The 230,686-nt window shown below is 37.1% G+C and carries 222 protein-coding genes, 1 tRNA gene and 2 pseudogenes (1 of these 225 cut by a window edge); 102 read left to right on the forward strand and 123 right to left on the reverse strand.

Annotated features, from left to right (window positions below; all coding sequences use genetic code 11):
* Positions 1 to 54 precede the first annotated feature (54 nt).
* From MKL51_RS08105 to MKL51_RS08135, 7 genes are all read left to right on the forward strand, one after another.
* Positions 55 to 1,080, forward strand: coding sequence for an IS30-like element ISAba125 family transposase (locus tag MKL51_RS08105; RefSeq protein ID WP_079265503.1), 1,026 nt, complete (start codon positions 55 to 57; stop codon positions 1,078 to 1,080).
* Between the two features lie 164 nt (positions 1,081 to 1,244).
* Entirely contained in the window at positions 1,245 to 1,634 is a 390-nt protein-coding gene (locus MKL51_RS08110; RefSeq protein ID WP_025468408.1) for a hypothetical protein, read from the forward strand.
* 114 nt (positions 1,635 to 1,748) lie between these two features.
* Positions 1,749 to 2,630, forward strand: a complete 882-nt coding sequence (locus tag MKL51_RS08115; RefSeq protein ID WP_002113536.1) for a LysR family transcriptional regulator — start codon at positions 1,749 to 1,751, stop codon at positions 2,628 to 2,630.
* 245 nt (positions 2,631 to 2,875) lie between these two features.
* Complete coding sequence (locus MKL51_RS08120; RefSeq protein WP_002113873.1) at positions 2,876 to 3,580, forward strand: CoA transferase subunit A; 705 nt, start codon at positions 2,876 to 2,878, stop codon at positions 3,578 to 3,580.
* Position 3,581: 1 nt separating this feature from the next.
* The gene (locus MKL51_RS08125) at positions 3,582 to 4,223 is read left to right on the forward strand and encodes a 3-oxoacid CoA-transferase subunit B (protein WP_014206696.1); all 642 of its coding nucleotides are present in this window, start codon (positions 3,582 to 3,584) and stop codon (positions 4,221 to 4,223) included.
* 116 nt (positions 4,224 to 4,339) lie between these two features.
* Positions 4,340 to 5,749: a short-chain fatty acid transporter gene (locus MKL51_RS08130; protein ID WP_017481176.1), complete on the forward strand. Its 1,410-nt coding sequence runs from the start codon at positions 4,340 to 4,342 to the stop codon at positions 5,747 to 5,749.
* 65 nt (positions 5,750 to 5,814) lie between these two features.
* Positions 5,815 to 6,987, forward strand: coding sequence for a thiolase family protein (locus tag MKL51_RS08135; protein ID WP_017481177.1), 1,173 nt, complete (start codon positions 5,815 to 5,817; stop codon positions 6,985 to 6,987).
* A gap of 46 nt (positions 6,988 to 7,033) precedes the next feature.
* On the opposite strand, the gene MKL51_RS08140 is transcribed toward MKL51_RS08135, so the two are convergent.
* The 4 genes from MKL51_RS08140 to MKL51_RS08155 all read right to left on the reverse strand — a co-directional run bounded on the left by MKL51_RS08140 (position 7,034) and on the right by MKL51_RS08155 (position 10,116).
* A complete protein-coding gene (locus MKL51_RS08140; protein WP_003651675.1) occupies positions 7,034 to 7,927 on the reverse strand; it encodes a LysR family transcriptional regulator in 894 nt (297 codons plus the stop codon).
* Positions 7,928 to 8,160: 233 nt separating this feature from the next.
* Positions 8,161 to 9,054, reverse strand: a complete 894-nt coding sequence (locus tag MKL51_RS08145; RefSeq protein ID WP_002113716.1) for a LysR substrate-binding domain-containing protein — start codon at positions 9,052 to 9,054, stop codon at positions 8,161 to 8,163.
* A gap of 547 nt (positions 9,055 to 9,601) precedes the next feature.
* The gene (locus MKL51_RS08150; protein ID WP_014206692.1) at positions 9,602 to 9,823 is read right to left on the reverse strand and encodes a hypothetical protein; all 222 of its coding nucleotides are present in this window, start codon (positions 9,821 to 9,823) and stop codon (positions 9,602 to 9,604) included.
* Positions 9,824 to 9,933: 110 nt separating this feature from the next.
* On the reverse strand, positions 9,934 to 10,116 hold the full coding sequence (locus tag MKL51_RS08155) for a hypothetical protein (protein ID WP_017481179.1): 183 nt from the start codon (positions 10,114 to 10,116) through the stop codon (positions 9,934 to 9,936).
* Between the two features lie 404 nt (positions 10,117 to 10,520).
* Between MKL51_RS08155 and MKL51_RS08160 the strand changes: the two genes are divergently transcribed.
* Positions 10,521 to 11,939, forward strand: a complete 1,419-nt coding sequence (locus MKL51_RS08160; protein ID WP_017481180.1) for an aspartate ammonia-lyase — start codon at positions 10,521 to 10,523, stop codon at positions 11,937 to 11,939.
* Positions 11,940 to 11,994: 55 nt separating this feature from the next.
* On the opposite strand, the gene MKL51_RS08165 is transcribed toward MKL51_RS08160, so the two are convergent.
* Positions 11,995 to 14,199, reverse strand: coding sequence for a TonB-dependent siderophore receptor (locus MKL51_RS08165; RefSeq protein WP_017481181.1), 2,205 nt, complete (start codon positions 14,197 to 14,199; stop codon positions 11,995 to 11,997).
* Positions 14,200 to 14,714: 515 nt separating this feature from the next.
* Here MKL51_RS08165 and MKL51_RS08170 point away from each other — a divergent pair.
* Together MKL51_RS08170 and chrA are read left to right on the forward strand one after the other, a co-directional pair.
* Entirely contained in the window at positions 14,715 to 16,001 is a 1,287-nt protein-coding gene (locus MKL51_RS08170) for an MFS transporter (protein WP_017481182.1), read from the forward strand.
* A gap of 183 nt (positions 16,002 to 16,184) precedes the next feature.
* Positions 16,185 to 17,531, forward strand: a complete 1,347-nt coding sequence (gene chrA / locus MKL51_RS08175) for a chromate efflux transporter (protein ID WP_017481183.1) — start codon at positions 16,185 to 16,187, stop codon at positions 17,529 to 17,531.
* 76 nt (positions 17,532 to 17,607) lie between these two features.
* Here chrA and MKL51_RS08180 read toward each other — a convergent pair whose 3' ends face one another.
* Complete coding sequence (locus MKL51_RS08180) at positions 17,608 to 18,216, reverse strand: FMN-dependent NADH-azoreductase (protein WP_017481184.1); 609 nt, start codon at positions 18,214 to 18,216, stop codon at positions 17,608 to 17,610.
* Between the two features lie 95 nt (positions 18,217 to 18,311).
* Here MKL51_RS08180 and MKL51_RS08185 point away from each other — a divergent pair, with 95 nt between their 5' ends.
* Positions 18,312 to 18,707 carry a winged helix-turn-helix transcriptional regulator gene (locus tag MKL51_RS08185; protein ID WP_080612851.1) on the forward strand — a complete coding sequence of 132 codons (396 nt, stop codon included), beginning with the start codon at positions 18,312 to 18,314 and terminating at the stop codon, positions 18,705 to 18,707.
* Here the strand turns inward: MKL51_RS08185 and MKL51_RS08190 are convergent.
* Positions 18,704 to 19,558: a helix-turn-helix domain-containing protein gene (locus MKL51_RS08190; protein WP_017481186.1), complete on the reverse strand. Its 855-nt coding sequence runs from the start codon at positions 19,556 to 19,558 to the stop codon at positions 18,704 to 18,706. The two genes, MKL51_RS08185 and MKL51_RS08190, sit on opposite strands and share 4 nt — an antisense overlap.
* 166 nt (positions 19,559 to 19,724) lie before the next feature.
* Between MKL51_RS08190 and MKL51_RS08195 the strand changes: the two genes are divergently transcribed.
* A complete protein-coding gene (locus tag MKL51_RS08195; protein WP_017481187.1) occupies positions 19,725 to 20,642 on the forward strand; it encodes a DMT family transporter in 918 nt (305 codons plus the stop codon).
* Between the two features lie 33 nt (positions 20,643 to 20,675).
* On the opposite strand, the gene MKL51_RS08200 is transcribed toward MKL51_RS08195, so the two are convergent.
* The 4 genes from MKL51_RS08200 to MKL51_RS08220 all read right to left on the reverse strand — a co-directional run bounded on the left by MKL51_RS08200 (position 20,676) and on the right by MKL51_RS08220 (position 25,173).
* Positions 20,676 to 21,680, reverse strand: a complete 1,005-nt coding sequence (locus tag MKL51_RS08200; RefSeq protein WP_017481188.1) for a homoserine dehydrogenase — start codon at positions 21,678 to 21,680, stop codon at positions 20,676 to 20,678.
* A 109-nt stretch (positions 21,681 to 21,789) separates the two neighbouring features.
* Entirely contained in the window at positions 21,790 to 22,581 is a 792-nt protein-coding gene (locus MKL51_RS08205) for a sulfite exporter TauE/SafE family protein (protein WP_004747277.1), read from the reverse strand.
* Positions 22,582 to 22,812: 231 nt separating this feature from the next.
* Positions 22,813 to 24,468 carry a bifunctional protein tyrosine phosphatase family protein/NAD(P)/FAD-dependent oxidoreductase gene (locus MKL51_RS08210; RefSeq protein WP_017481189.1) on the reverse strand — a complete coding sequence of 552 codons (1,656 nt, stop codon included), beginning with the start codon at positions 24,466 to 24,468 and terminating at the stop codon, positions 22,813 to 22,815.
* A 9-nt stretch (positions 24,469 to 24,477) separates the two neighbouring features.
* Positions 24,478 to 25,173: an MBL fold metallo-hydrolase gene (locus MKL51_RS08220; RefSeq protein WP_017481190.1), complete on the reverse strand. Its 696-nt coding sequence runs from the start codon at positions 25,171 to 25,173 to the stop codon at positions 24,478 to 24,480.
* Positions 25,174 to 25,364: 191 nt separating this feature from the next.
* Between MKL51_RS08220 and MKL51_RS08225 the strand changes: the two genes are divergently transcribed.
* Positions 25,365 to 26,636, forward strand: coding sequence for a sigma-54 interaction domain-containing protein (locus tag MKL51_RS08225; RefSeq protein WP_068551084.1), 1,272 nt, complete (start codon positions 25,365 to 25,367; stop codon positions 26,634 to 26,636).
* A gap of 69 nt (positions 26,637 to 26,705) precedes the next feature.
* Positions 26,706 to 27,617: a bestrophin family protein gene (locus MKL51_RS08230; RefSeq protein ID WP_000637010.1), complete on the forward strand. Its 912-nt coding sequence runs from the start codon at positions 26,706 to 26,708 to the stop codon at positions 27,615 to 27,617.
* Positions 27,618 to 27,664: 47 nt separating this feature from the next.
* Here MKL51_RS08230 and MKL51_RS08235 read toward each other — a convergent pair whose 3' ends face one another.
* Genes MKL51_RS08235 through MKL51_RS08260 form a run of 6 tightly spaced genes read right to left on the reverse strand, consistent with a single transcriptional unit; the run spans position 27,665 to position 34,511 of the window.
* Complete coding sequence (locus tag MKL51_RS08235; RefSeq protein WP_005110937.1) at positions 27,665 to 28,723, reverse strand: 2,3-butanediol dehydrogenase; 1,059 nt, start codon at positions 28,721 to 28,723, stop codon at positions 27,665 to 27,667.
* 29 nt (positions 28,724 to 28,752) lie between these two features.
* Entirely contained in the window at positions 28,753 to 29,538 is a 786-nt protein-coding gene (locus MKL51_RS08240) for an acetoin reductase (RefSeq protein ID WP_017481192.1), read from the reverse strand.
* A gap of 26 nt (positions 29,539 to 29,564) precedes the next feature.
* Positions 29,565 to 30,968 (reverse strand): dihydrolipoyl dehydrogenase, encoded by a 1,404-nt coding sequence (gene lpdA, locus MKL51_RS08245; RefSeq protein ID WP_005069338.1) that lies wholly within the window; start codon positions 30,966 to 30,968, stop codon positions 29,565 to 29,567.
* Between the two features lie 10 nt (positions 30,969 to 30,978).
* Complete coding sequence (locus MKL51_RS08250; protein WP_270904283.1) at positions 30,979 to 32,514, reverse strand: 2-oxo acid dehydrogenase subunit E2; 1,536 nt, start codon at positions 32,512 to 32,514, stop codon at positions 30,979 to 30,981.
* A gap of 1 nt (position 32,515) precedes the next feature.
* Positions 32,516 to 33,535, reverse strand: coding sequence for an alpha-ketoacid dehydrogenase subunit beta (locus MKL51_RS08255; RefSeq protein ID WP_001133054.1), 1,020 nt, complete (start codon positions 33,533 to 33,535; stop codon positions 32,516 to 32,518).
* 13 nt (positions 33,536 to 33,548) lie between these two features.
* Entirely contained in the window at positions 33,549 to 34,511 is a 963-nt protein-coding gene (locus tag MKL51_RS08260; protein ID WP_017481194.1) for a thiamine pyrophosphate-dependent dehydrogenase E1 component subunit alpha, read from the reverse strand.
* 362 nt (positions 34,512 to 34,873) lie between these two features.
* Here MKL51_RS08260 and lipA point away from each other — a divergent pair, with 362 nt between their 5' ends.
* The gene (gene lipA, locus MKL51_RS08265; RefSeq protein ID WP_017481195.1) at positions 34,874 to 35,860 is read left to right on the forward strand and encodes a lipoyl synthase; all 987 of its coding nucleotides are present in this window, start codon (positions 34,874 to 34,876) and stop codon (positions 35,858 to 35,860) included.
* Positions 35,861 to 36,016: 156 nt separating this feature from the next.
* A complete protein-coding gene (locus MKL51_RS08270; RefSeq protein ID WP_017481196.1) occupies positions 36,017 to 37,156 on the forward strand; it encodes a hypothetical protein in 1,140 nt (379 codons plus the stop codon).
* Between the two features lie 48 nt (positions 37,157 to 37,204).
* On the opposite strand, the gene MKL51_RS08275 is transcribed toward MKL51_RS08270, so the two are convergent.
* A complete protein-coding gene (locus MKL51_RS08275) occupies positions 37,205 to 37,957 on the reverse strand; it encodes a TenA family transcriptional regulator (RefSeq protein WP_002113940.1) in 753 nt (250 codons plus the stop codon).
* A 320-nt stretch (positions 37,958 to 38,277) separates the two neighbouring features.
* On the opposite strand from MKL51_RS08275, the gene MKL51_RS08280 reads away from it, so the two are divergent.
* Positions 38,278 to 39,507 carry a GGDEF domain-containing protein gene (locus MKL51_RS08280; RefSeq protein WP_270904284.1) on the forward strand — a complete coding sequence of 410 codons (1,230 nt, stop codon included), beginning with the start codon at positions 38,278 to 38,280 and terminating at the stop codon, positions 39,505 to 39,507.
* 243 nt (positions 39,508 to 39,750) lie between these two features.
* Here MKL51_RS08280 and MKL51_RS08285 read toward each other — a convergent pair whose 3' ends face one another.
* The 8 genes from MKL51_RS08285 to MKL51_RS08320 form a co-directional block, all read right to left on the reverse strand.
* Positions 39,751 to 40,467 (reverse strand): hypothetical protein, encoded by a 717-nt coding sequence (locus MKL51_RS08285; RefSeq protein WP_025468409.1) that lies wholly within the window; start codon positions 40,465 to 40,467, stop codon positions 39,751 to 39,753.
* A gap of 329 nt (positions 40,468 to 40,796) precedes the next feature.
* Positions 40,797 to 41,888, reverse strand: a complete 1,092-nt coding sequence (aroC, locus tag MKL51_RS08290) for a chorismate synthase (protein WP_017481198.1) — start codon at positions 41,886 to 41,888, stop codon at positions 40,797 to 40,799.
* 12 nt (positions 41,889 to 41,900) lie between these two features.
* A complete protein-coding gene (gene prmB, locus MKL51_RS08295) occupies positions 41,901 to 42,908 on the reverse strand; it encodes a 50S ribosomal protein L3 N(5)-glutamine methyltransferase (protein ID WP_002113580.1) in 1,008 nt (335 codons plus the stop codon).
* Positions 42,909 to 43,144: 236 nt separating this feature from the next.
* Entirely contained in the window at positions 43,145 to 44,350 is a 1,206-nt protein-coding gene (gene trpB, locus MKL51_RS08300; protein WP_017481199.1) for a tryptophan synthase subunit beta, read from the reverse strand.
* A 36-nt stretch (positions 44,351 to 44,386) separates the two neighbouring features.
* On the reverse strand, positions 44,387 to 45,574 hold the full coding sequence (locus MKL51_RS08305) for a vWA domain-containing protein (RefSeq protein WP_002113937.1): 1,188 nt from the start codon (positions 45,572 to 45,574) through the stop codon (positions 44,387 to 44,389).
* A 15-nt stretch (positions 45,575 to 45,589) separates the two neighbouring features.
* Entirely contained in the window at positions 45,590 to 46,441 is an 852-nt protein-coding gene (locus MKL51_RS08310) for an AAA family ATPase (RefSeq protein ID WP_002113662.1), read from the reverse strand.
* Between the two features lie 29 nt (positions 46,442 to 46,470).
* Complete coding sequence (locus MKL51_RS08315) at positions 46,471 to 46,857, reverse strand: hypothetical protein (protein WP_057089810.1); 387 nt, start codon at positions 46,855 to 46,857, stop codon at positions 46,471 to 46,473.
* Positions 46,850 to 47,155, reverse strand: a complete 306-nt coding sequence (locus MKL51_RS08320) for a YcgL domain-containing protein (protein ID WP_005069366.1) — start codon at positions 47,153 to 47,155, stop codon at positions 46,850 to 46,852. The genes MKL51_RS08315 and MKL51_RS08320 overlap by 8 nt, the downstream gene beginning before the upstream one ends.
* Positions 47,156 to 47,618: 463 nt before the next feature.
* Between MKL51_RS08320 and MKL51_RS08325 the strand changes: the two genes are divergently transcribed.
* Positions 47,619 to 47,783: a hypothetical protein gene (locus tag MKL51_RS08325; protein ID WP_002113596.1), complete on the forward strand. Its 165-nt coding sequence runs from the start codon at positions 47,619 to 47,621 to the stop codon at positions 47,781 to 47,783.
* 72 nt (positions 47,784 to 47,855) lie between these two features.
* Here the strand turns inward: MKL51_RS08325 and MKL51_RS08330 are convergent, their stop codons facing one another.
* From MKL51_RS08330 to MKL51_RS08340, 3 genes are all read right to left on the reverse strand, one after another.
* Positions 47,856 to 48,191, reverse strand: coding sequence for a hypothetical protein (locus MKL51_RS08330; RefSeq protein ID WP_017482219.1), 336 nt, complete (start codon positions 48,189 to 48,191; stop codon positions 47,856 to 47,858).
* 178 nt (positions 48,192 to 48,369) lie between these two features.
* On the reverse strand, positions 48,370 to 48,636 hold the full coding sequence (locus MKL51_RS08335) for a hypothetical protein (RefSeq protein WP_014206661.1): 267 nt from the start codon (positions 48,634 to 48,636) through the stop codon (positions 48,370 to 48,372).
* Between the two features lie 97 nt (positions 48,637 to 48,733).
* Positions 48,734 to 49,585, reverse strand: coding sequence for a LysR family transcriptional regulator (locus MKL51_RS08340; protein WP_017482220.1), 852 nt, complete (start codon positions 49,583 to 49,585; stop codon positions 48,734 to 48,736).
* 118 nt (positions 49,586 to 49,703) lie between these two features.
* Between MKL51_RS08340 and MKL51_RS08345 the strand changes: the two genes are divergently transcribed.
* A complete protein-coding gene (locus tag MKL51_RS08345; protein ID WP_080612996.1) occupies positions 49,704 to 50,378 on the forward strand; it encodes an FMN-dependent NADH-azoreductase in 675 nt (224 codons plus the stop codon).
* 454 nt (positions 50,379 to 50,832) lie between these two features.
* Here the strand turns inward: MKL51_RS08345 and MKL51_RS08350 are convergent, their stop codons facing one another.
* The 5 genes from MKL51_RS08350 to MKL51_RS08370 form a co-directional block, all read right to left on the reverse strand.
* Positions 50,833 to 51,957: a ribonuclease D gene (locus MKL51_RS08350; RefSeq protein ID WP_002113905.1), complete on the reverse strand. Its 1,125-nt coding sequence runs from the start codon at positions 51,955 to 51,957 to the stop codon at positions 50,833 to 50,835.
* A 332-nt stretch (positions 51,958 to 52,289) separates the two neighbouring features.
* Complete coding sequence (recR, locus tag MKL51_RS08355; protein ID WP_002113756.1) at positions 52,290 to 52,886, reverse strand: recombination mediator RecR; 597 nt, start codon at positions 52,884 to 52,886, stop codon at positions 52,290 to 52,292.
* A 9-nt stretch (positions 52,887 to 52,895) separates the two neighbouring features.
* On the reverse strand, positions 52,896 to 53,225 hold the full coding sequence (locus tag MKL51_RS08360) for a YbaB/EbfC family nucleoid-associated protein (protein ID WP_002113538.1): 330 nt from the start codon (positions 53,223 to 53,225) through the stop codon (positions 52,896 to 52,898).
* A 266-nt stretch (positions 53,226 to 53,491) separates the two neighbouring features.
* Positions 53,492 to 53,728 carry a hypothetical protein gene (locus MKL51_RS08365; protein WP_017482222.1) on the reverse strand — a complete coding sequence of 79 codons (237 nt, stop codon included), beginning with the start codon at positions 53,726 to 53,728 and terminating at the stop codon, positions 53,492 to 53,494.
* Between the two features lie 169 nt (positions 53,729 to 53,897).
* The gene (locus tag MKL51_RS08370) at positions 53,898 to 55,085 is read right to left on the reverse strand and encodes an O-succinylhomoserine sulfhydrylase (RefSeq protein ID WP_025468526.1); all 1,188 of its coding nucleotides are present in this window, start codon (positions 55,083 to 55,085) and stop codon (positions 53,898 to 53,900) included.
* 136 nt (positions 55,086 to 55,221) lie between these two features.
* Between MKL51_RS08370 and MKL51_RS08375 the strand changes: the two genes are divergently transcribed.
* Positions 55,222 to 56,307: an alpha/beta fold hydrolase gene (locus MKL51_RS08375; protein WP_017482224.1), complete on the forward strand. Its 1,086-nt coding sequence runs from the start codon at positions 55,222 to 55,224 to the stop codon at positions 56,305 to 56,307.
* Between the two features lie 113 nt (positions 56,308 to 56,420).
* Here the strand turns inward: MKL51_RS08375 and MKL51_RS08380 are convergent, their stop codons facing one another.
* Positions 56,421 to 56,885 carry a hypothetical protein gene (locus MKL51_RS08380; RefSeq protein WP_017482225.1) on the reverse strand — a complete coding sequence of 155 codons (465 nt, stop codon included), beginning with the start codon at positions 56,883 to 56,885 and terminating at the stop codon, positions 56,421 to 56,423.
* Positions 56,886 to 57,740: 855 nt separating this feature from the next.
* Here MKL51_RS08380 and MKL51_RS08385 point away from each other — a divergent pair.
* From MKL51_RS08385 to MKL51_RS08395, 3 genes are all read left to right on the forward strand, one after another.
* Positions 57,741 to 58,010, forward strand: a complete 270-nt coding sequence (locus MKL51_RS08385) for a YARHG domain-containing protein (RefSeq protein WP_002122146.1) — start codon at positions 57,741 to 57,743, stop codon at positions 58,008 to 58,010.
* A gap of 17 nt (positions 58,011 to 58,027) precedes the next feature.
* Positions 58,028 to 58,441 carry an HIT family protein gene (locus tag MKL51_RS08390; RefSeq protein WP_005069390.1) on the forward strand — a complete coding sequence of 138 codons (414 nt, stop codon included), beginning with the start codon at positions 58,028 to 58,030 and terminating at the stop codon, positions 58,439 to 58,441.
* A gap of 256 nt (positions 58,442 to 58,697) precedes the next feature.
* Positions 58,698 to 59,816: a porin gene (locus MKL51_RS08395; protein ID WP_002122289.1), complete on the forward strand. Its 1,119-nt coding sequence runs from the start codon at positions 58,698 to 58,700 to the stop codon at positions 59,814 to 59,816.
* Between the two features lie 110 nt (positions 59,817 to 59,926).
* On the opposite strand, the gene MKL51_RS08400 is transcribed toward MKL51_RS08395, so the two are convergent.
* Together MKL51_RS08400 and MKL51_RS08405 are read right to left on the reverse strand one after the other, a co-directional pair.
* Entirely contained in the window at positions 59,927 to 60,517 is a 591-nt protein-coding gene (locus MKL51_RS08400) for a YidB family protein (RefSeq protein ID WP_017482226.1), read from the reverse strand.
* A gap of 99 nt (positions 60,518 to 60,616) precedes the next feature.
* Positions 60,617 to 61,078: a DUF6231 family protein gene (locus MKL51_RS08405; RefSeq protein ID WP_005069394.1), complete on the reverse strand. Its 462-nt coding sequence runs from the start codon at positions 61,076 to 61,078 to the stop codon at positions 60,617 to 60,619.
* A gap of 39 nt (positions 61,079 to 61,117) precedes the next feature.
* Between MKL51_RS08405 and MKL51_RS08410 the strand changes: the two genes are divergently transcribed.
* The gene (locus MKL51_RS08410; RefSeq protein WP_017482227.1) at positions 61,118 to 61,987 is read left to right on the forward strand and encodes a DUF2797 domain-containing protein; all 870 of its coding nucleotides are present in this window, start codon (positions 61,118 to 61,120) and stop codon (positions 61,985 to 61,987) included.
* Positions 61,988 to 62,021: 34 nt separating this feature from the next.
* Here the strand turns inward: MKL51_RS08410 and lpxB are convergent, their stop codons facing one another.
* Positions 62,022 to 63,197 carry a lipid-A-disaccharide synthase gene (gene lpxB / locus MKL51_RS08415; protein WP_017482228.1) on the reverse strand — a complete coding sequence of 392 codons (1,176 nt, stop codon included), beginning with the start codon at positions 63,195 to 63,197 and terminating at the stop codon, positions 62,022 to 62,024.
* 220 nt (positions 63,198 to 63,417) lie between these two features.
* On the opposite strand from lpxB, the gene MKL51_RS08420 reads away from it, so the two are divergent.
* From MKL51_RS08420 to MKL51_RS08435, 4 genes are all read left to right on the forward strand, one after another.
* The gene (locus MKL51_RS08420) at positions 63,418 to 65,517 is read left to right on the forward strand and encodes a TonB-dependent siderophore receptor (protein ID WP_025468527.1); all 2,100 of its coding nucleotides are present in this window, start codon (positions 63,418 to 63,420) and stop codon (positions 65,515 to 65,517) included.
* A gap of 66 nt (positions 65,518 to 65,583) precedes the next feature.
* The gene (locus MKL51_RS08425) at positions 65,584 to 65,883 is read left to right on the forward strand and encodes a hypothetical protein (protein WP_025468528.1); all 300 of its coding nucleotides are present in this window, start codon (positions 65,584 to 65,586) and stop codon (positions 65,881 to 65,883) included.
* Positions 65,876 to 67,432 carry a PepSY-associated TM helix domain-containing protein gene (locus MKL51_RS08430; RefSeq protein WP_017482231.1) on the forward strand — a complete coding sequence of 519 codons (1,557 nt, stop codon included), beginning with the start codon at positions 65,876 to 65,878 and terminating at the stop codon, positions 67,430 to 67,432. The genes MKL51_RS08425 and MKL51_RS08430 overlap by 8 nt, the downstream gene beginning before the upstream one ends.
* Positions 67,429 to 67,710, forward strand: a complete 282-nt coding sequence (locus MKL51_RS08435) for a hypothetical protein (protein ID WP_017482232.1) — start codon at positions 67,429 to 67,431, stop codon at positions 67,708 to 67,710. Before MKL51_RS08430 ends, MKL51_RS08435 begins: the two co-directional genes overlap by 4 nt.
* On the opposite strand, the gene MKL51_RS08440 is transcribed toward MKL51_RS08435, so the two are convergent.
* Entirely contained in the window at positions 67,685 to 67,801 is a 117-nt protein-coding gene (locus tag MKL51_RS08440) for a hypothetical protein (RefSeq protein ID WP_002122212.1), read from the reverse strand. The two genes, MKL51_RS08435 and MKL51_RS08440, sit on opposite strands and share 26 nt — an antisense overlap.
* A gap of 61 nt (positions 67,802 to 67,862) precedes the next feature.
* On the opposite strand from MKL51_RS08440, the gene MKL51_RS08445 reads away from it, so the two are divergent.
* Complete coding sequence (locus MKL51_RS08445; RefSeq protein ID WP_017482233.1) at positions 67,863 to 68,750, forward strand: sulfite exporter TauE/SafE family protein; 888 nt, start codon at positions 67,863 to 67,865, stop codon at positions 68,748 to 68,750.
* A gap of 96 nt (positions 68,751 to 68,846) precedes the next feature.
* Positions 68,847 to 69,956 carry a 3-deoxy-7-phosphoheptulonate synthase gene (locus MKL51_RS08450; protein WP_017482234.1) on the forward strand — a complete coding sequence of 370 codons (1,110 nt, stop codon included), beginning with the start codon at positions 68,847 to 68,849 and terminating at the stop codon, positions 69,954 to 69,956.
* A 72-nt stretch (positions 69,957 to 70,028) separates the two neighbouring features.
* Here the strand turns inward: MKL51_RS08450 and MKL51_RS08455 are convergent, their stop codons facing one another.
* The 9 genes from MKL51_RS08455 to ybaK all read right to left on the reverse strand — a co-directional run bounded on the left by MKL51_RS08455 (position 70,029) and on the right by ybaK (position 81,024).
* Positions 70,029 to 70,772: an adenosylcobinamide-GDP ribazoletransferase gene (locus tag MKL51_RS08455; protein WP_017482235.1), complete on the reverse strand. Its 744-nt coding sequence runs from the start codon at positions 70,770 to 70,772 to the stop codon at positions 70,029 to 70,031.
* A 106-nt stretch (positions 70,773 to 70,878) separates the two neighbouring features.
* A complete protein-coding gene (locus tag MKL51_RS08460) occupies positions 70,879 to 72,447 on the reverse strand; it encodes a histidine-type phosphatase (protein WP_025468529.1) in 1,569 nt (522 codons plus the stop codon).
* Positions 72,448 to 72,572: 125 nt separating this feature from the next.
* Positions 72,573 to 73,172 carry a histidine phosphatase family protein gene (locus MKL51_RS08465; RefSeq protein WP_017482237.1) on the reverse strand — a complete coding sequence of 200 codons (600 nt, stop codon included), beginning with the start codon at positions 73,170 to 73,172 and terminating at the stop codon, positions 72,573 to 72,575.
* Positions 73,165 to 74,220 (reverse strand): nicotinate-nucleotide--dimethylbenzimidazole phosphoribosyltransferase, encoded by a 1,056-nt coding sequence (gene cobT / locus MKL51_RS08470; RefSeq protein ID WP_017482238.1) that lies wholly within the window; start codon positions 74,218 to 74,220, stop codon positions 73,165 to 73,167. Before cobT ends, MKL51_RS08465 begins: the two co-directional genes overlap by 8 nt.
* 1 nt (position 74,221) lies before the next feature.
* The gene (gene cobU, locus MKL51_RS08475; RefSeq protein WP_017482239.1) at positions 74,222 to 74,740 is read right to left on the reverse strand and encodes a bifunctional adenosylcobinamide kinase/adenosylcobinamide-phosphate guanylyltransferase; all 519 of its coding nucleotides are present in this window, start codon (positions 74,738 to 74,740) and stop codon (positions 74,222 to 74,224) included.
* Entirely contained in the window at positions 74,728 to 75,354 is a 627-nt protein-coding gene (locus MKL51_RS08480) for a 2'-5' RNA ligase family protein (RefSeq protein WP_017482240.1), read from the reverse strand. Before MKL51_RS08480 ends, cobU begins: the two co-directional genes overlap by 13 nt.
* 100 nt (positions 75,355 to 75,454) lie before the next feature.
* The gene (mtlD, locus tag MKL51_RS08485) at positions 75,455 to 77,602 is read right to left on the reverse strand and encodes a bifunctional mannitol-1-phosphate dehydrogenase/phosphatase (RefSeq protein ID WP_031945089.1); all 2,148 of its coding nucleotides are present in this window, start codon (positions 77,600 to 77,602) and stop codon (positions 75,455 to 75,457) included.
* A gap of 564 nt (positions 77,603 to 78,166) precedes the next feature.
* A complete protein-coding gene (locus MKL51_RS08490; RefSeq protein WP_017482242.1) occupies positions 78,167 to 80,398 on the reverse strand; it encodes a TonB-dependent receptor in 2,232 nt (743 codons plus the stop codon).
* A gap of 158 nt (positions 80,399 to 80,556) precedes the next feature.
* Positions 80,557 to 81,024 carry a Cys-tRNA(Pro) deacylase gene (gene ybaK, locus MKL51_RS08495; protein ID WP_017386867.1) on the reverse strand — a complete coding sequence of 156 codons (468 nt, stop codon included), beginning with the start codon at positions 81,022 to 81,024 and terminating at the stop codon, positions 80,557 to 80,559.
* A 189-nt stretch (positions 81,025 to 81,213) separates the two neighbouring features.
* Here ybaK and MKL51_RS08500 point away from each other — a divergent pair, with 189 nt between their 5' ends.
* The 4 genes from MKL51_RS08500 to MKL51_RS08515 all read left to right on the forward strand — a co-directional run bounded on the left by MKL51_RS08500 (position 81,214) and on the right by MKL51_RS08515 (position 85,865).
* Positions 81,214 to 81,516, forward strand: coding sequence for a hypothetical protein (locus MKL51_RS08500; RefSeq protein ID WP_005076193.1), 303 nt, complete (start codon positions 81,214 to 81,216; stop codon positions 81,514 to 81,516).
* Positions 81,517 to 81,750: 234 nt separating this feature from the next.
* Complete coding sequence (locus MKL51_RS08505; protein ID WP_017482243.1) at positions 81,751 to 83,124, forward strand: ABC1 kinase family protein; 1,374 nt, start codon at positions 81,751 to 81,753, stop codon at positions 83,122 to 83,124.
* A gap of 228 nt (positions 83,125 to 83,352) precedes the next feature.
* Positions 83,353 to 84,636 carry an acyl-CoA dehydrogenase family protein gene (locus MKL51_RS08510; protein WP_171063705.1) on the forward strand — a complete coding sequence of 428 codons (1,284 nt, stop codon included), beginning with the start codon at positions 83,353 to 83,355 and terminating at the stop codon, positions 84,634 to 84,636.
* A gap of 23 nt (positions 84,637 to 84,659) precedes the next feature.
* Positions 84,660 to 85,865, forward strand: a complete 1,206-nt coding sequence (locus tag MKL51_RS08515) for an acyl-CoA dehydrogenase family protein (RefSeq protein WP_017482245.1) — start codon at positions 84,660 to 84,662, stop codon at positions 85,863 to 85,865.
* A 125-nt stretch (positions 85,866 to 85,990) separates the two neighbouring features.
* Here MKL51_RS08515 and MKL51_RS08520 read toward each other — a convergent pair whose 3' ends face one another.
* Positions 85,991 to 87,202: an alkane 1-monooxygenase gene (locus tag MKL51_RS08520; RefSeq protein WP_017386863.1), complete on the reverse strand. Its 1,212-nt coding sequence runs from the start codon at positions 87,200 to 87,202 to the stop codon at positions 85,991 to 85,993.
* 189 nt (positions 87,203 to 87,391) lie between these two features.
* On the opposite strand from MKL51_RS08520, the gene MKL51_RS08525 reads away from it, so the two are divergent.
* The gene (locus MKL51_RS08525; protein ID WP_025468533.1) at positions 87,392 to 88,339 is read left to right on the forward strand and encodes an AraC family transcriptional regulator; all 948 of its coding nucleotides are present in this window, start codon (positions 87,392 to 87,394) and stop codon (positions 88,337 to 88,339) included.
* Positions 88,340 to 88,384: 45 nt separating this feature from the next.
* Here the strand turns inward: MKL51_RS08525 and MKL51_RS08530 are convergent, their stop codons facing one another.
* The 3 genes from MKL51_RS08530 to MKL51_RS08540 form a co-directional block, all read right to left on the reverse strand.
* Complete coding sequence (locus MKL51_RS08530; RefSeq protein WP_017482247.1) at positions 88,385 to 90,250, reverse strand: SurA N-terminal domain-containing protein; 1,866 nt, start codon at positions 90,248 to 90,250, stop codon at positions 88,385 to 88,387.
* Positions 90,251 to 90,381: 131 nt separating this feature from the next.
* Positions 90,382 to 90,654, reverse strand: a complete 273-nt coding sequence (locus MKL51_RS08535) for an HU family DNA-binding protein (protein ID WP_001043034.1) — start codon at positions 90,652 to 90,654, stop codon at positions 90,382 to 90,384.
* A 169-nt stretch (positions 90,655 to 90,823) separates the two neighbouring features.
* Positions 90,824 to 91,279, reverse strand: coding sequence for a phasin family protein (locus MKL51_RS08540; RefSeq protein ID WP_270904285.1), 456 nt, complete (start codon positions 91,277 to 91,279; stop codon positions 90,824 to 90,826).
* A 208-nt stretch (positions 91,280 to 91,487) separates the two neighbouring features.
* On the opposite strand from MKL51_RS08540, the gene MKL51_RS08545 reads away from it, so the two are divergent.
* The 8 genes from MKL51_RS08545 (at position 91,488) to fdx (ending at position 97,603) form a co-directional block, all read left to right on the forward strand.
* Complete coding sequence (locus tag MKL51_RS08545) at positions 91,488 to 92,135, forward strand: hypothetical protein (protein WP_017482248.1); 648 nt, start codon at positions 91,488 to 91,490, stop codon at positions 92,133 to 92,135.
* Positions 92,136 to 92,244: 109 nt separating this feature from the next.
* A complete protein-coding gene (locus MKL51_RS08550) occupies positions 92,245 to 92,718 on the forward strand; it encodes an Rrf2 family transcriptional regulator (protein WP_002117915.1) in 474 nt (157 codons plus the stop codon).
* A 1-nt stretch (position 92,719) separates the two neighbouring features.
* Positions 92,720 to 93,937, forward strand: a complete 1,218-nt coding sequence (locus MKL51_RS08555) for an IscS subfamily cysteine desulfurase (RefSeq protein ID WP_017482249.1) — start codon at positions 92,720 to 92,722, stop codon at positions 93,935 to 93,937.
* A gap of 66 nt (positions 93,938 to 94,003) precedes the next feature.
* Positions 94,004 to 94,390 carry a Fe-S cluster assembly scaffold IscU gene (iscU, locus tag MKL51_RS08560; RefSeq protein ID WP_002117907.1) on the forward strand — a complete coding sequence of 129 codons (387 nt, stop codon included), beginning with the start codon at positions 94,004 to 94,006 and terminating at the stop codon, positions 94,388 to 94,390.
* Positions 94,391 to 94,420: 30 nt separating this feature from the next.
* Positions 94,421 to 94,741, forward strand: a complete 321-nt coding sequence (iscA, locus tag MKL51_RS08565; protein ID WP_002117986.1) for an iron-sulfur cluster assembly protein IscA — start codon at positions 94,421 to 94,423, stop codon at positions 94,739 to 94,741.
* 90 nt (positions 94,742 to 94,831) lie between these two features.
* Positions 94,832 to 95,350, forward strand: coding sequence for a Fe-S protein assembly co-chaperone HscB (hscB, locus tag MKL51_RS08570; RefSeq protein WP_005076214.1), 519 nt, complete (start codon positions 94,832 to 94,834; stop codon positions 95,348 to 95,350).
* A gap of 37 nt (positions 95,351 to 95,387) precedes the next feature.
* On the forward strand, positions 95,388 to 97,247 hold the full coding sequence (gene hscA, locus MKL51_RS08575) for a Fe-S protein assembly chaperone HscA (protein WP_017399526.1): 1,860 nt from the start codon (positions 95,388 to 95,390) through the stop codon (positions 97,245 to 97,247).
* Positions 97,248 to 97,264: 17 nt separating this feature from the next.
* The gene (fdx, locus tag MKL51_RS08580) at positions 97,265 to 97,603 is read left to right on the forward strand and encodes an ISC system 2Fe-2S type ferredoxin (protein WP_009387062.1); all 339 of its coding nucleotides are present in this window, start codon (positions 97,265 to 97,267) and stop codon (positions 97,601 to 97,603) included.
* Between the two features lie 54 nt (positions 97,604 to 97,657).
* Here fdx and MKL51_RS08585 read toward each other — a convergent pair whose 3' ends face one another.
* The 8 genes from MKL51_RS08585 to MKL51_RS08620 all read right to left on the reverse strand — a co-directional run bounded on the left by MKL51_RS08585 (position 97,658) and on the right by MKL51_RS08620 (position 106,915).
* The gene (locus tag MKL51_RS08585; RefSeq protein ID WP_017403203.1) at positions 97,658 to 99,124 is read right to left on the reverse strand and encodes an adenylate/guanylate cyclase domain-containing protein; all 1,467 of its coding nucleotides are present in this window, start codon (positions 99,122 to 99,124) and stop codon (positions 97,658 to 97,660) included.
* A 56-nt stretch (positions 99,125 to 99,180) separates the two neighbouring features.
* Positions 99,181 to 99,615: an HIT domain-containing protein gene (locus MKL51_RS08590; protein WP_002117900.1), complete on the reverse strand. Its 435-nt coding sequence runs from the start codon at positions 99,613 to 99,615 to the stop codon at positions 99,181 to 99,183.
* Between the two features lie 201 nt (positions 99,616 to 99,816).
* The gene (gene mfd, locus MKL51_RS08595) at positions 99,817 to 103,278 is read right to left on the reverse strand and encodes a transcription-repair coupling factor (protein ID WP_017482251.1); all 3,462 of its coding nucleotides are present in this window, start codon (positions 103,276 to 103,278) and stop codon (positions 99,817 to 99,819) included.
* 134 nt (positions 103,279 to 103,412) lie between these two features.
* Positions 103,413 to 103,769, reverse strand: coding sequence for a hypothetical protein (locus tag MKL51_RS08600; protein ID WP_017482252.1), 357 nt, complete (start codon positions 103,767 to 103,769; stop codon positions 103,413 to 103,415).
* Between the two features lie 81 nt (positions 103,770 to 103,850).
* Positions 103,851 to 104,783, reverse strand: a complete 933-nt coding sequence (locus MKL51_RS08605) for a Dyp-type peroxidase (RefSeq protein WP_025468534.1) — start codon at positions 104,781 to 104,783, stop codon at positions 103,851 to 103,853.
* A gap of 143 nt (positions 104,784 to 104,926) precedes the next feature.
* A complete protein-coding gene (locus tag MKL51_RS08610) occupies positions 104,927 to 105,709 on the reverse strand; it encodes a glutathione S-transferase N-terminal domain-containing protein (protein WP_080612997.1) in 783 nt (260 codons plus the stop codon).
* A gap of 21 nt (positions 105,710 to 105,730) precedes the next feature.
* Entirely contained in the window at positions 105,731 to 106,237 is a 507-nt protein-coding gene (gene rraA / locus MKL51_RS08615) for a ribonuclease E activity regulator RraA (RefSeq protein WP_002117938.1), read from the reverse strand.
* A gap of 12 nt (positions 106,238 to 106,249) precedes the next feature.
* Entirely contained in the window at positions 106,250 to 106,915 is a 666-nt protein-coding gene (locus MKL51_RS08620; protein WP_017482255.1) for an NAD(P)H-binding protein, read from the reverse strand.
* Positions 106,916 to 107,127: 212 nt separating this feature from the next.
* On the opposite strand from MKL51_RS08620, the gene rpsT reads away from it, so the two are divergent.
* Positions 107,128 to 107,394 carry a 30S ribosomal protein S20 gene (rpsT, locus tag MKL51_RS08625; protein WP_002117906.1) on the forward strand — a complete coding sequence of 89 codons (267 nt, stop codon included), beginning with the start codon at positions 107,128 to 107,130 and terminating at the stop codon, positions 107,392 to 107,394.
* A 57-nt stretch (positions 107,395 to 107,451) separates the two neighbouring features.
* Here rpsT and MKL51_RS08630 read toward each other — a convergent pair whose 3' ends face one another.
* Both MKL51_RS08630 and MKL51_RS08635 read right to left on the reverse strand, forming a co-directional pair.
* Entirely contained in the window at positions 107,452 to 108,186 is a 735-nt protein-coding gene (locus MKL51_RS08630) for a histidine phosphatase family protein (RefSeq protein ID WP_002117975.1), read from the reverse strand.
* Positions 108,187 to 108,243: 57 nt separating this feature from the next.
* A complete protein-coding gene (locus MKL51_RS08635) occupies positions 108,244 to 109,101 on the reverse strand; it encodes a 3'(2'),5'-bisphosphate nucleotidase CysQ family protein (RefSeq protein WP_017482256.1) in 858 nt (285 codons plus the stop codon).
* Between the two features lie 294 nt (positions 109,102 to 109,395).
* Here MKL51_RS08635 and MKL51_RS08640 point away from each other — a divergent pair, with 294 nt between their 5' ends.
* The gene (locus MKL51_RS08640; RefSeq protein ID WP_005069482.1) at positions 109,396 to 109,764 is read left to right on the forward strand and encodes a hypothetical protein; all 369 of its coding nucleotides are present in this window, start codon (positions 109,396 to 109,398) and stop codon (positions 109,762 to 109,764) included.
* A gap of 59 nt (positions 109,765 to 109,823) precedes the next feature.
* Here MKL51_RS08640 and MKL51_RS08645 read toward each other — a convergent pair whose 3' ends face one another.
* From MKL51_RS08645 to MKL51_RS08675, 7 genes are all read right to left on the reverse strand, one after another.
* Entirely contained in the window at positions 109,824 to 110,483 is a 660-nt protein-coding gene (locus MKL51_RS08645) for an SOS response-associated peptidase family protein (RefSeq protein ID WP_057090059.1), read from the reverse strand.
* Between the two features lie 107 nt (positions 110,484 to 110,590).
* Positions 110,591 to 112,324 carry an ABC transporter ATP-binding protein gene (locus tag MKL51_RS08650; protein WP_017482258.1) on the reverse strand — a complete coding sequence of 578 codons (1,734 nt, stop codon included), beginning with the start codon at positions 112,322 to 112,324 and terminating at the stop codon, positions 110,591 to 110,593.
* Between the two features lie 12 nt (positions 112,325 to 112,336).
* The gene (locus tag MKL51_RS08655; RefSeq protein ID WP_014206615.1) at positions 112,337 to 113,479 is read right to left on the reverse strand and encodes an ABC transporter permease; all 1,143 of its coding nucleotides are present in this window, start codon (positions 113,477 to 113,479) and stop codon (positions 112,337 to 112,339) included.
* Between the two features lie 7 nt (positions 113,480 to 113,486).
* A complete protein-coding gene (locus MKL51_RS08660; RefSeq protein ID WP_000881922.1) occupies positions 113,487 to 114,425 on the reverse strand; it encodes an ABC transporter permease in 939 nt (312 codons plus the stop codon).
* A 12-nt stretch (positions 114,426 to 114,437) separates the two neighbouring features.
* On the reverse strand, positions 114,438 to 116,471 hold the full coding sequence (locus tag MKL51_RS08665) for a M3 family metallopeptidase (protein WP_017482260.1): 2,034 nt from the start codon (positions 116,469 to 116,471) through the stop codon (positions 114,438 to 114,440).
* Positions 116,472 to 118,295: an ABC transporter substrate-binding protein gene (locus tag MKL51_RS08670; RefSeq protein ID WP_017482261.1), complete on the reverse strand. Its 1,824-nt coding sequence runs from the start codon at positions 118,293 to 118,295 to the stop codon at positions 116,472 to 116,474.
* Between the two features lie 15 nt (positions 118,296 to 118,310).
* Positions 118,311 to 120,101 carry an ABC transporter substrate-binding protein gene (locus MKL51_RS08675; protein ID WP_107908729.1) on the reverse strand — a complete coding sequence of 597 codons (1,791 nt, stop codon included), beginning with the start codon at positions 120,099 to 120,101 and terminating at the stop codon, positions 118,311 to 118,313.
* A gap of 131 nt (positions 120,102 to 120,232) precedes the next feature.
* On the opposite strand from MKL51_RS08675, the pseudogene MKL51_RS08680 reads away from it, so the two are divergent.
* The 6 genes and pseudogenes from MKL51_RS08680 to MKL51_RS08705 all read left to right on the forward strand — a co-directional run bounded on the left by MKL51_RS08680 (position 120,233) and on the right by MKL51_RS08705 (position 126,190).
* Positions 120,233 to 120,354 (forward strand): annotated as a pseudogene (locus MKL51_RS08680) (hypothetical protein).
* A 521-nt stretch (positions 120,355 to 120,875) separates the two neighbouring features.
* Positions 120,876 to 123,575 (forward strand): TonB-dependent receptor, encoded by a 2,700-nt coding sequence (locus MKL51_RS08685; protein WP_017482263.1) that lies wholly within the window; start codon positions 120,876 to 120,878, stop codon positions 123,573 to 123,575.
* A 108-nt stretch (positions 123,576 to 123,683) separates the two neighbouring features.
* Positions 123,684 to 124,397 (forward strand): energy transducer TonB, encoded by a 714-nt coding sequence (locus MKL51_RS08690; protein WP_017482264.1) that lies wholly within the window; start codon positions 123,684 to 123,686, stop codon positions 124,395 to 124,397.
* Between the two features lie 40 nt (positions 124,398 to 124,437).
* Positions 124,438 to 125,319, forward strand: coding sequence for a MotA/TolQ/ExbB proton channel family protein (locus tag MKL51_RS08695; protein WP_075382891.1), 882 nt, complete (start codon positions 124,438 to 124,440; stop codon positions 125,317 to 125,319).
* Positions 125,320 to 125,334: 15 nt separating this feature from the next.
* Positions 125,335 to 125,757: an ExbD/TolR family protein gene (locus MKL51_RS08700; RefSeq protein ID WP_002118000.1), complete on the forward strand. Its 423-nt coding sequence runs from the start codon at positions 125,335 to 125,337 to the stop codon at positions 125,755 to 125,757.
* A 19-nt stretch (positions 125,758 to 125,776) separates the two neighbouring features.
* On the forward strand, positions 125,777 to 126,190 hold the full coding sequence (locus tag MKL51_RS08705) for an ExbD/TolR family protein (protein WP_002117898.1): 414 nt from the start codon (positions 125,777 to 125,779) through the stop codon (positions 126,188 to 126,190).
* Between the two features lie 218 nt (positions 126,191 to 126,408).
* On the opposite strand, the gene MKL51_RS08710 is transcribed toward MKL51_RS08705, so the two are convergent.
* The 3 genes from MKL51_RS08710 to MKL51_RS08720 all read right to left on the reverse strand — a co-directional run bounded on the left by MKL51_RS08710 (position 126,409) and on the right by MKL51_RS08720 (position 131,185).
* Positions 126,409 to 128,574, reverse strand: coding sequence for a malate synthase G (locus MKL51_RS08710; protein WP_017482265.1), 2,166 nt, complete (start codon positions 128,572 to 128,574; stop codon positions 126,409 to 126,411).
* Between the two features lie 368 nt (positions 128,575 to 128,942).
* Complete coding sequence (gene zapE, locus MKL51_RS08715; protein WP_002117902.1) at positions 128,943 to 130,085, reverse strand: cell division protein ZapE; 1,143 nt, start codon at positions 130,083 to 130,085, stop codon at positions 128,943 to 128,945.
* Between the two features lie 77 nt (positions 130,086 to 130,162).
* Positions 130,163 to 131,185 (reverse strand): AraC family transcriptional regulator, encoded by a 1,023-nt coding sequence (locus tag MKL51_RS08720; protein ID WP_002117929.1) that lies wholly within the window; start codon positions 131,183 to 131,185, stop codon positions 130,163 to 130,165.
* A 121-nt stretch (positions 131,186 to 131,306) separates the two neighbouring features.
* Between MKL51_RS08720 and MKL51_RS08725 the strand changes: the two genes are divergently transcribed.
* Both MKL51_RS08725 and MKL51_RS08730 read left to right on the forward strand, forming a co-directional pair.
* Complete coding sequence (locus tag MKL51_RS08725; protein WP_014206603.1) at positions 131,307 to 132,854, forward strand: flavin-containing monooxygenase; 1,548 nt, start codon at positions 131,307 to 131,309, stop codon at positions 132,852 to 132,854.
* Between the two features lie 46 nt (positions 132,855 to 132,900).
* Positions 132,901 to 133,812 (forward strand): lysine exporter LysO family protein, encoded by a 912-nt coding sequence (locus MKL51_RS08730; RefSeq protein ID WP_017482268.1) that lies wholly within the window; start codon positions 132,901 to 132,903, stop codon positions 133,810 to 133,812.
* Here the strand turns inward: MKL51_RS08730 and pyrF are convergent.
* From pyrF to MKL51_RS08870, 28 genes are all read right to left on the reverse strand, one after another.
* Positions 133,809 to 134,507 (reverse strand): orotidine-5'-phosphate decarboxylase, encoded by a 699-nt coding sequence (gene pyrF, locus MKL51_RS08735; RefSeq protein ID WP_025466022.1) that lies wholly within the window; start codon positions 134,505 to 134,507, stop codon positions 133,809 to 133,811. The two genes, MKL51_RS08730 and pyrF, sit on opposite strands and share 4 nt — an antisense overlap.
* A gap of 177 nt (positions 134,508 to 134,684) precedes the next feature.
* Complete coding sequence (locus tag MKL51_RS08740) at positions 134,685 to 135,050, reverse strand: lipopolysaccharide assembly protein LapA domain-containing protein (RefSeq protein ID WP_002121360.1); 366 nt, start codon at positions 135,048 to 135,050, stop codon at positions 134,685 to 134,687.
* A gap of 25 nt (positions 135,051 to 135,075) precedes the next feature.
* Positions 135,076 to 135,378 (reverse strand): integration host factor subunit beta, encoded by a 303-nt coding sequence (locus MKL51_RS08745; protein ID WP_002121337.1) that lies wholly within the window; start codon positions 135,376 to 135,378, stop codon positions 135,076 to 135,078.
* Between the two features lie 156 nt (positions 135,379 to 135,534).
* Complete coding sequence (rpsA, locus tag MKL51_RS08750; RefSeq protein WP_002121348.1) at positions 135,535 to 137,208, reverse strand: 30S ribosomal protein S1; 1,674 nt, start codon at positions 137,206 to 137,208, stop codon at positions 135,535 to 135,537.
* 111 nt (positions 137,209 to 137,319) lie between these two features.
* Entirely contained in the window at positions 137,320 to 138,000 is a 681-nt protein-coding gene (gene cmk / locus MKL51_RS08755) for a (d)CMP kinase (protein ID WP_005069521.1), read from the reverse strand.
* A 10-nt stretch (positions 138,001 to 138,010) separates the two neighbouring features.
* Positions 138,011 to 138,451, reverse strand: a complete 441-nt coding sequence (locus MKL51_RS08760; protein ID WP_017482269.1) for an SRPBCC family protein — start codon at positions 138,449 to 138,451, stop codon at positions 138,011 to 138,013.
* Between the two features lie 70 nt (positions 138,452 to 138,521).
* Positions 138,522 to 139,025 carry a tRNA adenosine(34) deaminase TadA gene (tadA, locus tag MKL51_RS08765; RefSeq protein WP_002121378.1) on the reverse strand — a complete coding sequence of 168 codons (504 nt, stop codon included), beginning with the start codon at positions 139,023 to 139,025 and terminating at the stop codon, positions 138,522 to 138,524.
* 5 nt (positions 139,026 to 139,030) lie between these two features.
* Entirely contained in the window at positions 139,031 to 140,155 is a 1,125-nt protein-coding gene (locus MKL51_RS08770) for an enoyl-CoA hydratase/isomerase family protein (protein ID WP_014206599.1), read from the reverse strand.
* Complete coding sequence (gene ung / locus MKL51_RS08775; RefSeq protein ID WP_005069527.1) at positions 140,152 to 140,865, reverse strand: uracil-DNA glycosylase; 714 nt, start codon at positions 140,863 to 140,865, stop codon at positions 140,152 to 140,154. The genes MKL51_RS08770 and ung overlap by 4 nt, the downstream gene beginning before the upstream one ends.
* Before the next feature lie 53 nt (positions 140,866 to 140,918).
* Entirely contained in the window at positions 140,919 to 141,515 is a 597-nt protein-coding gene (locus MKL51_RS08780) for a 6-pyruvoyl trahydropterin synthase family protein (protein ID WP_002121363.1), read from the reverse strand.
* A gap of 227 nt (positions 141,516 to 141,742) precedes the next feature.
* Entirely contained in the window at positions 141,743 to 142,702 is a 960-nt protein-coding gene (gene gspK / locus MKL51_RS08785) for a type II secretion system minor pseudopilin GspK (RefSeq protein WP_017482270.1), read from the reverse strand.
* A complete protein-coding gene (gspJ, locus tag MKL51_RS08790; RefSeq protein ID WP_017482271.1) occupies positions 142,703 to 143,458 on the reverse strand; it encodes a type II secretion system minor pseudopilin GspJ in 756 nt (251 codons plus the stop codon). It abuts the gene before it with no gap.
* Positions 143,458 to 143,838 (reverse strand): type II secretion system minor pseudopilin GspI, encoded by a 381-nt coding sequence (gene gspI / locus MKL51_RS08795; RefSeq protein ID WP_017482272.1) that lies wholly within the window; start codon positions 143,836 to 143,838, stop codon positions 143,458 to 143,460. The genes gspJ and gspI overlap by 1 nt, the downstream gene beginning before the upstream one ends.
* Positions 143,828 to 144,382 (reverse strand): type II secretion system protein, encoded by a 555-nt coding sequence (locus MKL51_RS08800; protein ID WP_017482273.1) that lies wholly within the window; start codon positions 144,380 to 144,382, stop codon positions 143,828 to 143,830. The genes gspI and MKL51_RS08800 overlap by 11 nt, the downstream gene beginning before the upstream one ends.
* Before the next feature lie 6 nt (positions 144,383 to 144,388).
* Positions 144,389 to 144,997, reverse strand: a complete 609-nt coding sequence (locus MKL51_RS08805) for a TetR/AcrR family transcriptional regulator (RefSeq protein ID WP_005069536.1) — start codon at positions 144,995 to 144,997, stop codon at positions 144,389 to 144,391.
* Between the two features lie 36 nt (positions 144,998 to 145,033).
* The gene (locus MKL51_RS08810) at positions 145,034 to 145,807 is read right to left on the reverse strand and encodes a TatD family hydrolase (protein WP_270904286.1); all 774 of its coding nucleotides are present in this window, start codon (positions 145,805 to 145,807) and stop codon (positions 145,034 to 145,036) included.
* Between the two features lie 17 nt (positions 145,808 to 145,824).
* Positions 145,825 to 146,166 carry a PilZ domain-containing protein gene (locus MKL51_RS08815; RefSeq protein ID WP_002121335.1) on the reverse strand — a complete coding sequence of 114 codons (342 nt, stop codon included), beginning with the start codon at positions 146,164 to 146,166 and terminating at the stop codon, positions 145,825 to 145,827.
* Positions 146,167 to 146,176: 10 nt separating this feature from the next.
* Entirely contained in the window at positions 146,177 to 147,157 is a 981-nt protein-coding gene (locus tag MKL51_RS08820; protein WP_017482275.1) for a DNA polymerase III subunit delta', read from the reverse strand.
* Positions 147,158 to 147,170: 13 nt separating this feature from the next.
* Entirely contained in the window at positions 147,171 to 147,932 is a 762-nt protein-coding gene (gene kdsB / locus MKL51_RS08825) for a 3-deoxy-manno-octulosonate cytidylyltransferase (RefSeq protein WP_002121419.1), read from the reverse strand.
* Positions 147,933 to 147,941: 9 nt separating this feature from the next.
* Complete coding sequence (gene lpxK, locus MKL51_RS08830) at positions 147,942 to 148,952, reverse strand: tetraacyldisaccharide 4'-kinase (RefSeq protein WP_017482276.1); 1,011 nt, start codon at positions 148,950 to 148,952, stop codon at positions 147,942 to 147,944.
* Positions 148,953 to 148,954: 2 nt separating this feature from the next.
* The gene (gene msbA, locus MKL51_RS08835; protein WP_002121388.1) at positions 148,955 to 150,682 is read right to left on the reverse strand and encodes a lipid A export permease/ATP-binding protein MsbA; all 1,728 of its coding nucleotides are present in this window, start codon (positions 150,680 to 150,682) and stop codon (positions 148,955 to 148,957) included.
* Positions 150,679 to 151,107 carry an ExbD/TolR family protein gene (locus MKL51_RS08840; RefSeq protein ID WP_005069548.1) on the reverse strand — a complete coding sequence of 143 codons (429 nt, stop codon included), beginning with the start codon at positions 151,105 to 151,107 and terminating at the stop codon, positions 150,679 to 150,681. The genes msbA and MKL51_RS08840 overlap by 4 nt, the downstream gene beginning before the upstream one ends.
* 15 nt (positions 151,108 to 151,122) lie before the next feature.
* A complete protein-coding gene (locus MKL51_RS08845) occupies positions 151,123 to 151,758 on the reverse strand; it encodes a MotA/TolQ/ExbB proton channel family protein (protein WP_107908731.1) in 636 nt (211 codons plus the stop codon).
* A gap of 50 nt (positions 151,759 to 151,808) precedes the next feature.
* Positions 151,809 to 152,696, reverse strand: coding sequence for a ParB/RepB/Spo0J family partition protein (locus MKL51_RS08850; protein WP_017399496.1), 888 nt, complete (start codon positions 152,694 to 152,696; stop codon positions 151,809 to 151,811).
* Positions 152,693 to 153,475, reverse strand: coding sequence for a ParA family protein (locus tag MKL51_RS08855; protein ID WP_002121458.1), 783 nt, complete (start codon positions 153,473 to 153,475; stop codon positions 152,693 to 152,695). Before MKL51_RS08855 ends, MKL51_RS08850 begins: the two co-directional genes overlap by 4 nt.
* A gap of 21 nt (positions 153,476 to 153,496) precedes the next feature.
* Entirely contained in the window at positions 153,497 to 154,129 is a 633-nt protein-coding gene (gene rsmG, locus MKL51_RS08860; protein ID WP_017482277.1) for a 16S rRNA (guanine(527)-N(7))-methyltransferase RsmG, read from the reverse strand.
* Between the two features lie 87 nt (positions 154,130 to 154,216).
* Positions 154,217 to 154,906: an N-acetylmuramate alpha-1-phosphate uridylyltransferase MurU gene (murU, locus tag MKL51_RS08865; RefSeq protein WP_002121402.1), complete on the reverse strand. Its 690-nt coding sequence runs from the start codon at positions 154,904 to 154,906 to the stop codon at positions 154,217 to 154,219.
* Entirely contained in the window at positions 154,906 to 155,919 is a 1,014-nt protein-coding gene (locus tag MKL51_RS08870; RefSeq protein ID WP_017482278.1) for an aminoglycoside phosphotransferase family protein, read from the reverse strand. The genes murU and MKL51_RS08870 overlap by 1 nt, the downstream gene beginning before the upstream one ends.
* Positions 155,920 to 156,039: 120 nt before the next feature.
* On the opposite strand from MKL51_RS08870, the gene MKL51_RS08875 reads away from it, so the two are divergent.
* Together MKL51_RS08875 and MKL51_RS08880 are read left to right on the forward strand one after the other, a co-directional pair.
* Positions 156,040 to 158,481, forward strand: a complete 2,442-nt coding sequence (locus MKL51_RS08875; protein WP_002121446.1) for an LPS-assembly protein LptD — start codon at positions 156,040 to 156,042, stop codon at positions 158,479 to 158,481.
* Positions 158,481 to 159,791, forward strand: coding sequence for a peptidylprolyl isomerase (locus MKL51_RS08880; RefSeq protein ID WP_017482279.1), 1,311 nt, complete (start codon positions 158,481 to 158,483; stop codon positions 159,789 to 159,791). The genes MKL51_RS08875 and MKL51_RS08880 overlap by 1 nt, the downstream gene beginning before the upstream one ends.
* Positions 159,792 to 159,910: 119 nt before the next feature.
* On the opposite strand, the gene fba is transcribed toward MKL51_RS08880, so the two are convergent.
* The 3 genes from fba to MKL51_RS08895 all read right to left on the reverse strand — a co-directional run bounded on the left by fba (position 159,911) and on the right by MKL51_RS08895 (position 162,626).
* Entirely contained in the window at positions 159,911 to 160,948 is a 1,038-nt protein-coding gene (fba, locus tag MKL51_RS08885; protein WP_002121428.1) for a class II fructose-bisphosphate aldolase, read from the reverse strand.
* A gap of 121 nt (positions 160,949 to 161,069) precedes the next feature.
* Complete coding sequence (locus tag MKL51_RS08890; protein ID WP_002121463.1) at positions 161,070 to 161,315, reverse strand: hypothetical protein; 246 nt, start codon at positions 161,313 to 161,315, stop codon at positions 161,070 to 161,072.
* A gap of 123 nt (positions 161,316 to 161,438) precedes the next feature.
* Entirely contained in the window at positions 161,439 to 162,626 is a 1,188-nt protein-coding gene (locus MKL51_RS08895; protein WP_017482281.1) for a phosphoglycerate kinase, read from the reverse strand.
* A 138-nt stretch (positions 162,627 to 162,764) separates the two neighbouring features.
* On the opposite strand from MKL51_RS08895, the gene MKL51_RS08900 reads away from it, so the two are divergent.
* The 14 genes from MKL51_RS08900 to putP all read left to right on the forward strand — a co-directional run bounded on the left by MKL51_RS08900 (position 162,765) and on the right by putP (position 176,384).
* The gene (locus MKL51_RS08900; protein ID WP_002121396.1) at positions 162,765 to 163,148 is read left to right on the forward strand and encodes a DUF2237 family protein; all 384 of its coding nucleotides are present in this window, start codon (positions 162,765 to 162,767) and stop codon (positions 163,146 to 163,148) included.
* Positions 163,148 to 163,741, forward strand: a complete 594-nt coding sequence (locus tag MKL51_RS08905; protein WP_017482282.1) for a Maf family protein — start codon at positions 163,148 to 163,150, stop codon at positions 163,739 to 163,741. The genes MKL51_RS08900 and MKL51_RS08905 overlap by 1 nt, the downstream gene beginning before the upstream one ends.
* A gap of 30 nt (positions 163,742 to 163,771) precedes the next feature.
* Positions 163,772 to 164,935: a ribosomal protein uL16 3-hydroxylase gene (locus MKL51_RS08910; protein WP_017482283.1), complete on the forward strand. Its 1,164-nt coding sequence runs from the start codon at positions 163,772 to 163,774 to the stop codon at positions 164,933 to 164,935.
* Between the two features lie 353 nt (positions 164,936 to 165,288).
* Positions 165,289 to 165,852 (forward strand): TetR/AcrR family transcriptional regulator, encoded by a 564-nt coding sequence (locus MKL51_RS08915; RefSeq protein WP_017482284.1) that lies wholly within the window; start codon positions 165,289 to 165,291, stop codon positions 165,850 to 165,852.
* Positions 165,853 to 166,320: 468 nt separating this feature from the next.
* Positions 166,321 to 166,632, forward strand: coding sequence for an ArsR/SmtB family transcription factor (locus MKL51_RS08920; RefSeq protein WP_002121379.1), 312 nt, complete (start codon positions 166,321 to 166,323; stop codon positions 166,630 to 166,632).
* 408 nt (positions 166,633 to 167,040) lie between these two features.
* Positions 167,041 to 168,243, forward strand: a complete 1,203-nt coding sequence (gene sstT, locus MKL51_RS08925; protein WP_014206582.1) for a serine/threonine transporter SstT — start codon at positions 167,041 to 167,043, stop codon at positions 168,241 to 168,243.
* Positions 168,244 to 168,248: 5 nt separating this feature from the next.
* Positions 168,249 to 168,929 (forward strand): YoaK family protein, encoded by a 681-nt coding sequence (locus MKL51_RS08930; RefSeq protein WP_002121399.1) that lies wholly within the window; start codon positions 168,249 to 168,251, stop codon positions 168,927 to 168,929.
* A gap of 3 nt (positions 168,930 to 168,932) precedes the next feature.
* Positions 168,933 to 169,469 carry a DUF2058 domain-containing protein gene (locus MKL51_RS08935; RefSeq protein WP_002121466.1) on the forward strand — a complete coding sequence of 179 codons (537 nt, stop codon included), beginning with the start codon at positions 168,933 to 168,935 and terminating at the stop codon, positions 169,467 to 169,469.
* Positions 169,470 to 169,830: 361 nt separating this feature from the next.
* Positions 169,831 to 171,678: an ABC transporter ATP-binding protein gene (locus MKL51_RS08940; protein ID WP_014206581.1), complete on the forward strand. Its 1,848-nt coding sequence runs from the start codon at positions 169,831 to 169,833 to the stop codon at positions 171,676 to 171,678.
* Positions 171,678 to 172,118 carry a MaoC family dehydratase gene (locus MKL51_RS08945; protein WP_017482285.1) on the forward strand — a complete coding sequence of 147 codons (441 nt, stop codon included), beginning with the start codon at positions 171,678 to 171,680 and terminating at the stop codon, positions 172,116 to 172,118. The genes MKL51_RS08940 and MKL51_RS08945 overlap by 1 nt, the downstream gene beginning before the upstream one ends.
* A gap of 108 nt (positions 172,119 to 172,226) precedes the next feature.
* Positions 172,227 to 173,252: an AraC family transcriptional regulator gene (locus MKL51_RS08950; protein ID WP_002121430.1), complete on the forward strand. Its 1,026-nt coding sequence runs from the start codon at positions 172,227 to 172,229 to the stop codon at positions 173,250 to 173,252.
* 37 nt (positions 173,253 to 173,289) lie between these two features.
* A complete protein-coding gene (gcvH, locus tag MKL51_RS08955) occupies positions 173,290 to 173,664 on the forward strand; it encodes a glycine cleavage system protein GcvH (protein WP_017482286.1) in 375 nt (124 codons plus the stop codon).
* A gap of 109 nt (positions 173,665 to 173,773) precedes the next feature.
* Positions 173,774 to 174,481, forward strand: a complete 708-nt coding sequence (locus tag MKL51_RS08960; RefSeq protein WP_080612998.1) for an SIR2 family NAD-dependent protein deacylase — start codon at positions 173,774 to 173,776, stop codon at positions 174,479 to 174,481.
* Positions 174,482 to 174,893: 412 nt separating this feature from the next.
* Positions 174,894 to 176,384 (forward strand): sodium/proline symporter PutP, encoded by a 1,491-nt coding sequence (putP, locus tag MKL51_RS08965; protein WP_017482288.1) that lies wholly within the window; start codon positions 174,894 to 174,896, stop codon positions 176,382 to 176,384.
* A gap of 34 nt (positions 176,385 to 176,418) precedes the next feature.
* Here the strand turns inward: putP and MKL51_RS08970 are convergent, their stop codons facing one another.
* Positions 176,419 to 176,907, reverse strand: a complete 489-nt coding sequence (locus tag MKL51_RS08970; protein WP_005304655.1) for an Lrp/AsnC ligand binding domain-containing protein — start codon at positions 176,905 to 176,907, stop codon at positions 176,419 to 176,421.
* Between the two features lie 124 nt (positions 176,908 to 177,031).
* On the opposite strand from MKL51_RS08970, the gene putA reads away from it, so the two are divergent.
* From putA to MKL51_RS08990, 4 genes and pseudogenes are all read left to right on the forward strand, one after another.
* The gene (gene putA / locus MKL51_RS08975) at positions 177,032 to 180,784 is read left to right on the forward strand and encodes a trifunctional transcriptional regulator/proline dehydrogenase/L-glutamate gamma-semialdehyde dehydrogenase (protein ID WP_017482289.1); all 3,753 of its coding nucleotides are present in this window, start codon (positions 177,032 to 177,034) and stop codon (positions 180,782 to 180,784) included.
* A 106-nt stretch (positions 180,785 to 180,890) separates the two neighbouring features.
* Positions 180,891 to 181,361 (forward strand): annotated as a pseudogene (locus MKL51_RS08980) (GrpB family protein).
* A 113-nt stretch (positions 181,362 to 181,474) separates the two neighbouring features.
* On the forward strand, positions 181,475 to 182,560 hold the full coding sequence (trmA, locus tag MKL51_RS08985; protein WP_017482290.1) for a tRNA (uridine(54)-C5)-methyltransferase TrmA: 1,086 nt from the start codon (positions 181,475 to 181,477) through the stop codon (positions 182,558 to 182,560).
* 248 nt (positions 182,561 to 182,808) lie between these two features.
* Positions 182,809 to 183,039, forward strand: a complete 231-nt coding sequence (locus tag MKL51_RS08990) for a hypothetical protein (protein ID WP_000011679.1) — start codon at positions 182,809 to 182,811, stop codon at positions 183,037 to 183,039.
* Between the two features lie 35 nt (positions 183,040 to 183,074).
* On the opposite strand, the gene MKL51_RS08995 is transcribed toward MKL51_RS08990, so the two are convergent.
* Positions 183,075 to 183,821, reverse strand: a complete 747-nt coding sequence (locus MKL51_RS08995) for a phosphodiester glycosidase family protein (protein ID WP_002121469.1) — start codon at positions 183,819 to 183,821, stop codon at positions 183,075 to 183,077.
* Between the two features lie 193 nt (positions 183,822 to 184,014).
* Here MKL51_RS08995 and MKL51_RS09000 point away from each other — a divergent pair, with 193 nt between their 5' ends.
* Positions 184,015 to 184,605 (forward strand): lecithin retinol acyltransferase family protein, encoded by a 591-nt coding sequence (locus MKL51_RS09000; RefSeq protein ID WP_002121452.1) that lies wholly within the window; start codon positions 184,015 to 184,017, stop codon positions 184,603 to 184,605.
* Positions 184,606 to 184,650: 45 nt separating this feature from the next.
* On the opposite strand, the gene MKL51_RS09005 is transcribed toward MKL51_RS09000, so the two are convergent.
* Entirely contained in the window at positions 184,651 to 185,241 is a 591-nt protein-coding gene (locus tag MKL51_RS09005; RefSeq protein ID WP_002121395.1) for a YceI family protein, read from the reverse strand.
* A gap of 213 nt (positions 185,242 to 185,454) precedes the next feature.
* On the opposite strand from MKL51_RS09005, the gene MKL51_RS09010 reads away from it, so the two are divergent.
* Positions 185,455 to 185,862, forward strand: coding sequence for an OsmC family protein (locus MKL51_RS09010; RefSeq protein ID WP_002121367.1), 408 nt, complete (start codon positions 185,455 to 185,457; stop codon positions 185,860 to 185,862).
* A 55-nt stretch (positions 185,863 to 185,917) separates the two neighbouring features.
* Here the strand turns inward: MKL51_RS09010 and tkt are convergent, their stop codons facing one another.
* Positions 185,918 to 187,906, reverse strand: a complete 1,989-nt coding sequence (gene tkt / locus MKL51_RS09015; protein ID WP_005069597.1) for a transketolase — start codon at positions 187,904 to 187,906, stop codon at positions 185,918 to 185,920.
* A 536-nt stretch (positions 187,907 to 188,442) separates the two neighbouring features.
* On the opposite strand from tkt, the gene metK reads away from it, so the two are divergent.
* Positions 188,443 to 189,609: a methionine adenosyltransferase gene (gene metK, locus MKL51_RS09020; RefSeq protein ID WP_005069601.1), complete on the forward strand. Its 1,167-nt coding sequence runs from the start codon at positions 188,443 to 188,445 to the stop codon at positions 189,607 to 189,609.
* Positions 189,610 to 189,737: 128 nt separating this feature from the next.
* Here metK and MKL51_RS09025 read toward each other — a convergent pair whose 3' ends face one another.
* Complete coding sequence (locus MKL51_RS09025; protein ID WP_002121448.1) at positions 189,738 to 189,986, reverse strand: hypothetical protein; 249 nt, start codon at positions 189,984 to 189,986, stop codon at positions 189,738 to 189,740.
* A 259-nt stretch (positions 189,987 to 190,245) separates the two neighbouring features.
* On the opposite strand from MKL51_RS09025, the gene MKL51_RS09030 reads away from it, so the two are divergent.
* Positions 190,246 to 190,437: a hypothetical protein gene (locus MKL51_RS09030; protein ID WP_017482292.1), complete on the forward strand. Its 192-nt coding sequence runs from the start codon at positions 190,246 to 190,248 to the stop codon at positions 190,435 to 190,437.
* Positions 190,438 to 190,503: 66 nt separating this feature from the next.
* Here MKL51_RS09030 and MKL51_RS09035 read toward each other — a convergent pair whose 3' ends face one another.
* Complete coding sequence (locus MKL51_RS09035) at positions 190,504 to 191,070, reverse strand: FxsA family protein (RefSeq protein WP_017482293.1); 567 nt, start codon at positions 191,068 to 191,070, stop codon at positions 190,504 to 190,506.
* 416 nt (positions 191,071 to 191,486) lie between these two features.
* Between MKL51_RS09035 and MKL51_RS09040 the strand changes: the two genes are divergently transcribed.
* Positions 191,487 to 192,308 carry an OXA-213 family carbapenem-hydrolyzing class D beta-lactamase OXA-417 gene (locus MKL51_RS09040; RefSeq protein WP_057089822.1) on the forward strand — a complete coding sequence of 274 codons (822 nt, stop codon included), beginning with the start codon at positions 191,487 to 191,489 and terminating at the stop codon, positions 192,306 to 192,308.
* A 79-nt stretch (positions 192,309 to 192,387) separates the two neighbouring features.
* Here the strand turns inward: MKL51_RS09040 and MKL51_RS09045 are convergent, their stop codons facing one another.
* Positions 192,388 to 192,933, reverse strand: a complete 546-nt coding sequence (locus MKL51_RS09045) for a GNAT family N-acetyltransferase (protein ID WP_017482297.1) — start codon at positions 192,931 to 192,933, stop codon at positions 192,388 to 192,390.
* Positions 192,930 to 193,523 (reverse strand): helix-turn-helix domain-containing protein, encoded by a 594-nt coding sequence (locus tag MKL51_RS09050; RefSeq protein ID WP_017482298.1) that lies wholly within the window; start codon positions 193,521 to 193,523, stop codon positions 192,930 to 192,932. Before MKL51_RS09050 ends, MKL51_RS09045 begins: the two co-directional genes overlap by 4 nt.
* Before the next feature lie 198 nt (positions 193,524 to 193,721).
* Between MKL51_RS09050 and ruvC the strand changes: the two genes are divergently transcribed.
* A complete protein-coding gene (gene ruvC / locus MKL51_RS09055) occupies positions 193,722 to 194,267 on the forward strand; it encodes a crossover junction endodeoxyribonuclease RuvC (protein WP_002121356.1) in 546 nt (181 codons plus the stop codon).
* A gap of 4 nt (positions 194,268 to 194,271) precedes the next feature.
* On the opposite strand, the gene MKL51_RS09060 is transcribed toward ruvC, so the two are convergent.
* Positions 194,272 to 195,732, reverse strand: a complete 1,461-nt coding sequence (locus MKL51_RS09060) for a bifunctional ADP-dependent NAD(P)H-hydrate dehydratase/NAD(P)H-hydrate epimerase (RefSeq protein ID WP_017482299.1) — start codon at positions 195,730 to 195,732, stop codon at positions 194,272 to 194,274.
* Between the two features lie 26 nt (positions 195,733 to 195,758).
* Between MKL51_RS09060 and queG the strand changes: the two genes are divergently transcribed.
* Both queG and bioB read left to right on the forward strand, forming a co-directional pair.
* Positions 195,759 to 196,859 (forward strand): tRNA epoxyqueuosine(34) reductase QueG, encoded by a 1,101-nt coding sequence (gene queG / locus MKL51_RS09065; RefSeq protein WP_017482300.1) that lies wholly within the window; start codon positions 195,759 to 195,761, stop codon positions 196,857 to 196,859.
* Positions 196,860 to 196,946: 87 nt separating this feature from the next.
* A complete protein-coding gene (gene bioB / locus MKL51_RS09070) occupies positions 196,947 to 197,936 on the forward strand; it encodes a biotin synthase BioB (protein ID WP_017386794.1) in 990 nt (329 codons plus the stop codon).
* Between the two features lie 48 nt (positions 197,937 to 197,984).
* On the opposite strand, the gene MKL51_RS09075 is transcribed toward bioB, so the two are convergent.
* Both MKL51_RS09075 and MKL51_RS09080 read right to left on the reverse strand, forming a co-directional pair.
* Positions 197,985 to 198,197 (reverse strand): hypothetical protein, encoded by a 213-nt coding sequence (locus tag MKL51_RS09075; protein ID WP_002121471.1) that lies wholly within the window; start codon positions 198,195 to 198,197, stop codon positions 197,985 to 197,987.
* Positions 198,198 to 198,260: 63 nt separating this feature from the next.
* Positions 198,261 to 198,611 carry a hypothetical protein gene (locus MKL51_RS09080; RefSeq protein ID WP_017482301.1) on the reverse strand — a complete coding sequence of 117 codons (351 nt, stop codon included), beginning with the start codon at positions 198,609 to 198,611 and terminating at the stop codon, positions 198,261 to 198,263.
* Positions 198,612 to 199,056: 445 nt separating this feature from the next.
* Between MKL51_RS09080 and MKL51_RS09085 the strand changes: the two genes are divergently transcribed.
* The 6 genes from MKL51_RS09085 (at position 199,057) to MKL51_RS09110 (ending at position 206,557) form a co-directional block, all read left to right on the forward strand.
* Positions 199,057 to 199,593 carry a fimbrial protein gene (locus MKL51_RS09085; RefSeq protein ID WP_025468538.1) on the forward strand — a complete coding sequence of 179 codons (537 nt, stop codon included), beginning with the start codon at positions 199,057 to 199,059 and terminating at the stop codon, positions 199,591 to 199,593.
* Positions 199,594 to 199,666: 73 nt separating this feature from the next.
* A complete protein-coding gene (locus MKL51_RS09090; protein ID WP_017482302.1) occupies positions 199,667 to 200,410 on the forward strand; it encodes a fimbrial biogenesis chaperone in 744 nt (247 codons plus the stop codon).
* A 139-nt stretch (positions 200,411 to 200,549) separates the two neighbouring features.
* Entirely contained in the window at positions 200,550 to 202,994 is a 2,445-nt protein-coding gene (locus tag MKL51_RS09095; protein WP_081032048.1) for a fimbria/pilus outer membrane usher protein, read from the forward strand.
* Positions 202,991 to 204,010 carry a fimbrial protein gene (locus MKL51_RS09100; protein ID WP_017482304.1) on the forward strand — a complete coding sequence of 340 codons (1,020 nt, stop codon included), beginning with the start codon at positions 202,991 to 202,993 and terminating at the stop codon, positions 204,008 to 204,010. The genes MKL51_RS09095 and MKL51_RS09100 overlap by 4 nt, the downstream gene beginning before the upstream one ends.
* 818 nt (positions 204,011 to 204,828) lie before the next feature.
* A complete protein-coding gene (locus MKL51_RS09105) occupies positions 204,829 to 205,827 on the forward strand; it encodes an AraC family transcriptional regulator (protein WP_017482305.1) in 999 nt (332 codons plus the stop codon).
* 103 nt (positions 205,828 to 205,930) lie between these two features.
* On the forward strand, positions 205,931 to 206,557 hold the full coding sequence (locus MKL51_RS09110) for a sterol desaturase family protein (protein ID WP_005069636.1): 627 nt from the start codon (positions 205,931 to 205,933) through the stop codon (positions 206,555 to 206,557).
* Between the two features lie 66 nt (positions 206,558 to 206,623).
* Here the strand turns inward: MKL51_RS09110 and MKL51_RS09115 are convergent, their stop codons facing one another.
* Positions 206,624 to 207,475: a LysR family transcriptional regulator gene (locus MKL51_RS09115; protein ID WP_017482306.1), complete on the reverse strand. Its 852-nt coding sequence runs from the start codon at positions 207,473 to 207,475 to the stop codon at positions 206,624 to 206,626.
* Positions 207,476 to 207,569: 94 nt separating this feature from the next.
* Here MKL51_RS09115 and MKL51_RS09120 point away from each other — a divergent pair, with 94 nt between their 5' ends.
* The 3 genes from MKL51_RS09120 (at position 207,570) to MKL51_RS09130 (ending at position 210,857) form a co-directional block, all read left to right on the forward strand.
* Complete coding sequence (locus MKL51_RS09120; RefSeq protein ID WP_017482307.1) at positions 207,570 to 208,499, forward strand: DMT family transporter; 930 nt, start codon at positions 207,570 to 207,572, stop codon at positions 208,497 to 208,499.
* Between the two features lie 236 nt (positions 208,500 to 208,735).
* A complete protein-coding gene (locus MKL51_RS09125; RefSeq protein WP_017482308.1) occupies positions 208,736 to 209,200 on the forward strand; it encodes a hypothetical protein in 465 nt (154 codons plus the stop codon).
* Positions 209,201 to 209,441: 241 nt separating this feature from the next.
* Positions 209,442 to 210,857, forward strand: coding sequence for a purine-cytosine permease family protein (locus MKL51_RS09130; protein WP_005069645.1), 1,416 nt, complete (start codon positions 209,442 to 209,444; stop codon positions 210,855 to 210,857).
* A gap of 59 nt (positions 210,858 to 210,916) precedes the next feature.
* On the opposite strand, the gene MKL51_RS09135 is transcribed toward MKL51_RS09130, so the two are convergent.
* Positions 210,917 to 211,354, reverse strand: a complete 438-nt coding sequence (locus MKL51_RS09135) for a PACE efflux transporter (RefSeq protein ID WP_005069647.1) — start codon at positions 211,352 to 211,354, stop codon at positions 210,917 to 210,919.
* Positions 211,355 to 211,443: 89 nt separating this feature from the next.
* Between MKL51_RS09135 and MKL51_RS09140 the strand changes: the two genes are divergently transcribed.
* Positions 211,444 to 212,328, forward strand: coding sequence for a LysR family transcriptional regulator (locus MKL51_RS09140; protein WP_017481650.1), 885 nt, complete (start codon positions 211,444 to 211,446; stop codon positions 212,326 to 212,328).
* Positions 212,329 to 213,433: 1,105 nt separating this feature from the next.
* A tRNA-Ile gene (locus MKL51_RS09145) sits at positions 213,434 to 213,510 on the forward strand.
* Between the two features lie 169 nt (positions 213,511 to 213,679).
* Here the strand turns inward: MKL51_RS09145 and MKL51_RS09150 are convergent.
* Positions 213,680 to 214,543: an iron-containing redox enzyme family protein gene (locus MKL51_RS09150; protein ID WP_017481649.1), complete on the reverse strand. Its 864-nt coding sequence runs from the start codon at positions 214,541 to 214,543 to the stop codon at positions 213,680 to 213,682.
* Positions 214,544 to 214,821: 278 nt separating this feature from the next.
* Here MKL51_RS09150 and MKL51_RS09155 point away from each other — a divergent pair, with 278 nt between their 5' ends.
* From MKL51_RS09155 to MKL51_RS09165, 3 genes are all read left to right on the forward strand, one after another.
* A complete protein-coding gene (locus MKL51_RS09155; RefSeq protein ID WP_017481648.1) occupies positions 214,822 to 215,394 on the forward strand; it encodes a TetR/AcrR family transcriptional regulator in 573 nt (190 codons plus the stop codon).
* A gap of 186 nt (positions 215,395 to 215,580) precedes the next feature.
* On the forward strand, positions 215,581 to 216,126 hold the full coding sequence (locus MKL51_RS09160; protein ID WP_017481647.1) for a 1-acyl-sn-glycerol-3-phosphate acyltransferase: 546 nt from the start codon (positions 215,581 to 215,583) through the stop codon (positions 216,124 to 216,126).
* A 161-nt stretch (positions 216,127 to 216,287) separates the two neighbouring features.
* Positions 216,288 to 217,037: a YebC/PmpR family DNA-binding transcriptional regulator gene (locus tag MKL51_RS09165; RefSeq protein WP_002114471.1), complete on the forward strand. Its 750-nt coding sequence runs from the start codon at positions 216,288 to 216,290 to the stop codon at positions 217,035 to 217,037.
* A gap of 45 nt (positions 217,038 to 217,082) precedes the next feature.
* Here the strand turns inward: MKL51_RS09165 and MKL51_RS09170 are convergent, their stop codons facing one another.
* A complete protein-coding gene (locus MKL51_RS09170; RefSeq protein WP_002050132.1) occupies positions 217,083 to 217,553 on the reverse strand; it encodes an Lrp/AsnC family transcriptional regulator in 471 nt (156 codons plus the stop codon).
* A 345-nt stretch (positions 217,554 to 217,898) separates the two neighbouring features.
* On the opposite strand from MKL51_RS09170, the gene MKL51_RS09175 reads away from it, so the two are divergent.
* Positions 217,899 to 219,212, forward strand: coding sequence for a DcaP family trimeric outer membrane transporter (locus MKL51_RS09175; protein WP_025468460.1), 1,314 nt, complete (start codon positions 217,899 to 217,901; stop codon positions 219,210 to 219,212).
* Positions 219,213 to 219,263: 51 nt separating this feature from the next.
* Here MKL51_RS09175 and MKL51_RS09180 read toward each other — a convergent pair whose 3' ends face one another.
* From MKL51_RS09180 to MKL51_RS09200, 5 genes are all read right to left on the reverse strand, one after another.
* Positions 219,264 to 220,007 (reverse strand): amino acid ABC transporter ATP-binding protein, encoded by a 744-nt coding sequence (locus MKL51_RS09180; RefSeq protein ID WP_002114298.1) that lies wholly within the window; start codon positions 220,005 to 220,007, stop codon positions 219,264 to 219,266.
* A 13-nt stretch (positions 220,008 to 220,020) separates the two neighbouring features.
* Positions 220,021 to 220,698, reverse strand: a complete 678-nt coding sequence (locus MKL51_RS09185; RefSeq protein ID WP_016145033.1) for an amino acid ABC transporter permease — start codon at positions 220,696 to 220,698, stop codon at positions 220,021 to 220,023.
* 2 nt (positions 220,699 to 220,700) lie between these two features.
* Entirely contained in the window at positions 220,701 to 221,543 is an 843-nt protein-coding gene (locus tag MKL51_RS09190; RefSeq protein ID WP_002114400.1) for an amino acid ABC transporter permease, read from the reverse strand.
* Between the two features lie 94 nt (positions 221,544 to 221,637).
* Positions 221,638 to 222,531 (reverse strand): amino acid ABC transporter substrate-binding protein, encoded by an 894-nt coding sequence (locus MKL51_RS09195; protein ID WP_005076378.1) that lies wholly within the window; start codon positions 222,529 to 222,531, stop codon positions 221,638 to 221,640.
* Positions 222,532 to 223,064: 533 nt separating this feature from the next.
* Complete coding sequence (locus MKL51_RS09200) at positions 223,065 to 223,829, reverse strand: glutathione S-transferase family protein (RefSeq protein WP_017386781.1); 765 nt, start codon at positions 223,827 to 223,829, stop codon at positions 223,065 to 223,067.
* A 345-nt stretch (positions 223,830 to 224,174) separates the two neighbouring features.
* Here MKL51_RS09200 and MKL51_RS09205 point away from each other — a divergent pair, with 345 nt between their 5' ends.
* The 6 genes in view from MKL51_RS09205 to MKL51_RS09230 are tightly spaced (at most 14 nt apart) and all read left to right on the forward strand, a layout consistent with a single transcriptional unit that may run on beyond the window.
* Positions 224,175 to 225,410, forward strand: coding sequence for an SfnB family sulfur acquisition oxidoreductase (locus MKL51_RS09205; protein ID WP_017481645.1), 1,236 nt, complete (start codon positions 224,175 to 224,177; stop codon positions 225,408 to 225,410).
* A gap of 12 nt (positions 225,411 to 225,422) precedes the next feature.
* Positions 225,423 to 226,646, forward strand: a complete 1,224-nt coding sequence (locus MKL51_RS09210; protein ID WP_017481644.1) for an SfnB family sulfur acquisition oxidoreductase — start codon at positions 225,423 to 225,425, stop codon at positions 226,644 to 226,646.
* Positions 226,646 to 228,058, forward strand: coding sequence for an LLM class flavin-dependent oxidoreductase (locus MKL51_RS09215; protein WP_017481643.1), 1,413 nt, complete (start codon positions 226,646 to 226,648; stop codon positions 228,056 to 228,058). Before MKL51_RS09210 ends, MKL51_RS09215 begins: the two co-directional genes overlap by 1 nt.
* Positions 228,059 to 228,072: 14 nt before the next feature.
* Complete coding sequence (locus tag MKL51_RS09220; RefSeq protein WP_017481642.1) at positions 228,073 to 228,903, forward strand: MetQ/NlpA family ABC transporter substrate-binding protein; 831 nt, start codon at positions 228,073 to 228,075, stop codon at positions 228,901 to 228,903.
* A 13-nt stretch (positions 228,904 to 228,916) separates the two neighbouring features.
* Positions 228,917 to 229,750, forward strand: a complete 834-nt coding sequence (locus tag MKL51_RS09225; RefSeq protein ID WP_017481641.1) for a MetQ/NlpA family ABC transporter substrate-binding protein — start codon at positions 228,917 to 228,919, stop codon at positions 229,748 to 229,750.
* A gap of 5 nt (positions 229,751 to 229,755) precedes the next feature.
* On the forward strand, positions 229,756 to 230,686 hold the 5' portion of the coding sequence (locus tag MKL51_RS09230; RefSeq protein ID WP_080612912.1) for a methionine ABC transporter ATP-binding protein. It continues 146 nt past the right edge of the window; the window shows 931 of its 1,077 coding nt (coding positions 1-931); its start codon is at positions 229,756 to 229,758; its stop codon lies beyond the right edge, outside the window.

Consider the following 230,686-nt stretch of genomic DNA (forward strand, 5'->3'; position numbering starts at 1 on the left):
GGCAGAGTAAAACTTGAAGTGCGACATAAACCACCTAATTAATTTAAAGGGTTTATGGAGTATATAAAATTGTCATACCATCATCTTAACTTTGAAGATCGTACTGCATTAATGCTTGAGTCAAGAAAAGAAGGCTTTTCAGCCAGAAAATTTGCTGAACTCATTAAAAGACATCCTAGTACGATCTATCGTGAGCTTAAAAGAAATAGCATCAATGACGTTTATCAAGCTCGATATGCTTCTGATAACACCTTCGCTAGACGTAGACGTGGTCACAGAAAACTCAAAATCGATTCAATCCTCTGGAAATTTATTGTTGAAGCGATCCGTTGTTTATGGTCTCCTCAGCAAATAGCAAAGCGTTTAAAGACATTTCCTGATTTGGATCAAACAATGAATGTAAGCCATACAACGATTTATTCAACGATACGAGCATTACCCAAGGGTGAGTTGAAAAAAGACTTATTATCCTGTCTGCGTCATGAAAATAAAAAGCGAAAAGCTAACGGTGAACCTAAAAAAGATTCTATATTACAGGATATTAAAACTATTCATGAGCGCCCAGCCGAAGTTCAAGAAAGAAAAATACCGGGTCATTGGGAAGCTGATTTAATTAAAGGTAAAGACAATAAAAGTTCGATAGCAACACTTATTGAACGAAATACACGGCTCTGTATCTTGGCAACATTACCTGATGCAAAGGCAGAATCAGTGCGCAAGGCTTTAACTGAAGCTCTGAAATATTTACCTGCAGAACTGCGTAAAACGTTGACCTATGACCGTGGACGCGAGATGTCAGAACATAAAATACTCGAAGAAGATTTAGGCATAGATGTATATTTCTGTGACCCACATTCACCTTGGCAAAAAGGCACATGCGAAAATATGAATGGTTTAATTAGGCAATATTTACCTAAAGGGATTGATTTAAATCAGGCAGATCAGCATTATTTAAATCAAGTTGCCATGTCACTGAATACTCGTCCTAGAAAAGCGTTAGATTGGCTTACACCATTAGAGAAATTTGCTCAGCTTGTTGATTATCATAAGACTTTTCAAACTGTCGCACCTCATGTTTGAATTCGCCCACATTTAATTTTTTGACGTCTAATTTTTAGCTTTATTCATCTTTTTATCTTTATGGGGGGGGACAAATTTATACTCTTTATTTTTAAAAATAGCATTTATTTAATTTAGATTATTCAATAGAATAACAATATAAAATCTTGATAAGAAAACAAAATATGATATGGATTAAATTTATAATATACCCTTTGGGGATGTTTGTACTGTGGCAAATTATTTTCATAATTACGCAACTCTCTTTAACATACCTAAATACGCCACAAGTCATTGTAGCTATACTTTCATTGATCATAAATTGCGGTATGCAAATTTTGATTGGTTATAAAATCCCTCAATTAGCACCAAAATATAAATTTGTAGCGAGTGCTACATACATTATTCTCTTCACCTTTTTGTTAGCAATCTATTCAACAACTATTTTATTAGAAGGCTTAAAAGTTGCTCCTCAAGCAATTTGGCTAGGTTATTTGTTTTTCCATGTAGTTGGAATGGCTCTATTCTTTGCTAATAACACAGATGAGTTTTGTTGGGAAAATTTACTGAAGTAGCTCAGCCTATTGTCCCCTGCTTTATTTTTATTTTTTTGTCAAAAAAACATCATATTAGACAAATTTTCGTATAAATTACCCTTCTAGATGAGTTGGGCAATCTAAAGGATAGAAATGACGCTTAAACAATTAAAAGCTTTTTTAGCCCTTGCGCGTACACTCAACTATGCTAATGCATCATTAGAGCTACATCTCAGCCAGTCTGCTTTAAGTCTTACTATCAAAAGCTTAGAAGAAGAATTAGGCGGAAAACTATTTAACCGTAATACTCGCCGTGTTGAGCTTACCCAAGAAGGTAAATCCCTTATTCCCTACGCTAAAAAATTACTCGCCAATTGGGATGAAATGGAAAACGATGTTAAACAACGTTTTAAGCTCAATCGTGGAACCTTAAGTATCGCTTCAATGCCCTTCGTGACTCATGCGATTCTGCCTGAAGTAATTCATCAATTTTTAGAACTTCATCCCAACTTGAACTTTTCAATTCAAGATATTCCAAATGAGACCATTATAGAAAAAGTACAAGACGGTATTTTTGAGCTTGGTATCTGCTTTGAACCTGATCTCACCGAAGGCCTAGAGTTCAAACCACTATTTGAAGAAGATTTCTTAGCTCTATTACCAAAGACTCACCCACTTGCTCAATCATCTTCTATTACATGGCAAGAGCTTTGTTCAAATCCATTCGTGACATTGCAAAAACCTTCAATTGTTCGATATTTGGTTGAGCAGAATTGTTTGCGAAATAATATAACGCTCGATTTGAAAGTTGAATGTCATCAAATTTCATCACTCTCAAGCTTTGTGGCTTATGGAATTGGGGTGAGTGCAATTCCAAGGCATTTTGCTAAACACATTGATAAAGAACATAACGTACTCATTGAGTTAAAGGATGAATCTATTCATAAGACTGTAGGAATTGTTTATAAAAAGAACTTTGAAATTTCAAATATTTCGACTCAATTTATTGAAGCTTTGATTCAATATAAATTTTAAAAAATTAAAGACTGCTTTTTAGGATGAGCTAAGCACACGCTTAAGCTAAAATTATTAATTATTATAATTTTCAATGATATGAGGTGATTTTTTAAAGTATTTTTCTTTATGTTCGTCTGATCTTTTGTAGACGATTTGAAACTATTCATTGATTATACTTATTAATCATTTAAAAAAATTAACTTCTATAACGCAAAATGTGATGCTAAAACTAAGATTACTAAGGGATATAGGATAACAATAGAATGAATAAAGTTTATGCCAATGCTGAGGCAGCATTAAAAGACGTTATTGCAGATAATCAAACACTTGCCGTAGGTGGTTTTGGTCTATGTGGAATTCCAGAAAAACTGATTGTTGCAGTTAAGCAAAGTGGTGTGACTGGTCTCACATGTATTTCAAATAACGCTGGTGTAGATGATTTTGGTTTAGGTATTTTGCTTCAAACAAAACAGATCAAAAAAATGATCTCTTCTTATGTTGGTGAAAACAAAGAATTTGAGCGCCAATATTTAAATGGTGAACTTGATGTAGAACTTACTCCACAAGGTACATTAGCTGAAAAGTTACGTGCTGGCGGTGCTGGTATTCCGGCGTTCTATACTCAGACTGGCGTCGGTACACTCATTGCCGAAGGTAAAGAAGAACGTACCTTTAATGGCAAAAACTACATTTTAGAAGAATCTTTAACAGCAGACGTGGCTCTTGTTAAAGCCTATAAGGCAGACAAGGCTGGTAACTTAGTGTTCCGTAAAACTGCTCAGAATTTTAACCCTGAATGTGCAATGGCTGGAAAAATTACAATCGCCGAAGTTGAACAGGTTGTTGAAATTGGTGAATTAGATCCAGATGAGATCCATTTAGCGGGTATCTATGTAAACCGCATTGTACTTAATGCGTCACCTGAAAAACGTATTGAGCATAAAACTTTAAGCACGGAGGCAGTATAAAATGGCTTGGTCACGCAATGAAATGGCACAACGTGCTGCAAAAGAACTTGAAGACGGTTTTTATGTCAATTTAGGTATTGGCTTACCTACTCTAGTTGCTAACTATATTCCTGAAAATATTAATGTTTGGCTTCAATCTGAGAATGGCCTATTAGGTATTGGTGAATTCCCGACTGAAGAAACTGTCGATGCCGATTTAATTAACGCCGGTAAACAAACGGTTACTGCTCGTCCTGGCGCAGCATTTTTCTCAAGCTCAGAATCTTTTGCCATGATCCGCGGTGGCCATGTCAACATTGCAATTTTAGGCGCAATGGAAGTTTCCGAAAATGGTGACTTAGCGAACTGGATGATTCCTGGCAAGAAAGTCAAAGGTATGGGCGGTGCCATGGATTTGGTTGTTGGTGTCCAAAAAGTTGTAGTGCTTATGGAACACTGTGCAAAAGATGGTACGCCAAAGATCGTTAAAAACTGTAGCCTACCTTTAACAGGTAAAGGTGTGGTTCATCGCGTCATTACTGACTTAGGTGTAATGGACATTACACCACAAGGCGTAGAGCTGATTGAACTTGCTAAAGATGTCACGCTTGAACAGATTCAAGCTGCTACTGGCGTTGAGTTTTATAAAACCTTAGTCGCGTAAATTTTAATTTTTAGTAAGCCAGATAAGACTTAAGTTAGAAAGTGAGCTTGAGTCTTAGCCCTTTAAAGCACCGGATGTGCTGTCTATAAATAAGAATGAGAAGGATTTTTTCAGCTATGGAAAAACAGCAAGGAATTTTTGAAAGATTTGCTCTTCGGATTAGTGACTGGTCTGAAAAATGGTTTCCTGATTCATATATTTTTGCATTACTTGGCGTCATTATCGTGTCAGTTGCCGCTTTAGGTATTGGCGCACCTATTCACGATGTTGCGACTTCCTTCGGTAACGGTTTCTGGAGTCTTATTCCCTTTACCCTGCAAATGACGATGCTCATTATTGTTGGTTATGTCGTTTCTGTATCTAAGCCCGTAAAGTTCCTAATTCAAAAAATGGCACGTATTCCAAATTCAGGACATGGTGCTATTGTTCTAGTTGCAACTGTCAGCTTATTAATTTCTCTGGTCAACTGGGCAGTAAGCACGATTCTTACAGCACTTTTAGTGATTGCATTAGCGAAACGTAAAGAGCTAAATATGGATTACCGTGCTGCGGCTGCGGCTGCGATTATTGGTATGGGAGCAACATGGGCACTGGGGATTAGCTCTTCGGCAGCACAGCTTCAGGCAAATAAAACCAGTTTACCTGAGTCAATTTATAACTTAACTGGCGTTATTCCATTTACTGAAACGATTTTCCTTTGGCAATCAATTGCGATGACCATTATTTTGGTGATTGTTTCAATCGCAATCGCTTACTGGTCAGCTCCAAAAGGTAATAATGTTAAAACGATTGATAGTTTTGATGTTCAGTTTGAAGAAGATAAACCACATGATGAGAAATCTAATCGTCCAGGTGACTGGTTAGAAAACTCGCCTATCTTAACGATTATTGTGGTCGCATTAGGCTTAATCTGGATGTTTTTTGAGTTTTCAAAAAGTAATCCAATCATTGCTATTTCAAGTTTAAACACCTACAACTTTGTGTTTTTAATGCTTGGTTTAGCGTTACATGGCACACCACGAAACTTCTTAAATGCTGTTTCAAAGGCAGTTCCGGCTGTCTCAGGAATCTTAATTCAGTTTCCACTTTACGGAAGCATCGCCTTTATTATGACGCAAGCTTTAAACAGTCAAGATTTATCGCTGTCGCATTATATAGCTGAGTTTTTCGTTTCAATCGCCTCAAAAGAAACCTTCGCAATTGTGATGGGAATTTACTCTGCCATCCTTGGGTTCTTTGTGCCATCTGGCGGTGGAAAATGGATTATTGAAGCCCCATATGTAATGCAAGCAGCAAATGATTTAAAGGTTCATTTGGGTTGGTCTGTACAAATTTATAATGCAGCCGAAGCTTTACCAAACTTAATCAATCCATTCTTTATGCTTCCAATGTTAGGCATTCTAAAACTAAAAGCAAAAGATGTGATTGGTTTTACAGTCACTCAGCTCGTTGTGCATTTTCCATTAGTTTTATTTTTATTATGGTTCTTTGGAAGAACACTTAGCTACACCCCACCTACTTTTTAATTTACTGGCGCCTTTAGTTTCGGCTAAAGGCAAATTTAGCAAATACATCAATAAGAGATATTAAGATGAGTTCAATTGTTATAGTTTCAGGTAGCCGTACTGCAATGGGCGGTTTTCAAGGCAGTCTATCGGCTTTAACTGCACCAGAACTTGGTGCTGCTGTTATCCGTGAATCGATCCAACGTGCAGGTGTTGCACCTGAACAAGTAGATGAAGTTATTTTTGGTTGCGTATTGAGTGCAGGCATAGGTCAAGGTCCTGCTCGTCAGGCGATGCGTAAAGCTGGCGTGCCTGACCATGTGGGAGCTGTGACCATTAATAAACTATGTGGTTCTGCGATGAAAGCGGTGTTAATGGCTTCAGACACCTTAAAAGCTGGTAGTGCCAATATTATTGTGGCAGGTGGCATGGAATCTATGACCAATGCACCTTATATTTTACCGAAAGCTCGCGGTGGTTACCGTATGGGTCATGGTGAAATTAAGGACCATATGTTTTTAGATGGTCTTGAAGATGCAGAAACAGGCCGCTTAATGGGTTCTTTTGCTCAAGACATGGCAAATACCAAAGGCTTTACCCGTGAGCAAATGGATAACTTTGCGATTTCTTCACTTAAAAAAGCACAAACTGCGATTACGGAAGGTTACTTTAAAGACGAGATCGTTCCAGTAGAGGTAAAAACACGTAAAGGTGTCGAAGTTATCGATCAAGATGAGCAACCATTAAAAGCCAATCTTGAGAAAATTCCAACATTACGCCCCGCTTTTAGTAAAGATGGTACAATTACAGCTGCGAACTCAAGCTCAATTTCTGATGGTGCTGCTGCATTAGTACTAACCACTGAAGAATATGCTCAAAGCCATGGTTTAAATACTTTGGCAAAAATTGTTGCAACTTCTACTCACTCACAACATCCAAGCGAATTTACCATTGCTCCGATTAGTGCAATTCAAAAAGTACTTGAGCGCGCCGGCTGGTCTGTTGATGAAGTAGATGCTTGGGAAATTAATGAGGCTTTTGCAATGGTCGCAATGGCGCCAATTCATGAACTCGGCATTGATGAGGCAAAAGTAAATGTCCATGGCGGTGCTTGTGCTTTAGGCCATCCAATTGGCGCAACTGGTTCAAGAATTATTCTTTCTCTTATCTATGCTTTAAAACGCCTAGATAAAAAGAAAGGTGTTGCTGCGTTATGTATCGGTGGTGGTGAAGCTACAGCTGTCGCAATTGAAATATAAAAATCAAACCACACAGAAGGTGTAAGAGTTTTTCTTACACCTTTTTTTACACTTTAAAAAGTTCATAACAGGTTTGGCGGAACCATTTATGGCTACTTTTATGATGACAAGACATATGCCAATGTTGTTTAACATCATAGGTTGGGAAGTCTAGAGGTGCTGGTAAAATCTGTAAATTTTCTCTAACCAATAAGACTTGGCTTAAATAATAAGGCACGGTTGCGATCGCATCGGTTTCTTGAACGACTAACCCCACTCCAAGATAGCTTGGTAATCGAATTAAAATATTTCGATCCAACCCTTTGTTCTGCAATTCATTTTTAATATGGTAGTGCCCGATTCCCGCATCAATATCGATATGATACTCGCGCATATAATCATCTAAAGTAAAATTATTTGGGTCTAAACGAGGATGGCTCTTAGAGCTAATCACCACATAATGTTGTTTAAAAAACTTTTGTTGATAAAAGCCTTCTTCTAATTGGGGTAAAAAGCCAATTGCAAGATCAATCTCACCATTTGCCATTTGATAGCTGGTTTCTGGTGTAATCGGCCTAATATTCAAGCGAATTAAAGGCGCTTTCTCTTTTAAATAGTTTGTTAATTGCGGTAATAAAACCAGATGAGATACATCTGTCATTGCAATTGTAAAAAGCTGATCTGAAGTTAGCGGATCAAAGTTCACACTAAAGTTATTAATGCTTTCCACTTTATCAATAACTTCACTAATGAGCGGAAAAATCTCCTTTGCTAATTCGGTTGGGATCATCTCATTCCCAACACGAATAAAAAGTGGATCATTAAAATGCTGACGGATTTTGTTCAGTCCATTACTAACGCTCGGTTGTGTAAGGCCAATAGCATCAGCAGCCATTGAAACACTTTTAAACCGATAAATATGATAAAAAATATTTAGTAATCTACTATCTAGATCAAACAAAATTGTCTCCGTCTGGATCAAATAATCCATTCAAAAGGAATGAAGTCAGGCACAGCAAATATAAAAATGCTCACTAGATTTCTGAATTATTGATATATGGTCTAAATTAACAAAGAATCTAGACCATGAGCAATGCTTTATAAAGCCTTTCATCACAAAGACAAAGGTGTGAGCTCTTTAATTGATTACTTTGTATGTAAATATCTTGAAGACATCACATATCATTATAAATTTTAATCATGCTGAGTTTGGAAGCCCTTCCAGATTTGCTGAACTGATTTGTTATCGCTCAAGTTATTTTTAAAAATGTAAATATCTTGCGGCAGGCAGTATTCATTATGGTCCAACATGACCAATTTTCCGGTAGCGAGATCTTCCTCTACATTAATTTTTGGAATCCATGCTACACCTAAACCTTGTAATACAAGCTCTTTCAAGTTGGTAGCATTGTCAGTTTCATATAAGGTTTTATAGATCAGTTTACCTTCAATCAATTGATCGACCAATTTGCGCAAATAAGCATGTTTACTATAAGCAAGTAATGAAAAATTACTCTGAATTGTATGCTTAGGCGTATGATCTGCTTCAGTAGCTGACACTGGAACAATCTCTGTTTCAGCGATCTTGATGCCACTTAAAATATCATCCCCAACTCGATTAATATTAGATCGATCTGCATAACAAATCATAAAATCGCAAGCACCTTCTTTTAAAAGAGATAAGCCTTCACCACTATTTGTCGCGACAATTTCGATTTTTAAATCACGCATAAATGTTGGGAATTTTTTTAAAAAAGTGGTTAAAAAACCTGATGCTAATGAGTGGACAACACAGAAACGAATCGTAGATTCGGTTTCATTTTTGATGTTTTTAATCAGCTTTGCTGTTTCTTCTACCTGCTTCTCAATATTTTTAGACATCACCAGCATAATCCGTCCAATGTCTGTAAATTCAATATTATTTTTATTATTTCGAATAATAACTTCAGCTCCGATCATCTCTTCTATTTGCTGAATTCTACGCGTAAACGCAGATTGACTAATAAATCGTTTTTCGGCTGCTTTTGAAATAGAACGCTCACGCTCAAGTGTCAAAAGGTCTTCTACCCAACGTACTTCTAAGTTCATTTTATGCATTCCCTTTTTATAGTTATGTCCTTAATCTGTCTGGTTGGGAAGCTGAATAAATAGCTGAATAGATGAATAAAAACTATAAAACATGGGAGTACCTGCAAAAATGCGATGGAGGATTGGCAAAGCCAAACAATAAAAGTAAGTATTTAAATAATTCTGACATAGAAAAGAGCGTAAGAGAATAAAAGACTTTGATTTAACTCAAGAACTCATACAAATATAAAATTATTAATCTAAAAATTATTTTAAATCAAAAAGTAAGGAGTATATAACGCAAGTAAATAACAAGTTTTAAGTTAATAAAAAATAGAAATAATCCTATGCTTTACTCATGTTTTATTTTTTATAAAAAAAGTCCGCACCTTGGGGAAGAATACGGACTGTAAAACTGAAAATGACTATCTTGCTTATTTCAGGAATTAAACTCTCTGACTCAATAAATTCATTTAAATCAGAAGATATGCTTGTAGTATAGCTCAGTCCATAAAACCTGACTATTCTACTAAAGTATTTAACTTAAGATTGAATAAAAACTGAATTTCTAATATTCACCAATGAGGTAATATAACTTTCTTGAAATTTCAACCATCATATTAGAAGTATATTGAGTAATTTCAAAAACTTGCTTTTTCTGGGGATTGAACACCATATTGTCATTTTCATCACTAAAAAAGATATAAGTGGTGTATTTATCCATATGGTGGATATGCTCTTTTAAGCTTAATTTTTCCCCAGAATTGGGATCATAGGCGATAAACTTCATTCTCATGAATTTTGTCTCTATACATACAGTCTTTTACCCAGATTTTAAGAAAATCTAGATAAAACAATATTTTGATGGATAATATGGAATGGTTAACCTAAGAACTAAGGCTACTTGTAAGATATGGGCACAATACTATTAGCATTGTTTACCGAGGTTTCAGCAGAAGCGATTGATTGCTCTGCTTCTTTAAGCAGACGAGAAGTTTTAGACTCACTTTTCTCTTCACCGTGGAAAAGCACATAGTATGTAAAACTTCCCAAAATAATTAATGCGGCTGTGACTTTTAACATAAACTTAAAACTAAGATTTTTTCGTATTATAGTGTTTTTTATGTGAAATGCATCACATTTTTATATGAATTTGTTAGATATGCTTCACTTTAAAAGCTAATAATAAAGATAATTAAGTTGATATTTCACTTAAATTAACTAGTCTTAATTTTTGCAATGGGTTGCTTTTAAAAATTAAATGACCATTCATTATATCAAGCAAATTTTGAAATTAACTTCATCTAATTGTTAAGTTGTTAATTTATATATTGAAATTAATAGTTAAAAATGAACTTTCCTAGTTAGTTGACTATAAAATTAAAAAATTGATATGCAAAAAATGCATAATCAACTTGATAAATGCATTAGAAGTGAAGCATTTCGAAATCTAATATGAATTATCTTCTTTACTAATTCGAAGTTTAATGATGAACGCTGAAATTACCACCCGTATTGAGAAGGATCTTATTGGTTATAGAGAGATCAATAATAACGACTACTACGGAGTTCAAACATTACGTGCTCTAGAAAACTTTAATTTAACTCAAAGCAAGGTCGGAAATTTCCCTCACCTTATTAAAGCCTTAGCAATGGTAAAGCTTGCTTGTGCTGAAGCGAACTATAATCTAAAAAGCTTAGATCAGACTAAATTTGAAGCGATTGAATACAGCTGTAATCAACTTATTCGTGGTAATTTTCACGATCAGTTCCCGATTGATATGATGCAAGGCGGTGCTGGTACTTCAACCAATATGAATGCAAATGAAGTATTAGCAAACGTCGCTTTAGAATATATGGGACACGCAAAAGGCCAATATCAGTATTTGCATCCTAATAACGACATTAACATGTCACAGTCAACAAATGACGTGTACCCTACTGCGATTCGCTTAGGTTTGTTATTAAGCTTAGATGAACTAAATCTTCCTTTTAACAATTTAATCTTAAGTTTCCGCAATAAATCTCAAGAATTTGCTCACATCCTAAAAATGGGCCGTACACAGTTACAAGACGCTGTGCCAATGACATTAGGTCAAGAGTTTGGTGCTTTTGCAGTAACTTTACAAAAAGACCTTGAGCAAATTAATACACTTATTCCAAATGTTTTAGCCTATATGAACCTTGGTGGTACGGCGATTGGTACGGGAATTACTACTGAATATAGTTACCGTGAACTCGCTATTCAAGCACTTGCAAAAATTTCTGGTAAGAAAATTAAGTCTGCTCCTGATCTAATCGAAGCAACTTCAGATATGGGTGACTTTGTTCTTTTATCTGGTTTATTAAAGCGTACCGCAACTAAACTTTCAAAAATTGCTAATGACTTACGTTTACTTTCAAGTGGTCCACGTACTGGCATTAATGAAATTAATTTAGAAGCTCGCCAACCGGGTAGCTCGATCATGCCGGGTAAAGTAAACCCAGTTATACCTGAAGCAATGAACCTTGCTTGTTTCCAGATCATTGCAAATGACTTGGCTGTAACTTTAGCTGCTGAAGCGGGCCAATTACAGTTAAATGCAATGGAACCACTTATTGCATTCAAACTGTTTGAATCTATGGATTTGCTTGGTAAGGCAATGGCAATGTTCCAAAGTAAGTGTATTGATACAATTACGGCGAACCCTGAGCATTGTAAGGCTTTGGTTGAAAACTCGATTGGTATCGTGACTGCACTTAACCCATATCTAGGTTATGAAACTACAACTCGTATTGCTAAAACTGCAAACGAAACTGGACAAAGCGTATTGGCTTTAGTTCAAAATGAAAGTTTATTATCGGCACAAGTGCTTGATGATATCTTGTCGATTAATAATATGGTTAAACCAAAAATGTCGGCTTAATTCCTGAAAATAAAAAAGGAGCTTTTATAGGCTCCTTTTTTATTTGTTCTATATTTTAAAAACTGAAAGTTGTAGAGAACTGGGCTGTACGTGGATTACCTAAGAATAAATAGTCATCACCCATAAATACACCTACATCACGCCAATATTTCTTATTAAACAAGTTATCAATATTGAATCTAAAAGTTGTGTCATGCCCAGCAAAATTTGTTTTATAGGCCGCACCAATATTAAAAACGCTGTAACCGCCTACTTTTGCAGTTCCCTCTTTGTTTGCATATTTACTGCTACTGTATTGCATGCCACTCAATAATCTTAACCCTTCAACTGAAGGTACTTTATAAGATAACTGTGCAGTTGCGCGTACTTTCGGTACATTTTGAGTTTGATGACCTTTGTAGCTGTCACTATCAATATCAACTAGACGAGATTTGGTATAGGTAATACCTGAACTAACATCGAGTGTATCGGTTAAAGCGCCCGTTAAACCTAATTCAATACCTTGATTGTGTTGTTCACCTTGTGAAACAAAATCGAAAGTTCCATCTGCATTCACTTTGCTATATTGATTATCTTGTTTTAAATCAAAAATAGCTGCTGTTACCAAGAAGTTCCGAATTTGTTGCTTAACACCAACTTCATATTGTTCAGAGTTTTTAGGAGATAGAACTTCTAGAGCATTATTAGCGAACCACGGAGCTTCACCACCATCTGATAATCCTTTGGCATATGAGGCATAAAGATTAGTTTTAGCAGTTGGGCTATACATGAGCGCTAATTGCGGTAAAAACTTATTTAAATCGGTATCACGGCTTAGCTGCGCATCTGAATTATAAGTTTGCTCATCAAGATGAATAAGTTTTCCACCGAGTAAAGTTGACCATTGATCATTAAATTGAACTCGGTCAGATATAGTAAATGCAGTCTGATCACTTTCTAAGGCTTTATAACGATCACCTAAGCTTTCCGATGACGGACTATAGTCAATCGTATCTTCATAGATATTGCCTGTTCCTACCGCTACATTCAGTGGTGTATGGTGCTTTAAGGTTTTATATGTACGTTGTAATTCGAAAGCGATTTGATGCTGGATATTGGCAGTGTTGAATTGACCATTTAACCCAGCAGCGAACTGGTTAGTAATACGTGTATCATCTGGGCTGCGGAAGTCATAAATGTCATAATTTCCGTGTTTATCAAAAGTATTGCCCAAACCAGAATATTCACAAATATCGTTATAACATCCCCATGGGAAAGCACTATTATCATCAATCACAACACGGCTTTGCGATGCACTTAAGCTAGCATTCCATTGATCATTAAATGCATATTGATATTTTAAACTTGCATTTACACTGTTATTTACAACAGGTTTACTCCAAGACTGGTAACCCAATAAACGGTCTTGATCTACATTTGTTGGTACTTCTTGCCCATCAAGCAGTTGATAACCCGGTACGGAGCGTTGGCTTTGATGCTGAGCTTCAATATCAAACAATAATTTAGAACGCTCATTAATTTTCCAGTCTAAAGCAACTGAACCAAACTCACGCTTACCATTTGCGTGATCAACATTTGGATGGATGCTTTCATGGGCTAAATTGATTCGATAACCAAAACTATTATTAACAAAGCCGCCAACATCTGTTGCCAGTGTATAGCCACCTTCTGAATTTGCATCTATAGTAATGTTTTTAACATCGGCTGGTCTTTTGGTTACATAGTTAACCACACCACCTGGCGTCGACATTCCAGATTGAATTGCAGAAATACCTTTTAAGATTTCAACTTGTTCTTTATTTTCTAAAGCCACATTTTGTTCGCCACGTATAGTATGGCCATTAATAAGATAACTTGAGCCTAAATCAAGCGCAAAACCACGTGCTACAAAATTTGGATAGTAGCCAATCGCAGCGTAGCCATCGCCTAAGGATGAATCATTTTTAATAACATCAGTCAGTGTTTTTGCGTGTTGGTCTGCTATACGCTCAGAGGTAATGGTGGTAATAGATGCAGGAACTTTCTTTACATCACCAGTTTGAAAACCAGATAAATTGACTTTCTTTGATGTGTATAGTGCATCATTATTTTGTGTAGCGTTCACAGTAATGGTTGGGAGCTGAGAAACCTCCGCTTCATTTGCGTAGACGACAGATGTTATGAGTGCAATAGATGAAGCCAATGCTGTTTTAGAGCATGTCATGAAGTGAAGATTTAACGAACGTCTTTCCATTGAATAACTACCTGCCATACCGTGCATAATTTGAAGCGCTAGAAGTAACTACTGAGCCTATTTTTAGCCACGCAAGAATACAGCTACATATATTGAGAAACAATACATTCTGTACTTTTTCGATTAAGTGTATTTGATACAAATTTTATGAACTTATCATTATATAAATTTCATTTATTTTATTAGGAATTGACACTATAACTTTTTAAGTATTACCAAATATTCAAAATAAACTTAAGCTCGAAATGAAACTTAAAAGGAGAAATAAAATAGAAAAGTACCGTTGTAAATTAGCTCACTGATTTTAAATAGAATTAATTATTAAGTTAAATGAAAGGAAGTGTTCGATCATTGGTAAAAATCTCTTTAAATCGAACAAAAGGACATAATCTTACTAGAAACGAATTTTAAAATTAGAAAAAATGAATGGTTAGGAATTTAAGGAAGTGCTCAGGATTGAGTGATATTTAAAGTTTCATTCTATTTTCTATCCAGCATATCTAAAAATTCCTCATTTTTGTCTGCAAAATGATGGAAGAAATATGACATACACTCAGGAAGAAAAACGTAGCAGAATACGTGGGATTGTAGGCGCAGCCTCTGGTAATTTAGTTGAATGGTTCGACTTTTATATCTATGCAGTATTTGCTGCCTACTTTACTCAAGCATTAACAGCACCTGATATGGATAGTACGACTAAATCTATCTATGTTTGGGGCGTATTCGCTGCAAGCTTTTTTATGCGTCCTATTGGTAGTTGGGTATTTGGACGAATTGCAGACCGACATGGTCGAAAAAAGTCGATGGTCATCTCAATTTGTCTGATGGCTTTGAGTTCTTTTCTATTTGCAGCCCTACCTACTTATGACCAAGTTGGCTTATTTGCCCCTTTTCTTTTACTGGTAGTGCGCTTACTTCAAGGCTTATCGGTTGGTGGTGAATATGGTGCAGTAGCAACATATATGAGTGAATTAGGATTAAAAGGCCAACGTGGTTTTTACTCGTCTTTCCAATATGTCACCCTCTCTGGTGGTCAATTACTTGCCAGCTTACTTGGTGTAATTTTATTAACGTTCTTAAGTGAACAACAATTACATGATGGTGGATGGCGTATTCCGTTTGTTATTGGTGGTATTGCAGCAATCTTATCTTTGCTTGCACGTAGTCGTTTAGAAGAAACGCTTTCTCATCAAGACAGCGAACGAAAAGAGTCTGGTAGCTTAAGAGAACTCTTTAAAAAGCACTGGAAAACCTTTTTATTGGTGGTTGGATACACTTCTGCTGGTTCATTAACGTTTTATGTAGAGACTGTTTATTCAAAAACCTATTTAACCAATTTAGGGATGGATGGAAAAACCGTTGGTTATATCATGACCTTCGCCCTATTTGTCTATATGTGTGCTCAACCTGTATTTGGTGCAATTTCCGACCGTATTGGGCGACGCTCTTCAATGCTGGCCTTTAGCTTATTGTCTGCGATTTTTATATACCCAGTCATGGTGATCGGGATGCGTGCCTATATAGATTCTCCAATCATCATTACATTGCTACTTATTTTTATGATGATGTTACTCAGTTTCTATACATCTATCAGTGGCTTGGTAAAAGCTGAAATGTTCCCACCTCATGTGCGAGCTTTAGGTGTAGGTTTTTCGTATGCAGTAGGTAATGCGCTGTTTGGTGGTTCTGCGCCTTCAGTTGCCTTACAGTTTAAAGCTGCCGGAATTGAAAATACCTTCTTTATATATGTCATTGTCATGCTGATTATCTGTTTCTTGTGTAGCCTTGCGCTTCCGAAAAAACCAGATTATTTAGAACATGATCATTAAAAAGTAAAAGATAGATATTCTTCTAGGGATTTTTTAGAAGAATATCTTTTTAAAATAATAAGAAAGTCATTTTTGTTCTGTATGCTATAGCTGCCTAGCACATCTAACTTATTCAATTAACTAAAAGTTACTAGTTTTTGATGTTCTTGAACCGTATGAATCAATTTTTTGATGGGATAAAAAATGGAAAACGAAAAATCCCCTTTACCTGAAAGTATTATTCAAGTCACCTTCTGGCAAGCCTTTTTATTTTGGCTCAAGCTCGGCTTTATTAGCTTTGGGGGACCAGCTGGACAAATTGCTGTGATGCATCAGGAACTCGTTGAGCAAAAACGCTGGATATCCGAAAAAAGATTTTTGCATGCCCTGAACTACTGCATGTTATTACCTGGTCCTGAAGCACAGCAATTAGCAACCTACATTGGTTGGCTTATGCATAGAACTGCTGGAGGATTGGTTGCAGGTATTCTATTTGTATTACCATCCTTATTTATTTTAATTGGACTGTCTTGGGTTTACATAAAATTTGGAGATGTTCCCGTTATTGCAGGTATTTTCTATGGAATTAAGCCTGCCGTTACCGCAATTGTTTTCCATGCAACTTACCGTATAGGTAGTCGTTCGCTTAAAAATAAGTTTTTATGGATCGTCGCGATTGCGGCGTTTCTTGCCATTTTTGTCTTAAAGCTTCCTTTCCCGCTTATCGTTTTATCAGCTGGTATTGCTGGCTATTTAGCGAGTAAAAAGTACCCAGAACTATTTTCCTCCGCGGCTGGACATAAAGCCAGTCAAAAAGATTATGGTCCAGCATTTATTGATGATGAGACTCCAACACCAGAGCACGCTAAATTCCATTGGTTGCGTTTAGCTAAACTTATTTTCGTGGCAATCGCTTTATGGCTATTGCCAATTTTAGCTTTAAGTTCATATTTTGGCTGGCATCATTCTTATACTCAAATGGCGTGGTTCTTTACCAAAGCTGCTTTACTTACGTTTGGGGGGGCCTATGCAGTTTTACCTTATGTCTATCAAGGAGCTGTAAATCATTTTGGATGGCTTTCACCTACACAAATGATTGATGGTTTAGCTTTAGGTGAAACTACACCGGGCCCACTGATTATGGTAGTGGCTTTTGTTGGCTTTTTAGGAGGCGTCAATCATTCATTACTTGGCTCTGAGCATCTATTTTTTGCTGGAGCACTTGGTGCAGTCATTGTGACTTGGTTTACCTTTCTCTTTTCATTTGTATTTATTTTTGCGGGTGCGCCTATTATTGAATCTACACATAATGAAATTAAATTTACTGCGCCACTGACTGCAATTACCGCGGCTGTGGTCGGTGTAATTTTAAATCTCGCACTATTTTTTAGTTATCATGTGTTATGGCCACAAGGCTTTTCAGGGCATTTTGACATTGTTGCAGCCCTCATTACTGTGGCTGCATTTATTGCTTTATTCCGCTTTAACGTGAACGTGCTATATGTGATTTTTGCATCAGCGCTGGTTGGACTCGCTGTCACTTTCTTTTAGTTATTTATTGATTTAACTTTTTTAATTACTCATAAACACAGCCGAACAGTTTCTTTTCTGTTCGGCTGTTTATATTTTAACCCGCTAATTGTGCGATTTGTGCTGCTGCATTATCTAAGGCAGCTTGACGTGCTTCTGGGCCGAAAGCGATCCCTTCCGCGCGCACAAAAGTAATATCAGTCACCCCAATAAAATTGAAAAACGCTTTGATATAAGTTTCTTGATAGTCTAAAGCTTCGGCTGGTGAACCTTCTGAGTACACACCACCTCGCGAAGAAGCAATAATGACACGTTTCCCCTCTACTAAACCTTGAGGACCGTTTTCCGTATAACGGAATGTTTTGCCAGCAACAGATAGACGGTCAAGCCACGCTTTTAACTGTGATGGAAAGCTAAAGTTATACATAGGTGTGCCAATTACAACGATATCTGACGATAAGAACTCTTCCAAATATTGGGTGTTTCGTGCAACACGTTGCTGCGCTGTTTCATTATTAGGTTCAACACCTTGCCATGCCAAAAACTCAGCATCAGACAAATGAGGAATTGGTTCTAAAGCAAAATCGTGATGAATAATTTCTGCATCAGGATAAGCTGCGCTGAGCTTTCCAATAACAGATGAGGTGAGTTGGCGGCTAACAGACTGCTCACCTAAAATACTTGTGTCAATTTGAAGTAGTTTCATCGTTTATACCTACAGTATAAAATTGTTACTTGAACTAATTATGTTACTACTATTATTCTGATGCACAAGAAGGCACATTTAGGGAACCAAGTAATATGACTGTAACCATACCTCACGATATCCAAAGTTCAGATTGCCAAAGAGTCAGTCAAGTATTGGCTAGAGTTGGCGAGAAATGGAGTATACTCATTGTAATGACACTTGCATCACGTTCTCATCGCTTTTCTGAAATTAAAAGAAGTATCAATGGAATATCGCAGCGTATGCTTACCTTATGCTTGCGTGGTTTAGAAAGAGATGGATTAGTTAAACGTACAGTTTATCCTGTAGTTCCACCTCATGTTGAATATGAATTAACTCCACTAGGCCATTCACTTACAGAACCTGTAATTGCTTTAGGCCAATGGGCGCAGCAGCATATTGCTGATATTGATGCAGCAAGAGCTGCCTTTGATGCAGCTCAAGAGAAACCAATTACATTAGACACTTAACGTAACTGCGAAGGACTCATGCCATAAAACTGTTTAAAGCGATGACTTAAATGGCTTGCTGAGCTAAACCCACATACTAGCGCAATATCATGCAAAGAAAGCTGAGATGACTGAATTAGCCCCTTTGCCTTAGTTAAGCGTCTTTGCATGACATATTGGTGAGGCGCCATATTCATGGACTGTTTAAACATATGGGCAAAATGATATTCGCTTAAATTCACAACATTTGCTAAGTCAGACAAAGTCAGTGCTTGGTCTAAATGCCCTTCAATCCAGTCTTGAATATATTTGAGTTTATGAGGCGCCAGCCCACCTTTAATGACGGGTTGCTGCCACTTCACGTTGCTATATCTTCGAATCAAGTGATTCAACAATAAACTTGCTGTTGTACTCATTTGCAAATGATTTGAAGAATCTTTCCAATCACAATCTAGCAAGAAGAATTGATATAACGCTCGAATCCGTTCATCGTCATTAAACACAACTTCGTTTAGTTCAATTTGATTGGGTTCTTTGTCCCATATTTTTTCGGCAACATCACGCAAATGTTGGTCAGTATAATACAAGTGAACGAATTTAAGCCCACCTCGGATATCCCAAGTCGACTCCTGATGTTCAGGCAATAAGCAAAAACGACCCGGCCCGCCACCATTTTTCCAGCCCGCAGGTGTTTTTTGATAGCTTTCATAGCCATCTTGAATATAAAGACTTAGAGTGTGATGATCGCTACAAACACTTACACGATCTTGCTGATTAGACCAAAATGCAAGTTGCATATTTTCATCAAGCACCACAGTTTCGTGGAGCTTGGCTTTAGATTGCTGTAGCTGTTCTAAAGTTTGATAGGCCATGCAAAATTAAAACGAATATCATTGAGCTTAAGTTAACCATATTCAGCAAAATTCAGCTAGTTCAGTCATATAAAAAACGCAAGATCTTGCATGTACAACACAAGAATATATACGTGAAAAATGAAGCATTCCTAGATACTTAAGCTTGGTAATCGAGGATGAAGTTATGAATATTTTACTCTATGTTGCGGTGGTGTTGATTTGGGGAACAACATGGATTGGAATTGCCGTTCAGAGCCATTATGCAACACCCGTTGTCGCAATTTTATGGCGTTTTGCCATTTCAGCTTTATTACTTTGGGTTGTTTTACTATTTTCAGGAAAATTACAGCGAATTGCTTTAAAAGATCATTTGTTTTGTATGCTACAAGGTCTTTGTGTTTTCGGCCTAAACTTTATTTGTTTTTATACCGCAGTTAAATATGTAAACAGCGGTTTAGAGTCCGTTATTTTTTCGATGGCCGTTTTCTTTAATGCTATTAATGCGCTTATCTTTTTTAAGCAAAAACCATCACCAAATTTTGCCCCAGCTGCAATTTTAGGACTCATAGGTATTGTTTTACTGTTCTGGCATGACCTGGTTAATAGTCAGTTTAATGCACAGTTACTAATGGGTATCGGTCTATGTGCAATAGGCACTTACGGTTTTTCTTTAGGTAATATGATTAGTGTTAGACATCAAAAACGTGGCCTAAATATCTTTTCAACAAACTGTTATGCCATGACTTATGGTGCATTGGTGATGTTAAGTCTAGCGTTATTTACTGGCCAAGATTTAATGCCTCCAATGAATTTCCCATTTTTAAGCTCGGTACTTTACTTGGCTATATTTGGTACTGTTATTGGGTTCTCTGCTTATTTTTCTCTGGTTGGACGTATTGGTGCAGCCAAAGCAGCATATAGCACGTTGCTCTTCCCTTTAGTTGCTTTAACAGTTTCTACTTTCTTTGAAGGATATGTATGGACTTTGAACGCTGTATTTGGAATTTTATTAATCTTACTCGGTAACTACCTAATGTTCAGTAAGTTAGAAATTGGAAAAAAGTTATTTAATAGTCAAAAAAATTGTGAGAAGCAGGCCTAAAAGCCTGCTTTTTTTATAAGTAATAATTCATCTCTAGTAGCCCATTTTAAGCATCAACTCAAAATCTTTTAAAGCCGCGGCTGCTGTGGCTAAAGGCGCAGATGCCCCTCCACTTACAACGAGCTCACCCATTTCTTGAGTTAACACTCGAATGCATTTATTAGAACCTTGCAGATGAGCAAAAGGATGATTTGCTGGGACTAATCTTAATTCAACACCTGTTCGAATTTGCTGATTTTTAATATCAATAAAACCGACCAATCGAGGAATTAGATTCTCTTTTTTCCAATCACGAATATGTTCAGCCGTAACATGACTGATTCCTTGTCTTGGAATATCTTGAATTTTTATATCAGCTCCCAAAACAGTATTTGCTAATATCGTAATTTTGGCAGCAGTATCCCACCCATCTACATCAAAAGAGCTGTCAGGTTCTGCAATCCCTTTTGCTTGAGCTTTTCCAAGAGATTCTGCAAATTCGCATCCGTGTTGCAACATATCATTCAAAATAAAATTTGTGGTTCCTGTAAAGACACCTTCTATTTCTAAAATTTGGCAGCCAGCTAAGTTATATTCAAACAAATCAACAGTCGGTAAGGCAGCAGCTGTCGCACCGCTAAAAAAAAGTTTTTTATTGTGCTGATGCGCCAAGTTAATTAATTTTCTACCTTCTACAACTAAAGCACCTTTAGATACCGCAATCGCATTCATGCTATGTGTTAAAGCATAATCTAAATAAAATAGGCCTTTTCCACCTGTCACATAGTCACTTGGCCCTGTCTCAATAATGACATCTGCTTGAACCTGTTCTAAAAACTTTTGCTCAGTTAGACCTACTTGATATTTTGTTTTATCTAGCCACTTTGAAGCTTGTAAACCTTCTTGATCAATTAAACCTGATGATGAGTTGCAGACACCCACTAAACGGGCATCAATTTGATATTTTTGTTTATAGTAGTTCGATCTATTTAAAAGAAGCTCTGCAATTTGTTGCCCAATCCGTCCAAAACCACAAATTGCTACGTTAACTCGCTTCATATCGCTTTCTCAAAAATTTAAATGGTTTAAATCAAATTTCCCAAGAGAATTTTAACATCTCGTCTTTGGAAAATTGCTAACTACAGAGATAGTTAAAATACTATATTACTTAGATATTTGTTAGATTAACTATCTTAATGACCATATAAATTGCGACAGCAAAAACCATTAAAGCAAAGACTTTTTGCACAATTGCAGACGGAATAAAACGAATAGCTCTGCGCCCTAATAACATACCAACTGCACATGCGAGCGCAAACGCACTAGTAATGCCTACTGGATAGTGAAAACCCTCTGCAATATGCATCACAATACTCATTCCACTAATGAGAAAAATAATCATAAGTGACGTTGCAACAATGCTATGCATATCCAAATTTGTGACTTTTCTAAGCGCTGGTACAATTACAAAGCCGCCACCAACCCCTAGCATGCCTGTTAAAAGCCCAGCAATAATTCCGATGCTGGCAAGAACGCTTCCCGTTTTAAAATTCCAGATAAAGCGTCCCGTACTTGGGTTAACCTGACACGGCGGGTTATGAAAGTCTGATACTCGGTTACTAATAAGTCGATAGCCCACTGTAAACATGACCAAGCTAAACATTAACATGAGCCAAATAGGTGAAATCGTGTTAGCTATTAAAATGCCGATATGTGCCATAGGAGCACCAATTAGGGCAATCCAGATTGCAGCGCGATAACGCACAATCTTTTTAAATAAGCCTTCGATGGTTCCTATGAGAGTAGATAGCGCAACTGCCAATAACCCAATCGGCGCAGCTTGCGCCACACTCCAGCCTTGACTGGTCATAAGCGCGGGTACAGCAAGAATACCCCCACCTGCACCAGTAAGACCAAGTAAAAAGCCAATCACGATGCCTTCAACGACAAGTAATAACATATCAAAAGCCTAAAATTGCATATACATCATTTGCAGTAGACTGCTGGTTAATGAGTGAGTAGATCTCGCCTTCTTACGAAGCTTCAACCGCTTCTCAGGACAAAGTTTGCTTTGTTTATCCTCTTAACTCGAACATAGTTCTCGTCTTGCGCTCGTACAAAGCGTTGCTTTGCTTAACCTCTTAACTCGAACATAGTTCTCGTCTTGCGCTCGTACAAAGCGTTGCTTTGCTTAACCTCGCTCAGGTTTGACCATCCACTCGCGGCCTTTAAGCATGCCTTGCCAGTAAATCGGCGGTAAAATCTGCTCTTTAAGCAGCCAAGCCAAACGGGAAGGCTTTTGCCCATCAATCACCCATTTTGGAAAACTTGGGAGTAATTTGCCGCCGTAACCGAACTCAGCCAGAACGATTTTTCCACGTTCTACAGTAAGTGGACATGAGCCATAGCCGTTGTACTCGCAGAAGTTTTGTTCACCTTTGAGCTGGGCTATAACATTAACCGCAACGATCGGAGCTTGTGCTCGTGCCGCAGCAGCAGTTTTGGCATTAGGTGCATTCATTACATCGCCTAAAGCAAAAATATTGGCATGTTGTGTATGTTGTAGGGTTTGAGGATTCACGCTCACCCAGCCTGCTTCATCAGTGAGTGTGCTGGCACGAATAAAGTCTGGGGCTTGTTGCGGTGGAACAACATGCAACATATCGAAATCAGTCTCGACCAATGCTGTATTTTCATTGTTCACTACCTTAAACCATGCTTTTTTTGCAGGCCCATCTACTTTGACAAGTTGATGGTTAAAATGCAGTTCAGAGCCATATTTTTCGACATATTGCATTAGTGCAGGTACATATTCCTTCACACCAAATAAAACAGCGCCAGTGTTATAAAAATGAATAGAGATATCTTTAAGTTTGCTTTGCTTTAACCAGTAATCGGCTGAAAGGTACATCGCTTTTTGAGGAGCACCGGCACACTTAATCGGCATAGGTGGTTGGGTAAAGATTGCCTTTCCACCGTTTAGCTGTTGCACCAGTTCCCATGTATACGGCGCCAAGTCATATCGATAGTTAGACGTCACCCCATTTTTACCTAAAGTTTCGACTAAGCCTTCAATGCCATGCCAATTTAGTTTTAAACCAGGACAGACGACTAAGGCTTTATATTGAATGGGTTGGCATCCTTCCAAAATAACCTGATTATGCTCAGGGTCGAATCCAGCAACAGCTGCTTTCATCCATTTCACTTTTGAAGGAATCACACTTACCATTGACCGTGCGGTTACTTGTGGTTTGAAAATACCCCCACCAACCATGGTCCAGCCCGGTTGATAATAATGTGTATCTGCCGGATCAATAATGACAATATCTAAATGAGGTTCACGACATAAAAGACTAGACGCTACAGAAATTCCTGCTGCTCCAGCGCCCACAATCACAACGCTATAACAAGGAATAGTGGCTGGTTCATGGTCACGTTTTAAAATACGTGGCACCAAGCCTTTCAAATTGAACCCAAGCTTATTACCCGATTCAACTAACAATGTTGCATCTTTTGGGGCAATTTCAGCCAAAGCCCATAAACTGATTGCACGCATACCAGTACGGCAATACGCTAAAACAGGTTTTTGGGCATTCTGATAAAGCTGTTTAAACTCAGCAACTTGTTGATCGGTAATTTTGCCACTGGTAACCGGTTGATAGATTACGTTTAGGCCATATTGTTGAGCTGCTTCTTCAATTTCAATTACATTCGGTTGGTCTGCACCTTCTCCATCTGGACGGTTACATATCAGTGTTTTTATTCCTTGGCCTGCAATTTTTGCGACATCATCGGCAGTAATCTGGCCCGCAACATAAAATTCTTGATTAACTCGTTTAAGTTCCATATTGCCACCTTATAATTGTGAAATTGAGCCGCAAGCCTGATTGGCAGGAAGTGCTTTATCGATTTGTTTTGGATATGGCAGATTTAAGTTATTCATTAATTCAATAAAATCTTCACGCGAGCGATTCCGACCTAGACGTGAATTATTTAAACGTTCATAACCAATTGTTGAAGACAGACGACCTTTATAATCGTGTCCCGGATACACAATAGTCTCGTCAGGCAGGCTGAAAAGTTGTTTATGAATACTGTCATAAAGTGTGCCTGCATTACCTTGTTGGAAGTCAGTTCGACCGCATCCATCAATTAATAATGCATCGCCCGTGAAAACCATGTTTTCAACTAAATAACTCGTACAAGCATTGGTATGACCTGGTGTATAACGTGCTTCAATACTGAGATTGCCAACCTTAAGTATGCAACCATCTGTAATTAAAATATCTCCGCAACTTACATCTGAATTACGGTGCAAAACCGATTTGCAATGGAAACGTTCACGAAGTAAATTCGCAGCAGTAATATGGTCTGCATGAACATGTGTATCTAAGGTATAGATGAGCGTAAATTGATGCCGCTCTAACTCTTTTGTATAAATCTCTATATCTGATGCGACTGGGTCAATTAAAACAGCCTCTCGTGTTTCTTCACACCCAAGCATATATGTATAAGTCGAACTTTCCTGCTCAAAAAACTGCTTAAAGAACATGATTTATACCCCAATAATTTATTTCTTTCCTATATTTTGCAAATAAGGTGCCAATTATTTAAAATTAAATAATAAATATAAAAATCAAATATTTAAAACAATAAGTGAAATTAAAGTTAGAAAATAAACTCAGCTTGATGTTCCTTTGAAACTCAAGTATGTTTCAATGAAACGATTGTGAAACATATGAAATGGCAAAGTTAAATTTTGAGTCAGAACAAGATTTTTTTATTTTATTTGAGCAATTAAAAGCTTTATTTCCAAATGCGAGTCTGTTTTTAGCAGACACAACGACTCAAGCAATTCACTATAAATTTAATACAGATGATATTTCTGTTGAGAGCATGGCAGCGCTTACTCAAGACCATCATAATCAGTATCTTGAAATCAATACTCCTAAAATGAGAAAGCGATTCATCTATCAGGAAAATGATATTTACATCGCAGAGCATCGCATTATCGGGAAATTGCATATTCTACAGCCTGTTAGAATAGAGAATGATATTGCTGATCAAGTAGAGCTCACAGAACAATTGCAAGACTTAAGCAAGATCTTTAATAGCTGTTCGCCTGAAATGACTCGTATGTTTTCAATCATTCAAAGAGTTGCTATTACTGAGTTTCCTGTGCTTGTTCGCGGTGAATCTGGTAGCGGTAAAGAACTGGTGGCACAAGCAATTCATGATTATAGCCAACGTAAAAATAAGATTTTTGTAGCGATTAACTGTGCAGCTTTAAATTCTAATATTCTAGAGAGTGAACTTTTTGGACATGTGAAAGGTGCTTTTACGGGAGCAATTCGTGACCATAAAGGCGTTTTTGAACGTGCCGCAGGTGGAACACTGTTTCTAGATGAAATTGCCGAGATTCCTTTAGAGCTTCAGGCTAAATTATTACGGGTCTTAGAAACAGGTGAATTTACTCCTGTAGGTGGTGAAAAACCGATTCAAGCCAATGTCCGAATTATTACCGCAACACATAAAGCTTTACGTGAAGAAGCTAAGGCTGGACGTTTCCGTCACGATTTACTCTACCGTTTGCGTGTGATTCCAATTTTTATACCACCCCTCAGAGAGCGAAAAGTCGATATTCCTCTTATTGTCGATCAGATTTTAAAAGAGAGCTCCACTCAACTCGACACCATGCCTCGCCATGTTAATCAAAAAGCCATGCAAGTTTTATTGAACTATGACTGGCCGGGAAATGTTCGTGAACTAAAAAATACTCTGCTTTATGCGTTAACAATGGCAAATGGTAAGGATGAAATCGAAGTCGAAGACTTACCAAATGAACTCTTAAATGCTGAAGATTACGTTAAATTGCCTGAGACAAATACAGAACTTACCCCTGAAAATGTACAAGCTGCTTTAGAAAAATATAACCATAACCTAAATATGGTTGCTAATATTTTTGGTATTAGCCGTACAACGCTTTGGCGCTATAGACAAAAGCATAAGCTTTAGTTAGGTATTTAGCTCGTCTAAGGCGTATCATATTGCACTTGGTTAGGTTCATTAGTTCAAAGGCTTTATATGATTGTTCGTGATAAAAGCAATGTATTTAAACTCTTATTTGCTTGGAAAGGAACAATTTTACCGAAGGTCTTGCCAGCACTGAGTTTTGTTGTACTTATTTCAGCATGTGTGGTCTGGCTCTCTTATTATCATTGGATTCAAATCCCTACCGTACCCGCGATCGGATTTACCATCTTTGGCGTGATTCTTTCGATTTGTACGGGTTTTAGAAATAACGCTTGTTATGACCGATGGTGGGAAGGTCGCAAGCTCTGGGGTGCTTTAATTGCCAATGCCAGACATATTGTTAGAGATAGCCATGTTTTATCTAATGAACAACGTGAACATTTAATTCATCAGGTCTTAATTTTTAGTAACTTGTTGCGTGATCGACTGCGTCAACAAACAGTCGAACCCACAAAATTTCTCGAACATGCCTATTTAAATAATTCTTCACTTAATTATTTAAATGAGCATATTAATGCACCGCAATTTGTACTCGAAAATATTCAAAAAGATTTAGTTAAAATACTAAAAGATGGCGAAATTAGTGACATTATATATAGCACGCTAAATCGACATATTGTTGAGCTAGGTAATATCCAAGCAGGTTGTGACCGAATTGCTGGCACGCCTTTGCCCTACTCATATTCAGTACTTTTGCATCGTGCTGTTTATTGTTTCTGTTTCATCTTACCATTTAGCCTTGAAGCAGCTTTAGGTATTTGGACACCGCTTATTGTCGGCTTAATTGCTTATATGTTTTTAGGTTTAGATGCCCTAAGTGCTCAAATTGAAGAACCTTTTGGTTTGCAAGAAAATGATTTACCGCTCGATTCTATTGTGCGTTTGATTGAACGTGAGTCTCTTAGTTCTTTAGGGCAGCCATTACCCCCTATTATTGAAGCTCAAAACAACAATTTACTTTAATAAAAAAGAGCGAATCATCGCTCTTTTTTATAGGCTTGAGTGTTTATTTATGGATGTACGATAATCTTAACGGCTGACTCATTATTATGAATTAAAGTTTCAAAGCCTTGTGAAATCAAATCATCAAGTTGAATACGCTGCGTAATAAAAGGTTCCAGATTTATTTTTCCTTCTTCTACCAGTTTAATGGTTTCTTGATGGTCATTTACATAGGCAATTGTGCCTCGTACATCAAGCTCTTTCATTACCACACTGTGCACATTAATTGATGCTGGGTGACTCCAAATCGAAACTATAACAATCACACCTGTTGGTTTCACTGCCGCGACTAAAGTATCTAACACCTTGTTAACGCTACTACATTCAAACGCGACATCGACACCATCGCCATTGGTAATTTTCATAACCTCAGAAACAACATCAACTTCTGACGGGTCTAAAATATAATCTGCAACACCCGACTCTTTGGCTTTTTCTTTACGTTTGGCACTTAGTTCGGTAATGATGACTTTAAGCCCTTTCGCTTTTAAAATTGCCGAAAGCAATAAACCAATTGGCCCCGCACCGCCAACCAGTGCAATATCACCAGCCTTTGCACCACTACGTACGAAAGCATGGTGACCTACCGATAACGGTTCAATTAAGGCTGCTTGATCTAGTGGAATTTTATTGGAAATTGGATGCACCCAACGGCGTTTAACCGCAATTTTTTCCGATAAACCACCGCCACGACCACCTAAACCAATAAAGTTCATATTTTTGGAAAGATGATAATTATCGCCCGGTCCAGTCGGCACATCATCGGCCACAATATAAGGCTCTACGACGACATGCTGACCAATTTCAATATCATCAACACCTTTACCTACAGCATAGACGACACCTGAAAACTCATGGCCCATAGTAATCGGTGCAGATTCGCCTGAAATAGGATGCGGATGTCCACACGGGGGAATAAAAATTGGCCCTTCCATAAACTCATGTAAATCTGTACCACAGATTCCACACCAAGCCACCTTAATGCCTACAGTGCCGGGAGTGACTTCTGGTTCAGGGATATCTTCAATGCGAATATCGCCTCTGTCATAAAAACGCGCTGCTTTCATTATTATCTCCCTCAAATCAGGATTTTGTTTTAGCGATAGACAATGCCGCCGTCCGTTAAAATGGATTGACCCGTAATATAGTCCGAATCATTACTTGCCAGAAAAGCAACTAATGCGGCTACATCGTCTGGTGTTTGGGCTCTACCTAAAGCAATACCTTCCACATACTTTTTATAAGTTTCACCAATTGCGGCACCGGTAATTTCAGCAAAACGTTTATCGATTTCAACCCACATATCAGTTCCGACAATTCCGGGGCAATATCCATTTACCGTAATACCGTGACTGGCATATTCTTTTGCCGCAGCTTGGGTAAGTGCTCGTACCGCAAATTTGGTTGCCGAGTAAATACCGAGTAAAGCAAACCCATCGTGGCCTGCAATTGAGCAAGCATTAATGATTTTTCCTTTATGTTGACGTTGCTTAAATTTTGCAGCAGCAGCCTGTATTGCCCACAGCACGCCGCCAATATTAATATCAACAATTTTTTGGAATTCATCAGGTGTGATATCCGCAATCGCTTGTACTTGTGCAATTCCAGCGTTATTAATCATGACATCAAACCCACCAAGTGTCTGCTCAGCATGATTTATAGCGGCATACACTTGCTCGCGGTCACTTACATTAGCAATAAATATGCTCGCATTTACACCTAAAGCTTGAATTTCCTGCTGCACATCGTTCAGTTGATCTTGTTTCATATCAACTAATGCAATATGTGCTCCTTCTTGCGCCAAGCGCAGGGCAATCCCACGGCCAATGCCTTGAGCTGCCCCAGTCACTAAAACGACTTTATTTTTTAATCCCTTAACCATGTTCAACTCCTGTAAATTTAGAATTTCTACATATGAATCGCTCGTTGCATTGAAGCCAAAATGGATTCATGCATGGCTTCTGATAATGTTGGATGTGGGAAAATCACTTGAGCTAAACTTTCATCAGTTGCTTCTAGATATTTCGCAATCGCAAAGCCTTGAATATGTTCGGTCACTTCATGACCCACCATATGTGCACCAAGTAATTCACCCGTTTCTGCATGTATCACCGTTTTAACGAAACCTGACGCATCTCCAATTGCCAAAGCTTTACCATTTGCAGTTAAAGAAAACTTACCGATTCGTATAGGTAGATTCTGAGCTTTTGCTGCATTTTCCGTTAAACCAATACTCGCCACTTGTGGATGTGTAAAAATACAACCCGGTATCTGGCTACGATCGAGTGAATGGACGTTTGCTACACCAGCGATTTTCTCGACACATATCATGGCTTCATGGCTTGCTTTATGGGCAAGACACGGTGCACCAGCCACATCACCGATGGCATAAAGCCCTGCTACGTTGGTTTTACAATAGTCATCAATTGCCACAAAACCTTGTCGATTGAGTTCTACACCTAAACGTTCTAGTCCTAGCCCTGTGGTATTCGGCTGTACACCAATTGCCGAAAGCACGCGGTCAAAAACAAGCGTTTGAACATCATTTGCCGTTTCAACTACACAGTGGACTTGCTCATTTTCAATCTGAATACTTTGAACGACAGCATCGGTTAAGACTTTCATACCTTTTTGTTCAAATTGTTTTCTAACAAATTGAGCAACCTCTGCATCTTCGGTCGGTAAAATTTGCTTAGCTAAATCAATAAGCGTGACCTGACATCCCAAGTCTTGATAAAGGCTAGCAAATTCACTACCAATTGCACCCGAGCCCACAACCATTAAACTTTTTGGTAACTGTTCTGGAACAAGTGCTTCTTTATAGCTCCAGACATATGTTCCATCGACAGGAAGCTGAGAAACATGTCGAGCTTTAGCTCCAGTTGCCAAAATAATATGGGGCGCACTCAAAGCCTGACTGTTACCTTGAGCATCGGTCACTTCAATTTTTTCTTTAGCCGTAAGCTGAGCACGACCATTAAAAACCGTCACCTGATTGTTTTTAAGTAAGTAATCGATGCCTTGTACCAGCTGTGCTGAAACTTGTCGGCTATGTTGTACAAGCTTTTGAATATCAAAATCGAGTTGAGATACCTGAAAACCAAACTGTCCAGCATGTTTAAACTGAGTTGCAAGCTCTGCGCCTGCAAGCAAAGCTTTAGTTGGAATACAGCCCCAATTTAGACAAATTCCGCCTAAATGTTGCTCTTCTACAATTGCGGTTTTTAACCCGAGCTGGGCTGCACGAATTGCAGCCACATACCCACCCGGTCCCGCGCCAATCACAATTAAATCAAATTGAGCTTCTGACATGCGGGTTCTCCTACACCAAAATTAAAGCAGGGTTTTCAACAAACTGCTTAAAGCTGGCCAAGAATTTCGCCCCAACTGCGCCATCAATGATTCGGTGATCGCATGACAACGTCGCTGTGACAATCTCACGAACCACTACATTGCCATTTTCGACAACAGCGCGAGATTCCGAAGCACCTAATGCCATAATTGCACCTTGCGGTGGGTTAATAATGGCGTCGAACTGTTTAATGCCTAACATTCCTAAATTTGAAATGCTAAAGCTGCCTCCCTGAAACTCGTCAGGTTGTAACTTGCCAGTCTTGGCACGCGTTGCCAAATCACGCATGTCATCGGAAATTTGTGCTAAAGACTTCTGATTTGCTGCTTTTACAATGGGTGTAATTAAACCGTTTGGAATCGCTACGGCCACCGAAATATCCGCTTGAGAGAACTGTAAAATTGATTGAGTCGCCTCATCAAATTGAACATTCACCTCAGGTACTTTAATCAGCGCGGCGGCAGCTGCCTTAATTAGCATGTCATTAATAGAAAGTTTGACTTGTGGAACAGTCTCATTAATCTGCTTACGTAGTTTTTGCAAAGCTTCTACGTTGAGATCGACCACTAAGCGGAAATGCGGTGCGTTACGTTTTGCAGCCTGTAACCGTGAAGCAATCGCTTTACGCATCCCATTCATCGCAACAGTCGTAACGGTTGATTGTGGTTGAGCTGCACATTGTACAGGTTGTTCACTTACCGACACTGGGTTATTACGATAGTAAACTGCCTCAACATCTTCTTTACAGACACGGCCACGAGTACCTGAAACACGGCAGTCATTTAGATTAATGCCCCATTGTTTTGCCAAACGACGTGCCACAGGTGTCGCTAAAACTTGGCTATCATCGGCTGTAGATTTAACCACTTTAGCTTGAGTTTGCTGCTTAATATCAGGCCATTGACCACCAGCAGCTTGTACAGCTTTCTGGATGTCGTGAACACTAATGCGGCCTTCACGACCAGAACCTGAGACTTTTGCCAAGTTTACATTGTGCTTTTCTGCAAGCTTTAACGCATGCGGTGTTGCAAACAAATCATCAGATGTTTGATAGCCTTGTAATGACTCTGGTACAGCGTAGTCACCTTTAGCGACCTTTGCAGGAGCTGAAGCACTTGCAGCTACAGACTGTGGTTGTTCTGCTTTTTCAGCAACAGGTGCAGATGTTTCTGCTTTACTTTGCTCCGAAGGTGCTTCAGGGGCTTTAGCTGCTGAACCACCTAGTGATGCAATAAACTGCTCAATTTCTGCATCAGAAACTTGGCTTTCAGCACATACGGCAATAAGACCACCAACAGGTAAAGTATCACCATCTTTCGCTAAAATTTTACGGAGAGTTCCCGCAAAAGGCGCTTCTAATACATTGACGATTTTTGTGGTTTCAATTTCACAAATTTCATCGCCCTTATTAAAGCTATCACCCTCTTTAATCAACCATTGGGCGATCGTGCCTTCTTCCATGGATAATCCCCATTTTGGGATCTCCAGCGTTTTAATTTCGCTCATCCTAAGCCTCCAATGTTTTTCGCACAGCTTGCTCAATACGCTCTACACTTGGAATCCATTCTTTTTCTAAAACTGGAGAGAATGGAACAGGCGTATGTGGTGGCGTTACAAGTTCAACAGGTGCTTTCAAATAGTGGAAACCTTTCTGTGCAACTAGTGCAGCAACATCATGTCCAAAACCACAACGTGCAGCTGATTCATCCACAATAACCACACGTCCAGTCGACGCAACAGACTCTAAAATTCCTTCTTCATCCAGAGGTGAAATTGTACGAGGGTCTACCACTTCAACCGAAATACCATCTTTTGCCAATTTGTCTGCCACTTCATTAGCACGATGTACCATCAAGCCTAAAGCAATAATGGTCACGTCTGTCCCTTCACGGGTGTAATTTGCTACACCAAAAGGAATGGTATAGGCATCATCTGGAACTTCGCCTTTAATGTCATAGAGCATTTTATGCTCACAGAACACCACAGGGTCGTCATCACGAATGGCCTGAATTAATAGCCCTTTCACATCATATGGGCTAGATGGAACCACAACTTTTAAGCCCGGAACCGCGGCAAATACGTTATATGGTGACTGAGAATGCTGAGCTGCCGCAGAAAAACCTGCGCCAATCATGCCACGTACAACCATTGGCGCTTTTGCTTTTCCGCCAAACATATAACGGAATTTAGCGGCTTGGTTATAAAGCATGTCATGACACACGCCATAGAAATCCATAAACATTAAATCAGCAACAGGTCGTAAACCTGTTGCAGCCGCACCGGCGGCCATACCGATAATTGCAGACTCGGTAATTGGTGTATCAATCACACGTTCTGAACCAAACTCCGTCCATAAACCTTTGGTTACGCCCAATACACCACCGAAACCTTCTAACTGATTTTCTTCAGTGTTCTTACCGCCGTGTCCACCGCGAACATCTTCACCAACAACAAATACGGTTGGATCACGACGCATTTCTGATTCAATGGCTTCTTTAATTGCATTACGAAAACTTTTATTTGGCATCTTTACTATTCCTTTAGTAAGAGACATAGACGTCAGTAAGGAGTTGTTCTGGTTTTGGGTATGCCGCAGCACGAGCTTTAGCAACGGCATCATCAACATTTGCCTTTGAAGCTGCATCAATCTCGTCTAGTTTGGCTTCATCAATTTTGCCTTTAACTTTTTCGCGGAAAATTTTCAAAGGATCTTTATTTTCTTTGATGAACTCGACTTCTTCTTTAGAACGAATCAAGCCAGGGTCACCTTCGAAGTGGCCATAAAAACGGTTTGTAATGGTTTCAATAACACTCGGACCTTCACCACGACGTGCACGTTCAATGGCAGTTTGAGCGGCTTCATAGACGGCAAAGAAATTGGTACCATCAACTTTAACTGCAGGTAAACCAAAACCTGCGGCACGACCAGCAATGTCTTTGCTTCCTACTGCGTAATCATGCCCTGTTCCTTCACCAAAGCCGTTATTTTCGAAAACGAAAATTACTGGAAGTTTAAGTACAACAGCCATATTCATCGCTTCAAAAGTAAGGCCTTGGTTTGAGCCACCGTCACCTGTAAAAGACAGTCCGACCCCACCAGTCTTTAAGGTTTTCGCTGTCAACGCCGCACCAATTGCTAAAGGAGGTCCACCACCCACAATCCCGTTGGCACCGAGCATACCTTTATCTAAATCGGCAATATGCATAGAACCGCCTTTTCCACGGCATAGCCCGTCATCTTTACCGAAAATTTCCAGCATCATGGCGTGAATGTCACAACCTTTTGCAATACAGTGTCCATGTCCACGGTGTGTTGAAGTGATATAGTCTTTGTCGGTTAAATTTTCGCAAATCCCGACTGCTACAGCTTCTTCACCACTGTATAAGTGAATAAAGCCAGGAATATCACCATTGGTATTTTCTTCGTGAAGTCGATCCTCAAATTCACGAATATCGCGCATGCGTTTATATGCTGCGAGTAATTGCTCTTCCGTTAATTGCATATCCTTTTCCTTTATTATCTTGATTATTAAAAATCAACCAAGTTTCAGCGAGAGTTATATATTTCGCTATAAATAATAAAGCTCAATTTAATTTAATATGCTATTAGACTAAAAAGTTTTAAATGGTTTTTATAGATATTATTTTTTATTTTTCAAAAACTTGAACAGCAAAAATAAAATTAAAAAATTTTAATACATTTCATTGACTTGTGAAACAAACCTTTAACCAACCTTTATTAATTTATAATATTAGCTGTGTACTACGCTCATTAATAAACTCTATATCCTTTATTTAAATTATAAGGATTTTTATTATATAGAGTCTAGTTAAATATTATTTGATATAAAATGGAATTTTATATATGGACTTAAAAAGGCAAATAGAAACTGGTATTAAATTAAGAGGAGCGGATAAAGTTGCTCGCATTCCGATTAAAATTCTACCTACAGAAGAGTTACCGACTAAACCTGACTGGATTAGAGCCAAAATAACCGATTTTGAAGAAATTAAACGCATAAAAAATTTGCTACGCCAACAAAAGTTACACAGTGTTTGCGAAGAAGCAGCGTGTCCAAATTTACCGGAATGTTTTGGTGGAGGTACGGCAACATTTATGATTATGGGCGATATTTGTACTCGTCGCTGCCCATTTTGTGATGTCGCTCATGGTCGTCCAAAACCGCTAGATGAAGATGAACCTAAGCATTTGGCAGAAACAGTCGCAAATCTAAACTTAAAGTATGTCGTGATTACCTCTGTAGACCGCGACGATCTACATGATGGCGGCGCTGCACATTTTGTAAAGTGTATTGAAGAAATTAGGAAAAGTTGTCCAGAAACATTGATTGAGATTTTAGTACCAGATTTTCGCGGTCGTTTAGAAACAGCTCTTTCGACTTTGAGCTTATCGCCTCCAGATGTGTTTAATCATAATATTGAGACGGTTCCTCGTTTATATAAAGCGATGCGCCCCGGTTCAGATTATCAACATTCACTAGAGTTACTTAAACGCTTTAAAGCATATTGTCCCGATATCAAAACTAAGTCTGGCCTGATGGTTGGATTAGGAGAAATAGAGGCTGAAGTGCTTGCCCTACTCAACGATTTAAAAGACTATCAAGTAGATCTTGTCACGATTGGTCAATATCTTCAGCCTTCAAAATCACATGCGCCTATTCATCGGTTTGTAAATTTACAAGAATTTGAACGATATACCCGACACGGTAAGCGATTAGGTTTTAAAAATATTTGGAGCGCACCTATGGTTCGTTCTAGCTATTTTGCTGATCGACAATATTTCGGAGAAGAAGTGCCAAAGCCTTTCAGCCGACAAGATGTCTTATCTTAATGATTAGGCAATTAACAAAACTTATCCAATAGGATAATGGTCAAGACTTATAAAATTATTTAAGGTAAGGAGATAACTAGGAAATAGTCACAATAAGAAAGTTATAACTGTTGAGCGGCTACGGATACGCCATTTCAATGATAAAGGAATTTCGATATGGATATGTCAGAACAATTATCATCGCCTTTAATAGACACTAGTCCGTCCTTATTTCGGCCGGAATCCTCATCTCATTCTAAACAATTAGGAAAAAAACCATCACTTGACCTTGAAGCAGCACCTTTGTTTGATCTGGGTGAGGAATGGGAACACTCATTATTTGGTCGTTCGATTCACGAGTGCCATCGCAACTTAATGCATATTGCCGAAGATGCCGATATGGCCATTGGTGTGACTGATCCTCATGGTACTCTACTTTGGACATGGAGTAGTCACCCTATGCGCTCATCGGCTGAGCAAGTACACTTTGTTGAAGGTGGACAATGGTCTACTCAGGCTGTAGGTCAAAATGCCATTGGTCTAGCATTAAATACACATTCTGCAAGCTGTGTTTACTCACACGAAAACCAGATGAATAGTGTCAGAGACTGGGTCTGTTATGCTGCCCCAATAACTGATGCAAATACAGGTCAGTTTTATGGAATTATGAATTTATCGACTAAATATCAAAAACATAATTCACTTGGAGTTTTAGCAGTAGAGCGTTGTGCTGACATTGTTAAACAAGCAATTCAGCTTCATCAGAAAAATATCTTATATATTAAAGCCTTCGGTACTCCTAAAGTTCAATATAACCAACACAGCCTTACATTGACTCAACGTCAAATTGAGATTCTGTGCATTCTAACCCTTTGTCCCGAAGGGATTAATCTTGAAGAACTTCACTATGCTTTATATGGTGATCGGCCTGTAAGTACCACCACTTTAAAAGCAGAACTTTCTCAACTCAGAAACTTAATACCCGACGTTATCGAGTCACGACCATATAGACTTAACTGCGAAATTCAATGTGATTTTTTAATGGCCGAACAAGCCTTAAACCTTGGTTTTACATCAACTACGCTTACACTCTATAGAGGAAGTTTCTTAGCCAAATCAGAAAGTCCTTTTTTATGCGCATGGAGAGATTGTTTTGACGCTCGTTTGAGTCATGTGATTTATCAAATTGAAGATATTGATCAATTATTGCGAGTAGTCAGTCGTGTACCAGACCGTGTAGATGCTGTTGAACGTTTACTTGAATTATTACCCGAAGAAACACCTTATCGAACTAAACTCTTAAAGTTGCTCGAATAAAATAAAAGGGAGAATATCCATACAATATTCTCCCTTTTTAAGGCTAGATCAAGCAGAGGCTTGAAGCTGTACCCTATAACAGTCGTCCAAAGCTAATTCATAATATCGCAGCCCTTCTTCAGCAGCATGAAATGCTTTTTGCTGCCAGTCAGGACGGTCATTACATAAGCGCTTAATCAATTCCATAGCTTCATATGGATGAAGATCATCGTAATGTGCATGAGCGCGCAACCAAGCTAAAGAACGTTTATCAATCGTGACTTCAGGATGATTAGTATAGGTATGAATACCTTTATACACCTGAATAGACCAATCTCCAGTTGCCCATTCAATCGCCAAATTTGTTGCAGCCAGACATTCTGCCAAATTGCCTCGATGACTCATATTCCACAGAAAATGGTTTACAGCATTCATAGCAGCGGGTGGTCGTACATGATCAAGTTCTTCAACTGTTAAGCCAAAACCTCCAGCCCAATCGCGATACCATTTTAAGTGTCGCTCTTCTACCTTAATATTTTGAATTAACCAATCTCGCGCTTCAGTAACTCCCGGTTCAGAAAATCCAGTCGCTTTCCCCAATGCTCCAGCCATATATGACGGGAAATGGGCGACTAATGGATAGAAATTAAGTAGAGCATAACGGAAACTATCTAGGCTCAATCCCCCATTGGCCATTTCCGTAAAAAACGGATGTTTACTCACCCGTTCTTTAGCTGGTAACAGGTCGTCCCAGAACCGTTGTGACCATCCATTATGCGGCGTAATTTCTAAATTCATTCCATATTGATTTAGAGCAGTCATTGCTAATTTTCCTATTTATATGACAGTAATCATCTGTATTTCACGCTATAAGTCTATCCGAAAATGATAAAGATACAATCGTTAATCGACCATTTGTAACTTTTTTCGATGGATTGGAGAACTTTAGATAATTATTAGGCTAATCATTGAAATGTCGTGATTTTTATCACATTTAACATAGATAAAAATCATTACTTTTTTAAAAAATCTGTATTATTATTTTGAATAAACCACACATTATATAATCAATATTTTTAGATGGAACTTTACTTAAAATAAGTCTCATTTTATGACAACTTCCAATATAGAGAGCATTAATTATGAAGTTGCAGGGTTCCAATATATTGGGACAGGAACAAATAGATTTATTAACCACACGAGGATTAAACTTTGTATGGTTTCCAAAGCAGCTTGAAACGATTTATCGTTTTCAATACCAAAACGGTGCTGCCTATGAGTTCCGCTATAGAGCGCCTATTATTTTAATATTATATATATTTTTAAGCTTTGGTATATATCAAGTTTTACCAAGTGAACAAGTTTTATCCTGGTTTAGCTATTATTCTTGGGTTGGTGTAATTGTTCTTATCGCTTGGATTTTATCATTTATTAAAAAATTAAATCAGTATTTTGATTATTATGTAGGAGTTGGCTCGGCTTTAGCGGTAGCAATTACTTTTATTTTAATTAACGTTATTGAGAATGGACAAGATAATGTTCTTTTTCATGCTGCGATGATGTATGCAATCGTTATTATTTATGGTGCTGTTGGTATGCGCTTCTATACAGCCATATTTGCTGGATGGATGGGAGGACTAGTTGGAATTTTAGTAAGTAACTACTTAAATGGTGTGATCGACTGGACGTTCTTAAACCGAACTTACACTTTTAGTAGATTTTTGGGAATGACCCTCGCCTATGCAACGGACCGTCAACATCGAGAAAACTATTTACAAAACTGTATGATTGAGCTGAACCGCATTGAGCTCATGCAACAAGCGCAGCAGTTATCCTTACTTTCTCAGCAAGATGCACTTACTGGTTTAGCCAATCGACGTTATCTAGATGAAACCTTGGATAATGAATGGCGCCGTGCATTACGACACGAAACCCCACTCACTATTATGATGGTCGATATCGATTATTTTAAAGCCTACAATGATACGCTAGGACATCTCAAAGGTGATGAATGTTTAAAGGAAATCGCTATTGCTATTTCTTCTATTGCTGCTCGTAGTGGTGATTTAGTTGCTCGTTATGGTGGCGAAGAGTTCTTACTACTATTCCCAATGACAAATTCTCAGCAAGCTTTGATACAGGTCGAACGTTTAATGAATGCGATTAATAAAATTGCGATTAAACATCCATGTAGTGATGTTTCACCACATGTCACTATTAGTGTAGGCGTTGCGACCACAATTCCACGTCTAAATGATTCTATTTCTGCTTTTGTGGCACGAGCTGATCATGCATTATATAAAGCAAAAACCAATGGACGTAATCAATATAAGATTGCTGTAAACGAAGAACAAATTGTAGATTTAACTTAATAATAGCAAATAACAATTGAGGATAACTTTTGGCTAGTGATTACATTATTTGTTTTTGATATTAATCTTTTGAATTAAAATAATGAAAGAATTCTCTATTTAGCTTTTCCATCCGTGGTAAAGCTAAAATGTAATCTAGATTTAATATATACAAAATATTGTTGTTTAGTTCTTAATATTAAATTAAGAATGGTTTAGTTAAGATTAATACATACCTACTCTAACCTAAAAAATTCCAGTTCATCAGAATTCTCCTTTTAACTTCTTCCAAAGTTTATTTATAAGATAGAGCAATAAGTTTTGCTCCATCCTTGGAGGTGTTGTCTGAACAACTTCATTTGAAAACGGCAATATCGAGACAATATTCTCATGTATAGTTTCATAGTTCGGATGAGCCTCTTTTTTAATAATCTCTATAATTTTTTGTATTTCATCTACAGATAAGTTCAAGAATTTTTTAATTTCTTGGACTGTTTTTGATTCAATAGATAATAAAGCACAAACTCTAGTGACATTAACAATCTGCTCTGCATGAATATTTTTAAAGTTTGGATAACAAACAAGTTTATATAGAATTTTTGTCTCAAACGGATCTGTAGCGGTTATATTTTCTATTCGTTCTCGATAAGATTTTTTAAAATATTCATTATTTTCAATTTCTAATAAAATTTTTAATAGTTCCTGATACCTTAAGGGCCTCTTTAACCCATATTGATAACCTTTTAAAAGCTCAGGATTATTACTTAATACAATTTTAATTTTTTTAGGAATAAGAATATTTGTATAGCCACTGTCTAAATCAATAATATATATATCTGGATTATCATCACTATATATCCAGTTTTCAGATAGCTGAGAGGATAAAGATAAGTCATGAATAACTTTTATCATTGCCTCTAAGTTTTTAGGCAATAGTTTATCCTTTGACATACAGCCAATTCTATATGTACATTGATTCATTGATATTTCCCCAATTTCAATGATGACTTTGAAAATTATTTGTTTAAAGTAATAAAATTTAAATATGTAATAAACTTATATAAAACTAATTTGAATAAAATTAGTTTTAAGATATAAATATCTTGTGCAAGTATAAAAATTAATAAGATTTTAATTTTTACTTAAGCAGATAAATATATTCAGAAATAAATCGCGGGTATTATATTTATATAGAGATTATAAGACAAGGAAATAATTTAAAATTTAATAGAGCCCAATGTGATAAAAAATTAAAGCCCCCAAGTTTAAGTTAAATATGGGGGCTTAATTTACTACAGTCAGAATTATGACTATGGTTCAATTGGTGTAAACGGTGGAACAACATCTGCATTTTGTGCACGATGGCGTAGGAAGTGATCCATTAGGACAATAGCCAACATTGCTTCTGCAATTGGAGTTGCTCGTACACCTACACATGGGTCATGACGGCCTTTAGTCAATACATCAGTATCTTCACGGCTTAAATTAATCGTTTTACCTGGTGTTGTAATACTTGCAGTTGGTTTTAATGCAATGGCAACTCGAATGGTCTGACCACTCGAAATACCGCCTAAAATACCGCCCGCATGGTTCGCTAAGAAGCCATTACTCGTCAACTCATCACGTGTTTCATGACCAAATTGCCCAGCAACTGCGAAACCATCCCCGATTTCAACACCTTTAACCGCATTAATGCTCATCATGGCATGAGCAATGTCAGCATCTAGACGGTCAAAAACAGGTTCACCCCAACCTACAGGAACTTTTTCAGCTAAAATTTCTAGCTTAGCCCCGCAGCTTGTGCCTTGTTCACGTAAAGACGTAACCAATGCTTCAAAACGAGGAACAGCATCTACATCACCACAGAAAAATGGATTATTTGGAACTTCATTCCAATCCAGTTTTTCAGCAATTTCATTACCAATTTGTGTGACGTGACCGCGAATCAATACACCAAATTTTTCTGCTAAATATTTTTTAGCAATAGCACCCGCTGCAACACGCATAGCAGTTTCACGTGCACTCGAACGACCGCCACCACGATAATCACGGAAACCATACTTTTGTGTATATGTGTAGTCCGCATGACCCGGTCTAAAAGTCTGAGCAATATTGCCGTAATCTTTCGATTTTTGGTCAGTATTACGAATAAGTAAACCAATTGGCGTACCAGTAGTTTTGCCCTCAAACACACCAGAAATAATTTCAACCTGATCCGGCTCTTTGCGCTGAGTCGCAAATTTTGATGTACCCGGCTTACGGCGGTCCAGATCTTCTTGTAGATCTTCTTCGGTTAACTCAAGACCAGGTGGCACGCCATCAACAATTGCCATTAAGCCAACGCCATGAGACTCGCCACATGTCGTTACACGAAAGAGTTGTCCAATACTGTTCCCTGCCATATGTACAACTCCTTATGCTTGTTGCTGTTCAAATAGTTTTCTATAACGACGACATTGTTCTGCGGTTAAAGCAAAAATGCCAGACCCACCTTTTTGGAAAGTAAGCCAGTTGAAATCAATCGTATTGAAGTTTTGGCGCATAGCCCATTCAGAGTTACCCACTTCAATGACAATTAGACCATCTTCAGTTAAATAATCTGCCGCTTGAGCAAGCATTTTACGCACGAGATCTAAACCGTCTTGGCCTGCTGCCAATGCAAGTTCAGGTTCATGTAAAAACTCTTCCGGTAAGTCAGCCATATCTTCGGCATCAACGTACGGAGGGTTGCTTACAATTAAATCGTACTGGTTTTCAGCTGGAATCTTGGCAAATAGGTCTGATTCAAGTAACGCAACTTGATATTGCTTATTGTGGTGTTCAACATTAATCGATGCTACTTCTAAGGCTTCTTTAGAGATGTCCGTTGCATCTACTTCAGCATCTGGATAAGCATAAGCCAAAGCTACAGCAATACAACCAGAACCTGTACACATATCTAAAATACGCTGTGGAGTTTTAGGTTTAGCATTTTCTGGCAGGTTGTTAAGTGCTTCACGCATTTGACCATTTTCATCTAAGCAATATGGTGCAAAACGTTGCTCAATTAACTCTGCAATTGGTGAACGTGGAATAAGTACACGCTCATCCACATAAAATGGCTTATTAAAGAAGTAAGCTAAATTTAATAAATAGGAAGTCGGAATACGGTCGTTAATACGACGTTCTAACAAACTTAAGAATTCTGCTTTTTCACTTGGCAAAAGCTTAGCATCTAAAATCTCTGAGTCTGCTGACCATTCAAGAGATAAGGTTTGTAAAACTAATGCAGAACTTTCTGCAAAATAATCTTCAGTACCTTGTCCTAAATGTGCATCATGTTGACGTAATGCTGATACCCCAAAGCGAATAAAATCTCGAATTGTAGATAAATTTTCAGCAGCTTCCTGTAAATGTTCAGGGCTAATCGTCGGTCGCTCCACTTAGGCGTCTCCAAAGGCAAATTTTGCAAAGTGACTATTCTACTGAGTGAAACAAAGCAACGCAACGCTTTGCCCTGTGAAGCAGTGTTTTACACACCTATCTCTAACAATCACAGCTTAAAATCAGAATACTTTGTTTTAATTAAGAAATAATGAACTTTTAAGAAAGGATAGATTCAGTCTATGAAATAAAAAAGCGATCTTTGAAGTTCAACCGCTTTTTGTGTTTAGTTGGTTTAAAGCTTAAGTTTTTCTGCCACATAATCCGAATCTTTGTCTCCACGACCAGAAAGATTAACCACAATCATGGTTTCTTTCGACAGCTTTGGTGCTTCTCGTATTGCCCATGCGACAGCGTGTGAGCTTTCAAGCGCAGGAACAATTCCTTCTACACGAGATAAGGTCATAAAAGCATCCAAACATTCTTGGTCAGTTGCAGTGCTATATTCCACACGGCCTAAATCTTTTAAGAAACTATGCTGTGGCCCAACACCAGGATAGTCCAATCCTGAAGCAATAGAATGCACGGGTAACGGTTCACCAGCTTCATTTTCAAGCACGTAACACGCCATACCATGAATTTGACTTGGTTTACCTAAGGTTAAAGTTGCCGAATGCATGTTAGTTTCTAAACCATGTCCTGCTGGTTCAACCCCAACCAATTTCACATCCGAATCATTTAGAAATGCTGTAAAGGCACCGATTGCATTTGAACCGCCACCAACACATGCGACAACATAATCTGGGTTTTTACCAAAACGATGATGCGTCTGCTCTTTAATTTCATTACCAATAATCGATTGAAAATCTCGAACCATTTTTGGAAATGGATGGGGTCCAACCACAGAACCAATTGCATAAATAAAGTTTTTAGGGTCTTTTAAATATTCTTCAAAAGCGCTATCAACTGCATCTTTTAAGGTTGCTGTACCACGTGTTACTGAAACTAAATGAGCACCCAAAATTTTCATTTTGACCACATTAGGGTGTTCTTTTTCAATATCTACTTGACCCATGTGAATTTCACATGGAATACCAACTAAAGCACAAGCCGTTGCTAAAGCAACGCCATGCTGTCCCGCACCAGTCTCGGCAATAACTTTCTTTTTGCCCATATATTTGGCAAGTAGAGCCTCGCCTAAACAGTGATTAATTTTATGGGCACCCGTATGATTTAAGTCTTCACGTTTTAAATAAATTTGTGCACCGCCTAACTGCTCAGAAAGACGTTTTGCGTAAAATAAAGGACTTGGACGACCTACATAATTTGAAAAGAGGTCTGATAATTCATTTTGAAATTCTGGTGTATGGCGAATTTCTTCATAAGCAACATTAATTTCATCCATTGCTTCTTTTAAATGCGGAGGAATAAATTGGCCTCCATATTCACCAAAAAATCCCTGTTCATTTGGCAAAGCAATACCATTAATTTGATGTTGCATATCATCCCTCTTTTTAAATTATTAAAGTTATCAAGTTTATCGAGAAAGGTAACGCGTCAGATCCTCAATACCTTTTAGGGTCATTGGATACATATGGTTTTCAAAAATCTCTTTAATCCAACCAATGGTTTGAGTGTAATGCCAATACCCTTCAGTTTCAGGGTTTAACCATGCTGTTTTATCAAAATGTTGACGTAGGCGACGTAACCAAACCTCACCTGTTTCATCATTCATATATTCAACCGAGCCACCTACCGATTTCAACTCATACGGTGCCATACTGGCATCGCCCACTACAATTACACGATAGTCGCGTCCATAGGTGTGAAATAGATCCCATGTATTCATACGGGTGGCTGTTCTGCGGTAGTTATCTTTCCAGACATAGTCATAGAGACAATTATGGAAATAGAAGTATTCGAGTGTCTTAAACTCACTTTTAGCAGCACTAAAGAGTTTTTCACACTGGGCAATGTGCGCATCCATCGAACCACCCACATCAAACAACATGAGTACTTTTATTCGATTACGACGCTCTGGCACCATTTGAACATCAAGAATACCTTGTTTGGCTGTTTCTCGAATAGTTCCATCAACGTCTAACTCTTCAGCTGCGCCTTGGCGAGCAAATTTGCGTAAACGTCGTAACGCAATTTGCATCTGACGAGTTCCAAGAACTTGGTCATCATCTAGATTTTGGTATTTCCGCTGTTCCCAGACTTTAACCGCCGAACGTTTACGCCCTGGCCCACCAATTCTGACGCCTTCTGGATGGTCACCAAAAGCTCCAAAAGGTGAAGTTCCACCTGTGCCAACCATACGGTTACCACCTTGGTGTTTCTTATGCTGTTCGCGTAAACGCTCTTCTAGCATTTTCATCAGTTCTTCTAAAGAACCTGCTTTTTGAAGTTCAGCTCTTTGCTCTGGTGTTAAATGCTTTTCGAGAAGTTCTAAATCGAACCAGTCTTTTGGTAATTTATGAACTTGCTTAAGCAACTCATCGATATCAAAAGTTTCAATGCCATCAAAGTAATCTTTCATGGCACGATCAAACTTATCAAAAAATCGCTCATCTTTAACTAAAATAGTTTTAGCAAGCTGATAGAACTCTTCTTGGTCGGCAAAAACCAAACCTTCACTCACCGCACGGTTTAGATCAATGAGTTCACGAGTGGTAACTGGAACACCATATTTACGTAAGGTGTAAAATAACCGCACAAACATGGGTTACTCCCTCCCTTAACGTCGAGACATGAAAGCCAAGCGTTCGAGAAGTTGTACATCTTGCTCGTTTTTGATGAGAGCACCATATAAAGGTGGAATAGCTTTAGATGTATCTCGATTACGTAATACATCTTCAGGCATATCATCTGCCATGAGTAAGCTTAACCAATCAATTAACTCAGAGGTTGATGGTGGTTTCTTCAAATTAGGAATTTCACGTAGTTTAAAGAAAACCTGTAAAGCTTCGTTCACCAATGTTGCAGAGATATTTGGGAAATGAACCGCAATGATTTCTCGCATTGTGGCTTCATCTGGAAACTCAATATAGTGGAAGAAGCAACGACGCAAGAAAGCATCTGGCAATTCTTTTTCATTATTTGAAGTAATAATTACAATTGGGCGTTGCGTTGCCGTAATTGTTTCATTCGTTTCATAAACATAAAAAGACATTTTATCGAGTTCATGCAACAAGTCATTTGGAAACTCGATATCGGCCTTATCAATTTCATCAATTAATAATACGCAACGCTCTTCACTGGTGAAAGCTTCCCACAATTTACCAGGTTTAATATAGTTCTTAATATCGTAAACTCGGTCATCACCTAACTGGCTGTCTCTTAAACGAGAAACTGCATCATATTCATACAATCCTTGCTGCGCTTTAGTTGTAGATTTGATATGCCAAGTAATCAGTTTTAAACCCAAACTTTGTGCCACTTGTTCAGCAAGTAAAGTTTTACCCGTGCCCGGTTCACCCTTAATTAGTAAAGGCTTTTGCAAAGCACGAGCTGCTTTTACAGCAAGCTTAAGACTATCAGTCGCGATATATTGATCTGTACCGGTAAAATGTTGGGTATCAGCAGACATGTAAAGACCTTATTTTTCTATTTCAATGGTTAGATGGAACGCATGTTTTTGTTTGTTGAATATTTTGACCAACAATATCCAATCACCAAACCTAGACCAACTACAAACAGAATTAAAGATAAATTTGACCAAATTAACGGACTATCTTTAGTTAAAACACCAAAAAGAAGTCCAAAAATAGCAGGTGCTACAGATGCATTCGGTCCTTCAGACACTGTTGGTGTAACTAAAATAGCAAATACAATCAGCCAGCTAATTGCACCAAAGGTGGTAGGAAGACGGCGCATTAATCGCCACCAACACCACAAAGCAATAATAGCGCCTATTCCATAAGCTGTTAAAGCAATAGCACCTTCAGGAATAACATCCAAAAAAGAAAATAATTGATTCATTATTCCAGTTTGATCTTCACGCACCACGTAAGCCCTCTGGTTCAACTGCATTCGGGTTAATTAACCCTTCTGGCGGCATCTGAATAAAGAAACCTTTTGTTTGTAATGAGTCTAAAACATGTAAAACATTAACACGCGCCAATTTACGTGTTGGAGCCAACTCTAAATGCATGACAAACGTTGCACGACCAAACGCTTGTAAAACAGCTTCAGGAACATTTTCAAACGGATCAGCTTGTTCCGTATTGTCAGGATAGTTTGGACGAGCAATATACATGTACATTTCATCTTTTTTGCTCGATCTATAAATATCACAGTGCATTTCAAATCAACTCTTGAACTAAGGACAGCATACATGAAAAAAAACGACACACACACGCAGGTTTGTTTACGCATCAGTCGTTTTTTTAATTCTTGAGAAATATTAACCTACAACATTGATTAAGGTCGATAATAACTTTGTTCCAAACAGGAGTTAGATTTCATAAAAATAATATAAGTTTTTGATTTTAAATATTAAAATATAAAATCTATTTTATTAAAATAAAAGCAGTTCTTGGATTTTAAAAAAGTATTCATCATCAAAGATTTGATAATAGTGTTCTTGCAAGATTTATACTTAAGCTATCAAAATAATAAATTTTTTTTTCACCTATTTAAGAATACACACTTAAGTAAAACTTTTAACTACTTCACTACACATCACCAGATGTTACTTAACTCGTTTAATAGCGAGATATGTTTCAATAATAAGTATCTTGTTCATAGATATGGAGGATGAACTTATGCCTCGTGGTGATAAAACTGCTTATACAGCAAAGCAAAAACGTCAGGCCAAACATATTGTTGAGAGTGAAGTAGATAGAGGCCATTCTCAAGAAGAAGCCGAACGAATTGCATGGTCTACCGTCAATAAACAAGATGGTGGCGGTAAGAAAAAGTCCCATTAATATATAAAAATAAATACTTCTTTAGCCCAAACTAAAGAAGTATTTTTTATTTAAGGACATGTTAATTTTTTTCTAGAAGACGCGAGAGCTTTTTATATAGTCATCGCTTACTTGATTTAAGGCACTCAAAATAGCGCTATCATCTTGACTTAATAAAGCTTCATTAAGACTTTCCATATAAGCGATGAGTTTGATTTTAGAAGTATGGGCGAATTCGGTCGTTACCGCTTCATCTTCATATAAGATTACATAACTACGTGCAAAACCGTAGATTAGGTAAACTGCTGCTTTTTCTTTTGTATCTTGAGATTCTTTAAGAGACTGCTCACATGCATTTTTTAAGTCTTTAAATGCATCTGTACCAGTAGATTGATTTTTGAAAGATAAAAGTATTGTTTGGAAGTTCATATCCATATTCCACTTAAAAAGTAAAGCTACAGAACAAGATAGAACCTGTCAAATAAAATCCTGATTAATATAAATTTAATTGTAAATAAATTTATATTTAACTTCATTTAAAACATGGAAAAACATACAGTAAAAAACCACTCTTTTTTAAGAGTGGTTTAGTTAAAACAATCATTCATTAGAAGCTTATTTCAATTGTAATCGTAGTACCGGAGTGCTCAATATCAGTTGAGACATTAAAACCTCTGCTTCTAAGTTCCTCTTCAACCAGTGTAAGATGATCAGGACTTATAGCATCCACAGGAAACCAGAAAGTTGCTTTTCGCTTCCCCTCTTTAGATTCAGACTCAGTACCAGTTAAAATTTTTTCTAATATGACGTCTTGATTTATTTTAAAGTTTTTAGCATTTTGACGAGCTTGTTCAGCATTAAAGTTGTTAAGCATATTTATCTCTCTAATTATTAATTTATCTAATTTTATAGCATAAAAAGGCTATATAAGTTTTAGTGTTATGTAGTTAAAACTAATCAGAGATATAAGTTTATTGATTGAATAAACTTTCTACCCATTCAATAAATTTTCTGGCATTTCTATTTTTAAGATCTTCCTTATTTGGAATGTAGTAACATAGCTTTGATTGAACGGCTTTAGTTTTAAACTCCTGTAAAAGATTCGCCTTAACAAACCTTTGGGAAAGTGTAGTAGAACAAAATACTAATCCATTGGCAGATAAAGCCTCATGTATCCCAAAAATTTCCTGATCAAATTTCTTAATTATCACCTTCTTTGGGTTCCATTCATTTTTCTCAAGCCAAGCCTCTAGTGGTGGGCTTGGTAACGTCTTATTTTTCCATTCTGTCGTAAATAAAGTTATTGGTTCACTAGAGCATTTAAGCAGATCAAGTTTGGATGAACCAAATACATTAAAAGACTCATATTTAACGATATCTTGAGACGGGATAAAAGATACGTCACCATAACGAATAGGTAATGTATATAAGTGATTATCTAAAGTTTCGCCTGTAGAAAACTCAACAGATATATTGGGATGCAATTGATAAAATTCATTTATTGAAGGAATTAGCAGCATTGCAGCTAGTGAAGACGTACTAGCGACTCTTACTATGTTTCCATTTACTGTTATTTCATCTAGTGCATCTTCAATTTTACGAAATCCTTCAGAAATTGCTCCAGCAAGTCTTTGCCCTGTCGTTGTAAGGGTTATTTTCCTTACCTGTCGATGAAATAAATCAACATTTAATCTGCTTTCTAGATTCGCAACATGATGTGAAATTGCAGTCGGTGTAAGCGAGAGTTCTTCAGCAGCCAACTTAAAACTACCCAATCGAGCGGCTGATTCAAATGCTTTAAGTGCTTGCAAAGAAACTTGCATGTCTCCTCCCCATTTACAATTATAGATGAACTAAAATCATCTATAATTGTAATTTTCTCGTTTGTCTACTTATGTTTTAAAACTCAAAATAAATTAAATCCTAACTTTTCTGGAATTAATGATGAGTAAAATATTACATATAGATGCTAGTGTCAGAGCTGCGATTAACCCCAACCCAAATCACAATTCTATTTCAAAAAATATTGCCAGTCGGTTGATCAACTCTTGGAAACAACAATTGTCTATAGATGAGTATATTTATCGTGACGTAGGAATGAATCCACCACCCTTTATTAATCAAGACTGGATTGATGCTGTATTCACACCTGACAATAAAAGGACCGAAGCTCAACGTGATGTTTTATCTATATCAGATCAATTAATAGCAGAAGTTTCGAGCTCAGATATTCTTGTAATTTCTTCACCTATGTACAATTACGGCATGCCTGCTCAACTGAAAGCATGGTTTGATCAAATTATTCGTATCAATAAAACATTTGATTTTGACCTAGCTCGTGGAGACTTTCCCTTACAACCTCTTTTAACTGGAAAAATTTTAATTATTATCACTTCCAGCGGTGAATTTGGGTTTGAGAAAGATGGGATTCGGCATGATATGAGTCATCTTGTACCCCACATTCGTACACTGAGCAAATATTTAGGCGTAGAAAAAATTTATGAAATTACTTCTGAGTATCAAGAGTTTGGAGATCATAGGCATATAGAGTCATTAGAAAATGCTTTTCAAAAAGTTGAAGAAGTTGTGTCTAAACTTGCTGATTCATTTAGATAATATCTGTAGATTTTAATACTCATTTTTAAATTTCATAAATTAAGTCACTTTAACTGATCCATATCATTAAAAATAAAAAAGCCTACCCAATTGGGTAGGCTTTTCATTTCTGCACCGAAACAAACTTATAGTTATATATTATATAAATTGAAGTTGTTTTTCTTAAATCCAAGAATATACAGACCTGTATGTTTAATCAATTGAATTTTTCTCATTATATAAGTTAATTTAATTCATTATTGAAATTTCAAATTATATTTACTTTATTACATTATTTTATGAAATTAAATAATTATTTAGATAAACTACAGAAAATCTATTTTTTGTATACTTAGATATTATAATTAGCTCATTTTAAATAGTAATTAATTAAAAATTTAACAGAATGGTTATGCTTTAGTTAAAAAGGCTCATCATATGATGAGCCTTTAAATTTCTAATTATTTATTGCCTTTTAAATAGATAAACTTTGTTTTTCTTCTTGAAACAATTGGATTAATGGTTGCGTTAATAACTCATAACGCCATCCTAATAGATAGTCAGGTAAATCCTGTTCATCCCCTTGACATAGAACATGTTGATGAATGGCGTTTAACCATTTTTTTCTCAACAACACTTCTTTAGGAATAGAAGTCTCATTTATTGCATGAGCAAGTACCATATCCATTTTATTTAAAGTCTCTTTAGACGTAATCTTAAATGGTTTTGCAATCTTTGATGGCCATTTGCTTTCGACTGGCAAATCTTTAAGAAGTTCTAAAATCGTTTTGCCGTACTCGCGAACTACGTTTGGACGAATATCTTTAACTTGCGAAAGTTGAAAGCTATTGCGAGGGTTTTTTTCAACCATATCAATCATGGTTGAATTTCTAAGAATAAAACTGCGTGGCTGATTCGTTGCTTTCACAATGTATTCACGCCATTCACTTAAATTTTGTAATTGCATTAGCTGACGACGTGAGTGACGATAATTTCCCACATCGGTATATAGTAATTCGTTAGGGGTTTCACTAATGATTTCTTTAGTTAGACTACTACAGTCCTCAAGAACATAGTTATAAAGCCCTTTCTGCTTAAGCTGTTCTTGAATATGATGAGCTAACTTCATTAGATATAAAACATCGTTAGCAGCATAACAAAGTTGTTGAGGCGATAAAGGTCTAGCTAACCAATCAGATCTGGTTTGATCTTTTTCAATATCAATATCAAGACAAAGTTTTAAAGCACCTTGGTAACTCACTTGCAGGCCATGACCTAAAAAAGAAAGGCCCACTTGAGTATCAAACACATTAAGCAAATCTTCTTGATCAGCATAATGATAGATTAAATCAATATCTTCTCCACATGCATGAAAAATGTTTTGCTGCGCGAGAAAAATCTTTTTCCAAAACTGACTTAGATCTAATGAAACACCATCCAACAGATAGACATCACCATTTACATTGACTTGGCATACTCCAAGTTTAGGCCAGAGTGTGTCAACCTTAATAAATTCTGTATCAAGTCCATATATTGAACATTGATCCATTTTTTGAAGAACATCAACCAATTCGGTTTGCTGTTGGATAAACTGAAACATGCTTTCTCAAGTATTGCAAAGAGTGCTTTAAACTCTGGTATATATAACATAGAAGCAGAAAAATGCCACTTAAACCTTTATGAATACTCTATTTTTGAACAATTTTTCGAAAATAGATAATTTTTTGATCTTTTATTTGTACTTTTTAAATTTATCTCCAAATGTTCTTTATTTAAAATTTATAAGATCTTTTTCATTCTTATATTCATATTTTATTTAAACTATCTTTAATAATAAAAGACAGAATAATATTTATGTTTAATAACTGAATTTAATTAATAAATTTAATCAAATTGATAGTACATTCATTAATGAAATAAGCATCGGAATGCTTATTTCATTCTCATGCGGTTATGCACTGCCTGACTTAAAGTATGGCTATCTACGTATTCGAGTTCACCACCCTGAGGTACACCTTGAGCAATACGCGTCATTTGTATTGGTAAATGTTTAGTCGCCTCTACCAAATAATGGGCTGTCGCTTGTCCTTCTACCGTCGCATTGGTTGCCAAAATGACTTCTTCAATAGTACCTTGGCTTAGACGCTGAATGAGATAAGGAATACCAATTTCTTCCGGACCAATACCATCTAATGGAGAAAGATGGCCACCTAAAACATGGTATTTTCCACGAAAGCTACCGCTTTGCTCAATCGCCATCACATCCGCTGGTGATTCAACCACACACAATAACTGATCATCTCTGTCAGTTGAGGCGCAAATATCACAAATTTCATGTTCAGTCAGAGAATGGCAGACACTACATTCATGTATATAACTTGAAGCCTCATGTAAAGCATGCGCTAATGCAAATGCCCCTTCTCGATTTTTCATCAAAAGATGTAAAGCCATACGTTGAGCCGACTTCGGACCAACGCTTGGCAATATACGTAAAGCTTGAACGAGTTGTTCAAATCTATCGCTAAACACTGAATTTCCTTAGAACATGCCCGCTAAGCCAGGTGGTAAACCCATACCAGAATTTGCTTTTTGCATTTTTTCTTCAGAAATCACTTCTGCTTGACGCACAGCATCATTTACTGCGGCAGCAATTAAGTCTTCAATCATGTCTGGTTCATCTTGAAGTAATTCTGGATTAATTTCGATACGTTTTACGATATAACGGCCAGTCATTGTGACTTTAACTAAACCACCGCCCGCTTCAGCGTGTACTTCAGTTTGAGCAAGCTCTTCTTTAGCCTTTTTTATATTTGATTCCATATCTTTTTGCATGCGCTGCGCTTGCTGCATAAGCATATTGATATTCATAAACCTAACTCCGTATCTCTATCAAATATTTCAAGTATTATTGATAGTCACATAACACTGCAAAACTTAAACTCTTTCTACTCCCCCTATAGATCATCAAGATCATTGAGGTTAGTACGTTTAAATCAAAATTAATCCGTAATTCTGACACAATAAATCAATGTTTTCTATTGGTATCTATGAAACTATTTTCTATGGTCAATCCACTATAAAGCTTTTATGTAGAAAACTTTTTGATGAGTAGAAAAAAGTAAAATTTAGAAAAGTTACTGGGCAGCCTGTAGACTTTTATTGTTTGTTTTATATTCACTTAAGGGAACTTTCTTGAACGAAGTATTGGCTTTTTCTATTGAAAGATCAGCATCTTGAACAGATTTGTTTGCATCATTAATTAATAATACAGTTTCACTCATCTGTGTTGGTTCATCTTTTTGGGCAAATACTCTATATCCAACCAGACCAATTGCCCCTATCGCAACTAAAATAATTATTGGTTTAAGCATGACTAAAGACTCTCTTTGTTATTTTTATTAAATTTAGAACTTTTATACGTTGAAATTTTAGACTGATTTATAACAAAACGTAGACTTTTTATTGCTATTGTTGCTTATTAGTAACACAAAAAAGCCACATTAAAATAAATGTGACTTTTCCATAACAAACATAATTTAATTAGATTAAATCTAATCCACGCGAGATATCACCAATAATGTCATTAATATCTTCTAGACCAACAGAAACACGAATTAGACCTTCTTGAATACTAGCTGCTTCTTTTGCTTCAACAGAAAGTTTGCCATGAGTTGTGGTTGCTGGATGGGTAATCGTCGATTTCACATCACCTAGATTACCAGTAATCGAGATAAACTTAGTATTATCAATAACCTTCCAAGCACCTTCACGCTCGCCTTTAACAACGAAGGATACAATACCGCCAAAGCCATTTTGCTGTTTAGCAGCAAGTTTATGACCTTCATGAGCTGGTAAACCAGCGTAGTAAACCTTCTCTACCTTTTCATGAGTAGATAACCATTCTGCAAGAATTTGAGCACTCTCACAGTGTGCTTTCATACGTAAACCTAAAGTTTCTAGACCTTTTAAGAAAACCCATGCATTAAATGGGCTCATTGATGGTCCAAGCGTACGAACAACACCAAAGACTTCTTCTAACAACTGATGATTACCAACAACAGCACCGCCTAATGCTCGGCCTTGGCCATCTAAGTATTTAGTCGCAGAGTAAATCACAAGATCCGCACCAAACTTGAGTGGTTGCTGCAAAACAGGTGTACAGAAACTGTTATCAACCGCAAGTAATGCGCCATTCGCATGGGCGATATCTGCTAGCGCTTGTATATCTGCAATCTCAGCTAGAGGGTTAGACGGTGACTCAACAAAGAAAAGTTTGGTTTCAGGACGTACAGCATTTTTCCACTCGTCTAAATCACACAAATCAACAAATGTAATGTCTACACCAAACTTGGCAATATATTTTTCAAACAAAGCAACAACTGAACCAAAAACTGCTCTTGAGCAAATAACATGATCACCCGCTTTTAGATATGCCATAGCAACTGACAAAATTGCGCCCATTCCAGAGCTCGTCGCTACAGCTCGTTCAGCACCATCTAAAGCTGCTAAACGTTTTTCGAACATCGATACAGTCGGATTAGTAAAACGAGAATAGATATTTCCTTGAACCTGACCAGAAAATTTTGCTGCAGCTTCAGCCGCATTTTCATATACAAATGATGAAGTCAAAAAAATCGGTTCGCCATGTTCGCCTTCAAAACTACGAGTATGTCCGGTACGAATAGCTAAAGTATCAAGTTGGTATTCTAAATCATCAGACTGGTTCATTAAATGTTCGCCTTTACTGGTCATGTACTAAAAAACTATCATCATTTTGAGTGTCTAGGGTATTTAAGGTCAAGGTAAACCTTAAAATTATCGCTTAGACTTTATTCAACTTTAGTAAATAGTTGGTAAAAGCAAGATGAAACGCTTAAAGTCCCTTGTCTCTGAACAAAGTCAAATCAAGCACCTCTCTACCCGACTATTTCACCCACAGACATTAGTATTGTCACAAAGCACTCCGTTTGAAGTGATTGGTGAATTCAATCAAACCCGTATTCGTTATTACGCCGCTAACCAAAAACAATTTAAAGAACCTTTGGTATTTGTTGCTCCACTCGCTATTAATATGGCGATATATGATTTATATCCTTATCGTTCTCTTATTAAATACTTCCAAAATGCTGGTTTTGATGTCTATTTGGTAGATTGGGGCCGTTTAAAGTTTAAGGACAGACATCTTAACTTTTTATCATTTATTGAAGATTTCATTCCTAAAGCCATACAACTTGTCAGAACACACTCTGGAAGTGAACAAATCTCGCTTCACGGATGGAGTATGGCAGGTATATTCGTCACTTTATATACAGCGCATAATCATCCAAATTATGTTAAAAATCTTATTGTTCTTGGTAGTCCAATAGACAGTTATGCTTCTGGCTATATTGGGAAACTCTATCGAACCATAAACAACGCGATTGGTCGCAATAAAAAAATTCAAGACCATATTTATTCTGGATTGCCAAAACGTCTGATTCATAGCCCAGGAATTTTAAATTCTTTAGGTTTCAAAATTCTCGACCCTAAAGGCTGGTTCGATGGTCATATTCAATTACTTAAAAACCTTAATGATCTTCAGTTCGTACAAGAGCATGCCACTCTAAGTAGCTTTTTAAATAATATGATTGATTACCCAGGTGGAATTAATCAGGACATGTTGTTCAATGTTTGGTTGCAAAATCCATTGAAGCGCGGCTTTATTCAGTTAAAAGATAAAAAAATCGAATTAAAAAATATCGACTGCTCTCTCTTAGTGGGCGCGGGTCGTAGTGATCAACTGGTTACCGCTGATGCAGCTCAACCATTAAGTCAGTTAACCAGTAGCCAAGATGTTACGTTTACTCTCATACCTGGCGGTCATTTGGGCCTCATGTCGAGTCAGGCAAGTGCGCTGGAGTTCTGGCCACAACTAGCAAAATGGCTCACCGAACGATCAACGCAAATTTAAGAATAAGGTCATGATTCAACCTATTGCTTTTATTCGGTTGGGTGGAATAAACCCTCTTATAACAGTGCATTTACCAATAATATTATTGTTTTAATAGAAAATTATTATTTTCACTATGAAGGCACTTTGTTAACTTTTTTATAATCGGATGATTTAAAGTAATTTACAATCATCTGTGCACTTTTTTCAGAAGAGGCCTTGGCCTGCTCCAGTTTTGTTACATAAGGATTAGTCACTATACAGCTCGGAAGTAAACTATTTGTAAGCGGTGGAAAATTTTCTCTTCCACCTAGAGTAATTTTTTCGATAAAACTCGCTAACCACATAATGTACTCACTTTTATTCTTATAAATTGGCATTAAGCTGATATCGAGTTTAACTGAACATTCCTTTGCAGGTTTATTTAAACATTCTTCAAAATCAATAAAGTTATATTTTAATTTGTATGAAGTGTCTTTTATCTCTAGTCGAATAATACTAACTAAGCTATTCAAATGCTCGATCATATCCTCTGAGAAAAGCTTTTGCTCTTCAAATTTTTTATAAACTCTTTCAGCAATTAGTAAAAATTGTGGCATCACCTGTTCCTTTAATATTTAGTCTTAACGAATGACTAGATCCTTTAAGGAAGTATGATGGATATACTATTACTATATGTAAGGGTCTGATGCTATAAAGTAACTACCAGAGCAATTGTGAAAGTGATACATCTATTTGATCACAGAAATACAATATCGTGTATGATCATTATCATTATAAACCGTCTATTTTTCATGATTTGAAATAACTTTAATAAAAAAAGCCTATTTCATTTGGAGAAATAGGCTATAAAAACAAAAAACTATCAAACGCAGCAATTATGGGCCATATAATAAGACTTTAAATATGTAAAATCAATGCATCTTTCAGGTGAATTTTAATCTTAAATAAAAGTCGAAAATAATTTTATCTCTGTTTCAATAAGAGAAGCCCATTTCCGTCTAAAATAAATGGGCCTAGTGAATTCCACCTAATCCTGAAATACAAAATGTGATAATTATCACGCTTTGTTCTTTGATCATGGCATTAATATCTTTCTTTTCCATTGACCAAAATTCAAACTAAAACTGTCTTTTCAGCAAAAGATGAGTCATAAATATGGCTTTTCTACGAACTTTTTGATTTTTTATTTAATAGAAGCAAGTCCCCTATTTCATTCATTATGAGCAATTACAAGGTATTAGATAGTAGTTAAGTTATGGAAAGATATATAAAAATTTAGTTAAGTTTTTGTTTTTATTGTTTATTTTTAAAACATTGATATATAAAGATTTTATTCATTTTTTGCCCAAAATTCAAACCAAAATGACACTTGAGTAATTAATAGTCATTGAAATATTGGTAAGAAACCTTATATTGAGTACAGGTTCATACCTTTAACTGAGGAAAAGCTCATGAATAAATTTATGGTTGCAGTCTTTACTGGCATGGTGAGCATTGCTAGTTTAGGCGTACAAGCTGCAACACCTGAGCAAGAATGTCAAAAATTGCAAGATGATTACAATTTGATTTATGCGTCAAAAGGCTTTTGTTTTAAAGATCCTGATGCTAAAGAAAAATATGGTAATGAAAACTGTCATACGACAAAACCAAAGTTTTCTGACAAAGAGCAACAACGTCTTGACGCTATTAAAGAACGTCAAAAAGAATTGAAATGTAAATAATTTTAAAGGAATAATACATGGCATATGATGATCAAAATATCTTCGCAAAAATTTTACGTGGAGAACTTCCAGCGATAAAAGTCTATGAAGATGATCAAGTTCTAGCTTTTATGGATATTATGCCTCAAGCCGATGGTCATACATTAGTTATTCCAAAAACACCTGCTGTAACACTGCTGGACTTACCTGCTGAAGCAGCAGCCTATACTATACAAATTGTTCAAAAGATTGCTAAGGCAATGGAAAAAGCACTCAATTTGGAAGGTATTGTATTGATGCAACTTTCTGGAGCAGCAGCAGGACAAACTGTTCCACATGTTCATTTTCACCTAATTCCAACAAATGTGCATCATCTTGGACGCCATGCTGTTGAGTTAGGGGATCAAGAAAAAATTAAAGAATTAGCTGAAAAAATTAAAGCAGCTCTTTGATTTTTATATGGTTAAAGCGGAGTTTAGACTCCGCTTTTTTTCGTCTAAAAACTATCAAAAAATGAAAACAACTAATTTATTTCTAAATTTTAAACGTCATAAAACTGTCATTTATTCTTCACTTCTCTGTCACAAATTTTGCCGATACTGCTTAGCAAGTTGGTGAGCTTTTGTAACTTTTTGTACATAAGTCAACTACAAAATAAATAGTTAGCTAGGCATACGCCATTTTTAAATACCTTTTGGAGAAATCTCAATGAAGAAATTGCTACTCGCTGCCGCAGTTGCAACTTTGAGCGTAAACGCGGTGCAAGCAGCGCCAACTTTGTATGGCAAACTAAATGTTTCTATTAACCAAGTTGATAATAAAAATTTCGATGGTAAAAGTGACGTTACCGAAGTTAACTCAAACTCTTCTCGTATTGGGGTAAAAGGCGAAGAGAAATTAACTGATAAGTTATCTGCTGTTTATTTAGCTGAATGGGCAATTTCTACTGATGGTTCAGGTTCTGATACTGACCTTAGTGCTCGTAACCGTTTTATCGGTTTAAAAACTGAAGGTGTTGGTACATTAAAAGTAGGTAAGTATGATTCTTACTTTAAAACAGCTGCTGGTGGTAACCAAGACATCTTTAATGACGATACACGTTTAGATATTACTAATATCATGTACGGTGAAAACCGTTTAGACAACGTGATCGGTTTTGAATTAGACCCTAAATTATTAGCTGGTTTAACATTCAATATCATGGCTCAAACTGGTGAAAGCACCTCTGATAGCAAACAAGGTGAAACTGGTAAAGACAGCAAAAATGATAGCTTTGACTCTGTATCAACATCGCTTGGTTACGAAAACAAAGATATCGGTTTAGCAATTGCTGCTGCTGGTGACTTTGGTATTAAAGGTAAATATGCAGCTTACGGTCTAAAAGATGTTTATACCGATGCTTACCGTGTAACTGGTTCTTATGATATTGCTAAATCTGGTTTTGTTGTAGGTGCTTTATGGCAACACGCTGAACCTACTGATGACTTGACTGCTTATAAAACGTCAAAAACTACGCGTGTAGATGGTGTTGATAAAACTACAGATACCTATACAAACTACAAAGGTTTAGAAGAAGAAGCATATGCAGTAACAGCTGCTTATAAAATTCCTAACACTAAACTTAAAGTGAAAGCAGAATACGCTTCTGCTGAAACACAAGTAAGCGGTAAACAAGATCGTAAAATTGACTTATACGGTTTAGGTCTTGATTACCAAATCAACAAACAAGCTCGCTTCTACGGTATCGTTGCTCAACAAAAACGCGACTGGATTAAAGAAGACGACAAACAAACTGTTGTAGGTACTGGTATCGAATATAACTTCTAATCAGTTATGTTTGATTCAGATCTAAAATAAAAGGGCTTATGCCCTTTTATTTTTTGTCCTGAGTAAAAAAAGCCGATATAAAACTTATCGGCTTTTTTAAGATTTATATCTTATTTTAAAAAACCACTTACAAGATTCATGACATTTTGAATATCTTGGTTTGCTTCTTGATGATCGGTACTGTCACCTTGAGGTGTTAAAGAGTCAATGACCTGAGGTAAAACCGATGCGATTGCACCATAAACTTGCTCTTTGGGCGCTTGAGCTTGCTCGGCAACTTGTTCAATGTCAGACGGATTAAATAGGCTCTGTAACTGTTGGGTCGGAACTTCGCTATTACTTTGATTTGGATCAACCCAACTTTGAACCTGACTTCCTAAACCAGCCCCTTTTAACTTTTCTAATGCAGCTTGTAAACCACCTTGTTGCTGTACCCAACCTAAAATTAAAGGCACAACTGCAATTAATAAACTTTGTACGCCGCCACCTGTTTGAGGTGTACTGTTATTGCCAGTCACTTGCCCTAATACAGAACCTAATACTCCTCCAAGGCCACCTTGAGCGCCCGAAGAAGTATTGCCCCCCATTTGTCCGAGTACTGAACCTAAAATTCCACCTAAACCACCTTGACCTGACGCTTGCTGATTCCCACCTAAAGCCTGCTTAGCCAAAACTTCTATAATATTGCTTAAATTAGTCATGTGTAACTCTTATGTATGGTTTATACATGAGCATACGCGGATTCTTGTTAAGACAGCAAAAACCAAATTGTTAAATTTTGAAAGAGATTTAAGGCCCTTTTACCAGCGGAATTTATTCCAGTTTTCCGGGTTCGCCCAGAACTTTGAATTAAACCAGTCCGGAACATGTTTATAAGTCAATATATTAAATTGCCATAAAGCAAAATCACTATCATGTGAAGTTTTATCAATAAGTTGAGTAAAACCTAAAGAACGTAATAACTGCTCATCACTGCGTTTACTTACCACTACAATTCGTTTCGCTAATAAATCTCTTAGCTTTACTAATAATTGTGATTTTTGCACATCGCTGATGTTCTGCATTTCGTCAGTATCAAACAATACAAAACCCAAGTCATAACGCTGAGTAAAAGGCAGACTTAAAAGCTCAGTTACGGTAAAATAGTGCCATTGAATTGCGTTATTCTGGTCAATTTTCTGGCCAATACAAAGTGCAGTATGAATGGGCTGTTCGTTTGATAAATCGTCTAGCATAGAAGTGATGACATTTTGTTCAGCCATAACTGCAACCCTTAATTGAAAGATGTGAGTTTAAACTTTATGGAACTACAAGGCATTTGCCATAAAATGCATGCAGGCCTAAAAGATGCTAGTGTAACTGATCAACAGACAACCAAGGCAAATGTTGAATACAAATTTGTATTAGACCGTTCAGAAATTGATCTTCCTTTTAATTTAGGACAAGAACTAGAAATCGAATGGACAGGTAATATTTATTGCACTTCTTGTGGCACTAAAACACCAAAGTCTTATTCTCAAGGCCACTGCTTTAAATGTTTTAAGACCAAAGCAGAATGTGACCTTTGTATTATGAAACCTGAATCATGTCACTATCACTTAGGTACATGTCGTGAAGATGACTTTGCCCATAGCGTTTGTTTCCAACCACATATTGTATATTTGGCAAACTCTAGTGCTTTAAAAGTGGGTATTACGCGTGTTAGCCATATGCCAGGTCGTTGGTTAGATCAAGGTGCAACTCAAGCCTTACCTATTTTAAAAGTTGGATCACGCCGTTTATCCGGTCAGCTTGAAACCATGTTTGGTTCTTTAATTGCTGATAAAACAGATTGGCGAAAACTCCTCAAGGGTGAAGCTGAACCTTTAAATATGGTTGAACAACGTGATCAATTAATCGAAGAGTTCGCCCCTAAAATTCAAACTATTCGTGAAGAATTTAGTCAAAACCTTGAATTTAACGAAACGGTTGAACTACTAGAAAATGAATTGCCACGTGAGTTTGTTTACCCAGTTGAACAATATCCTGAAAAAATTAAGTCTCTAAACTTAGATAAAACACCAAAAATTCGTGGTGTCTTACAAGGGATTAAAGGCCAATATTTAATTTTTGATATCGGTGTTATCAACATTCGTAAATATACAGGGTACGAGCTGATTGTACGTGCATAAATAGAAAAGGCATTCTTATATGAATGCCTTTTTTTTACTTCTCTAGTACATTTAGGATGACTTGAACTGGGTCTTCCGTATTTCCAGAAATAAGCTGTTTATGCATGGTTAAGTGCTGCATCACCTGAATTTGAGCGGTTTCAACATTCATTAGTTTTTCTATTTCTGCTGCTAAATTTTCAGGTGTGGCATCAGCTTGAATTAGCTCTTCAATTACTTTTTTACCGGCAATAATATTAGGCAAAGAGTAATAAGGAATTTTGACCAAGAATTTAGCAATTAAATAAGTTAACCAATGCAATTTATAGAATGTGACCATTGGTCGATGCATCAGCATGGCTTCTAATGTCGCCGTTCCTGATGCTAAAGCAATAATGTCACTCGCGTTCATGACCATACGACCAATTTTCGATTCACTATCCGTATTTTCTAAAATATGAATTTTTGCTTTTAACTGCGGTGCTAATTGTTCAACACCCTGCTCAATCTGTTGTTTACGAGCATCATTAATTGCCGGAATTAAAAATTGAATGTCTGGATGTTTGGTATGCAAAATATTGGCAGCCCCCAGTAACATAGGAAGAAGACGCTCTACTTCACCTTTGCGGCTACCAGGTAACAAGGCAATATGTTTTTGATTTTCATCAATACCCAATTGCTGTTTGGCAATTTGAATAGGATTCTCAAATGGCAATTGTTTAGCTAGCGGATGTCCGACAAATGCTGCTGGAACTTCATATTGTTCATAAAAAACTTTTTCAAAAGGAAATAAACAAAGTACTAAATCTATACTCTGTTTAATGCCATGAACACGCCCTTGGCGCCACGCCCAAACTGATGGGCTCACATATTGAACTGTTTTTATTGGAAGATTCTTTTCCTTAATACTTTTCGAAAGTCTAAGGTTAAAATCCGGTGCATCAATACCTATAAAAATATCAACCGGATGTTGAGTCCATTGATTGATTAGACCATCACGCACGGCGAATAATTTTTTTAAATCTTTTAAGACCTCAACAATCCCCATCACAGATAGAGTTTCCATTGGGTAATAACTGTTAAAACCTTCAGCAATCATTTGGGGACCACCGATTCCCTCAAATTCAGCATCGATTCCCTGTTCTCGAAAACTACGCATAAGTTTCACACCAAGCGTATCTCCAGAAACTTCCCCAACTACAATACCTATTTTAAGTTTTCGGTTTGCCAAGGTGATTTACCCAAGAATTTGAAATAATGCATTCTAGCATAGAGGTTTATCAATCTTGAACTTGATCTATATGTACTTACCAAGAGCGGCCACAGCACAAGCTATCTAAAATTACACTCATTCACCATCTTTTAATCTAAATTAACAATGCAATTTGAATTGTAGCTTACATTTACAAACAATAAAATAAATGAGAATTATTTACATTATCCTTAATCTTATGAATATCCCGCCTCTACCATTTAAGCTTACCGTAATCGCCTGCGCGATTTGTTATGCGAACCTCTCTCATGCTCAGGACTCAGAGGTACAATCTTTACAGACGATTCAAGTTAAAGCATCAAATACTGAACAGTCTTCTGAACAAACTAAAGCATATAATGTTAAAAAATCGAGTAGTGCAACCAAGCTTAATATTGAAGCTAAAGAAACTCCTCAAACCATTAACGTCGTTACTCGTCAGCAAATTGAAGATTTTGGGCTTACCAGTACCCGAGATATTTTAAGTAATACACCTGGTGTAACTGTAACCGGATTGGAAACAAACCGCACAACTTATACTGCTCGTGGTTTTGATATTTCAAATATTCTGGTTGATGGAATCGGTATCCCTCAAGTTGACAGCTATAACTATAACAATAGTGATGCAGATAGTTATTTCTATGATCGTGTTGAAATTGTCAAAGGTGCTGATGCCCTGACAAATGCTCTAGGGGATCCTGGCGCTACAATTAATTATATTCGTAAACGTCCCACTAAAGAATTTCAAGCAAATGCTGGGGTGAGCTATGGTTCATGGGATACACAACGTTATGAAGCGGATATCTCTGGTTCTCTTACACAAGATGGACGAGTACGAGGACGTCTTGTAGGTTATGAGAAAGTAGGAGATTCTTATCTAGACCGCTATTCAGAAGAAAAGAATGGATTTCAAGGAATTTTAGAAGCTGACGTTACAGACACCACAAATGTTTCAGCAGGATATTCGAAAACTCGTCAATACGCTAATGGTTCTCAATGGGGTGCTCTACCCTTGGTTAACTCCAAAGGTGAACCATTAAGTTATTCTCGTAACTATAATTATGCACCGTCATGGACATACTACGATTGGGAAATAGATAATTACTTTGCCAATATTGAACAAAAATTATGGGGAGACTGGAAGTTAAGATTAGGCTATAACCTTAAGAAATCAGATGTTAAAGATAAAATGCTTTATCTCAGTGGTTTTCCTTCTGCTAGTGACAATACGTCTGGTATTTCACTATATCCAGAAATTTATAATCAGAAATTTAAAGAAACTACTGCTAATGCAGACATTCAAGGTACTTTTAATTTATTAGGACAGCAACACGAAGCAAATATTGGTTATAACTGGTCAAAATATAGTGCTCAAAGTGTTTATTCGTATGGCAGTAGTTTAGGTGTTATTACCACAGACTTACCAAGCTGGACTCCTGAAGAACCGACTTGGGGAGACTTTACCTATGCAGACCCAGAAGAAAGAACCATGAAGTCCGTTTATGGTGCGACTCGTATTCATTTAGGTGAGGATCTGAAATTTATCTTAGGTGCCAACTACACTGAAATCGATACTTTAGAATATAAAAAGAATAAAGTTTCTCCATATGCAGGTATTACATATAACTTTACTCCTGAATATACAGGTTATATGAGTTATACCTCTATTTTTAGACCACAAACTGTTATTGATCTTTCTACTAAACAAACAGCTGTACCAGTAGAGGGTGAAAGCTATGAATTAGGTGTAAAAAGCGCTTGGTTAGATGGGGCTTTAACAGGAAATATCGCAATCTTTAGAACAGATGAAGATAATTTTGCACTAAACCCATTATGGGATCCGCTTTATAACAAATACTCATCTCCAATCGGAACAATTAGATCACAAGGTGTTGAGGTCGGATTAACTGGAAAATTAACTGATAACTTAGATTTAGTTTTTGGTTTTTCAACATTTAGTCTAAAAAATATGGAAACGGGTGAAAGAGGTAGACCTAATATCCCGACTCAAACACTTAATGTTTTAGCTTCTTTTACTGTTCCACAGATTCCAAAATTAAAAGTTGGTGCAAGCATTAAGTGGCAAGATGATATACATGACACCTCTTACTCAACTGTAAAACAGGATGCGTATGCATTGCTTAACGTTATGGCCAGTTATGATTTAAACGAACATGTACTGTTCCAAGTAAATGGTAACAACCTGACAAATGAAAAATATTTGACAGGTTTATCTGGTGGCCAAGGTTACTATGGCGCTCCAGCCAACTATACAGTTGCTGTAAAGTTTAAATATTAATATCGTAGCCAATCCCAATTTAGGGATTGGCTTTACTTATTATTCTTTGTTTATGTGTCAGTAAAGATGTCCAAAACTGTAAATCTCCCTGTGTCATATCGTATAAAAGTTTTCTATCGATTCTTGCTAGTTTTCGGTATGGGCTTTGCCTGTATGGCGTGTTTAAGTCTTGGACTCACTGGAATTTTCCTTTTGAATCTGGATAAAGCTGAGGCTATCTATCTTTCAGCATTTATATCGATTTTATTTTACGTAGTCTTTGTAATTGTTGGGTTCTGCATTCAATCATTAGTGCGACTGACCATTTTATCAATCGCATTATTTGCCCTTTTCTTTATTGTGACACAGACGGTGGGTTATGCATAAAGGTATACGTCAATCTATGGCATGGCTACACTCATGGACTGGCTTAATTTTTGGGTGGCTTGTATTTGCCATTTTTTTAATGGGGAGTTTGTCTTATTACCGCCACGAAATTAATTTATGGATGCAGCCTGCACTTGCCCAATATGAAGTAAAGCAAGATATTGCTATTAAAACAGCATATCAATATTTACAAGAAAACGCTCCAGACGCCAAATCTTGGTATTTAACAGCTGCAACACCAGAAAGTCCGATCAACACCATGTATTGGGAAAAAGCTGACGGCGGTTATGGCAATGCCACACTTGATGCTAACACGGGAAAAGAGCTTCAACTTTCGGCGACCTTAGGCGGCGATTTTTTTTATCGATTCCATTACCAACTTTTTGGCATTCCAATAATAGTTGGGCGATTAGTCGTGTGTCTTGCAGCATTTATTATGCTGATTGCTTTGGTTTCAGGCATTATTACCCATAAAAAAATATTCACCGACTTTTTTACTTTACGTACATTTAAGTCTCAGCGTTCATGGCTAGACTTTCATAATATTTCTTCAGTCATTGCTCTGCCCTTCTTTTTAACCATTACATTTACAGGCTTAGCTATTTTCTTTTACTTATATCTACCTTGGGGAATGCAAAAACTTTACCCTGAAAACCCTTATCAATATTTTACCGAAATCCGCACAAAGACTGTACTTGAGAATCAATCGATTCAGCCTGCTCAAAACTTAGCGATTGAGAAGTTGTTGAGCCAAGTTCAACAAAATTGGGGCAACCAACCTTTATCAACAATGAGTGTAAAAAATCCAAATACCAGCCAAGCTCAAATTACATTTATTCAAAAAGAGGACCGCACTATTACTCGAAATCAGCCTCAAATTACATTAAATGCTTCAACTGGCGAAGTCTTGGCAGATACACGTAATAATAGCCCTATTGCAACATTGAATGCGGGTGTGTATGGCCTGCACATGGCAACATTTGCTCAACCTTTACTTCGCTTAGGATTCTTTTTCTCAGGCATTTTAGGCTGTGTAATGATTTCCTCTGGTTTGTTACTCTGGAGTCTTAAACGACAAATTCAAAATAAGAATAGTAAGTTTCATTTTGGGCACTACTTAGTTGATCGATTAAATGTTGCAGCGTTTGTGGGATTACCTTCTGCAACTGTCGCCTATTTAAGCGCCAATCGATTATTTACAGTCACTTCAACCACAATCAATTATGAAATTTATAGCTTTTTCTTAGTTTGGTTAATCAGCTTAATCATTGCATTAATCACTAAAAAACAGCATTTGTGGCGAACTCAACTTAGCGTTTTTATTATGCTGTGTCTTGCACTTCCAATCTTAAATCTAATTTATTTACTTAAACATGAGTATGTTCAAAGCCTCAGTGATTATTGGATCTTTGCACGTGTAGATGTATTTTTGTGGCTATTTGCAGCTTTAGCCATTTTTATATTTTGCAAAATTCAACCTATCCAGCATAAAGCTGTCGCAAAAATTCAAAAAAAGCTGAATAAATTAAATACTGAGGTGAGCTCATGATTCTTATAGCTTTCATCTTAATTTTATTAGGTATGTATTTGTTGTTTATGGCGAGCGAAAAATATCGATCACCGAAATCAACAGGTCATTTCAAATCATTAGCTCAAAAATATTACCGGCACTTTAAAATAGCTGCATTCATGCTATTTGGTTTATGTGCATTTATTCTTATTCAACAATATAAATTTTCAATTGGTTTTGTCAGTTGGTGGATCTTTGCAACGCCATTAACTTTTATTCTTATACTTTTAATTAACCCACTAAAGTCATCAAAATAATCATTTTCTTTAAAAAATGATGAAAAATAGTACAAGCTAAGCAAAATTTTCGTTGCTTAGCTTTTTTTTGCATAAGTAAATCATTATTCATGACAACTGTTTATCTCTAAAAGGAATAAGATATCTGCGTTTCGTGATAAGTGGCGATAAAGATGTCTGGTGCTTTTGAATTTATCTTAGCGGGTATGTTAGTTGGTTTCTGTGTAGGGATTACAGGAGTTGGTGGTGGATCATTAATGACACCAATTTTAATTAGCCTTTTTAGAATTGAACCTCATATCGCGATTGGTACCGATTTACTTTATGCTGCAATCTCAAAATTTTGTGGATCAATGGTTCACGCTAGAAAACTCAATATTGTCTGGCCAATTGTTTTATGGTTAGCCGTAGGTAGTATTCCTGCATCTTTCATTACTTCATGGGTACTTGAGCATTATTTAAGCCAGTCAACACACTATAAAGCTGTACTCACCATGGTGTTAGGTTTTATGTTGACCTTAACTGGTGTTTCCATCATTTTCCGTACGCGTATTGAGAAATTCTTTAATAAATTCAGAACTAAAGAAGTTACTCAAAGTGAAAATGAGCAGTTAGCAATCCATAAAAAACGTAGCTTTATCGTGATTATGGGTATCATTTTAGGTGTATTCGTAACTCTTTCATCAGTTGGTGCGGGTGCATTTGGAATCATGGCACTTGTGATTATGTTCCCGAACTTACCTATGATCCGAATTATTGGGTCGGATGTTGTACATGCAGTATTGCTTACCTTAGTGGCTGGCCTTGGACACATGAGTGCTGGTAACGTCGACTTTACACTTCTGATGTGGTTATTGGTGGGTTCAATTCCAGCAATTATTATTGGAACATTAATTAGCTCTCGTATGCCTGAACGTTTAATCCGAAAAATTCTAGGGATTACCCTATTTGCCCTCGGTGTTAACTTTATGGTTCATCCAGTCAAAGCAAAACCGAAAGCACCTGTGGTACAACAACAAGCAGTAGTTGCCGAAAAAACAGGCAACTCGACTGAAAGATAGTAAAATCAATAGGATTTTTCCAATCTGAAATACCATGAGATGTAGTATTTTCATAATTATTTCATGGTATATTCAGTACACAAAACAACCTTTAGTATGATCGAACCAGTGACAGCAATGACTACACATTCAAATTCCGTTTCAAAGCCAGATATCGACGACGTTAATATTAAAAGCATTCAAACTCTTGTAACACCAAATGAGCTTAAGTCAGAACTTCCTTTATCTGATGTTGCTTCGCAAACTGTTCTAAAAGGCCGCGAAACTATTCGTAATATTTTAGATGGTTCAGATAAACGTTTGTTTGTTGTTATTGGTCCTTGCTCTATTCACGACCCAAAAGCTGCTCACGAATATGCTGATCGCTTAAAAGCGCTAAGCGAAAAGGTTAAAGATACCCTATATCTAGTTATGCGTGTTTATTTTGAAAAACCACGTACGACAATTGGTTGGAAAGGTCTAATCAATGACCCGGATATGAACGACTCATTTAACATCGAAAAAGGTTTACGTATTGGTCGTAAACTCTTGCTTGAGTTAAATGAAAAAGGTTTGCCATGTGCAACTGAAGCACTCGATCCTAACTCTCCACAGTACTACCAAGACTTAATTTCATGGTCTGCAATTGGCGCACGTACAACCGAGAGCCAAACTCACCGTGAAATGTCTTCTGGCTTATCTTCACCAGTTGGTTTTAAAAATGGTACAGACGGTGGCTTAACTGTTGCAACCAATGCGATGCAATCTGTTAAATATGGCCATAGTTTCTTAGGTCTAAATGAAGACGGTCAGGTTTCAATTATTAATACAAATGGTAACCCTTATGCACACGTTGTATTACGTGGTGGTAATGGTAAACCAAACTATGACGCAGGCTCTGTTGCAGAAGCAGAAAATGCTTTAGCAAAAGCTAAAGTGAGCAACAAAATTATGATTGATGCGAGCCATGCTAACTCAAATAAAGACCCGTATTTACAACCACTTGTTCTTAAAAATATTACTGAACAAATTTTAGATGGTAATAAGTCAATCGTAGGTATTATGGTTGAAAGTCACTTAAAAGGTGGACGCCAAGATATTCCTGACAATCTTTGTGATTTAGAATATGGCAAATCAGTAACTGATGGTTGTATCGATTGGGAAACTACTGAAAAGACATTGCTTGAAATGCATGAAGCTTTAAAAGATGTTTTACCAAACCGCTAATTCATCTTTTTAAGATTGAAAATTAAGCCCTCATTTTTTGAGGGCTTTTTTATTTTTGGATGAAACTCAAAATTAAAGTAAATAAAAATAACTCAAAACAAAAGCAAAAAGGAGTACGGTTTCACTTAGTTCAATCGCTGCACCAACTGTATCCCCCGTAATACCACCAATTCTTTTAATAAACAGATGTCTTAAATAAACGAGACTTATTAAAAAACTAATGATGGCAATAAGTCCTTGCAACTCCCAATACAAAGGTAATAGTAGAACGAACCCAGTGATTATCCATGAAGTTGTTTTAGGTGAGTGATCTGTCAAAGAACGCCCTAACCCTTTTTCACGTACATATGGTGTAGTTAAGAATAAAATAGATGGCACCACACGCCCAAGGCTAGGAACAAAGACTAAAAATAACGTTTGATGCTGTTCAATCAATACATAAACCAGTGCAAATTTGAGCAAACATATGATAACTAAGCTGAGGACTCCAATTGGGCCACAACTTGGATCCTTCATGATTTGTAAAGTTCGTTGTTTATCACCAAAACCGCCTACCCACGCATCGGCTGTATCTGCTAGCCCATCTAAATGCAGCCCACCTGTTAGCCAAATCCATAAAGTCATGATGATAGTAGCAAGCAAAAGAACGGGTAATTTAACTAAAAGACACGAGATAAGAAAAAGAACGCCACCAATAATCAGCCCAACCAGTGGATAAAACAAAATAGCTCGACCATTTTGTTGCGCCGTCGGCATTGTCTTTAGCTCAATAGGCAGAACAGTTAAAAATTGCAATGCAATCCAAAAAGGTGTCATATCCAAGTCTCTAACTGGTCTATATTTAAAAGCAAATTAAATTATGAAGAAATAAAAATGGGAATAGCAATCCCTATTCCCATTAAAGACTTCAAAAACTGAAAATCTATTGCATTTGATAGCACTGTTTCAATTTAATGTAGTCGTAGTAAAAACTAGTTGGTGTATAACGTGCATAGTTACATGCAGATTTGAACAAAGTTTCTTTTTCGTTATAAAGCATTTTAACCAAAGTAGAGCCTTGGCTATTTTGGTAAATATCCCATTGGACATTTGCTGCCATAGGTGAAACTACTTCACCGCGCCATGCGCTAGTTGAGTAATTATAAGTCTGGCGAAGCGGTAAAGGCTGCATCATATTATGTAAATCTAGACTGGTTGCTAGAGGAATAATAATTTCAGCATGGGCAAAACGTAAAACTGCTTTGTATGGTTGGGTTTTATTTACAACCGCATCAACTTGTTGGAACCAGTCCTGTTTGAGTCCTTGAGCAATTTCACTTGTGACTTGATTTGACTCTGTAAAACTTGGACCTTTTTCGTAAAAATCGTTTGCATCATTAAATTCAGCGTAGAATTTTGCAGCTTCTAACGGCATATATTTATCAAAATTGATACCTTTCAACTCATCTTTCATACCACCAGAAATTGAATAGAGCTCATAAATATACGCTGCTGCATCAACTGCACTGGAAATCGTATTTTTCCCCTTACCTTTTTCGGTAATTTGCTCACCTTTAGGTGAAGTGACTGTAAAAGATCCAGTGTTGCTAAAACTATAACCTGTTGTACCCAGTTTTTTAATAAAATCCGCTTTAAAAATCGGGCTGAGCACTGTTTGAGCTGTTTTTTCAGCCTCGGTATTTTTCGATAACTCATCTAACTTTTGGGCTAAATCTTTATTATTTTCTTCAAAATCTTGATAGGCCTGACTAGCATCATAAATTTTTTGTTGGCTAGCACTCAGGGGTTGAGCTAAGTCTTCGTCTGCATTCAAACTATGAAAATAGAGTTTGAAACGATCAACGCCGCCATCTTCAACACTCGGCCCGCTTTCACTTGATAAATTGGTATAAGACAATGGAACAATTTTATCTTTCAGTTGCGGTTGTTGTTTTATAAGTTCAGCAGTGAAAAATTTAGCACTATCTACCGCACGATCCACCCCAGAACTTTGTACCAATATAGAGGCTTGGGAATTTAAAAGAGTTGGTAAGCGTTGTAATAAACGATCTGCAATGCCACGGTGTTCTAAGATACCAGTCATGGTTTCGTTTCCATAACCGTACTGGCGGATCCCTTCCACGCCATAACCTAATAAGATATTTGCCTTCATCATGGCTTCTAAATCAGCACCTAATTGCTCACCTAATGGTGTTAAGGCATTTTCTGCTTTTGCCTGTTTCCATAAATTATAAAGTGCCAAATCATATTTCAGACTTGAGAGGCCTCTTGAACCGTGACGCGCCACTAGTTCTGTAAAAACTGGCTGGAATCCATTCGGTGCTTGTTCATAATTTTTTATTTCTTGTTGCGGTTGGTAAGGTGTTTTTGTTTGATAATATTTTGATGGGTTTGTGGATGGTACAGCTTGAGCTTCTTGATCATCATTGTTATTACAAGCCGCGAGCAATAATGATGCTGTAAGCACAGTTGTTTTAAATAAAATATTCATAAGCCAAAATGTGTGATTAATAAGAAATGCCATTAGCTTAGATAGTAGCAATTACAATTATATTACACAGGCTAAAATAATATTGTAAAAATAATAACTTACAAGTGTATAAAAATATAAAACTACTATCTTAACTTAAAAGTTATTTGACCATCTGTTTCAGAAAATTCGAGTGAATATAATTTTCCAAGCTCTGCTGGCATTTTAAGTAAGTCATCTAGAGGTTGTTGTCTGGCTAAACAAGCCAATAGCTTAATCACACCGCCATGAGTAACAACTAAAGCATGCTGTAAGTTTTGCTTTTGCATATGCTTCAGCAAATCCTGAAAACCTTTAAGAACCCTTGTTTGAAACTGGTTTAATGTTTCTGCGCGAGGTGGACAATATTGACTCGGTTTTTGCCAAAAATTTGCAAGTAATTCGGGTGAAGTTTCATAAATTTGCTGAGTTGAGACGCCTTCCCAATCACCAAAATACATTTCCTTTAAGTCATGATTTAGAAGTAAAGGCAGCTGATTTGTCTTCGCAAGTTGCTCAGCAAAACAAGCACAACGCTTTAATGATGAACTTATAATGACATCCCATGGCTGATTAGCCACTTGCTCAATGGTTGACTGCATTTGCTGCCAACCTTTTGCTGTTAACTCATCATCTAAATGGCCACGCAAAGTATGGCTATATTGACTTTCGCCATGTCTAAGTAAATCAATTCTAAATTTACCCAATTTTATCCCCGCTAACAGCAGCTTCGGCAAATGTAGCCATCTGGTTGTGTAATACACATGCCATTTTAACCAATGCCAAAGCAGCGCCAGCACCACTACCTTCACCTAAACGTAAATTCATTTTTAAAATCGGTTCAGCATTGAGTTCTTGTAAAATACGTTGGTGGCCATATTCTGCCGATTGATGGCCAAAAAGCATCCAGTCACGCACTTTAGAATTCATTCGTACTGCGCATAAAGCAGCGACCGAACTAATAAAACCATCCACAATGATAGGTAAGCCCACCTGCGCACAGCGGATATAAGCACCTGTAATTGCCGCAATTTCCAAACCACCTACGGCGCATAATGTTTTGAAGACATCACCGACGACATGTTTATGGTGAAGTTCAATTGCCTTTTCAATCACTTCAATTTTATGTCTTAACTGATCGGCACCAATTCCTGTACCAACTCCAGTTAATTGCTCGGCAGTATCATTTAATAAAAGACATGCTAAGGCAGAAGCAGAACAGGTATTTCCAATTCCCATTTCACCCGCAATATAAATATCTGCACCTTTAGATTTGGCCGTGTCTACACTGTTTTTACCTAACTCTAAGGCAGCACGGCACTCTTCAGCATTCATTGCAGCTTGTTTGGCAAAATTTGCTGTGCCGGCACGAATACAATGACGTTCAACCCCTGCATATTCATATGCTTCACCAACTGTACCGCAATCAATCACTTGTAAATGAGCTTGATGATATTTGGCAATGACACTAATTGCTGCACCACCAGTCGTGAAGTTTTGTAACATTTGACGGGTAACGGCTTGAGGATATGCAGAGATATTTTCTTCAACCACGCCATGATCGCCAGCAAAAACTGTAATCCATGGATGGTTAACTTGGGGATGCGCATTTGATTGCAAACTAGCAAATTTGACTGCTATCAGTTCTAGATCACCTAAAGCACCTGTAGGTTTGGTAAGTTGAAGCTGGTGTTGCTCAGCTTGTTGTTTTGCGTCCACATCAGGTTGCTGCACAGATTGTAACCACCAGTTCATTTTATTTCTCGCCTTTTAAAATCATTGGAAAACCAGCCACACAAAACACAACCTTATCTGCAATTTGCCCTAAACTCTGATGCAGTCTGCCTGCTTCATCGACAAATCGACGACTAATCTCACCGAGTGGTACAACACCAAGACCAGTTTCATTACTTACTAAAATAATTTCTGACTCAAGCATAGGTAAAATTTTTAACAGCTGCTCACATTCAAATTGTTGAACGTTTTGATCTTCTAAAAGTAACAAATTGGTTAGCCAAAGTGTTAAACAATCCACAAGAATAATTTGATTAGGTTGATCAATTTTTTGCAGCATTTTTGCTAAATATAAAGGCTCTTCAACCAAAGACCAGTGAGAAGGACGCTGATTTTGATGATGTGTTATTCTGCTTTGCATTTCAAAATCTAGCGCTTGCGCCGTTGCAACATAAGTGACAGCTAATTGCCTATCCATTGCCGTTTGTTCAGCCAGTCGGCTTTTGCCGGAACGGGCTCCACCCAAAATCAGTTGCAACATGAATCACCTAAAAACAAATGCTGATACGGATATAACTTACCTTGTAAAGTTTGAGCTTGATAATAACCAAATATTAAATGCTCAACTTTAAGGTCAAATTCAGCCTGTTTATATTGTACAGGTAATTCAGAAATTTTTTGTAAAATCAAATCACTACTATAGTCTGTTTTATACAACCCCAAAGTGATGTGCGGACAATATTCTAAAGCTGCAATTTCATTAGAAACTAAACCTAACTTTTGGCGTATCTGAAATAAGATATTTTCGGTATCTCCTATTTCTACAAATAGAGCACTACTAAAGCTATCGATTGAACCAATTTTTAAATGAAACGGAGCAAAATCTTCTTTTCTTAAGATTTCTTTTTGCTGCTCAAATTCACCAAAAATAAAGTCATCACTATAGACTTTGGTTTCGTGGTTTAAAAATCCACATATAAACAATGTGATATGATATTGACGACTATTAGGTTCTAATAAGAATTCTGAAAAATGCGCGCGCAAGGCATCTAAATAATCAACTATTTTTTGATCATTAATTTCTAAATACCACAATGCATAATTTTGCCGTCCAAGATGCCATTCGGGATAATCACGTATAGATGTTGGCACCATGAACGTCGAGGGTTTTAGCAACACAGCTTTAATTCAAAATCATTCAATTTTTGTATTAAAGCATGTTTGCCTTTCAGTTGTAGAGCATAATTAAAAGAATTTAGGCATATTGAGTAGGCGCATTTTTTGAATTGGTAATATTCATGTTTAAAGGCTGTTTACCTTGTTCAGAAAATAAATATTGAACTAATTGCGTTAACTCAACTTCAAGTTGTGCTTTTTGAGCAGAACTCATATCCAGTTTTTTAACTTGCTCGTGTAAATGTTTAAATGCCTTAGTCTCTTTAATTTCTAAAAATTGAATCGTATAGGCATAACCTAAAGCAGCACCTTTTAAGAGATTTTTATAGGGTAAATCATGCGCGATATTTACCTCAATTGATGCGATTACTCTTTCATTATGAGTTAACTTGCGAAGTGGATCTCTTGCTACTCGTTGACAAGGGTCTTTAAATGCATATTCACATGAGTCTAGAAAGCTTTGTGCCATGCGGTCCAGATCTTTTGCATACTTAGGTAATACAATTGCAAGCCCTTGCTTTACTTCCCTAATTAAATTCTCTGCAAACGCTTTAACTGAATGATCCCCCATTGCGACGCCAATAGAATCATAACCTAGTAAAGATGCATACCAAGCAAGCATGGCATGCACGCCATTCCATAGTCGGTTTTTGATTAATTGAATGTCTGTAATCTGATTAACCAAGACAACTTGACGCAACTTTTCGAGTAAAGGGCTGCCTTTTTCTACATAAATTGGCATATCCGTTTCACTATGAAACAGAATTAGATCCATGCTTTGTAATATATGGCCTGGCTGAAAATTACGGCGCATGTTATCAACATATAAAGATGCCTGATTTTGCTGATCTTGAGTCAATTTATTACAGTCTTCAATTTCGATTTGTTCCTCGTTTTCCACATCTTCTAAATGCTGTTCAAGAAAATTATGCTTAATACGAAGTTGGCGATATAAATTTTGATTAGATAGCTTTGAAACCATGCGGTTTACAACGGTGTCGCAAAAGTAATGTTCTTTTAAAATATGCTCAGTCACATCTTCATCGTTGGTCAACTCTAGTAGAGCTTCTCTAAGATGCTTCATAACTAAATATTTCGCGCCGACTTTATTTAAAATAATTAGAAAAGTTAACGGTTCAATACATGTTCCAAGTGGCGAATTAAAGCGAGCATATAATCCTTTTGCGATTATTTTTGCCTCAACTTCGATGGCCTGTTCGGGTAAACACAGTGCGATCAAACTTGAATGGGTATACATCTCCAACATTTGTTGTTCATTTTCAGAATCAACAATGGTCATATTCTCAATACGTTCATCATAAGAAAATTGCCCATAGCGAATGCTATATGTTCCAAATGCATTCACAGCTTCGCGAAAAAGACTATTTCTTGTAGAAGCAATAATACGTTTTGGCTTTGTATATCCATCCCAATGTGACAAGATCTGCGCTATATAACCGCCGCCAATAGCACCGAAACCATGTATCCCAACTGTAAGCTGATTCAGACTTTGTGGAAAAGATTCCTGCATTTCCGGCATGTCCATAACAGGGATAAATTGGTCGAGATCGGTTAAAAAGTCATACATCTGATCATAATAAAAATGTGCTTTTTCCAGCATTTCGTCATTTGGTTCTTTAATATCTTTTAATAAAATCGTTAAACCTTTTGAAGTGTGAGCTGAAGTTAAACCATTTTCAGAATCTTCAAACATAAGACACTGGTTAGCGTCTAAGTGAAGTTGACTAGCAGCTTTTAAAAAGATTTCTGGATGTGGCTTTCCTTGCTCTACTTCATCACCACAGGTAATCACATCAAAAAATTTATAAACATTCGCATTAATTAAATATTCTTCGGCAATTGCCCTACGGCTTGAAGTCGCGACGGCCATTCTTAAACCCGATTTTCGTAAACGTTCTAAAACCTGAACTAAACCCTTTTTGATAGGTACGCCGTGTTTTCGAATATATTCGAGTTCCATCTCATCAGCTTTTTTTCGAATTTCTTTATAGGGAACATTTACCCCATATAACCTTTGAGCCAATTGCTCAGCAGTAGTTGCACTTAAACCTAAACATTGCATTAAATATTCGTGTGAAAATTCCTGTCCAATGAGTTCTTGAGATGCCTGTTGCAATGTTTGAAACCGCAATCGCTCAGTGTCAAACATTGTCCCATCCATATCAAAGATAGCTCCGTGAACAGGTTTTCCATGAAAAATAAGCACGTTTTTACCTCTTTTTTTGATCATGTTTTATTCAGGGTATACAAAAAAACGGCTAAAAAGGCAGGATGTTAATAAATGAAACATTAGTGATTATTTTTTGATCAAAAATATAATCGATCTGTTACTGTGTAGAGTTAAATATCCAAAATAGTTGAAATGTATAAATAACTATGAAATTAACTTTAACTACAAAAGCAGCAGGCCATCCTCGCCTGCTGCTTTTGATTAGTTCTTTTTGTTGCGCTGATAATGTTTATTTTTCTTTGTTCCATTTACCGCTAGTTGAACCTGCCTATTTTTATAATATCCTGCAGGCGCTCACATACCAGAAATCAACTCATCTTTTTCAAAATCATTATTATTGGAGTCTCTGGTATAACTTTAAATCGCCTAAAACTTAGCATTACAGTAGTAGACGTTAATCTTAATTACTAGAACGTTTCTCAACTTTCAATATAGGTAATGATAATCATTTGCATTTAACAATGCAAGTTTATTTTATTATTTTTTTAAATTTATTAAGGAATACCTATGATTTATAGATATTCCCTATCTCACTTCACATTAATAATTAAATGTATAACTGAGGCCGTAAGTACGTCCTTCAGCTGGAATACTCTCTACCAGCCCATATACTTTTTCTGCTTGTTGACTATAGACTGCTCGATAGTCTCTATTCCAAACATTATATACACCAAAATCTATACGTCCTTTCCAAGCTGGAAAATGTGCCAAAACATCCATCGTGCTATAGCCTTTAATTTTTACAGCTGAAAGTGAGCCATCTTTTACTGCTTCATTTGTACCTTTTATAGCAAGCATTTGCACACGAGCACCATATCCTTCATCACTGTTCCACTCGGCAAAAACAGTACCTTTTATTGGTGAAACTTGAAAAGCATTCAACTCTTTCCATTTACCATCCGTATCTTTATATTGACCTCGCGTATAACCAAGTGTTCCCCCAACTTTAAACTCTTCCATAAATGGGTAGGTCGCTGTTAGTTCAGCACCATATACACGCTGGTCTTTGTCCATAACCTCAGCAACAGTTTCTTTATTACTGTTCTTGTAGAATTGGACAACTTTGTCTGAGGTATTATAGAAACCTGTTATACCTAGATTTAGACTCTGCTCTCCTTGTAAACGCCAGCCTAATTCATAGCTGTTTACACTAATAGGTTGGATATTAGCGGTTGATATATTAAATGCATCACGCATCATCCGTTGTACATCTGGAAAACTAAAACCTTGAGAGAAATTAGCAAATATTTGCTGCTCATCTGTTAATTTATATATCGCTCCCAAATTAAATAAAACAGCATCGTCATTTACAGATCCGCTTGGCTGTATACCATTTTTAGTCGAGTACTGTTCTGTTTCAGCTTTGATATATTGGTAACGAGTACCAGCCTGGACATTCATACGGTCTGTTAAAGCGTAATCACCTTGTATAAAAATGCCAGCACTTTGAATTGTTGTATTTGGACCAGCATCGGAAGTTTTACCTGTAGGTTTATAGGTCAAACCTGTATTAAATGCTGTGAAATGCTCGTAGTGTTGATGATCTTTTTCATGTTCATAATCTAAACCATAAGTTAGATTAAGATCACGATTCATAATATTTAAATCACTTTGTACTGTTGAACGCAGACCAGCCACTTCGATTTCAGATTGAGATTGTTTTGCTTCTGTACCTTCCCCTCCTAAAAAGACTGGAAAGAAACGAGCATCTTCTTTACGGTAATATCCTTCTAAATTTAAGACCTGACCTAAAATATCTTTATTTTGGTATTGAGTGTTGAATGCATAGCGCTCTGTAAAAGGCTGATTAGATATTTCTAAACCCTTTTTCCCAATATATGAGTTAGGCGCTCCTCCATAAATATAATTTTTCCCATAATCAGGACCATAATTCGTATCTTGTTCATCCTTATAATACTGTGCACCCAAACTTAGTGATTGGTTATCAGCTAAATCTATATTTATACGACTATTAACATCAATTGTATCAGTATCAGGACGGCTACCTTGCATAGGTGCTATAGCAATACGATCACCATGGCTATCGAACTGAGATCCGCGACTAGTGAAATTAGCCCCTAAGAAACCATTTATATTATCTTTATTAAATGAAATAGATTGGCTAATTTCATAAGCTAGACTATCACTTCGAAATGTATCGGAAGACGTAATACCAAGTTTAGTTTCAAAACTTACTGGTTTAGTCGAATCAGCACGTTTCGTAATAATATTAATAATCCCGCCGGTAGAACCTGATCCATAAATACTTGTAGCTCCTGAAAGAACTTCAATACGTTCAATCATGCCTGGACTAATACTATTTAGCTGCCGAGCAACATCGCGTGATCCATTTTGTGATACGCCGTCAATCATAATCATGACATCACGACCACGCATTGTTTGCCCATAGTTGGTAGTCGTTCCACTACTTACCCCAAGTGATGGAACCAACTGAGCCAGTATATCGGCAATTTTTCGTCCAGCAGTTGCCTGTTGTTCAATTTGCTGCTTTTCAATCGTTTGAACTGTGCCGGCAATTTCAGCAATATTTTTGGGCGTCCTTGTCGCCGTCACTATAATTTTTTGCAATTGAGCTACAGGCTTTTGTGTCGGTTGATTATTAAGGATTTCCTTTTCAATATTTGTATTTGCATAAACCTGCTGCGCAAATACTGCTGCTAGAGCAATACAACAAGGTTTTAATTTAAAATACTGTGATTCAGCACACATCAGATGATTTGAGTTAACCCCAACCTTTTTGTATTGATTCATTTTCCCTTTCTCCAAACCCAAAAGTTATTAGATAGTTATAAGGTTCGGCATAATACTAAATATAAATAATAATGAGAATTGTTTTTATTAAAAGAACTTGATTTAATACTACCTATCTTAAAATTAGTTAATTTAATGAGATAAGAAAAAGATTTATATTACTCATCAAGTACATCAACAAATTGAGCATTTAATAGTTGTGCTAGATCTTTCGGGTTTAAGCCAATATCTAGTCCCCGTTTTCCTCCACTCACATAGATTTTGCTGAATTCTTGTGCAGATGCATCAATAACGGTTTTTAAGCGTTTCTTCTGACCTAAAGGACTAATCCCTCCGACCAAATACCCCGTTAAACGTTCAGCGTCTTTTGGATTGGCCATTTGCAATTTTTTACAGCCAAACGCCGTAGCCACTTTTTTTAAATTTAATTGATGATTAACTGGCAATACTGCAACAAAAAAATTCTTATCATCGCTAACCATCAATGTTTTGAATACCTCCCTTACATCTAAATTTAGTTTTTCTGCTGCTTCTAATCCAAAACTTTTAGCATTTGAATCATGCTCATATTCATGGATTGAAAATTCAATTTTATTGCTTTTTAACAGTCTACATGCAGGAGTCATAATAAGTAGTGTTATAGATGAAATTATTTGGATTATAGTTTTTTTAGAAAAATTTTTAAAATTGCTTAGGCTATTTACAAGAATTACATAAAAAATCAAACAGCAACTGAATAAAAAATAATCTCAACTTGATATTCATGGCTCGACTCCATATATTTTATTTAGATTTAAGTCTGAGCTGACAATTTTATGAGTTATAAACACAACAATCTGATGGCTATGCGTCACCGTTTTTGGGATGAATCTTCAGATTATGTCTTAAATGAAAAGCAGTTTTTACAGCAGACGTTAATTGAACAAGGCATCTTTAATAACGCAACACTCGAGGATGTTAAGTATTTTTTCTATACCTTACCCAGCATTATTATTGTAAAAGCTCATGCACTTGGTTTTATGCATGATTCAGTCAAACAAATGTTATTACAGCATATTCAGTCCAATCGCCTTCACTTAATGCAGAAGTCTGAATTGAAGATCCAATTTAAAATGTAATTTAAGTTTTTGTGAAAGATCCGTTTTTACCCTAGTTTTACTCACCTGAACGCTGTAAGTTTCTTAAATTTTAAAATTGCTTAGGCTATTTTAAAGTTAATGAAATAAAGATAGCCATTTCGACTGATCATTCAGTCTGAGAGAACTATTTTAATACGCTCAAAACATGTAATATTCGTTACAATTTTAGATCACCAGCGTTTGGCTGCATGATGCGCATAGGATTCTATTTTCATGTCAAATCAGAAAGATAAGCTTAAGAGTTTAAAAACTTCTTCCATGGATCGACGCTTATCAATCGCGAAAGCTTCTTTACTTGCAGGAACACGTTTGGCAACTGCAAGTGCTTCTTCTATATTTTCTAATGAGGAAGAAAAAGAAAAGAAACGCAAAAAAGCGATGAGCGAGCAAGCTAATTATCTGGTTTCTGAAATAGGTAAACTTAAGGGTTCTATTGTTAAGATTGGCCAAATGATGGCCCTTTATGGTGAGCATTTTTTACCTGAAGAAATTACACAAGCACTAAACACCTTAAATAACCAGACAGTTGCTTTAGATTGGCCTGCAATTAAGCCGCACCTTCAAGAGCAATTGGGCGCTAAATTAAATGATTTAACAATTGATCATGAGCCAATTGGTACGGCCTCTCTCGCACAAGTACACCGTGCAACGCGTAAATCAGATGGTTTAGAGTTAGTTTTAAAGATTCAATATCCGGGCGTTGCAAATGCTATTGATTCCGATATGAGCTTGTTTAAAAACATGCTTAAACTGACGCGTATGGTTCCACAAACCCGTGAATTTGATCAGTGGTTTGATGAAGTACGTGAAATGATGCATCGTGAAGTTGACTATGATGTTGAAGCTTCCACTACTCGTCGCTTTGGTGAACGCTTAAAAGATGATGAGCGCTATATTGTTCCTACAATTGTAGATGAATATTGCACAAATCAAGTACTCTGCATGACTTTTGAACGTGGTGTACCAATTAATAGCCCTGTGATGTTGTCATTACCTCAGGAACGTCGTAATCAACTCGGTGAAGCGTCATTAGAGATTGCGGTTCGTGAAATTTTTGAATGGGGTGAAATGCAAACTGACCCTAACTTTGGTAATTACCTTGTTCGTTTAGGTAATGGCCAAGACATTCAAGACAAAATTGTATTATTAGATTTTGGTGCTATTCGCCAGTTTGATGAACACTTGCTATCAGTTGCCCGTCAACTCATTCAGGCAGGTTATCAACATAATAAAGATGCAATGGTCAAAGCCATGACTGGTTACGAGTTCTTTGATGCGATGCCTGAAAGTATTAAACCAGGTATGGCTGATGTCTTTTTACTTGCAACAGAAGCATTCAGTACTCCTGCAAATAACCCAGATATGCCCGCTGGTCTTATGGATGAACACGAACGTTATGACTGGAAGAAAAGCCAGCTTCATAGCCGTGTTATGCAACAAGCTAGTAAATCAATGGCTTCACGTTATTTTTCAGTTCCGCCAAAAGAGTTTATGTTTATTAGCCGTAAATTCATTGGAGCCTACACATTTATGACGGTTATTGATGCAAAAACCAATGTGCGACGTATGATTCGTAACTTTGCTTGATTTAATGAATGACTAGAATGATTCCATGTCATTCTAGTCAATCCTTCTCGGCTCCCCAACATTGCAATTATTTTAAATAAATAAAATCAAAAACTTATAATTTTCTTATTTTCTATTTACCATTTATCTACTCATTTTTCGAATGTCAGTAACGACATAGTTTTTTAATATGAGGCGTGTCAGCATAAAACAATAACAATGTGTTAGGACACCATAATCATGACAAGTATGATCAATAAAGCTCAGGGTTTGGGTTTATCGCTGATCACAAGATTGGCTGGAAGCGATGTACTTGATCAACTCAAGTTGCGTAAATTTGTTGAAAAATCTCTTTATCAAGGTTCAAAAGCTGGCTTTAGAGCATTAACGCAGACTCAAAAAGCATTTAAGCCCAAGCAAATCTCTCAACAACGTTTACCTCGCCAACAAAAAAATTTATTTGATTTAAGTTTAACCGAAGAACAACAAATGACTTCTGAAGCAATGTCTCAATTTGCTCAAGAGGTTTTATTGGGGTTAGCTCATAATGCCGATCAGGAAGCTCAGTTTCCTGAAAGTCTTTGGCAATATGTTGAAGATTTAGGACTTAACTACTATGCACTTCCAGAAGCACTCGGTGGAGTAGCGGCCGAACAAAATATCGTTAGTAACTTATTAATTGCTGAAAAACTAGCTGAAGGTGATTTTAGTCTTACAGCAGGATTACTCAGTACATTTAGCGTTATTAATGCAATCACACGTTGGGGTTCTGCTGAAGTTCAGTCGATGTACCTACCATGTTTTGCAGAAGACTCAGACATTACAGCAACTTTTGCTGTTCAAGAAACAACTCCAGCATTTAACCCTTATGTTTTAAAAACAAAAGCATCACTTGAAAACGATCAGTTTTTTATTGATGGTGAAAAAACATTAGTGATTTTAGGCGATTTAGCTGATGTATTTTTAGTAAGTGCAGACTTTAACGGCAAGCCAGACGTATTCGTCGTGCAGTGTAATGAAACAATTTCAATAAAAAACACTCCGGCCATGGGTCTTAAAGCGACAGAAACAGCAACTCTTCGCTTTAATCACACTCCTGCTCTACGTTTAGGTGCAACAGATTTTGATTACACAGCCTTTGTAGATTTAGGCAACTTAGTGTGGTGTGCAATGGCTGTAGGTACATGTGAAGCTGTAAAAGCTTACTGTATTAAATATGCCAATGAACGAACCGCGTTCGGTGAACCTATTTCACATCGTCAAAGTGTCGCTTTCATGATTGCAGATATGGCAATTGAAATTGATGCAATGCGTATGTTGATTTTAAATGCAGCAAGCCTTGCAGAGTCAGGCAAGCCATTTCACCGCGAAGCTTACTTAGCCCATCTACTTTGTGCTGAAAAATCCATGAAAATTGGCACAGACGGTGTGCAAATTCTTGGTGGACATGGTTTCACAAAAGAACATCCTGTTGAACGTTGGTACCGCGATTTACGGGCTACTGCAATTTTACAATCTGGCTTACATGCTTAAAAGATCAATCAGAGGATACTTTAATGAATTTACAAAATCCTAAAAAATTCAAAATGATGATTGATCAAGCACATGATGTTGCGATCAATGTATTACGCCCTATTTCTCGCAAATATGATAAAGCTGAACATGCATATCCAAAAGAACTTGATATGCTCGCCTCTCTCATCGATGGCATGAATGAAGGTGGTGAAGGAATTAATGCTGGTGCTGCGGGTGCTGGAAAGCGCGGTGATACCGACAATGAAGGTATTCGCAATGGAACCAACATGTCGACAGCTCTTGGAATTATTGAGATGTGTTATGGCGATACAGGCTTATTACTGAGTATGCCTCGTCAGGGCCTTGGAAACTCAGCAATTGCTGCTGTCGCAAATGATGAGCAATTAGAACGGTTCAAAGGAACATGGGCAGCAATGGCCATCACCGAACCGGGTTGTGGCTCCGACTCTGCCGCTATCCGTACCACAGCAACCAAAGATGGCAATGACTACATTCTAAATGGTGAAAAGATTTTTGTGACCTCAGGTGAACGAGCAGACTCTGTCGTTGTTTGGGCCACACTTGATCGCAAACTTGGCCGTGCAGCTATTAAATCATTTGTGGTACCCAAAGGTACGTCTGGCATGAAGGTCGAACGTCTCGAACATAAATTAGGAATTAAAGCATCAGATACAGCAGTCATCAGTTTTATTGACTGCCGTGTACCAGCAGAGAACCTTTTGGGTAATGCCGAAGTGGATGTTGCTAAAGGTTTCGCCGGAGTAATGGAAACTTTTGACAATACACGCCCTCTAGTTGCAGCAATGGCAATCGGTTGTGCGAAAGCTTCACTAGAGCGTATTAAAGAGATTTTTAAAGATCAGCTTGATCCTGACTACTCGACTCCCTATCTGCATGCTTCTAACCTTGCAGCACAAATCTACCGCATGGAGGCTGAATGGGAAGCTGCTCGTCTGCTCATGTTAAAAGCAACTTGGATGGCAGATAACAAAAAGCCAAATTCTAAAGAAGCTTCTATTGCAAAAGCAAAAGCAGGTCGTGTTGGTAACGAGATCACTTTAAAATGTGTCGAATTGGCAGCAAGTGTTGGCTATAACGAAGATGAATTACTTGAGAAATGGGCACGTGATTCAAAAATTCTTGATATTTTTGAAGGTACTCAGCAAATTCAACAATTAATTATTGCGCGTCGTGAGCTTGGTAAATCTTCCAGTGAATTAAAATAAAAAAGACGCAAGAGAATCTAAACTCTCTTGCTTCATAACGCTAAGATTTATCTAAAAGATAAAACCCTCTAATCACATGATTAGAGGGTTTGGTATTTCAGGAATATATATTATTTATTCAATTTTTATGCTTCTAATGATTTATCTACTGCACCAAATTTTTTGAAGATTTTTGCACGTCGTTTTGGTGAAATATTCGCTTTGTTCAAATCACCTTTATAGTGATCAAAAACTCGCTTATCCATTATTTTGAACCACAACGAAGGAATTAACGCAGGTAATAACATACTTGCATAACCACTTGGTAATTCTGGCGCCTCATCAAAATGACGTAATGCTTGGAATGGACGAGTCGGATAAGCATGATGATCTGAGTGACGCTGCAACTGGTACAGAAATAAGTTTGTTACTACGTTATTGTTGTTCCAGCTATGCTCTGGCATTGTGCGCTCATATTGACCATTTTCTTTTTTCTGACGTAATAAACCATAATGTTCAATATAGTTAATAATTTCAAAAAGACTAATGCCATAAAATGCTTGTGTCGCTAAATATGGAATTGTACTTTTACCAAAAATTCCAACCATAGAGGCATGAAAAGCAGCACTCATTCCCCAGCCTTGTAATAATTCATTATCTGCTGACCAGAACTCTTTTCCTTTACGTTTTAAACGATTTTTCTCAATTTCAATTGCAGACTTAAAAGAACCTACAACTGTACGTGGCCAGAACTCATAAAATGTTTCGCCCATCCGTGAAGAAGCAGGATCTTCAGGAGTTGCTGCACGTTTATGATGACCATAAGGATGTTCGATACGGAAATGGTTATAACCCGTAGGAACCAAAGCAAGATGAGATAAAATATGATCAATACGATCATGCTTATGGCTTAATTCATGGGCTGTATTAATCGCAATACCATTAATCGCCCCCATTGAAACACCGAGCAAAATTTTATCAATGAATGACGTGGTTTTACGGCTTGTTAAATAACATGCATAAACATTTGCAGCATACTGCAAAGGAATAAAACTTTTCACAAGACGTGAATAATATGGATCTTTTTCTAAAAGCTTAATTTCTTCATCAGTCGGATTACGTGCATCCTTCCCAATAACAGTATCAATTGCAGGGATCACAACATGTAATAAAAGTGGACCACCTAAAGCGAAAACTTTTTTTAATGGGCGTGGACCAAAATGGTAACCAGCTAAAATACCTAAACCAATTACAGGTAGAGCTGGACTAATCATCCATAAATAGCGCTTACGATCTATCTCACGCATAGACGCTGGCACTGGCATAAGTTCTTGCTGAACATTTACTGGTGCATTCATAGTCATATTTCCTTTTTCTATATATCTATATAGTTAAAGAAATAGTACTTACTTAACAGTAGTAACCGTCCAAAAAACCTATTTCAAAGTCTTTGGCATTTTCTTCCACTTTTTTGTCCTAAAAACACATGTTGATCTATTCTTATAGCTCACTATAATTTTATTAAAATAATGATTGATCATTTAAAGATGGATGCACTAAGTAAATTTTTTGATGATATTCACCTTAATAAGTCTGAATACATCTATTTAAAAGCACAAGGAGAATGGGCTTTTAAAACACAAGATCAATCTGCTTTACTTGCCTATATTGTTTTAACTGGTTCAGTATATATTCAACTTAATGCGTCAGAAAAAATAATTGCGACAGCTGGTGATATTATTTTAATTCCTTCTGGAAAAGCACATAATGCCACCGACTCAAAATCAACAGCAACTAAATTAGTAGATTCATTAGATATTACTTCGCTTTTTAACGGTCATAGACAAGACGCGATCGAGTTTGGCACCTCCTCTTCAGATAAAACATTATTACTGTGTTTGCGCTGTCAGATCGATACTCATATGGCAGGCCCTTTGATTAATGCATTGCCTTCGATCATGCATATTCAACACGAAAATCAAACCAACCCACCAGAATGGCTACAAATTGGGCTTTATTTTTTAGCAATTGAAACTCAAAAAATCAGGCCGGGACATGACAAAATTATTGATCATTTAGTCAGTATTCTTCTCATTGAGTGCATTCGTGATCATGTTCAACAAATGACTGATCAACAAAACTGGCTAAGTGCGTTAACCCATCCTGAATTGAGTAATGCCCTATCCGCTATTCATAGCCAACCAGAAGTCGCTTGGACAGTTGAGTCATTAGCAGAACGATGCTGTATGTCACGGTCCAAATTCGCAAATTTATTTAATAGTATTATTGGGGAACCACCTCTAACTTATTTGCAACATTACCGTTTTCGTTTAGCAAGTCAGTACTTACGCACAAGTAATTTTTCAATTCAGCAAATATCAAACAAAGTCGGCTATTCATCCGAGACTGCTTTTAGTCAGGCCTTTAAAAGAATTTTTGATTTATCACCTAAACAATATCGACAGCAATATATCGAACATCATCTCGATCAATAGAAAATAAAAAAAGCGCCAAAGCGCTTTTTTTATTTGATTAAATTATTATTTAATTTTTGCATGTGATTTTAAATATTGGCTGTAATCTTCCAATATTTGTTGACCACGAGATTGACGATAAAGTTGTTTTAGCTGTTGTAATTGATCAGCAGGAATAGCATTAGCGGCTGATGAATTTACATTTGAAACTGCAACGACTACCAGTTCATTTGGCAAGTTTGCTGTTGTAACAGACCACATACCCGGTTTAGGGGTAGCTAAACTAAATGCTGCACGTTCAATTTCACGCTTTAAACCCTGTGATCGAGTAAACACACCAGCTGACTCAAATGCGACTTTGTTTTTAGCAACCACTTGGTCTGCAGGTTGAGTTTTAAACTCAGTCAACATGGTAGCAATTTTTGCTTGGGCTGCTTTACGCGCTTTTGCATCGATAACTTTGGCTTTTGCTTCATTCATCGCTTGCGCTAATGGTTTTACACCAGCTGCGTGGTAATCACGCACTTTAATCCATACCGTATCACCATTTGCTAATTGAATATTAGATGATGCATTACGGTCACCATTTTTCACATCATCATTAAATAGCTTAATTTTGACACTTGGATCACTTAAATATGGGTTTTGAGTTGCTAAAGTTACACCATTCAATGATTCAACTTTTGCACCTTTTACTTCTTGTACAACAGCTTCTAAAGAATCATTACCAACAATTGTTTCATTCAAACTGTTTACGGCATCTGAATAAACAGTAGCAACTTTATTCTTTTCAACCTCAGCCGTTAAACGCGCTTTCTCAGACTCAAATGAAGGGATTTGGTTAGCTTGAGTTTCTGCTTCAATAATATGATAACCATATTGTGTTTTTACTGGCTGCGAAACTTGTCCATTTTTCAAACTTAAAACAGTTTTATCAAATGCATCCGAGAAAACACCTGGAGCATATGCTTCAACTAAACCACCTTTTGCTTTTGAACTAGGATCTTCAGAGAACTGCGATGCAGCTTGTGCAAACGAAAGACCACCCTGAATTTTCGCATAAACTTCTTTTGCAAGTTTTTGAGCAGCTGCATCATCACGAGCATCAGTAGTAATTAAAATATGCTTTACAGTTCGTTTAGCATCTTTTTTCTGAGTTTCAACAAACTTTGCATAAGCTTGCTGAAGTTCAGCTTCAGTTGCAGGAGCTGGTTTAGTCATCATTGATGGAGATAAGACAACATAATCAACATCAACCGAAGCCTGTTGCTTAAATTCATTTTGATGCTTGTTATAGTAATCTGTAGCTTCTTGATTAGATGCAGTTAAACCTGTTTTGTAAGCATCTAATTTAATACTAGCTAAATGTAACGTACGTTGTTCAGTTTGCAAATTCGCAATTTGCATTAGATCAACTTTGCTTACTAAAGAGTAATCAGCAAAGGTTGACGTTAACATTTTCAAAGCATGATCTTGACGTAGGCTTGCTATTAAACCCTGACTCGTCATGCCAATAGAACGTAAGTAATTTTCATAGAGTTTTTGTGAGAATTGACCATTCTCTTGCAAACTAGGCTGCTGAGCTAACATTTGCTCAATTTGAGCATCACTCAAAGAGATACCTAATTTTTCTGCTTGCTGTATTAATAGATTACGTGACACCAAAATATCGAGTGCCTTAGCCTGAATGACAGGCAAATTAAGTAAACTTTCATCCCCTTTAACAGCAGCTAAATATTGTTCTTTGTAAGACTGAGTTAAAGTTTCAAGGTCTTTTTTAGATATTTCTTGGCCATTTACTGTCTTAGCAACATCAGCCTTGTTTCCCCTATTAAAATATCCTTCAATACCTACAAGTGCTAAAGGGGTCAAAAACAAAATTAGAAGGACTTTGCCGAGCCAACCCTTAATGACTGTACGAAACGATTCCATAAGTATTCCAATATTTTATTTCGAGGAGAATTTTAACTGAAAAACCACAATCAATGAATGAGCAATATTGGTCAATTCAGATATTTAATAAAAAACGCGCCTATATTGGCGCGTTTATTCATCTTAAAAGATTAAGCTACTGAATCTTTAAGACCTTTACCAGCTTTAAAGCTAGGTACTTTTGTTGCTTTAATTTGAAGCTCTTCACCAGTTTTAGGGTTACGACCAGTACGTGCAGCACGTTCTTTAACACTGAAAGTACCAAAACCAACTAAAGTTACTGTATCACCTTTTTTAAGTGCTTCAGTAATTGACGCAATTGTCGCATCGAGTGCCTTGCCTGCATCAGTCTTAGATACTCCCCCTTTTTCAGCAATTGCATCGATTAATTCTGATTTATTCATGAATAAAACATCCTCTTAATATCGTTTGTTTAAGGTCCAAGGCTATAGTTTAAAAGGCCATGACGCCTTTATAGCAATGCTTTAGGGGAAAACGCAATACTAGAGCAGGGCTTTTAGCAAAAATAAATGCTAAAAAACTGTTATATATTTGCTAAATCCCAACATTTTTTTACTTTTTATTCAATTTTGCTTTCAACTGTTGATTTTCTTCTATTAAAGCATCCACCTTAATATGCAGTTGTACGAGCAGTTGTTCGATGTGTTGCAAATCCTTCGGCGTCACCAGCCCAATACGGTTTAAAGAGTGATTAACACTCGTATCAAGAATCTTTTCTACTCTATCTTTTGTTTCAGATACAGATTCTTTTGCTTTTTCTGTGACCTTGCCAACAGAATTGTCTGCCAAGTCTCCAGTTTTTGATTCTAGCTCCTCACCCACTTTAACCAAAGAATCAAAAAGCTTATTTCCCTCTTCTTCCGCACGTGAAAAAGCACCAAGTCCTGCTAGCCAAATTTGCTTAGTATACTTCCTAAAATCTAAAGCTGATTTTCTTGAACTTTTTGATTTTAATTTATTTTTTTCCTCGGACTCTTCTATCTGGGTATCTGTATTTGCATTATCCATTAATCTAAACTCCTAATCAGATGAGAGAAATGATGACTGATTTGACCACAAAATATTTCTATAATAACAAAGTAAAGACTTGATCCATTTACAAAACTGTTCTACAAAGCAAATAAGTCATGTAAATATATTTAACACGACATTGTGTTAAGTTTGGGATAGGATGTTCCATTCTTCGGTTAATTGCTATTTCTAAGGATAAACTTTTATGAGTGAAACGCAACAAAGACAAAAACATCCGCGTCTGTTGCTGAATATTGTTCTAATTATTTTAGAAACTTTTTTTTCATTTATTCTCACCCACGATGGTGCCTTTCGCTTGCAAGCGAAAAAGTTTATTTTGAACAAAACAACGATTCGTATTAATAGCTATTTACCTTTCTTTGACTTCTATGTTCAATTTACAGAAAAAGGTTTGTTATTCGATATTCATTCTTTTGATAGACGTATTGATCTTGAGATCAATAGTACGCTTATCGATTTAATTAAAATTTTTGGTTTTTCTAACCAACGCAGTCTTAAAAATATGCGTATTGATGGTGATGAGGAAACGAAAAAGGAACTTCTAGATTTAATTTCTCATTTAACTCTACCAAAATTGCTAGTTGACTGGAAACAGTGGTTTAACACTTCAGATGATGAAGCTGAAACCCTTGCTTCACGTAAACGGATCGCTCCATTACTTGAGAAAATTGATCAACAAAGATCAGAGATCAACTCCCTTCACGTGGAAATTAAACAATATCAAAATCGAATTACTCGCTTACAACGACGTCAACGAAATATTAACTTCTCCTTTGGTATAATTAGCCTAATATTTATTGTTTATTTCATATATAATTTCTGGGTTGCCTAATTTATTTTTCTATTTTGTTCCTACACTTGAATTAAAAATAAAAAAACTTGACTATTTTAGTCGGGATTCATAAAATCCTATTATCTAGTCTTAACATGTGTATCGAATCATGCGCCTTACAACTCGCGGTCGCTACGCAGTGACTGCTCTACTTGATTTAGCTTTGCAGCCAACTGAACAAACGATCACGCTCGCCGAAATTGCCGCACGCCAATCCATTTCAGTTGCTTATTTAGAACAGTTATTCGCAAAACTTAAGCGTCATGGGTTAGTTTCTAGTGTTCGTGGTGCAAATGGTGGTTACCATTTGGCTCGAAATGCTGATGAAATTACTGTGTTAGAAATTATTGAAGCTGTAAATGAAACGGTTGATGCAACACGTTGTGACCATAAAGGTAACTGCCAAAATGGTGCAATGTGTCTCACTCATGATTTATGGCAAGAACTCTCTCATCATATTGCCGACTATTTAGCAAAAATCTCTCTTGCCGACCTCATTAGCCGAGACAACGTTCAAACTGTTGCATTACGCCAAAATGTGACTGGCACAGATTCAGCTCTTTTATCGGGTACAGGTATTTGATATGAAACGTCCAATTTATCTTGATTACGCAGCAACCACTCCAGTAGATCCGCAAGTTGCAGAACGTATGATGGAGTGTTTAACTTTCGACGGTACCTTTGGTAATGCTGCGTCTCGTTCCCACGCTTATGGCTGGCAGGCAGAAGAAAAAGTTGAATATGCACGTGAGCAAGTAGCAAATTTAATTAAAGCTGATCCACGTGAAATCGTTTGGACTTCTGGTGCAACTGAATCAGATAACCTTGCCCTTAAAGGTGTAGCTCAATTCTATGCATCTAAAGGCAAACATATCATTACAAGTAAAATTGAACACAAAGCTGTTCTAGATCCTTGTCGTGAATTAGAAGAACAAGGCTTTGAAATTACTTATTTAGAGCCAGAACCACAAACCGGTTTAATCACTCCTGAAATGGTTAAGGCTGCCCTTCGCCCAGATACTATTCTTGTTTCTCTTATGATGGTAAACAATGAAATTGGTACAGTCACAGATGTAGCGGCGATTGGTGAATTAACACGTGCCAACAAAACATTTTTCCACGTAGATGCAGCACAAGCAGCTGGTAAAGTTGATATCGACTTATCTACGATGAAAATTGACCTTATGAGTTTCTCTGCTCATAAAATTTATGGTCCAAAAGGTATCGGCGCATTATATGTACGTCGTAGCCCGCGTGTTCGTCTAAAAGCACAAATTCATGGTGGTGGTCATGAGCGTGGTATGCGTTCTGGTACTTTGGCTACTCACCAAATCGTTGGTATAGGTGAAGCTTTTGAAATTGCAGGCAAAACAATGCATGCAGAACAAGAGCGTCTCCGTAAACTTCGTGACAAACTTTGGAACGGTTTACAAGACCTTGAACAAGTGTTCTTAAATGGTCACCCAACTCAAAACGTTGCAAACTATTTAAATGTTAGCTTCAACTTTGTTGAAGGTGAATCTTTAATGATGTCGCTTAAAGATGCTGCAGTATCAAGTGGTTCTGCTTGTACTTCTGCAACTTTAGAGCCTTCATATGTTCTTCGCGCATTAGGTTTATCTGATGAGCTAGCACACAGCTCAATTCGCTTTAGTTTTGGTAAATACACAACTGAAGAAGACATTGACCACGTGCTTACAATTACCAAAGCCGCTGTTGAGAAATTACGTGAACTTTCTCCGCTTTGGGATATGTACAAAGAAGGTATCGATCTTTCTACAGTTGAATGGGCAGAACACTAATTATTGAAATTAGTGTTTTAACCCTCATATTAATATTAGGCTGACCCCGAGGTTTGGAGAAGCGAAATGGCTTATAGCGAAAAGGTAATTGATCATTACGAAAACCCACGTAATGTTGGTGTTTTAGATAAAAACTCTGAAAATGTTGGTACAGGCATGGTGGGTGCACCTGCATGTGGCGACGTGATGCGTCTGCAAATTCAGGTAAATGATAGTGGTGTTATTGAAGAAGCACGCTTCAAAACTTATGGTTGTGGTTCTGCAATTGCATCAAGCTCACTTGTAACTGAATGGTTAAAGGGTAAGACTCTTGATGAAGCTCAAGCGATCAAAAATATTGATATCGCAACTGAGCTTGCTCTTCCTCCAGTAAAAGTTCACTGCTCTGTACTAGCTGAAGATGCAATTAAAGCTGCGATTGATGATTACCGCAGTAAAAAATCTAAAGCTTAATTTGTTACCATTGTAAACGTTGGAGTTTTCATGATTCATTTAACTGAAAATGCTGCGACTCATATTAGCAATTACCTTAAAAATCGAGGTAAGGGTGAAGGCATTCGCGTGGGTGTGAAAACTTCTGGTTGTTCTGGGTTGGCTTATGTTCTCGAATTTGTTGATTCTGTCGATGAACATGACCAAGTTTTCGAACAATTTGGCGTTAAGGTTTTTGTAGATCCAAAAAGTCTTGTCTATTTAGAAGGCTTAGAAATGGACTACGTAAAGAATGGCCTTAACGAAGGGTTCGAATTTAACAATCCCAATAAAAAAGGTGAATGTGGTTGCGGTGAGTCTTTCACTGTATAACTCCCTCTTCTCCTTCCATCCTTTTCATTAAAACAGTGACTTATTATAGCACTGTTTTAATGTATTTAATTAACGTGGACCTCCTTTCTAATGAATCATTTTGAGTTGTTCAATTTACCCGTAGAACTCGATATCGATTTGGCGAGCTTAAAATCTAGTTTCTTAAGTTTGCAACAGCAATATCACCCAGATAAAGCAGAAGATAAAGATCAGGCATTGATCAAATCAAGTGAAATCAATCAAGCTTTTAAAGTACTTTCGCAAGTAGATAGCCGCGCTGCTTATCTATTAGCGTTAAAAAAGCAAGATCATCACCTTGATCAATCCATTAGTGATTTTGAGTTCCTACAATCAGCTCTAGAGCTTCGTGAGCAACTTGATGAAGCAACTTCACAAGAGCATTTGAGTACTCTTAAGCAAGAAGTTTTTCAGTGGATTGAAGGCTTAGTTCGCGAATTTAAAATTGACTACTCAGATGAAGATTGGGGCGAAGCTCGAGATACTGTACGTAAATTACGTTTCTTTCAGCGCGTTCTTAACGATATTGAAAAAGCAGAAGATCAACTGTTGGATGATGAAGACAACTTTGATTTAGACGATGATTTTTAATTTGCTTTTTCCAATTTATATTCAAAGGATTTAACTCATGGCACTTTTGCAAATTGCTGAACCGGGTCAATCCAGTGCCCCACATGAACACCGCATTGCGATTGGTATCGACCTAGGAACAACACATTCTTTAGTTGCGACAGTGTTATCAGGCAAACCAAAAGTCCTTAACGACGAAAAAGAAAGACGACTTCTTCCTTCTATTGTGCATTATGGAAATGATGTCACTCATTATGGTGAAGAAGCAAAACCTTTCATTATTGCTGATCCAAAAAATACAATTGTTTCTGTAAAGCGTTTTATGGGACGCTCAAAAGCAGATATCAAATTTCAACACCCATATGAATTAGTGGGTTCTGAAAATGAGATGCCAGCTTTCGAGACACGTTCTGGTCGTAAAACGCCTGTTGAAATTTCAGCTGAAATTTTAAAACAACTAAAAGAACGTGCTGAATCTAGTTTACAAAACCCAGTAAATGGAGCCGTAATTACTGTTCCAGCTTATTTTGATGAAGCACAACGTCAAGCAACACGCGATGCTGCACAGCTGGCTGGGTTGAATGTACTACGTCTTTTAAATGAGCCAACTGCTGCTGCTGTGGCTTATGGTTTAGATCAAGAAACGAATTTAGCTACAGATCATAACTATGTGATTTATGATCTAGGTGGTGGTACTTTCGACGTATCAATCCTACGTTTTTCACAAGGTGTCTTTGAAGTATTAGCTACAGGTGGTCATACTGCTTTAGGCGGTGATGATTTAGATCGTCTCATTGTTAAGTGGGCTAAAAAACAATTAAATATTGATACGCTAAGTGATGAAAACTATGCAGTATTTATTGTTGCTGCTCGCCAAGCAAAAGAACAACTCTCTACACAAGAATCAGTTCAGTTAAAACTACTTGAAAATGTACTAACACTTGATCGCTCAACCTTTGAGAGCATTATTCAAGTTGCTTTAGATAAAACAATCAGTGTTTGCAAACGCGTTTTACGTGATGCAAAACTTGAGTTATCAGATATTCAAAATGTTGTTTTAGTAGGTGGTTCTACCCGTTCGTATGCTGTTCAGCAAGCAGTTCGCAATGTATTTAACCAAGAACCACTTTGCACAATTAATCCTGATGAAGTAGTCGCGATTGGTGCTTCTATTACAGCCAATCAATTAATTGGAAACAGCCAAGACGGCTCACTACTTTTAGATGTTACTCCTCTTTCTCTTGGCTTAGAAACCATGGGTGGATTAGTAGAGCGTCTTATTTCTCGTAATACAGCTATTCCGGTTGCTCGCCGCCAAGAGTTTACTACTTATCAAGATGGCCAGACTGCCATGCTGATTCATGTAGTTCAAGGTGAAAGAGATTTAGTCGAACACTGTCGATCGTTAGGAAGATTCGTTCTTCATGGCATTCCCCCAATGACTGCTGGCCAAGCACGTATTGAAGTTACCTTTCAGGTAGATGCAGACGGCTTGCTTACTGTTTCAGCTCGTGAAACAACTTCAGGTGTACAAGCTCAAATTGATATTAAACCATCTTATGGTTTATCAGAGTCTGACACTGAACGCTTGCTAATTGAAGGTTTCCAACATGCAGAAGAAGACAAAAATCTGCGTCATTTAAAAGAAACCAAAGTTGAGGCCCAACGCGAGCTTGAAGCATTAGAACAAGCTTTGAAAGTGGATGCTGATTTACTCAATAATGAACAGCTCGAAGCACTTAAAGCCGCTGAAAACTCGCTTAAAGTACAACTTGAAGACAATGATATTCAAGCAATTGAAAAAGCTGTAGAACAACTTAAAGTACATAGTGATGCTTTTGCTGCACTACGTATGAATCGACATATTGACCACGCCTTAAAAGGTACAAAACTTGAAGATTGGTCAAATTCAAACTAAAGGTATAGGTGATCAATATGCCCCGCATTAAAGTACTTCCTCACGCTCAATTTTGTCCTGAAGGTGCAGAATTTGAAGTTGAACAGAATGCAAATCTTTGCCAAAGTTTGCTTGATCGAGGAATTAAAATCGAACATGCATGTGACATGTCATGCGCTTGTACAACATGTCACGTAGTAGTTCGTAAAGGTTTTGATAGCTTAGAAGAAATGGATGATGTTGAAGCAGATCTTTTAGATCGCGCTTGGGGTCTTGAACCAGATTCTCGCCTCTCATGCCAAGTAAAAATTGTTGATGAAGATTTAGAAATCGAGATTCCTAAATATACAATCAACCACGCTTCAGAAAATCATTAATCGTGTTAATAAAAAAAGCTGCTTTAAAAGCAGCTTTTTTATATTTTATAGACTCTAAACTTGATCTTGTTGGTCTATTTCTAAAGTTTTAACTTCATCTTCAAGTCTTAACTGCGCTATACCTTGGGTATTCACTAAAGTTTGTTGAACTTTAATTCGTTGAATCATTTTTTCAAGCACTTCTACTAGTTCAGGATATTCATAGTTTTGTACTTCCTCTAAATTAAGTACTAAGTGAAAGCCTTTATACTCATAATCAAACCATTGCTGATGATCCGATTTATTGCCTGTATATTTCTCCATCACTTGCCATGTCTTTACCGCACCTTGAATACCTTTTAGATAAATCGGTGTTTTAGGAGCGCACAAGAAATCACTTTTAATTAATTGATAAGTATCGTCTGAAATTAAGATTTCATCTATTTCAGCAGCATATTGCAAACGAGCCGCTAAATTCACATCACGACCTACAATCGTATAAGCCATACGATGTGTTGCCCCATAATTTCCTACGTGGCAATAACCAGTACTAATGCCCATTCGGATATGCAATGCTGAGTAACCCATTTTTTTCCAGCGCTCGCGCAACAATTTCATTTGCTGACGCATAGCGATTGCCATTTCTACACATGCTTTAGCATCTTGCTCCACACCTTGTGAATTCGGATCACCAAAAAATATGAGGATGGCATCACCCATAAATTTATCGACTGTGGCTTCATACTGTTTAGCAATTTCTGTCATATGACTTAAATAGTCATTAAGCAAAAATGCTAAATCATCTGGAATTAAAGTTTCTGATAATTCTGTAAAACCCTGAATATCAGAAAAAAACACCGTCATTTTTTTACGCTTATATTCAATCTTTGCTTCAGCCTCACCACGCATAATAGATTGCCATAACTGTAATGGCGCATAACGGCTTAACTGATTAGCAAAAGCAATATAGCGGGTCATTTGGTCATAGTAATGTTGACGCTGCTGACTGATTTTTTTAACCCAACGATGCTGGTAGTAGTTTCCGATAGTAATAAACATAACCAAGCCAAGAAGTGTAATTACAGTCAACTCTTGGCTAGTAGGTTCAAAATATGTATAAAAACCAAATAAAAAGAAAGTACTTAAATAAAAAATAATCGCGCCTAACAAACTGGTCAAACAAATGACTGCGAAAGAAATACGACTATTAATTGCTGAATAAAATAATGCAAAAATTGCAATAAATGTAGGCACCAAATTAAGATGCAGACCTGCTAAGGTAACGGCTACAACAATTGCATCGATTGCAAAGAAAACACTTTTTTGAGTTTTTTTATCGAATTGGTACTGAAGCCAATGTTCTAACTTCGAACTAATAAAAAGCAGAAATAGGAAAAAAGGTGGAACATAGATCTGATAATTTGTATTAGGTGAGGTAAAAGCATAGATCACTAAAATTAATGACAGAATTGAATATCCCATCAAACGATGAAAATATGCAAACTGCTTAGGCTCTCTATCGATAAACCTCTCTAATTGCACCCTATCCTCCACACCTCAATGTAGCCACATTCATATAAATGTGGCTTTGCATTGATTTAGTCCATGCGCCAATCAAATGGCATATCACCTTGACCACGTAACGCAAGCATAAGAGTTTGACGCATATGAGCCAGCACATCATTTGTATAAGGAACCGCAGGTGTACCCCATACTGGTTTAGGCCATGCAACATCATTCTGATAACGTACAACATGATGGAAATGCAATTGAGGCACCATATTCCCCAAAGCTGCAACATTCATTTTATCAGCACGGAATACGCGAGATAACTGGCTAGATAACCAACTTGATTCACGTAAAAACTGTTCTTGGTCAGCTTGGCTCAACTCATATAGTTCTGTGATTCCCGGCACACGAGGGATTAAAATCAGCCAAGGGAATTGCATATCATTCATTAAACGACATGTTGAAAGCGGGAAATCGCCTACAAAAAAAGTATCTTGAGCAAGTTGGGGATGCAAACTAAACATATCTTTTATAAATGACAATAAACAATAATGGCTAATACTATCACATCAGTTTTGATGTGAGTATTGCTAGTGTCTGGTTTGATTACAAATAACAATGATTTTATGCACTTATTCCTCTAATAGACCGAGAAATCATGCATAAAATTTTGTTATTAACATACAAAGGATTTATATAGAATGAAAATCACTTTAAAACACTATTTAAGCATGTAATTCCTTCAATAATTTCGCTAACAAATCATTAATAAATTGGATTCGTTTTTCCTGTTCTTCAAGCTGAACCATAACTTTTAAACGTTGACCACCTTCCATACGATAATAGGTTGGATGTTTTTGCATGAGTTGAATAATACTAATGGCCTGAACAGGTGTATCAGGCGAGAATTCAATATTGCCACCTTGAGTATTAATATCGATTTTAGTAATCCCCAGCTGTTCAGCTTTCAGTCGAATTTGATGAACACTAAATAAGTGTTTAACTGATTGCGGTGGAACCCCAAAACGGTCAATAAGCTCCATACGGATATTGTCGAGCTTTTCTTGGGTATCTGTATTACTAATACGCTTATAGAATAATAAACGCTGATGCACGTCACCTAGGTACTCATCTGGAATAAGAGCAGGTATGTGTAAATTAATTTCTGCTGTTAATGATAAAGGTGCATCAAAATTCGGCGTTTTACCTTGCTGAATCGCTTTAGTAGCTTTTTCCAGCATTTCCATATACAAGCTATATCCAATTGCCTGCATTGAGCCACTTTGCTGCTCACCTAAAAGTTCACCGGCACCTCGAATTTCTAAATCTTCTGTAGCCAGCATGAAACCAGCACCTAAAGTTGAAGCACGTTGTATTGCATCTAGACGTTTTTCAGCATCACCTTTTAAATGCTTTATCGAAGGAACCAATAAATAGGCATAAGCTTGGTGATGTGAACGTCCTACACGGCCACGTAATTGGTGTAGTTGAGCTAAACCAAGTTTGTCAGCCCTTTCTATCAAAATAGTGTTGGCATTTGGAACGTCAATTCCAGTTTCGATAATTGTTGAACATACCAATACATTGTATTCTTTGTGATAGAACTGTTGCATGACTTGCTCAAGTTCTCTTTCCCTCATTTGCCCATGAGCTACTGCTACACGAGCTTCAGGAACAAGCACGCGAATATTTTCAGCTGCTCTCTCAATCGTATCAACTTCATTGTGTAAGAAATATACTTGGCCACCACGTAGTAACTCACGTAGGATCGCCTCTTTAATAGACGATTCGGTATGTTCTTGTACAAAGGTTTTAACAGCTAAACGACGGGCTGGCGGTGTAGCAATGATAGATAAATCACGCATTCCCGAAAAAGCCATATTAAGCGTACGAGGAATTGGTGTAGCTGTAAGCGTTAACATATCTACATCTGCACGTAATGCTTTAATACGCTCTTTATCACGCACACCAAAACGGTGTTCTTCGTCGACCACCATTAAGCCTAGATCTTTAAACTGCACATTTTCTTGTAAAAGTTTATGGGTGCCCACCACAATATCGACTTTACCTTCAGCAAGATCTTCAATATTTTTCGTATGCGTTTTATTTGAACCAAAGCGTGATAATACTTCAATACGAACAGGCCAGTCGGCAAAGCGGTCTTTAAAAGACTCATAATGCTGTTGAGCAAGTAATGTCGTCGGTACTAATACAGCGACCTGCTTACCATTTTGCACCGCAACAAATGCTGCTCGCATTGCAACTTCTGTTTTACCAAAACCAACGTCCCCACAAACAAGTCGATCCATCGGTTTAGCTTGTTGCATATCATAAAGCGTCGCTTCAATAGCATTGGCTTGATCAAGTGTTTCTTCATACGCAAATCCACTCGCAAATTGCATATAAAGTGACTGATCGACTTCAAAACCAAAGCCAGGTTTTGACTGACGACGTGCTTGTATATGTAGCAACTCTGCTGCAACATCATGAATTTGTTCTAAAGCTTTACGTTTAGCCTTACTCCACGCGTCAGTTCCAATTTTATGTAATGGTGCTAAATCTGGATCTCCGCCACTATAGCGGCTAATGAGATGCAAGTTAGTCACAGGCACGTAAACTTTTGCCTCTTCAGCATAGTCTAGTTGCAAGAACTCATAATCTTGCCCTTCAATTGCCAAAGTAATTAATCCAGCGTAACGCCCTACACCATGGTCAATATGAACAACAGGAGCACCTATGCTTAATTCGGTCAAACTACGTATTAGGAACTCTTCTGAAACTTCTTGCTGACGTTTACGACGAAGTTGGACTACCCGATGCTCATATAACTGATTTTCTGAAATAACAGACAATTCATCAGTTAAAAGCAAACCACGGTCTAATGGTGCATTCGTAATTGCAATCGCAAACTGACTTTTCTGGAATTGCTCAAAACTATCTACGCTAGGAATATCTCCTAGGCTAGCACGCAAGCCATCTCTTAAACTTTCACGTCGACCAGCGCTTTCAGCAACCAATAAAACAGGATGATTTGCTTCATCAATATATTTTTTAACTACGACAAATGGTTTGTCTTTTTTCGGATCAACTGGCAACTTAGGTGGTTGCTCAACCTTAAGATTTAGAGCCCCAACTTTTTCTTCAACTGTTTCAGCGCTCACAAGCATACGTGGGAACTGATTTAAGGCACTTAGTAAGTTATTTGGTGCAATAAATAACTCATCAGGTGGGAGAATTGGCTGGTCTGCGTTATGGCGTCTATCTTCATAGCGACGAAAAACTTCTTTCCAAAAACTGGTTAAATCAGTATCCACATCATTATTTGTAATTACAATGCAATTCTTTGGAAAGTACGTTGTAAGTGTACTTTGAGATTGCATTTGAGTTTTATCAAAAAATAACGGTAAATAAAACTCGATTCCTGGGGATGCGATTCCATCAAGAACATCTTGGTAAATTGGGTTTTTCTTAGGATTTGCAGTCGGAAAAAGTTCAGAATAACGGTCTCTAAAAATTGAACGAGCTTCTTTTAATGGGAACTCTTTTGCTGGTAAGACGGTAAAACTTTTTAAAGTAGTTGTTGTTCTTTGCGTTTCTGGATCAAAGAATTTTAAAGTATCAATTTCATCATCAAAAAGGTCAATACGGATAGGTGCATCCTGACCAGATGCAAAAATATCCATAATGCTGCCACGTACAGCAAACTCACCATGGTCGTAAACTGTATCTACTAAATGATACCCAGCTTGTACTAACCGTAGCTTCTGTTGTTCTAAATCAAATTTTTGCCCCACACGTATATCAAAATGCTCACCTAAAACCCAAGAATATGGTGCAACTCTTTGAGCTAAAGTGCTTGCTGAAATGAGCAATACACCTTTTTGCGGCATATTGGATAAAATCGCGAGTCGTTCTGAAACAATATCTTGATGAGGTGACAAGCGGTCATACGGCAAAATTTCCCAATCAGGGAAAATTGTCGGTTTTATGCCATAAAATTCAAGTTCACTTTCTAACTGAGCAACATGTTGGTTATTTCGAGCTACTACAACGAGCAAAGATGAATGCTGAACAGCAATTTCTTTGAATAATAATGCAGCAGAAGAACCTAATAACGACCCTACCCAACGCTTTTCACCGGCTTTGAGCTGTTGTAAATTCAATTGAGAGATTTCTTGTTGAAACATGTATATGGCTTTTATCAGCTAAGAAGATATGAGTTCAATAGTAGCATGATGTTTTTAGTGAAATGAGTTATTTTTTTGAAAATCAAACTACTAGTTGGACCTACTTTTTATATTTTTTAATCAATCAACTATGATTATTTATCACGCAAAAACAAAACGTAATATTGATTTAAAATTTGTATAATCGCTTTGAGTTGAAGTAGCTTTTCTTGATTATTTTCCAATCTTGCAACATAGCGCTGTGTTGCGATTTCTAAATCAATCTTTTCATTAATTTGTGGCGTAATTTGAAATAACTTTTGAAGATTATCAAAATTCTGTAATTTACGGTTTGAGAAATATTCAAGATGCTCTGACCACTTTTCATTAATCACTACATCATTAATGATAGGCCCACGTTCAGAATCAAATTTTAATTGATTCTCTTGCAAGTAAATTTGTTCAGGTGTCTCTTTCGAGCCTTGAAAAAGCTGCGTTATCTTTTTAAACATTTCATCACATCATATTTATTTCAATTTAAATAATGGAAGTAACCTAGTCACTCCCATCATTTGAGTCTTCTAAATTAAAGATTATTCATCGCCTAAATCATCAAGAAAATCTACAGTCGGTACAAAAAATAAAGTACCTGTTTGAGCAGTACTAAAGTCAAGTAACCGATCTAGGTTACCATGCTCATTGCCTAAAAACATGTTTTCAAGCATTTGTCGGGTTGTACTAAATTTACGCGAGTAACCAATAAAGAATGTGCCATATTCATTTCTAGACGGATTTGAAAAAGGCATATTAGCTCGCATAATTTTAAGCTCATTACCTTCTGCATCATGAGCTTTACTAACGACATTATGAGCAGTTAAAGGTTTTTCATCATCGCCGAGCTCAACATCATTGAACTTTTTACGGCCAATCACTTTTTCTTGTTCTTCATCTGTTAATGAACGCCATTTGTCCATATCATGTGTATATTTCTGGATAAAAGCATAACTTCCCCCAATAAAGTCAGGGTCTTCATCGCCTACTAACGCCCACTGCGCTGCAATAACTGGTTCCGGATTCTCCGTTCCATCTACAAAGCCAATAATTGCTCGTCCGTCAAAATAACGAAAACCATGAACTTCATCAATTGGATACGTTACTTTACCAAGCTGTTGATTAATTATATTGCCCAGCTCGTAACATAAAGTCTGACGATCAGCACGTATATGAAAAAATAAATCACCCGGAGTTGAGACAGCTGTGTATTTCGGGCCTCTAATTTCTTGAAATGGCTCTAACTCTTGAGGCTTGGATTGCTCTGAAAATAATATATCCCATGCATTAGAGCTAAAACCTAAAGTAGCATTAAATTTACTATCTGGATAACGATTAAAGAGACTTCTGGTTAGTGCTGAAAAATTAGCAGCAAAATCTTTTACTTTTTCTATTACAGAATCACCTTGAGCTAGTCCCAATACAATAAATAATGCATTTTCACCAGGAGCACTCGTTACAGGTTGAATTCTCATACATTCCATAAAATATGCCTTTTTAGGTATTTAAGTTTATTAATTTAGCATACTCATATTTTTTTCATACAACCTGTTAAGAAATCTGATGTTGATAAGAGTTTAAGTAAAACGCCTTAAACCCTTACTCAAATTAACCTTAATCAACGTCCATATTGCTTTTTTAAATACTTTACGATTTGAGCCGACTCAAACATCTTCACTCCCGTATTTGGATCTACCAAATACGGCACCTGCATTTTATCTTGCATAATAGGCAACAGCTTTTCCCTTTTCCCACCTTCTAAAGGTATATATTTCCCTGGTTTTAAGCGAAGAATAGCAGGTCCCATATCTTGCCATCTCTCTTTTGCTACATTATGCAAAATATATGGAAGCTCAAGTTCAGAGAGTAGACTTCTTACAATTCGTGAATACGGACTTGCTTCAAAACTCCATAACTCAAGTTTTTGTTCAGGTGCAGCTCTATTAACAATTTTTTTATTTATCCATATTCCGCGAGCTCCATTTAATAGAGTTCCAGCAACTGCAGCATAAGGCATGTTTGGGTAACTCGAAAATTTCTGCGGCGTTTTCCCTGTCTTACCATAATGTTTAAATAAATGATGAATAATATCCTGTGATTCATATAGCTGATCGCCAGTATTTTCATCAATTAAAAATGGAAACTGTAATTTACCGCCTTTTTCTTTTACAACTGAACGATACTTTGTTCCACCTTTAGGACATGGATAAATTTCAACGTCCAGATTCAAAAGTGTAATCACTTCACGAACACGACGACAAAATGGTGAACCTTCAAATTCATATAATTTCAAAGCCTTTACAGGTTGTTGTGGAAATGCTGTTCCTGAAACACCTCTACCACCTTCAGCAATTGCAGATACAACTGCTTGAAGTACTTTAATTTGATGAATCACCATCATGCCTTCCTTTATATTAGAGAATTAGACTAATTTTTCTTTTGCTATCACAATCCCATTATTATCAGCATAGATAAAATCACCAGATTGAATTGTGACTCCACCAAAATACAAATTAATATCTACTTCACCAATGCCCTTACGATTACTTTTTTGTGGAATTGCAGCCAATGCATGTACTCCCAAATCTAAGGTCGCAAGTGCATCAACATCTCTTACACAACCGTAAATCACTACACCATTCCAGTTGTTTTTAACTGCTGACTCAGCAATCAAATCACCCATGAGTGCACAGCGCATAGATGCACCACCATCCACAACTAATACTTTACCTGTACCATCTGTTGCCAATAACTCTTTTACACGAGAGTTATCCTCAAAGCACTTTACTGTTACAACCTGTCCCCCAAAAGTTTTACGTGCTCCATAACTTTGAAAGAACTTGCCATCCATTGATGGGATTACAACCTGTAAGTCTTTTTCAGGGTTATCATCTAATAAATCACATGTTACAAATGGTACTGTCGACACTTTAATACTCCCTTATCGAGTTTGTTGTATGCTCAGATTATCATATCGTTTAAAGGCTTCAATTTGCGTTAGCGCCGCTACGACCATCGTATGAGCCAATTGCTCCGCAGTTACTGGCTTATATTTGAATGGCTTTTGAAATTTATTCTCAATAAGTTTAAATAGACTCTGCCCTAAGTCTTCAATAAACCGTACATCGCTGCGTTTACCAATCAGTAAAGACGGTCTAAAAATAGATAGTTTTTCGATTTCTAGACTCTCAATATAATCTTCTAATTGTCCTTTCACTTTATTATAGAAAATTGGAGAGTTTGCATTTGCTCCAAGGGCACTCACTAGCAATAGATGAATATGTTTATCTTGTACTAAATCTGCTAAATGAGCATTTATTTCATAATCCACAGCGTAAAAAGCCTGTCTTGAGCCTGCCACTTTTATTGTTGTTCCCAAACAGCTAAATGCATGGGTATGGCCATTCACATCTTCATCATTGAGTAATAAAAAATCCTCTATAACGAGTTGAGTAACTTTTTTATATGTATTAAGTAGTTGTGATTCTTTTCTTACCACAACAGTAATCGCTTCAAATTCTGGTGTTTGCTCAAGCTGTTCGACAAGCGCTAAACCCACAAGTCCCGTAGCACCTATCACAATTGCTTTTTTAGTACTTATAGTCATTTTTTATCCAACCCTCTTTAAGTTTGTATCAAATTTAAGCTTTTCTTACCGTTTTAGCAGCCCCTAAAACTGCTTAAAATGCTCGCAAGGCTTGACTTCGCGGTGTTGATTCATCACAATATGGCACTTGTTTACGGGCTGGTGATGGTTACACCAGTTTACTGAATTGACCACAGCCCGCCCAGACCAACTTATTTTCAAGGAGTGCAAGAGTGGCAAACTCTGCTCAAGCTAAAAAACGTGCGCGTCAAAACGTTACAGCGCGTAAACACAACGCAAGCTTGCGTTCTATGGTTCGTACCTACATCAAACGTACTTTAAGTGCAATCGCTGGTGGTGATTATGCTGTTGCTACAGAAGCTTACAAAAAAGCTGTTCCTGTAATCGACCGCATGGCTGATAAAGGCATCATCCACAAAAATAAAGCTGCTCGTCATAAGAGCCGTTTAAATGCTCAAGTTAAAGCGTTAGCTAACTAATTTGAACATGTAAAAAAAGCCCAATAGGGCTTTTTTTATTATCTATTGTTTTTGAGCTTATAGCACTTTATGAAATTTAGCTACATTCAGCTCATAGGCCTTTCCTCTCCAAATCCACTTTAATTTACAATTTGGAAACTCTTCACCTTCAAACCATACAAATAATCCTTCCATCATTTCCGGCCAGTCTTCTTTCTTAATTTTATTCTCGCCAGAAATTACAGCAACAATTGCTGCAATAATCGTGTCATGACTCACGGCTAAACTAAGACCGCCTTTAGTTTTTGGATGAGTCCGGTAAATAAGCTCTAGTACATCTAAAACACCTGTAATGGGATGTTTCATACCAGGTAATGCATTATTTACAAAACTATTAATAAAACCTAAAGCACCCTGCTTTTTAAAATAAGGAGCAGCTTGTTGTATATCCAACACAAAGCTACCTGGTTCAACAAGTAGCCCTTGCTCAATAATTTCAATCGTATGAGTATTTGATTGGGGACTTACATCGTCAGCCCCTTCAATCATGAGCGCAGCCGTATCGACACAGCGTTGTATTGGACTTGAAATACAATGCTGAATAACACGATCTGTATTTTTGATTAAGTAATTACCCCATGCCTGCGCAAGCTCACGCCCCTGAGGAGTAAGTTGGAGATCATAACCAGCCAAGCCCTGCCCATCTACAAGTTCTCTTAAAGAATGGCGCGTAAATAAGGTTACAGGAGTTGAAGCATCGGGCAATAAATCAATTGCTTCAAACATACTTTTAGGCAATAAATCGAGTGCCATCTTTATCTTGTCATCTTTTTTCAATACTTTGCCACTATAACATGTCTGGCATAACTCTCAATCTATAACACCTGATTGGGCTAATGCTTCAAATGCTATTTTTTTGCTTTCCTGATCACGAAAAGCGATAAAGCCCTTATTTAAAACCGTGCTTCTTTGGTTATATTCAAAAGGTTTTCCATCAAGAGTAAGTAAACCACCGCCTATACTTTCTAAGAGACCTTGACCAGAACTGGTATCCCATTCAGAAGTAGGATGAAAGCGTGGGTAAATATCTATTTCACCTTCTAACATCATGCAAAACTTATAGGCACTCCCAGCTTCTCGTCGAATAATACGATGTTCTTTTTCTATAGGTTGAATAAATTTTTGGTATTTTGGATTTTTACTACCGTGACTAAGTCCTATTTGTATAGGTGCATCTATCGAAGTTGAACTAACCTGATAATGATACCATTGTTGTTGGCTAAAGCTATATTTAAAAGGTAAATCTTGCAGATATCCTAAGTAAACAACTTGTTCACATGGCACAGCAATAACTGAGAAAACTGTTTCTTTGCCGTTGATCAAGCTTAGATTGATCGTAAATTCATCACGTTCATGTATAAATTCTTTGGTTCCATCGAGTGGATCTAACATCCAACAAGTAGACCATTCATGACGGGCACTATAATCACTTTCTTCAGACAATACAGGCAACTCTGGAGTAATCTCTGCAAGATGCTTTAATAAAAATCTATTTACCTTTAGATCTGCTTGGGTTACAGGTGACTCATCATGCTTTTCATGAATAGTAAACTCATAACCCGCAGAATAGTTTTGATATTCTTCTAGTAAAATCTGACTCGCCTGTTCCAGAATAGGCAGAAGTTGATTAATTAAATTATCTTGTGGGCGTGTAGTTGTTATAAACATAAATATGCTCTACATAGTTTCACTTCTATTATAGGTGAATTATGAACAATTCTATATTCGCCAACAGTTTGATTTACTAAAATAGTAATTTATCTTAATCATTAGGCCGTTGCTTTCCGCCTATGCTATTTAGGTAATATGAATAATTTTAATATTTATAAAAGTCTTTATTCCGTACAAAAAACAATCTATAAGTTATGAAAAATAAACAACTTAAATCAGATTTATCCATTTCCTTTTCATATATTTCTTGGTATGTTCAAGAACACAATAACAAGATGGAAGAAAGTGCACATGATGCTATATGGATATCATTTCTCTACAATAGAACATAACTGGGAAGACCTTAAGCCCTTAAATGAGTTTCTACAAACATTTGCAGATGATGATGGTGATGTTTCAACACGAGATAAAGAATCTCTCAAAGAAATCATAGCGAAATCTGACACAGCGTTGGCTCTCGCTAGAGAAATGGGTTGGGATGGTAGCTATACAGGCTGTCCTTATCTATTCTGGTTACCCAGTAAAAATAGCCAATCTTTTGAATATGGTTTTGTATTTAAACAGACTTCAGATAATACAACTTTTGTGATTTCACCGATTGAATTGAGCTATTTAGCTGAAGATTCCGAGGTACAAACACTAAGTAAAAATATTGAATAAGTGATATAGGTTATTGATTCAAATTTGACATCAATAACCTCATCTTAATTTTAGATAGATTAGTCAAACATGCTTAACTGAGGTGTAGGTTTTATAATTTTTTCTTTTGGGACATGAGAGCATTCAAACTCTTCAACTGGAAAACCTTCGATAAAGCTGGAAATATCTGGTGATTCTAAACTTAACCATTCATCTAGTCGGTCATGTGGAATCACAATAACTGATCGTTTAACATCACCTGGCTCATGAAAGTCTTTCATCATTGGATGGTCTATAGCGTCCATGGTCAACATGCTTGCAGAACGAATAATCGTTTCATTCATTTTGCAAATTTCATAGATTGCTGCAATAAAAAAAGCCTGTCCATCTTTACGGCGCACCCCCCACCGCTCTGGCTTATCATTTATATACTTACTTTCATAAAATTCGGACACTGGAATCACACCGAATTTACATTTAAGTGCGGCTTCTTGAAAGCTGGGTTTTTGGAAAATAGTCTCATGACGGGCATTGTAGGTATGTTTTGCTATATTTGTATCTTCAGCCCATTTAGGAACCAATCCAAACATCACTTCGCGCCATTCAAACCCTTGTGGTGATTTAAATAATAGTGGCATTGTTCCAGCAGGATAAACCTCTTCGGCATAGCTAAAGCCGACCACAGGCAACTGAAGTTGCTGTAATTGGGCAAGCGTTAAAGGTTTAAAATTGGCGCACATAACAAGAATAAAATACTCTACATTTACTTCTTTTATTTTATAAGCATTTACCACATAAACCAAATAAAAAGGCACTCGAAAGTGCCCTTAACGACATAACTTTACGCTTATGAAACGTGTTGAATCCCTTGAGGAATCGCCTGTAATAGTCGTTTAGTATAATCATGTTGAGGATGTGCATAGAGTTCATCTGAATTGGCTATTTCTACAACCTCGCCATGATTCATGACCATGACCTGATCAGAGATATATTTCACGACCGATAAATCATGTGAAATAAAGATATAACTTAGTCCAAACTCATCTTGTAAGTCTTGCAATAAATTAAGTACTTGTGCCTGAACTGAAACATCGAGCGCAGAAACAGATTCATCACAAATTAAGATTTCAGGCTTTAGCGTTAAACAGCGTGCAATGGCAATACGTTGACGTTGTCCACCTGAAAACTCATGCGGATATCGGTAGTAAGCTTGTTCAGGTAAATTGACTCGCTCAAGCAGTCCGAGAGCAATTTGCTTGCGCTCAGCATCATCTTTACCAATGTTATGAATTTGCATAGGCTCTAATAAAATCTGCCCGATGGTAAAGCGCGGATTAAGAGACGCATACGGATTTTGAAAGATGATCTGGATTTTCCGTTGATATTTAGCAAACTCTTTTTCAGTTAATGAAAGAATATCTTTACCTTCGATGAAAGCCTGCCCACCAGATGCCTGATGTAAACGCATGAGTAATAGCCCAACAGTCGTTTTACCTGATCCAGACTCTCCGACTAAACCCAAAGTTTTACCCTTAGCCAGCTTAAAAGAAACTCCTTTTACGGCCTGAAACTCTTCTTTGCCAAATAGACCTTTACGGCTATAAAAGCTTTTTTTCAGGTCTTTTACTTCTAAAATGATTTGTTCATCACCATTTAAGCCACGTTTGCGCTCGGGAATTTCTGAAGCATCAAAACTTTGCTCGACCAATACATCATCTTCTTGACGCATAAAATCGCTCGTTACAGGCAAACGATAAGGCCGTTGTGACATTTGCGGGCGGCAATATAACAAAGCTCTCGTATATACATCTTTAGGCTGTTCAAGGACCTGCTCAGCAGCACCTTGCTCTCTTATCTCGCCATGACGCATTACAATGACTTTATCTGCAATTTCACCGACCAATGCTAAATCGTGGGTAATAAAAAGCATCGACATTTGACGGCGCTTACGCAATGACTCGAGTAAATCAATAATTTGCTTTTGAATCGTGACATCAAGGGCCGTAGTCGGTTCATCGGCAATGAGCAGTTTAGGCTCACACGCAATCGCCATAGCAATCATGACACGTTGTTGTTGACCACCCGAAAGTTGATTTGGATAGGCGTCAATTTTAGTTTCAGGTGAAGGAATACCTACTTCTTTAAGCAACTCTAGAACGCGTTGCCGAGCCTGTTTACGGCTCAACCCCATATGCAAACACAACACTTCTGCAATTTGGTTGCCAACCGTAAAAACAGGATTTAATGATGACATCGGCTCCTGAAAAATCATCGCAATATCTTTGCCACAAATTTTACGCATCTCTGTACGAGATAAGCTCAGTAAATCTTTGCCTTCAAATATAATTTTACTTTGCTCATCAATTTTACTTTGACCTACAGGCAGTAATCCCATAGTTGCCAAAGAAGTAACCGATTTGCCGCTACCCGACTCACCTACTAAAGCAACCGTAGTATTTGCAGGAATATCAAAAGTAATTCCTTTTACGGTTTCAATATATTGCTTATCTTCACCTTTAAAACTTACTCGTAAATTTTTAACATGCAGTAACGGTGCATTCTTATTTTCTTGTTCTAACATTTGACCTTCCTCTTATTTTAGTTTTGGATCTAATGCATCACGAAGTGCATCAGTAAACATTGAAAATGCCGTTACCAAAACAGCCATTGCGACAGAGGCTGCTACAAGCTGCCACCATTTGCCTAAAAGAAGTTCACTTTGTGCTTCATTTAGCATACTCCCCCAAGACACTACGCCTACTGGCACACCGAAGCCTAAGAAACTCAAGATGACCTCAGATTTAATGAAAGACACCACCAAAATTGACATTTGGACCAAAGCGATATGGCTGACATTTGGGAAAATATGAATGAACATACGGCGGAAGTGACCAACACCAATTGCTTTGGCAGCAAGAACGTATTCACGTGCAGTATGTTTCATATATTCTGCACGAATTAATCGATAAACACCCGTCCAGCCCGTTAAACCTAAAATCAGAACAATAGACAAAATACCTTTTTGTTGAAGTACTGCAGCAATCGCGAGAACTAATAACAAATATGGAATTGAGGTAAAAATGTTATAAAACCAGTTGAGAATATCATCAACCCAACCACCGAAATATCCAGAAATTGCGCCTAAAAGTGTACCAATTCCTACTGCAAGTAAAGCCGATATCACCCCAACAATAATTGAAGTTTCAGCACCTTTAATAGTTTTCTTTAAAACGTCCTGTCCCCATTTATCAGCTCCAAACACAAGGGTACTTTTCAGTTCTGCTTGTTGATCAAGTAAATGTCCTCCAAGTTGCTGATCGATCGCTTTCATATCATCGGCTAATGGGTCAACTACACCATAATAATCAATTGCACTTCCAGAGCTCTTTTCTTGTTTAATTTCAGCCTTAAGCTTATCAATTACATCTTTTAAAGGATCGACTGGATTTTCTGGTAACTCTTCTTCAATCGCTGCCGCCTTTTGCCCTGCATCTGTTGTCTTATCTGCCCCTATAAATGTAGGCGGTGCATAACTTACGGCTACCTCTTTATTCCAGTCAGATGCAATCACGCCCGTCATTGATAGAACCAAGATAATAAAATAAAGCAATACAATCACTAGCGATGACATTGCGATCTTGTCGGCCCGAAGACGACGCATGGCAAGTTTCCATAGGCCAGATGAATGAGCTTCGGCTTTTGTTTGTTGTTTTCTTTTTGATAAAACGCTCAGCATAGCCCACCTACTTCAACTGTACACGTGGATCAACCACTTTGTAGACCAAATCGGCAATCAGGTTAAAAATCATGGTTGCAGCTGCGATGTAAACTGTAATTGCTTTAATGACAGGAAAATCACTCCGCTCAACTGCAATAATCACCTCTCGACCAATCCCGGGAATACCAAAAAAACGTTCAATTAAAAATGCGCCTATGAGCAATGCAGGTAAAGTTGACATCACATCGGTAATAATAGGAATTGAAGCATTACGTAGTACATGTACACCTAAAATTCGGCTTTCACCTACACCTTTAGCACGTGCTGTTCGAACATAGTCCTGATTAATTTCATCAAGCACGAAACTACGATATAACCGTAAAGTCGGGGCAATACTCACCACCAACATGATTAGAATTGGTAGTAAGGCAAACTTAAATAAATTATCAGTAAAGGTGTCGCTCCAGCCTTGTACAGGAAACCAACTTAGCTGATAAGCCAGAACATATTGAAAAACGATAATGTAAACTAAGATGCTGATCGACATGCCAATAGTACATAGCATCATGACCATACGGTCGGTTAGAGAACCCCGTACCGCAGCAACAGCTAATGCCAAAATAATTGAAATAACCGTTTGTAAAATAGTGAGTGGGATTAAAAGCGTAAGCGAGGGTCCTAATCGGGTTAAAATAATTTGAGAAACGGGTTCGCCAGTACTCCAACTTGCTCCATAGTCAAAAGTGAGAATCTGCTTAATGAAAATCCAGAGCTGAACGTAATAAGGCTGATCGACACCTAGCTGTTTACGAATGTTTTCGATTTGCTCAGGATTAGACATCTTGCCCGCTAAAATATAGGCAGGATCTCCACCTACCCAGTTAAAAAGAATAAAAATAAGTAAGACTACCCCCAACATAGTTGGAATCATCTGCCATAAACGCCGAATAACATATGCCAGCATAGTGATAATTCCTTATTTAACCCGTTGTCCGGTAATTTCGTTAAAGAATGCTTTATTGTCAGGATCACGGCCAAGGAAATCTTTAACTAATTCAGCTGCCGGTTTTTGGCTACCTTGTGACAAAATAGTCTGGCGGTAACGCTGTCCCACTTGTGGGTTATTAAGGTTGTCACCATAAGCAGAAAGCATGTCTAAAGCTAAAACCTCCGACCACATATAGCCGTAATAACCGGCTTGATATCCCCCCATCAAATGCCCAAACTGCCCCGGAAATTCGGTTGTTGGTACATAACCTAAAGCTGTAGCAGCTTCCATTTTTTTCCAATTTTCTAAAGGTTTCACTTTTAAAGCATCAGCAGTGTGCAGAGACATGTCATATTGTGCATAAAGGGTCTGACGCGCATAACGTAAGCCACGACCATAGTTATGTACTGCTTTTAATCGGGCAATTAATTCATCGTCAACACGTGGACATGCTGGATCACAATAATCAGCCACTTTAGATAAAGTCTCTTTACGGCGTGCCCACTCTTCATACATTTGTGATGGTGCTTCTACAAAATCACGCTCTACAGATGTTCCTGACTGACTGGTATAGCGGGTATTTGACAAAATGCCATGTAGAGCATGACCAAATTCATGAACAAAAGTTTCAAGCTCATCACTATTTAGCCCTTTACGATTAAAGTTCGTAACTAGGGCTGAAACTGGTAAGCGGTTGGTTAATGTACTTCCACCATATACTCCCCAAACGGCGGCATGGCCATACTTCCCTTCACGAGGGAATTTATCCATATATAAGCCACCAAGGAGTTTTCCTGTTTTCTTATCAACTACATCGTAATATTCAACTTCATCCTGCCATGCTTTAACTTTGACAGGTTTAAAATCAATACCGTAAAGATCAGATGAAATAGCAAATAACCATTTTTGAGCAGCTAAAGTTGGAAAATAATCACGAAGCTTTTCCTGATCGATCTGATATTTACTCTTACGAAGCTTTTCACTCCAGTAAGCTTCACTCCAACGTGTGATCTCGGTTTTTTCTAATGGTGTTTTTAATGTTTGTGCTTTAAATGCTCGGAGCTCTTCTACTTCTTTACGTTCAAGTGGCGCTACTGTTTTTTGGACTTCTGCTAAAAATTGATTTACAGCCTCAGGCGTTTTAGCCATACGGTCTTTTAAAACCCAATCTGCATAACTTGCTTTTCCAAATAACTGAGCAAGCTCATAACGCAAATCAATTGCCTGTTTAAGTAGTTTTAAATTTTGTTCAGTACCCCGTCGCGTAAAGGCAATTTGATATCTTTTTCGGGCATCATCATTATCTGCCAACTCCATAAAAGGACGATATTCCGGATATTCAAAACCTAACAAATAATTGCCTTTAGCATTTTTCTTTAATGCTGAAATATAACTTTGAGGTAAGCCTTTCATCTCTTCAGGAGTAAACTCAAGTTTCTCCGGATTATCACGGACATTACGGGCATATTCTTGTTCTAGTTTGGTCAACTCATCCAGAATAGCTTTCATTCGTGCACGCTTTACTGGCTCAAGTTGAACACCTGTGTCTTCAAACTGATCTAGAATATCTTGACGATATTTTTGGTCTATCGGATCAGTAGCTTTTGTATTCTTAATGATGTTATATAATTTTGAATTTTGAAATATATCAGTATGAAACTGATTAATTTTGATTTCACAGTCTTCTGCTGCTTTACGTAACTTTGCATCTGGGTCTACGTTACTATATAGACTTATAGGACCTGAGAAATCTTCAAAATGCGCAAAAAATTTATCCCACTTTGCCAATATAGGTGCCGCTGCTGCATTATCTTTAACAGGCGTTTTTTCAAAATTTGAAATCTCTTTCTGAATCTTTTTTAAATTCGCATCACACCATGCTGGAAGTTGTTGTGCTTTAAGTAATGGCAAAATAGGACGTGTTGTCTCTGCCGTTGCAAACTGACTTATACCCATGGTCAACATACATAAGGTTGTCATTTTCAGTGCATTATTTTTCATCGTATCTCCAATTTTTTTCATTTAATGATTAGATTTAGTATTTGTATCAATATCGAAATACATCCACTCTGCATGTAAAATTGGATGCTTCTTATATCCAATGATTTTTGGCTGAGCCAGCATATTCCGGTAGCGTGCATAAGAGATTTGGACAGGCATATACACTTCTAACAACCGTGTCATTTTTCGATAAAGTGCATCTCTCTCAGGACCTGCTTGCATTTGTTGCGTTTGGCGATACAACTGATCAAACTCTGGAATAGAACCACAAGACCAGTTCGTCATATGTGTATTAGGTCCATAAAAATTCTGCATAAAATTATCCCCATCTGGATAATCGGCTATCCATGCAGAAGACCCGAACATACCGTCGCATTGTTTTTGCGCACGAATAAGATCTGCAAAGAGCATGGGTTTAAAGACCATACGGATATTCAAACTATCAAAATTTTTCTTCCAGAGCTCAGCGCTTTGCTGCCCAATACTGTCACTACGCGCCATATATTCAATTACAAGTGGTTTTCCGTCTGGTTGCGTACGCCAACCTGAGGCATCTTTTTTATAGTGATATCGATCTAATAGTAAATTTGCTGCTTTCACCGAATATGGGGTACTGGTTCTGTATTGAGGATCATTACCCACTACACCTGGTGGAATTGGAAAATGTAGACGTTGTGCATCATCATTTCTTACTAGTTTAATTTCTTGATCTATCGAACGAGACATCGCAATCGCACGGCGTAAAGCAATTTTTTCTTTACTCATTCCGCCAACGACTGGATTTTTAAGATTCCAATAAATATAGCTAATTTCGGGGTCAACAATGCGAGATAACTGCACACCTTCTTTAGCAAGTTCAGGTCTTAATTTACCGTCTTTAACCGCTTTTGCGACCAGTTGGCCTTCAAGCTGAAATATATCAACCTCACCACGCTGAAATGCTAGCCACCGCGATTGGTTTTCTTCCATTACCTGAATATCAATTGTGCCGATTTGAGGCATTTTTTTACCTTTAAGTCGCTTCACAATTGCCTGATCTTCAGGGCTGCTGGCATTAAAGTTCCAAGTAAAGCCGCGATAATCAGGATTCGCTTTTAAAACAATGCGCGATGCTGGTACCCACTTGCTCAACACATAAGGACCTGTACCTACAGGGTGGCCCATTACATAACCGGCTTTGTCTTTATACTTTTCGATGACTTCACGTGCCACTGCACCTGTCGGGTCATGGGCGAGTAATAAAGGAAAGTTATAGTCTGGCTTAACTAAACGAATCACCAAAGTGTATTTATCAGGTGTTTGTAAACCACTTACCTTTTGATCATAGTTAAATTTTCCGGACTTATTGGCTGCTTTGACTAACGCATCCATACCTTCAATTTTGTTTTCTAATAGCCAGCTATTTGGAGAGCGCAGATTCGGGTCCAATAAACGCTTAAAAGAATACGCATAATCATTGGCTGTTAATTCTCTAGGTTTGCCTTTAAAAACAGGGTCTGGCGTAAAATAAATTCCCTTTTTAATGCGAATGGTATAGGTCAAACCATCAGCACTGACTTCTGGCATAGCAGTTGCTATTTGCGGAATAAGCTTTGCCGGCCTTGCTAAATAATCATAGGTATATAGAGTTTCAAATATCGATGTGGTTACATGCGCAGAATATAAATCATGGATATAAGCCGGGTCGAAACCTGTCTCAGCTGTTGGAAATACATAACGTAAAACTTTATTCGGATCGGCTGGGCTTTTCGCAAAAATACTTGTAGATCCCGTTAAGGCCATACTAGCGAATAGCAAGCTGATACTACAGTGCTTGAGCTTTTGTTTTAAATTTTCAGTCATCATGATCTTTATCTAAAATTATTTTTTAATAGGAGTAATATCAAGATATTGCCAGTTTGTATTCATCATAGGATGGGGTTTAAAACCTTGAACTTGTGGCCGTACTAACCAGTTACGAATTCGAGTTACATGAACAATCCATGGGTTATCAGCTTCAATCTGGCGATTGAGCTTTTCATAATATGGTAGACGTTGTTGCGGTGGTAAATGAATGGCCTGAGTATAAAGAGCATCATATGTTTTAGACTGATAACAAGCATGGTTTCCCTGTCCAGCATTTGGTCCATAAAGCAACTGTGCAAAATTATCTCCTTCAGGATAGTCAGCAATCCATGCCCCACTCCAAATCATATATTTACATTGAGTTGCGGCTTTTAAGTTATCTGCAAAATTACTTACCTTAAAGTCAGCTCGAATGCCAATTGCATCCAGATTCTTTTTCCAGAGTTCTGAGTGGATAACTGAGGCCGAGCTATTTTCTGTATTGATTTTTAAAATCAAAGGTTTCCCGTTTGGCTGGGTTCTATAACCATCAGCACCTTTTTTATAACCATAATAATCAAGTAATTTATTTGCTAGCAGCGGGTTATATCCTACGCTACTTTTATATTTCGGATTATAGCCATTCACACCTTCAGGTATAAACATTTCAGCCCGAACAGCTTGCCCTTTATAAGCCTGTTTTATACTTTCTTTTTGGTTGTACGACAAAGTAATTGCTCTACGAAGAGCGATCTTTTCTGGGCTAAAACCACCAATCACCGGATCACGCATGTTCATCATCGTATAGGTAATTTCAGGTTCCTTATATGGGAAGTGTTTAATTCCTCTCTTCTTAAAAGAAGCTTTAAGCTGATTTCCATCTAAAGCTTGAGGAACTGCACTCGCTGTAAGTTTGTCAAAGTCGAGTTGACCCGACTGGAAAGCTAACCATCTTGACTGCTCTTCTTCAATAATACTGACTACCACCTTTCCAATTTGTGGCATTTTCTTTCCAGACATTTCCTTAACAAGCTGGTTATCCCAAGGTGTTCCTGTCGACTTAAAGTTCCAGACAAAACCACGATAATCAGGATTAGCAATCAACTCGACCTTACTTCTTGGTACATACTTACTTAACATGTAAGGGCCTGTACCTACGGGATGCATACCAATACGGTCACCGTAATAATCGACAACCTCTTTAGCAACTCCGCCAAATGCAATATAGGCAAGAATATAAGGGAAATTATAGTCTTGGCGAGTTAAGGTAAATTGTAAAGTATATCGATCAAGTGCTTTGACTCCTGCAATTGGAGCAGCATAATCAAATTTTCCAGTTTTCTTTGCTTGGGCTACAACCGCATCGGCACCTAGTAACTTACCATCAATGAATGAAACAGACGGTGCTCTATTTTTAGGATCTAGAATACGTTTAATTGTATAGACGTAGTCTTCGGCTACTAGCTCACGGCGTTTACCTTTAAAAGCGGGATCATTAGTAAAATAGATACCTGGCTTAATTTTAAAAGTATACACTTTACCGTCTTGTTCCACTTTGGGCAGGCTCTCTACTGTATAGGGAGCTAACTGTAATGGGCGTGCCAGATAGTCATATTTAAGTAAAGGCTCAAAAATTGCCTCAGCAATATTAACACTATAGAAATTGGTAGTTTTAACCATATCGAAGCCATCATCCGGGGCTTCATAGGCAACATGCAAAATTTTGTTTGGTTGCGCTGGCGTAATTGCGTAAGCACAAGGAACAGATGTAATAGCCAGACTTAAAATGGCGAGCTTAAAAAATTTTAATTTCAAGTTCATACCCACGTAATTAGTTTTTTAAAAGATATTATCCTTTTGAGTAACATCTAAATCTGCATAAGAAAAGTTCTTTTTCAACAGATAAGCCTATTTAGGTTTAATTCTTTACTTTTCTATGAGCATTTTTATTTGAACAAATGGAAAAACAAAGTCAAAAACCCAATCTTTTGTAACTACTGAAAATAAAGCGAATTTCATGCCATTTATTAATATTCATCACAAAATAATTAATAATATTAGAAATTCATATTTTTATTAGGTACTTAAAATGGTTTGAACTATATAAATAAAAGTAACTTTTTGCCAAATATTATATTTGCATATGTTAATCATCTAATACCTTAAATGCACAAATAAAATACATTAATGACACATTATGATTCATATTAAGACAAGCCAAATTAACAAATAATTATAAAATAATGAATTGATTTTAAATAAAAAATATAACAAAAACCGGCATTATAAATAGTATAACATTACATATAAAAAGGTTCTAAAACGATACATTTTTATTTATTAAGCATGTGAAGAGTCCAGTAATGTATATTTTTTATACAAAAAAAATTTGAAACTTTTGGCCAGCGTTCAAAAATTTTCCAAACGGAAAATTTATTTTTATTTAATAAAAGATGAACCTTTGTTCTGAACCATAATAAAATCAATATATATCAATATTTTGCATAAACTAAAAAAAGAAAAATATATAGTTGGCACTTGCTTTGCTTAAAAACTTTCCAGCAATATCGCTAACGACAACAAAAAGGGATCAAATCCACGATGAAAAAAAAATACAATGTTCGATCTCAGGCAACCCCCAAGATCAGCAAAACAATTCTTAAATTAAGCACCCTTAGTTTAAGTATGATGTGTCTTACCCTGGCACAGGCAGCAGAAACTGAACAATCAAGTAGTGATGAAAAACCAACAAAAGTCGTAAAAGTTGCCGTTACAGGTTCTTCAATCAAAGGAGTTGCAGCACAAAGTGCTTCACCTATTACCATTATTAAAGGCGAAGATCTCGCAAATGCTGGCGTTACTACAGTTGAAGAGGCATTAACCCGTGTAAGTTCAAATCAGGCAGGTTTTTCAACTGACCAGAATGTGGGTGCCAGTAATACCGATGGTTCTACCGCTAACCTTCGGGGTTTAGGTAGCGATAAAACACTCGTTTTACTTAATGGACGACGCCTCGCAGCGAACCCTTTTGGTACTTCCACCGTAAACCTAAATATTATTCCTTTAGCAATGATTGATCGTATTGAAGTTTTACGTGATGGTGCCTCAGCAGTTTATGGTGCCGATGCTGTTGCAGGGGTTATTAATTTCATTACAAAAAAAACATATCAAGGTGTGGGTATTAGCGCAGGCTTGTTACAACCAGAACACAAAGGTGGTGACAAACAAGATATTTCTATCTTTGGTGGCTATGGCGACTTAGATGAAGATGGTTTTAATATTTTCGGTGTTGTAGATTATCGTCGTACTAACGGCATTATGGCAAAAGACCGAAAAATTTCTGAACGTGGCGGAGTATTACCAGAACTCGGTCTTGATGGACGCTCTGCTAATGCGTTTACCTCAAATTTTTATGATCCTATATCTGGAGTTTCTGGAAATCCCTATGCTCAAAATGGTCAATGTTTGGGCCCCACAGAGTCAGCAGAAGAGGGATTCTGTTATGCAAATACTCAAGCTTTGATAGGTATCAAACCTGACGTAGAAAATGTTTCTGTTTTAGGACGTGGTACATTCAAAGTTAATGATAATTTAAATGCTATTGGTGAATATATTTATTCACGTAGTGAAGTTATCACTTCTGTTGCTCCAGATCCTTTTAGCCGTAGCAATCTTTCAACTCGCGTCACCCTTCCAAGTGATAGTCCATATTATCCAGGTAATGGTATTGTTCCTAGCGTTAATGGGTTAAGTGGTGCCCCCCTAGAACTCTATTTACGCTCACATGCTGGGAACCGTATAGCTAAATCAATTAATGAATCACATCGGCTTTTTGCTGGTCTGGAAGGTGACGTATGGGGATGGGATTTAAACACAGGTATTACCTATGCAAAAAGTGAAGCCTCAGATAATTTCGTTACTGGTCAATTAAATAAGACTAAATTACAAGATGCCTTAAATAACGGAACATTAAACCCATTTGGTGAAAGTAGTGATCCTAATATCTGGAACAGTTTATCAGTTAAAGGAAAATATAATGAAGCAACTTTAGAATCCACTACTGCTGACTTCAGTATTAGCCGTCCTATTTTTACTTTACCTGCTGGTGAGGTTGGTTTTGCTTTAGGAGGCAGCTTTACTAATCAAGATTGGAAACAACATATTAATGCAGATTTAGTCCGTCAAGCTCCTAGTAGTGGTACAGACCCTAGTAAACCTGATAATTCTGGCGACCGAGACATTACCTCTGCATTTACAGAATTACAAATACCTATAACCAAAACGATCGAAGCACAACTTGCAGCTCGTTACGATGACTATAGTGACTTTGGCGATACTTTTAACCCTAAATTCGCGATCCGTTGGGAGCCATTAAAACAACTCATGTTCCGTACCTCATATAGCACAGGTTTCCGTGCACCAAGCCTATATGAGATTAATGCGGCTCAAAGCAAAACTTATACTGGTGCAAAATATAATGACCCACTTTACTGCCCAGGCGGTGAGGTCGTAGAAGGGAAAAATAAAAATGACTTTTGTAATACTCAATTTATGAAATTACAGGGAGGCTCAAAAGATTTACAACCAGAAGAATCAAAATCATTTACTGCCGGCTTTGTTTTCGAGCCAATTAAAAACCTTGTACTAACGGTTGACTATTTCAATATTAAAATTGACGACCTGATTGCTCAGGTGGGAGAAGCCACAATCTTTGGAGAACCTGAAAAATACTCTGCTCTTTTTGTAAGAAATGCTGATGGTACTATCGACTATATAAAAACCAACTTATTCAACTCTGGTGGTATGAAAACAGAAGGTTTTGATATTAGTCTGAATTATTTAACTCCAATGACATCCACTGGCCGTTTTGGCTTTGGAATTGATGGGACTTATGTATCCAAACTAGATTATCGCGACTCAAAAAGTGAGCCATGGACAGGACAGGTTGGCCTATATGAAGACCCTGCTGTTGTCCGATGGAAACACACAGCTAATATTAACTGGGCATATGAAAATTGGAGACTAGTTTTTGAACAACAGTTTGTACGTGGTTACGATGATCAAAATCAGATAGGTGAAGAACAATATGATCATCACAAAGTTAGTGATTATACCCTCTACAATATTTCTGGTACCTATAAAGGCTTTAAAAATCTTGAGCTAACAGCGGGTATTAAAAATATTTTCGATGAAGATCCATCTGCTTCAAACGTTTTAGATAATTTCCAATACGGATATGACCCTCGGTATGGTGACCCAACAGGACGTACATACTATTTACGTGGTACATACAAGTTCTAATTGGTTATTTTGCAAACACGACTTTAGACATCGTGTTTGCAGACCGAATACTCACCCTTAGTCAAACATTAATTTAAGAATTGTTTGTCTCAAGTTTCAGGAGTAACTATGGGCATGACTTTTACAGACATAGAAAATAAATCTGCCAAACGCCTAATTGGTATTGCTGCAGTTATTTTTCTGCATCTTCTTGTTGCCTATATTCTGATGTCAGGTTTAGCAAACAATATTCAAAAACCAGCAGAAAAACCTGTGGAATTACAAATTATTCAGGATATTAAGCCGCCTCCTCCACCAAAGCCGGAAGAGCCGAAACCAAAGGAAAAACCGCCTGAGCCACCAAAAATGGTAGAAAAAGTTGCCAAGGTTCCTGAGCCGCCTAAACAAGTAGAGAAAGTAGCAACACCGGTACAAAAAACGACACCAGTGGCTCAACCGACTAAAGCGGCTACCCCAGCTCCTGCTACACCTAGTACCACATCACCAAGCCCTGTTGCCGCACCTGCTCCAGTGGCTGCTGCGCCAGCCCCCAAACCAGCTGGTGTAAGTCGTGGTGTTTCAGAGGGTTCTGCTGGTTGTGAAAAACCAGAATATCCACGCGAAGCACTTATGAATGAAGAACAAGGGACAGTGCGAATACGTGTTCTGGTTGATACATCCGGCAAAGTTATTGATGCCAAAGTAAAAAAATCGAGTGGCAGCAAGATTTTAGATAAAGCGGCAACTAAAGCTTACAGCTTATGTACGTTCAAACCAGCAATGAAAGATGGTGTACCTCAGCAAGATTGGTATGAAATTGAATATCCATTTGTAATTGAATAAACAATTGAATTAGCAAGAAATTAAAAAATATTGGAGATATATGATGAAAAAATCAACTCAACCGTTAGTTCGTTTCGCTTCTGCAAGTCTAATCGCAGCTTGCTCGTTACTTCCATTAAGCTCAGTTTTCGCAGAAGAAACAAGCAATACTCCTGTGGCCACAGCAACTACTGAAGCTACGTCAAGTACAAATACTCCAACTCCGCCACCAAAGCCTGCAACAAGTGAAACTGTTAAAAATCCATATGGTCTAGAAGCCCTTTGGCGCGAAGGTGATTTAGTTGCTAAGTCTACCTTATTTATATTAGTACTCATGTCGATTGGTACTTGGTACATCATCATCTCTAAACTATTGCAGCAAGGTAAAGTCAAACGCCAAGGCAAAGAAGCTGAAAAACATTTCTGGGAAGCTACCTCCCTTGATAATGCTGCAGAAGGTTTAGAACAAAGTAGCGCTTATCGCTTTATTGCAGAAAAAGGTATTAATTCAACTAAATCGCATGGCGGTTCTTTACTTGAACGAATCGATTTTAATACATGGGTGAGCATTTCAATTCAACGCGCAATTGAGAAAATACAAAATCATTTAGGTGGTGGTTTAGCCTTTTTAGCAACAGTAGGCTCTACTGCACCATTTGTTGGTCTTTTTGGTACCGTTTGGGGAATTTATCACGCATTAACAGCCATCGGTATCTCAGGTCAAGCATCTATCGATAAAGTTGCAGGCCCCGTTGGTGAAGCTCTGATTATGACAGCGATTGGTCTTGCAGTCGCAGTACCTGCTGTACTTGGTTATAACTGGCTTACACGCCGTAATAAAGCAGTTATGGAAAATGTCCGTTCATTTGGTTCAGATTTACACGCGGTTTTATTAAGTGGAGAAATTAATACCAATAATTCAGTTAATCGCAGTATTAAATAATCGGGAGCAAACATTATGGGTATGAGTGTTGGTTCTGAAGATGATGATGAAATGATTGGCACAATTAACACGACACCTTTGGTTGATGTCATGTTGGTTTTACTTATTATTTTTCTTATTACTATTCCGGTAGTCACACATACGGTTCCAGTGAAACTACCAGAAGAAAAAAATACTCCCTATGCAACCACGCCTGAAAATATTCAACTCTCAGTAAATAAGAAAGGCGATATTTTCTGGAACGAAAGTTATGTGCCTAGTAAAGAGATATTGCTGGCAAAACTTCAAGCAGTTGCACAAAAAAGACCTCAGCCAGAAGTTCATATTCGGGGTGATCAGCTTACCCATTTTGAAGCGATAGATCAGGTCATTAGTACGACCAAAGAAGCTGGTATTGGCAAAATTGCTTTTGTTACTACCCCTCCAGCCTCCCCGTAATTAACTTAAGGAGAATTTTATGGGTATGAATGTCGGTTCAAATAATGATGACGATGTGATGTTAGAAGTCAACATGACACCTCTTATTGATGTCATGTTGGTACTCATTATTATGTTTATTATTACCATACCTGCACCAAACAACGCGATTAATATTAATTTGCCAAATGGTACACCGCCACCAACAAATGAAAAGCCACCTGAAGTGATTGATGTAAGAATTGATGCGGTAGGCAAAGTATTTTGGAATAACCAAGAGGTTTCTGACCGAAAGGCGCTAGAGACTTTATTTCAAGGTGTTGTTGCTAAAAAAGATCAAGACCAGATCAAACTCAAACCAGACCAGATGGCTGAATATAAGAATGTAGCGATGGTCATGGCTACTGCACAACGTTTAGGTGTCACTAAAATTGGAATTGTGAGCAGTAACTAATATTGCTTTTCAATCTATTTAACTCTATTAACTCCTGCGCTAACTTGAATCTTCAGTTAGCGTTTTTTTTTAAAACTAAATATTCAACTTCAAAACAAGATCTTTTAGACTAATCAAATTCAAAACCTTCTAACTATAAGTCTGCATTTTATAATGCACAAAATATACCGAAAAATAAAAAAGCCTCCGAAGAGGCTTTTTTTCAAAACAGGATGAAATTAATCACCTGTATAACCTTTTAACTTCAAACGAGCAGCATGAAGTAACGGCTCAGTGTAACCAGAAGGCTGTTCACAACCTTTGAAGATAAGATCAGAAGCTGCTTGGAAAGCAATATTTGTTTCAAAGTTAGCTGCCATTGGTTTATACAATGGGTCATTCGCGTTTTGCTCATCAACAATTTTTGCCATGCGTTTAAGCACTTCTTCAACTTGTTCACGAGTTACAATACCGTGACGTAACCAGTTCGCAACGTGTTGAGAAGAAATACGTAAGGTTGCACGGTCTTCCATTAAGCCCACGTTGTTAATATCAGGAACTTTCGAACAACCTACACCTAAGTCAACCCAACGAACAACATAACCTAAGATACCTTGGCAGTTATTTTCAAGTTCATTGTTAATCTCTTCCGCTGACCAGTTTGTATCAGGTGCAAATGGAGGGGTTAACAAGTCATCTAATGACAACATTTCTTCAGCTTTTAACTGATCTTGACGTGCTTTTACATTTACTTGATGGTAATGCATTGCGTGAAGTACAGCACCAGTTGGAGATGGAACCCAAGCACAAGAAGCACCAGCATTTGGATGTGCAGCTTTAGTTGCTAACATATCTTTCATGCTATCTGGTTTTGGCCACATACCTTTACCAATCTGTGCTTTACCTTGTAAACCACATTTCAAGCCAATTGCAACGTTACGGTTTTCGTAAGCAGCAATCCATTTTTGTGTTTTAACAGCTTCTTTACGAACAACTGGAGCAGCTTCCATAGAAGTATGGATTTCGTCACCCGTACGGTCCATAAAGCCAGTATTAATAAAGATTGTACGGTCTTTAGCAGCAGCAATACAGTTTTTCAAGTTTACAGATGTACGGCGCTCTTCATCCATAATACCGATTTTTAACGATTTAGGTGGTAATCCAATCGCCTGTTCAGCACGTTCAAATAACTCTACAGCAAACGCAACTTCTTCAGGACCATGCATTTTTGGCTTAACAATATACATAGAACCTTTACGAGAGTTTTTATTTTCGTTTGTACTACGGATATCAGCAATTGATAACAATGGAGTTACCAATCCATCCATAATACCTTCGAAAATTTCTTCACCATCTACCAAAATAGCTGGGTTAGTCATTAAGTGACCTACGTTACGAAGTAACATAAGTGAACGACCATGAAGTTTTGTTGTACCACCAATTAAGTTTTTAATTTCGCGATCTTTATTTAGATCACGAACAATCGTTTTACCATTCTTTTCAATAGATTCTTGAAGTGTACCCTTCATTAAACCTAACCAATTACGGTAACCTTCAACTTTTTCTTCTGCATCGACAGCCGCAACAGAGTCTTCCAAATCTTGAATTGTGGTTACTGCCGCTTCAAATGTTAAATCTTTAACACCCGCTGGATCAGTTTGTCCAATTGGGCTATTTGCATCAATTTCGATAATGACATGAAGACCATTACTTAAAAGTACAACTTCTGAAGGATTTGCTTCTTCACCATTGAAACCAACAAACTGAGCTTCATGAGCTAAACCTGTTTTTGAACCATCTTTCAAAGTTACAACGAGTTTATTTTGCTCAATTGCATATTTTGTTGCATCTGCATGTGAACCTTGAGCAAGCGGGAAAACTTCATTTAAGAAATTCTTAGCGAACTCAATAACTTTTGCACCACGAACAGGATTATATCCTTTACCCTTTTCAGCTCCGCCTTCTTCAGAAATTACATCGAAGCCGTAAAGTGCATCATATAAAGAACCCCAACGGGCATTTGCTGCATTTAAGCAATAACGTGCATTACGTACAGGTACAACTAACTGTGGTCCTGCCAACAACGCAATTTCTTCATCTACATTTTCAGTAGTGATTTGAAAATCTTCAACTTCTGGTAATAAATAACCAATTTCAGTTAAGAACGTTTTATAAGCACCTAATTCAAATTTGTTGTTACGGTGCCATTCATCAATTTTTGCTTGTAATTCATCACGCTTAGCCAATAATGCTTTATTTTTTGGGCTAAGATCGACAACAACTTGCTCAAAGTTCTTCCAGTAAGTTTCACTATCTAAACCAGAACCTGGTAAAGCTTCATTTTCGATAAAATCGTAAAGTTCTTTAGCAATCGCTAACTTGCCTTTTTGAATACGTGCAGTCATTGTCTTTCCTGAAGTTGCTACTTTTTATACCAAGAGAATCCTAGTATACCGATTTAAATTAAGCTGAATACTAATATCACATTCCTAAATAGTAAGCATTTTCCCTTGCAAAACTATTGACAAAGATAAATTTTTCTATAAAGGAAATATTAAAATTCTAACTAGAATTCCCATCAATTTATTCAATATTTAAAGATACTGAAACTAGACTTTTTGTTAACAGACAAAAAGTTTCACTATCTTGTTTTTCTAAAGCGTATTTAGTTATATCAAACTTTGCTGCGTGAAAAAGCACTATTTAACTAAATTTATCTATTTTTGTTGTAAAAAAAGCGCTCTATCTAGAGCGCTTTTCATATCTACTTTACTTAAGAGGTTTTAGTAGCATCAATATGTCGGTGTTCAGAATGTAAATATTCATCAGACTGCATTTCTAGCAAACGTGAACGCGTACGTTCAATTTCAAATGCTAATTTTTCACCTTGATAAATATCAATAATACTATCTTGAGACGTTAAAAGTAATTTCACACCTCGATCGTAAAACTCATCAACTAGATAAATAAAGCGACGAGTACCTTCGGATAAGAAATCCGTCAAATGAGGAACATTACTGACTAGAACCGTATTATAAATATTTGCAATTTCAATAAAATCTGCCGGGCTACGTGGTTTAAAGCAGAGTTCAGAAAATTCACACCACAACACATCTTCTGTATGTCCCAAAGTCTCGACAACACGATTATTAATCACAATCGGCTCTTGAGAATGAGCTTGTGTATGAGTTAAAGCACTAAAACGTTCAGCCATCCAGCTTTGTGCTTCATTCGTTAATGGTGATTTGAATAATTGAGCTTGTTTTAGTACACGCAAACGATAGTCCACACCTGCATCTACATTTAAAACAGCACAGTTCTTTTTAACCATTTCAATGGTTGGCAAGAAACGATCACGGTGAATACCGTTTTTATATAAGCCATCTGGTGCAATGTTTGATGTTGCGATTAATGTCACACCACGAACAAACAATTTTTGGAATAAATCGCTTAAGATCATTGCATCTGTTACGTTTGATACAAAGAACTCATCGAAACAGATAACGACAGCATCTTTATAGATTTGGTCAGCTACGATTTCAAGCGGATTACGCTGGCCTGAAAGCTTATTTAGTTCTTTATGAACATGTTGCATGAAATGATGAAAATGCATACGCGTTTTACGGCGAAATGGCACAGACTCGTAAAATTGATCCATAAGCCAAGTTTTTCCACGGCCTACTCCGCCCCACATATATACACCTTTAGGTGAAGTTTGGCGACGAAAACGACGGAAAGCTTTTTTTGAGGCTTTATAACGGTTTAAAAGTTCTTTCCATACGCGATCTAATTCTTGCACTGCCTGTGCTTGCGCTTCATCTGCCATAAATTGACCTGAAGCTAAAGCCTCAGCATAGCGTTCTGCTGGGGAAGAAGGTGTGAATGCAGTACTATGAGAAGATTTTAAATTTAACATATCGTTTTATTTCAATTTTAACTGATGAGAGTATAGCGAACATTTTGTTCAACCACATTAGCTTTTAGCATCAAGAGTTACGACGATGACTCTTTTGCATATTGTCGAGGACTCTGTCCAAACCATCGTTTAAATGCATGATTAAATGCCGCCGGTTCAGAATAGCCGAGTAATTCGGCAACAACTTCTATTGAGTATTCCCTATATTCCATAAGCTTCAATGCCTTATTCTTGATAATTTGTTCACGAATTTGCTTATAACTCGTATTTAGCTGTTGCAGTTGATGCCTCAATGTCCTTTCAGGCATTTTCAATGCAAAAGCTGTTTCCGCCATGCTCGGGATAATTCCTTGTTGCAGTTCAAGATAATCTTGCACACATTGTATGATATGTGGAGTTTGATGATCTTGTTGATTTAATCTTGTTATTTCTGCAATACATTTTGATTCATAAATACGATGTGTAATGATATCAGCAGAAGGAATCTTGATTTCAAGTACATCCTTACTTAGGCTAAATGCCGCATATTTACCATTAAAATGCACATCTTCGCCATAATATGCAAAATAGCATGACAAAGTATCCATATCAGTAGGCTTTTCAAATGGAAGTTCTATACGCATCGTAGGCATTTGTAATCCCATCATCGTATAAATATCTTGAATAAACTTATAAGTTCCAGAGACTTCACATTGTGCCCGTAACTGACCAATTTCCGTTTTTAAATCAACCGGCAAATAATTTAAAATGGTCCGCTCATCAGTTTCGTATAAAGCTAAGCTACCAAATAAATGTGTAAGCTTTTGATATTTTATACCTTTATTTAAAGCAGTTTGAATATCATTACTTGTAACAAGTAACATAAGCAATGGGCCGTAACCCGCTAAAGCGTAATGCTGTCCAATAAATAAACCCTTTTCAGGCTCTACATTTTTACTAATTATTTGTTGAATGTCCCATTCAAGACGATCATGAATTGTGGAACTCGGGTCTAGAGCATCGACTTTAATACCTATATCGGCCAAACGTGAGTCGACATCAATGCCAGCATTGCGCATTCCTTGAATTAAATAGATTAAACCAAGTATCGACCGTTTCATTCTTCTATCAATTTCCCTAGACTGAAATGTTTTACTATAAAGAAGCAAGAAAATTAATTGCCGAATCTATCAATTTTCACGTCGATACAATCATGTTTAAACTGATTAAAAAACGTTACTCTTGCGTGCAATCCTCTTTTCAGCTTATGCAGGGTTTCCAATGCTAAACGCAAAGCAAGATGCTATTCAAAAAACTAAAATCGCTATTATTGGTGCTGGCTTTGGTGGCTTAGCAATGGCAATCCGTTTACTACAAAATCAACAGCAAGACTTTGTTATTTTAGAAAAATCAAATGATGTCGGTGGAACTTGGCGAGAAAATCGTTATCCAGGTGCAGCATGTGATGTTCAATCTCACATGTATTCATTGTCTTTTGCACCAAAAACAGATTGGACAAAACGCTATGCTGAGGGACCAGAGATCTTTAATTATATTCAAGACATTACACAGAAATATAAAATTAAGGATTACTGTAAATTTAACCATGACGTAACTCATGTCCAATATGATGAAACACGTCATGTCTGGACTCTAGATTTTAAGGACCAACCTTCTATAGAAGCTCAATTTGTAGTTTTTGCATCTGGTCCCCTACACATCCCACAAATTCCTCCTATCAAAGGAATTGAAAAATTTAAAGGAAAAGTATTTCATTCCTCAAAATGGGAACATGACTATGACTTAAACGGAAAGTCAGTCGCATCTATTGGTACAGGTGGTAGCGCAATTCAATATATTCCTGAAATAGCCAAAGATGTTAAACAGCTCTATGTATTTCAAAGAACAGCTGCATGGGTAATACCACGAGATGAGCGCAAATATTCAAGCTTAAGTAAAGCATTATTCAAATCTTCTAATATTTATCGCCAGATTCATCGTAGTCGTCTTTACTGGAGTAATGAATCTCGCGTTGTACCCATTGTTCAACCTCAAATCATGAAGTATGGCCAAAAATTGGCAGAAGCATTCATCCGTTTTCAAGTTAAAGACAAAGAGTTAGCAAAAAAACTCACACCTGACTTCGTTATGGGATGTAAACGTATTCTTATCTCAAATAAATACTTCCCTACCTTTAACCGAAAAAATGTTGAGCTAGTAACTGATAGTATTCAAGAGATTAAAGAAAACAGTATTGTTACTAAAGATGGTCGAGAACGACCTATTGATTGTTTAATTTACGGTACAGGTTTTATTACTGACCCACGTATTTATTTAAAACATTTCACATGTATCGGACGTAATCAAATCGAGTTAAAACAAGCATGGAAAGATGGTGCTGAAAGCTATTACGGCATTATGACTAAAAACTTTCCCAACCTATTCCAACTGGTAGGCCCTAATACAGTTCTAGGTCATAATTCGATTATTTTTATGATTGAATCTCAAGTGAATTACATTTTACAGCTTATTCAGTTAGTAGAAGAGTCTGGTCAAAAAGCAATTGAGATCAAGCCTGAAATTCAAGACGCTTTTAACGAACGTGTCCAAAAGCAGCTGCAAGGAACCGTATGGCAAGCTGGTGGCTGTAGTAGTTGGTATCAATCTGCCGATGGTAGAAACTTTTCACTATGGCCAACTTACACATGGAAGTATTGGTTAGAAACACGTAAAGTTAAGCCCAAAGACTACTTACTTTTAAATAAAAGCTCACAGAGCTATGCAGCTTAAAATGTTCAAGACATAATAGGTAGGTTGATAACAATCTACCTATTATATGCAATCTTTTTATCTCATCATTCAAATTTTTTTAGCACTGGCTTTCGGTTATTTCCTAGCACCCAAACTATCTCTAAATATCCGACACTTTATATTTAAAATACTGCCCTATTTTTCTTATATTCTTTTAGCTAGTGTAGCTTTTGAATTAACCTTGGCACTTGATCAAATCGAGAATCCTTCTGCCATACTCCCACCCGCTATTATCATTGCTCTTACCACTTCTTTTGGTTCGTTCTTTACGTGTTTATTTGCTTATACAATTTTTGATAAACAAAGTGTTAAAGGCAAAATCTCCCTACAACTTTTTGTAAATGCTTTAAAGAATATTGCGAAGACTTTTCTTGCACTAGGTGTCGGTGTTTTATTCGGCGCTATCGTTACTCAAGTCACCTCTCATATCGCATTTAATAGCTGGTACTTGTTATTACTTTTTATTTTTTTAATTGGTATCGAACTTGCCTTCACCCACTTTAACCGCACATGGTTAAGCTGGAAAATTTTAATTGTACCCTTAGCTGCTTTTATAGGGTCATGTATAGCAGGTCTTTTGAATTACTATTTGCTCAACAAGCATTTTACACTTAATGAAACTTTAGCTTTAGCACAAGGCTATGGCTGGTATTCAATGTCGGGGATTTTATTTACGCAATTACATTCGGCAGAGTTGGGTGGAATCGCCTTATTAACCGACTTATTTAGAGAAATTGTTGCTATTTTTCTAATGTATACCATGGGTTGGCGTTTTCCACGCCCTGCTATTTCAAGTGCTGGTGCAACCTCAATGGATGTTACCTTAGCCATGGTAAAACAGTCATGTGGCACACATTATGTACCACATGCCATGATGAGCGGCTTATTATTAAGCCTACTCGCCCCGTTATTAATTAGCTTATTCCTAAATTTTTAGGCAATCGAAGCAAGAATAGACTTCAACATTTCTGTTGGCTTTTCTGCTTTAGTAATTGGTCGACCAATTACCAGATGCGTAGAGCCATCAAGCATAGCTTGCTTTGGAGTTACAATACGTTTTTGGTCGTCTGCATTAGAACCTTCTGGACGAATACCAGGTGTTACTAAAGAGAAGTCTTGCCCAATTAATTCACGAAGAATCTTAGCTTCTTGAGCTGAACAAACCACCCCATCCAAGCCACTTTCTTTCGTTAAATTAGCCAAGCGCTTTACATGCTCTACAGGTTCAACATCTAAACCAATATCTTTTAAATCTTCACGACCCATTGATGTGAGTACTGTCACAGCAATAAGTTGGGTTTGATAGTTACCTGCTTTTAAACGCTCCACACAGGTTTCCATCATTTTACGGCCACCTGAAGCGTGAACATTTACCATCCATACACCTAAATCAGCCGCTGCACATACTGCTTGAGCTGTAGTGTTTGGAATATCATGAAATTTAAGATCAAGAAAAACTTCAAAATTTTGTTCTTGCAGTTTTTTTACAACAGATGGGCCTTCATGAGTAAAAAGCTCTTTACCTACTTTTACGCGGCATAAAGCAGGATCAAGCTGTTCAACAATTTTTAAAGCGTCATATTGGCTTTTTGCATCTAACGCAACAATGATACTCAAGAGACTTTCTTCCATCATATAAAATCAGCGTTATTATAATAGACAACTCATGAAGGAATAAAGGAATGTAGAGAGCTGCTTTCCAAAATTAAAGCGATAAGAACAAAAGCGTTTAAATTTAGAAGAATAAAAGAAGAGATAAAATTTAGAGAGATACTACTCTTTACTCATTAATAAAGAGTAGTACGGGGATTATAGCGGAGTAGAATTTTTATCTTGAGGATAAATATCTACAACGGTTTTTTCATGTCTTACATTTGCAGCTGCTTCAGCCGCTGCTAATTGAGCACTTTGGATTTGTTCTTTTCTTAAATGGTCAATATCTTTACGCAGGCGTTTAATTTCCCAGCCTTTTTGGAATACTCTGAAAACTTGCACACCTAATAAAAGACCAACCACAGTTCCTAGTACTAATGTGAGTAGCAATAATAAGCCTAAACGCATAGCTGGAACTTGGGTAAATAACAAATCAACAGAAAGCTCTGTTGGATTTTGCAAAACAAGTGCTAAAGAATAGCCAAATACAACAATAAGCAATGCAATTAAAATATAACGCATAGGCACCCCGACTTATAAATTTTATTTATTTCCCAGATTCGTTTACTGCGTCACGAAGGGCTTTTCCGGGTTTAAAATGTGGAACAGCTTTAGCTGCAACTTCAACTGATTTTCCTGTTTTAGGATTGCGACCAACTCTTGGATCACGGTGGTGTAAAGCAAAGCTACCAAAACCACGGATTTCAATTCGATTATCAGTTGATAGGGCTTCTATCATTTGATCAATCATAATTTTAACCGCCTCTTCCACCAAAGGTTCAGCTAAGTGTGGGTTTTTTAGCGCAATGCGTTCAATCAAATCAGACTTATTAAGAGCTTCAGTAGTCATCTACGACCTCGTTATTTATTGCTACTCTATGTCGTTCGATAATAACCTGTTTAAATACAAAACGGTAGCGCAGTATGTTGAATACTAGGCTACCGTTTACAGTAATTTGTATAAAAAGTACAATTCCGTTACATGAAACTGTACTTTGTTAACTTATTACTTCATTTGTGCTTTGATCAAGTCACCAATAGTCTTAGGACCATTGTCTTGACTTGTAGTTGCAGTACGCAAGCTAGCAACTGCTTCTTTCTCTTCAGCTTCGTCTTTCGCTTTGATAGACAAGTTGATAGAGCGAGATTTACGATCAACGTTGATGATCTTCGCTTCAACTTCTTGACCAACTTCTAAGAATTTAGTCGCATCTTCTACGCGGTCACGGTTGATTTCAGAAGCTTTAAGAGTTGCTTCAACTTCGTCAGCCAACTTAACAGTTGCACCACGAGCATCAACTGCAGTTACAGTACCTTTAACTAAAGCACCACGTTCGTTAGCAGCTAAGAAGTCATTGAACGGATCGCTGTTCAATTGCTTGATACCAAGGCTGATACGGTTACCTTCAGCGTCTACAGACAAGATAACAGCTTCAACAGTGTCACCTTTCTTGTAACGACGAATAGCTTCTTCACCTTGCTCGTTCCAAGAAATATCAGACAAGTGTACTAAACCGTCGATACCGCCGTTCAAGCCAATGAAGATACCAAAGTCAGTGATAGACTTGATAGTACCAGATACTTTTTCGCCTTTCTCATGAGCTTTAGCAAACTCTTCCCATGGGTTAGCACGAGTTTGTTTGATACCAAGGCTGATACGACGACGTTCTTCATCAACTTCAAGAACCATAACATCAACTTCATCACCAATCTGAACAACTTTAGATGGGTGGATGTTTTTGTTAGTGTGGTCCATTTCAGAAACGTGAACTAAACCTTCAACGCCTTCAGCGATTTCAGCGAAACAACCGTAGTCAGTTAAGTTAGTTACGCGAGCTTTAACGATAGAACCTTTAGGGTAACGGCTCATGATCGCTAACCATGGATCTTCGCCTAATTGTTTAAGGCCTAAAGATACGCGGTTACGTTCACGGTCAAATTTAAGTACTTTAACAGTAACTTCTTGACCAACTTCAACAACTTCTGAAGGGTGCTTGATACGCTTCCAAGCCATATCTGTGATATGTAGAAGACCATCAATACCGCCAAGATCAACGAATGCACCGTAATCAGTAAGGTTTTTGATTGTACCTGTAACTGTTTGACCTTCTTCAAGTTGAGCAAGTAATGCTTCACGGTCAGCAGAAGATTCAGCTTCCATAACAGCACGACGAGATACAACAACGTTATTACGTTTAGCATCAAGTTTGATTACTTTGAACTCTAACTCTTTACCTTCAAGGTGAGTAGTGTCACGGATAGGACGAGTGTCAACTAATGAACCTGGTAAGAATGCACGAACAGGACCGATGTCAACAGTGAAACCGCCTTTAACTTTACCAGAGATAACACCAGTAACGATTTCGCCATCTTCAAAGATTTTTTCAAGTTTAGTCCAAGTTTCAGCACGCTTAGCTTTTTCACGTGATAAAACTGTTTGACCCATACCGTTGTCAAGAGCTTCAACAACTACGTCAACAGTATCACCAACCTGAACTTCAAGTTCACGTTGTTCATTTAAAAATTCAGCACGGTCAACAATGCCTTCAGACTTTAGGCCAGTGTCAACAGTTACCCAGTCGCTATCGATGTTTACAACAACACCTTGGATGACTGCACCCTTTTCAACGTTGAGGTTTAATTCACTTTCTTCAAAGAGGGCTGCAAAAGATTCGGTCATGATATACCTGATAAATTCAGCGGTCTTGGATCAGACAAGGCCGGTTTAGTTAAGTATCAACATAGTCTTTATAGACTGATCAAGCTATGCTTCAACTGATAATTCTATTTACTAAATAGTACGGCTATCGACATAATCAACCATTAACTTAAATACCTGATCGATCGTTAATTCCGAACTATCAATGATATAAGCATCTTTGGCTGGCTTGAGCGGAGCAACTTCTCGCTCCATATCTCTTTTGTCTCGTGCCTGTATATTAGCTAAAATGTCGTTTATTTTAGCATCTAGCCCCATACCCTGCAACTGTTTTACTCTTCGCTCAGCGCGTGACTCTGCCGAAGCTGTCAGATAAATTTTGGCATTGGCTTCTGGGAAGATAGATGTTGCCATATCACGGCCATCTGCAACTAAACCAGGACTTTGCGCAAAAGCTCTTTGTCTTTCAAATAGTGCCTGTCTAAGCTCTGGAACCACTGCAACTTTTGAAGCGTACTCACCAACACGCTCTGTACGGATTGTTTGAGATACATCTTCTCCATCCAAAAAGACCAAAATCCCTGAGGTAGACGTTTCAAATTTAATGTCCAGTTGACGTGCATATTGGATACACTCATCAAGCTGACTGTCTAATTTCTCTAATAAATCGTGTTTATGTAATGACAACCCCAATAAACGATATAAGGCACCCGAATCAAGTAAATGATATTGATAATGTGCTGCAAGTTTTGCGGCCAATGTTCCTTTACCCGAACCACTCGGACCATCAATAGTAATAATTTGAACTGTCATTGAACTCTCACTAAGAAGCAAATGCTTTAGCTAATCTCGAAAAGCCTAGTGTAATGGCTAGTTTTAGCTGTGCAAGGATTAATTTACTGACCACTGGCGCTTTTACCGTTAACTCGATGCGGTATGTAACTAAAGTAATGTATGGTGTGATCTCAGAAAACTCGATTCTGCCTAAATGGTGTTTAATCAAAGGATTGTCTATTAATTTATACTCAATACTTTTATTTTCTTCCAACAATGTAATTTCTTCTTTAAGTGGCTTAATTGGACCAAATCCCATACGTCGAATTGAGCCTAAACCATCAGGTCTTTTAGAATCTGCGGAGTCTTTAACACGCACAACTTGTAAAGGTGCAAAAGCAGTATTGTAAGTTGAATGCTTAGAGAGCAAATTAAATACATCAGTAAGAGGAGCATTAAATTCTTTTTCTACGGTAATTACATTACGCATTGGATCGTCCTTATTAAATAGAATCATGGCATTAAAACCGCGTTAGTTTGCCATAAGAGTATGTTAATTTTTAATCATTTAAGGACGTTTTTTGTTGTTTCTCTTGTTTCTTTTGCTCACGTCTTTGTTTAAAAAAATGGCTAAGCTGTTGTGCACATTTTTCTTGTAGACAGCCATTCTGAAATGTAAACCTATGATTATAATAACCTTGCTGTAATAACTGACGCGCACTCACCAAAGAGCCTGCTTTAGGTTCTGGCGTACCAAAAACCACATGTTTAATTCTTGCATGTACGAGCGCACCTACACACATAGTACATGGCTCAAGAGTAACATATAAAGTCGTATCTTCGGGTAATCGATAATTTTCTAAAGAGGAACACGCTGCACGGATAGCTTGAATTTCTGCATGTGCAGTTGGATCTAATAAAGTAATTGGAGCATTATAACCAGATCCAATTACTCGATTTTGGCTCACCAGAACCGCTCCAACAGGTATCTCACCCTGCTGGGCGGCTAATTCAGCTTGCTCGTAAGCAAGCTGCATCCAGTATTCATCACTATATTCAGTCATTTATTTTAGGTGATCACACCGTGTTGTCTAAGTAAGGCATTCCAGCTATCAATTGAAGTTACTGGTGGACAATCAGCCAATATACCTCTCAAGCTTAGATCGTCACATGGTTTCCATTCAGGTGATAAATCTTTATCAACTAAGCGTGCGCGAACACCTTCCACAAAGTCAGGATGACGGATTTTCCACTCAGAAATCTGAGCCTCTAGATCAAAGACCTCATCCCATGAGTGAATTTGTTTGCCCCATTGCCACAGTAACCAAGTAATTGCCGCGGTACTAGGAGATCCTTTTTGCAAATTCTCACTCGCTTGACGTAACCAATCACTGCTCGCATCACGCAAGCTAACAATAGCTTGATAGTCTTGTTCAAAATTAAAACCACGGCAAACGCTATGAATTACATCAAGTGAGTTTTGCAATGGACCTGCCGCAACAGGACGGTGCAAACTATTTAAAGTATCATCAATTGCTCGGAAATCCCCTGCAGGATAATGAGCCCAGTTAATATTTAAAACTTTTTGCAAAACATTATCACGCTGAGCTTCACAAATATGTGTTGCCCAACCGATGCTATACGCCCCAGCAGCAGTCATAATTGAACCAGTTAAACCCGTAAACAAACCTATTGGACCACGATCTGCCAAGAAACGGCTCGCACCAACATCAGGATATAAACCAATATTAATTTCAGGCATTGCTAAACGTGAATATGGCGTCACTAGACGGAATGGTGCAGCCATAAACAAGCCTAAACCACCGCCCATTACATAACCTTCTCCCCAAACCACAACCGGTTTAGCATAATTATGTAAAAGTAAATCTAAAGCATATTCCTGCTGGAAGAACTTATTTGCGGTATCGACTTCTTGATTTATAACAAGTTGGCGTAATTTTCTAACATCACCACCTGCACAAAAAGCTTTTGGTGTAGTTGAGTCTAACCAAATTGCTTTAACCTGTTCATCGTCACGGAAATCTTCAAATACACGCAATAATGCCGTTACGATTGATTCGTCTAAAGCATGTAACGATTTAGGACGATTCAAACGTACTATACGCCAGCCGTTTTTTGCTTCTTCAACCACCAAGTCCGGGTGATAGTTATTTACATTGGGAGAGTTCATCATGCGTCCAATTGCCAGTCTATGGGCTCAATGCCATGTTGTTTCAAATATTGATTTGTTTTTGAAAACACTTTGCATCCAAAAAATCCCCCTCTATTTGCAGCAAGAGGTGATGGATGTGCGGCTGTTAAAACCAAGTGTTTATCTCTATTTATACGTTGTCCTTTGCGCTGTGCATAAGCACCCCACAAAATAAATACTATATGTTGTCTCTGTTCATTTAGAACATCAATAACTTCATCAGTAAATGCTTCCCAACCTTGCTTTTGATGTGAGGTTGGCTGTCCAGCTTCAACCGTAAGAACACTATTGAGTAAAAGTACGCCTTGCGTAGCCCATTTTGTTAAGTCACCATGGCGAGGAGCTGGAATACCCAAATCTGTATGTAATTCATGAAAAATATTGCGCAAAGATGGTGGTAATGCAATACCTTTTTGAACAGAGAAACTTAATCCATTCGCTTGGTTTGGCCCGTGATATGGGTCTTGCCCTAAAATCACAACTTTCACATCAGCCAGTGGTGTGGTATTTAAAGCATTAAAGATCTGTTTACTAGGCGGATATATTATTTTCTGAGCTTGTTTCTGTTGAAATAAGAAATCGCGCAAACTATCCATCTGAGGACTTAATAGAAAAGGTGCTAAAGATCTTTTCCAACTTTCTTCTAATTGAACTTTACTGAGTTTATCTTGCTGTTGCTCAGTTAATTGCATTAATGTCATCCTAGATCAATTTTCAATTCTACAAATAAAATAAGTAATTCGATTTATACTTCGACTTGCAAATCAACTTGAGGATTATTAAATTTAATCCCTTTTTTCAAGTCTTCATACATTTGTGGATTTGCCCACTCTATCTGAATTTGCTCTGAAAAAACAATTCCATCAAGACTTAAAATACCCATTTGTTCGTTTTGAATATCTTCAATAAAGCTCTGAGCATATCCAGTATCAGTCTCATGAACAATAACAGAATATACTTCAACATCACCTTCCCCATTTTGAGTGACTGTTGATTGTAAAACTTGCTGAGCTAGATAAAAGAAAATACGTGAAAACTGTTCAGCCGACGGTGAAACAGGTAAAGAAATCCAACGAGCACTAAAAGTTTGACATGCATCAATATATTGAGAATCATCTTTTTCCCAAAAACAGATTGCATGATCAAAGCTGTCGAATAGGTCTTTTATTACTCCTTTTAGGAGTCCAAAATCATAAACCATTTGTCCATGATCTAATTTCGAAGCTTTAAGCAATAACTCAACTTTATAGCTATGTCCATGAATTGATCGCTTACAACGATCCGATGTACAGTTACGTACAACATGTGCATTTTCAAACTTAAATAACTTACGAATTAACATGTGCCAAATCGATCATTCCTTCTAAGAACATTATTATAAAGCAAAAGACGAAAATTTCGCACCACTTTTCAATTAGAAACAATTAGCAAAAAGTATGATAAGACTGATGAAGAAATATTGAATATAAACATATAGAAAGTTTATATTTACTTTAATATTTAACTTCAGAAAAATTTATAATTACAAACTTCAAAAACATCCAAAGTAAATAAATCATAAATTTTCAATTAGTTAAAAGGCGCTATATTTCTAGAATATACATAAACCTGCTTATCACTGCGTATCAAGGCACTTGTGAACTGTCTTTTTCTATTATTCAACACAACCTCAATTTGTGCTTGAAAAAAGTTCGACTTCACATCTAAAAGGCTATTAACTTCAGTTTTCTTTTGCGCATCAACTGCTGAAAAAGCATTCAATTGCCATAATTCATCAATATTTTGAAAGAATTTTAAATTCTGTTGGCGTAATTGAAGTTCTTTTTCTATAGTCCCTAAATCTAATTTTTGATCAATACTCGCTAATACTAATGGTGATGCGGTATTAACATTCACTTTTGTATTTTCAGGTAATGCAGAAATGTATGGTGCGATTAAATCATATTTCTTGCCTTCAAAACCTCTTACCAATTTCAACTCTTCTATACGATGAAATTTAGCATTTGAAGCTAAATAACCAGGATCAAGGCCTTCATAATAATTACTTTCTGCCCCCATAGGTCCAGATGGTTCATCATCGGGATCTTGCCAATCAATAACTGCCTGACTTAACTCTGCTGGCAATCCTACACGCACAAGCAATCGCTCAAACCAATTTTTAGCAGCTTCGTTTACCTTGCCTTCATTGGTCGTTAAATTGTTTAGATTAAATTTTCCTGACTCATCTAGTAAGCGCCCCGATACAGCTCCATCTTCTATTGAGAAAGGTGGCATTGGCTGAGCCCAACTTTCCTTTAAATGATCGATACCACCAGCATTATTTGCATCTTGAATTAATAATTCAGAAAAAAAAGCTTCTGCACTTTTTGCATAGAGTAATGACTGATTTTGACGCATCAAATAACCCGTATTTTCCATCGTATTAGTTTGATGCTTTGCGATAGAGGCAGCTAAAATTGTAGCCAAAGCAACCATTATCAAAATTGTGAGTAACGCTACACCTTGCTGATTTTTTTTATAGAGTAACATTTATTGACCTCCCTGTTTGGAGAGCAATAAGTCACCTTGGTTTAAGCTATAAATCCACTCATAACTTACACCTGCAACCGTGAGTTGCATTTTTATTCCTTTTGGCAACTTCCTAAATTCATCAGGTTTTGTAGGGTCAATATTAACTTCAGGCCACTTTGTTACTTCTTGAGGTGTCAAAACCATAATTTGAAATTGTTCAACTTGGCTCAACAGCGTACTTGATAAGGGTTGCTCTCTATTTGAAGTATTTAAGTTACTATATTTAAGGCGATAAAGCTTTTTTTGATCAGGATCATATCGATATTCGATACGCTCAAAAGGTGATAATCCTTGCTTTAATGGATCAGTAACACCTGCCTTACTAAAGCGGAGAACTTGATTATCAATCTCTAAAGCTGGACGTAATTGCCCGCCTTGATTGGCTGATAAAGGTATAATTTGCAATGTATCACGCAAAACTTGTTGATAAGCATCTTGTAATTCAAATAGCTGCACTTCATGTTGAGTATTACGATCACGGACTTTTAGTAAATAATCAAAAACCTTCCAACCCAACAAAGATAAAATAGCAAAAATTGCAATCGCAACTAAAAGCTCAACTAAAGTAAATCCTGAGCGAGGATTAACAAAGCGAAGCTTTGTCTGAGCGCAAGACGAAGAGCTTTGCTCGGAGTAACCCCTCATCATCTGCTCTGATCGTGCCGCAAGACGGGAAGCTGGGCCTGGAGAGTGAAAACTTTTATTCTTTATCATTATTTTGCTTTCATTGGATAATTAAAAAATACCAAGTGAGTAATACCATTTTGAACTTTGCCCTTATCTGAATCATATAAGCTAATTTGTAAATCTACTTTCTGAACATTCGGGCTAATTGTTGATTGTGCAGATTTGTCAATCTGCCAAGTTTCGCCTTGAGAAGTAATTTGCTTACTTTGAGTACCTTCAAGCCATTCCTGATTTATCTCCATTAAAGCAACTTCATTCATTGCCACAAACTGAGCTTTTGTTCTAAGAATTGCATTTGAGGTAGATTGAGTATATTGCATGGCTACTTTAGTTAACGCGACAGCCGCTACTGCAAAAATTGCTAAAGCAACCATTACTTCTAATAGAGTAAAGCCTTTAGATTTCATTTATTTTACCCAAATGATCAATTTGTATTTCTGAACCAATTGGTTTTTGTTCAAAGTAAAACTGTATTTTCACAGTTTTAGCTTCACCGTTACCGAACCAGATTAACTGGGGAGCCTGCCCTCCAATTAAATCGGTATTCGTAGCTTTTGAATAGTTTTGCTCATCTAAAGGTTGTATTGTAAACGATACATGTTTAGGCAACTGGCGTGTATTAAACTCAGAATATTTCTGCCAGCGATTTTTTAAATCTTGGACCTGTAATTTACTCTGGTCATGATACTCATAGAATTCATAAGAAAATGGTGAAACATCTGTTTCACTGAGAGTAGATAAAGCTAAAACACGAGACTGATCAAGCGACTCTTTACCAATTTTATGCATATCAAGCAAAAATAACTCTCTTGCTTGCATCGCTTTCTTTTGGTCAACCCCACCTATGTTGAGTAGAACTAAAGAAGTCATAATCGTCATAATAACAATCACCACCATCACTTCTATGAGAGTAAAACCTTTTTGGGATTTAAGTGGTGATTGAGATTTCATATTGACCTAAGCATATTGCTCAACAGCTTGTTTAGGTAAGGCTAAAGCCTGATCAATATAAGCCACTCTTAAAGTGTCTCTTGAACCTAAATATCGTTGATAAAAACTTGAATTGAGAATAGCTGCCGCACCATGAGTTAATGACCAAATAGAAGCAAGATAATCTCGTGTAGGCATACTGCTTTGAATAGATTCTAAGTAGTGGTCTGTCATGCGAATGATAATTCGCAATCTCTGTTTACGCACTTGATAAAGTTCGTGAAAAAGATGATGTACGCCTTGAGCAGTGATTGAGAGTTTTTCCTCAATTTGATGGAATAAAACTGTTCGCTCAGGATGATGTAAATGATGCAACATGAAAAAGGCTAAATGTTCCGGAAAGGCCTTTTCAGTATCTTGAACCATTTCAAGTAACATACGCTCATTACGAATAATCAACAGCATGTACAACTCATCTTTACTTTGAAAGTGTTTGTACAAAGTTCCTTTTGCTAGATCAAGCTCAGCAGCCAAGACATCAAGTGTCATTCCGGCTTCGCCATTTTCTAGCAATAATTGTTCCGCAACCTGAAATATTAATACTTCTCTTGCTCGGAACTGAGCCTGACGATCCATCTTCACGCAATTACTCTCTTATATAGTTTCTATAACCTAAATCGCTTTTAGCAAGTTCTCAAAATTTTGTGAGGTGATCATTGCAATTTCCTCAACCGATTTATCATATACATCACTGAGCGCTTTGGCTACATAAGGCACATATTTTGGTTCATTTGTTTTACCACGATATGGGACAGGTGCTAAATACGGGCTATCTGTTTCAATTAAAAGGCGATCTAGTGGAACCTGTTTAGCTACATCGCGCAAATCTTGAGCATTTTTAAATGACACAATACCGGAAAAAGAAATGTAATAACCACAATCAAGCACAGCTTTAGCAGTTTCCCAATCTTCAGTAAAACAATGCAGAATCCCATGTGTTGAGTGTTCAGCACGGATAATATCTACCGTATCATGCTTTGCTGATCGGGTATGAACGACAACTGGTTTTTTTACAATTTTTGAAGCTTGGATATGTCTTGCAAAACACACCTTTTGCTCTTCAATAAAATCTGTACTGTGATAATAGTCCAGTCCAGTTTCACCTAAAGCCCATACTTTTTCTGATTGAGCCGATTCAACCAAATATTCAGTTGTTGCACGTGCCATTGTGTCCACATCCTCACAAGGGTGTACACCTACCGTATAACCAACATCTGCATGTTTCTTTGCAATCTCAGATAGTGCAATATGGTCATCGAGATCAACGGAAATTGCCATAAACTTAGACACTCCTTCTGCTCGCGCCGCTGCAAGCGCAAGGTCCAGATCACCGTTATAAGGCATTAAATCTAACATCGTTAAATGGCAATGCGTATCAACAAACACTTTTCTTTCCTATTTAATTACATCGTATAACTTGGACGATCTAGAGACATACTACCAGCCAAAACTCGTTCTGCCTCAGTTTTATAGTAAATTCCCTTATCTCCGCTTAACTGAATAGCAAAACCTTGAGGTTTAAATCCACTTTGCTTATGGGAGATCCAGATTACTTTGCCTGTTAGAGGAATTTTTTGAGACTGCTCAGGCAAAGTCGCTAAAATGAAAATTTCTTGTCCCATCTTTACCTTTTGTTTTGATGGTACGAATAGGCCTCCACCTTGCACATATCCCATATAGCTTGCTTGCAAAGTAGCTTTATCAGGAATATTTACCTGAATAATCCCCCCCATTTGCGGCTGCATAGTTTTCCCCTTAAATATTCATTAACGTTATAAATAATTGATCTATAATAAGTTGGCTTTGTACATTTTGCTCAACAAGCTTTTTTGCTTGCTGTAATTCACTATAAATATTAAATAAGCTTTCTAAATCATAATATGGGCTTAACTGATCAAAATCTAAATCAGTATTTTTCTGTGGTTGGTTTAGCTTGACACAAATTAAATCACCCAACAAGTATTCAAAAAGCATTATAAAATCATTAAAACTTAATTCTTTTTGCCATTTGCCTGAGAAAAATAAAGGCATATTTTTTTGAGCAACAATTTTAAGCCAATCATTTAAGAAAACTTGCCTTTTCGCAAACCAGTCACTTTGAGCAATTTCTATTGCTTGTAAAGGCATATCATTAGATAAGCCAAGCAGTAAATCGGGCTGCACTTCCGCAAGTTCAGATAAATGCTCATTCAAATAAGAAGTAGCTTGCTCATATGAAATACGATCTAAAGCGAAATGTTGCAATCGGCTACGAATAGTGGCCGGTAGTTTAAGATAGTGATCAGCTAATAAAATTAAAACAACACGCTCGCCTGGTTCTTCTAAAGTCTTTAGCAAAGCATTTGAAGATGCCAAATTAAGTGCTTCTGCAGGCTCAATCACAATAACGCGCCAACCTTCTCCCGTTTGTTGTACGAAAGGTAGTAAGTCACGGATCTTTTCTATTTTAATTTTTGCATTCTGTTTTTTATTTTCTTCATCCGTTGTGATATGAACATAATTGGGATGAGTGTCTGATTTTAACCATTGGCAACTACTACATTCACCACAAGGGCCCTGCGGCTGCTTATTTAAACAAAGTACCCATGCCAAAAACTGCTTAGCAAAAGCATGTTTTCCACAACCTTGCTTGCCGTAAAATAAGAGACCATGTCCAATATTGGGAAACCTTGTTGTCAAGGTGTCCCATGTTGTTTGCTGCCAAGGATAAACCTTTGAAGTTACATTCGGATTCATTAAAAATTAACGCTTATTCAAAAGATTCAACAGGCATACTATTTAAGCGATCAAGATCAGCTTGAGTGTCCACACCTGGTGGTAAATTGGCTTCGGCTACAGCAATTGCAATTCGATGACCATTTTCCAAAACACGTAATTGTTCAAGGCTCTCCAACTTTTCAAGCTTCCCCATATCCCATGTTACGTATTCTTGTAATAAGTTCACTCGATAAGCATATAAACCTAAATGACGAAATGCTTGTGAATGTAAAGTCGGTTCATCATGCTTAGCCCCATCTCGATCATAAGGAATGGTAGCCCGGCTAAAATATAAAGCTTCATTTTGTTTAGACATGACTACTTTTACAATACTGTCACGCTGGAACTCATCTAAGGTATGAATCGGCTCACACAACGTAGACATTGAACAATTTGGTTTATCAACCAAAAGTTCTGCAACTTGCCGAACAAGTTGAGCTGGCAATAAAGGTTCATCACCTTGAACATTTACAATAATATCGTCTGCATCCCAACCCTTAATGCGAGCTACCTCACTTAAACGGTCTGTACCCGAAGGATGATCTGCACTGGTAAGAACTACATCAATTCCATCTGCACGGCAGATCTCAGCAATACGTTCGTCATCTGTTGCCACGCACAAATCATCAAAACCTTCGACTTTTTTTGCCTGATCCACTACACGTAAAATCATAGGACGGTTATGAATAAGCAACAATGGTTTACCTGGCAAACGCGAACTTGAGAAGCGTGCTGGAATGACGATGTGTTTCATTTTTTCTTCCTAAGATAATTGAATATCAAGTTCTTGCAATTGCATTTTTAAAACCTGATAACACTGTGTAGACAGCACAGCTGTAACAGGAACTACCCAAATAGATTGTTTAAATTCAGGATGTTTTTCAAGTAACGGTAATAGTTTAACTGCATCTTTTTCAGTTGTAATAAGTGGCAGCTCATCATTAAAAATTAAATCATTGATTATGTAATCATGATGATCTTGAAAGGCATGCTCTTCGAATTGCTTCAACCCTAGATCTTTAAGGGTTTGATAAAACCGTTGAGGAAAGCCAATACCCACTACAGCATGATAATTATTCTCAAGATTAAAGCTTGGTTTAGAATTAGATAAAGGGTTAAGTAAATATGGCTGTCCTGTCTCGAGATACATGTTTAATTCTGTAGCAGGTTTATGAGTATGCTCAATCACTGTTCCAGTTTCTAAACGTTCAACAGGCTCTCGCAGATAACCTTCAGGTAATAGTTTTTTATTCCCTAAACCACGATTTTGATCCAGTACAATCCACTCGATCTGTCGATCTAATGCCCAATGCTGCAACCCATCATCACTAATAATCAAATCTATTTCTGATGACTCAAGCAATAACTCTATTGCGGCCTGCCTATTAGGACCTACTGCCATTGGTACACTTGTAGCCTGAACAATTAATGCTGGCTCATCCCCAGCTTGAGCTACTTGGCCGCCCGAGGTAACCAGCAGTGGAAAAGGACCATTACCCCCATATCCCCGACTAATTACCCCTACTTTTACATTATGCTGCTGTAGATAATTCACCAGTTGTATTAGCAAGGGAGTTTTTCCGCTTCCACCTACTGTGATATTACCTATAACCATCACAGGTACGGGCGCTTTATAAATTTGCTTAAAACCTGAATTATAAAGATTACGATTTAGTAAAAACCCAGCCCGATACAAGCAAGACAATGGACGTAAAGCAATCAACCAACTCGATTGTTTATTCCATGCATTCTGGATCAGCTGGACTAATGACATGCTTAGTTATCCTCGAAATTACGCTGATGTAATTGATAATAAGCACCATGTTTTGCGAGGAGTTCTTGATGAGTACCTTGTTCAACAATTTGTCCTTGATCCATCACTACAATACGGTCAGCATTTTCAATTGTTGATAAACGGTGAGCAATGACAATCGTAGTGCGGTCTTGCATCGCTTCATCAAATGCTTGCTGAATAAAATGTTCAGATTCATTATCAAGAGCACTTGTAGCTTCATCTAAAATTAATATTGGAGCATTCTTTAAAATTGCTCGAGCAATAGCAATTCGCTGACGCTGACCACCAGATAAGTTTAGGCCCTGTGCCCCTAAAACAGTATCATAACCATTTGGTAAATTCATAATGAAATCATGTGCATATGCAGCTTTTGCAGCGGCATGAATTTCCTCATCTGACGCACCTTGCAACTGACCATACGCAATGTTTTCACGAACAGTACGATTAAATAATACAACTTGCTGATTTACCATTGCGATTTGGGTACGCAAACAAGAAAGATCAATATCATTAATTGGCAAACCATCTAAATAAATTTGCCCACTTGATACCTCTTGGAAACGTACCAACATATTAACTAATGAGCTTTTACCAGCACCTGAACGTCCAACTAATGCTACAGTTTGCCCAGGAAGAATATCTAAAGAGAAATCTTTAATAGCCTGTACGCCATCAGCATAATTTAATGCCACATGATCAAAACGAATTGCACCATTTAGTTTAGGTTTCAACTGACCGTTATTTTGCTCTTCAGGCAAATCTAATAGTTCAAAAACAGAATGAGCTGCTGCTAAACCGCGTTGTAACTTTTCATTAACATCAGTCAAGTTTTTAACTGGTTTTGCTAATAGACCAGCAGCTGTAAGGTAAGCCACGAACTCACCAGCACTAGTATTACCTAAAATCTGTGGTCGTAAAGCTAACCATACAATAAGGGCCATCGCACAAGCCATTACTACCTGAACCACAGGGCTATTCAGGTTTTGTACAATTACCATTTTTAAACCACGTTTTAAGTTTTCTTCTGATGACTTATAGAACCGTTCTTGTTCAGACTCTTCACCAGCAAAAGTTTTTACTACAGCATTACCATTGATACTCTCTTGAACAACGTGGTTCACATCACCCATTGTATCTTGAACCTGTAATGAGAGTTTTCGCATACGTTTTGAAGCTTTACGTACCAATACACCAATTACAGGTAAAAATACAAAAACACATAAAGTAAGACGCCAATTGGTATAAAACAGATAGCCTAATAATCCCAGTGTAATCATCCCATCCCTAACGATGACTCTTAATGACTCCGAAGAAGCTGCTGTTAGCTGCTCAACGTTATACATAATCTTGGCAGTAATATGGCCAGATGAATTATCTAGGTAATATTGTGCCGGTAGTCTTAAAAGTTTGGCATAAACTTCTTGGCGAATACTAAAAACCAAACTACGTGAAATCACCGCAGTATAGTAACCCCCCATAAAAAGGCCTAAACCACGGAAAAAAACCAATAAAATGATTAATAATGGGAACCAATCCAGATCACTTCTACTGCCACTTTGGATTGCATCAATAATAAATTTAATCAATTTAGCAACGGAGACTTCTGTTGCTGAGTTAATACCGAACCCGATAAGAACTAATAAGGCCACGCCCCAATAAGGTTTTAAATAGGCTATGAGACGCAAATAAACCTTAAAATCTTGATTCACTCAGAAAAACCTCTAGAAGGAACTTTGGTACTAATATTGATGTTAACAAAACCGAGTTGTCCTGCTACATCCATAACGCGAATTACATCCTGATGAGACGCTTTGGCATCCGCAGCAATGATGAACATAAAATCACGGCGCTCTTGAGCAACTTGCTTAATCGCAGTACTCAGATCAGCAACCTCTTTAGACGAAAGTGCCTGACCATTTACAGCATAATGACCAGAAGAGTCTACCACGACTTCAATTTTGTGATCGTACTGTTTTGGTGGAACACCTTGTGCATCTGGTAACGTTAAATTGAGGCGACTTGGCTGATTAAAAGTAGTCGATAGTAATAAAAAAACCAAAATGAACAACAAACAGTCAATCATAGGCGTTAAATTGATATGGATGTCTTCAACCTGAGAACGTTTAAATTTCATCTGGCTATTCACCCATCACCCAACACGACGATGTTCTGCTATAGACGAGGAACGTTTATAGAACAATGAGGCATGAAATAAAGTCGATTGCTGCTCTAGTTCAGCAATATAATCTTGTACTAATCTTTGAAAATAGCGATAAGCAACTAAAGCAGGAATCGCAATTAACATTCCCACAGCTGTAGTAATAAGCGCTTTAGAAATACCCGGAATCATTAAACTTGGACTACCTGCCGATCCAAAATCAATCACAAGGAATGACTCAATAATCCCGACTACTGTACCAAGCAGCCCTAATAAAGGCGCCACAGCACTCAAAGTCCCCAAGAAATTAATATTTTTCTCTAAATAAGGAATTTCTTGAGAAGCGGCTACTTCCATTTGTGCTCGTGCAAATTGCTCACCATGCTCACGATGATCAAAACCTGCTTTTAAAATGTGAGCCAATGCGCTGTTTTGCACTTCTACATTTTGTTCCAAATTTTCCACAATATCTTCAGTTCTTAACGAACTATCATCAATTAATGCTTTGGGTAGAACTTGTGAACGTCTTAACCGAACAAAACGTTCAATGCTGATCGCAACAGTTAAAATTGAGCATAGAATTAAAGGCAACATCAACCAGCCACCCGCTCTCACAAGTTCCCACATATCTTCTTCCCCAAGAATATAAAATTAGAAATATATGACCCAAATGCAAATTAATCAGGCAAACAAATATTTAAAATGCCATCTAACTCATCTAAGGTATGGTAGTGAATAACAAGCTTACCCTTACCTTTTTGATTATGATCAATTTTCACATTAGCGCCAAAACGCTCTGATAATTTTTGTGTCAATTGTTCAATATCAGGTGCTACAGGTGCTTTTTCCTTCTCCTGCTTAGGCTCACTTCTATCACGCACCAATTGCTCTGTTTGACGAACAGATAGTCCTTTTTCAATTACGATTTTAGCAACGTCTAATTGATCTTTACCCTTTAACGTCAAGATAGCTCGAGCATGCCCCATATCAAGCTGGCCTTGCTGCATGAAATCTTTAATTTCATCCGCCAAACTCAACAAACGAAGTAAATTACTTACCGTAGTACGTGCTTTCCCTACTGTGTCAGCAATTTCTTGATGGCTCAAACCGAATTCATCATGAAAACGCTGCAAGGCTATAGCCTGATCAATCGGATTTAAATCTTGACGCTGAATATTCTCAATAAGTGCTAACGCAATGGCAACCTGATCATTTAAATCACGAACAATTGCAGGAATTTCAGTTAAACCCGCAAGTTGCGCTGCACGCCAGCGTCGTTCACCCGCAATGATTTCGTATGGATGTGCTTCATCATCAACTGGACGAATTACAATAGGTTGCATCACTCCATGTTTTTCAATAGAAGATGCTAGCTCTTGCAAATCATGCTCATGAATAAAGCGACGTGGTTGATATTCACCACGTTTCAATAAATTTACATCAATTTGTTTCAACTGTCCGTGGTCAAGTGCCTGTGCTTCCAGCTGTAATTTTTCTTTTTGAATTGAACCAAGTAATGCATCTAAACCACGTCCTTTAGCCAATCCGCGTTTTTTGATGCTCATACTTTACTTCCTTTCTTCACTTTACTTTTCTTCAACATCTCAGCTGCAAGATTTAAGTATGCAACTGCACCTTTAGAACTTTTTTCAAAATAGATAACAGGCAAACCATGCGCTGGTGCTTCTGCTAAGCGAACATTACGTGGAACGACAGTATCATAAAGTTTTTTACCGAAATACTGTTCTAACTCAGCAGATACATCACGTGTTAAAGCATTTCGTGCATCGTACATTGTACGTAATACACCAATAATTTCTAAATCAGGATTTAATGCCTTTTGAATACGATCAATAGTCTGGGTTAAATCAGCTAAACCTTCTAGCGCATAATATTCGCATTGCATTGGAATGATTACACTATCTACAGCTGCCAAAGCATTAACAGTAATCAAGCTCAAGCTTGGCGCACAATCCACTATGATAAAATCAAATGAGTTTCGGATTTCATTCAGAGCATTTTTTAGAATAAATTCGCGCCCTTCTTGCTCTGCAATAGCAAGCTCAACACCGGAAAGTTCACGATTAGATCCTAAAACTTTATATCCAACTTCTGCTTTTTGAATAGCTGTTTCAATTGGTACTTCACCAAGTAGAACATCCGTAATCGAATACAAAAGATCGTTCTTTTGAATACCGGACCCCATCGTAGCATTACCTTGTGAATCCATATCTACAAGTAATACACGTTTCTTTAATACAGCTAGAGACGCTGCAAGATTTACTGCAGTCGTTGTTTTACCAACACCACCCTTTTGGTTTGCAATCGCAATAATTTGAGCCATGGTAACCCTAATACTTTTTATTTAAATACGTTGAAGTAAAAGTAAATGACGTTGTTCATCAAGTCTTGGTACGCGCAGCTCAATCACTTTACATAAAAAGTCCTGCTTAAGTTGCTCAATTTCCTCAACGGGCACAACTCCTTTCATTGCTGCAATTATACTGCTCTGATGCAAGTATGGCTGAGCTGCATCCACAAAATCCGTTAAAGAAGCAAAAGCGCGACTTGTAATCACATCAAATTGACCAAGCTCATCAATTGTATCTTGATTTTCAACACGTGTTTGCACGGCTACTACGTTTTTTAACTTAAGGTCAGCAATAAACTGTTTCAAAAAACGAATTTTCTTACCATTTGAATCAAGTAATACACATGAGCGTTCCGGCTGACATAAAGCAATGATCATGCCCGGCATACCACCACCTGTACCTACATCAAGCAAACGGCCTGCTGGCAAATCTTTCAAAATACTTAGGCTATCTAACAAATGCTTCACTAACATTTCTTTCGGATCACGAATCGCTGTTAGATTATAAGCTTTGTTCCAAAGTACCAAAGCATCTTGATACTTCAACAATAATGTCAAAGCTTCATCGCTAAGCGATAAACCTAATTTTTGACTACCCTGTTGTAACTCTTGAAAAAACGGATGCATAAACAGATAACATCTAAGTAAAATTTAAAACAAAGTATACCCATTTATGCATCGTGGAACACTAGTTAACGATTAGGGATTACACACTTAATCGTAGAAGCCTTCACGAATTTGCAAATCTAGCTCCATTAAACGCTCAGGCGTTCCCACATCTACCCATGCACCTTTAAGCTTTTCACCAGATATTTTCTGATTATGCATCGCTTGCTTCAATAGTGGAGCTAAAGGACGCTTACCCGCTTCCAATCCGTCAAAAAGTTTAGGATGAATAACAGATAGACCACTAAAAGTGAGGTTTTCGCCCGTCACATCTTGATCGAATGTAAAAGCGCGCCCATCCAATAATGTAAAGTCGCCTTCAGGATGCTGTTTAGGATTATCAACCAACACAAGATGTGCCAAATCATCATTTAATTTAATATGGCGCAGACCTTCAAAATCCATTGTGGTCCATACATCTCCATTCACCAGAATAAAAGGATCTGTTCCAAGCAGTGGCAAAGCATTAATAATTCCACCAGCTGTTTCTAGCCCTTCATCCTCTCGTGTCCAACGGATATCCACACCAAATTGAGAGCCATCACCTAAACTACTGATGAGCTTGTCGGCCAACCATGCAGAATTGATGACTATTTCAGTCACACCAATTTTCTTAAGTTTTTCAATATGCCACACAATCAGGGGCTTACCGCCCACCTCGAGCAAAGGCTTTGGTGTATATAGCGTAAGTGGACGCATACGATTGCCCAAGCCAGCAGCAAGAATCATTGCTTTCATTATGCTGCTACCTCATAGCTACCATATTTCTCGATAAATTTAGGCATCACGATATTATTTATAAATGCCATAAACTCTTCAAGCTCAGCGTAACCACGACTTTCTTCGAGCAAATACCACATGACACGTGGTAAATCCTTCAAATAACCAGACTTACCATCACGTTCAAATAAGCGAACAAAAATGCCTAAAATTTTAATATGGCGTTGGATCGCCATTAAATCTGCATCACGTTTAAATTGATCAAAGCTACGGTTTTGTTTAGTCGACGCTGGCAACAGGTCATAAAACACTTTAAACCATTGATAAACACGATCAGCGTTCCATTGAACATATGCATCACGAGTAATCGAAATTAGATCATATGTATCAGCGCCAATAACAGCATCTTGGAAGTCGATTACCCCTAATTCTTGCTCATCGGTAATTTTCATCAAATTTCGACTATGAAAATCTCGATGTACAATAACTTGTGGTTGGGCTAATGCAGCATGAGCCAAGAAGTCAAATGCATTATCAATCGTTTTTTTCTGTTCAGCAGTCGGCTGAATAGAAAGCGACGGTAACATCCAGTCTGTGAGTAGATGCATTTCCGACATTAATTTTTCGTAAGAATAAGCTGGGAACTGATTAGTCCCGTCAATAGACTGCAATTGAATAAGTTGTTTAAAACTTTGTTCGTAGTATTTATCAACAGTTTCGTTAGTTAATAATGTCGACAAAAGCACATCGCCAAAGTCTTCTAACAATAGAAAACCTTGAGCCAGATCTTTCGCGACGATCTGAGGCACACGTACGCCATGGCTCGCAAAAAACTCGTCAATGGTCACAAACGGAACACAGTCTTCTTTTTCTGGAGGGGCATCCATGAGCATATACGTTTTATTTTGTAACTCGATACGCGCATAACGGCGGAAGCTTGCATCACCTGCTAAAAAAGCGATCTTAAATTGATCATTTTCAAGAACAGATGTAAGCCATGTATATATCAATTGTTCACGTTGTGTATTCATTTGCAATAAAATCTAAAACAAGCTGAGATTTTTGAAGGGTTAAGTGTAGCCACTTATAAACTTTTTCTCTATGATGCGACAATAATTAATTGTGAATTAGCATACTTGGTTAATGAGACAATGAAGCATCAGTTTAAATTTAATCCTTTAGCGACAGCTATTTTTACGCTCTTATGTGGCTCCATACAATCAAGTTATGCTGAGTCAACTGATGTTGTCTCCAATATAGACAATAATCAACTTAAAGCGAGCATCAAGGAAGCTTACCCAGGTCAAGAATTCTTTCAGCAATATTATGTTGATAAATCTGCACCTGAAGCACAGCTTCGTGACAATAAATATTTAAGCTCGGCATTTTGCCAAGGCACATGGGTTACACCGATTAACCCTGAGACCAAAGCTTTAGACGCCGACAAAGCGACTTCTGTCGTTACGGCTAACTACGGACATTACAATCCAGCGGGTGATTCTGTTTTAGAAGGTGATGTCGTTATTGATCAGGAAGGACGTACAGTTCGTGCTGACAAAGTAACGATTGATAAGACCCAAACCTTTGCGCATGCACAAGGTCGAGTACAGTTAGCTCAAGGCGGGTTACTTTCACAGAGTGATGAAATTAATTATAACCTAAAAACCCAAACCGGGAATTTAGACAATAGTTTTTATATTTCTGAACAGCAACATGCCCATGGTCATGCAGGAAAAATCGAAAGAACCTCACCAAACGTTATGGTTCTTAATGATGCAACCTATACGACTTGCCCACCAGGCCAAAAACCCGGTTGGAAAATCCAAGCCAATAAAATTGAGTTAAATCAGGAAACTGGACGCGGCGTAACTCGTGGAACAAAATTATATGTTAAGGACGTTCCTGTTCTAGCTGTTCCCTATTTTAACTTCCCGATTGATGACCGCCGTACTACAGGTATCCTCAACCCACAATTTGGTTTCTCAAATGATGGTGGTGTTGAGCTTTCTGTTCCGGTTTATTTAAACCTTGCACCTAACTATGATTTGACACTTACTCCGCGATATTTAGCAGACCGCGGTGCAATGCTAAAAGGTGAATTTAGATATTTAACTGATGGCTTTGGTGCTGGTGAAATGTGGGGTGGCATCTTGCCATCTGACAAAAGTTATGATGACAAAGATCGTAAAGATTTCCATTTTTTACATAATTGGGATATCAACGACCAGTGGTCTACTAACCTCGAATATAACTATGCATCAGATAAAGATTATTTCTCTGACTTAGATAGCAGTCCTAACTCTAAAACAGATCTTAACTTACGTAGAGCTTGGGAACTTAATTATCAACATGGTATTCCGGGTTTAAAAGCACAGCTTAAGGTCGAAGATTTCCAGACACTTGATCCTGAAGTTGCAGATGCAGATAAACCATACGCGCGTTTGCCACAATTCTTATTAAATTACGTCACTGGTAATCCACTAGGACTACAATACGAATTTAATAACGACACTGCTTACTTTAAGAAATCAATTAATGATGATTCTGCTCAAGAAAGTAGTGGTACACGTATTTATAACCAGTTCGCAACGCGTTATAACTACCGTACACCGGCAGCTTTTGTGATTCCTGAAGTCTCTGTACGTTCTATTCAAACGTTTTATGATAAGGACAGTATCGCATCTCAAAATCTAGATGGTGGTTCCGAAAACAAATCAGTCGTTGTACCTCAATTCACGTTAGACACTGGACTGAACTTTGAACGTGATGGTAAGTACTTACAAACACTTACACCACGTGCTTTCTATGCATATGCGCCATACAAAAATCAAGATGGTTACCCTAACTTTGACTCAACTACTGCGTCAGTAAGTTATGATCAATTATTTAACCCTTATCGTTTTTATGGTCATGACCGCCTAGAAGACAATAACTTTTTATCCTTGGGTGTAAGTTATAGCCTCTTTGACACAGTAGGTTTAGAACGTTTACGGGCAAGTGTAGGTCAAAGTTACTATTTCGAAGACCGTCGTGTCACCTTACAACGACAACAAGATGAAATTGATACTGAACGCAACACAGGTCCTGTGGTGAGTCTATCAAGCCAGCTTAACCAAAACTTTACCATTGCTGCTAACTCAGCTTGGATGTCGAATGGTGACAATGCTCAACGTGACTTCCAACTTTACTATACTGGTGATAAAGGAAATCTATATAACCTAGGCTATTTCTATCGTAAAGATATTCCTGGTCGTCAAGATACTTATGACCAAGTTGTTGCATCGTTTATACAACCAATTAAAGACAATTGGCGTATTATGGGCCACGTACAATATGACATGGACAATGATGTTGCCCGCGAACTCTTACTAGGAGTTAACTATGAGTCATGTTGCTGGGGTATTTCTGTCTACGGCCGTTCGTATTATAACGATCTAGACGATCCAAAATCTCCAGATGTTAGTGAAAAGCGCGCGATCATGGCCGAAATTACACTAAAAGGTTTAGGTGGTTTAAACAATAAACTCGCGTCTTTACTTGAAAATCGCGTTTTAGGTTTTAACAAAATTAATCAATCTTGGACACAACGTTAATGAAGACAAAGCATCTTAAACAGTTTTTTAAAGCAACTACACTTGCTGCCCTAATCTCTTCATCAATGCATAGTTTTGCCCAACCCGCTGATGAAGTTGTGGCAATTGTGGACAATAGCGTAATTTTAAAAAGCGATCTTCAACAAGGTATGGCTGAAGCAGCTCATGAACTGCAAGCTCAAAAGAAAGAAGTGCCACCTCAGCAATACTTACAGTTTCAGGTATTAGATCAATTAATTTTGCGTGAGGCACAACTTGAACAAGTTAAAAAATATGGCATTAAACCTGATGAAAAGAGCTTAAATGAAGCTGTACTTAAAGTAGCAGGTCAATCTGGCTCTAAAAGTTTAGAAGCTTTCCAGCAAAAGTTGGATGCTATGGCACCAGGAACTTATGAAAGTTTACGTGGCCGAATCGCTGAGGATTTAGCGATTAGCCGTTTGCGCCAACAACAAGTGATGTCTCGTATTAAAATTAGTGATCAAGATGTAGAAAACTTCTTAAAATCACCTCAGGGACAAGCTGCGTTAGGTAATCAAGCACATGTAATTCATATGCGCATTTCAGGTGACAATGCACAAGAAGTTCAATCTGTAGCTCAAGAAGTACGCTCAAAGCTTGCGCAAAGTAATGATATAAATGCTTTGAAAAAACTTTCAACTGCAAATGTAAAAGTTGAAGGTGCTGACATGGGTTTCCGCCCACTGTCTGATATTCCTGCTGAACTTGCGGCTCGTATTACTCCATTACAAGATGGTCAAACAACTGACTTAGTTTCAGTACGTGATGGTGTACATGTTTTAAAGCTTCTTGAACGTAAACAAAATGAGCAAAAAGCTTTAGTACCTCAATTTCAAACCCGCCACATTCTCATTCAACCATCTGAAGTAGTCACTCTTGAGAATGCTAAGCAAATTATTGATAACATCTATAAACGCTTAAAAGCTGGTCAAGATTTTGCAACACTTGCAGCAACCTATTCAAATGACACAGGTTCAGCACGTGATGGGGGAAGTTTGGGTTGGGTAACACCTGGAATGATGGTTCCTGAATTTGATAAAAAAATGCAGGAAATTCCTGTAGGTGAAATTAGCGAACCTTTCCAAACTCAGTTCGGCTGGCATATCTTACAAGTAACGGATAAACGTGAAAAAGATATGACGCATGAATATCAAGAGCGTATGGCACGTCAAATTTTAGGTGAACGCCAATTCAACACTGAAATTGATAGCTGGTTACGTGAAGTACGTGCAAATGCATATGTAGAAATCAAAGATCCAAGTCTAGACAAAAAGAACTTACAAAAGTAACTCTTTTTCTCTTTATTAAAACCTGTGTTTGTCACAGGTTTTTTTATGCATGAAATTTACCTAATAAAAAAACCGGTTATATAAATAACCGGTTCCTATAAATTAAACCCTGACGGGAATTATTTATAACGATCAACCATTTTCTCTAAAGAAATCGGACGAATCTTGTCAGCATTTCCAGCTGTACCAAACGCTTCATAACGATCAATACAAATTTGCTTCATTGAATCTACAGTTTTAGCAAAGTATTTACGTGGATCGAATTCAGCTGGGTTTTCAGCCATAAACTGACGAATTGCACCAGTAGATGCTAAACGTAAGTCTGTATCGATATTGATCTTACGCACACCATGTTTAATTGCTTCTACAAGCTGCTCAACAGGTACACCATAAGTCTCTTTAATATCACCGCCAAACTCATTGATTACTTTCAACCACTCTTGCGGCACAGAACTTGAACCATGCATAACAAGATGAGTATTTGGTAATGCCGCATGAATTTCTTTAATGCGGTCAATTGCCAAGATATCACCTGTAGGTGGACGAGTGAACTTGTAAGCACCATGTGAAGTACCTACAGCAATCGCTAATGCATCTACATTAGTATCGGCAACAAACTGAGTCGCTTCTTCAACAGAAGTAAGAAGTTGTGAGTGATCAAGTACACCTTCTGCACCAACACCGTCTTCTTCGCCAGCCATACCAGTTTCAAGGCTACCTAAACAGCCAATCTCACCTTCGACAGAAACACCACATGCATGTGCCAAAGCAACAACATTACGAGTTACATCAACGTTGTATTCATAAGAAGTAGGTGTTTTACCATCTGTACCTAATGAACCGTCCATCATCACTGAGCTAAAGCCAAGCTGAATTGAACGCTGACAGATATCAGGGCTTGTTCCATGGTCTTGATGCATTACCACTGGAATATGTGGCCATTCTTCAATTGCAGCCAAAATAAGATGGCGTAAGAATGGAGCGCCTGCATATTTGCGAGCTCCAGCTGATGCTTGAACAATTACAGGTGAATTGGTTGCATCCGCGGCAAGCATAATTGCACGCATTTGTTCTAAGTTATTTACGTTAAATGCTGGTACGCCGTAGTTATGTTCAGCAGCGTGATCCAAGAGCTGGCGCATTGAAATGAGTGCCATAATATCCTCCCAGGTAGTGCGGCTTATTCTACCCTGTCATTTATTTCAATTCAGCAACAAATCACAGTATTTCAAAAAAAATCCCTGCATTTGCAGGGATTTTTTAACAAAAAACAACAAATTAATGTGTTTCTGAAGCAGCAGCCTCACTTGGCGCACTACCTTCAACCACATCTGTATTCTTTTCATCTAGAACTGGCTTATCAATCGCATCAATTGCTGCTTGTTGCTCAGGCGTTACTTTTTCAGAAACAGCAGTAGATGCAGCTGATTCTTGGCCCGCTTGAGATGCTTCATCTTTCTTAGCACAAGCAGTCAACATCATTGGTACAATTAACATAGCAGCAAATGTAAGCTTTAAATTCATCACTATTTTCCACAGTTGGTGATTTAATACTCGACATTTTATTGCAAATATATGACAGTTTAATGACTTATCAATGAAAAAGGGATTGGTTACCCAATCCCTTCTTATTTCTATATAACAGTATTAAGCACGTTCAAGCAAAACTGCAACTGCTGGCAATGTTTTTCCTTCAACAAACTCAAGGAATGCGCCACCACCTGTAGAAATATAACCAATTTGATCAGCTACGTTATATTTATCAATTGCAGCTAATGTATCTCCACCACCAGCGATCGAGAATCCTTCCGATTGAGCAACCGCAAGAGAAAGCGCTTTCGTACCTTCACCAAATTGATCTACCTCAAATACGCCTACTGGACCATTCCAAAGGATCGTTTTTGATGTTGTTAAAATATTAGCGAATGCTTTAGCAGTTTCTGGACCAACGTCTAAAATCATATCATTTGCAGTCACATCTTCTACTTTCTTCACAACAGCTTGAGCTGCTGCTAAAGAACCTAAGAAATCTTCAAAATTAATTTGCGATGCATCAGCAACTACAACATCTGTAGGAAGTGGAACACTTACTTTAGCAGCAATTTGTTTAGCAGTTTCAACCAAGTCAGCTTCATATAATGATTTACCAACGTTAAAACCAGCAGCTGCTAAGAATGTATTTGCAATACCGCCACCAACGATCAGTTGATCACAGATACTAGAAAGTGAGTTTAAAACATCGAGTTTAGTTGAAACTTTAGAACCAGCAACAATTGCAACCATTGGTTTTTCAGGAGTTTGCATTGCACGGCCTAGTGCATCTAACTCAGCAGCCAACAAAGGACCAGCAGCAGCAACTGGAGTAAAACGAGCTACACCTTCAGTAGATGCTTCTGCACGATGAGCAGTACCAAATGCATCCATAACAAATACATCACATAATGCAGCATATTTTTGAGCGAGCTCTGGATTATTTTTCTTTTCGCCATGGTTAAAGCGTACATTTTCAAGCAATACAACTTGACCAGCTTCAACCTCAACGCCTTCTAAATAATCAGTTAATAATTTAACTTCTTGACCTAATACTTCTGTTAAATAAGCAGCGACTGGTGCAAGTGATTGTTCTGGCTTTGGTTCACCTTCAACAGGACGACCTAGATGTGAACATACCATCACTGCTGCACCTTTATCTAAAGCAGCTTTAATAGTTGGTAATGCTGCACGTAAGCGAGCATCGCTAGTAATCACACCATTTTTGACAGGAACGTTTAAATCTTCACGAATAAGGACACGTTTGCCTGTTAAGTTAAGGTCAGTCATACGCTGAAAATTCATGTAAAGCTCTCTTTATGATTTTAAAAACGCGCCAATTTTAAATGATTACATCAAAAAAGGTTAGTTTTTTTGCATAAAAGCTGTAGAAAGCCCCAGTTTTGATTATGATAGAGGTAGTTATTTGATATTTCACCCATTATGTCTATTCATCCAGATCCACAAATCAATCGCTTAAATGTTTTAGGGGAACCTTTAGCAAGTTGTTGCTTTGACCCTATTACAGGCTATTTTAGAAATGGTTTCTGCCACACAGCAGTAACAGACCTTGGTCAGCACACCGTATGTGCACAAATGACCTCTGATTTCTTAAATTTCTCTCAGAAAATTGGTAATGATCTTATTACTCCTTTGCCAGAAGTAGGTTTCCCTGGTCTGAAACCGGGTGATTTCTGGTGTATCTGCGTAACTCGCTGGGTAGAGGCTTATCAAGCTGGTGAAGCTCCTCCTATTAAAATACATGCATGTCATCAAGCTGTATTAAGCTATGTACCTTTAGATGTATTAATGGAATTTGCAGTGTAATGGTTCAGCCACAAATTATTTTGGCATCGAGTAGTCAAACTCGCAAAGACTTAATGGACCGTCTTGGAATTAATTATATTTGTATTAGTCCCGATATTGATGAAAGTCCTCGCGATGAAACCCATGCCGATGAACTTGCAAAAAGACTCGCTTTCACAAAAGCTCAGGTGATTGCTGAACAGAATCCATCAGCCATCGTTATTGGTTCAGATCAAGTTGCTTGGCGAGAGCATACCCCGCATGACTTTATTGGCAAACCGATGACTAGTGAAAATGCCAAAGCACAACTAGCCGAAAATTCTGGTCGAATTCTTTTTTTTAGTACAGCTCTTAGCGTGCAATGGCTCGATAGAGACTTTGAGCAAACGCTTGTTGAACATTATCAAGTTAAATTTCGAAACCTGAATCAAGCTGAAATTGAACGATACGTTCTATTAGATCAGCCACTATATTGCGCAGGTAGCTTTAAGTGTGAAAGTTTAGGAATTAGCTTGTTTGAAAAAATGATAGGCCAAGACCAGACCACACTTATGGGTCTTCCTATGATTCAACTTTGCCATATTTTAAGGCAACTTGATCTACAAATTCCTTAATTCTAGATATTTTATAAATAGGTTATTTCCATGACAGAACCTTTAACAGTTTTAGGCGGTATTACTGCCGAGCAATTTTTAGCAGAGTATTGGCAGAAAAAACCTTTACTGGTACGTAACGGATTACCAGAAATTATAGGTCTTTTACAACCTCAGGATGTACAAGAACTTGCCTTGGAAGAACATGCAAGTGCCAGACTGATTCGCCAAAAAGATAAAAATCCAAATGAATGGCACGTAAAGTCTTCACCTTTAACCAAAGGTGATTTTCAAAAGCTACCAAAATTATGGTCAATTTTAGTACAGGCAGTAGATCACTACTCTTTTGATCTTTCTGAACTTTGGAAAAAATTTCCTTTTATTCCTCAATGGCGCCGCGACGATATTATGGTGTCTTATGCACCTAAGGGTGGTTCAGTTGGGAAACATTTCGATTTTTATGATGTGTTTTTAGTTCAGGGTCATGGTCATCGTCGCTGGCAGCTAGGTCAAATGTGCGATGCAAATACTACATTTGTACCCAATCAACCATTAAAACTTTTGCCAGAAATAGATGTGCAATTTGATGAAGTTTTAGCACCAGGTGATTTACTCTATATTCCACCTGGAATGGCACATTATGGGGTTGCCGAAGATGACTGCTTAACTTTCTCATTTGGCTTTCGCATGCCAAACATTGCAGGAATGATGGAACGCATTAGCGATCAATTTTCAGCTAATATTTTACTTCAAAATCCTGTTGTAGATATCGCACGCAAACAAATGAGTCAAATTGGTGAAATTAGCTCAACTGAACTAAGTTATCTAAAAGAATTAGTTTTAGCTCAGTTGCAAGACTCTACAGCACTTGATGCATCAATCATGTCATACATGAGTGAACCTAAATATCCAGATAATATTCCAGAACCTGATGAGATCGAAGCCTATGATCTTCAAGAGATCTTACATGAAGGTTATGAAGTTCTATTAGAACCTGCCTCTCGCCTACTTTATACAGAAAATAACGGAATTCTGAGCTTCTGGGGAAATGGCGAAGCGCTATGTATAGCTGAAACTTTCGCACCAAAATTAAAAGCTATTGCTGATGGAGAAAGCTTAGCTTTCGATAGCGAATTTAATGAGCTTGAAATCCTTGAGAATGTTGCTTACTTACTCAATGAATCTATTTTGATGCTTTTACCTCCTTCAGAGTAAGAAACTTTAATAAAAATGGACTTTTCAAAGCAACGGAAAGTCCACTTTTAAATTGGCCGACAAACTCAAAAATAGATTTGTTTTTTGTTTATTAATTTTCCTTTTTAAATTTTAAAGCGACTTATCGCAAAAATATTGAAGTTAAAAGATTTTGAAAAAGGAAGTATAATTATTTAAATATATAGCCTAAAACTCTTTACCATTTCCTTAAAAGTAAAACTTCAGCGTTTAAAAAAATAATATCTTTTTTCTATCAATAACAAACAATACCTTGTAAAATTAAATTATCTAGATTCTCATTGATAAAGATCACCGTTCAAGCTAATAGCAATTCATTTGTGAGAGGCTAAAATATGTCGAAAAAAGATGACATTATTAACACCGCATTAAGACTTTTTAACTCGTATAGCTATAATTCTATAGGTGTAGATCGCATCATTAATGAATCTGGCGTTGCAAAAATGACTTTCTATAAGCATTTTCCATCAAAAGAAAAATTAATTGAAGAGTGTCTACTTCTTCGAAATACGCTTCTACAAAACTCTCTTACTTCTGCCTTATCAAGACATGATGAGTTAGATCCTCTTGCGAGAATTAAAGCAGTATTTTTATGGTATTCCGACTGGTTTAATAGTGAAGATTTTAATGGCTGCATGTTTCAAAAAGCCTTGGAAGAGGTTTTAAAACAATATCCTTCAACACATCAACCTGCCACTTTGTATAAAGCTTGGTTGACCCAACTCATGCAAAATCTTCTTAACCAGTACGATGTAAAAGAGCCAGGTCCCCTATCTTTATTACTCGTTAATATTTTGGAAGGTATGACCATACAGGCTCAAGTCGAACATGGTTCAATAAATATTAATGATTACTGGACTCGAGTAGAAAAATTAATCGATTTCGAAAGAGCAGCATAAAAATAAAGCGTGATATTCTTCTTCTTATATTTAATGATTCTTCTTATGTATCACGCTGCGTCTGAAAGTCATTTTGGTTCACAATTAGACGTTTTTTTCGACCTTACTGAACCAAAATATACAGACCTGTCTGTACAAAACAGATTATATATTTAAAAAATAAAAACTCAATCCTTTTTTATGATTTGTCTCAAGATAAATTAGATTTAACTATTTATTGAAAGCAAATTGAAATTGTTTTAGGTTGACTTCGTTTCACTTATACTTAACAATTACACTTATAACACAAAGCAACATTTTAGACACAAAAGAAATACAAATAGTTGTTTTTAATTAGAAAGACTACTTATTTATCAATTCCTCTTATATTGCTTTTCAACAAAAACAATTGGATTGATTAGTTTTGCTACATTCATTTTCATAAGATCAATCTATACTATGCCCGCTATATTGATATAGGTATAAAGTATGAAAGATGGACTCCAAATCGAAGAAATGAAAAATGCGGCTGATTCAGTCGTTGGAATTCTTAAATCTTTGGCTAATACAGATCGTTTATTAATTTTATGTCACTTAGCTTATGAGGAGTTAAATGTTTCTCAAATTGAAGAGAAGACCCAAATTACCCAGCCCACTCTTTCACAACAACTTATGATGCTACGCAAAAGTGATGTTGTATCAACCCGTCGTGATGGCAAGCAAATTTTTTATTCAATTAAGGATGACAATATGCATTCAATTTTAAATACGCTTCATCAGCTGTACTGTGCAAGTAAATAATATTTTTTAAATTATAAATTTATAATAATAGTAGTAACTTCCTGAAATATGCGATTTTTCAGCTTGAAAGCTTAGAGTCCAATCCAAGCACAAAGTTTTGAAAATTCGCGTAGCTTTTCTAAAAAGCTCAACCATATTTAACTTTTTGCCCTTATATTTTCTTTAGCCTATTCCATGCTTTCACAGCTTTTTGATATACCTAGTTTTTTAATGAGCAATTAACAAGCAAAACCACCAACTATAAAATTAAAAATATTAAATTAAGACCAATAAAAACAATTATTTAATATTACCACTAAGTATAAATACTTATAGGTGCTATAAAAAAGCTTAAGATTCACATCACTTAAGTATAAAATACTCCGCTTGTTCAACCTTTAGCCATGATTAGGTTAATAAGGCCTTTATATGCTTGCATTCTTTTCTCGATTAAGCTTAGTCACTAAGATTATTATCGCCATTATTCTAGGGATAGGCGTTGCATTACTATTTCCGAACGTTACGCCTTACTTAAGTTTATTTGGTGAGCTTTTCATTAAAGCCTTAAAGTCGGTTGCCCCTATTTTAGTTTTTGTATTGGTACTTTCTTCTATTGCCAACTTCCAAGTGGGTCATAGCGCCAATTTACGCCCTATTATGATTCTATATGTGGCAGGTATGTTGCTTGCAGCTTTCACAGCTGTGATTGTAAGCCTTTCTTTTCCAAGCACATTATTCCTCAATACAGTTTCGCATAATGACTTACAAGCGCCTGGTAGTCTCGCAGATATATTAAAAAACTTGCTCTTAAGCTTTATTGCGAACCCTGTTCAAGCAATTAGTGAAGCTAACTTTATTGGTATTTTAGCTTGGGCAATTGGCCTAGGTTTAGCTATGCGTCATAGCTCAGACACCACAAAACAAGTGATGCAGGATGTTTCACATGCTGTAAGTGCTATTATTCATAAAGTAATTGCTTTTGCACCAGTCGGTATTTTCGGATTAGTTGCAGTGACTTTTGCCGATGCCGGCCTTGCAACACTTGAAAGCTATGCACAATTATTAGTGGTATTGTTAGGTACCATGTTCTTTGTTGCTTTAGTTATCAACCCTATTCTTGTTGCCCTTACTATACGTGGAAATCCATACCCTCTCGTATTTAAGTGTCTAAAAGAAAGTGGTATTACAGCTTTCTTTACTCGAAGCTCAGCAGCCAACATTCCAGTTAACTTAGATTTGGCAGAGCGTTTAGGTGTTAACCCATCTACAGCTAGTGTGTCTATTCCTTTAGGTGCAACAGTAAATATGGCAGGTGCGGCAGTAACCATTACTGTGCTTACATTAGCAACTGTCCATACGCTTGGCATTCATGTTGACTTTGCGACAATGGTTATTTTATCAGTTGTTGCTACAATTTCAGCTTGTGGTGCTTCGGGTGTTGCAGGTGGTTCTTTACTTTTGATTCCGGTAGCTTGTAGTCTATTTGGTATTTCAACAGAAATTGCTATGCAAGTTGTAGCGGTTGGTATGATTATCAGTGTATTGCAAGACTCTACAGAAACAGCCCTTAACTCATCTACAGATGTATTATTTACCGCAGCTGTAGATATTCGCTCTAAGCAAGCGTCTTAAGCAAAATGCCATTTCAACGCCTACCAAACTGGTTCCAACTTGGAGCCTTTTTGCTGGCATTTAATGCCGGAATGATTAATGTCTTAGGGTTAATTACTCTTTTGCATCAATCTATTTCACATATGACTGGCAACGTTAGTATGCTGGCTATGAGTTTGGTAGAGTGGCAACCAGAACATATCATTTTTTTACTTCTGGTGATTATTTGTTATGTTTGCGGTTCATTTTATAGTGGTTTTATTTTAGGTAGCAGTCATTTTCGACTAGGTCGTCGTTATGGCTTACCTTTGAGCCTTGTTGCCTTATTCATTTTCCTTTGCTGGCTATTGCTTCCTTATTTTCCACGCTATGGATTATTATGGGCTTGTACGGCAATGGGGTTACAAAATGCGATGGTAAGCCACTACAAAGGAACAATTATTCGCACTACCCATCTATCTGGTGTGCTGACTGATATTGGTTTAGCACTTGGATATAAAGCCAGAGGCTTAATTGTAGAAAATCGACGTATTGTTTTACATTTACTTATTCTTGCTGGCTTCCTGCTGGGTGGAATTCTTGCCGCCTCAGTACATCCATATTTGAAACTACAATCATTTTTATTGCCAGCAATTTTAAGCTTAGCCTTAAGTATTTCTTACTGGATAGTTTATCTCTATAGTACTTCAACTTCACAAAAGGACTAAGACATGGTTAAAAATGCCTTACAAGCACAGCTATTAAAAGCTGGTTTAGTTGATAATAAAAAAGCAAAAAAATTAACAAAGCAAGCTCATCACGAACAACGTCTTGGACTAAGTAATGAGGCTGAAATCAAAGCAAATATTGAAAAAGCTCAACAAGAAAAGTTAGCTAAAGATCAGGCTTTAAATTTAGAAAAACAGAAACAGCTTGAAGAAAAAGCACTTAAAGCATCAATCATTCAGATGATTAAGCAACACAAGATTACTGATTTTGCTGGGGATGTGGCTTATCAATTTATTGATGAGAATAAAATCAAAAAAGTTTATCTATCTCAGCAAGTTTATAATGCACTTGTTGCAGGTAGCCTAGTTATTGCTAAGGATCAAGATCAATACGCCTATCTTCCGAAAGCTTTAGGTGAAAAAATTGATCAAAAAATGCAAGGCTTCATTTTGATTAATAATGCTGAGAAAAACGAACAAGCCACTGATGAGGAAGATCCATATGCAGCATATGTTATTCCAGATGACCTAATGTGGTAATACGATACTTAGGCCTTTATGACCCAAATCTAAAGGCCTTTTCTAATATGTGTAGCTGTAATAATTTAACAGATGTTCAAAATACTAATAAAAAATACTTAAAGAATAAATTCCTTCACCCTTTATCTATTAATCTCGATATAATGAATAATATTTTTAGTCCTCGCGACGTTCTTGAAGGTTTCTTCAAGTCTCCTTTTTTGCGTCATATATTAATTTAAGACGTACAACATTATCAGTTCATGTGTATTTGCATATATTCACAAGATCAAAACCCTAAGTGATATTGATCTAACTGACTTTTTGCAAATTAAATTGCAAAGATTTAATTAAGTGGCTTTTGTGTCAAAGGTAGTAATTCATGCTGAAGTGGTTTGAAAAACTTGTAGATCCCTACCCAACTAAAGGTTTAGATGAACCTTTACCGACTCGTTTTTTTCCATTTGTTTGGCAAGCTACGGAAGGCCTACGCCCTTACTTATTCTTACTTATTCTTTTTACAGCAGGCGCTGCAAGCTTTGAAGCCTTACTTTTTTCAAAGATTGGACAACTCGTAGACTGGTTAAGTAAAAGTCATCCGGAAAGCTTTTTAAGTCAGCATGCTACTGATTTACTCATTTTGATTGCGGTCTTATTTACCAACATCTTTTTTGTAAATATTCAATCTATTATCAAACATCAAATTTTATATAGTACCTTCCCAATGCGTTTGCGCTGGCGTTTCCATAATCTTTTATTGAAACAAAGCTTGGACTTTTTCCATAATGACTTTGCAGGACGACTTTCTGCCAAGGTTATGCAAACAGCATTAGCAATCCGTGAGTTCTGGATTATTTTGGGTGACATGTTGGCATACGTCAGTATTTACTTCATTACAGTCAGCATTGTACTTGGCGCAATTTCACCAATTTTACTTATTCCACTTTTAGTTTGGTTAAGTCTTTTTTTATTAAGCGCATGGTTCTTCATCCCCCGCTTAAGTAAAGTTTCTCAGCAACAAGCCGATGCTAGAGCGATCATGACGGGCCGTGTAACAGATGCATACACCAACATCCAAACGGTGAAACTATTTGCCCATGCTGGTCGTGAAAGCCAATACGCAAAAGCATCTATGAAAGAGTTTATGACTACAGTCTATGCTCAAATGCGTTTAGGTACCCTATTTGAAGTCAGCATCAATATGTTGTCTGCTGTTTTGTTTGTAGGTGTTATTGGTACCTCTGTTTGGCTATGGACCCAAGGTTTAGCAGCATTAGGTGTAATCGCAGCAACTACTGCAATGATTTTAAAACTTAATAGTATGGCTGAATTTATGATGTGGCATATGTCAGCCTTATTTGAAAATGTTGGAACCATTCAAGATGGTATGCAAACATTAGGTAAAAAAATCAATATTCAAGACAAACCAGATGCGAAACCACTTGCAGTGACCAAAGGTGAGATTGTATTTAAAGATGTAAGCTTTGCTTATAACAATAAAAATGTGATTGATCACTTCAACTTGCATATTAGAGCAGGCGAAAAAATAGGAATCGTGGGCCGTTCTGGCGCAGGAAAGTCGACGCTGATCCAGTTGCTCTTACATTTTTACCATCTTAAGCAAGGTGCTATTTTAATTGATGGCCAAAACATCGAAGATGTAACTCAAGATAGTCTAAGAGCTAATATTGCTTTAGTTACTCAAGATACGTCTTTATTGCATCGCTCAGTTGCAGAAAATATTAAATATGGTCGCCCAGATGCCTCTGATGCAGACATGGAGAATGCTGTAAATAAAGCCAAAGCTGCTGAATTTATTCCGCAATTAGTTGATTTAAAAGGACGTAGTGGTTATAACGCTCAAGTAGGTGAACGTGGTGTTAAACTTTCTGGTGGTCAAAGACAGCGTATTGCTATTGCACGTGTTTTCTTAAAAGATGCTCCTATTCTTATTTTAGATGAAGCAACTAGTGCATTAGACTCGGAAGTTGAAGCAGCAATCCAGTCAAGTTTAAATGACCTGATGGTTGATAAAACCGTTATTGCAATTGCACACCGTTTATCTACTATTGCACAAATGGACCGTTTAATCGTTCTTGATGAAGGTCGAATTGCTGAGCAAGGAACTCATGAAGAGTTAATTGCGCAAAATGGTATATACGCACAGTTATGGAAACGTCAAACAGGTGGTTTCCTAATTGAACAAAAAGTATTACAGGGTCAAGATTAATGCTTTATTTAGAAGATTTGAAAATTGGTGATCGTTTCATTAGCCGTGAATATGAAATTACCTTAGATGAAATCAAAAAATTCGCAAACTCCTATGACCCTCAACCCTTCCATATAGATGAAGAACAAGCTAAGCACGATCCAATTTTTCAAGGAATTGCTGCTAGCGGTTGGCATACTTCTGCAATTACTATGCGGTTATGGACGGAATGTATGCCGATTCATGGCGGCCTGATTGGTTCAGAATCTAGCTTACGGTGGCCACGCCCCACTCGACCAGGTGATAAAATTCATGTTGAAGCAGAAATTTCAGCGATCACACCATCCAAAACAAAATTAGATCGTGGTATTGTAAGTTACGTTACGCAAGCCTTAAATCAAAATGGTGACGTATTACTCATTTCAACAACAAAAATTGTTGTCTTTAAAAAGAATGTTTAAAACATGGTTGATATGATTGTCTAACAGTTTTTATAAACTCAGATTATATTTCATGACAAGATGTGTAAGAAATGCATGTGACAAATTGATGAGAGCAATGGAACGCATATGAAAATTACCTCAGCTCGTCAAGATCAAGGTATTCCGGGTGTCTATGGCTTATTGCTATTAGATGTTGTTTCGCGTTGGGGATATAACGATGAAACATTATTTGCTCCATTTCATCTTACTAGTGAGCAACTAGCCGATCCTGATTATCGTATTTCTACACCTGTAGCAAATGAACTAGTTAAACACGCGCTTAATTTAACTGGTGAAACTACTTTGGGGTACCATCTTGGTACTCAAATGCGTATTTCGATTCATGGCTTCATTGGCTATGCGATTATGACAGCCAAAGATATTACAGAAGCAATTGCACTTGCAGCACGCTTTATTCAACTACGTCTACCTTTTTTACAACTCTATTTTTCAACGTTTGGGCCAAAAGCTACCCTACAATTACAGTGTGACATCGAACTTGAACCTCTAAGGACAGAAATCGTTTTAGGTTTGACCATTGGTATTATGAGTATGGCCAAAGCGATTACGGGTATCGAAGATTTAGCTGGTGATGTAGATTTGGACTTTCCTGAACCAGAAGGCTTTGAAAAGTATAGAAATAAACTAAGCAGCACAATTCGCTTTAACCAGCCACATTTGATTTCAAGTTTTGACAAAAAATACTTAGGAATTAAATTAGTTAATGCTGATCCTATCGCAAGTCAGGTTGCTATTAATCAGTGCGAAGCCGAACTTTCCGCTTTAGGTGAGCGCCGTCGCTTAGCAATGCGAGTTCGTGATATTTTAAGTAACTCTGAACAACATTATTTAAGCATTGAAAATGTAGCTGAATGTCTACACATGTCAGACCGTACACTAAAGCGCCAATTAGCAGCGGAAGGAACATCATTTTCAACTTTAGTTGATGAAGTACGCTATCGACATGCAACATCTTTACTTTCACGTACAGATTATAGTCTTGAACAAATTGCAGATGAACTTGGCTATTCAGACGTTGCAAATTTTAGCCGTGCTTTTAAACGCTGGAGTGGCCGTAGCCCAAGCAACTGGCGTAAAGACCCATACTTATAATGTTTAAAACTATTGGACACAAGCTTAAGGAGTTACCATGAATCATCCTTCGGAACTGAAGTATGCACGTACACATGAGTGGGTAAAGATTGAGGGTGATCTTGTTATTACAGGGATTACCGATCATGCACAAGATGAACTTGGCGATTTGGTTTACGTTGAAACTCCGGAAGTTGGGAGTAGAGTTACTGCTGGCGAACAAGCTGGTGTGGTTGAATCAGTAAAAACTGCTTCTGACATCCATGCTCCTGTTTCAGGCACTGTAGTAGAAGTAAATAGTGACCTTGAAGATGATCCTGATTTTGTAAATGACGATCCATATGGAAAAGGCTGGATTTATAAAATCAAACCAGACAACATGGCAGATGTTGAAAAACTTTTAACAAATGCAGAATATGAAGCTGGCTTATAAAAGATAGCTATAGCTTTTCATATTTAATAAAAACCAGTTTAGTCTTAAACTGGTTTTTTCTTTATCTATTATCTATTCAAAATCTATTCAAATTCAGTTTTACGAATCGGTGACTTCTATGACAAAGCTTGTTGTATTCTCTGGCGCTGGCATGAGTGCCGAAAGTGGAATTAGCACTTTTCGTGACAGCAATGGCTTATGGGAAAATTACGACATCCAACAAGTTGCCACACCTGAGGCATGGCAAAAGAACCCTGCTTTAGTTCAACGCTTTTATAATGAGCGACGTAAAAATATTTTAGAGGCTGAACCTAACGAAGCTCATCAATATATTGCCAAACTAAAAGACTACTTTGACGTACAAGTGATTACTCAAAATATTGATGATTTACATGAACGGGCTGGGAGTTCTAACGTTTTACATTTGCATGGAAACATTCGTTTAGCGAAAAGCTCTGGCCCGAATGCACAATTTACAACACAGTTTTACGATATTAATGGCTGGAAGCTAGATTTAGAACAAGACTTTTGCCCAGATGGCTATCCCCTGCGTCCACATGTAGTCTGGTTCGGTGAAGCTGTACCCGCTTATGAAGAAGCAATTCAATTAGTACAAAGTGCAGATATTTTTATTGTGATCGGCTCGACATTAAGCGTATATCCTGTTGCGGCTTTAGTTCATGAAACTTCAAATCAATGTAAAGCCTACTATATAGATCCAAATGCAGATCATCTGCGTGTTCCTCATCAATATGAATTATTAAAAATGTCAGCGTCTCAAGGAATGCATAGACTTTTTGAAAATTTAATCGGCTAATTGCTATTTTTAGACACTAAATAAGCTTAATTTGAATAAAAAAATTATTAATTGAACAAAAAAATGTCGATTTTTTTTAACTTTATTCTAAATTTCTATAAATTTTTTTGACCAATAGCCTATTTATAACTCAATATCGATTTATTTTTTTAGAAAATGACATTTTTTTGCTGAAAAAATTTAAAAAAAATAAATAATAAAAAATTATAAGTTGATGATTAATATTGTAATTTTACATCTTTAAAATCAATTTATTTTAAGTTACACAATGATACAAAAGTACAATATAAAAATAACAGTGCAAAAAAAATCTTTTGTGGTTGAATCTCAACCTCTTGGATGCCGTACAAGAAAACAGCGACCTGGATTAGGTTACAATCACGGATTATGGATATAAGGACACACATCCATTATGAGTTATTTTGATCCCACCCTCATCATGTTTATGGTGTACATCGTAGCAATGGTTCTTATCGGCTTATTTGCCTACCGTGCTACAAGCGACTTCTCAGATTATATTCTCGGTGGTCGTAGTTTAGGCAGTTTCGTAACTGCATTATCCGCAGGCGCATCAGACATGAGTGGTTGGCTGCTCATGGGTTTACCAGGCGCGATTTATCTTTCTGGTTTATCTGAAGCGTGGATTGCAATTGGTCTTATTATCGGTGCTTGGCTTAACTGGCTACTGGTTGCTGGTCGATTACGCGTTCATACTGAAATCCAAAATAATGCACTCACGTTGCCAGATTATTTTACAAGTCGTTTTGACGATCAGAAAAAAGTACTTCGTATTTTCTCTGCCGTTATCATCTTGGTTTTCTTCGCAATTTATTGTGCTTCAGGCATGGTAGCAGGCGCCCGTTTATTTGAAAATTTATTCGGAATGTCATACACCACTGCTATTTGGCTCAGCGCAATTGCAACCATCAGTTATGTTTGTATCGGTGGATTCTTAGCGATTAGCTGGACCGATACGTTCCAAGCTGGCCTAATGATTTTTGCTCTGTTATTAACACCAATCGTAACTTATCTTGCAATTGGCGATACAACACAATTTGTGACACTCATTGAAACTGCTCGTCCACATGCGTTTAACATCATCTCAGATTTGAGTGTTGTGGCGGTTCTCTCCTCCATGGCATGGGGTTTGGGTTACTTTGGTCAACCACATATCCTTGTACGTTTCATGGCTGCTGACTCTGTAAAATCAATTCCTGCTGCGCGCCGTATTGGTATGACTTGGATGATCTTGTGTTTAGCTGGTGCAGTCGGTGCTGGTTTCTTCGGTATTGCTTACTTTGAGCAACACCCTGAACTAGCAGCAGTTGTAAGCAAAAACCCTGAAACAGTATTTATGGAATTGACTAAAATCTTATTCAATCCATGGATTGTAGGTATCATCTTAGCTGCGATTTTAGCTGCTGTAATGAGTACATTGAGCTGCCAGCTTTTGGTATGTTCAAGTGCGTTAACCGAAGATTTGTACAAAGGTTTCATTCGTAAGAATGCATCTCAGAAAGAGCTTGTATGGGTTGGCCGTGTTATGGTTCTTGCAATTGCTGTTCTTGCGATTGCTCTTGCTGGTAACCCAGACAGTAAAGTTCTTGGCCTTGTTGCTTATGCATGGGCTGGTTTCGGTGCTGCATTTGGTCCGCTTATCATCTTGTCATTGTTCTGGAAACGTATGAATTTACAAGGTGCTCTAGCGGGTATGATCGTTGGTGCAGTTGTAGTGATTGGCTGGAAAAATCTTTTCGCAGACACTGGTGTTTACGAAATCATTCCAGGCTTTATCCTTGCATTTATCAGCATCATTGTAGTGAGTCTTTTAACTAAAGCGCCAAATACAACAGTAACTGGCCGCTTTGAAAAAGCAGATGAACTCTACAAAGAAAGCGTATAAGTTATTGAAATAAATCAAAGGGGCTTCGGCCCCTTTATTTATTTTTGGTTTTAATTTTAATTTTTGAAGTATCTTTGACTACCTGCATTACTGGATAACTCCGAGTTTCTTTCACGCCCGGTAACTGCCATAGCACCTGCCCCGCAATACGTCTAAATTCTTCCATACTGCCACTTCGTAATTTAATTAAAAAATCAAATCCTCCACTCACCATATGGCATTCAACAATTTCAGGATAGTGAACCACAGCATCAATAAACTCATCTAAAACATTGGGTGTAGTCTTGTCTAATAGTACCTCTACGAACACCAAAAAATTTGCATTTAACTTGACTGGATTCAATTTCGCTTCATATCCCAAAATAAAATCATCCTTTGTCAACTTCTGCACTCGAGCCATAACAGCAGTTGGCGACAAGTTAACAAGTTCGGCTAATTTACTATTAGAAATTCGCCCATCTGTTTGAAGAATATCCAAAATTTTTAAATCAGTACGGTCAAGGCTTAATATTGGGCCATTCATCTGAATTTTCCTCTAAAAAATGGGCTAAATATAGTGAGTTATTCGGTGTTTCTTCTGTAATGATAAATTATCTAAACCTCTCTACTCAAGAAGGGAGTATGAGAGTTGCTTGGCGGAAACTGATATGAACACAATGGATACTTTTCATCAAATGGATAAATCTCACCAAGGCTATATCACCGAATTTAACGATAAAAGTGAGTTTGAACAACGCATTAATACAGCTTGGCGACGTGCTGAACCAGAAGCTGTAGAAGAGCTATTACAAGCTGCCGCGGTATCTGATGATTTAGATCATAAAATTTATGACCTTGCTTTTAATCTTGCCAATAATTTACGTGAACGTAAGACCTCTTCCGGCAAAGCAGGTATTGTTCAAGGGTTATTACAAGAATTCTCTCTTTCTTCACAAGAAGGCGTGGCGCTCATGTGTCTAGCCGAAGCTTTGCTTCGTATTCCAGACTCAGCAACACGTGATTTGCTTATTCGAGATAAAATCAATCAAGGTAACTGGAAAGAACATGTTGGCCAAAGCAGCTTAATGTTTGTAAATGCTGCAGCATGGGGCCTCATGTTAACTGGTAAGCTCATGGAAACTCCTAAGCAAACCAGTCTTTCAAGTGTACTTACTGGCCTTTTAGCACGCAGTGGTCGTGGTATTATTCGTAAAGCCGTTGACGTCGCAATGCGTATGATGGGTGAGCAGTTTGTGACTGGTGAAACCATTGAAGAAGCTGTAGACCATGCGAAAGTGCTCGAAGACAAAGGTTTCCGCTATTCTTACGATATGTTAGGTGAAGCAGCCTTAACCGAACATGATGCTGAACGTTACTTTAACGATTATACGCAAGCCATTCATGCAATTGGTAAAGCATCTAATGGTAAAGGCGTTTATGATGGTCCGGGTATTTCAATTAAGCTTTCTGCTTTACACCCTCGTTATCAACGCTCGCAAATTGAACGTGTTCATCAAGAACTTTACGGCAAAGTATTTGAACTCGCTCGTTTGGCTAAAAAGTACAATATTGGCTTAAATATCGATGCTGAAGAATCAGAACGTTTAGAAATTTCTCTTGAGTTACTAGAACGTCTTTGCTTCGAGCCAGAACTTGCAAACTGGAAAGGTATTGGCTTCGTTATTCAAGCTTACCAAAAACGCTGTTTCTTCGTAGTTGATTATATTATTGACCTTGCTAAACGCAGCCAAAAGCGTCTCATGATTCGCCTTGTGAAAGGTGCATATTGGGATAGCGAAATTAAGAAAGCGCAAATCGAAGGTATGGATGACTACCCTGTCTTTACCCGTAAAGTACATACGGATTTATCTTATATCGCGTGTGCTAAAAAACTACTTGCAGCACCTGAGTTCATCTATCCGCAATTTGCCACTCATAATGCTCAAACATTGGCAACGATCTATCATTTAGCGGATCCAAGCAAATATTATGCCGGTCAATATGAATTCCAATGCTTACATGGCATGGGCGAACCGCTTTATGAACAAGTTGTTGGTCCACGCGAGCAAAATAAATTAGGTGTACCATGCCGTATTTATGCTCCTGTTGGTAACCACGAAACTTTGTTAGCTTATTTAGTTCGTCGTTTACTCGAAAATGGCGCGAATACTTCATTCGTTAACCGTATTGCCGATAAAACACTTAAAGTTGAAGATCTTATCCAGTCTCCAATTTATGATATTCATCATGCAGCTAAGCTTGAAGGTTCAGTTGGTTTAAAACATCCATCAATTCCACTACCTTTAGATATGTACGGAACACTTCGTAAAAACTCTAAAGGTTATGATTTAGCAAACGATACTCCACTTGCAGCTTTAGACAGCACAGCTCAAGAATTACGTAATCGTATTTGGCAAAGTCATCCATTATTGGCAAATAACGAGTCGTTAGAGCAAGGTCATTCTGTTGCAATTACAAACCCAGCACAAAATGATGAAATTGTTGGTTATGTGCAAGAAGCTGATCTTAAGCATGTTGAAATTGCGCTTAATGCAGCTGAACAAGCTCAATTAGAATGGTCAAATACGCCTAAAGAACAGCGTGCTCAACACTTAAAACGTGCAGCTGACCTAATGGAAAGTCGTATTCAAGAGTTGATAGTTTTGCTTTGCCGTGAAAGCGGGAAAACCTATGCCAATGCGATTGCAGAAGTTCGTGAAGCTGTAGATTTCTTACGTTACTACGCAACTCAAGTTGAGAATCTTCCTGCAAATACAGCTATTCAGCCTTTAGGTACTGTACTTTGTATTAGCCCGTGGAACTTCCCTCTTGCAATTTTCTCTGGTCAAATTGCTGCAGCATTAGTCAGTGGTAACTGTGTTATTGCTAAACCTGCTGAACAAACCCCCTTAATCGCAGCTCAAGCAGTTCAGATTTTATGGGAAGCTGGTATTCCACATGGTGCTGTACAGTTACTTCCTGGCCGTGGTGAGACAGTCGGTGCTCAGCTTAGCCAAGATAGCCGTATTGATGGCATCATGTTTACTGGTTCTACTGAAGTTGCAAAAATTTTACAGAAAACCGTTGCGAAACGTTTATCTGAGAATGGTCAATCTATTCCTCTCATTGCAGAGACTGGCGGTCAAAATGCAATGATTGTGGACTCATCAGCATTAACTGAACAAGTCGTACTCGATGTTGTAAGTTCTGCTTTTGATAGCGCGGGTCAACGTTGCTCTGCTTTACGTATTTTATGTGTGCAAGAAGACAGTGCTGCAACCGTTATTAAAATGCTTAAAGGCGCAATGCAACAGTTGATCGTAGGTAACCCTACGATTTTAAAAACTGACATTGGTCCTGTTATTGATGACGAAGCAAAACAGACGATTGATCAACACATCCAAAAAATGAAGTCGAAAGGCTATCCAGTACATCAGTTGATGTTTGGTTCAACAAGCCAAAATGAACTGGATAAAGGAACCTTTGTTGTACCAACAGCAATTGAACTCCCTAACCTTGATGACTTGCAGCGCGAAGTTTTTGGTCCAGTTTTACACATCATTACCTATAAGTATGGTGAGCTTGAGCAGTTGATCTCACGCATTAATGCCAAAGGTTATGGTTTAACAATGGGTCTACATACCCGTATTGATGAAACCATCCAAACAGTCATTCAACATGCTGAAGTGGGTAACCTTTATATCAACCGCAATATTGTTGGTGCTGTCGTTGGTGTACAACCATTCGGTGGTGAAGGTTTATCGGGCACAGGTCCAAAAGCTGGCGGTCCGCTTTACATGTATCGCTTAATGCAACATTGTTCAAACAAAGTATTGGCAACACCATTTGCTATGAAGAATGAGCAAACTGCTTTTGAAGGCTTTAACCGAGAGGTTTATCAGAGCTTACAAAATTGGGCGAAACAGCATTTACCGCAAGCAAATCGTGATATCGAACCATTTGGTGTTGGTAAATTCTATGAGTTACAAGGCCCTACTGGGGAAAGTAACCAATATATTATTTTGCCACGTCATCGTGTTCTTTCTATCGCTGACACAGAACAGAATCAGTTGCATCAATTGCTCGCAATTTTTGCAGTAGGTAGCCAAGCAGCAGTAATGCCAAATAGCCCATTATTGGCAAAATACAAACAAACTTTGCCAAAAGATGTACTTGCAGCAATTACTACGGTTAAAAATATCGCATCAGATGATTTTGATGCAGTTTTACATCATGGTAACCGTGAAGAAATCTTCTCATTGCAGCAAGAAGTTGCTACTCGCTCTGGTGCAATTGTTGGTATCACACACATGGAGCCAAATGAGAATATTCCACTTGAACGTTTAGTGATTGAACGTGCAATTAGTGTGAATACAGCTGCAGCTGGTGGTAACGCAAGCTTAATGACAATGACTGATTAATCGATAATTTTCAAAAAAAAGCCCGAATCTCAGTATTTGGGCTTTTTTATTTAATAAAGTAACCTATTCTTAACTATATAAATTTTATCAAATTGAGATTCTAATAATGGTCTTTTTAGAACCAGAACAATATCAATAAAGATGCGCTCAGCTTTTTAATTCATATCAAAAAGACATTTCCACACTTCTACCATTTGCCAAAAAAATTAAGCATATTGGTTCATCTGCAATACCGAATGCAATTTCAAAAGGTGATTTAGATATTTATATTGAAGTTATACCTGAGCAATTCGAATTCGCAATAGAACAATTAAAAACACTTAAATTTATCGAAAAACAAAATACGCTAAGGACACATGAGCTTTGCATGCTCGAATCACTCAACAATGATGATATTGCATTTCAAATTGTAGTATCTGGTTCAATATTCACTTTTTTCTTAGCCTTTAAAAATAAGCTTATAAACTCACCCACGCTGGTTAATGAATATAATCAATTAAAATTACAGTGTAGCCATTTAGACCCCGATCAATATAGAACAATAAAATCAGATTTTATTAATCGTGTTTTAAATTAGCTCTAGTTTAGGTACTTGCTTTCTCTTATGAATATCTGGTTAAAATTGGCTCCTGTAAGTTCAATTTTTTTGATACCATTCACTATTTGATTCTGTCTAAATTTTCTTTGTCTATGACCTCTTCTTATCGTCAACAACTTCAAGCTAAAATTGAACGCATTACTACTCAATTTTCTGAATTTACACCACCTACATTAGAAGTGTTTGAATCACCTGAACAACATTTCCGTATGCGTGCTGAATTTCGTATCTGGCATACAGAAAATGATATGTTCTATGCCATGTTTGAGCGTAACGATGACGACAAGCAAAAAACCGTTGTACGCATTGATGAGTTTCCAATTGCAGATCAAAGCATCAATGATTTAATGCCAAAACTTTTGGAAGAACTTAAGGCTGAGTCTAAGCTTTCTAATCGTTTATTTGAAGCTGATTTCCTCGCAACACTTAGCGGAGAAATGTTGGTTACCCTCATTTATCATCGTAAACTGGATCAAGAATGGGAACAAGCTGCTAAAGCACTTGCCGATAAATTAGATATTAAAATTATGGGCCGTAGTCGTGGCCAGAAAATTGTTATTGGTGATGATTTCGTTGTTGAAGAATTCGAACTATTAAATCGTTCATTTAAATATAAACAAATTGAAAGTAGCTTTACCCAGCCTAATGCGCAAGTTTGCAAAAAAATGCTGCAATGGGCATGTGATGCAGCTGAGGGTTCGAAAAAACACTTATTAGAACTTTATTGCGGTAATGGTAATTTTACGCTTCCGCTCTCTTTAAAGTTCGAACGAGTATTGGCTACCGAGCTTGCAAAATCCTCTGTTTATGCAGCTCAATGGAACATTGAACAAAACCAAATTGATAATATTCAGGTAGCACGTCTATCTGCTGAAGAGTTTACTCAGGCTTATCAAGGTGAACGAGAATTCCGTCGTCTACAAGAAGCAAATATTGATATTCAGAGCTATGACTTTGACACCGTATTTGTAGATCCTCCACGCGCAGGAATTGATGATGAGACTTTAAAACTTTTACAAGGTTTTGAACGTATTATCTACATTTCATGTAACCCTGACACGCTATATGAAAATTTAAAAACTCTCAGTCAAACTCATCGATTGACTAAATTCGCCTTATTTGATCAGTTCCCTTATACGCATCATGTCGAGTCTGGTGTTTTACTTGAGAAGATTTAAACAAAATCTTTCATTGTAAAGTTTTAAATAAGGAGGCTACATACCTCCTTATTTTTTAACGTTTTATTAGTTAAGTATTTAAATTTTCAAAAAATATCAAGTCATCTATTCGTCATAATTTCGTTTAACTCAAGCATTCCCATCGAAAATTCTCGAGTTCAATTGGTGGATTTATCACTTATGGAGTCTTGTATTTTATTTTAAATTGGCTATATTTCGAGCTATGTTAGGTTGTATATGAAGGCTCTATGAGTTTTTGGCAAAAGCTGTTCTTGGCAGATCAACAGCATAACGAGCATAAAAACCAAACTGCTTGTGTTGAAAATGACTGCTCATGTAAAACTAATGAACAACTTCTAAGTGCACTTGCACAAGCAACAGATGAAGATGTCATTAAGGGAATTAAAAAAGTTCTTATTTCCCGTGGTTATAGCCGAAAAGAGTTAAATGAACTCACTCAAAAACCGTCTATTCATTAATTAAAAAGCCAGTCTTGTACTGGCTTTTTTATATTTCACTTTACTGCACAATTGGACTCATCTACCCAACCGACCATTGGTCCCATTTGAAATTGCTGATCGTTCCGATTGTTCTTTTGCATATATAAACTAGAAATAGAACCATCGAGATATAAAGCCTGCTCTACTTTAAGATTTCTTTGAAAAAACTTGGCAAAATTGTAAAAACTCACACGATTCTTAGATATTACAAAGTAGAGTTTATTATCTCGAATACCAACTCCATTACGAATTTTCTTTGATTGAGAGTCTGGTAAAAAAAGGGAATTTATCTTTCCATCAATAACTAACATTGGCCCAGATTGGGTTGCATAATCAACTTTCAAATTTTGTAGGCTATATTGTGGCGTAGTTAAAACAAAGGCCTGTTTTTTATTCCAAGCTACTACCCCATTCGGCTGTAAAAAGAAATTTCCCAATCCTTTATGCTCATTTAAGGGCTGAACTACCTTAGCTCGTTCAATATACAACCCTACTGGAGAAAATCCTAAATGAAACATCCCCGCATTCATTGCAAAGCTAAGCTGCTCACACTGCTTTAATTGTTCCTCAATATTGTTAAAGCTTTTATAGTATTGCTGATTATTAGGATTCTTTAAAAACAAGCGTAATGCTTTAAATTCGCTGATCGAGATCACATCGTATTGGTCACCTTCCACCGTTTTAATCTGCTGATGCGCTATAGCATATGCGGCCTGAAACAAAAGCCCATACAAAGCGAAGCACCCAACTACCCATTTCATTGAATAACACCTGACATGACATTTTTCCTTCATATTAAGTTCTTAAATTATATACAAGAAATATAAATAGATTGGATATGCATCAAATTCCTTCATTCGACGTAATCAATACACTGCAAATTGCTGATATTGGTTATAATGTTTAGCAGCTTTTCAATAAAAGCCATTTACACTTTATTGGATCAGCGTAAGCATGCAACAACTGAATAAACGCTACCCTTTAGGGGCTCACCTCATCGTAAAGCATCTCGGCTATAGCCATCATGGTATATATGCAGGGAGAGGTCGAGTTATCCATTATTCCGGCTTAGCTCATTTCATCAAAAAACGCCCGATTGAAATCACTTCAATAGATGCTTTCTCGCATGGCAAAAAAATACACGTCCGTTCTTATGACAAACCTCGTTATAAAGGAAAGATTGTTGTTCGCCGAATGCGTTCACGTATGCATGAAAATCACTATCATTTGATTATTAATAACTGTGAACATCTATGCAGTTGGGCAATTACGGGTATTGAAAGTAGCACTCAAGTTGAACGTATGATGCATCGTTTAACGACTATTGGCTATGTAAGCTCAATCATGAGCTATATGAATGGTATGATGTTGACCGTTGCAACTACATGTTTTGCTCTGGTTCTGTATATTAAAAAGAAACTACGTGATCAAGCAAAAAGAAAAGTTCCTACTTACCAGTTCTTAAGAGAAAAATCTCAGAAAAGAAATATCGATCCTTCAGCGCCTTTAGTATTTATAGATCCAGATAAAAAAGAGCCAATCTAAATAAAAAAGCCCTCATATTTGAGGGCTTTTTAGAAAACTTATAGCTTATTTTTTAGCTGCATTAGCAGCAGTTGCTTCAGTGGTAATGTTTACAGTGATCTTATCGCCAACATTAGGCACATAACTTCCTAAACCAAAGTCAGAACGCTTGAATGAAGTTGTCGCATTAAAACCAATTGCTGGAACTTTAGCCATTGGATGCTCGCCTTGCTTGTTTAAAACAGCGTCAAGTACAACTGGCTTAGTTACGCCTTTAACAGTTAAGTCACCAGTAATTTTAAAGTGCTTTTTGTCTTTGGTTTCAACTTTAGTACTTTTAAACGTAATATTTGGATATTTAGCAGCATTAAACCAAGCTTCTTCTTGGAACTCTTTATCTAAAGCAGGTACGTTTGTATTTACACTGCTTAAAGGAATAGTCACATTTACAGATGAGTTTGCTGGTTTAGCATTATCAACTTTAATTACACCTTGGATATCCGAGAAGTTAGCGCTTGGAGTAGAGAAACCAAAGTGATTCCATGAGAAAACAGTAGCTGTATGTGTTGGGTCAATTTTGTAGTCTACTGGTGCAGCTAAAGTAACTGAACTAGCCAATGCTACTGCCAAACCGAAGCTTAATGTTTTAAGATGCATTTTTCGTATCCTTTATTGATATAGTCGTTAGTGTATACATCAAGTAATTTAATTCACCATTCTTTATAAAACGATATGTTTCATCCATGCAACAATAAAAGCGTTACAGTTGTTATTCAAAAACAATATTATAAAGTTTAGATATTCTTCTATTCGAAGCTTCAGATTTATTAATTTTTATTACGATTTTATTGATGAATAACAAGGTAAAACATGGTTAATACAGCCCAAGCACAAAGTACTTCTACCCCATATCGAGTAACTCTTACCGATCCTTCAGGTCATCAATGGTTTGCAGATGAACCGACTGATAAAGGTGGACAAGATACAGCTCCGAACCCGGTTCAGCTTTTATTATCCGCTTTAGGAGCTTGTACCACCATTACTTTAGAAATGTATGCGAATCTTAAAGGTATTAAGCTTGAGCATGTTCAAGTGGATTTAGCATTAAACCCTAATGGCGAACCTGAAAAAGGCCAAAATAATATTGAACGAAAAATTACACTCAAAGGTGAATTTACTGAAGACCAGCATAAGCGATTACTAAAAGTTGCAGAGAATTGCCCTATTCATAAGTTATTAACTTCTCAGATTAATATCCAAACAGAACTCACTATTTAACTTCTCAAATAAAAAAGCGCTCTATCTAGAGCGCTTTTTTACACTACTTTAATATTTAAGCAGTTAATTCTTTTACAGCTGCAACAACAGCTTCAGTCGTAATACCAAAGAATTGGAACAAATCTTTTGCTGGTGCAGACTCACCATAAGTTGTCATACCAATTACTTTGCCATCAAGACCAACAAACTTCCACCAGTAGTCAACATGAGCTGCTTCAACAGCAACACGCGCACGGATATGAGCTGGTAATACTGCTTCACGGTATGCCGCATCTTGCTTCATAAACTCTTCTGCACATGGCATAGAAACTACACGCACACCTTCAAGTTGTGCATAAGCTTCCATTGCTAAAGAAATTTCAGAACCTGTTGCAATAATAATCGCTTTTAATTCGCCTTTTTCTTGAGCAAGTACATAACCACCTTTTGCAGCGTTTTGAATTTGCTCTTCAGAACGTGTTTGGAATGGTAAGTTTTGACGAGAGAAAATAAGTGCTGTAGGACCATCTTTGCGTTCTAGAGCAGACTTCCAAGCAATTGCAGTTTCTACAGTATCTGCAGGACGCCATGTATTTAAGTTAGGTGTACCACGTAATGAAGCAATTTGTTCAATTGGTTGGTGAGTTGGACCATCTTCACCCAGACCGATTGAGTCATGTGTATAAACATGAATTACACGTTGTTTCATTAATGCAGACATACGTACCGCATTACGTGCATATTCCATAAACATTAAGAATGTTGCAACGTAAGGAACGAAACCGCCATGTAATGCAACACCATTAGCGATTGCAGTCATACCGAATTCACGTACGCCATAGTAGACATAGTTACCAGCTGGGTTTTCTTGAACACCTTGGCAACCTTTCCAAAGTGTTAAGTTAGAACCTGCTAAGTCAGCAGAACCACCTAACAATTCAGGTAATAAAGGACCAAATGCTTGTAATGTATTTTGGCTTGCTTTACGTGTTGCGATTGTCTCGCCTTTCGCATTTGTTTCACGAATGAAAGCATCTGCTTGCGCTGCAAATTCTGCTGGTAAGTCACCACTGATACGACGAAGTAACTCAGCCGCTTCAGTTGGATATTTTGCTTGATATTGTGCAAATACCGCATTCCAAGCCGCTTCAGATTCACTACCTTTTGCTTTTGCATCCCATGCAGCATATACGTCAGCAGGAATAACAAATGCTTCTTCGTTCCAACCTAATGCTTCACGAGTTAAAGTAATCTCATCTTTACCTAATGGCGCACCATGACAGTCTTCTTTACCCTGCTTATTTGGTGAACCTAAACCAATAATCGTTTTACACATAATGATTGTTGGTTTTTGAGTTTCAGCTTTTGCTTCGATTGTCGCTTGACGAATCGCATCAGTATCATGACCATCTACACGAAGAACTTGCCAACCATAGGCTTTGAAACGCTCTTCTGTATCGTCGCTGAACCAGCCTTCTACTTCACCATCAATTGAAATGCCATTATCATCATAATAAGCAATCAATTTACCAAGTTGTAATGTGCCAGCTAAAGAACATACTTCGTGAGAAATACCTTCCATTAAACAGCCATCACCTAAGAAACAGTAAGTGAAATGGTCAACAACTTTTAAATCATCTTTATTAAATTGAGCAGCCAATGTTTTTTCTGCTAAAGCAAAACCAACAGCATTAGCAATACCTTGACCTAAAGGACCAGTTGTCGTCTCTACACCCGGTGCATAGCCATATTCAGGATGACCAGGAGTTCTAGAATGCAATTGACGGAACTGTTTTAAATCTTCAATTGAAAGATCATAACCTGTTAAATGAAGCAAAGCGTATTGCAACATTGAGCCATGGCCATTTGATAAAACGAAACGGTCACGGTTTGCCCATTGTGGATTTGTTGGGTTGTGATTTAAAAACTCACGCCAGACGACGTCAGCAATATCTGCCATCCCCATTGGAGCACCTGGATGCCCTGAGTTTGCTTGTTGCACAGCATCCATTGCCAATACACGAATTGCATTTGCAATACGACGTTCGTTTAAAGGGGTCGTCATAGATCAGAATCCAATTTTAATAGATTGATGAAAAGAAGAAGATGAATAACCATTCAATGCAGCTATATTGTCTTAAAAAAAAGGCTTAGGGTAAACCCCAACACGGTATATTTCTTTATTTTTAACCGTTTCTTGGTTACACAAAAAACATTTGAATCTTTAAGTTATACAAAACAGTGTTCATTTTTCTGCACAACAACTAAATGTAAGAGTATTTAACTGGTTAGCTTTTGATATATAGATAAAATATTTAGCCAATCCTGTATGCGTTGATCATATTTCTTTACTTTAAAATTCAAATTCTGATATTTAAGTTTTTTATTAAGTTATATGTTTAAAAAACACACTAGCAACAAGTTGTTAAAATATAAATACTTTAAATTAAAGCTTTCTATATCAATTTTGCTAATACACTTATCAATTAAAACACACTATAAATGAAATAAATTCATGCTTTTTAGTCAGTATGAACTGGTCCTCAAGCTCAAGTCGATGTAACATATTATGTCTTTTGAAATAACCAAGATAGGACTTTCATGCGCGAGTACGCTGTTTTTACCTCGGAATCTGTAAGCGAAGGTCATCCCGATAAAATGGCCGACCAAATTAGCGACGCTATTTTGGATGCAATCTTAAAAGAAGACCCATACGCACGTGTTGCTTGTGAAACACTGGTAAAAACAGGCGCTGTTGTACTTGCTGGTGAAGTAACAACGACTGCTAATATTGATGTTGAAGCTGTTGTTCGTAATACTGTTAACGGTATTGGTTATCACCACTCTGATCTTGGCTTTGATGGATCAACGTGTGCTGTAATCAATATGATTGGTAAACAATCTCCTGAAATTGCTCAAGGTGTAGACCGTCAAAAACCAGAAGATCAAGGTGCTGGTGACCAAGGCCTAATGTTCGGTTATGCAAGCCGTGAAACAGACGTGCTTATGCCTGCGCCGATTTCTTATGCTCACCGCTTAATGGAGCGTCAAGCTGAACTTCGTCGTTCAGGTGCCCTTCCATGGTTACGCCCAGATGCAAAAAGCCAAGTTACTTTTGCCTATGAAAATGGCAAGCCTGTACGTCTAGATGCTGTTGTTTTATCTACTCAGCACGATCCTGAAATTTCTCAAAGCCAGCTTAAAGAAGCAGTTATTGAAGAAATTATCAAACCGATCATCCCTGCTGAAATGTTCCATGCAGCTACTAAGTTCCACATTAACCCAACAGGTATGTTCGTTATTGGCGGCCCTGTAGGTGACTGTGGTTTAACGGGTCGTAAAATTATTGTTGATACATACGGCGGTATGGCTCGTCACGGCGGTGGTGCTTTCTCTGGTAAAGATCCATCTAAAGTTGACCGTTCTGCTGCTTATGCTGGTCGTTATGTTGCAAAAAATATTGTAGCCGCTGGTCTTGCTGACAAATGTGAAATTCAAGTGAGTTACGCAATTGGTGTAGCAGAACCTACTTCGATTTCAATTAATACCTTTGGTACAGCAAAAGTTTCTGATGAGTTGATTATTCAACTTGTACGTGATCATTTCGATTTAAGACCGTTTGGTATTACTCGTATGTTGGATCTTCTTCAACCAATGTACAAACAAACCGCGGCTTATGGTCATTTTGGTCGCGAAGGTTCTGACTCTGCATTTACTTGGGAAAAAACTGATAAAGTTGATGCCCTTAAAGATGCTGCTGGCCTCTAAAATAAAATCGTAAAAAAGCCCGCCATTGAGCGGGCTTTTTTATTTATAGTTCAAATTTTATGGTATGTAGGGTTTAATCTTCTAGCAATCATCCTTGACGCCATATCATTTGTAGTTGTAATCAAAATCTATTGTCTTGTCGTTTTATCATCCTGATTTAATACATCCAGTAAAGTTGACTGCGTTGGAGTATCTTGATGGTTCTGGATATAAATATGGACAACTTTAAATACAACGACAACAGCTAGACAAGCCATCACACAAAACATCCATAAGCCATACGGGCTTCGAATATGTTGTGAACCACAATATGGACATGATTTATCAGTCGATGCCACAACTTTGTCGCAACACGCACAATGGTATTGATATAGCATAGGTAACCCTCCTTCCCTCATTTCAACCGTTGTTGTTTTAATAGGTTTGCTGCATTTTTTAATTTATACATCCTTTATATTTATCCTATGTGAAATGAATAGATAATTCAATCTGGATGAACAATTGAGTCAATTAAAAAAATATTAATTAAAACATATATATAAGTTAAATATTATTTTTATAGGACTATTTTTCTTATTTTGATATTTTGCCAAATTTGTTAAAATAAGCAAATAATCTCACATTTTAGGCAAATGCATGTCACATACAAAGCTCATTAATAAAGGTGGCTTTCGCGAACGAGCCAACCGAAGCCGAGGTTATCAACAATCTGAGAATAAGCAAACAGCCTTAGCTTCAAACAAATACCAACCTCAAACAAAACCACAAGAAAGCCCAACTGAAGTGGCTCAAACAGATTCTGTTGTGGCTGAACATCTAATTAAATAATTTATATCTTCTTAAAATAAAAAAGGCCTAAACTTTAGAGGTTTAGGCCTTTAGATAAGGTATTTATTAATCCTTATTTTTATGTTCAATTTTCTTGTGATCTGGAGTGACTTCTCGCGCTTCTCCGTCAATAATGCTTGAATCACGGTATTGACCTTGGCTACCACCACCTTGTTGATTCTGCATATCTTGCATTTGGCGCATTAGATCAGCAAATGGATTTTGCCCACCCATATTACCGCCCATACCACCCATCATTTTATCCATCATAGCTTGTTGGCGTTTTGCAAGAGTTCTCATGGCTATATTACGGAAAGCAGTTTGAACATCAGGGATCAAAATTAAAACCGCTAACACATCAGAAACAAGGCCTGGCAACATTAATAAGAAACCTGCAAAAGCATAAGCAAGTTTTTTAGTTACTGTTGGGTCATTACCGAGTTGGCCAGTCATCTGCATTTGCTGTAATTGAGGCATAATACCAGCAGTACTTCTGCGAATAAGCCCCAAACCAATAAAGAAAGCAAGAATGAACCAAAAGAACACATACCATCCACTGATGAACTGTGCTACGCCAATCCATACGGCAATTTCAACAATCGCGCCCAGAACTACAATAAGAAGTAAATTCATGTAAAACTTTATCTATCTCAAAAAGAAAATTCATTGCAGTTTATTTGCCCCAACCCTATCGAAACAGCCAGAGTCTGCAATACTAGAGTACATTTGATTTTAACTCGATAAAAACAAACATGCTTTATTATTAATGAGTGCTGTATCAAGTTTATCAAGTGCGACTTCAATTAGATTTTAATTTTTTTACTCTAGTTAAACGAAAAGTCCTTCAAGAAAGCAGTTTTTTAGTCTAGTTGAAAACTTAGGTTCTTAGAAAAATTGGATATATTCCTTTATTTATATAGTTGTTTTATAAAATTTAAAAAAGTAGTGCATAGATATAGAATTTCCTAAATAACTTACATTTTCTCTATCTAAAAGTACCTCTATTCAAGTTAAATTAAAGAATAATTCTTTTAAACCCACATAAACTCATGACTAAAAAAGCTCTTTTCTTTGCCATTGGTACGATGTTTTTGTCGGCATGTTCTTTTAATACCGTACAACAACATCAAATACAGTCAATTTCTACCAATAAAAACTCAGAGAAAATTAAATCATTGTTTGATCAAGCACAAACTGAAGGTGTTTTAGTTATAAAACGTGGGCAAACAGAGGAAATCTATGGCAATGATCTTAAAAGATCATCAACCGAATATGTTCCCGCCTCTACCTTTAAAATGTTAAATGCTTTGATTGGACTTGAGCATCATAAAGCAACACCAACTGAAGTGTTTAAATGGGATGGGCAAAAGCGTTTGTTTCCTGATTGGGAAAAGGACATGACTCTAGGCGATGCGATGAAAGCTTCTGCTATTCCAGTTTATCAGGAACTAGCTCGACGAATTGGCCTTGATCTTATGTCTAATGAGGTAAAACGCATTGGTTTCGGTAATGCTGATATTGGTTCAAAAGTAGATGATTTTTGGCTTGTTGGTCCACTTAAAATTACACCTCAACAAGAAGCCCAGTTTGCTTATGAACTAGCCCATAAAACTCTTCCTTTTAGCAAGAATGTGCAAGAACAAGTTCAATCTATGCTGTTCATAGAAGAAAAAAATGGACGGAAAATTTATGCCAAAAGTGGTTGGGGATGGGATGTGGAGCCTCAAGTGGGCTGGTTAACAGGCTGGGTCGTTCAACCTCAAGGAAAAATTGTAGCGTTCTCACTCAATTTAGAAATGAAAAAAGGCATACCTAGTTCTATTCGAAAAGAAATTGCTTATAAGGGATTAGAGCAGCTAGGTATTTTATAATTTGGACTTTATAGCCCAGCTTATATTCATCCTTATAAACTGGGTTATTTTAAAACTTGAAATTTGAAAACCTTATTATTTATCCGTCAACTGGGGTATGTGGTGTATTTAAATTTAACTGATAGAAAGCAGCATCTAACCATTGACCAAACTTAAAACCGACTTGCTTAAAAGTACCTGCATGAATAAAGCCCATTTTTTCATGTAAACCGATACTTGCTTGGTTGGTTGCATCAATACAGCCTATCAATACATGTAAGTCTGCCTCTTGAGCACGCTTAATCAATTCTTGCATTAAAATTTTGCTTAATCCGCCGCCACGATGTTCATGATGAATATAAATACTATGTTCGACCGTATATTTATAGGCAGGAAAAGCTCTAAAAGTTCCCCAACTTGCAAAACCTAATAACTTGTTTGTCTCATCTACAATACCAATGACAGGAAAACCATTTTCTCTTTTAACTGCAAACCAGTTTTTCATCGACTCTTCAGAGCGCGGCAAATAGTCATACAAAGCAGTAGAATTGATAATTGCTTCATTCAAAATATCTAATATAGCCTTTGCATGTGTAGCTTCATGACAATCGATTAAACGTAAATTTGGATTAAGATTTTTAATCATGAAGATTCCTTAAGAATAGAGACGAGCTCATTACATACAACTAAAATATATCGAGCAGCTTTAGAAGAAGGATTGCTATATATGATCGGTTGATCTAATTGCATCGCCAAACAATCCCCCTCTTGTAAAGCATAAAAGTTTTCACCCAATTGAATATCAATTTGCCCCTCTATTACCCAAATTTGCTGTAATACAACTTTAGAATTCGTACTTGTTTCATAAGTAACTCGAGATTGAGCTGGAAATTCAATTTCAACGATCTGAAATGGAGATTTCCAATTTGGAGGCGAAACTTGACGGCGAATATATCCCGTTTCTGGATCTTTCCATTCTGCTTGTTGAGTACGCCGTACCATAGGTTGAGGCGATTGAGTATTCTGGGGCGAATCAAATAGCTGAGTCAAAGGCACCCCTAAACCATTTGCTAGCTTTTCAAGAACAACAGCTGTAGGGCTCGCTTCTCCTCTTTCAATGAGTGAAATTGCAGAACGGCTTACCTGACATCGACTAGCAAGAATATCTAGGGTATATCCACGCGCTAGACGTATTTCACGCACTTGCTGCGCAATGCGGATATTAATATCTTCCATCTACCGATAAACTTTAATTCCAAAATTATAGATAAGTATTCCACTAAAATAGAATTACATCAAATGATTTTAAAGATATAAATTGGTTCGATAAAAAACCGAAAAATAACCATTCATCGCAGCATTCTTTAAATTACGCATGCAGAACCTTTTTGGCTATGTAACAATACTCTCTAAACTATTTATATAAGTCTTCACATGGCATTGATTATTGGTATTGATCCGGGTTCACGCTTAACAGGTTATGGAATCATTGAAAAAGATGGTAGTAAACTACGTTTTGTTGATGCCGGTACAATCCGAACAGAAACTCAAGAAATGCCAGAACGCTTAAAACGTATTTTTGCTGGCGTTGAGCGAATTGTGAAATTCCATGGTCCAACTGAAGCTGCGGTTGAGCAAGTCTTTATGGCTCAAAACCCAGACTCTGCCTTAAAACTAGGACAAGCCCGTGGTGCTGCCATAGCCGCATTAGTGAATTTAGATTTACAAGTTGCAGAATATACTGCCCGTCAAATTAAACAGTCTGTGGTTGGTTATGGCGCTGCCGATAAAGAACAAGTCCAAATGATGGTGATGCGATTACTTAATTTGACGATTAAACCTCAATCCGACGCAGCCGATGCCCTTGCTGCTGCCATTTGCCATGCTCATGCATCGGGAAGTATGAGCAAACTGTCTGTTTTAAATGCTTTAGGTGGTATGGCACGTGGGCGAAGTCGTTCTAGCAGTCGCAGACGTTAAAAATTTATTGATTTACGACTTGAATAATTGCCTGATTCATCTCAAAAGCCTGCAAGCCACGCATACCATTTTTAGCTAAAAGGTCTCCTGCTTGTGCATGAAGGGTAACAATCTCATGTAACGCAATATCTTGGTGGAATTGGGCTTTCAAGCTTGCAAGCATTCCTGCTAACACATCTCCCATTCCACCAGTTCCCATACCAGCATTACCTTGCGTACAGATATACAAATTATCTTCTAAAATTAAGCTACCCGCTCCTTTAAGCGCCCACTGGCCTGCATATTTTTGTTGTAAAGTATAAATTGCAGCAATTCGGTCATTTTCAATTTGCGCTGTAGAACAACCAAGTAAAGTAGCGGCTTCACCAGGATGAGGTGTGGCATAAATATGTGTATTTAACTTTTCAGGCTGTTTAGCCAGAAACCATAAAGCATCTGCATCTAAAACAACTTCTAGGCGTGTACTCTGATTTAACAAATTAAACCATTGTTGGTAAATCTGCTTTGCCCAATCGTCACGGCCTAATCCCATTCCAAAGCAGACTGCATCGACCTGAGATAGAATCTCTTTAATATTGTTTTCATCTAAAGCATTAATATCACGAAGCATAATATTAGGCGCCCGCGACAAAATGGCCTGATGATGGTTGCGATGACAAACCACTGTCACTTTGCCTGCACCCGCATGACAAGCAGCTTCAGCAGCCATAATAACTGCACCGCCCATTTGCTCATGTCCACCCACCACTAAAACATGCCCATAACTTCCCTTATGGCCAAATGCCATACGCTGAGGAAGTCTAATATTTGTGGGTGACAAATAAGCTAAGGGTTTCAACTCGTGGTCTATAGGAATTAAATTAATTAAATGAACTTGTCCTGCGTACTCTTTACCTTGCCCTGTAAATAGTCCTGCTTTAAGACCTAAAACAGTAAAGGTATGATCAGTTCTTACTGAACAGGGTAAGACTTGTCCTGTATTTGCTTGTAAGCCACTCGGTATATCAACTGAAATTTTTAGGCCCACTTGTTCATTAAACTTTCGAATTACTTGTTGCCAACCTATATTTAATTCTCGGTTTAAACCTATGCCAAATAAAGCATCAATATGACAATCAAATGTTCTTTTAATATCAAAATTTGGATGAATTTGGGCGTTCATTTCTCTAGCAAATTGCGCTGCACAATGTAAATCGGTTGACTCACCCAATTGAGCTGCAAAGATTTCAACATTAAATCCAGCTTGCTTCAGATAACTTGCTATAAAGTAACCATCACCTGCGTTATTGCCTTGCCCGCACCAAACAGCAATATTCTTGATAGACCGATCTTTAAAAAGCTCAATAAGTTGCTGGGCAATTGACCAAGCCGCTTGTTGCATTAAACCTAATGAGGAGTTTTGCGCAGCAAACCAGCGCCGCTCCCATGCTCGGATATCATCGCTATGGTAAACTACCGCCTGCATATTATTATCCTCTTGCATTTTGGTTTATGACATCTTCCGACACATCACGCATTGTAGTGCAACAAATTGATCCACATGAATTAAAAGCATGGATCAAAGCTCAAGCATTAGACTTGGGTTTTGCTGATTGTGTCATCGCAAAACCAGATGCTCAAGAGCAAATGCCACGTTTTTTAGAGTATCTTGAACGTGGTTATCATGCAGATATGACTTATTTAGAAGAAAATCTAGAAAAACGAGCTGATCCAACACTATTAGTGCCTGGCACAAAAAGTATTATTTGTGTCCGCATGAATTATCTTGTGGAATCGCCGAAACCACGATATGTACCTTTAGAGCCTAATTCTGCCATTATCGCCCGCTATGCACGTGGCCGTGATTACCATAAAGTCATGCGTGGTAGATTGAAAACCCTAGCAACACGAATTCGTGAAAAAGTTGGTGACTTTGAATCTCGTCCTTTTGCAGATTCGGCACCTATTTTTGAAAAATCATTAGCTGAAAGTGCTGGAATGGGTTGGACAGGTAAACATACTTTGCTCATTCATAAAAAGTCAGGTTCTTTTTTCGTATTAGGTGAGCTATTTACATCACTCGAGCTACCTTTCGACGAGCCTGCAACAGCACATTGTGGTTCTTGTAATGCGTGTATCGATATTTGCCCGACGCAAGCAATTGTCGAGCCTTATATGTTAGATGCAAGACGTTGTATTGCCTATTTAACTATCGAATATAAAGGAATTATTGCTGAAGAATTACGTGCAGGTATTGGAAACCGAATATTTGGTTGTGATGACTGCCAGTTAATTTGTCCTTGGAATAGCTTTGCCAAAACAGCATCTATTTCTGATTTTAATCCTAGACATGGGTTAGATAATATTAGTCTGCTTGATATCTGGCAGTGGGATGAAGCCACTTTTTTAGCCAATACGGAAGGTAGCCCTATCCGCCGCACAGGTTATCAATCATTTAAACGTAATATTGCAATCGGATTAGGAAATGCTCCTTATTCAAAAGAAATTGTAGATCAACTACAAAATGGCAAAAATTTACATGACGAAATCGTCAATGTGCATATTGATTGGGCAATTGAACAGCAACTTAATCAACTTCAGCTATCAAATTAAAAAAATGATGTTTTTTGCCCTATAGCTTTAATACGAATTCTGTATGATTATGTATAGTGAATTAATGCCATCATCATGGATATGACAATGACTCTACGTAATGATTGGAATCGTGAAGAAATCCAAGCTTTATATGAACAACCTTTTTTGGATTTAGTTTTCAAGGCTCAGCAAGTACATCGTGAGCACTTCACCGCCAATTCAATTCAGGTCAGTACCCTTTTATCTATTAAAACGGGTAAATGTCCTGAAGATTGCAAATACTGCTCACAATCGGCACATTACGAATCAAAACTAGAAGCAGAAAAACGCATTGCTGTTGAAAAAGTGATTAGTGAAGCAAAAGCTGCAAAAGATTCAGGTTCTTCACGTTTTTGTATGGGTGCTGCTTGGCGTAACCCACATGAGCGCGATATGCCTTATGTTTTAGAAATGGTACGTGAAGTTAAAGCATTAGGTATGGAAACCTGTATGACTTTAGGGATGCTTAACCAATCGCAAGCAGAACGCCTAAAAGTTGCTGGTTTAGATTATTATAACCACAATTTAGATACATCTCGTGAGTATTATTCTCACATCATTAGTACTCGTACTTTTGATGACCGTTTAAATACCCTTGATTATGTTCGTCAAGCTGGTATGAAAGTTTGTAGTGGTGGTATTGTGGGTTTAGGTGAAACTCGTGAAGACCGAATTGGTTTATTACATGAACTAGCTACCCTACCAATTCATCCTGAATCTGTGCCAATCAATATGCTTGTTCCTATTGAAGGAACACCTTTAGCTGATGTTGAAAAGCTTGATGTAATTGAGTGGATTCGTACTATTGCTGTGGCGCGTATTATCATGCCGCATAGTTATATCCGTCTTTCTGCAGGCCGCGAATCATTAAGTGATTCAGACCAAGCATTAGCATTTATGGCTGGTGCAAACTCATTATTCTCTGGTGATAAACTACTAACCACACCAAATGCCGGTGAAGGTAAAGACCAAGCTTTATTTAATAAACTAGGTTTAACGGCTGAAAAACCAAAGCCAACAGTTGCTGATTTATCAGTAGATGCGATGAGTGCTTAACTCAAATTAGAAAATTTAAAAGCCCTGATTATTCAGGGCTTTTTTCATTTATATAGAAGTTACTAATATTCCGTAAGTAGCATTCAGAAAGGTTCCGACTCGAATAATATCCTTACCTGCTGCATGCGTTACTGTGAACTCTTGGCTCAACACATCAAAATTAAAAGAATCAAAAACATCTTGATGGTGTAAAAGCCAAGTCACTGTATCTGCTACATTCTCATCCGCAATATAAGTTAAGGCCTTAAAGTCTTTACTCATAAATAACTCTTAAAAATAAATTTTATGAATTTTATATGAGTTCACTCTACCTTAAAAGAAAATCTAAGCTGCTTTAGGATTTACCAACGAATGACCTGACAATAGACTTGCCAAGGCTTGAGGTGTAAATTCTAAAGAAAGTACATGATTTTTGAGATTGACTGAATGCTTGCTAATTAATGGAAGTAAGCCATCTTCTGTTTCAAAGACATATTCATCTGCAATATTTAAGATACCTTCAAGGTTTGTCGTACTTGAAGCAAGATCATGGCTAAAGATGTCATAAATCGTTTGCAAGTTAAACGTTGTTTGCTGCTCCGTCGGATGCTTGATGAGATAATCCTTTAAAAATAAAACTAATTTATGAGCAAAGAAAAAGTAATTAGGTTTATAGCTATACTGCATAGTATTCATGGAACTGAACTCCAGATTATCTTTTATTGAATTACAACTAAAACAGTAGGAATTGAACCTTAAAAAATTCTTAAAAAATTAAATATATTTATAAGATACACACAAAGCAATTTTATCATTTAAAAACAATAGCTTAATAAAAAATATTAAATATGTATTATCTTAAATATTTTAAAATTTCATTAATTCAATACAATACAATCACTTAGATATTACTAATTTTTAAATTCTATTTTAAATAAAAACTAATTAATTACTTTACCAAATGATAAAAAATAAATTTTTTAATTTTTCTTAATAAAAACAATTGATCAAAATATATATAAATATAATGTTTTTCTTGTTTTTTGATTGAAAAGTGATATATTTCCTTCGCCTTACTTAATCAGAATAAACTTACTGAAAAGTAATGGATTTTATTTTAAAAAGCTATTCTGGGGATTTTATGAAAAAATTTATTTTTGTGGCGGCAGTTTCTCTCTTAAATATAGCAAATGCACAAGCAGCAGATGGCACAATTACTATTAATGGTCTTGTCACGGATAATACTTGTACTATTGATACTGGAGATAAAAATTTAACAATCAATTTGCCTACTGTTTCATCTCAAACCTTAAAAAATGCTGGTGATGTAGCTGGTCGTACACCTTTTCAAATTAATTTAACGAACTGTACCGCTGCAGGTAAAGTCGCAACTTATTTTGAACCAGGCGCAACCGTTGACTTTAATACGGGTCGTTTATTAAACCAAGCAACTTCTGGTGCAGCAACAAATGTAAATATTCAGTTACTTGGCAGTAATAACGCTGTAATTCCTGTACTTGCTACAAGCACAAATGAAACTCAAACGAATTCACAATGGGTAAATGTTTCAGCAGGCGGTAGTGCTGATCTTAACTATTATGCTGAATATTATGCTACAGGTGCTTCTACTGCTGGTACGGTAACATCGCAAGTAAAATACACGATCATTTATCAATAAACTTAAAATTGAAGCTTCTATTCATGAATAGAAGCTATCTCCTTCCTATTATTTGTTATTGAGAATATGACTGATGCTTTTTCGTGGTCGTAAATTTTTTTGGGGATTAGTTTGTCTGCAAGTAGCGCTCACTACTACAGGTCATGCTGAGATTGTTTTACATGGTACTCGTGTCATTTATCCTTCAAATGCCCGTGAGATCACATTACAACTGAGTAATAACGGCACGGCCCCGTCTCTTGTTCAAGCATGGATCGATGATGGAAATGCAAAGTCAACACCAGATGAAACAAATGTACCTTTCATTATTACTCCACCAATTTCAAGAGTAGAAGCAACTAAGGGGCAAACCTTAAGAATTACAGCGTTGCCTACTACATCTCAACTAAGCCAACAACAAGAATCTATTTTTTGGCTTAATGTTTTAGATATCCCTCCTAAACCTGAAGGGAGAACTCAACAAGGTCAAACCACAACAACCTCTAACAATTTTTTGCAACTCGCTGTTCGTTCGCGAATTAAATTTTTTTACCGCCCTATAGATCTAAAAGAAAATATTGATCAACTAAGTGACAAAGTCGAGTGGAAAATAAATGATCAATATCTAATGATAAAAAATCCGACACCTTTTTTTCTTACTATTGCCTCCATTTTTCAAGGAAGTGAAGGCCATAAAACAGACTTATTGCAACAAGGCTTAATGATTGCCCCTTATTCAGAGGATAAAATTAAACTAAAAAATAAAAACTTAGCAGATATGAGCTTTGTGTATATCAATGATTACGGTGGACGAGTTGAGCACCCAATAAAATTCTAACCTTATTGTATTTCTTAAGAAAATTTAAAACCTATCATGAGTAGGCTCTAGAACTATGTCCAAATGGTTTATACCTTATATATGTTTAAAAAGCCCCTTTACTTGGTATGTCGTCTCAAGTATTACGCTATTCATGCCTATGGCTATATATGCTGAAAATACTACTGATGTTCCACATTTTACAAAGGCTGAATTTGATAGCAATTTCTTAGTAGGTAATGCACAAAAAATTGATATAGCTCGCTTCAAATACGGAAACCCGATCTTGCCTGGTGAATATAGCTTAGATGTTTATATTAATGGTCAATGGCTGGGTAAACGGCGTATGCGATTTACTGCCTCAGCTCCTAACGCAAATGCTGAAACATGTTTTACAGAAGCCACGTTACTTGAATATGGCGTAAAAGCTAATGTTCTAAGTCAACATGACTCTACTTCGTCTCTTTCATGTAAAGCTCTCGCTTCATGGATAGATAGTGCTTTTTATGTATTTGATAGTTCCCGTTTAAGAATTGATATTTCGCTCCCGCAAGTCGTCTTAGAAAAAAATGCGCAAGGTTACATCGATCCGCATTTGTGGGATCGCGGTATTAATGCAGCTTTTTTAAGCTATAACGCCACAGCATATCGAATAGTCAATGAACAACATGAAAATAGTTATGCTTTTATGGGAGCCAATCTTGGAGCAAATTTAGCAAGTTGGCAGTTTCGCCATAATGGACAATGGAAATGGCAAAGCCAATCTAATAATTCTTCTTATACCTCGACAAATACATATATACAAAAGGCATTTCCAGATATCCATGGTGTGGTGACTTTAGGAGATTATTTTACTAATAGCGATTTTATTGACTCTCTACCCTATCGTGGAATGAATATTTCAAGTGATGACAGAATGCTTCCAAATAGTATGCTCGGTTATGCTCCAAGAGTTCGAGGTTATGCCAAAACCAATGCAAAAGTCGAAGTTAGACAACAAGGTAATTTAATTTACCAAACCACAGTCCCACCAGGAAACTTTGAAATTAATGATCTCTATCCCACAGGATTTGGAGGTGAGTTACAAGTTTCGGTACTTGAATCTAATGGAGTAGTTCAAAAATATTCTATTCCATATACTTCTATAATTGAAATGCTACGTCCTCAAATGAGCCGATATTCATTCACCTTAGGACAATTTCGAGACCCAAACATTAAGTTAACTCCATGGCTAATACAGGGTAAATATCAACGCGGAATCAATAATTACCTTACAACTTATAGCGCAACTCAAGGAACACAGCAGTATTTCTCTGTATTGTTAGGTACAGCTTTTTCAACGCCTATTGGCGCTATTTCTTTTGATGTAACACATTCAAATACCAATTTTTCCCATCAACCTAAAATGACAGGTCAAAGTTATCGTCTAAGTTACAATAAGTTATTTTCTCCAACGCATACTAACTTAACACTAGCAACTTATCGTTATTCAACACAAAACTATCTCAAACTACGTGATGCAATTTTAATTCGGGACTTACAAGAGCAAAACATTGATAGTTTTTCGGTAGGTAAGCAAAAAAGTGAATTTCAGATTAATTTAAATCAAGCTCTTCCAAACCTATGGGGAAATTTCTATTTAGTAGGTTCGTGGACAAACTATTGGAACCAGCCTACTACTAATAAGCAAGTCCAATTAGGTTATAGCAACCAATTTAAAGATTTAACTTATAGTTTCTCTGCAATTAATAGTGAAACTATTGAAGCTGGTGGGCGAGCTAACCAAGATAGTCAATACCTCATTTCTCTATCCTTTCCCTTAGATTTTAAGAAAAGCTCTTTAAATTTTAATAGTCTTATAAGTGAAGATAGCCAAATTCTGGGTTTTAGCGGTTTTACAGGAAACCGGTTGAATTACGGCGCATCAATTTCCAGTCAAAACCATGGTCAAACGAATCTCAATATCAATGGCAACTATAAGACAAACTACACAACATTAGGTGCTTCATTTAGTTACGCTGACTCATATCAACAAGAAATGCTTAACTTGAGTGGCAATATCGTTGCTCACACCCAAGGAATTCTGTTTGGTCCAGATCAAGCTCAAACAATGGTTTTAGTTTATGCCCCAGATGCAACAGGAGCACAAGTCGGCAATACACAAGGCCTCAGCATAAACAAAAAGGGATATGCGGTTATCCCCTATGTTACGCCTTACCATATGAATGACATTAGCCTTGATCCGCAAAACATGTCCACACAGGTTGAGCTAGCTGAAAGTAGCTTACGTATTGCTCCCTATGCAGGCTCAATCACTAAAGTTCAATTCACAACAAAAAAAGGTTACGCACTTTTTATCAGCCCGACCACTTTAGATGGCTCACATTTACCTTTTGCCGCACAGGTATATAACCAGAATAACGAAGTAATAGGTATTGTTGCGCAAGGCAGCCGTATTTATTTACGAACCCCCTTAACCCATGACCGTTTATATGTGAAATGGGGAGAAAGGAGTACTGAAAAATGCGAACTTGAATACGATATCACGAATCAAATAAAGCATAACAATCAATCAATTATTATGACAAAGGCAGTCTGTAAATGAATAAGATTTTAAAAAAAATTGGATTTTTGGCAGCGAGTCTATTTGCTTATAGCCATACACATGCAAATTGTAATTTAAGTAAGGGATTTACCACCGTCGATATCCCGATGAACATTGGTAAAATCGTCGTAAAACCGACTGATCCTATAGGGACTATCTTACAAAGGAATACTTTTACAATTTCTCCCAATAATTCTACTGCAACATGTAGTCGTGCGAGTGATCAAATTATTGCAGCTCTCCCCTTAAATTATCCAATTAGCCCAATAGGTAATAATGTATATGCAACCAATATTCCCGGTATTGGTATTCGTCTTTATCGTGAAGCAGCAGATGCTTCAGATTTTTCTGGATATTATCCATATAGACGTACTTTAACCCCAAATACTGCATATACCCTTTCACCGGGATATTTTGTTATGGAAGTTATTAAAACATCCATGACCACAGGTTCAGGAGCATTAGTAGCAGGACGTTACAGCACCTATTATGTATCAGGTCAACAAAACCGACCATTTTTAACTACTACAGTATTAAGTAATGCTCCTATTCTGATCGCGTCTTCATCATGTGAAATTCAAAATGGTGTAGATATACCTATTCAACTCCCGACTGTTACAAAGTCAGGTTTTAAAGCGATTGGTTCAACACAAGGCGAGCAGAGTTTTAATCTATCGATTTTATGTAATGGCGGCGAAAACAACTCGGGTATAGCAACAAGTAACACCATCAGCTTAAGTTTTGACTATAATTCTGATCCCAAAAATAATCAGGTCATTAATAATAGTGCAGCAAACTCCACCAAAGCCAATGGTGTGGGTGTAGAACTATTATGGAATATGAATGGTGCCACTACCCCAATTCAAAAAACAATAAAACAAAATATAGGCACAGTCAGCTCTAATCAGACTATAGAGTACGATATCCCCTTAACTGCTCGTTACTATCAAACAGCGGCTAATGTAAGCGCGGGTGAGGTTACGGCAACAGCAACTGTAACTGTTCAATATGATTAATTTATCTCTAAAAATTTATTAAAAATAATTAAGCTTAGCTCAGCTAAATAATCTTAAAATTTAACGCTTCAAAAATTTTGTAGTTATATTAAAAAGTCACATAAAAAAATGCTCATAAGCAAAAATAGCAAATGAGCATTAGTGATAACCACTTAACCTGAAATACAAATTGTGGGAAATAGATCACAATTTGCATAACTATAATTCCAAAATTTAGCTTAAAAATCAAGTCTTTTTTTTAACAAAAATTTAAATAACCACAGTAAACTATTGTTTTATATTAATTAAAAAATCAAATTTATTTTTTACATTCCTATTTTATAGTGTTTCTAAAGAATTATCATTCTATTAATTAATAAAAACTTAATTTTAAGAAAAAATGAAAGAAAATTGATTTATATGGCCTAAAAATAATTTATTTATTTTTCAAAAGCTTAATAAAAAACCAATTTTATAAAATTATAAAGAATTACATAATCTATAATAAAAAAAACATAAATAAATTTAGAAATCCCCTTCAATTACAAACAATATTCTTAGGCTTTTATCAGAACGTAACATGCTCATTTTTGGAAAATATTATGTATTGTTTTACTAGGTCTAGGAGCTACAAGTATAGGTTACGCGATCAGTAAAATTGATCTTTTTCTTTTCCTCATAGGGCTACTTTTACTAATATCTTTTATTTTAGCTTTAAAACAGGCACGTGAAGATGCAGGCTTTTTTCTGATCAATGAAATTTATAGGTAAGAATATCGTATTAACAATAAATTCATGATTGAATGCATTGTACAACTTTCTGGATATTTATAAAAAACATGTCAAAAAATTCTTCCGATGCTGGAATTTTTTTATGGATGACTTATCAAACTATGCAGCAAATGGGATTAGATGCAGCATCTATTTTTGCAAGTGTAAATTTACCCAATCAACCGCCCGATAAAAATATTCGTAGAGACAATTATACTCAACAGCGATTTTGGACAGCGGCAGAAGAAATAAGTGAAGATCCTGATATTGGTTTGCATGTAGGTAGTCAAATGCCTGCTTTCAGAGGTTTAGTTATTGAATATTTATTTTTAAGTAGTTCTACTTTCGGTGAAGGTTTACAACGTGCTTTAAGATATCAGTACCTGTTAACCGATGTATTTAATCTTTCTTTAATTGTTGAAAAAGATATCGCGTTATTAGTAGGTTTTGAACACCCTGTAAGACATTATCTTGAATGTGGTATCGGTATTTTTCTTAATTTTTTTAAATATATTACAAATAACGAGTTTAGGCCTAGCCAAATTACATTACCTTATCAACAAGGTGCTTCAGCTAATAATTATCAAGAAGCTTGGAAATGCCCGGTAATTTTAAACCAAAAACAAGGCGCTATAATTTTTCCTAGTACATTATTGAATAAAGCATCACCAGCGGCTGAACCTGAATTATTAAAAATTCATGAAACAATTGCTGAACAGCAACTATCAAACTTAGAAAAGCATCAACTTGTTTATGCGATTGAGCGCTTGCTCAGCAATGGTTTACTTGAATCTGGTCAATTCGATCAAAAATTTATTGCTGAACAATTAAATCGTAACCCACGTACCCTTCGAGCTGATTTACAAGCAATTAATACTAATTACGAGAAAATTTTAAACCAGCATCGAGAGAAGCTTGCAAGACGTTTACTTGCAAACACCAAAGAAACCCTTGATCAAATTGTTTATTTAACTGGCTTTTCTGAACCCTCTGCATTTACACGAGCTTTTAAACGTTGGACTGGTGAAACTCCAAGCGCATATCGCCAACGCAAACAAAAGCAATAAAATTGATTTTATAGGCAGTTCTTGGACTGCCTATAAAGTCAAAACGATAAAACTTTCTTATTTTACAATGCATTTAAATTATGATTCATGAGAAGTAATTAGTATGCTCGGGTTTCCTGTCGGTATTTTTGTTGCAAATGGCCTTGAATGGTACTTCCATAAAGTTTGGTTACACGAATATCCAACTAAGTATCGTAATAGCCCTTTTTTTACTCATATTGCTCATCATAAACGTGCTCGCTTAAATAATTTTCATGATGAAGGTTATGCAGAATCAATGTTCAAAAATGCAGAAATTTATAATGAAAAAACAGCATTAATTAGTTTAGCTGGTGCTGCAACAGTATTCTTACCAGTAGCGCCCTTTTTTACAGCTGGGCTTTATTATGGCTTATGGAATTATTGGCGTGTACATTCAAAAGCCCATTTAGACCCTGAATATGCTAAGAAACGTATCCCTTGGCACTATGATCATCATATGACAAGCAATCAAAATGCTAATTGGTGCGTTACCAAACCATGGTTTGACTATATTATGGGAACTAGGGTCAAAACCGAGGTATCTCAAACCGAAAGTAACCCCTTAGGTATCAAATTACCTAAGTTGCTAGAAAAACCAATTAATTTTGCTGCTCGACGCATACTTGCCACATCGTATGCCAAAATTGATTTAAACTCCGAACAGGACCAATCTAATTTACGTAGAGGAATAGAAATCAGTCTGGCTTAAAATTTATCTCAATATAAAAGCTGCGGACTCCAGTAGCTTTTATACAAATGGATCGCAATTAACAGATTAGACCTTAAAAGCTTCAAAACAAGATATAAGAAAATCCATTACTACACGTATTGCAGGGCTATGTCGCAAATCTTCGTGTGTGACTAACCATATTTCAGCACTCATCGGATAATCATCTTGTAATCTGATCAAATTACTCAGAGCTCCTAAAAAATCAGGTAAGACCGCTAAACCAATTTCTCCACATGCAGCTCTCCACTGTAACTCGGGATTATTGGTAACCATTATAGGTTCTTTATGACTTAACCTTTCTTTTAATTTTTGCTGTTTTTGACCATGCACTCCCCCCACTTCTACACTAATCCAATCATAATTTTCAGGATCTGTTGAAGCTAAATAATTTGGACCTGCATATATTCCAAAAGGTATTTCACCTACTTTGCGAGCAACTAAATTTTCATCTTTGGGACGTCCAAATCGTACCGCAATATCAGCCTCACTATGCTGTAAAGAAACATAATGAACATCACCGAGCACCCGTAATTTTAATTGCGGATAATGGCGATAAAATTTACCCAAATGGGGCATGATGAGATGTGCAGCAGTTAAGGGAGGCATACTAATAGAAACACTTCCCATTACTTCTTGCTGACCTGCTTGAGTTAGACGTTCAATAGAAAAAGTTTCTTCCATCATACGAGCAACTACTTGTGCAAGACGTTCCCCATCAGGAGTCAGAATGTATGTCCGTGGTCTACGATCAACTAATTTAAGTTTTAAATTTTGTTCTAGCTGGGCAATTCTTCTAGATACAGTTGCATGATCTACTCCCAATTTTCTGGCAGCAGCGGAAAGTGACTTTTCTTCGGTAAAAACTGAAAAGTAATGCAAATTTTCCCAATCAATCATTGTGCAAATTTTCACATTAGAAGTGTATTAATATGGAATTGTACACCTTTATAGATTTGTCGAGAATAAAACCTTTCTTAATGGGAGCCTGTCCATGAACAGAACGGTGGCTTATGCCTATGCTGGTGTTGTCTTAACGATGTTTTTTTGGGGATCAGCATTTAATGCAATGTCTTATATTATTCAACATATGCCCCCGTTATCTGCTGCGTCTGAACGTTTTTTTATTGCAAGTCTAGGCTTACTCTTAATCTTTTCAATAACAGGCCAGCTTAGATGGGCAGCCTTAAGACAGAATCTAGTAATCTATTTGATTATTGGTATTATCGGAATTGCGGGTTTCAACATCGGCTGTTTTTATGGACTTCAAACCACATCAGCTGTTAACGGTGCTTTGATTATGGCAACCACGCCATTAATGACTCTATTAATGACAATCCTTTTAGATGGAGAAAAACTTACCACTAATAAGTTTTTAGGCGTTTTATTTGGCTTAAGTGGTGTGTTACTGGTGATTAGTCAGGGACATATAACGACTTTGCTGCACCTCAAAATAGACATTGGAGATCTATTTATATTATTAGGCGCATTTGGATTTTGTCTTGCAAATGTACTGTCTCGCCGTTATGTAAAAAATGCGACTCCGCTAGAAACAACAACTTTTTCTATGCTGTTCGGGGCAATAACACTTGGTTTGTTGAGCGTGATATTTGAAGATCCTCTTACAGCAATTGCATCTGCCCCTATAAATGCGCACTTAGCCATGGGATATGTTGTTATCTGCTCTACCATGATTGCTTATCTATTCTGGTTTAATGGTATACAAAAGTTAGGTGCTGGTCGTGCTTCTGTCTTTTTTAACTTTGTGCCAGTGTTCAGTATGATAATTGCTCTACTTACTGGACAAGCCCTCAATATCTGGCAGTTAGTAGGAACAGTTTTAGTGATGCTTGGTGTAATGAGTAGCGGAGGATTTTTTAAAATTAAAAGCACTGCACTTATAGCAAAACCTTGTACAAAATAAGAAATGTGCTGCTACATTAAAAATTTATCCTTAATATGTAGCAGCATTTTCAAATATAAAAATTATTCCTCAATAATTTCTTTAAATTCTTATATTTTCAATTTTTTTTTACATTTGTGATAGCTTATACAAAAGCTCATCTTAATTATTCCGTTGTAACAAATACTGTATGTTTCTTTAAAACTTAATAAAAGATTGCCATATATAGTTTTAAAACAACCAAAGGAGATATTAAAATGAAGCTGGATTTTACAACAATTGAAAAGCAAGCCAAATTGCTACAAGAAGAGCAAGAAAAGATCGAGCAACGAGATCATGAATTTCAAGTTGCCTTAGATAAACATAGAGAATCCCTTAAGAATTTATTTAAAGATCTTTTCTCTGACAGAGAAATTAAGACTGAAAATGGAGGCCACTTCTGTGTAACCTTCGGTGATTTCAAAATTTCCTTATTGATTGAAACTGCTAAATTTGAAAATGGCGTTCCTGTAAAATTAAACTCCGTAAACCCTGTTATTATTAAATGCAAGAAAGATAAGCCGATTGCAAAAGCACAGTTTACAGATGCAACCCAATATCTCGATAACCATTTAGACACTCCAAATTATCAGTATTATTTTAAGCAAGAAGATAAGACCCAACTGGTACAATTTTCTGAACTTCCCACTTATTTCCAACTTGTTTTAGACGCAAACGTATAAAATCGAGCCCTCTTCAGAGGGCTTTTTTATATATTATTTTTTTATCATTTAACTTTTAAAAAATAAAATCAGTCAAATACTTTTTCTACTTATCTATGAATTATTTAACTCAATTTTAACGTCCAATACTTCAAAAATATTTGATTCTTCTTAAAATTACTTGTATATACATGTTTATATTTGATTATACAAATATAAATGAATAAGAATAGGATGGCTCTTAAAGGATAAGGAGAGTGAAATGGACTCATCGGCTGGGAAACCTAATAGTAGTTTTATAGAAAACCGAAGCATCGACTTTATTCCTGAAAATGAAAGACATGGCGGAGTATTTGCCCAATTCACCCTATGGTTTGGTGCTAACTTACAAATCACAGCTATTGTGACAGGCGCGCTAGCCGTTGTGTTAGGTGGGGATGTTTTTTGGTCTATTATTGGCTTATTAGTAGGACAATGTTTTGGTGCTGGCGTCATGGCACTACATGCTGCCCAAGGTCCTAAACTTGGCCTCCCTCAAATGATTTCAAGCCGTGTGCAATTTGGGGTTTATGGCGCGTGCATTCCAATCATACTCGTTTGCCTTATGTATATTGGTTTTACCGCAACTGGAGAGGTATTAGCGGGTAAAGCAATTGCACATTTGGCACATGTCAGCAATACAACTGGTATCTTAATTTATGCAAGTTTAATCATTTTATTCGCAACGATTGGATACCGTTTAATCCATTTGGTAGGCAAAGTAGCCAGTATTATTGGTTTGATTGCTTTTGTGATAATTTTGACTCAGATCTTCGCACTTTCTGATTTTTCTGAACTCTTAGCAGTACGTCATTTCAGCTGGTCTTCATTCTTGTTAGCAGTTTCCCTTTCTGCTTCTTGGCAAATCTCTTTTGGTCCCTATGTTGCAGATTATTCTCGATATCTTCCAACTAAAACATCTTCATCTCGTGTTTTTTGGGCTGTCGGCTTAGGTTCTTTAATTGGCTCACAAATTTCTATGAGCCTAGGCGTTTTAATCGCTCAGGTTGCAAACGGCAATTTTGTCGGAAATGAAGTTCAATATGTTGTTGGTATGAACCCAATTGCCCTCGTCGTGATCTTTCTATATTTTAGTATCGCTTTTGGGAAAGTTACTCTAACGACCTTAAATGCCTATGGCAGTTTTATGTGTATTGCTACGATTTGGAATAGTTTCAAATCGACAAATCAAATCTCAAAAATAACAAGATTACTGATTGTCCTTGCTATGGTTGTAGTCTCAACCTTTATTGCAATTATAGGTGAACATACTTTTTTAAGCGCCTTTAAAGCATTTATTTTGTTTTTACTCACCTTTTTTATTCCGTGGAGTGCCATTAATCTTGTTGATTACTACTTTATCTCTAAAGAAGAATGTGATGTAGATGCACTGTATGATCCAAATGGTAAGTATGGCCGTTGGAATCGGATTGGAATTACCTGCTACTTTCTAGGTATTTTGATTCAACTACCATTTATTGATAGTAAATTCTATACGGGTCAAATTGCGGCAATGTTAGGAGGAATCGATTTATCGTGGCTTGTAGGACTTATTTCTACTGCATTGATTTACTACATTTTCGCCAAGAAAGCTCAACTCAAGTTTTCAAAACAATTAGTGATTGATCAAATTAAATAATTGAACTTAATAAGCTATCAAAGTTAATCACCTTGATAGCTTATAAAATAATTTTACGGTTATTCTGCTAGCGCTTTAGCCTGTGCCGAAATAGGCAATCCAAATAACTTATCAAAACTCCAATTAAATATAAAAGTATAGACAGGAATAATGATAATAAAGGCCACATCTAACCAAAAAGCAGCAATCAGGGAAATATCCATCCACCATGAAATAAGCGGAATTAAAAACAGAACCAAAGTAAGCTGGAACCCGATGGCATGTCCAACTCTACGCTTAACTGTACGGATATGACTGCTTTGTTTAGCTTCCCATTTCTCATATAAAATATTGTAGATAAAATTCCAAGTTACAGCGATGGTCGTAATCATGACGGATAATGGTCCAGTATGTTCAACACTATCACCTGCCAAAATCGCTAACCCTACTGATGAAATAACCATTCCGATTATTTCATAGGAAGAAACATATACAATTCGACGCTTTATACCTTGCATAATCACTAAACTCTGCTTAATTCCTTATATTTTAATTTCAGTCAAAATCATATATAAAGTTAATAGCTTTCAGTTCAGCTGATATCAAAATGAATTTTAACAGTGAAAATATTGAACTTTTCATAACGGTACTCGATACAGGTTCTTTCTCTGCGGCTGCTCGTAAACTAAATCGAGTCCCCTCAGCAGTAAGTATGGCCGTTGCTAATTTAGAAGCAGAATTGGGTTATATATTATTTGAACGGACTCCTCGAAAGGTCATTCCTACCGCTACAGCATTAGCCTTGGAACCTCAAGCACGGATCATTTCTGAACAACTTAGGCTATTTAGCACTCATGCACATGAACTTTCTTTAGGACTTGAAAGTAAATTGCGTATTGGCGTTGTTTCCGATGTAAATACAAAATTATTATTCCACTCAATAAAGAAACTAGCCGATAAATTCCCTTTACTAAACATAGAAGTTATTACTGCTCCCCAAGACGACATTGTTAATTTACTTTATACGGAGCAAATCAGTCTTTGCTTAGCGGGTTCAGACCTCAATATAAAAATGCGCGAGAATCTACAATTGGTAATGACTGAAACAGTGGCGGCTACGATTTCTTCTAACCACGCTCTTCTACAAGATAGAACAAAGCAGTTTTCTATTGAAGAATTAATCAATATTAGACAAATTGTTGTGGCGAGTAGTGAACATGAAATGAAAGATCCCCGTTCAATTATTGGTGCAATGTACTGGAAAACCAATAGTCTACAAACAGCAATTAATATGGTTGAAGCTGGACTTGGTTGGGGAAATTTTCCATTATCACTAGTACAAGATAAAATTGATCAAGGTCACTTAGTCCTTTTAGATTTTAAAAATACAAAAAATCATTTACCTCTATCTATTTATTTAATTTGGCTCCAAGACCGCCCTTTACCTAAAGCAGCTAGAGAGTTAATTAAAATTATTCAAGAAAATTTATAAAACTTTATAGGTTAGTTCTGAAAGTCTAAGGATTTTTATAATTTTGATTCTTGTTAAATCTAGTTTATTTAAAGCTTAAGCTCATTACTCTGTACCATATCTCTAAATACTACTAAAAACAAAAAGCCTACTTAGAAAGTAGGCCTCTTGTTGTATTTCAGGATTAAGCAATAATATTTTTTTGTAAAAAATACACTTATACTTTATTAAAACCAAGTGTTTTAGTCAAGAATAAAGTTTATAAGATACAAACATTTGTGTTGTTGTGAAGACAATCACAATTTAGGTTTCATATAGAAAATACTTTAGAGACGGAAAGGTATTTTAATGATAAAAATTTCTATTATCACCCTTAACAGCTTTTTTAGAAAAACACAACAAACATCTTAATAAAAAGTATTATATTTTAATTAAATTTATTTGCATCAAAAAAAATTAATCCATTTATTCGTTAGTTTTATGTTTCATTATTAAAGTTGCTAACTTTATATCTTAATGTTTACTTTTTTAAGTTGAGTTTAAATTTCAAGCTAATCTAAAAATTAATAATACTATTTTCTTAAGTAATTTGGCCCTAATAGTCTATATTTTTTACTACATATAGGCTAGAACTCTATTAATAGAATTATTGTAACTATTATTTTTCGAAATATATAATTAAAAAGGCAATCTACCATATATCTAAAGCTTAATTACAATATAAAAATATATAATATTTTTAATCACCATTTATATTTATCTTAAATAAGCTTTTTCTAATTCTATATTTTCACAACACACAAACAGCACATCTACAATTCCTGCTTATATTTTAAACAAAATTTATTTTATATAAATTAATGTCTCAAACTACAAATACAATTAAGTCATCGTCACAATAGATTGTTGGAATAAATTCTAATTGATCGATAAATAACTTCTCCCACTTTACTCTTGAAGTACACATAAGCTAGAATCACTATCGCTTGAAATATTAACCAATAAGACACAATATTTTTGGGTTTAGTTTGCGTCTACTTCAGAAAATGACTTGTGTTTAATTAAAAAATTGATTAGTATTGCACGCACTGAAAAGCATTGAGATTAAAAGCTTTTCTGACTTATAGGGCCTATAGCTCAGTTGGTTAGAGCAGCGGACTCATAATCCGTTGGTCCACAGTTCAAGTCTGTGTGGGCCCACCAAATACCGAACCTCATAAACAAAAAGTTTATGGGGTTTTTTAATATATATCCAAATAAAATATGCTTTACTCTTATAAAAAATACTCAAAATTTAAATTTATTTTATCCCTAAATTTTAGATGTTTTAAAATACACTTACGTTCCGTACTAAATATCCATCTTTCATCTATTAAGCTAAGATTTGCTTTCGCATTGGCTCAGAATTATCTAATTGTGTATCCCAGAACTTTTCCCATAAATCACAATACTCTAAGCACAATTTTTCAATATAGTTATAGTCTTCTTCTGTACAAGCTTGCATCAAGACATACCATAAATCTTCTTCATGATCATCATCTGCTGCTTCGGCACTTTCATCTTCAGAGATACCATGTACATGATAATAACCACCACCCTCCACATCTAGACCAACTGCCTTAGTTGCTCTACGTAAAGGTGGACTATACAGAATGACTTCTTCTTCTGCGACTGCTAATAAGGCTGAAACAGCTTTATAGTCATCATAAGCATTTTCTAAAAATACTCTAACCTGATCTGCAATTTCAGTCGGATGATAAGTTAGACGATCTTGTTCTGTAATACCGAAATCATTCAATATATCTTCAAATAAGGGATAATGAGCATATTCAGGATTTCCCTGATAGTAGCCGTCTTTATCCAACCCTGGCCGAAATCCAAACTCATCAAAAATATTTAAACTCAAAAGAAAACGCGGGAACATTTTTGCACCGGCATGCAATCTCGGCTCTAATTGTTTAGTTTGAAATTGGGCCATGAGCAATGCATCAGTAAAAGTTTGCACAATTGCATGACGATACTCTAAATGAATTTTTTTTAAATCTTCTTTATTAATTTCGCCATTATTTAAAGTATCGATTGCAGGATGATGGGATACAGGATGTTTTGCAATCTTTGCTCTTAATCGTGTCAAAAAGTTTGAATTTTTTTCCCATAGTTCAGCTGAAATGCTTTGTTTCATCCCTGCGAGTGCTTTCTTTCTAGGATTATTAAAATTCTCAAATTTCTTAGGCATATCCGCTCTCATTAAACTTATTGAAGCATGATCGATTTTTACATATTTTATTATAAAAACAATGACTTAAATTAATATTTAAATATGTTCCTTCATCGATTAATATTAGAATTAAAATCGTACGAAATCAAATGAAAAATTAAAAAAAACTTCAATTAATGATAATCATTATCACAATCTCAACTTGAATCAAAATCAGTTTTTTATTATCATAATTTGTATTAAAAATTTAATATTTTAGATTAAGTTATAATTAGTTTTAACTATATGGAATAGTAATGTCAAAAAAAGAAGATATTATAAATACTGCTTTAAATTTATTTAATCAGATTGGGTACAATGCTACTGGTGTTGACCGTATTATTGCTGAATCAAATGTTGCAAAAATGACTTTTTATAAATATTTTCCGTCAAAGGAAAATTTAATTATGGAATGTTTGCAACATCGAAATATAAATATTCAAAACTCAATCAATGAACAATTAAGTTTACATCAAGATGCTAGTCCTCTTGAGAAAATTCATATTATTTTTAATTGGTATATTGAATGGATCAATAGCGAAACATTTAATGGCTGTTTATTTAAAAAGGCATTTATTGAAGTATCTAAACAATATACTTCAATTCGTGAACCATTTTATGAATATACAAAATGGTTGACTAATCTGTTACATGAAAAACTTACTCAGTTAGGTATAGAAAACCCAACTCCCCTTGTTCATATCATTATTTCTATTATTGATGGAATGATTATTGATGGGACGACAGATAAAAACCTTATTAACCCAGAAAAAATTTGGAAATATATTGAATATTTAATTAATGAAGAGATACCACAGCCAGTATCTTAATTTTAAAATTATCTAGGTTTATTACTTTCAGACGAAGTTTGAGAAAAATAAAAAAAGAACTTTTAAAGTATTTTAGAACTTAGATAATCCTTAACTTTTGTGCTCTACTTTAGCTTTCATAATTTTTCTAGGCTTTTTTACAAACTCATATTAGAATCCTGAAAATTTATCAATTTGCACTGATGTATGAAAAAATTTTTAGCTAACTCTATCTTTAAAGCCGTTGGTTGGACCTACAATGTAGACCCACAAATTCTTGAGAAAAAACAAGTTATTATTGGCTTTGAACATACCTCAAATCTAGATGCAGTGCTCTCGATTGCCCTCTTCCAAATGTTAGACATCAAAATTCATACTCTAATAAAGAAAGAACTTTTCAAAGGCCCCCTTAAGCCAATTTTAGAAAAATTGGGTGGCATTCCTGTTGATCGTAAAGCAAGTAAAGATATCGTTTCGCAAATGGTTGAACAATTTCAAACCCATGAAACTTTTAACTTAGTGATTGCTCCAGAAGCTACACGTGCTAAAGATGGCTCTGAACGTAAGCCTATCCGTACAGGTTTTTGGCATATTGCAAAAGCAGCCAATGTTCCTATTGTTTTAATGTATGCCAATGCTCGAAGTAAACAAGGTGGGATTTTAGGTAAAATTTACCCGACTGATTTACAAAAAGACTTGGAAACCATTAAAGAGTTATATGCTCAATTTGACATAGATGTAAAAATTAACTAAATCAAATTGGACTTGATTTGACCTAATGTCACTCATTAGGTCTTAAGCTTATTGTTCTTATTCAATTGGCTAACAAAACGCAGGGCAACAGTTTTCAACAAAACCAAGCCTATGCTAATATTCCAGCACTTTTGCATTTTCTTTTTTTGGAGTTCACGTCCATGGCGGGTCATTCTAAATGGGCCAATATTAAGCATCGTAAAGCTAAACAAGATGCAAGTCGCGGTAAGGTTTTTACTAAATATATTCGTGAAATTGTGACTGCTGCCAAACTTGGTGGTGGAGATCCTGCTAGCAACCCTCGTCTGCGTGCAGTAGTTGAAAAAGCTCTCTCAGTTAATATGACACGTGACACCATTAACCGTGCTATCCAACGTGGTGCTGGTGGTGAAGATAATGATGATCTAAAAGAAGTAACTTATGAAGGTTATGGTGTTGGCGGGGTTGCTGTTCTTGTTGAAACAATGACAGATAACTTAAACCGTACAGTACCAGACGTACGTCACTGTTTTAGTAAAACAAATGGTAACTTAGGAACTGCGGGTTCTGTATCTTATCTATTTACTAAACGTGGTGAGATTACTTTTGAAGATGTTTCTTTAGAAGATAAAATCATGGAAGTTGCTTTAGAAGCTGGTGCTGAAGATATTGAAGTTTCAGAAGATGAAATTTTGGTAATCACTTCACCAGAAACTTTCGGTGAAGTACAAGATGCTCTTACTGCTGCTGGTTTAAAATCTGATAACGCAGAAGTTGTGATGAGTCCATCTACAAAAGCTGAAATTACCGATGTTGACCAAGCAAAACAAATTCTTAAAATGATTGATATGTTTGAAGATCTTGACGATGTACAAAACGTTTATACTAACGTTGAATTCTCGGATGAGGTTTTGGCTCAACTTGATGCTTAAATCAAACATTTGAATCAAAGAAAACGCACCATTTGGTGCGTTTTTTTATAGCTTATTGAGCAAGTTATAGCAATTAAACACATTATATTCTTTAATGACAAAGCTAGAATGCAAAGCAACTACATTGTCGATTTTTCCAATACGTCTTAATAAAATTTCACTGTAGTCATCCATGTTGCGTGCTACAAGCTCTAAAATAAAATCAGCACTCTGCCCCGTTACTAAGAATGCATTAGTTACTTCTGGAATTGCTTCTATTTCAGACAGAAACTTATCAAATGTTTCACTATCATGTTTACTCAATGAAACTTGCAATAAAATATGTAAAGTAAAACCAAGCTTACTAAAATTAATTTCCCTTTTGAGCTGTCCCATGATGTTGGCTTCAATCAGGTGCTTAATACGCCGATGCACAGAACTGACTGACAGATTGATCCGTTCTGAAAGTTCATTCAAATTTAAGTCTTCATGAGACAAAATTTCTAGAATTTGTTTATCAAAACGATCTAACTCCACTCTTATCTCCAGCCAGAATTTCACAGTAAAGACAGTATAACCCTATACCATCACCTCTGCATTGAAAATACAAAGGTTTATGGGTAGCAAAACTCTATTTCTTTTATAGAGCTTAAGTCTTTTATGCCTTTTAAACGTGCAAGTAGTGTCAGAGGCGGTTCATTTTAGAGAGTCAGTTTTATGCTTAAATCTGATTTATCGATGCAAAATTCTTATTCTCACTATCATTTGAGGCTAAAAAGGAAGTAATCATCAAAATTTGGCTATTTTTCAAGTTTCTTAAAGTTGGCATCATTTTTGTTATGTATTTGCAGGAAAATTTTTATCTATGTCGGGGGAGTTCCTGTGAATAAGATCAAAACACTAGTGTTAGCAATGAGTTCTTTAGGTGCAATGAGCGTGACGATGCCTGTGCATGCCGCTACAGATGCTGAAGTTAACGCCTTACGCGATGAGGTAAAGGAGTTAAAACAACTCGTCCAGAAACTATCTGATCAACAAAAAACAGCTTTAACTGTCACTGCTCCAGCAACAATTCCCGCAGCACCTGCCACCCCTACACCCCCTGCATCAAAACCAGGTTGGATGGCTATGGCCGATGGGCAAACTCAAGTCAAGCTTTATGGTAGTGTTCGCGCAGATGCAACCTATGACTTTAAAGGTTCAAATGGCAGTATTTCAAATGGTGCCAATTATCCACTCAATAAAGATGATCCAAAACAAGACTCACTAAATGTATCTGCAGCAACTTCACGAATTGGCTTAGATATTACTCGTCCAACTCAATATGGAGATTTAACAGGTAAAATTGAAGCCGATTTCATGGGTGGCAATGGAGATAATGGCAATGGTACTTTCCGTGTTCGTCATGCCTATATGTCTTTAGGAAAATGGTTAGCTGGTCAAACAACCTCACCGTTTGTAAACACAGATACATCACCAGAAACAGTAGACTTTAATGGCGCTATTGGTACAGGTACTACACGTACAGTACAGGTTCGTTACACCCAGCCAATTAATGCACAACAAAAAATATTAGTTGCCTTAGAGGGTGGCGATGTTGAAAAAGCTGGTAATGCTGCCGGTGGAAGCCGTTTTCCTGCTTTAACAGCACGATATGATTTCAAAACTACGGATAACAAAGGCCTATTACAGTTACATGGTCTTGCCCATGAAAACCGTGTGGCTCCAAAAGATAGTACTTCTGAAGAAAAATTTGGCTGGGGTGTAGGCGTTGGAGGTAAATATGATTTAACGCCTCAAGATAGCGTGGTTGCTAACTACTATCATGTTAAAGGCGATGGCCGTTATTTACTTTATAGCAATTCGGCTTATAACTATGACACAACAACACAAGATATTAATTTAGGAGAATTCGATAGCGCAGTAATTGGATATCAACGTAAATGGAGCCCTATTCTGCGTTCTACTTTTGCTGTAGGTGGTATTCAATATAAAGATGATAATGTCTATGCAAATAGCAATTTAACCAATACCAGCTATAACAAAGAAATTTATAACGCTTTAGTCAATTTAATCTGGAACCCAGTTAAAAATATTGATTTAGGAGCAGAATATACTTACGGTCAACGTGAAACTTTTGCAGGTGACAAGGGTGATTATTCACGTATCAACCTGCTAGCAAAATATAGTTTCTAAAAATTAGATATAAAAAAAGAGCCTTTAATGGCTCTTTTTTTATTAGGGTTATTAGTGCATCGCCTGAATTTTTTCTAAGAAAAGTTTAGCACGCTCATGACGAGCTTCTAAATTATCAAAGAACTCATGGGTTGGGCAATCTTCTAAAATTTTACCTTCATCCATAAAAATTAAACGGTTAGATACTCTTTTAGCAAAGCCCATTTCATGAGTAACACACATCATGGTCATGCCTTCATGTGCGAGCTGTACCATAACTTCAAGAACCTCACCGACCATTTCAGGATCAAGTGCAGAAGTTGGTTCATCAAACAACATACAGATTGGGTCCATAGACAAGCCACGTGCAATCGCTACACGTTGCTGCTGACCACCCGACAACTGCCCCGGAAATTTATCTTTATGAGCAAGTAAGCCTACACGCTCTAAATATTTCAGACCTTTTGCACGAGCATCTGCAACTGAACGCTTTAACACTTTAACTTGAGCAATCGTCAAATTTTCCAAAACAGTCATGTGCGGAAAAAGCTCAAAGTGCTGAAAGACCATTCCCACTCGTGAACGGAATTTAGCAAGATCTGTTTTTGGATCTTTAAGTGAAATTCCATCAACAATAATGTCACCTTGTTGAAATGGCTCTAAAGCATTTACTGTTTTGATGAGTGTTGATTTTCCCGAACCAGATGGTCCGCAAACAACAACGACATCACCTTTTTCAATACTCGTCGTGCAATCTGTTAAAACCTGAAAATCACCATACCATTTAGAGATATGTTGGATGTCTATCATTGGCATTTAAAATCTCCAATTAGCGAATGATGGCAATTTTTTGCTGTAAGCGTTTGACTAAATGCGACAGCACAAACGAGCTACAGAAATACACTACAGCGACGATTAAATAGAATGTTGCTTTTGTTTCAGGTCCATAAGTATTAGCCAATGTATCTGCACGACCTAAAAAGTCTGGTGCGCTAATCACATAAACTAATGAGATGTCCTGAAATAGAATGATTGTTTGAGTTAACAATACTGGGAGCATGTTACGGAAGGCTTGAGGTAAAACCACGTAGCGCATTGATTGACCGTAGGTAAAACCTAGCGCATAGCCTGCATGTACCTGACCTTTTGAAATAGACTGAATTCCAGAACGTACAATTTCCGAGAAAAAAGCTGCTTCAAAAATGGCAAAAGTTACAACGCTCGAAAACAACGGACCCCAGTAGGTATCAGATTGGAACTCAAATATTTTCGGCAACAAAAAGTAGAAGATAAAGATCACCTGAATCAGTGGAATACCACGAAACAGATCAACATAAAATTTTGCAAAATTACTTGCGATGGCATTGCTAGATAAACGCATCATTGCCAATGGGGTTCCAATTAGGATACCGCCCATCATTGCTAATACCGTTACGGTAAGCGTAAAAATGAAACCTTCTTTGAGTGCCGCGATCACATCAGGGTTTTGTAATAAAGAAAAATCCATGATTACTTCCCTCCTGAACCTAAGCCAGGTACAGCCATTCGTTTCTCAATCCATGCCATCACAAACTTAATGCTGTAAGTGATAATCAAATAAACAGGTGTAGAGAGAATAAGAATGATAATGTCCTGAGAAGTTTCTTCACGCATGGTTTTCGTGTAAGCAAAGAAGTTCAACACACTCAACGCATATAAAACAGCTGAGTTTTTAAAAACATTCATTGCTTCAGATGTAATCGTTGGCCATACGGTACGATATGCAACCGGTAAAATGACATAACGATAGCTTTGTGCAGTAGTAAAACCCATAGCGGAAGCTGCGAACTTCTGTCCACGAGAAACGGTATTAATTCCGGCACGTATGTGCTCAGATACACGGGCAGCCGTGTAGAGACCTAATGCAAAAACACCAATAACCGCCGGTTGCTGATTTAAAATATTTTTCCACCAACCACCAGCAACTACATCCCCACTACCTGCACTTAAGCTGTCAGGTAAAAACTCGGGAAAAACAAAAGCCCAGAAGAATAGTTGCACAATAAGTGGAATATTACGGAAAATTTCAACGTAACAATTGCCGATAAATGCGAGAGGTTTGTTGGGTAATGTACGAATTACACCTAGGAGAGAACCTAATAAAAATGCGATAAGAAAGGCTATAATAGCTGTCCAAACCATAGTGAACACGCCTGAACCTAACATTTGTAACCATGTGGGTGCCTCAGCATAAGCATTGTAGCTTGAGCTACCAATAGCTTTACAAACTGATTCTGCCCATGCGGCTTTATCGACACCATATTCATTAGACTCCGCACAGAATATAGTCCAGTTTAGCGAGCCGACTGACATGTTTGCCCCTTAAATTAATATCTTTAGAAAATAGACCACTTGTGCAAATGAATCTTTACACTTACACAAGTAAATTTAGGACAAAAAGATCCAGTTAGATTCCTGCATCTGTTGGGTTAGCTTTTAATTTCTTATAAGATGAACTTTGTTGCATGTTCAAATTCGTGTTTTTTGGTGGAATTGGAGATAAGAACCACTTCTTATATAAAGCGTCCATTTTACCGGTTTTCCATAAGTTATTTACAGTACGGTCTGCAACCGCTTTAAATTTTGGATCATCTTTAGCAAGCATAATTCCATAAGGTTCAGATGAAAGTACCGGACCTACAATGGCAAAAGCTTTAGGTGTAGAAGACTTAGCAATCAAGCCTGCTAAAATATTATCATCCATTACAAATGCAGCAGCACGGCCAGATGCCATCATGGCAAAAGAGTCAGCATGATCTTTACCATAAATATTTTGAACATTAACTGCCTGGCCTTTTTCATTCATCTTGATGTATTTGTCAGATGTAGTGCCTTGAGTAGTAACAACTGCTTTACCATTTAAGTCCGCCAAACTTTTAATGCCAGAGTTTGCTTTAACAGCCATGCGCACTTCTGTTGCATAGTAGTTAGTTGAGAACCCAACTTGTTGCTGACGTTGTTTAGAGTTTGTAGTGGTACCACATTCCATATCGATATTGCCTGCCAAAAGCTCAGGAATACGTGTTGATGAAGTTACTGCCTTATACTCAACTTTTAAGCCAGGCATTTTCAATTCTTTTTTAATGTCATTTGCAAACTGGTTACAGATATCGACTGCATAACCTACTGGTTTACCTGCAACAACATATGAAATTGGATCTGAGGATTCTCGATGACCAATTACGATTTTTCCGGTACTTTTAATTTTAGCTAATGTATCTGCTGCTTGAATTTGAGAAGTAGCGCCAACCGTACAAAGCATAACTGTTGAAATAATGAGAGAGGTTGCAGAACGTTTCATAAGAACTCCTTGATGATCATTCTCTCTATTTATCTATAGAATCATTCATATAGAGCAATAGAGTGATTTTTTATTAAATTGCAATTATCGAGCCAACTTTTCCAAGTCGGACCCATCCATTTGCTTCACTTATTCTATTCAATCTGTTTTGCAGAATTAATACCTTTAAAACTGCTCACATGTTTCTACTTTAATCTATGTTTTAATCTTCTGTCTATTATTAAGCTCATCTATTTACACTTAAATGTGGCAATTATTGATTACATTGTAAACACATGCACAATAAAGTGGCTTAACTTTGGCTAAAAATAGTATTTAGAAAAATTGTATTTTCCAAAAAATCATAAAAATTAAAGTTATTAGTCATTTAGATAAAATAGAATTTATATTGTAAAAAGTAATTTTGGCATCAAAATAATATAAACAAATGGCTTAATAAAAATCATTTAGAAAATTGATAGTAATATCTACATTAATAAAATAACTAGCAAAGATAAAAATAAGCCCCGATTTTCTCAGGGCATTTTATAATTTTAAATTCCGCGCCAATCTACTCGCGCATTACGCTCAGTTTGATATATTCTTAAAACATACTGACCTAGAGGTAAATCAAGTAAATTTTGTTGATAGTTATTCCATTCTTCCGAAACACCTTCAGCCTCTTCCCGCTCCCACGGCGTACCCTTTATTTCTAATAAAGGAGCAAGCATAGAACATACAGAAATATCAGCAAGACTTAAGCGATCGCCTACCATATAACGTGCCTGATTTTCGATTAAGCAGTTATTTAGTTCATTTATGAGTTCATCCATACGTTCTTTTGACTGGTTGACTAGCTCTTCTTCAAGTTTATAGTTCTTCTTTACCAGTGTTTTGAGGAATGGCTTCGATATTTTTTCAAATTGGCGTAAATAGCCTTGTTCACCCATCATAATTTCTAAAGCATGGTCTCCTTGCGCCAACGTATGAGCTAGAGCCCAACGACGGACATGAATACCCAGCTCATCAGCCAAGCTATCTATTTTTAATGTTTGCTGTCTTAATTGTTCATCACGACGTAACAGTGAATGCTCCGGATAAGTATCATCCAGATAAAGTGCAATTTTAGTCGATTCAGCGATCCATTGATGATCATCTTTCAAAATAGGCAGTAAATTTTGGCCTGTTTTGAGTTGTGCAAAAGCACGATGAAAGCCTGGAATTAAGTTATGAGCCACATAATCAAGTTCTTTATGGTCTAACAACCAGCGAGCTTTTTCACAATAATGGGACAAAGGAAACTGATACAAAACCCGCATAAAATCTCCACGTTTATTTTTATTTGACTATTTGTACAAAAATGGTCGTCGGTAAGTAGATACTTTAGAAGCTATTTTTAGTTAAAACAATGGATATTGTGCTCATTTTTCACTGACACTTAAGTCTATTTTTTTTATATCTTTTTTTACCGTACTTATTGCTCTTTTTCATATTAAAACCAACTCTATTATTATTTTTCCGCATAACAACCTTAAACTATTGTTTTTTATAATTTTTCAATATCTCTATTTTTTCATTAAAAAGCAAAAAAAATGCTTTGCACTTTATTTCATAAGCTGAGCATAAGTCCTCGTTTAGTGGAAAAATATTTCTTTTGTAAGGTAATGACAGCAATACAAGGTGTCATTATGTCTAATTCTCTATCAAAAACGACTGCATACGTCCAAATCATTCAAAATGATCAACAAGCGATTAATGCTGCTTATCAAGTGGCTGATTTTGCTTTAGAGGGTCGTAATGCACGTGATCAACAACGCTTATTACCGCTTGAGCAAATCGAAAGCTTTAGCCAAAAAGGCCTAGGTGGTATTCGCATTGCGAAAAAATACGGCGGCGCTTTTGTTTCGAATAAAACTTTGGCTCAAGTTTTCCGTATTTTGAGTAAAGGTGATGCGAATGTTGGTCAGATTCCACAAAATCAGATTAGCCTGTTAAACCTGATCGAAATCATGGGCACAGAACAACAAAAACAATTTATCTTTTCAGAAATATTAGCAGGTAAACGTCTTGCCAACGGTGGGCCAGAACGTAATACCCACGATTCAAAAACATTAAAAACCACTCTTACTGTTGAGAACGGCAAATATATTTTAAACGGCGAAAAGTTTTATTCTACAGGTACGAGCTTTGCGCATTGGCTCGCGATTAAAGCAATTCATCCTGAAGGTCATGTGGTTTTAGTCATTGTTAACCGAGACGCTCAAGGTATTGAAGTTATTAATGACTGGAATGGATTTGGGCAACGTACGACAGCGAGCGGTACAGTTAAATTAAATCAAGTTGAAGTTAATCCTGAACTTATTTTTGATGAGCGATTATTAACACAACTTCCAACCTATCGCGGTGCCTATTCACAGTTATTACAAGTTGCCATTGATGTGGGGATTGCAGAAGCTGCTTTTGACGATACTTTATCGACTATTCATAAAGCACGTCCAATTATTGATGCAAATGTTGAAAAAGCCAGCTTTGAACATTACACACTGCAAGAGGTAGGTAAGTTAAATATTTTGCTCGATGCTGCAATTTTACTGCTTGATGAAGCTGCTGAGTATTTAGATGAACTTGATCAACTTCAAACGGTGACTGATGAACAAGTAGCTAAAGCTTCAATTTTGGTTGCTGAAGCGAAAGTCTATGCCAATGATGCTGCCCTACAAATCTCTGAAAAACTACTAGAGCTAGGCGGTAGTCGTTCAAGCTTAAGCCAACACAATTTAGATCAACATTGGCGAAATGCCCGTGTACATACCTTACACGACCCTGTTCGTTGGAAATTACATGCCATTGGCAATTATTACCTTAATGGTCATTTCCCTGCCCGCCATGCCTGGATTTAAGGAGAAATTGTCATGACTTCATATCAATCGGTTCAAACCAAACAAACATCGGCATCTGGTCAAGCGCACATTATTCAAAATGATGCTGAAGCATTAGAAGTTGCCAAAGAGTTTGCTGAGCAATTTAAAAAAACCGCAGTTGAGCGAGACGCTAAACGAATTTTACCGTATACCGAAATCGATGCTTTGAGCCAATCTGGTCTTTGGGCAATTACAGTACCTAAGCAATATGGCGGTGCCGAAGTTTCAAGCCATACAGTTGCTAAAGTGATTGCGCTTTTAAGCGGTGCCGATGGTTCAATCGGACAAATTCCACAAAACCATTTTTATGCTTTAGAAGTATTGCGCAATACAGGCACAGAAGCTCAAAAACAACGTTTATATAGCGAAGTTTTAAATGGCACTCGCTTTGGTAATGCACTTGCTGAGTTTAAAACCAAAACTTCAACTCATAAACAAACCAATATTCGTCCGCATGAAAATGGGTATTTGATTCAAGGTGAAAAGTTTTACTGCACAGGAAGTTTATTTGCTCACCGTATTCCAACCTTAGTTTTAGACGATGCGGGTCGAGAGTATCTAGCCTTTGTAAAAAGTGGTTCACAAGGATTAAAACTTGTTGATGACTGGTCTGGCTTTGGGCAAAAAACCACAGGCAGCGGCACGGTCAAGTTTGATCAGGTTTTTGTCGATGCAGATGATGTTATTCCTTTTGATACTGCATTTTTACAGCCAACCTTAGTGGGTCCTTTTGCGCAAATTATGCATGCATCGATTGAGGTAGGTATTGCACGTGCAGCCTTTGAAGAAAGCTTGCAAAGAGTGCATCAAGCCCGCCCATGGATTGACTCAAATGTAGAAATAGCCAACCAAGATCCATTAACGATTTATGAGCTAGGACGCATTGCTGTAGATGTACGAGCAAGTGAAGTGTTATTAAAACAAGCTGCGCAATCAATTGATGCCGCAAAAAATGAAACCACACCTGAAAGCATTGCTAAAGCATCCATCGATGTTGCCAAAGTACGTGCTCATAGTACAGATATCGCACTCAAATCATCGTCTAAGCTGATTGAACTTGCTGGTAGCCGTGGTAGTCAGTCTCAAGATGGCCTAGACCGTTTCTGGCGTAATGCGCGTGTACATACGTTGCATGATGCCGCACGATGGAAATATTACTTTATTGGGAACTACGTTCTTAACGGTGTGCTTCCACCTCGCCGGGGGACATTGTAATGGCAGATTTCAAAGCGAAAGAAATTTTACTCAATGCCTTTGACATGAACTGTGTTGGTCATATCAATCATGGCTTATGGACACATCCACGTGATGAATCACACCGCTTTAATGAACTAAGCTATTGGATAGAACAAGCCAAAACTCTAGAAAGTGGTTTATTTGATGGTTTGTTTATAGCCGATATTACTGGTGTGTATGACGTCTATCAAAACGGTATTGATCTGACTTTAAAAGAGTCCATTCAGCTTCCGAGCCATGACCCATCTACACTCATTTCAGCTATGGCAGCAGTCACTCAAAACTTAAGTTTTGGAGTCACTGTGAACTTAAGCTATGAGCATCCTTATCAATTTGCCCGCCGCTTTGCGAGTCTCGACCATTTAACTCAAGGTCGTATTGGCTGGAATATCGTTACGGGTTATCTAGATAGTGCGGAACGCTTAATTGGTCAAAAAGGTTTAAAAGACCACGATGCTCGCTATGAACAAGCCGAAGAATTTTTAGAGCTTTGCTATAAATATTGGGAAGGTTCATGGGAAAACGACGCAGTTAAAAAAGATAAAGTACAGCGTGTTTTTACAGATCCATCTAAAGTTCACACCATTCACCACCACGGAAAATATTACCAAAGTGAAGGTGTTTTTCAGGTGTCTCCTTCTGTGCAACGCACCCCAACACTCTTTCAAGCAGGTGCCTCACCCAAAGGTATGCAGTTTGCGACTCGTCATGCTGAATGTGTATTTATTGGAGGCGACAAACCCAAAAAAATACGCGAACAAGTGAAAAAGATTCGTGCTCTTGCAGAACAGCAAGGCCGTTCAGCGGATGACATTAAAGTCTTTGTCGGCATAACTGTTGTTGTGGCCGAAACACATGATCTGGCTGTACAAAAACTTAATGAATATCGTCAGTATGCGAGCCCTGAAGCAGGCTTAGCGCATTATGCGAGTTCAACAGGTATTGACTTAAGTAAGTTTGCTGATGATGAAGCGATTCCTTACCAGAAAAGTAACAGCATTGTTTCGATTACCGAAAAGTTTAAAGAACAGCAAATCACAAAAAATGACTTAAAAGCTCAGCATGTTTTAGGTGGTCGTTATCCCCTTATTGTGGGTAGTGGCGAAGAGGTTGCTGAATACTTAATTCATCTTTTAGATGAGACTGATATTGATGGCTTTAATTTGACACGTACTGTTGCACCTGAGTCTCACCATGACTTTATTCGCTTGGTCATTCCAGAGCTACAACAACGTGGTCGCTATAAAACTGCATATAAAACGGGTTCATTACGGAACAAAATTTTTAATCGGGGTGATCAATTACCAGAACAGCACCCTGTTCAAGCGTTCCGATGTAGTCCCTATAACAACAGCAAAAACTTAACAAAAATTGAAGAAATAACCGTTTAAATTTGGAGATAGACATGGCTCAAACAGCCTCTAAAAAATGGCTAGGCATAGGCTTAGTCGTTGTAGTGCTTGTTGTTGCTTTATTCTTTTGGAATAAACATCGTCAAAGTGGCTCAAATGAACTTGTGATTGGTATTAGCCCACCATTTGCAAAAACTTTACAAGCTGCTGTCGATGAAGCAAAGCAACAAGGTTTAAATGTAAAACTAGTCGAATTTTCTGACTGGAATACACCAAACATTACTTTAAATCATGGGGATATTGATGCGAACTTTTTCCAGCACCAACCTTTCTTAGATAATGCAATTAAAGAAACAGGCTTTAAATTAAAAGCATTTGCAGTGGGTGCAGCATCACATGTGGGACTTTATTCAAAGAAGTACAAAAGCTTAGATGAATTGCCACAAAACGCGCGCGTAGTCATTCCAAATGATCCAGTGAATCAAGGTCGTGCCCTACTACTTTTACAGCAAGCTAAATTAATTACGCTTAAAGATTCAAATAATCATTTATCTGCACTTAAAGATGTAGTTTCAAACCCTAAAAATTTGCAATTCGTAGAGGTTGAAGGACCACAAACTGCTCGTGCAATTGATGATGTTGACTTGGCTTTTGGTTATCCGCATTACCTACGCTTAGCAAAAACAGCTGACCCTGAAAGTGCACTTTTACTTGATGACAATACCAATAAACGTTATGCAATTTTGTTTGTAGTGCGTGATGACTACCAAGATAAGGGCGACAAATTAAAGAAATTTGTTGAGATCTATCAAAACTCACCAAAAGTTAAAGCTGTGTTAGATGCCGAGATTGGGCCAACACTTTGGTTCCCTGGCTGGAAGTAATAACGGAAAGATTATGGCGATTCAGTTCAAACAGCATAAGCCTTGGTTACTCGGAATTACGATTTTGATCGTAATTCTGGGCCTCGTCGGTTACCGTTATATTAAAAATAAACAAGCCGATGATGTTTTAACGATCGGGATTAGCCCGCCTTATGCTGAGCTATTACAAAGCGTTGCCAATGAAGTAGAAAAGCAAGGCGTTCATGTCAAACTCGTTGAATTTTCTGATTGGCGAGCACCCAATGTTGCCGTACAAAACGGTGATATTGATGCAAACTTTTTCCAGCAAAGCGTATTTCTACGTAATGCTGTAAAAGAAACGGGTTATGACTTACATGCATTTGGTGTGGGTTCAGGAAGTCATGTAGGTTTATATTCGAAAAAATATAAATCACTTGAAGACTTACCTTCAAATGCACGTGTTGCTATTCCAAACGATCCCGTCAATTTAGCCCGTGCTTTAATTTTATTACATCGTGCAGGTTTAATTCAGCTTAAAGACATTAATAATGAACTTTCAACCACTCAAGACATTATTGCTAACCCTAAACAGCTAAGCTTTGTTGAGGTTGAAGGCCCTCAAACCGCACATGCATATAACGATGTCGATTTAATTTTCGGCTTCCCTCACTACTTAAAAATGGCAAAGGTAACCGGCCCACATAGCGCATTATTTTTAGATCCAATCGATAAAAAATATGCAATTTTGTTTGTGACCCGTCGCGATTACCAAGATAAAAACCAAAAACTTGCAACCTTTGTTAAAGCATTCCAGAACTCAAAACAAGCACAAGATATTCTGGATAAAGACTTTGGCCAAGGTATGTGGTTTCAAGGCTGGAAATAAGGAGAATGACCATGGTGAGTTTTGGATCACAAGTTGATTTTTCTCTACCCCATATCAAAATTCGTGGTTTAAATAAATTTTACCAATCGCAGGGTCAAAAACTGCATGCTTTAAAAGAGATTAACCTTGATATTCCTCAAGGTAAGATTTTAGGCATTATTGGTAAAAGTGGTGCGGGAAAATCTTCCCTACTCCGCACTTTAAATGGCTTAGAACAAGTAAATACAGGCAGTATTCACATTCATCAACAAAACATTGCTGAATTGAGTCATGCCGAGCTTATTCAAACTCGCCAACGTATTGGAATGATTTTTCAACATTTCAATTTGATGTCTGCAAAAACGGTTTGGGAAAATGTGGCATTGCCCTTAAAAGTTTCCAATTACAACAAAGCAGATATCGATCAACGTGTAAATGAAGTTCTAGCACTCGTAGGCCTTGCAGATAAGTCTGGTCATTATCCATCGCAACTTTCAGGCGGACAAAAGCAACGTGTCGGTATTGCACGTGCACTTGTTCACCACCCAGAAATTTTACTTTGTGATGAAGCCACCTCGGCACTTGACCCTGAAAGTACCGCTACTATTTTGGCTTTACTTAAAAAGATTAATCAGGAACTGGGTCTAACGATTGTACTCATCACTCATGAAATGCAGGTCATTCGAGAAATTTGTGATCAAGTGGTAGTGATTGATCAAGGTGAGATAGTAGAGGCTGGACAAGTCTGGTCTGTATTTTCACGACCAGAACAACAAATTACTCAAGAATTGTTAAACCTTGAGCAAATTACCCTGCCTTTTAAAATCAGTCCTCTACCCGATGAAGATTCGACTCATATTATTGTAAAACTGAAATATGAGGCTGAAGCACATCAGGTTCCTGATATTCAAGAATTACTTGCCAAATTTAAAGCGCCCATCAATTTATATCAAAGTC

Source organism: Acinetobacter sp. AOR18_HL (assembly GCF_027855145.1).
Taxonomy (GTDB): domain Bacteria; phylum Pseudomonadota; class Gammaproteobacteria; order Pseudomonadales; family Moraxellaceae; genus Acinetobacter; species Acinetobacter pittii.

What these genes read in the sequence shown, in the direction of transcription:
- MKL51_RS08105 (WP_079265503.1), top strand. Translation starts at nt 55, where the DNA reads ATGGAGTATATAAAATTGTCATACCATCATCTTAACTTTGAAGATCGT.
- MKL51_RS08110 (WP_025468408.1), top strand. Translation starts at nt 1,245, where the DNA reads ATGATATGGATTAAATTTATAATATACCCTTTGGGGATGTTTGTACTG.
- MKL51_RS08115 (WP_002113536.1), top strand. Translation starts at nt 1,749, where the DNA reads ATGACGCTTAAACAATTAAAAGCTTTTTTAGCCCTTGCGCGTACACTC.
- MKL51_RS08120 (WP_002113873.1), top strand. Translation starts at nt 2,876, where the DNA reads ATGAATAAAGTTTATGCCAATGCTGAGGCAGCATTAAAAGACGTTATT.
- MKL51_RS08125 (WP_014206696.1), top strand. Translation starts at nt 3,582, where the DNA reads ATGGCTTGGTCACGCAATGAAATGGCACAACGTGCTGCAAAAGAACTT.
- MKL51_RS08130 (WP_017481176.1), top strand. Translation starts at nt 4,340, where the DNA reads ATGGAAAAACAGCAAGGAATTTTTGAAAGATTTGCTCTTCGGATTAGT.
- MKL51_RS08135 (WP_017481177.1), top strand. Translation starts at nt 5,815, where the DNA reads ATGAGTTCAATTGTTATAGTTTCAGGTAGCCGTACTGCAATGGGCGGT.
- MKL51_RS08145 (WP_002113716.1), bottom strand. Translation starts at nt 9,054, where the DNA reads ATGAACTTAGAAGTACGTTGGGTAGAAGACCTTTTGACACTTGAGCGT.
- MKL51_RS08150 (WP_014206692.1), bottom strand. Translation starts at nt 9,823, where the DNA reads ATGAAGTTTATCGCCTATGATCCCAATTCTGGGGAAAAATTAAGCTTA.
- MKL51_RS08155 (WP_017481179.1), bottom strand. Translation starts at nt 10,116, where the DNA reads ATGTTAAAAGTCACAGCCGCATTAATTATTTTGGGAAGTTTTACATAC.
- MKL51_RS08160 (WP_017481180.1), top strand. Translation starts at nt 10,521, where the DNA reads ATGATGAACGCTGAAATTACCACCCGTATTGAGAAGGATCTTATTGGT.
- MKL51_RS08165 (WP_017481181.1), bottom strand. Translation starts at nt 14,199, where the DNA reads ATGCACGGTATGGCAGGTAGTTATTCAATGGAAAGACGTTCGTTAAAT.
- MKL51_RS08170 (WP_017481182.1), top strand. Translation starts at nt 14,715, where the DNA reads ATGACATACACTCAGGAAGAAAAACGTAGCAGAATACGTGGGATTGTA.
- chrA (WP_017481183.1), top strand. Translation starts at nt 16,185, where the DNA reads ATGGAAAACGAAAAATCCCCTTTACCTGAAAGTATTATTCAAGTCACC.
- MKL51_RS08180 (WP_017481184.1), bottom strand. Translation starts at nt 18,216, where the DNA reads ATGAAACTACTTCAAATTGACACAAGTATTTTAGGTGAGCAGTCTGTT.
- MKL51_RS08185 (WP_080612851.1), top strand. Translation starts at nt 18,312, where the DNA reads ATGACTGTAACCATACCTCACGATATCCAAAGTTCAGATTGCCAAAGA.
- MKL51_RS08190 (WP_017481186.1), bottom strand. Translation starts at nt 19,558, where the DNA reads ATGGCCTATCAAACTTTAGAACAGCTACAGCAATCTAAAGCCAAGCTC.
- MKL51_RS08195 (WP_017481187.1), top strand. Translation starts at nt 19,725, where the DNA reads ATGAATATTTTACTCTATGTTGCGGTGGTGTTGATTTGGGGAACAACA.
- MKL51_RS08200 (WP_017481188.1), bottom strand. Translation starts at nt 21,680, where the DNA reads ATGAAGCGAGTTAACGTAGCAATTTGTGGTTTTGGACGGATTGGGCAA.
- MKL51_RS08205 (WP_004747277.1), bottom strand. Translation starts at nt 22,581, where the DNA reads ATGTTATTACTTGTCGTTGAAGGCATCGTGATTGGCTTTTTACTTGGT.
- MKL51_RS08210 (WP_017481189.1), bottom strand. Translation starts at nt 24,468, where the DNA reads ATGGAACTTAAACGAGTTAATCAAGAATTTTATGTTGCGGGCCAGATT.
- MKL51_RS08220 (WP_017481190.1), bottom strand. Translation starts at nt 25,173, where the DNA reads ATGTTCTTTAAGCAGTTTTTTGAGCAGGAAAGTTCGACTTATACATAT.
- MKL51_RS08225 (WP_068551084.1), top strand. Translation starts at nt 25,365, where the DNA reads ATGGCAAAGTTAAATTTTGAGTCAGAACAAGATTTTTTTATTTTATTT.
- MKL51_RS08230 (WP_000637010.1), top strand. Translation starts at nt 26,706, where the DNA reads ATGATTGTTCGTGATAAAAGCAATGTATTTAAACTCTTATTTGCTTGG.
- MKL51_RS08235 (WP_005110937.1), bottom strand. Translation starts at nt 28,723, where the DNA reads ATGAAAGCAGCGCGTTTTTATGACAGAGGCGATATTCGCATTGAAGAT.
- MKL51_RS08240 (WP_017481192.1), bottom strand. Translation starts at nt 29,538, where the DNA reads ATGGTTAAGGGATTAAAAAATAAAGTCGTTTTAGTGACTGGGGCAGCT.
- lpdA (WP_005069338.1), bottom strand. Translation starts at nt 30,968, where the DNA reads ATGTCAGAAGCTCAATTTGATTTAATTGTGATTGGCGCGGGACCGGGT.
- MKL51_RS08250 (WP_270904283.1), bottom strand. Translation starts at nt 32,514, where the DNA reads ATGAGCGAAATTAAAACGCTGGAGATCCCAAAATGGGGATTATCCATG.
- MKL51_RS08255 (WP_001133054.1), bottom strand. Translation starts at nt 33,535, where the DNA reads ATGCCAAATAAAAGTTTTCGTAATGCAATTAAAGAAGCCATTGAATCA.
- MKL51_RS08260 (WP_017481194.1), bottom strand. Translation starts at nt 34,511, where the DNA reads ATGCAATTAACGGAAGAGCAATTACTCGCAGCATATAAACGCATGCGC.
- lipA (WP_017481195.1), top strand. Translation starts at nt 34,874, where the DNA reads ATGGACTTAAAAAGGCAAATAGAAACTGGTATTAAATTAAGAGGAGCG.
- MKL51_RS08270 (WP_017481196.1), top strand. Translation starts at nt 36,017, where the DNA reads ATGGATATGTCAGAACAATTATCATCGCCTTTAATAGACACTAGTCCG.
- MKL51_RS08275 (WP_002113940.1), bottom strand. Translation starts at nt 37,957, where the DNA reads ATGACTGCTCTAAATCAATATGGAATGAATTTAGAAATTACGCCGCAT.
- MKL51_RS08280 (WP_270904284.1), top strand. Translation starts at nt 38,278, where the DNA reads ATGAAGTTGCAGGGTTCCAATATATTGGGACAGGAACAAATAGATTTA.
- MKL51_RS08285 (WP_025468409.1), bottom strand. Translation starts at nt 40,467, where the DNA reads ATGAATCAATGTACATATAGAATTGGCTGTATGTCAAAGGATAAACTA.
- aroC (WP_017481198.1), bottom strand. Translation starts at nt 41,888, where the DNA reads ATGGCAGGGAACAGTATTGGACAACTCTTTCGTGTAACGACATGTGGC.
- trpB (WP_017481199.1), bottom strand. Translation starts at nt 44,350, where the DNA reads ATGCAACATCAAATTAATGGTATTGCTTTGCCAAATGAACAGGGATTT.
- MKL51_RS08305 (WP_002113937.1), bottom strand. Translation starts at nt 45,574, where the DNA reads ATGTTTGTGCGGTTATTTTACACCTTACGTAAATATGGTGTTCCAGTT.
- MKL51_RS08310 (WP_002113662.1), bottom strand. Translation starts at nt 46,441, where the DNA reads ATGTCTGCTGATACCCAACATTTTACCGGTACAGATCAATATATCGCG.
- MKL51_RS08320 (WP_005069366.1), bottom strand. Translation starts at nt 47,155, where the DNA reads ATGCACTGTGATATTTATAGATCGAGCAAAAAAGATGAAATGTACATG.
- MKL51_RS08325 (WP_002113596.1), top strand. Translation starts at nt 47,619, where the DNA reads ATGCCTCGTGGTGATAAAACTGCTTATACAGCAAAGCAAAAACGTCAG.
- MKL51_RS08330 (WP_017482219.1), bottom strand. Translation starts at nt 48,191, where the DNA reads ATGAACTTCCAAACAATACTTTTATCTTTCAAAAATCAATCTACTGGT.
- MKL51_RS08335 (WP_014206661.1), bottom strand. Translation starts at nt 48,636, where the DNA reads ATGCTTAACAACTTTAATGCTGAACAAGCTCGTCAAAATGCTAAAAAC.
- MKL51_RS08340 (WP_017482220.1), bottom strand. Translation starts at nt 49,585, where the DNA reads ATGCAAGTTTCTTTGCAAGCACTTAAAGCATTTGAATCAGCCGCTCGA.
- MKL51_RS08345 (WP_080612996.1), top strand. Translation starts at nt 49,704, where the DNA reads ATGATGAGTAAAATATTACATATAGATGCTAGTGTCAGAGCTGCGATT.
- MKL51_RS08350 (WP_002113905.1), bottom strand. Translation starts at nt 51,957, where the DNA reads ATGTTTCAGTTTATCCAACAGCAAACCGAATTGGTTGATGTTCTTCAA.
- MKL51_RS08360 (WP_002113538.1), bottom strand. Translation starts at nt 53,225, where the DNA reads ATGAATATCAATATGCTTATGCAGCAAGCGCAGCGCATGCAAAAAGAT.
- MKL51_RS08365 (WP_017482222.1), bottom strand. Translation starts at nt 53,728, where the DNA reads ATGCTTAAACCAATAATTATTTTAGTTGCGATAGGGGCAATTGGTCTG.
- MKL51_RS08370 (WP_025468526.1), bottom strand. Translation starts at nt 55,085, where the DNA reads ATGAACCAGTCTGATGATTTAGAATACCAACTTGATACTTTAGCTATT.
- MKL51_RS08375 (WP_017482224.1), top strand. Translation starts at nt 55,222, where the DNA reads ATGAAACGCTTAAAGTCCCTTGTCTCTGAACAAAGTCAAATCAAGCAC.
- MKL51_RS08380 (WP_017482225.1), bottom strand. Translation starts at nt 56,885, where the DNA reads ATGCCACAATTTTTACTAATTGCTGAAAGAGTTTATAAAAAATTTGAA.
- MKL51_RS08385 (WP_002122146.1), top strand. Translation starts at nt 57,741, where the DNA reads ATGAATAAATTTATGGTTGCAGTCTTTACTGGCATGGTGAGCATTGCT.
- MKL51_RS08390 (WP_005069390.1), top strand. Translation starts at nt 58,028, where the DNA reads ATGGCATATGATGATCAAAATATCTTCGCAAAAATTTTACGTGGAGAA.
- MKL51_RS08395 (WP_002122289.1), top strand. Translation starts at nt 58,698, where the DNA reads ATGAAGAAATTGCTACTCGCTGCCGCAGTTGCAACTTTGAGCGTAAAC.
- MKL51_RS08400 (WP_017482226.1), bottom strand. Translation starts at nt 60,517, where the DNA reads ATGACTAATTTAAGCAATATTATAGAAGTTTTGGCTAAGCAGGCTTTA.
- MKL51_RS08405 (WP_005069394.1), bottom strand. Translation starts at nt 61,078, where the DNA reads ATGGCTGAACAAAATGTCATCACTTCTATGCTAGACGATTTATCAAAC.
- MKL51_RS08410 (WP_017482227.1), top strand. Translation starts at nt 61,118, where the DNA reads ATGGAACTACAAGGCATTTGCCATAAAATGCATGCAGGCCTAAAAGAT.
- MKL51_RS08420 (WP_025468527.1), top strand. Translation starts at nt 63,418, where the DNA reads ATGAATATCCCGCCTCTACCATTTAAGCTTACCGTAATCGCCTGCGCG.
- MKL51_RS08425 (WP_025468528.1), top strand. Translation starts at nt 65,584, where the DNA reads ATGTCCAAAACTGTAAATCTCCCTGTGTCATATCGTATAAAAGTTTTC.
- MKL51_RS08430 (WP_017482231.1), top strand. Translation starts at nt 65,876, where the DNA reads ATGCATAAAGGTATACGTCAATCTATGGCATGGCTACACTCATGGACT.
- MKL51_RS08435 (WP_017482232.1), top strand. Translation starts at nt 67,429, where the DNA reads ATGATTCTTATAGCTTTCATCTTAATTTTATTAGGTATGTATTTGTTG.
- MKL51_RS08440 (WP_002122212.1), bottom strand. Translation starts at nt 67,801, where the DNA reads ATGAATAATGATTTACTTATGCAAAAAAAAGCTAAGCAACGAAAATTT.
- MKL51_RS08445 (WP_017482233.1), top strand. Translation starts at nt 67,863, where the DNA reads ATGTCTGGTGCTTTTGAATTTATCTTAGCGGGTATGTTAGTTGGTTTC.
- MKL51_RS08450 (WP_017482234.1), top strand. Translation starts at nt 68,847, where the DNA reads ATGATCGAACCAGTGACAGCAATGACTACACATTCAAATTCCGTTTCA.
- MKL51_RS08455 (WP_017482235.1), bottom strand. Translation starts at nt 70,772, where the DNA reads ATGACACCTTTTTGGATTGCATTGCAATTTTTAACTGTTCTGCCTATT.
- MKL51_RS08460 (WP_025468529.1), bottom strand. Translation starts at nt 72,447, where the DNA reads ATGAATATTTTATTTAAAACAACTGTGCTTACAGCATCATTATTGCTC.
- cobT (WP_017482238.1), bottom strand. Translation starts at nt 74,220, where the DNA reads ATGAACTGGTGGTTACAATCTGTGCAGCAACCTGATGTGGACGCAAAA.
- cobU (WP_017482239.1), bottom strand. Translation starts at nt 74,740, where the DNA reads ATGTTGCAACTGATTTTGGGTGGAGCCCGTTCCGGCAAAAGCCGACTG.
- MKL51_RS08480 (WP_017482240.1), bottom strand. Translation starts at nt 75,354, where the DNA reads ATGGTGCCAACATCTATACGTGATTATCCCGAATGGCATCTTGGACGG.
- MKL51_RS08490 (WP_017482242.1), bottom strand. Translation starts at nt 80,398, where the DNA reads ATGAATCAATACAAAAAGGTTGGGGTTAACTCAAATCATCTGATGTGT.
- ybaK (WP_017386867.1), bottom strand. Translation starts at nt 81,024, where the DNA reads ATGACTCCTGCATGTAGACTGTTAAAAAGCAATAAAATTGAATTTTCA.
- MKL51_RS08500 (WP_005076193.1), top strand. Translation starts at nt 81,214, where the DNA reads ATGAGTTATAAACACAACAATCTGATGGCTATGCGTCACCGTTTTTGG.
- MKL51_RS08505 (WP_017482243.1), top strand. Translation starts at nt 81,751, where the DNA reads ATGTCAAATCAGAAAGATAAGCTTAAGAGTTTAAAAACTTCTTCCATG.
- MKL51_RS08510 (WP_171063705.1), top strand. Translation starts at nt 83,353, where the DNA reads ATGATCAATAAAGCTCAGGGTTTGGGTTTATCGCTGATCACAAGATTG.
- MKL51_RS08515 (WP_017482245.1), top strand. Translation starts at nt 84,660, where the DNA reads ATGAATTTACAAAATCCTAAAAAATTCAAAATGATGATTGATCAAGCA.
- MKL51_RS08520 (WP_017386863.1), bottom strand. Translation starts at nt 87,202, where the DNA reads ATGAATGCACCAGTAAATGTTCAGCAAGAACTTATGCCAGTGCCAGCG.
- MKL51_RS08525 (WP_025468533.1), top strand. Translation starts at nt 87,392, where the DNA reads ATGGATGCACTAAGTAAATTTTTTGATGATATTCACCTTAATAAGTCT.
- MKL51_RS08530 (WP_017482247.1), bottom strand. Translation starts at nt 90,250, where the DNA reads ATGGAATCGTTTCGTACAGTCATTAAGGGTTGGCTCGGCAAAGTCCTT.
- MKL51_RS08535 (WP_001043034.1), bottom strand. Translation starts at nt 90,654, where the DNA reads ATGAATAAATCAGAATTAATCGATGCAATTGCTGAAAAAGGGGGAGTA.
- MKL51_RS08540 (WP_270904285.1), bottom strand. Translation starts at nt 91,279, where the DNA reads ATGGATAATGCAAATACAGATACCCAGATAGAAGAGTCCGAGGAAAAA.
- MKL51_RS08545 (WP_017482248.1), top strand. Translation starts at nt 91,488, where the DNA reads ATGAGTGAAACGCAACAAAGACAAAAACATCCGCGTCTGTTGCTGAAT.
- MKL51_RS08550 (WP_002117915.1), top strand. Translation starts at nt 92,245, where the DNA reads ATGCGCCTTACAACTCGCGGTCGCTACGCAGTGACTGCTCTACTTGAT.
- MKL51_RS08555 (WP_017482249.1), top strand. Translation starts at nt 92,720, where the DNA reads ATGAAACGTCCAATTTATCTTGATTACGCAGCAACCACTCCAGTAGAT.
- iscU (WP_002117907.1), top strand. Translation starts at nt 94,004, where the DNA reads ATGGCTTATAGCGAAAAGGTAATTGATCATTACGAAAACCCACGTAAT.
- iscA (WP_002117986.1), top strand. Translation starts at nt 94,421, where the DNA reads ATGATTCATTTAACTGAAAATGCTGCGACTCATATTAGCAATTACCTT.
- hscB (WP_005076214.1), top strand. Translation starts at nt 94,832, where the DNA reads ATGAATCATTTTGAGTTGTTCAATTTACCCGTAGAACTCGATATCGAT.
- hscA (WP_017399526.1), top strand. Translation starts at nt 95,388, where the DNA reads ATGGCACTTTTGCAAATTGCTGAACCGGGTCAATCCAGTGCCCCACAT.
- fdx (WP_009387062.1), top strand. Translation starts at nt 97,265, where the DNA reads ATGCCCCGCATTAAAGTACTTCCTCACGCTCAATTTTGTCCTGAAGGT.
- MKL51_RS08590 (WP_002117900.1), bottom strand. Translation starts at nt 99,615, where the DNA reads ATGTTTAGTTTGCATCCCCAACTTGCTCAAGATACTTTTTTTGTAGGC.
- mfd (WP_017482251.1), bottom strand. Translation starts at nt 103,278, where the DNA reads ATGTTTCAACAAGAAATCTCTCAATTGAATTTACAACAGCTCAAAGCC.
- MKL51_RS08600 (WP_017482252.1), bottom strand. Translation starts at nt 103,769, where the DNA reads ATGTTTAAAAAGATAACGCAGCTTTTTCAAGGCTCGAAAGAGACACCT.
- MKL51_RS08605 (WP_025468534.1), bottom strand. Translation starts at nt 104,783, where the DNA reads ATGAGAATTCAACCTGTAACGAGTGCTCCTGGTGAAAATGCATTATTT.
- MKL51_RS08610 (WP_080612997.1), bottom strand. Translation starts at nt 105,709, where the DNA reads ATGATGGTGATTCATCAAATTAAAGTACTTCAAGCAGTTGTATCTGCA.
- MKL51_RS08620 (WP_017482255.1), bottom strand. Translation starts at nt 106,915, where the DNA reads ATGACTATAAGTACTAAAAAAGCAATTGTGATAGGTGCTACGGGACTT.
- MKL51_RS08630 (WP_002117975.1), bottom strand. Translation starts at nt 108,186, where the DNA reads ATGGCACTCGATTTATTGCCTAAAAGTATGTTTGAAGCAATTGATTTA.
- MKL51_RS08635 (WP_017482256.1), bottom strand. Translation starts at nt 109,101, where the DNA reads ATGTTTATAACAACTACACGCCCACAAGATAATTTAATTAATCAACTT.
- MKL51_RS08640 (WP_005069482.1), top strand. Translation starts at nt 109,396, where the DNA reads ATGATGCTATATGGATATCATTTCTCTACAATAGAACATAACTGGGAA.
- MKL51_RS08645 (WP_057090059.1), bottom strand. Translation starts at nt 110,483, where the DNA reads ATGTGCGCCAATTTTAAACCTTTAACGCTTGCCCAATTACAGCAACTT.
- MKL51_RS08650 (WP_017482258.1), bottom strand. Translation starts at nt 112,324, where the DNA reads ATGTTAGAACAAGAAAATAAGAATGCACCGTTACTGCATGTTAAAAAT.
- MKL51_RS08655 (WP_014206615.1), bottom strand. Translation starts at nt 113,479, where the DNA reads ATGCTGAGCGTTTTATCAAAAAGAAAACAACAAACAAAAGCCGAAGCT.
- MKL51_RS08660 (WP_000881922.1), bottom strand. Translation starts at nt 114,425, where the DNA reads ATGCTGGCATATGTTATTCGGCGTTTATGGCAGATGATTCCAACTATG.
- MKL51_RS08665 (WP_017482260.1), bottom strand. Translation starts at nt 116,471, where the DNA reads ATGAAAAAAATTGGAGATACGATGAAAAATAATGCACTGAAAATGACA.
- MKL51_RS08670 (WP_017482261.1), bottom strand. Translation starts at nt 118,295, where the DNA reads ATGATGACTGAAAATTTAAAACAAAAGCTCAAGCACTGTAGTATCAGC.
- MKL51_RS08685 (WP_017482263.1), top strand. Translation starts at nt 120,876, where the DNA reads ATGAAAAAAAAATACAATGTTCGATCTCAGGCAACCCCCAAGATCAGC.
- MKL51_RS08690 (WP_017482264.1), top strand. Translation starts at nt 123,684, where the DNA reads ATGGGCATGACTTTTACAGACATAGAAAATAAATCTGCCAAACGCCTA.
- MKL51_RS08695 (WP_075382891.1), top strand. Translation starts at nt 124,438, where the DNA reads ATGATGAAAAAATCAACTCAACCGTTAGTTCGTTTCGCTTCTGCAAGT.
- MKL51_RS08700 (WP_002118000.1), top strand. Translation starts at nt 125,335, where the DNA reads ATGGGTATGAGTGTTGGTTCTGAAGATGATGATGAAATGATTGGCACA.
- MKL51_RS08705 (WP_002117898.1), top strand. Translation starts at nt 125,777, where the DNA reads ATGGGTATGAATGTCGGTTCAAATAATGATGACGATGTGATGTTAGAA.
- MKL51_RS08710 (WP_017482265.1), bottom strand. Translation starts at nt 128,574, where the DNA reads ATGACTGCACGTATTCAAAAAGGCAAGTTAGCGATTGCTAAAGAACTT.
- zapE (WP_002117902.1), bottom strand. Translation starts at nt 130,085, where the DNA reads ATGTTAAATTTAAAATCTTCTCATAGTACTGCATTCACACCTTCTTCC.
- MKL51_RS08720 (WP_002117929.1), bottom strand. Translation starts at nt 131,185, where the DNA reads ATGAAACGGTCGATACTTGGTTTAATCTATTTAATTCAAGGAATGCGC.
- MKL51_RS08730 (WP_017482268.1), top strand. Translation starts at nt 132,901, where the DNA reads ATGCAATCTTTTTATCTCATCATTCAAATTTTTTTAGCACTGGCTTTC.
- pyrF (WP_025466022.1), bottom strand. Translation starts at nt 134,507, where the DNA reads ATGGAAGAAAGTCTCTTGAGTATCATTGTTGCGTTAGATGCAAAAAGC.
- MKL51_RS08740 (WP_002121360.1), bottom strand. Translation starts at nt 135,050, where the DNA reads ATGCGTTATATTTTAATTGCATTGCTTATTGTTGTATTTGGCTATTCT.
- MKL51_RS08745 (WP_002121337.1), bottom strand. Translation starts at nt 135,378, where the DNA reads ATGACTACTGAAGCTCTTAATAAGTCTGATTTGATTGAACGCATTGCG.
- rpsA (WP_002121348.1), bottom strand. Translation starts at nt 137,208, where the DNA reads ATGACCGAATCTTTTGCAGCCCTCTTTGAAGAAAGTGAATTAAACCTC.
- cmk (WP_005069521.1), bottom strand. Translation starts at nt 138,000, where the DNA reads ATGACAGTTCAAATTATTACTATTGATGGTCCGAGTGGTTCGGGTAAA.
- MKL51_RS08760 (WP_017482269.1), bottom strand. Translation starts at nt 138,451, where the DNA reads ATGCGTAATGTAATTACCGTAGAAAAAGAATTTAATGCTCCTCTTACT.
- tadA (WP_002121378.1), bottom strand. Translation starts at nt 139,025, where the DNA reads ATGACTGAATATAGTGATGAATACTGGATGCAGCTTGCTTACGAGCAA.
- MKL51_RS08770 (WP_014206599.1), bottom strand. Translation starts at nt 140,155, where the DNA reads ATGATGAACTCTCCCAATGTAAATAACTATCACCCGGACTTGGTGGTT.
- ung (WP_005069527.1), bottom strand. Translation starts at nt 140,865, where the DNA reads ATGCAATTAACTGAGCAACAGCAAGATAAACTCAGTAAAGTTCAATTA.
- MKL51_RS08780 (WP_002121363.1), bottom strand. Translation starts at nt 141,515, where the DNA reads ATGTTAATTCGTAAGTTATTTAAGTTTGAAAATGCACATGTTGTACGT.
- gspK (WP_017482270.1), bottom strand. Translation starts at nt 142,702, where the DNA reads ATGTTACTCTATAAAAAAAATCAGCAAGGTGTAGCGTTACTCACAATT.
- gspJ (WP_017482271.1), bottom strand. Translation starts at nt 143,458, where the DNA reads ATGATAAAGAATAAAAGTTTTCACTCTCCAGGCCCAGCTTCCCGTCTT.
- gspI (WP_017482272.1), bottom strand. Translation starts at nt 143,838, where the DNA reads ATGAAATCTAAAGGCTTTACTCTATTAGAAGTAATGGTTGCTTTAGCA.
- MKL51_RS08800 (WP_017482273.1), bottom strand. Translation starts at nt 144,382, where the DNA reads ATGAAATCTCAATCACCACTTAAATCCCAAAAAGGTTTTACTCTCATA.
- MKL51_RS08805 (WP_005069536.1), bottom strand. Translation starts at nt 144,997, where the DNA reads ATGGATCGTCAGGCTCAGTTCCGAGCAAGAGAAGTATTAATATTTCAG.
- MKL51_RS08815 (WP_002121335.1), bottom strand. Translation starts at nt 146,166, where the DNA reads ATGCAGCCGCAAATGGGGGGGATTATTCAGGTAAATATTCCTGATAAA.
- MKL51_RS08820 (WP_017482275.1), bottom strand. Translation starts at nt 147,157, where the DNA reads ATGAATCCGAATGTAACTTCAAAGGTTTATCCTTGGCAGCAAACAACA.
- kdsB (WP_002121419.1), bottom strand. Translation starts at nt 147,932, where the DNA reads ATGAAACACATCGTCATTCCAGCACGCTTCTCAAGTTCGCGTTTGCCA.
- lpxK (WP_017482276.1), bottom strand. Translation starts at nt 148,952, where the DNA reads ATGTCATTAGTCCAGCTGATCCAGAATGCATGGAATAAACAATCGAGT.
- MKL51_RS08840 (WP_005069548.1), bottom strand. Translation starts at nt 151,107, where the DNA reads ATGAAATTTAAACGTTCTCAGGTTGAAGACATCCATATCAATTTAACG.
- MKL51_RS08845 (WP_107908731.1), bottom strand. Translation starts at nt 151,758, where the DNA reads ATGTGGGAACTTGTGAGAGCGGGTGGCTGGTTGATGTTGCCTTTAATT.
- MKL51_RS08850 (WP_017399496.1), bottom strand. Translation starts at nt 152,696, where the DNA reads ATGAGCATCAAAAAACGCGGATTGGCTAAAGGACGTGGTTTAGATGCA.
- MKL51_RS08855 (WP_002121458.1), bottom strand. Translation starts at nt 153,475, where the DNA reads ATGGCTCAAATTATTGCGATTGCAAACCAAAAGGGTGGTGTTGGTAAA.
- rsmG (WP_017482277.1), bottom strand. Translation starts at nt 154,129, where the DNA reads ATGCATCCGTTTTTTCAAGAGTTACAACAGGGTAGTCAAAAATTAGGT.
- murU (WP_002121402.1), bottom strand. Translation starts at nt 154,906, where the DNA reads ATGAAAGCAATGATTCTTGCTGCTGGCTTGGGCAATCGTATGCGTCCA.
- MKL51_RS08870 (WP_017482278.1), bottom strand. Translation starts at nt 155,919, where the DNA reads ATGAATACACAACGTGAACAATTGATATATACATGGCTTACATCTGTT.
- MKL51_RS08875 (WP_002121446.1), top strand. Translation starts at nt 156,040, where the DNA reads ATGAAGCATCAGTTTAAATTTAATCCTTTAGCGACAGCTATTTTTACG.
- MKL51_RS08880 (WP_017482279.1), top strand. Translation starts at nt 158,481, where the DNA reads ATGAAGACAAAGCATCTTAAACAGTTTTTTAAAGCAACTACACTTGCT.
- fba (WP_002121428.1), bottom strand. Translation starts at nt 160,948, where the DNA reads ATGGCACTCATTTCAATGCGCCAGCTCTTGGATCACGCTGCTGAACAT.
- MKL51_RS08890 (WP_002121463.1), bottom strand. Translation starts at nt 161,315, where the DNA reads ATGAATTTAAAGCTTACATTTGCTGCTATGTTAATTGTACCAATGATG.
- MKL51_RS08895 (WP_017482281.1), bottom strand. Translation starts at nt 162,626, where the DNA reads ATGAATTTTCAGCGTATGACTGACCTTAACTTAACAGGCAAACGTGTC.
- MKL51_RS08900 (WP_002121396.1), top strand. Translation starts at nt 162,765, where the DNA reads ATGTCTATTCATCCAGATCCACAAATCAATCGCTTAAATGTTTTAGGG.
- MKL51_RS08905 (WP_017482282.1), top strand. Translation starts at nt 163,148, where the DNA reads ATGGTTCAGCCACAAATTATTTTGGCATCGAGTAGTCAAACTCGCAAA.
- MKL51_RS08910 (WP_017482283.1), top strand. Translation starts at nt 163,772, where the DNA reads ATGACAGAACCTTTAACAGTTTTAGGCGGTATTACTGCCGAGCAATTT.
- MKL51_RS08915 (WP_017482284.1), top strand. Translation starts at nt 165,289, where the DNA reads ATGTCGAAAAAAGATGACATTATTAACACCGCATTAAGACTTTTTAAC.
- MKL51_RS08920 (WP_002121379.1), top strand. Translation starts at nt 166,321, where the DNA reads ATGAAAGATGGACTCCAAATCGAAGAAATGAAAAATGCGGCTGATTCA.
- sstT (WP_014206582.1), top strand. Translation starts at nt 167,041, where the DNA reads ATGCTTGCATTCTTTTCTCGATTAAGCTTAGTCACTAAGATTATTATC.
- MKL51_RS08930 (WP_002121399.1), top strand. Translation starts at nt 168,249, where the DNA reads ATGCCATTTCAACGCCTACCAAACTGGTTCCAACTTGGAGCCTTTTTG.
- MKL51_RS08935 (WP_002121466.1), top strand. Translation starts at nt 168,933, where the DNA reads ATGGTTAAAAATGCCTTACAAGCACAGCTATTAAAAGCTGGTTTAGTT.
- MKL51_RS08940 (WP_014206581.1), top strand. Translation starts at nt 169,831, where the DNA reads ATGCTGAAGTGGTTTGAAAAACTTGTAGATCCCTACCCAACTAAAGGT.
- MKL51_RS08945 (WP_017482285.1), top strand. Translation starts at nt 171,678, where the DNA reads ATGCTTTATTTAGAAGATTTGAAAATTGGTGATCGTTTCATTAGCCGT.
- MKL51_RS08950 (WP_002121430.1), top strand. Translation starts at nt 172,227, where the DNA reads ATGAAAATTACCTCAGCTCGTCAAGATCAAGGTATTCCGGGTGTCTAT.
- gcvH (WP_017482286.1), top strand. Translation starts at nt 173,290, where the DNA reads ATGAATCATCCTTCGGAACTGAAGTATGCACGTACACATGAGTGGGTA.
- putP (WP_017482288.1), top strand. Translation starts at nt 174,894, where the DNA reads ATGAGTTATTTTGATCCCACCCTCATCATGTTTATGGTGTACATCGTA.
- MKL51_RS08970 (WP_005304655.1), bottom strand. Translation starts at nt 176,907, where the DNA reads ATGAATGGCCCAATATTAAGCCTTGACCGTACTGATTTAAAAATTTTG.
- putA (WP_017482289.1), top strand. Translation starts at nt 177,032, where the DNA reads ATGAACACAATGGATACTTTTCATCAAATGGATAAATCTCACCAAGGC.
- trmA (WP_017482290.1), top strand. Translation starts at nt 181,475, where the DNA reads ATGACCTCTTCTTATCGTCAACAACTTCAAGCTAAAATTGAACGCATT.
- MKL51_RS08990 (WP_000011679.1), top strand. Translation starts at nt 182,809, where the DNA reads ATGAGTTTTTGGCAAAAGCTGTTCTTGGCAGATCAACAGCATAACGAG.
- MKL51_RS08995 (WP_002121469.1), bottom strand. Translation starts at nt 183,821, where the DNA reads ATGAAATGGGTAGTTGGGTGCTTCGCTTTGTATGGGCTTTTGTTTCAG.
- MKL51_RS09000 (WP_002121452.1), top strand. Translation starts at nt 184,015, where the DNA reads ATGCAACAACTGAATAAACGCTACCCTTTAGGGGCTCACCTCATCGTA.
- MKL51_RS09005 (WP_002121395.1), bottom strand. Translation starts at nt 185,241, where the DNA reads ATGCATCTTAAAACATTAAGCTTCGGTTTGGCAGTAGCATTGGCTAGT.
- MKL51_RS09010 (WP_002121367.1), top strand. Translation starts at nt 185,455, where the DNA reads ATGGTTAATACAGCCCAAGCACAAAGTACTTCTACCCCATATCGAGTA.
- tkt (WP_005069597.1), bottom strand. Translation starts at nt 187,906, where the DNA reads ATGACGACCCCTTTAAACGAACGTCGTATTGCAAATGCAATTCGTGTA.
- metK (WP_005069601.1), top strand. Translation starts at nt 188,443, where the DNA reads ATGCGCGAGTACGCTGTTTTTACCTCGGAATCTGTAAGCGAAGGTCAT.
- MKL51_RS09025 (WP_002121448.1), bottom strand. Translation starts at nt 189,986, where the DNA reads ATGCTATATCAATACCATTGTGCGTGTTGCGACAAAGTTGTGGCATCG.
- MKL51_RS09030 (WP_017482292.1), top strand. Translation starts at nt 190,246, where the DNA reads ATGTCACATACAAAGCTCATTAATAAAGGTGGCTTTCGCGAACGAGCC.
- MKL51_RS09035 (WP_017482293.1), bottom strand. Translation starts at nt 191,070, where the DNA reads ATGAATTTACTTCTTATTGTAGTTCTGGGCGCGATTGTTGAAATTGCC.
- MKL51_RS09040 (WP_057089822.1), top strand. Translation starts at nt 191,487, where the DNA reads ATGACTAAAAAAGCTCTTTTCTTTGCCATTGGTACGATGTTTTTGTCG.
- MKL51_RS09045 (WP_017482297.1), bottom strand. Translation starts at nt 192,933, where the DNA reads ATGATTAAAAATCTTAATCCAAATTTACGTTTAATCGATTGTCATGAA.
- MKL51_RS09050 (WP_017482298.1), bottom strand. Translation starts at nt 193,523, where the DNA reads ATGGAAGATATTAATATCCGCATTGCGCAGCAAGTGCGTGAAATACGT.
- ruvC (WP_002121356.1), top strand. Translation starts at nt 193,722, where the DNA reads ATGGCATTGATTATTGGTATTGATCCGGGTTCACGCTTAACAGGTTAT.
- MKL51_RS09060 (WP_017482299.1), bottom strand. Translation starts at nt 195,732, where the DNA reads ATGCAGGCGGTAGTTTACCATAGCGATGATATCCGAGCATGGGAGCGG.
- queG (WP_017482300.1), top strand. Translation starts at nt 195,759, where the DNA reads ATGACATCTTCCGACACATCACGCATTGTAGTGCAACAAATTGATCCA.
- bioB (WP_017386794.1), top strand. Translation starts at nt 196,947, where the DNA reads ATGACTCTACGTAATGATTGGAATCGTGAAGAAATCCAAGCTTTATAT.
- MKL51_RS09075 (WP_002121471.1), bottom strand. Translation starts at nt 198,197, where the DNA reads ATGAGTAAAGACTTTAAGGCCTTAACTTATATTGCGGATGAGAATGTA.
- MKL51_RS09080 (WP_017482301.1), bottom strand. Translation starts at nt 198,611, where the DNA reads ATGAATACTATGCAGTATAGCTATAAACCTAATTACTTTTTCTTTGCT.
- MKL51_RS09085 (WP_025468538.1), top strand. Translation starts at nt 199,057, where the DNA reads ATGAAAAAATTTATTTTTGTGGCGGCAGTTTCTCTCTTAAATATAGCA.
- MKL51_RS09090 (WP_017482302.1), top strand. Translation starts at nt 199,667, where the DNA reads ATGCTTTTTCGTGGTCGTAAATTTTTTTGGGGATTAGTTTGTCTGCAA.
- MKL51_RS09095 (WP_081032048.1), top strand. Translation starts at nt 200,550, where the DNA reads ATGGCTATATATGCTGAAAATACTACTGATGTTCCACATTTTACAAAG.
- MKL51_RS09100 (WP_017482304.1), top strand. Translation starts at nt 202,991, where the DNA reads ATGAATAAGATTTTAAAAAAAATTGGATTTTTGGCAGCGAGTCTATTT.
- MKL51_RS09105 (WP_017482305.1), top strand. Translation starts at nt 204,829, where the DNA reads ATGTCAAAAAATTCTTCCGATGCTGGAATTTTTTTATGGATGACTTAT.
- MKL51_RS09110 (WP_005069636.1), top strand. Translation starts at nt 205,931, where the DNA reads ATGCTCGGGTTTCCTGTCGGTATTTTTGTTGCAAATGGCCTTGAATGG.
- MKL51_RS09115 (WP_017482306.1), bottom strand. Translation starts at nt 207,475, where the DNA reads ATGATTGATTGGGAAAATTTGCATTACTTTTCAGTTTTTACCGAAGAA.
- MKL51_RS09120 (WP_017482307.1), top strand. Translation starts at nt 207,570, where the DNA reads ATGAACAGAACGGTGGCTTATGCCTATGCTGGTGTTGTCTTAACGATG.
- MKL51_RS09125 (WP_017482308.1), top strand. Translation starts at nt 208,736, where the DNA reads ATGAAGCTGGATTTTACAACAATTGAAAAGCAAGCCAAATTGCTACAA.
- MKL51_RS09130 (WP_005069645.1), top strand. Translation starts at nt 209,442, where the DNA reads ATGGACTCATCGGCTGGGAAACCTAATAGTAGTTTTATAGAAAACCGA.
- MKL51_RS09135 (WP_005069647.1), bottom strand. Translation starts at nt 211,354, where the DNA reads ATGCAAGGTATAAAGCGTCGAATTGTATATGTTTCTTCCTATGAAATA.
- MKL51_RS09140 (WP_017481650.1), top strand. Translation starts at nt 211,444, where the DNA reads ATGAATTTTAACAGTGAAAATATTGAACTTTTCATAACGGTACTCGAT.
- MKL51_RS09150 (WP_017481649.1), bottom strand. Translation starts at nt 214,543, where the DNA reads ATGCCTAAGAAATTTGAGAATTTTAATAATCCTAGAAAGAAAGCACTC.
- MKL51_RS09155 (WP_017481648.1), top strand. Translation starts at nt 214,822, where the DNA reads ATGTCAAAAAAAGAAGATATTATAAATACTGCTTTAAATTTATTTAAT.
- MKL51_RS09160 (WP_017481647.1), top strand. Translation starts at nt 215,581, where the DNA reads ATGAAAAAATTTTTAGCTAACTCTATCTTTAAAGCCGTTGGTTGGACC.
- MKL51_RS09165 (WP_002114471.1), top strand. Translation starts at nt 216,288, where the DNA reads ATGGCGGGTCATTCTAAATGGGCCAATATTAAGCATCGTAAAGCTAAA.
- MKL51_RS09180 (WP_002114298.1), bottom strand. Translation starts at nt 220,007, where the DNA reads ATGCCAATGATAGACATCCAACATATCTCTAAATGGTATGGTGATTTT.
- MKL51_RS09185 (WP_016145033.1), bottom strand. Translation starts at nt 220,698, where the DNA reads ATGGATTTTTCTTTATTACAAAACCCTGATGTGATCGCGGCACTCAAA.
- MKL51_RS09190 (WP_002114400.1), bottom strand. Translation starts at nt 221,543, where the DNA reads ATGTCAGTCGGCTCGCTAAACTGGACTATATTCTGTGCGGAGTCTAAT.
- MKL51_RS09195 (WP_005076378.1), bottom strand. Translation starts at nt 222,531, where the DNA reads ATGAAACGTTCTGCAACCTCTCTCATTATTTCAACAGTTATGCTTTGT.
- MKL51_RS09200 (WP_017386781.1), bottom strand. Translation starts at nt 223,829, where the DNA reads ATGCGGGTTTTGTATCAGTTTCCTTTGTCCCATTATTGTGAAAAAGCT.
- MKL51_RS09205 (WP_017481645.1), top strand. Translation starts at nt 224,175, where the DNA reads ATGACAGCAATACAAGGTGTCATTATGTCTAATTCTCTATCAAAAACG.
- MKL51_RS09210 (WP_017481644.1), top strand. Translation starts at nt 225,423, where the DNA reads ATGACTTCATATCAATCGGTTCAAACCAAACAAACATCGGCATCTGGT.
- MKL51_RS09215 (WP_017481643.1), top strand. Translation starts at nt 226,646, where the DNA reads ATGGCAGATTTCAAAGCGAAAGAAATTTTACTCAATGCCTTTGACATG.
- MKL51_RS09220 (WP_017481642.1), top strand. Translation starts at nt 228,073, where the DNA reads ATGGCTCAAACAGCCTCTAAAAAATGGCTAGGCATAGGCTTAGTCGTT.
- MKL51_RS09225 (WP_017481641.1), top strand. Translation starts at nt 228,917, where the DNA reads ATGGCGATTCAGTTCAAACAGCATAAGCCTTGGTTACTCGGAATTACG.